194 protein-coding genes, 8 tRNA genes and 3 pseudogenes (1 of these 205 cut by a window edge) are annotated in these 230686 nt (G+C 35.5%); 120 read left to right on the top strand and 85 right to left on the bottom strand.

The genetic code is table 11. The features are described 5' to 3' along the window. Positions 1-110: the 5' portion of an O-methyltransferase gene (locus GN105_RS02310; protein ID WP_155283832.1), read on the bottom strand. 532 nt of this gene lie to the left of the window's left edge; the window shows 110 of its 642 coding nt (coding positions 1-110); the start codon lies at positions 108-110; its stop codon lies off the left edge, out of view. 146 nt (positions 111-256) lie between these two features. Here GN105_RS02310 and GN105_RS02305 point away from each other — a divergent pair, with 146 nt between their 5' ends. Then, complete coding sequence (locus GN105_RS02305) at positions 257-1192, top strand: peptidylprolyl isomerase (RefSeq protein WP_155283831.1); 936 nt, start codon at positions 257-259, stop codon at positions 1190-1192. A 78-nt stretch (positions 1193-1270) separates the two neighbouring features. On the opposite strand, the gene GN105_RS02300 is transcribed toward GN105_RS02305, so the two are convergent. The 3 genes from GN105_RS02300 to GN105_RS02290 form a co-directional block, all read right to left on the bottom strand. After that, positions 1271-2338, bottom strand: a complete 1068-nt coding sequence (locus tag GN105_RS02300) for a hypothetical protein (RefSeq protein WP_155283830.1) — start codon at positions 2336-2338, stop codon at positions 1271-1273. Positions 2339-2506: 168 nt separating this feature from the next. Beyond that, entirely contained in the window at positions 2507-3439 is a 933-nt protein-coding gene (gene rsgA, locus GN105_RS02295; RefSeq protein ID WP_155283829.1) for a ribosome small subunit-dependent GTPase A, read from the bottom strand. Positions 3440-3448: 9 nt separating this feature from the next. Then, positions 3449-4969, bottom strand: a complete 1521-nt coding sequence (locus GN105_RS02290) for a GH3 auxin-responsive promoter family protein (RefSeq protein ID WP_155283828.1) — start codon at positions 4967-4969, stop codon at positions 3449-3451. 90 nt (positions 4970-5059) lie between these two features. Between GN105_RS02290 and GN105_RS02285 the strand changes: the two genes are divergently transcribed. The 14 genes from GN105_RS02285 (at position 5060) to GN105_RS02220 (ending at position 19159) form a co-directional block, all read left to right on the top strand. After that, complete coding sequence (locus GN105_RS02285; RefSeq protein WP_155283827.1) at positions 5060-5854, top strand: DUF2797 domain-containing protein; 795 nt, start codon at positions 5060-5062, stop codon at positions 5852-5854. Between the two features lie 16 nt (positions 5855-5870). Beyond that, positions 5871-6905, top strand: a complete 1035-nt coding sequence (locus tag GN105_RS02280) for a Gfo/Idh/MocA family oxidoreductase (protein ID WP_155283826.1) — start codon at positions 5871-5873, stop codon at positions 6903-6905. 123 nt (positions 6906-7028) lie between these two features. Beyond that, positions 7029-8312 (top strand): citrate synthase, encoded by a 1284-nt coding sequence (locus GN105_RS02275; protein ID WP_155283825.1) that lies wholly within the window; start codon positions 7029-7031, stop codon positions 8310-8312. A gap of 452 nt (positions 8313-8764) precedes the next feature. Next, entirely contained in the window at positions 8765-9679 is a 915-nt protein-coding gene (locus GN105_RS02270) for a dimethylarginine dimethylaminohydrolase family protein (protein ID WP_155283824.1), read from the top strand. Between the two features lie 681 nt (positions 9680-10360). After that, complete coding sequence (gene ctlX / locus GN105_RS02265; RefSeq protein WP_155283823.1) at positions 10361-11296, top strand: citrulline utilization hydrolase CtlX; 936 nt, start codon at positions 10361-10363, stop codon at positions 11294-11296. Between the two features lie 64 nt (positions 11297-11360). Continuing rightward, a complete protein-coding gene (locus GN105_RS02260; RefSeq protein WP_155283822.1) occupies positions 11361-13967 on the top strand; it encodes an O-antigen ligase family protein in 2607 nt (868 codons plus the stop codon). 57 nt (positions 13968-14024) lie between these two features. Next, on the top strand, positions 14025-14585 hold the full coding sequence (pyrR, locus tag GN105_RS02255) for a bifunctional pyr operon transcriptional regulator/uracil phosphoribosyltransferase PyrR (RefSeq protein WP_155283821.1): 561 nt from the start codon (positions 14025-14027) through the stop codon (positions 14583-14585). 26 nt (positions 14586-14611) lie between these two features. Continuing rightward, positions 14612-15541 carry an aspartate carbamoyltransferase catalytic subunit gene (locus tag GN105_RS02250; protein WP_155283820.1) on the top strand — a complete coding sequence of 310 codons (930 nt, stop codon included), beginning with the start codon at positions 14612-14614 and terminating at the stop codon, positions 15539-15541. A gap of 15 nt (positions 15542-15556) precedes the next feature. Beyond that, on the top strand, positions 15557-15877 hold the full coding sequence (locus tag GN105_RS02245; protein WP_155283819.1) for a ribonuclease Z: 321 nt from the start codon (positions 15557-15559) through the stop codon (positions 15875-15877). Continuing rightward, positions 15877-16788 carry a ribonuclease Z gene (locus GN105_RS02240; RefSeq protein WP_155283818.1) on the top strand — a complete coding sequence of 304 codons (912 nt, stop codon included), beginning with the start codon at positions 15877-15879 and terminating at the stop codon, positions 16786-16788. The genes GN105_RS02245 and GN105_RS02240 overlap by 1 nt, the downstream gene beginning before the upstream one ends. Positions 16789-16800: 12 nt before the next feature. Continuing rightward, positions 16801-17445, top strand: a complete 645-nt coding sequence (pdxH, locus tag GN105_RS02235; protein WP_155283817.1) for a pyridoxamine 5'-phosphate oxidase — start codon at positions 16801-16803, stop codon at positions 17443-17445. Between the two features lie 113 nt (positions 17446-17558). Continuing rightward, a tRNA-Met gene (locus tag GN105_RS02230) sits at positions 17559-17632 on the top strand. Positions 17633-17742: 110 nt separating this feature from the next. Beyond that, complete coding sequence (locus GN105_RS02225; protein ID WP_155283816.1) at positions 17743-18588, top strand: GH25 family lysozyme; 846 nt, start codon at positions 17743-17745, stop codon at positions 18586-18588. 7 nt (positions 18589-18595) lie between these two features. After that, on the top strand, positions 18596-19159 hold the full coding sequence (locus GN105_RS02220; RefSeq protein ID WP_155283815.1) for a 5-formyltetrahydrofolate cyclo-ligase: 564 nt from the start codon (positions 18596-18598) through the stop codon (positions 19157-19159). Between the two features lie 21 nt (positions 19160-19180). Here GN105_RS02220 and GN105_RS02215 read toward each other — a convergent pair whose 3' ends face one another. Together GN105_RS02215 and GN105_RS02210 are read right to left on the bottom strand one after the other, a co-directional pair. After that, positions 19181-19777, bottom strand: coding sequence for a lipoprotein signal peptidase (locus GN105_RS02215; protein WP_155283814.1), 597 nt, complete (start codon positions 19775-19777; stop codon positions 19181-19183). Between the two features lie 142 nt (positions 19778-19919). After that, positions 19920-19999, bottom strand: a tRNA-Leu gene (locus tag GN105_RS02210). Between the two features lie 145 nt (positions 20000-20144). On the opposite strand from GN105_RS02210, the gene GN105_RS02205 reads away from it, so the two are divergent. The 13 genes from GN105_RS02205 to GN105_RS02150 all read left to right on the top strand — a co-directional run bounded on the left by GN105_RS02205 (position 20145) and on the right by GN105_RS02150 (position 30748). Then, complete coding sequence (locus GN105_RS02205) at positions 20145-21086, top strand: ribose-phosphate pyrophosphokinase (protein ID WP_155283813.1); 942 nt, start codon at positions 20145-20147, stop codon at positions 21084-21086. Positions 21087-21172: 86 nt separating this feature from the next. Further along, positions 21173-21775 (top strand): 50S ribosomal protein L25/general stress protein Ctc, encoded by a 603-nt coding sequence (locus GN105_RS02200; protein WP_155283812.1) that lies wholly within the window; start codon positions 21173-21175, stop codon positions 21773-21775. Between the two features lie 123 nt (positions 21776-21898). Further along, the gene (locus tag GN105_RS02195) at positions 21899-22414 is read left to right on the top strand and encodes a DUF6452 family protein (RefSeq protein ID WP_155283811.1); all 516 of its coding nucleotides are present in this window, start codon (positions 21899-21901) and stop codon (positions 22412-22414) included. Beyond that, the gene (locus GN105_RS02190) at positions 22380-23123 is read left to right on the top strand and encodes a DUF6048 family protein (protein ID WP_155283810.1); all 744 of its coding nucleotides are present in this window, start codon (positions 22380-22382) and stop codon (positions 23121-23123) included. Before GN105_RS02195 ends, GN105_RS02190 begins: the two co-directional genes overlap by 35 nt. A 104-nt stretch (positions 23124-23227) precedes the next feature. Further along, positions 23228-25171 carry a threonine--tRNA ligase gene (gene thrS / locus GN105_RS02185; RefSeq protein ID WP_155283809.1) on the top strand — a complete coding sequence of 648 codons (1944 nt, stop codon included), beginning with the start codon at positions 23228-23230 and terminating at the stop codon, positions 25169-25171. A 25-nt stretch (positions 25172-25196) separates the two neighbouring features. Continuing rightward, complete coding sequence (locus GN105_RS13060; RefSeq protein ID WP_262884841.1) at positions 25197-25322, top strand: hypothetical protein; 126 nt, start codon at positions 25197-25199, stop codon at positions 25320-25322. 181 nt (positions 25323-25503) lie between these two features. Beyond that, entirely contained in the window at positions 25504-26001 is a 498-nt protein-coding gene (gene infC, locus GN105_RS02180) for a translation initiation factor IF-3 (protein WP_155283808.1), read from the top strand. Between the two features lie 76 nt (positions 26002-26077). Further along, positions 26078-26275 carry a 50S ribosomal protein L35 gene (gene rpmI, locus GN105_RS02175; RefSeq protein ID WP_018279187.1) on the top strand — a complete coding sequence of 66 codons (198 nt, stop codon included), beginning with the start codon at positions 26078-26080 and terminating at the stop codon, positions 26273-26275. Positions 26276-26412: 137 nt separating this feature from the next. Continuing rightward, positions 26413-26757: a 50S ribosomal protein L20 gene (gene rplT / locus GN105_RS02170; RefSeq protein WP_155283807.1), complete on the top strand. Its 345-nt coding sequence runs from the start codon at positions 26413-26415 to the stop codon at positions 26755-26757. A gap of 131 nt (positions 26758-26888) precedes the next feature. Continuing rightward, entirely contained in the window at positions 26889-27677 is a 789-nt protein-coding gene (locus tag GN105_RS02165; protein WP_155283806.1) for a tetratricopeptide repeat protein, read from the top strand. A gap of 59 nt (positions 27678-27736) precedes the next feature. Then, positions 27737-28063 carry a hypothetical protein gene (locus GN105_RS02160; RefSeq protein WP_155283805.1) on the top strand — a complete coding sequence of 109 codons (327 nt, stop codon included), beginning with the start codon at positions 27737-27739 and terminating at the stop codon, positions 28061-28063. Between the two features lie 127 nt (positions 28064-28190). Beyond that, positions 28191-28409, top strand: coding sequence for a hypothetical protein (locus GN105_RS02155; protein ID WP_155283804.1), 219 nt, complete (start codon positions 28191-28193; stop codon positions 28407-28409). A 56-nt stretch (positions 28410-28465) separates the two neighbouring features. Then, positions 28466-30748, top strand: coding sequence for a TonB-dependent receptor (locus GN105_RS02150; protein ID WP_155283803.1), 2283 nt, complete (start codon positions 28466-28468; stop codon positions 30746-30748). On the opposite strand, the gene GN105_RS02145 is transcribed toward GN105_RS02150, so the two are convergent. Next, entirely contained in the window at positions 30707-30982 is a 276-nt protein-coding gene (locus GN105_RS02145; protein WP_155283802.1) for a hypothetical protein, read from the bottom strand. The two genes, GN105_RS02150 and GN105_RS02145, sit on opposite strands and share 42 nt — an antisense overlap. A 16-nt stretch (positions 30983-30998) precedes the next feature. Continuing rightward, entirely contained in the window at positions 30999-31190 is a 192-nt protein-coding gene (locus tag GN105_RS02140; RefSeq protein WP_155283801.1) for a hypothetical protein, read from the bottom strand. 133 nt (positions 31191-31323) lie between these two features. Here GN105_RS02140 and GN105_RS02135 point away from each other — a divergent pair, with 133 nt between their 5' ends. The 6 genes from GN105_RS02135 to GN105_RS02110 all read left to right on the top strand — a co-directional run bounded on the left by GN105_RS02135 (position 31324) and on the right by GN105_RS02110 (position 36807). Beyond that, positions 31324-32028 (top strand): hypothetical protein, encoded by a 705-nt coding sequence (locus tag GN105_RS02135; protein WP_155283800.1) that lies wholly within the window; start codon positions 31324-31326, stop codon positions 32026-32028. A gap of 33 nt (positions 32029-32061) precedes the next feature. Continuing rightward, positions 32062-33288, top strand: coding sequence for a DUF4625 domain-containing protein (locus tag GN105_RS02130; protein ID WP_155283799.1), 1227 nt, complete (start codon positions 32062-32064; stop codon positions 33286-33288). 306 nt (positions 33289-33594) lie between these two features. Next, a complete protein-coding gene (locus GN105_RS02125; RefSeq protein WP_155283798.1) occupies positions 33595-34278 on the top strand; it encodes a hypothetical protein in 684 nt (227 codons plus the stop codon). Positions 34279-34302: 24 nt separating this feature from the next. Continuing rightward, positions 34303-35031 carry a DUF4625 domain-containing protein gene (locus GN105_RS02120; RefSeq protein ID WP_155283797.1) on the top strand — a complete coding sequence of 243 codons (729 nt, stop codon included), beginning with the start codon at positions 34303-34305 and terminating at the stop codon, positions 35029-35031. Positions 35032-35064: 33 nt separating this feature from the next. Beyond that, positions 35065-35862, top strand: coding sequence for a hypothetical protein (locus GN105_RS02115; RefSeq protein ID WP_155283796.1), 798 nt, complete (start codon positions 35065-35067; stop codon positions 35860-35862). 21 nt (positions 35863-35883) lie between these two features. Beyond that, entirely contained in the window at positions 35884-36807 is a 924-nt protein-coding gene (locus GN105_RS02110; RefSeq protein WP_155283795.1) for a hypothetical protein, read from the top strand. Between the two features lie 54 nt (positions 36808-36861). Here the strand turns inward: GN105_RS02110 and GN105_RS02105 are convergent, their stop codons facing one another. From GN105_RS02105 to GN105_RS02070, 8 genes are all read right to left on the bottom strand, one after another. After that, the gene (locus GN105_RS02105) at positions 36862-39723 is read right to left on the bottom strand and encodes a M16 family metallopeptidase (protein ID WP_155283794.1); all 2862 of its coding nucleotides are present in this window, start codon (positions 39721-39723) and stop codon (positions 36862-36864) included. Between the two features lie 356 nt (positions 39724-40079). Beyond that, a complete protein-coding gene (locus GN105_RS02100) occupies positions 40080-41426 on the bottom strand; it encodes a TlpA family protein disulfide reductase (protein ID WP_155283793.1) in 1347 nt (448 codons plus the stop codon). A 39-nt stretch (positions 41427-41465) separates the two neighbouring features. Continuing rightward, on the bottom strand, positions 41466-42902 hold the full coding sequence (locus GN105_RS02095; protein ID WP_155283792.1) for a RagB/SusD family nutrient uptake outer membrane protein: 1437 nt from the start codon (positions 42900-42902) through the stop codon (positions 41466-41468). Positions 42903-42923: 21 nt separating this feature from the next. Beyond that, entirely contained in the window at positions 42924-46262 is a 3339-nt protein-coding gene (locus tag GN105_RS02090) for a SusC/RagA family TonB-linked outer membrane protein (RefSeq protein ID WP_173014952.1), read from the bottom strand. Between the two features lie 323 nt (positions 46263-46585). Continuing rightward, positions 46586-48712, bottom strand: a complete 2127-nt coding sequence (locus GN105_RS02085; RefSeq protein WP_155283791.1) for a TonB-dependent receptor — start codon at positions 48710-48712, stop codon at positions 46586-46588. 241 nt (positions 48713-48953) lie between these two features. Further along, the gene (locus GN105_RS02080) at positions 48954-49673 is read right to left on the bottom strand and encodes a ZIP family metal transporter (protein ID WP_155283790.1); all 720 of its coding nucleotides are present in this window, start codon (positions 49671-49673) and stop codon (positions 48954-48956) included. A 35-nt stretch (positions 49674-49708) separates the two neighbouring features. Continuing rightward, positions 49709-50833, bottom strand: a complete 1125-nt coding sequence (locus GN105_RS02075; protein ID WP_155283789.1) for a GTP cyclohydrolase — start codon at positions 50831-50833, stop codon at positions 49709-49711. Then, the gene (locus GN105_RS02070) at positions 50818-51765 is read right to left on the bottom strand and encodes a transporter (protein ID WP_155283788.1); all 948 of its coding nucleotides are present in this window, start codon (positions 51763-51765) and stop codon (positions 50818-50820) included. The genes GN105_RS02075 and GN105_RS02070 overlap by 16 nt, the downstream gene beginning before the upstream one ends. Before the next feature lie 268 nt (positions 51766-52033). Between GN105_RS02070 and GN105_RS02065 the strand changes: the two genes are divergently transcribed. Further along, a complete protein-coding gene (locus GN105_RS02065) occupies positions 52034-52318 on the top strand; it encodes a DUF4834 family protein (protein WP_155283787.1) in 285 nt (94 codons plus the stop codon). Here the strand turns inward: GN105_RS02065 and lipB are convergent. From lipB to ruvB, 3 genes are read right to left on the bottom strand one after another with little or no spacing between them, the layout of a single operon-like run. Continuing rightward, positions 52315-53025, bottom strand: a complete 711-nt coding sequence (gene lipB / locus GN105_RS02060) for a lipoyl(octanoyl) transferase LipB (protein WP_155283786.1) — start codon at positions 53023-53025, stop codon at positions 52315-52317. The genes GN105_RS02065 and lipB overlap by 4 nt on opposite strands. An 11-nt stretch (positions 53026-53036) precedes the next feature. Further along, positions 53037-55016, bottom strand: a complete 1980-nt coding sequence (locus GN105_RS02055) for a putative porin (protein ID WP_155283785.1) — start codon at positions 55014-55016, stop codon at positions 53037-53039. A gap of 50 nt (positions 55017-55066) precedes the next feature. Continuing rightward, positions 55067-56089: a Holliday junction branch migration DNA helicase RuvB gene (gene ruvB / locus GN105_RS02050; protein ID WP_155283784.1), complete on the bottom strand. Its 1023-nt coding sequence runs from the start codon at positions 56087-56089 to the stop codon at positions 55067-55069. Between the two features lie 132 nt (positions 56090-56221). Between ruvB and GN105_RS02045 the strand changes: the two genes are divergently transcribed. Further along, positions 56222-56683 (top strand): XrtF-associated fRMsr-like GAF protein, encoded by a 462-nt coding sequence (locus GN105_RS02045; protein WP_155283783.1) that lies wholly within the window; start codon positions 56222-56224, stop codon positions 56681-56683. Between the two features lie 59 nt (positions 56684-56742). Here GN105_RS02045 and GN105_RS02040 read toward each other — a convergent pair whose 3' ends face one another. From GN105_RS02040 to GN105_RS02030, 3 genes are all read right to left on the bottom strand, one after another. Continuing rightward, the gene (locus GN105_RS02040) at positions 56743-57108 is read right to left on the bottom strand and encodes a CCC motif membrane protein (protein ID WP_155283782.1); all 366 of its coding nucleotides are present in this window, start codon (positions 57106-57108) and stop codon (positions 56743-56745) included. Between the two features lie 141 nt (positions 57109-57249). Next, positions 57250-57810: an anthranilate synthase component II gene (locus GN105_RS02035; protein WP_155283781.1), complete on the bottom strand. Its 561-nt coding sequence runs from the start codon at positions 57808-57810 to the stop codon at positions 57250-57252. Positions 57811-57916: 106 nt separating this feature from the next. Next, positions 57917-59401 (bottom strand): cellulose synthase family protein, encoded by a 1485-nt coding sequence (locus tag GN105_RS02030; protein ID WP_155284306.1) that lies wholly within the window; start codon positions 59399-59401, stop codon positions 57917-57919. A 308-nt stretch (positions 59402-59709) separates the two neighbouring features. On the opposite strand from GN105_RS02030, the gene GN105_RS02025 reads away from it, so the two are divergent. The 11 genes and pseudogenes from GN105_RS02025 to GN105_RS01975 all read left to right on the top strand — a co-directional run bounded on the left by GN105_RS02025 (position 59710) and on the right by GN105_RS01975 (position 71723). After that, positions 59710-61176 (top strand): SGNH/GDSL hydrolase family protein, encoded by a 1467-nt coding sequence (locus tag GN105_RS02025; protein WP_373279387.1) that lies wholly within the window; start codon positions 59710-59712, stop codon positions 61174-61176. Between the two features lie 59 nt (positions 61177-61235). Further along, positions 61236-62762, top strand: a complete 1527-nt coding sequence (locus GN105_RS02020; RefSeq protein ID WP_155283779.1) for a LysM peptidoglycan-binding domain-containing protein — start codon at positions 61236-61238, stop codon at positions 62760-62762. 42 nt (positions 62763-62804) lie between these two features. Continuing rightward, a complete protein-coding gene (locus GN105_RS02015; RefSeq protein WP_155283778.1) occupies positions 62805-64490 on the top strand; it encodes an MBOAT family O-acyltransferase in 1686 nt (561 codons plus the stop codon). Between the two features lie 94 nt (positions 64491-64584). Beyond that, positions 64585-65076, top strand: coding sequence for a lipocalin family protein (locus GN105_RS02010; protein WP_155283777.1), 492 nt, complete (start codon positions 64585-64587; stop codon positions 65074-65076). Positions 65077-65199: 123 nt separating this feature from the next. After that, positions 65200-65406, top strand: coding sequence for a Sec-independent protein translocase subunit TatA/TatB (locus GN105_RS02005; protein ID WP_155283776.1), 207 nt, complete (start codon positions 65200-65202; stop codon positions 65404-65406). Positions 65407-65497: 91 nt separating this feature from the next. Beyond that, positions 65498-66538, top strand: a complete 1041-nt coding sequence (gene mutY / locus GN105_RS02000; RefSeq protein ID WP_155283775.1) for an A/G-specific adenine glycosylase — start codon at positions 65498-65500, stop codon at positions 66536-66538. A gap of 44 nt (positions 66539-66582) precedes the next feature. Next, complete coding sequence (locus GN105_RS01995) at positions 66583-66984, top strand: single-stranded DNA-binding protein (RefSeq protein WP_155283774.1); 402 nt, start codon at positions 66583-66585, stop codon at positions 66982-66984. Between the two features lie 112 nt (positions 66985-67096). Then, positions 67097-68407 carry a gliding motility-associated protein GldE gene (locus tag GN105_RS01990; protein WP_373279386.1) on the top strand — a complete coding sequence of 437 codons (1311 nt, stop codon included), beginning with the start codon at positions 67097-67099 and terminating at the stop codon, positions 68405-68407. A 20-nt stretch (positions 68408-68427) separates the two neighbouring features. Then, a complete protein-coding gene (gene gldD / locus GN105_RS01985; protein ID WP_155283773.1) occupies positions 68428-68994 on the top strand; it encodes a gliding motility lipoprotein GldD in 567 nt (188 codons plus the stop codon). 83 nt (positions 68995-69077) lie between these two features. Then, positions 69078-71267 carry a glycoside hydrolase family 97 protein gene (locus GN105_RS01980; protein WP_155283772.1) on the top strand — a complete coding sequence of 730 codons (2190 nt, stop codon included), beginning with the start codon at positions 69078-69080 and terminating at the stop codon, positions 71265-71267. Positions 71268-71467: 200 nt separating this feature from the next. Then, positions 71468-71723: pseudogene (locus GN105_RS01975) on the top strand (GlsB/YeaQ/YmgE family stress response membrane protein). Between the two features lie 56 nt (positions 71724-71779). On the opposite strand, the gene GN105_RS01970 reads toward GN105_RS01975, so the two are convergent. The 3 genes from GN105_RS01970 to GN105_RS01960 all read right to left on the bottom strand — a co-directional run bounded on the left by GN105_RS01970 (position 71780) and on the right by GN105_RS01960 (position 76454). Beyond that, positions 71780-72769 (bottom strand): acyltransferase family protein, encoded by a 990-nt coding sequence (locus GN105_RS01970; RefSeq protein WP_155283771.1) that lies wholly within the window; start codon positions 72767-72769, stop codon positions 71780-71782. Between the two features lie 19 nt (positions 72770-72788). Then, a complete protein-coding gene (locus GN105_RS01965) occupies positions 72789-75209 on the bottom strand; it encodes a YfhO family protein (RefSeq protein ID WP_155283770.1) in 2421 nt (806 codons plus the stop codon). An 84-nt stretch (positions 75210-75293) separates the two neighbouring features. Next, positions 75294-76454, bottom strand: coding sequence for a THUMP domain-containing class I SAM-dependent RNA methyltransferase (locus tag GN105_RS01960; RefSeq protein ID WP_155283769.1), 1161 nt, complete (start codon positions 76452-76454; stop codon positions 75294-75296). Positions 76455-76787: 333 nt separating this feature from the next. Between GN105_RS01960 and GN105_RS01955 the strand changes: the two genes are divergently transcribed. The 3 genes from GN105_RS01955 to thrA all read left to right on the top strand — a co-directional run bounded on the left by GN105_RS01955 (position 76788) and on the right by thrA (position 81513). Beyond that, positions 76788-78059: an O-acetylhomoserine aminocarboxypropyltransferase/cysteine synthase family protein gene (locus GN105_RS01955; protein ID WP_155283768.1), complete on the top strand. Its 1272-nt coding sequence runs from the start codon at positions 76788-76790 to the stop codon at positions 78057-78059. Positions 78060-78120: 61 nt separating this feature from the next. Then, positions 78121-79086 (top strand): alpha/beta fold hydrolase, encoded by a 966-nt coding sequence (locus GN105_RS01950; protein WP_155283767.1) that lies wholly within the window; start codon positions 78121-78123, stop codon positions 79084-79086. 12 nt (positions 79087-79098) lie between these two features. Continuing rightward, entirely contained in the window at positions 79099-81513 is a 2415-nt protein-coding gene (thrA, locus tag GN105_RS01945) for a bifunctional aspartate kinase/homoserine dehydrogenase I (RefSeq protein WP_155283766.1), read from the top strand. A 119-nt stretch (positions 81514-81632) separates the two neighbouring features. On the opposite strand, the gene GN105_RS01940 is transcribed toward thrA, so the two are convergent. The 6 genes from GN105_RS01940 to GN105_RS01915 form a co-directional block, all read right to left on the bottom strand. After that, positions 81633-82727 (bottom strand): bifunctional 3-deoxy-7-phosphoheptulonate synthase/chorismate mutase type II, encoded by a 1095-nt coding sequence (locus GN105_RS01940; RefSeq protein ID WP_155283765.1) that lies wholly within the window; start codon positions 82725-82727, stop codon positions 81633-81635. A gap of 99 nt (positions 82728-82826) precedes the next feature. Then, positions 82827-83603 (bottom strand): DUF6261 family protein, encoded by a 777-nt coding sequence (locus GN105_RS01935; protein WP_155283764.1) that lies wholly within the window; start codon positions 83601-83603, stop codon positions 82827-82829. A gap of 495 nt (positions 83604-84098) precedes the next feature. Further along, entirely contained in the window at positions 84099-84941 is an 843-nt protein-coding gene (locus GN105_RS01930; protein ID WP_155283763.1) for a prephenate dehydrogenase, read from the bottom strand. A 30-nt stretch (positions 84942-84971) separates the two neighbouring features. Further along, positions 84972-85799 (bottom strand): prephenate dehydratase, encoded by an 828-nt coding sequence (locus tag GN105_RS01925; RefSeq protein ID WP_155283762.1) that lies wholly within the window; start codon positions 85797-85799, stop codon positions 84972-84974. Between the two features lie 337 nt (positions 85800-86136). Further along, a complete protein-coding gene (locus GN105_RS01920; protein WP_155283761.1) occupies positions 86137-86382 on the bottom strand; it encodes a hypothetical protein in 246 nt (81 codons plus the stop codon). A 70-nt stretch (positions 86383-86452) separates the two neighbouring features. After that, on the bottom strand, positions 86453-87145 hold the full coding sequence (locus tag GN105_RS01915) for a ComF family protein (protein WP_155283760.1): 693 nt from the start codon (positions 87143-87145) through the stop codon (positions 86453-86455). A 207-nt stretch (positions 87146-87352) separates the two neighbouring features. Between GN105_RS01915 and GN105_RS01910 the strand changes: the two genes are divergently transcribed. Next, complete coding sequence (locus tag GN105_RS01910; RefSeq protein ID WP_155283759.1) at positions 87353-88897, top strand: glycine--tRNA ligase; 1545 nt, start codon at positions 87353-87355, stop codon at positions 88895-88897. 88 nt (positions 88898-88985) lie between these two features. Here GN105_RS01910 and GN105_RS01905 read toward each other — a convergent pair whose 3' ends face one another. From GN105_RS01905 to GN105_RS01890, 4 genes are all read right to left on the bottom strand, one after another. After that, positions 88986-89411: a DUF2141 domain-containing protein gene (locus tag GN105_RS01905; RefSeq protein ID WP_155283758.1), complete on the bottom strand. Its 426-nt coding sequence runs from the start codon at positions 89409-89411 to the stop codon at positions 88986-88988. Between the two features lie 13 nt (positions 89412-89424). Beyond that, positions 89425-90438 (bottom strand): NAD-dependent epimerase/dehydratase family protein, encoded by a 1014-nt coding sequence (locus GN105_RS01900; protein WP_155283757.1) that lies wholly within the window; start codon positions 90436-90438, stop codon positions 89425-89427. 239 nt (positions 90439-90677) lie between these two features. Further along, on the bottom strand, positions 90678-91826 hold the full coding sequence (locus GN105_RS01895) for a serine hydrolase domain-containing protein (RefSeq protein WP_155283756.1): 1149 nt from the start codon (positions 91824-91826) through the stop codon (positions 90678-90680). Positions 91827-91874: 48 nt separating this feature from the next. Then, positions 91875-94334, bottom strand: a complete 2460-nt coding sequence (locus GN105_RS01890; protein ID WP_155283755.1) for a DUF5686 and carboxypeptidase regulatory-like domain-containing protein — start codon at positions 94332-94334, stop codon at positions 91875-91877. A gap of 176 nt (positions 94335-94510) precedes the next feature. On the opposite strand from GN105_RS01890, the gene GN105_RS01885 reads away from it, so the two are divergent. From GN105_RS01885 to GN105_RS01850, 8 genes are all read left to right on the top strand, one after another. Next, on the top strand, positions 94511-95815 hold the full coding sequence (locus tag GN105_RS01885) for an anthranilate synthase component I family protein (protein ID WP_155283754.1): 1305 nt from the start codon (positions 94511-94513) through the stop codon (positions 95813-95815). A 113-nt stretch (positions 95816-95928) separates the two neighbouring features. Beyond that, the gene (mdh, locus tag GN105_RS01880) at positions 95929-96861 is read left to right on the top strand and encodes a malate dehydrogenase (protein ID WP_155283753.1); all 933 of its coding nucleotides are present in this window, start codon (positions 95929-95931) and stop codon (positions 96859-96861) included. Positions 96862-97043: 182 nt separating this feature from the next. After that, entirely contained in the window at positions 97044-98810 is a 1767-nt protein-coding gene (gene sppA / locus GN105_RS01875) for a signal peptide peptidase SppA (protein ID WP_155283752.1), read from the top strand. Between the two features lie 94 nt (positions 98811-98904). Beyond that, a complete protein-coding gene (locus GN105_RS01870) occupies positions 98905-99105 on the top strand; it encodes a hypothetical protein (RefSeq protein WP_155283751.1) in 201 nt (66 codons plus the stop codon). A gap of 125 nt (positions 99106-99230) precedes the next feature. Continuing rightward, positions 99231-100031: a TrmH family RNA methyltransferase gene (locus GN105_RS01865; protein WP_155283750.1), complete on the top strand. Its 801-nt coding sequence runs from the start codon at positions 99231-99233 to the stop codon at positions 100029-100031. A 232-nt stretch (positions 100032-100263) separates the two neighbouring features. Beyond that, entirely contained in the window at positions 100264-101010 is a 747-nt protein-coding gene (locus GN105_RS01860) for a hypothetical protein (RefSeq protein WP_155283749.1), read from the top strand. A gap of 3 nt (positions 101011-101013) precedes the next feature. After that, positions 101014-101571 (top strand): hypothetical protein, encoded by a 558-nt coding sequence (locus GN105_RS01855; RefSeq protein WP_155283748.1) that lies wholly within the window; start codon positions 101014-101016, stop codon positions 101569-101571. Between the two features lie 56 nt (positions 101572-101627). Continuing rightward, on the top strand, positions 101628-102770 hold the full coding sequence (locus tag GN105_RS01850) for a clostripain-related cysteine peptidase (protein WP_155283747.1): 1143 nt from the start codon (positions 101628-101630) through the stop codon (positions 102768-102770). A 30-nt stretch (positions 102771-102800) separates the two neighbouring features. Here the strand turns inward: GN105_RS01850 and GN105_RS01845 are convergent, their stop codons facing one another. Further along, positions 102801-103865: a pseudouridine synthase gene (locus GN105_RS01845; protein WP_155283746.1), complete on the bottom strand. Its 1065-nt coding sequence runs from the start codon at positions 103863-103865 to the stop codon at positions 102801-102803. 184 nt (positions 103866-104049) lie between these two features. Then, on the bottom strand, positions 104050-106539 hold the full coding sequence (locus tag GN105_RS01840; RefSeq protein WP_155283745.1) for a zinc-dependent metalloprotease: 2490 nt from the start codon (positions 106537-106539) through the stop codon (positions 104050-104052). A 130-nt stretch (positions 106540-106669) separates the two neighbouring features. Between GN105_RS01840 and hisS the strand changes: the two genes are divergently transcribed. Next, entirely contained in the window at positions 106670-108046 is a 1377-nt protein-coding gene (gene hisS / locus GN105_RS01835) for a histidine--tRNA ligase (RefSeq protein ID WP_155283744.1), read from the top strand. A gap of 44 nt (positions 108047-108090) precedes the next feature. On the opposite strand, the gene GN105_RS01830 is transcribed toward hisS, so the two are convergent. Then, positions 108091-110820, bottom strand: coding sequence for a beta propeller repeat protein (locus GN105_RS01830; protein WP_155283743.1), 2730 nt, complete (start codon positions 110818-110820; stop codon positions 108091-108093). A 159-nt stretch (positions 110821-110979) separates the two neighbouring features. Here GN105_RS01830 and GN105_RS01825 point away from each other — a divergent pair. The 7 genes from GN105_RS01825 (at position 110980) to GN105_RS01795 (ending at position 116355) form a co-directional block, all read left to right on the top strand. Further along, a tRNA-Arg gene (locus GN105_RS01825) sits at positions 110980-111051 on the top strand. Between the two features lie 164 nt (positions 111052-111215). After that, on the top strand, positions 111216-112427 hold the full coding sequence (locus tag GN105_RS01820; protein ID WP_155283742.1) for an HU domain-containing protein: 1212 nt from the start codon (positions 111216-111218) through the stop codon (positions 112425-112427). A 10-nt stretch (positions 112428-112437) separates the two neighbouring features. Beyond that, positions 112438-112962, top strand: coding sequence for an acyl-CoA thioesterase (locus GN105_RS01815; RefSeq protein ID WP_155283741.1), 525 nt, complete (start codon positions 112438-112440; stop codon positions 112960-112962). Between the two features lie 93 nt (positions 112963-113055). Then, positions 113056-113715, top strand: a complete 660-nt coding sequence (locus GN105_RS01810) for a metal-dependent transcriptional regulator (RefSeq protein ID WP_155283740.1) — start codon at positions 113056-113058, stop codon at positions 113713-113715. A gap of 25 nt (positions 113716-113740) precedes the next feature. Beyond that, positions 113741-114478, top strand: coding sequence for a DUF3298 and DUF4163 domain-containing protein (locus tag GN105_RS01805; RefSeq protein ID WP_155283739.1), 738 nt, complete (start codon positions 113741-113743; stop codon positions 114476-114478). Positions 114479-114589: 111 nt separating this feature from the next. After that, positions 114590-115294 carry a phosphoadenylyl-sulfate reductase gene (locus GN105_RS01800; RefSeq protein WP_155283738.1) on the top strand — a complete coding sequence of 235 codons (705 nt, stop codon included), beginning with the start codon at positions 114590-114592 and terminating at the stop codon, positions 115292-115294. Positions 115295-115320: 26 nt separating this feature from the next. Beyond that, entirely contained in the window at positions 115321-116355 is a 1035-nt protein-coding gene (locus GN105_RS01795) for a hypothetical protein (protein WP_155283737.1), read from the top strand. 175 nt (positions 116356-116530) lie between these two features. On the opposite strand, the gene GN105_RS01790 is transcribed toward GN105_RS01795, so the two are convergent. Beyond that, on the bottom strand, positions 116531-117220 hold the full coding sequence (locus GN105_RS01790) for an O-methyltransferase (RefSeq protein WP_155283736.1): 690 nt from the start codon (positions 117218-117220) through the stop codon (positions 116531-116533). A 254-nt stretch (positions 117221-117474) separates the two neighbouring features. Here GN105_RS01790 and cysD point away from each other — a divergent pair, with 254 nt between their 5' ends. Further along, a complete protein-coding gene (cysD, locus tag GN105_RS01785) occupies positions 117475-118368 on the top strand; it encodes a sulfate adenylyltransferase subunit CysD (protein WP_155283735.1) in 894 nt (297 codons plus the stop codon). Between the two features lie 81 nt (positions 118369-118449). After that, complete coding sequence (locus GN105_RS01780) at positions 118450-119691, top strand: sulfate adenylyltransferase subunit 1 (RefSeq protein ID WP_155283734.1); 1242 nt, start codon at positions 118450-118452, stop codon at positions 119689-119691. Positions 119692-119754: 63 nt separating this feature from the next. Here GN105_RS01780 and GN105_RS01775 read toward each other — a convergent pair whose 3' ends face one another. Both GN105_RS01775 and folK read right to left on the bottom strand, forming a co-directional pair. Continuing rightward, entirely contained in the window at positions 119755-120423 is a 669-nt protein-coding gene (locus GN105_RS01775; protein ID WP_155283733.1) for a uroporphyrinogen-III synthase, read from the bottom strand. Next, on the bottom strand, positions 120420-121568 hold the full coding sequence (gene folK / locus GN105_RS01770; protein WP_155283732.1) for a 2-amino-4-hydroxy-6-hydroxymethyldihydropteridine diphosphokinase: 1149 nt from the start codon (positions 121566-121568) through the stop codon (positions 120420-120422). The genes GN105_RS01775 and folK overlap by 4 nt, the downstream gene beginning before the upstream one ends. 89 nt (positions 121569-121657) lie before the next feature. Here folK and upp point away from each other — a divergent pair, with 89 nt between their 5' ends. After that, positions 121658-122314, top strand: coding sequence for a uracil phosphoribosyltransferase (gene upp / locus GN105_RS01765; RefSeq protein ID WP_155283731.1), 657 nt, complete (start codon positions 121658-121660; stop codon positions 122312-122314). Here the strand turns inward: upp and GN105_RS01760 are convergent. The 7 genes from GN105_RS01760 to GN105_RS01730 form a co-directional block, all read right to left on the bottom strand. Beyond that, positions 122237-123196 carry a DUF6427 family protein gene (locus tag GN105_RS01760; RefSeq protein ID WP_155283730.1) on the bottom strand — a complete coding sequence of 320 codons (960 nt, stop codon included), beginning with the start codon at positions 123194-123196 and terminating at the stop codon, positions 122237-122239. The two genes, upp and GN105_RS01760, sit on opposite strands and share 78 nt — an antisense overlap. A 23-nt stretch (positions 123197-123219) precedes the next feature. Continuing rightward, a complete protein-coding gene (locus GN105_RS01755) occupies positions 123220-123744 on the bottom strand; it encodes a hypothetical protein (RefSeq protein WP_155283729.1) in 525 nt (174 codons plus the stop codon). A 14-nt stretch (positions 123745-123758) separates the two neighbouring features. Beyond that, positions 123759-124373, bottom strand: a complete 615-nt coding sequence (locus GN105_RS01750; protein WP_155283728.1) for a porin family protein — start codon at positions 124371-124373, stop codon at positions 123759-123761. 37 nt (positions 124374-124410) lie between these two features. After that, on the bottom strand, positions 124411-124641 hold the full coding sequence (locus GN105_RS01745; RefSeq protein ID WP_155283727.1) for a ferredoxin: 231 nt from the start codon (positions 124639-124641) through the stop codon (positions 124411-124413). 378 nt (positions 124642-125019) lie between these two features. Then, entirely contained in the window at positions 125020-127029 is a 2010-nt protein-coding gene (locus GN105_RS01740; RefSeq protein ID WP_155283726.1) for a hypothetical protein, read from the bottom strand. Between the two features lie 53 nt (positions 127030-127082). Beyond that, a complete protein-coding gene (locus GN105_RS01735) occupies positions 127083-128336 on the bottom strand; it encodes a peptidase U32 family protein (RefSeq protein WP_155283725.1) in 1254 nt (417 codons plus the stop codon). A 99-nt stretch (positions 128337-128435) separates the two neighbouring features. Then, positions 128436-128900, bottom strand: a complete 465-nt coding sequence (locus GN105_RS01730; protein WP_155283724.1) for a DUF6132 family protein — start codon at positions 128898-128900, stop codon at positions 128436-128438. 97 nt (positions 128901-128997) lie between these two features. Here GN105_RS01730 and GN105_RS01725 point away from each other — a divergent pair, with 97 nt between their 5' ends. Then, the gene (locus GN105_RS01725; protein WP_155283723.1) at positions 128998-130242 is read left to right on the top strand and encodes a type IX secretion system plug protein; all 1245 of its coding nucleotides are present in this window, start codon (positions 128998-129000) and stop codon (positions 130240-130242) included. 195 nt (positions 130243-130437) lie between these two features. On the opposite strand, the gene GN105_RS01720 is transcribed toward GN105_RS01725, so the two are convergent. Continuing rightward, a complete protein-coding gene (locus GN105_RS01720) occupies positions 130438-131049 on the bottom strand; it encodes a DUF417 family protein (RefSeq protein WP_155283722.1) in 612 nt (203 codons plus the stop codon). Between the two features lie 113 nt (positions 131050-131162). Then, complete coding sequence (locus GN105_RS01715) at positions 131163-131978, bottom strand: helix-turn-helix domain-containing protein (RefSeq protein ID WP_155283721.1); 816 nt, start codon at positions 131976-131978, stop codon at positions 131163-131165. 141 nt (positions 131979-132119) lie between these two features. Here GN105_RS01715 and GN105_RS01710 point away from each other — a divergent pair, with 141 nt between their 5' ends. From GN105_RS01710 to GN105_RS01695, 4 genes are all read left to right on the top strand, one after another. Then, positions 132120-134162, top strand: a complete 2043-nt coding sequence (locus tag GN105_RS01710) for an HD family phosphohydrolase (RefSeq protein ID WP_155283720.1) — start codon at positions 132120-132122, stop codon at positions 134160-134162. A 21-nt stretch (positions 134163-134183) separates the two neighbouring features. Further along, positions 134184-134756: a Maf-like protein gene (locus tag GN105_RS01705; RefSeq protein WP_155283719.1), complete on the top strand. Its 573-nt coding sequence runs from the start codon at positions 134184-134186 to the stop codon at positions 134754-134756. A gap of 61 nt (positions 134757-134817) precedes the next feature. Further along, positions 134818-135249, top strand: a complete 432-nt coding sequence (locus tag GN105_RS01700) for a 2TM domain-containing protein (protein ID WP_155283718.1) — start codon at positions 134818-134820, stop codon at positions 135247-135249. Then, the gene (locus GN105_RS01695) at positions 135246-135737 is read left to right on the top strand and encodes a dihydrofolate reductase (protein WP_155283717.1); all 492 of its coding nucleotides are present in this window, start codon (positions 135246-135248) and stop codon (positions 135735-135737) included. The genes GN105_RS01700 and GN105_RS01695 overlap by 4 nt, the downstream gene beginning before the upstream one ends. A 25-nt stretch (positions 135738-135762) precedes the next feature. Here the strand turns inward: GN105_RS01695 and GN105_RS01690 are convergent, their stop codons facing one another. The 5 genes from GN105_RS01690 to GN105_RS01670 all read right to left on the bottom strand — a co-directional run bounded on the left by GN105_RS01690 (position 135763) and on the right by GN105_RS01670 (position 141251). Further along, positions 135763-136359: a DUF2911 domain-containing protein gene (locus tag GN105_RS01690; RefSeq protein ID WP_173014951.1), complete on the bottom strand. Its 597-nt coding sequence runs from the start codon at positions 136357-136359 to the stop codon at positions 135763-135765. A gap of 31 nt (positions 136360-136390) precedes the next feature. After that, positions 136391-137107, bottom strand: coding sequence for a type IX secretion/gliding motility protein PorT/SprT (gene porT / locus GN105_RS01685; protein ID WP_155283716.1), 717 nt, complete (start codon positions 137105-137107; stop codon positions 136391-136393). Between the two features lies 1 nt (position 137108). Further along, a complete protein-coding gene (ubiE, locus tag GN105_RS01680) occupies positions 137109-137855 on the bottom strand; it encodes a bifunctional demethylmenaquinone methyltransferase/2-methoxy-6-polyprenyl-1,4-benzoquinol methylase UbiE (protein ID WP_155283715.1) in 747 nt (248 codons plus the stop codon). Between the two features lie 219 nt (positions 137856-138074). After that, entirely contained in the window at positions 138075-138962 is an 888-nt protein-coding gene (locus GN105_RS01675) for a M23 family metallopeptidase (RefSeq protein ID WP_155283714.1), read from the bottom strand. Between the two features lie 27 nt (positions 138963-138989). Further along, positions 138990-141251, bottom strand: a complete 2262-nt coding sequence (locus tag GN105_RS01670) for a GH92 family glycosyl hydrolase (RefSeq protein ID WP_155283713.1) — start codon at positions 141249-141251, stop codon at positions 138990-138992. A 252-nt stretch (positions 141252-141503) separates the two neighbouring features. On the opposite strand from GN105_RS01670, the gene GN105_RS01665 reads away from it, so the two are divergent. Beyond that, positions 141504-141761, top strand: a complete 258-nt coding sequence (locus GN105_RS01665) for a hypothetical protein (protein ID WP_155283712.1) — start codon at positions 141504-141506, stop codon at positions 141759-141761. Between the two features lie 21 nt (positions 141762-141782). Here GN105_RS01665 and GN105_RS01660 read toward each other — a convergent pair whose 3' ends face one another. From GN105_RS01660 to GN105_RS01625, 8 genes are all read right to left on the bottom strand, one after another. Continuing rightward, complete coding sequence (locus GN105_RS01660) at positions 141783-142274, bottom strand: hypothetical protein (protein WP_155283711.1); 492 nt, start codon at positions 142272-142274, stop codon at positions 141783-141785. A gap of 345 nt (positions 142275-142619) precedes the next feature. Continuing rightward, on the bottom strand, positions 142620-143006 hold the full coding sequence (locus GN105_RS01655) for a helix-turn-helix domain-containing protein (RefSeq protein WP_155283710.1): 387 nt from the start codon (positions 143004-143006) through the stop codon (positions 142620-142622). A 168-nt stretch (positions 143007-143174) separates the two neighbouring features. Further along, positions 143175-144236, bottom strand: a complete 1062-nt coding sequence (gene serC, locus GN105_RS01650) for a 3-phosphoserine/phosphohydroxythreonine transaminase (RefSeq protein ID WP_155283709.1) — start codon at positions 144234-144236, stop codon at positions 143175-143177. Between the two features lie 114 nt (positions 144237-144350). After that, the gene (locus GN105_RS01645; RefSeq protein ID WP_155283708.1) at positions 144351-145409 is read right to left on the bottom strand and encodes an acyl-CoA reductase; all 1059 of its coding nucleotides are present in this window, start codon (positions 145407-145409) and stop codon (positions 144351-144353) included. Positions 145410-145487: 78 nt separating this feature from the next. Next, a complete protein-coding gene (locus GN105_RS01640; protein WP_155283707.1) occupies positions 145488-146396 on the bottom strand; it encodes a hypothetical protein in 909 nt (302 codons plus the stop codon). 205 nt (positions 146397-146601) lie between these two features. Next, positions 146602-148944, bottom strand: a complete 2343-nt coding sequence (locus GN105_RS01635; RefSeq protein ID WP_155283706.1) for an oligopeptide:H+ symporter — start codon at positions 148942-148944, stop codon at positions 146602-146604. A 172-nt stretch (positions 148945-149116) separates the two neighbouring features. Next, positions 149117-149776, bottom strand: a complete 660-nt coding sequence (locus GN105_RS01630; protein WP_155283705.1) for a PQLLE family protein — start codon at positions 149774-149776, stop codon at positions 149117-149119. A 536-nt stretch (positions 149777-150312) separates the two neighbouring features. Then, positions 150313-152166: a glycoside hydrolase family 13 protein gene (locus GN105_RS01625; RefSeq protein WP_227977335.1), complete on the bottom strand. Its 1854-nt coding sequence runs from the start codon at positions 152164-152166 to the stop codon at positions 150313-150315. Positions 152167-152498: 332 nt separating this feature from the next. Between GN105_RS01625 and GN105_RS01620 the strand changes: the two genes are divergently transcribed. The 18 genes from GN105_RS01620 (at position 152499) to GN105_RS01535 (ending at position 168685) form a co-directional block, all read left to right on the top strand. Continuing rightward, positions 152499-152572, top strand: a tRNA-Thr gene (locus GN105_RS01620). 35 nt (positions 152573-152607) lie between these two features. Beyond that, positions 152608-152689 (top strand) — tRNA-Tyr (locus tag GN105_RS01615). A 12-nt stretch (positions 152690-152701) separates the two neighbouring features. After that, a tRNA-Gly gene (locus GN105_RS01610) sits at positions 152702-152774 on the top strand. A gap of 24 nt (positions 152775-152798) precedes the next feature. Beyond that, positions 152799-152870, top strand: a tRNA-Thr gene (locus tag GN105_RS01605). A 60-nt stretch (positions 152871-152930) separates the two neighbouring features. Further along, the gene (gene tuf / locus GN105_RS01600; protein ID WP_155283704.1) at positions 152931-154118 is read left to right on the top strand and encodes an elongation factor Tu; all 1188 of its coding nucleotides are present in this window, start codon (positions 152931-152933) and stop codon (positions 154116-154118) included. A gap of 74 nt (positions 154119-154192) precedes the next feature. Continuing rightward, positions 154193-154263: transfer RNA gene (locus GN105_RS01595), tRNA-Trp, on the top strand. A 16-nt stretch (positions 154264-154279) separates the two neighbouring features. Further along, entirely contained in the window at positions 154280-154465 is a 186-nt protein-coding gene (gene secE, locus GN105_RS01590) for a preprotein translocase subunit SecE (RefSeq protein ID WP_155283703.1), read from the top strand. Positions 154466-154486: 21 nt separating this feature from the next. Next, positions 154487-155038, top strand: coding sequence for a transcription termination/antitermination protein NusG (nusG, locus tag GN105_RS01585; protein WP_155283702.1), 552 nt, complete (start codon positions 154487-154489; stop codon positions 155036-155038). 101 nt (positions 155039-155139) lie between these two features. Further along, on the top strand, positions 155140-155577 hold the full coding sequence (gene rplK / locus GN105_RS01580) for a 50S ribosomal protein L11 (protein WP_155283701.1): 438 nt from the start codon (positions 155140-155142) through the stop codon (positions 155575-155577). An 11-nt stretch (positions 155578-155588) separates the two neighbouring features. After that, positions 155589-156278, top strand: coding sequence for a 50S ribosomal protein L1 (gene rplA, locus GN105_RS01575; RefSeq protein WP_155283700.1), 690 nt, complete (start codon positions 155589-155591; stop codon positions 156276-156278). A gap of 22 nt (positions 156279-156300) precedes the next feature. Beyond that, positions 156301-156816, top strand: a complete 516-nt coding sequence (rplJ, locus tag GN105_RS01570; RefSeq protein ID WP_095895088.1) for a 50S ribosomal protein L10 — start codon at positions 156301-156303, stop codon at positions 156814-156816. 54 nt (positions 156817-156870) lie between these two features. Continuing rightward, positions 156871-157245: a 50S ribosomal protein L7/L12 gene (gene rplL, locus GN105_RS01565; RefSeq protein ID WP_018280437.1), complete on the top strand. Its 375-nt coding sequence runs from the start codon at positions 156871-156873 to the stop codon at positions 157243-157245. A gap of 460 nt (positions 157246-157705) precedes the next feature. After that, positions 157706-161515 (top strand): DNA-directed RNA polymerase subunit beta, encoded by a 3810-nt coding sequence (gene rpoB / locus GN105_RS01560; RefSeq protein ID WP_155283699.1) that lies wholly within the window; start codon positions 157706-157708, stop codon positions 161513-161515. Positions 161516-161604: 89 nt separating this feature from the next. Further along, positions 161605-161955 carry an MmcQ/YjbR family DNA-binding protein gene (locus GN105_RS01555; protein ID WP_155283698.1) on the top strand — a complete coding sequence of 117 codons (351 nt, stop codon included), beginning with the start codon at positions 161605-161607 and terminating at the stop codon, positions 161953-161955. Positions 161956-162013: 58 nt separating this feature from the next. Further along, positions 162014-162343, top strand: a complete 330-nt coding sequence (locus GN105_RS01550; protein WP_155283697.1) for a hypothetical protein — start codon at positions 162014-162016, stop codon at positions 162341-162343. A 54-nt stretch (positions 162344-162397) separates the two neighbouring features. Then, entirely contained in the window at positions 162398-166681 is a 4284-nt protein-coding gene (gene rpoC, locus GN105_RS01545; protein WP_155283696.1) for a DNA-directed RNA polymerase subunit beta', read from the top strand. Positions 166682-166684: 3 nt separating this feature from the next. Continuing rightward, positions 166685-166993 carry a DUF3467 domain-containing protein gene (locus GN105_RS01540; protein WP_155283695.1) on the top strand — a complete coding sequence of 103 codons (309 nt, stop codon included), beginning with the start codon at positions 166685-166687 and terminating at the stop codon, positions 166991-166993. Positions 166994-167512: 519 nt separating this feature from the next. Further along, positions 167513-168685 (top strand): porin, encoded by a 1173-nt coding sequence (locus tag GN105_RS01535; protein ID WP_155283694.1) that lies wholly within the window; start codon positions 167513-167515, stop codon positions 168683-168685. A gap of 56 nt (positions 168686-168741) precedes the next feature. Here GN105_RS01535 and GN105_RS01530 read toward each other — a convergent pair whose 3' ends face one another. The 9 genes from GN105_RS01530 to GN105_RS01490 form a co-directional block, all read right to left on the bottom strand. Further along, positions 168742-169896 (bottom strand): VWA domain-containing protein, encoded by a 1155-nt coding sequence (locus GN105_RS01530; protein ID WP_155283693.1) that lies wholly within the window; start codon positions 169894-169896, stop codon positions 168742-168744. Between the two features lie 18 nt (positions 169897-169914). Beyond that, positions 169915-170646 carry an outer membrane beta-barrel protein gene (locus GN105_RS01525; protein ID WP_155283692.1) on the bottom strand — a complete coding sequence of 244 codons (732 nt, stop codon included), beginning with the start codon at positions 170644-170646 and terminating at the stop codon, positions 169915-169917. Positions 170647-170798: 152 nt separating this feature from the next. Further along, entirely contained in the window at positions 170799-172157 is a 1359-nt protein-coding gene (locus tag GN105_RS01520; protein WP_155283691.1) for a DUF5723 family protein, read from the bottom strand. Positions 172158-172279: 122 nt separating this feature from the next. Beyond that, positions 172280-174271 carry an excinuclease ABC subunit UvrB gene (gene uvrB / locus GN105_RS01515; protein ID WP_155283690.1) on the bottom strand — a complete coding sequence of 664 codons (1992 nt, stop codon included), beginning with the start codon at positions 174269-174271 and terminating at the stop codon, positions 172280-172282. Between the two features lie 27 nt (positions 174272-174298). Next, positions 174299-175684, bottom strand: coding sequence for a 5-methylcytosine restriction system specificity protein McrC (locus GN105_RS01510; RefSeq protein WP_155283689.1), 1386 nt, complete (start codon positions 175682-175684; stop codon positions 174299-174301). Between the two features lie 9 nt (positions 175685-175693). After that, positions 175694-177298, bottom strand: coding sequence for an McrB family protein (locus tag GN105_RS01505; protein ID WP_155283688.1), 1605 nt, complete (start codon positions 177296-177298; stop codon positions 175694-175696). 169 nt (positions 177299-177467) lie between these two features. Continuing rightward, on the bottom strand, positions 177468-178019 hold the full coding sequence (locus tag GN105_RS01500; protein WP_155283687.1) for a GNAT family N-acetyltransferase: 552 nt from the start codon (positions 178017-178019) through the stop codon (positions 177468-177470). A gap of 20 nt (positions 178020-178039) precedes the next feature. Then, positions 178040-178330: a DciA family protein gene (locus GN105_RS01495; protein ID WP_155283686.1), complete on the bottom strand. Its 291-nt coding sequence runs from the start codon at positions 178328-178330 to the stop codon at positions 178040-178042. A gap of 32 nt (positions 178331-178362) precedes the next feature. Continuing rightward, the gene (locus GN105_RS01490; protein WP_155283685.1) at positions 178363-178767 is read right to left on the bottom strand and encodes a hypothetical protein; all 405 of its coding nucleotides are present in this window, start codon (positions 178765-178767) and stop codon (positions 178363-178365) included. Between the two features lie 106 nt (positions 178768-178873). Here GN105_RS01490 and GN105_RS01485 point away from each other — a divergent pair. From GN105_RS01485 to creD, 4 genes and pseudogenes are all read left to right on the top strand, one after another. Continuing rightward, positions 178874-179502: pseudogene (locus GN105_RS01485) on the top strand (hypothetical protein). Positions 179503-179515: 13 nt separating this feature from the next. Then, entirely contained in the window at positions 179516-179986 is a 471-nt protein-coding gene (locus tag GN105_RS01480) for a DUF4265 domain-containing protein (protein WP_155283684.1), read from the top strand. Positions 179987-180005: 19 nt separating this feature from the next. Further along, on the top strand, positions 180006-180314 hold the full coding sequence (locus GN105_RS01475; RefSeq protein WP_155283683.1) for a winged helix-turn-helix domain-containing protein: 309 nt from the start codon (positions 180006-180008) through the stop codon (positions 180312-180314). Positions 180315-180400: 86 nt separating this feature from the next. Next, positions 180401-181772, top strand: a pseudogene (gene creD, locus GN105_RS01470) (cell envelope integrity protein CreD). Positions 181773-181837: 65 nt separating this feature from the next. Here creD and ribH read toward each other — a convergent pair. Both ribH and GN105_RS01460 read right to left on the bottom strand, forming a co-directional pair. After that, positions 181838-182314: a 6,7-dimethyl-8-ribityllumazine synthase gene (ribH, locus tag GN105_RS01465; protein ID WP_155283682.1), complete on the bottom strand. Its 477-nt coding sequence runs from the start codon at positions 182312-182314 to the stop codon at positions 181838-181840. A 90-nt stretch (positions 182315-182404) separates the two neighbouring features. After that, positions 182405-183193, bottom strand: a complete 789-nt coding sequence (locus GN105_RS01460) for a tetratricopeptide repeat protein (protein ID WP_155283681.1) — start codon at positions 183191-183193, stop codon at positions 182405-182407. A gap of 275 nt (positions 183194-183468) precedes the next feature. Between GN105_RS01460 and GN105_RS01455 the strand changes: the two genes are divergently transcribed. From GN105_RS01455 to GN105_RS01410, 10 genes are all read left to right on the top strand, one after another. After that, entirely contained in the window at positions 183469-183987 is a 519-nt protein-coding gene (locus GN105_RS01455; protein WP_155283680.1) for an inorganic diphosphatase, read from the top strand. A gap of 327 nt (positions 183988-184314) precedes the next feature. Further along, a complete protein-coding gene (gcvT, locus tag GN105_RS01450; protein WP_155283679.1) occupies positions 184315-185397 on the top strand; it encodes a glycine cleavage system aminomethyltransferase GcvT in 1083 nt (360 codons plus the stop codon). A 544-nt stretch (positions 185398-185941) separates the two neighbouring features. After that, positions 185942-186133 carry a cbb3-type cytochrome oxidase assembly protein CcoS gene (gene ccoS / locus GN105_RS01445; RefSeq protein ID WP_155283678.1) on the top strand — a complete coding sequence of 64 codons (192 nt, stop codon included), beginning with the start codon at positions 185942-185944 and terminating at the stop codon, positions 186131-186133. Between the two features lie 15 nt (positions 186134-186148). Next, positions 186149-188335: a cytochrome-c oxidase, cbb3-type subunit I gene (ccoN, locus tag GN105_RS01440; protein WP_155283677.1), complete on the top strand. Its 2187-nt coding sequence runs from the start codon at positions 186149-186151 to the stop codon at positions 188333-188335. Positions 188336-188340: 5 nt separating this feature from the next. After that, on the top strand, positions 188341-188520 hold the full coding sequence (locus GN105_RS01435; protein ID WP_155283676.1) for a CcoQ/FixQ family Cbb3-type cytochrome c oxidase assembly chaperone: 180 nt from the start codon (positions 188341-188343) through the stop codon (positions 188518-188520). 9 nt (positions 188521-188529) lie between these two features. Next, on the top strand, positions 188530-189378 hold the full coding sequence (locus GN105_RS01430) for a cbb3-type cytochrome c oxidase N-terminal domain-containing protein (protein ID WP_155283675.1): 849 nt from the start codon (positions 188530-188532) through the stop codon (positions 189376-189378). Between the two features lie 114 nt (positions 189379-189492). Continuing rightward, a complete protein-coding gene (gene ccoG, locus GN105_RS01425) occupies positions 189493-190917 on the top strand; it encodes a cytochrome c oxidase accessory protein CcoG (RefSeq protein WP_155283674.1) in 1425 nt (474 codons plus the stop codon). A gap of 283 nt (positions 190918-191200) precedes the next feature. Next, on the top strand, positions 191201-198502 hold the full coding sequence (locus GN105_RS01420) for a T9SS type B sorting domain-containing protein (RefSeq protein ID WP_155283673.1): 7302 nt from the start codon (positions 191201-191203) through the stop codon (positions 198500-198502). 118 nt (positions 198503-198620) lie between these two features. Next, positions 198621-199544 carry a PorP/SprF family type IX secretion system membrane protein gene (locus GN105_RS01415; RefSeq protein ID WP_373279385.1) on the top strand — a complete coding sequence of 308 codons (924 nt, stop codon included), beginning with the start codon at positions 198621-198623 and terminating at the stop codon, positions 199542-199544. 41 nt (positions 199545-199585) lie between these two features. Further along, complete coding sequence (locus GN105_RS01410) at positions 199586-201544, top strand: OmpA family protein (protein WP_227977336.1); 1959 nt, start codon at positions 199586-199588, stop codon at positions 201542-201544. A 38-nt stretch (positions 201545-201582) separates the two neighbouring features. On the opposite strand, the gene GN105_RS01405 is transcribed toward GN105_RS01410, so the two are convergent. Further along, positions 201583-202401 (bottom strand): nicotinic acid mononucleotide adenyltransferase, encoded by an 819-nt coding sequence (locus tag GN105_RS01405; RefSeq protein WP_155283671.1) that lies wholly within the window; start codon positions 202399-202401, stop codon positions 201583-201585. Between the two features lie 170 nt (positions 202402-202571). Between GN105_RS01405 and GN105_RS01400 the strand changes: the two genes are divergently transcribed. Continuing rightward, positions 202572-204197, top strand: a complete 1626-nt coding sequence (locus GN105_RS01400) for a S8 family peptidase (RefSeq protein WP_173014949.1) — start codon at positions 202572-202574, stop codon at positions 204195-204197. Positions 204198-204275: 78 nt separating this feature from the next. Here GN105_RS01400 and purH read toward each other — a convergent pair whose 3' ends face one another. After that, on the bottom strand, positions 204276-205808 hold the full coding sequence (purH, locus tag GN105_RS01395) for a bifunctional phosphoribosylaminoimidazolecarboxamide formyltransferase/IMP cyclohydrolase (RefSeq protein WP_155283670.1): 1533 nt from the start codon (positions 205806-205808) through the stop codon (positions 204276-204278). Positions 205809-205882: 74 nt separating this feature from the next. On the opposite strand from purH, the gene GN105_RS01390 reads away from it, so the two are divergent. Beyond that, on the top strand, positions 205883-207127 hold the full coding sequence (locus GN105_RS01390) for an ABC transporter permease (protein WP_155283669.1): 1245 nt from the start codon (positions 205883-205885) through the stop codon (positions 207125-207127). A gap of 41 nt (positions 207128-207168) precedes the next feature. Here GN105_RS01390 and GN105_RS01385 read toward each other — a convergent pair whose 3' ends face one another. After that, positions 207169-207783 (bottom strand): LuxR C-terminal-related transcriptional regulator, encoded by a 615-nt coding sequence (locus GN105_RS01385; RefSeq protein ID WP_155283668.1) that lies wholly within the window; start codon positions 207781-207783, stop codon positions 207169-207171. Between the two features lie 6 nt (positions 207784-207789). Further along, the gene (locus GN105_RS01380; RefSeq protein WP_155283667.1) at positions 207790-209697 is read right to left on the bottom strand and encodes a tetratricopeptide repeat-containing sensor histidine kinase; all 1908 of its coding nucleotides are present in this window, start codon (positions 209695-209697) and stop codon (positions 207790-207792) included. Between the two features lie 263 nt (positions 209698-209960). Between GN105_RS01380 and GN105_RS01375 the strand changes: the two genes are divergently transcribed. From GN105_RS01375 to GN105_RS01330, 10 genes are all read left to right on the top strand, one after another. Further along, positions 209961-211031, top strand: a complete 1071-nt coding sequence (locus GN105_RS01375) for a hypothetical protein (RefSeq protein ID WP_155283666.1) — start codon at positions 209961-209963, stop codon at positions 211029-211031. A gap of 269 nt (positions 211032-211300) precedes the next feature. Further along, positions 211301-212329 carry a TolB family protein gene (locus GN105_RS01370; protein ID WP_155283665.1) on the top strand — a complete coding sequence of 343 codons (1029 nt, stop codon included), beginning with the start codon at positions 211301-211303 and terminating at the stop codon, positions 212327-212329. A gap of 1041 nt (positions 212330-213370) precedes the next feature. After that, positions 213371-214108 (top strand): DUF6261 family protein, encoded by a 738-nt coding sequence (locus GN105_RS01365; RefSeq protein WP_155283664.1) that lies wholly within the window; start codon positions 213371-213373, stop codon positions 214106-214108. A 258-nt stretch (positions 214109-214366) separates the two neighbouring features. After that, on the top strand, positions 214367-215488 hold the full coding sequence (locus GN105_RS01360) for a TolB family protein (RefSeq protein WP_155283663.1): 1122 nt from the start codon (positions 214367-214369) through the stop codon (positions 215486-215488). A gap of 471 nt (positions 215489-215959) precedes the next feature. Next, positions 215960-216109, top strand: coding sequence for a hypothetical protein (locus GN105_RS01355; RefSeq protein WP_155283662.1), 150 nt, complete (start codon positions 215960-215962; stop codon positions 216107-216109). Positions 216110-216499: 390 nt separating this feature from the next. Continuing rightward, positions 216500-217267 (top strand): lipocalin-like domain-containing protein, encoded by a 768-nt coding sequence (locus GN105_RS01350; protein WP_155283661.1) that lies wholly within the window; start codon positions 216500-216502, stop codon positions 217265-217267. 138 nt (positions 217268-217405) lie between these two features. Then, positions 217406-218446 (top strand): TolB family protein, encoded by a 1041-nt coding sequence (locus GN105_RS01345; protein WP_155283660.1) that lies wholly within the window; start codon positions 217406-217408, stop codon positions 218444-218446. 319 nt (positions 218447-218765) lie between these two features. Further along, the gene (locus GN105_RS01340; RefSeq protein WP_155283659.1) at positions 218766-219851 is read left to right on the top strand and encodes a hypothetical protein; all 1086 of its coding nucleotides are present in this window, start codon (positions 218766-218768) and stop codon (positions 219849-219851) included. Between the two features lie 108 nt (positions 219852-219959). Then, positions 219960-221285: a methylmalonyl-CoA mutase family protein gene (locus GN105_RS01335; RefSeq protein ID WP_155283658.1), complete on the top strand. Its 1326-nt coding sequence runs from the start codon at positions 219960-219962 to the stop codon at positions 221283-221285. Further along, complete coding sequence (locus GN105_RS01330) at positions 221249-221953, top strand: hypothetical protein (RefSeq protein ID WP_155283657.1); 705 nt, start codon at positions 221249-221251, stop codon at positions 221951-221953. Before GN105_RS01335 ends, GN105_RS01330 begins: the two co-directional genes overlap by 37 nt. A gap of 41 nt (positions 221954-221994) precedes the next feature. On the opposite strand, the gene yidC is transcribed toward GN105_RS01330, so the two are convergent. The 7 genes from yidC to GN105_RS01295 all read right to left on the bottom strand — a co-directional run bounded on the left by yidC (position 221995) and on the right by GN105_RS01295 (position 230429). Next, the gene (gene yidC / locus GN105_RS01325; protein ID WP_155283656.1) at positions 221995-223866 is read right to left on the bottom strand and encodes a membrane protein insertase YidC; all 1872 of its coding nucleotides are present in this window, start codon (positions 223864-223866) and stop codon (positions 221995-221997) included. Between the two features lie 159 nt (positions 223867-224025). Beyond that, entirely contained in the window at positions 224026-225645 is a 1620-nt protein-coding gene (pyrG, locus tag GN105_RS01320; protein ID WP_155283655.1) for a CTP synthase, read from the bottom strand. An 89-nt stretch (positions 225646-225734) separates the two neighbouring features. Then, complete coding sequence (locus GN105_RS01315; protein WP_155283654.1) at positions 225735-226337, bottom strand: CDP-alcohol phosphatidyltransferase family protein; 603 nt, start codon at positions 226335-226337, stop codon at positions 225735-225737. 4 nt (positions 226338-226341) lie between these two features. Beyond that, entirely contained in the window at positions 226342-227697 is a 1356-nt protein-coding gene (gene mgtE / locus GN105_RS01310) for a magnesium transporter (RefSeq protein WP_155283653.1), read from the bottom strand. A gap of 323 nt (positions 227698-228020) precedes the next feature. After that, complete coding sequence (locus GN105_RS01305) at positions 228021-228692, bottom strand: hypothetical protein (RefSeq protein WP_155283652.1); 672 nt, start codon at positions 228690-228692, stop codon at positions 228021-228023. 623 nt (positions 228693-229315) lie between these two features. Continuing rightward, positions 229316-230092 (bottom strand): 16S rRNA (adenine(1518)-N(6)/adenine(1519)-N(6))-dimethyltransferase RsmA, encoded by a 777-nt coding sequence (gene rsmA, locus GN105_RS01300; RefSeq protein ID WP_155283651.1) that lies wholly within the window; start codon positions 230090-230092, stop codon positions 229316-229318. Between the two features lie 34 nt (positions 230093-230126). Beyond that, complete coding sequence (locus GN105_RS01295; RefSeq protein WP_155283650.1) at positions 230127-230429, bottom strand: DUF4286 family protein; 303 nt, start codon at positions 230427-230429, stop codon at positions 230127-230129. Between the last annotated feature and the right edge of the window lie 257 nt (positions 230430-230686).

The raw sequence follows: 230686 nt of genomic DNA, 5'->3' as shown, positions 1-230686 counted from the left end.
GGTTGTAGCACGTTTAAATGTGTGCGACGAGATAATTCTTGCAGTAATTCGGGTTCGTTTTCAGAATGTTGTGTTGCGTAATTTTCTATTTTTTCAGGCAAAAAGTGCATTTTTTTGTGATTCTTTTTGAAATAAAGTTATTCTTTTGGCAAAGATATAAAACATTTTTCAGTCATTGATTCTCAAAGAAAATAATTTATTTGTTCTTTCTTTAAATCTTCGTTATTTTTGCAGAGATATTTTAAAAACAAAAGAAATGCAAAACGGAATTTATGCAAAATTTAAAACAACCAAAGGCGAAATTTTGGTTAGGCTAACGTATGATAAAACTCCCGGAACGGTAGGAAATTTTGTTGCATTAGCGGAAGGAAAACAAAAAAATAGTAGCAAGCCTCTTGGAGAGCCTTATTACAACGGATTAAAGTTTCATCGTATAATTTCTGATTTTATGATTCAGGGAGGTTGTCCGCTGGGTACAGGTACGGGAAATCCTGGTTATCAGTTTGATGATGAGTTTGTTTCGGATTTAAAACACAATAAACCAGGTGTTTTGTCTATGGCTAATGCTGGTCCTGGGACTAACGGAAGTCAATTCTTTATAACACACGTTCCAACGCCTTGGTTAGATGGGAAACATACAGTTTTTGGAGAAGTGATTGAAGGGCAAAATGTAGTAGATAGCATTGCTCAAGGAGATAAAATTGAGGAAGTTAATATAATTAGGGTAGGTGAGGAAGCTGAAAAATGGGATGCACTACAAGCTTTTCAAAATTTTAACGCTGAAAAAGAAAAACGTTTGGCTGAAGCTCGTAAAAAAGCAGAGCAAGCATTGGCTTCTGAAACTGAGGGGTTTGAGAAAACAGAAAGTGGATTGTTTTATAAGATAACCAGCAAAGGCAATGGAGTAAAAGCCGAAACAGGAAATGAGGTTGCAGTTCACTATACAGGAATGCTACTTGATAAAACAGTTTTTGATTCTTCTTACCGCCGAAACCAACCACTAAACTTTACCGTAGGTGTAGGGCAGGTGATTGAAGGTTGGGATGAAGGAATTTTATTGCTTTGTGAAGGAGATAAAGCTCGTTTTGTAATTCCATCCGATTTAGCTTACGGAAGCCGAGGTGCCGGAGGAATCATTCCGCCCAATGCTCCTCTTATTTTTGATGTTGAATTGGTTAAAGTTATTGATTAAACTTCTTTAAAAAATGGTTATAAAATAAAAAAGCTGACTTTCAAAAAAGTCAGCTTTTTTATTATCTGAGAAAATCTATTATTTTTCCAATCCGAAAACTACTCTGAAAACGTGTTTTACTTTTTTAGAGAAGTAAGAGAAATAAGATTCAGCTTTGTTTGTTGTTCCATCAAGGAAAACTACATCCGGATCGTATTTTCCGTTGCTATCTTCATTGTATTTCAAATCAGCAACTTTTTTTCCAGAGCTTATTACATCTACATTTACAAAATTGTTCATATCCTCAACAGAATAAACATCTTTGTTTAGAGCTTTAAGTCCAGCAATGTCAGCATTTACTTTAATCTCCAAATTTTCAAAATTTATTTTAAATTCCAAATCTTTGAAGTTGTCAAAAGCTACTGTTTTGAAATCTACATTGTCAGTAGAAATGTTAGAATTGTTGATTAAGTTTATAACTCCTTTTACAGTTGTTGTGCATCCATTAGGAGCTGTTGTGTTTGAAGTTAGGTTGTACACAAGACCTTTTTTCTCCAAATTGATAACTGTAGTGAAAGGATTGCCGTAAATTGCAATTTCAGCACTGTTTATAAGAGTAGGGATTAGCCCGTATTCAATTTTACGGATGTCAATCTCAATTATTTTCTTATTATCAACAGTTATTGTAGCTTTACCTTTTGTAGGTAAACTATTTTTTCCGATATTAATACTTGTGTAATCTTCAAGAACCAATGTAGCATTATTGGAAGCTGAGGTGTTGAATGCAGGAAAATTAAGAGTGACATTTCTGTTGTCAGTAACTCTATCCCACATTTTTGTGTTATTATTCCAATTGTAAGTTCCTAAAACAGCCTCATAACGGAAACTGCCAACTACGTATTGGCTTCTGAATTTGCTATCCAAAAATCCGTACCAAGTCTTGTCTTCTGTAGTTGCTGAAGTTAAAAAGAAATTGTCGTAGAAAAAATCAGAAAAACCGCTGTATTTCAGTTTTTTAAGACAATCGTAAAAATTCGCTATTGTAGTTTCAATAGATTGTTGTTCGGCACTGCGTGCAGTTATTTTTGAAGCATCTTGCTCTTGCACATTCTCGCTTTCGTTTTTTGAACAACCCACAAACAAGACTGCCCCTAATAAAGCAATCATCAGTTTTTTTGTTAAATTTTTCTGTTTCATTATAGTGCGTGTATGATAGTTATTGCGGGCAAATTTATTACTTTTTTTTGGTAATAAAAATATATTGCCTCTAAAAGATAAAATTTTAAGATTTTTAATTTATTAATTCGTTGTAAATCAGTTCTTTTGTGTTTTATTTTATTTTTCACCAATTCGGTAATTTTCGTCTTCTCCTTTTAATATTTGCAAATAACTTTTGTAACGTGACCACGCAATTTCATCTTTTTCTAAGGCTTCTTTTACGGCACAATCAGGTTCATCAATGTGTAGGCAATTATTAAATTTACATTCTGATTTTAAAGCGAAAAACTCCGGAAAAAAGTCTCCTAATTCTTCATTTTCGATTTCCACAATTCCAAAGCCTTTTATGCCGGGAGTGTCAATTATTCTTGCTCCGAAGTCAAGGTTAAACATTTCGGCAAAGGTTGTTGTGTGTTGTCCTTGTTGATGTTGTTCTGAAATTTCTTTGGTTTTTAGGTTTAAATTGGGTGCTATGGCGTTTATCAAAGTTGTTTTTCCAACACCGGAATGTCCGGATATGACACAAGTTTTATTTTTCATCAAATCAATTACTTTGTCAATATTTTTACCACTGATGGCTGAAATTCCTAAACATTCGTAACCGATTTTGCGATATATTGAAGCCAAATACTTTATTTCAATCAATTCTTCCTCGTTGTAGGAGTCAATTTTATTGAACAGAATAATCACCGGAATGTGATATGCTTCCGCAGTAACTAAAAAACGGTCAATAAAAGTGGTGAAAGTAGGTGGATTGTTAAGCGTAACGACCAAAAAAGCGACATCAACATTTGATGCTATAATATGTGTTTGTTTAGAAAGATTTACCGATTTGCGGATAATATAATTTTTTCGTTCGTGAATTTCTTGAATTACACCATTACCCGATTCTTCAAGTTCAAAACTTACAGAGTCACCAACAGCCACAGGATTCGTATTCTTGATTCCTTTGATGCGGAATTTCCCCTTTATGCGACATTGATAAAAAAGACCATCAGATGCCTTAACAATGTACCAACTTCCCGTAGATTTATAGACAACTCCGTTCATAATAACTCTTTAGTTTATTGATTGAAGAAGAAGTAATTCTTCAATGTACTGACGATTATTTGACAGCCTTGGTACCTTATTTTGTCCGCCAAGTTTGTCTTTGTTTTTCAGCCAATTATGAAATAAATTTTCGCGAGCGATATGCACCTTTGGTATGTTTAAAGTCATATTGTTGTAACGTTTTGCTTCATAATCGGAGTTTAGTTTTTTCAATTCTTCGTCCAAAATTTCGGTAAATTTTTCAATGTTGCTCGGTAACTTACTGAACTCAATAATCCATTCGTGTCCGCCTTTGAGTTTGTCCTGCATAAAAATAGGTGCTACCGTGTAGTCAATTATTTCACTTCCGGTTAATTTACAAGCTTTTTCCAGACCTTTTTCCGTATTTTCGATAATAAGTTCTTCCCCAAATACATTGATGAAATGTTTTGTTCGTCCTGTAATTTTAATACGATACGGAGAAACGGAAGTGAAGCGAACAGTATCACCAATCAAATAACGCCAAAGTCCTGCATTTGTGGTAATTACCATTGCATAGTTTTTATCGGGTTCAACTTCTGATAACGGAATGATTTTTTGCTGATTGGTTCCGAAAGTTTCCATCGGAATGAATTCATAGAAAATCCCGTAATCCAGCATCAAAAGCAACTCATCGGAATTATTTCTATCCTGAATACCAAAGAATCCCTCCGAAGCATTGTATATTTCGTAATATCTGAAACTATCCGAAGGAATGATTTTTCGATATTGCTCTTTGTACGGAACAAAACTAACTCCTCCGTGAAAATAAACCTCTAAATTTTTCCATATTTCCAGTAAATTTTCCTTTTTTGTTTCTTCCAAAATGCGATTTAGTAAAACCAGCATCCAGGAAGGAACTCCTGCCATACTCGTAACGTTTTCACTTCGGGCTTCCTTTACAATGGCTGCCAACTTGCTCTCCCATTCACTCATCAAAGAGACTTTATTGCTTGGAGTACAACTGAATTCTGCCCAGAAAGGTAAATTTTCTATCAAAATAGCTGATAAATCCCCGAAGAACGTTCCATTTTCTTCGTAAAGTTCTTTACTTCCTCCGAGTCTTAAGCTCTTTCCTTTGAATAAATTAGAGTTTTCGTTGTTATTCAAATACAAGCAAAGCATATCTTTTCCCGATTTATAATGACAATTCTGTAAAGCCTCATCACTAACGGGAATAAATTTACTTTTTGCGTTGGTGGTTCCACTACTTTTTGCAAACCATTTAATGGGAGTATTCCAAAAAATATTACGTTCTCCTTTTCTCGCCCTCTCAACAAACGGTTCAAATTCTTCATAGGTTGTCAAAGGAACATTTCTTGAAAATTGCTCGTAATTCTCAATCTCTGAAAAGCCGTATTTTTTTCCAATTTCAGTGTCTTTTGCAGAATTTAATAATTCCGATAAAACACGTTCCTGAGTTTGGTGCGGATTGTTTACAAATTGCTCAATTTGGTCGATACGCCTCTTTAAAAACCACGAAGTTATAGAATTAAATAGTGCTAATGGCATTTTTTTATTACTTTTGGAAAAAATTTATTGTCTGTAATTACAGATAACCACTTTTTATTAAAATCGGGTAAAGTTAAAAAAAAATTAAATATGTTTCAAGGCGTGTTACAAAAAATGCTCACAGAGATAGCTGAGCCTGTTCGTTACTATTTGCAGTTTCAGGACGATTTCTTGGTTGTTAATGAATTGATTAACAGAAAAATAAACTTATCGTTCTCTCATTTTCAATGTTTGAATTGTGGTAGCAATCAACCGATTTTCCGTCAAGGATTTTGTAAAAAATGTTTCTTTGAAATCCCCCAAACAGCCGATTGGATAATGCACCCAGAACTTAGCAAGGCACATTTAAACATTGAAGAACGCGATTTGAATTACGAAAAGCAAATGCAGTTGCAGCCTCATTACGTTTATTTGGCAAACTCAAGCAATGTAAAAGTAGGCGTAACCCGAAAATCACAAGTCCCCACACGATGGATAGATCAAGGGGCTCACGAAGCTCTGATTGTAGCCGAACTTCCCAATCGGTATTTGGCAGGAATCACGGAAGTAGCATTAAAACAGCATATTTCGGATAAAACCAATTGGCGAAAAATGCTTACTAATTCTGTAGAAGATGTTGATTTAAAGGAGATTAAAAAAGAATTGTCGCCTCTTATTCCGGAAGAAGCCAAACCCTACGTTTTAGAAAATACAGACGAAATTCAGATACATTTTCCTGTAAAAAAATATCCCACACAAGTAAAAACATTGAATCTGCTTAAAACTCCTACGTATGAAGGAATTTTGACGGGGATTAAAGGGCAATATCTTATTTTTGAGGACGATACAGTTTTTAACGTTCGCTCGAATGAAGGTTTGGCGGTACAATTAACCATTATCAATTAATTTTTTTCAAAGTTCAATGCAAAAAATAATCAATGTAGGATTAGCATCTTTCGGAATGAGCGGACAGCTGTTTCACGCTCCTTTCATTGCCAATAATCCCAATTTTAATTTGGCTGCTATTGTGGAACGTCATAAAAATGATTCTCGGGTAAAGTATCCTGAATCAAAACTATATCGTTCTTTTAGTGAACTACTTACTGATGATTCTATTGATTTAATCGTTGTAAATACGCCTGTACAAACTCATTTTGATTATACAAAAAAGTCATTAAATCTCGGTAAAAATGTTTTGGTGGAAAAACCATTCACAGTCAGTGCTTTGGAAGCCGAAGAACTTTATCAATTATCAAAGATAAATAATTGTTTTTTAAGTGTTTATCAGAACAGAAGATATGATGGAGATTTTCTGAAAGTAAAAGAAATTGTACAAAGTAACGTTTTAGGAAATTTAAAAGAAGTAGAAATTCGTTTTGACCGCTTTCGTACGGAAATTAGTGGGAAAGTCCACAAGGAAATGTCCGAAGGTTCAGGAGCTTTACACGATTTGGGAGCTCATTTGATTGACCAAGCACTGCAATTGTTCGGAATGCCAAAATCAATTTTTGCCGATTTGGGCTTTTTTCGGGAGAAAACACAAACCAACGATTATTTTGAGTTGATTTTGTTCTATGAAAATGAACTTCGGGTGCGGCTAAAATCTTCAACAATGGCAAAGGAAAAACAATGGGAATATATCTTGCACGGAGATAAAGGAAGTTTTTTGCAGCAGAGATTTGATGCTCAGGAAAATGAACTTTCAAAAGGAGTTGAACCGACAAAAGGGAAATGGCTTCCCGAAATAAATCTCCCTAACGGAATTTTACATACACTTGAGTTTCGAAAGGAGACAATAGCTCAAAACGGAAATTATATGAATTTTTATGACGATTTGTATGAATCAATTATCTACGGAAAGCCAAATCCTGTACCAATTGAACAAGTGATAGATCTGATGAGAATTATTGATAAATCTTTTGAAAGTTTTAAAATTGGAAACAAAGTTTGTTTTTGATTTTCAGTGAATTAATGTGATTTCGTTTTTCTATTTTGAAAAAACTTCATAAAAAGAATTGAATTTTGAAAAAAAAACTATATATTAGCAACGTTTAAAACATTTCTAATAAACTATAACACTATGTCGGAAACAGTAAAACTAACATTTGAAGGAAAAGAATATGAGTTCCCTATCGTTGTGGGAACTGAAAATGAAAAGGGGGTAGATATTGACAAACTTCGTGCTTTAACAGGCTTAATTACTTTAGATTCAGGTTATAAGAATACGGGGGCTTGTAAAAGTTCCATCACATTTTTAGACGGAGAAAAAGGGATTTTACGATACAGAGGTTACAACATTGAAGAATTAGCCGAAAAAGCCCATTTTTTAGAAGTAGCTTACTTGCTGGTTTTCGGTGAATTACCCACTAAAGCCGAATATGATAAATTCATCAAAACCATTCACAAATATACATTGGTTCACGAAGAAATGAAAAGTATTTTGGACGGATTTCCTAAAACGGCTCATCCTATGGGAATCTTGGCTTCGCTTACCAGTGCCCTTACTGCCTTCAATCCGAAATCGGTGGATGTTTCCTGTGAAAAAGATGTGTATGAATCTGTTTGTAAGGTAATTGCGAAAATTCCGGTGCTTTCCTCTTGGGTGTATCGTAAGCGTGAGGGGCTTCCGCTTAATTATTACAACAATGAATTGGGATACATTGAAAATATTTTGCAAATGACTTTCTCAATTCCTACCGAGAAATACAAAATGAATCCGAAAGTGGTGAGTGCACTTAACAAACTACTTATTTTACACGGCGACCACGAGCAAAACTGCTCTACATCAACGGTTCGTTTGGTGGGGTCATCGCACGCAGGTCTGTTTGCAACGATTTCTTCGGGGGTTTCGGCACTTTGGGGGCCGCTTCACGGTGGTGCAAATCAGGCAGTTGTAGAGATGTTAGAGGAAATCAAAGCCGACGGAGGCGATGTGGAAAAATACATCAACAAAGCAAAAGATAAAGACGATCCATTCCGGCTTATGGGCTTCGGGCATCGTGTGTACAAGAATTTTGACCCGCGTGCCAAAATTATCAAGCAAGCTGCCGACGAAGTTTTACATTCATTAGGCATTGACGACCCAATATTCGACATTGCTAAGCATTTAGAGAAGGTAGCTTTGGAAGATGAGTACTTTAAATCAAGAAATTTGTATCCGAATGTTGATTTTTATTCGGGAATTATCTATCGTGCGTTAGGAATGCACGTAGAAATGTTCACCGTTTTGTTTGCTATTGGGCGTTTACCGGGCTGGATTGCACAATGGAAAGAAATGCGTCAAGGGAATGAACCTATCGGAAGACCAAGACAGATTTATGTTGGGCAAACTGAACGAAAATTTGTCGATATTAACAAAAGATAGTTGCAATTTCTTCAATAAAAGCCTCGTTTTGTTCGGGGCTTTTTTCTTTTTAAATAAAAAAATAAAGCTATCGGAAAGAAAATAGAACTAATACGTCAAAAATAGGAGCTTACCTGATATAATAATCAAAGAATTTTAATAAAAAAGTATCGTAAAGCAAAAAATAAGATGCAAACTAAGTAAAATAAGAATCAAACTAAACAAAAAAATATATAAACTAAATAAAACAAGGTTTAAACTCAATAAAATAATATTATAAAATTAAAAAATAAGATATGTGCTACATAAAAAATGTAGTGAAAACTAAAAATAAATAAAGAATAATAAAAAACAACACACATAATCTAAAAAATATATTCCAAAGACGATAAAAATAAATCTGTTTGAGGTGAAATAATCAACAAACCAAGTAATATAAGATAAAAATCATCAAAAATAAAAACAAAAATACTATGTTAAGAGTACATATTACCAATGAAACAAACCGATTAAAGGCGGTTATACTCGGTACGGCTCAAAGTAATGGGCGTACCCCAACAATCGAAGAGGCGTATGACCCAAAATCGTTAGAGCATATCAAAGCAGGGACGTATCCTGTCGAAAAAGATATGGTTGCCGAAATGGAAGCCTTCAAAACTGTGCTGGAAAAGTACGGAGTTACGGTATATCGACCCGAAATTATCGAAAATTGTAACCAAATCTTTACACGTGATATTGGTTTTGTGATAGATGACATCTTCATTAAAGCAAATATATTACCGGATAGAGAAAATGAATATCAAGCTATCGAATATATTGTAAATAAAATCGAAAAATCGAAAGTAGTTATTCCTCCTGATGAGGTGCATATCGAAGGTGGGGACGTAATGCCTTGGAATGACCATATTTTCATCGGAACTTATAAAGGAAGTGATTATAAAAACTACATCACCGCCCGAACTAATATGCAAGGTGTACAATTTATCAAGGATTTATTCCCGAATAAAATCGTGAAAGAGTTTGATTTGGTGAAATCTAACTTGGAAGCGAGGGATAATGCCCTGCATTTGGACTGTTGTTTCCAACCTGTGGGTAAAAATAAAGGAATTATTTACAAAAGTGGCTTCCGTGAAGAGTCGGATTACGTATATTTGCTCGAACTTTTCGGAAAAGAGAATCTATTTCACATTACAAGAGACGAAATGTATCATATGTATAGCAATATTTTCTCAATTGCTCCCGATGTGGTAGTTTCCGAACGGAAATTTACACGTCTGAATAACTGGTTGCGAGATAATGGCTTCACAGTAGAAGAAATTCCCTATTATGAAATCTCAAAACAAGAGGGACTGCTCCGATGCTCTACCTTACCGCTTATTCGGGAGTAGAAAGCAAGCCATTTAAGCGAAGTAGGAGGAAAGAAAGAATAAAATTTTTCTGTCCAATTGAGCGAAGTGTTTGTCAAATTGAGTGGAGTACTTGTCAGATTGAACGAAGTGTTTGTCAGGCTGAGCGAAGTCGAAGCCTTAAATTCCTCTCTTTCAAAAAGGGGTAGGGGAATGTGGTTTTTGATATAACATCCTCCGTCCTTCGGACACCTCCTTCAAAGGAGGATTTTAGAACTCGACAATTTAATATAAGTTGTCTATATTCTATTAAGAGTAAAATATAAAAACAGAATAGGATTTCTTATTAAATTAAGCAAAGTACTTGTCAGGCTGAGCGAAGTCGAAGCCTTAATCTTCCTTTTGAAGAAAATAAAAATCATAGTAATAAAAAAATAAAAGAAATGACAAAAAACAATCAAAAACTATCCAATTTTTGGAAAGGAGTATATGCAGGGACAATCACAGGAGTCATAATAATGCTCATTTTCTTACTTAAATAATCAGAATTAGCTTTTAAGTTAAACTAAGTGTTTATCAAATATAGCAAAATGCTTGTCTAATTAAGAGAAGTGTTTGTCAGGCTGAGCGAAGTCGAAGCCCTAAATTCATCTTTAAAAATAATAAACTAATTACCATAAAGAAAAAATAAAAATCTATCATAAAAAATAAAAGAAATATCAAATGAAAAGACAGATAACTGATTCCATACTAATGATTCGTCCGGTTAGGTTTCGTATGAACGAAGAAACTGCTGTGAACAACTATTTTCAAGAGCAGTTGGACTTAAAAAATGAAGAAATCAATAAAAAAGCACAACAGGAGTTTGATGAATTTGCACAGAAGTTGAAAAACATAGGTGTGAATGTCATCATAATTGAGGATAAGTACGAACAAAATACACCCGACTCCGTATTTCCAAACAATTGGATTAGTTTCCATCAAACGGGGAACGTAGCCTTATATCCGATGTTCGCTGAAAATCGTAGGAGGGAACGTAGAGAAGACGTGTTGGACTTGCTCGAAGAGAAAGGGTACGTCATCGAAAATGTGTACGACTACACCGAAGCCGAGAATGACGATGTATTTTTAGAGGGAACAGGCTCAATGATTCTTGACCGCGTAAACCGAAAGGCATACTGTGCTTTATCGCCTCGTGCTGATGAAGAATTGTTTATCGAGTTTTGTGAAGATTTTGAGTACACGCCCGTAATTTTTAAAGCATATCAAAAAGTGGACGGCACTTCGAAACTCATTTACCATACCAACGTGATGATGTCGGTAGGTGAAACATTTGCCATCATTTGTTTAGATACTATTGAAGATAAAAAGGAACAAAAGAACGTAACCACGCATTTAAAGGAAGACGGTAAGGAAATTATTACTATTAGTGAAGCACAAATGCATCAGTTTGCAGGAAATATGTTACAAGTACAAGGCAAAGATGAAGCATATCTTGTGATGAGCGGTGCGGCGTATCGCAGTTTGACTTCGGAGCAAATCAAAAAAATAGAAAAGCATTGCAAAATATTACATTCGGATTTAGAAACTATCGAAACGTGCGGCGGAGGAAGTGCCCGCTGTATGATGGCAGAAGTGTTCTTGCCCAAAGAAGAATAAAACCACTAAAAACAAATAGCCAACTGCCAAAAACTGATTGCTGACAGTAAAAAAATTAATACGTATGAAGTCAAAAAATAAAAATAGTACAGCAAAAAAGAATCCAACTGTAACATCTGCAATGGCAACCACTAATGAAAATACAACGACTAACTTATTAGTGAACGTTTTACTCATTGCTTACGGATATATTACGGTACTTACGCCCAATTGGATGGCATTTGACTCGAATGCTCCGAAATTTTATATGTTTGCCATACTGAATTTGGTCGTAACCGGTTTATTATTCTTCGTAAAAGACTTTCGTAAGAAACAGAATGCTCTGTTTGGGTTCTTTACCAACAAAATCGGTATTGCATATAGCGTAATGCTTATCTGTGCTTTGCTTTCTTTTGTGAAAGTCATCAATGTAGAGGAAGGTATTCTGCATTTCTTTAAGGTGTTTACGGCATTTTCGGCTGCGTGGATGGTATCTGCTTTGGTGATTTACAATCCTAAGGCGGTAACTTCGCTTGCTGTGGCAATGACTTTGCTATTATTCTATGATGCTTTGAAAACTTTTGAAGGAATTGGAAAAATCATCAAAGGAATTGGAACAGATGGAGATATTAAATCGTCATATTCCAACAAAAACATTCTTTCATCGGCAATGTTTATTAAAATTCCGTTCGCTATCTGGCTATTTTATATCAGAAAAGGAGCGTTAAAGTACGTAGGTGCGGCGGGTATTTTGCTGGGTACGCTTTCTATCTTCTTTATGAGTACGCGTGCCTTCTATATTGCTACGTTTGTGATGCTTTTTGCATTGATTATCTACGGAATTGTGGATTATTTCTTCCTAAAAAGAAAAAAAGTATTACCAAATGTGGGATTACACGTGCTTTTTGTCGCAATTACTTTCGGTATTTTCTCATTTGTGCAAGGGAATATGTATCCTAAGCACCTGAGAGAAAGTACAAGTTTCACAGCTCGTCTCTCTACCATTGGTGATACGGAAAATATTAGCAATAACCTCCGAAAAACGGCTTGGACTACTACATTTTTTGAGATGATTCCTAATGACCCGCTATTAGGTGTGGGGATTGGCAACTGGAAAGTCCGATATTTGGAACACGAAAACTCATATAGCCCGCATTATATCTATATGTATAAAACACATAACGATTTCTTGGAGATAACTGCCGAAACGGGTATCATAGCCGGACTGGCTTTCATCAGTATCTTTCTGTTTATGGCATATTATTTCTGGAAATCGACCTATCGACGTAAAAATAAAGACGAAGAGGCTTGGTTATTATTGCCACTACTCGGTTTATTTGCCTATTCGTTCGATGCGTTTTTCAATTTTCCGCAAGACCGCCCCGAAATACAGTCTTTATTTGCGTTATTCGTCGGAATAGGAGTAGCATTGGCTGTTTTGTACTTCAAAGAAGAGAAAAAAATATCTGAACTACAAAAAATAAGTAGCGAAACAGATGAAAAAGTATCTGAAGTGCAAAAAATAAGTAGTAAAAAAGATAAAAAAATATCCGAAGTACGAAAAATAAATACCGAACTACATAAAAAAGGATTAGTAATATCCGGAATAGTAGGCATAATTGTTATTATAATATGCGGAATGAATGTTATAATACAGAAAATGTACTTTGAATCGTCAAAAATACAGCGTATGGTAAAGGAAGAACAGCAAAACATTCGCAAAACAAAATCTACATCAGCATTTTTAATTGAAAATTATCCCAAAGTTCCCAATTTAACAGCCGTAGCAGAGCCTGTAGATGTAGAAAAAGCCCGTTACTTAATCGATGAAAAGAAATTCAAAGAGGCACGAGCTATTTTGTCATCTATAACATACCATCCTTGGGACGGACGTCCTGAATATTTTATGGCAGTGTCCTATTTTATGGAAGAAAATAAAAATTATGATAGTATTTATAAGTATGCAAATAAGGCACGAGCAATTAAGCCTAACTTTTTCGGAAATATAAATCTGGAAACGTTTTCTCTAAATAATATGGGAAGAGAAAAAGAATCCATAGCACTTTGGAAAACTTTCTTAAACTTGAATAAAGATACTATCAACGAAGTACAACCTAAAAAGTGGAAACAAATTTTAAAGAACTCCTTCCACGTAGATGTGGACAGGGACGGAAAAAGAGCAAACCGCAATGAACCACAAGCGTGGAATGCTTTAGCGTATCTGCAGGAGAAAAACGGACTTATAAACGATGCTAAAATAACGCTGGACACCGCCTTTGTGTATCTGCCTAATGATAAAACCATTGCGGATAACAGAATGAAAATAACATCTCGCATCAATGTAGAGAAGTATGGCTCTGTATTTAATGAGGGAGCTCAATACTATCAACAGAAGAATTATAAAAAAGCAGCGGAGTATTTTACACAATTCCTGAACAATGTCCCTGCACATATCGAAGCTCTTCGTCTGAGAGGAATTTCGTACTATTACACGCAGGAACATCAAAAAGCTATTGCCGATTTTGCTCGTATGGAATCGTTAGGCTTCCAACCCGATGCAGTAATGCTCAATTTCAGAGCCTCGTGCCATTATATGTTGGGAGAGAAAGCTGTTGCAAAGCAGTACTTCGAGAAATCGGCTGGGCAGGGCAACGTCGATGCTCAGCGTAATTTACAAAATTTGACTTTCTGATGAAAAATCACCCGAAATAATTCATTATTTTTGCCTTTTCATTTATAACATAAAACGATGAATACAGAATTTATATATAAGAAGCAGCTACTTTCCGAGAAGGAGATGAACATTACTCTGAATCGTTTGGCTTGCCAACTGATTGAAAACCATAAAGATTTCACTGAAACGGTTATCATCGGTATTCAGCCTCGCGGAACGTTTTTAGCTCAGCGTTTGGTGGCTTTACTTCAAGATAAGTACCGTATTGCGAATATTTCGCTCGGATTGTTGGATATTACTTTCTTCCGTGATGATTTCCGAAGGGGAAGTAAACCGTTGGAAGCCAATACTACCAAAATTGATTTCATTGTTGAAAACAAACGGGTGGTTTTTATTGATGATGTGCTCCACACCGGAAGAAGTATTCGTGCGGCACTCACTGCAATACAGTCATTTGGGCGTCCTGCCGAGATAGAACTTCTGGTGCTTATCGATAGGCGTTTTAGCAGGCACTTACCCATTCAACCCGATTATAAAGGACAACAGGTAGATGCCTTTAATCAAGAAAAAGTAATCGTACATTGGAAAGAAAAGGACGGAGAAGACGCCGTATATATCCGAGAACATAAATTGTAAAATAACCGCATTAAAGCAATATAATAATGAGCGAACTTAGTGTAAACCACCTATTAGGAATTAAATACCTGACAGAAAAAGATATACAACTCATCTTTGAAACCGCCGACCACTTCAAAGAAGTCATCAACCGCCCGATAAAAAAAGTGCCTTCGTTGCGTGATATTACCATCGCCAATCTGTTCTTTGAGAACAGTACCCGAACCAAATTATCCTTTGAACTGGCTGAAAAACGGCTTTCTGCGGATATTATAAATTTTTCGGCATCGCAATCGTCTGTGGCTAAGGGCGAAACCCTTATCGATACGGTGAATAATATTTTGGCTATGAAAGTGGATATGGTGGTAATGCGGCACCCCAATCCGGGGGCAGGAGTGTTTTTGTCCAAACACGTAAAGGCTTCTATCATAAATGCGGGCGACGGAGCTCACGAGCATCCCACACAAGCCTTGTTGGATTCGTATTCCATTCGGGAAAAATTGGGCGATGTGGCAGGCAAAAAAGTGGTGATTGTGGGTGATATATTGCATTCGCGAGTGGCTTTATCCAATATTTTTGCTTTGCAATTGCAGGGTGCACAAGTAAAGGTTTGCGGGCCAAAAACTCTTATTCCCAAATACATACACGAATTAGGAGTTGGCGTAGAAACCGATTTGCGTAAAGCCTTGGAATGGTGTGATGTAGCCAATATGCTTCGGATACAAAACGAACGCTTGGATATCAGCTATTTCCCTTCCACACGTGAGTATGTTCAACAGTACGGGCTGACCAAAGAAATTCTAAACTCATTACCAAAAGAAATTGTTGTAATGCACCCCGGTCCCATAAATCGAGGTGTTGAAATTACCAGCGAAGTGGCTGATTGTGAGCAATCGGTAATTCTTCAACAGGTAGAAAATGGTGTAGCAATCCGAATGGCAGTAATTTATTTGCTCGCTTCAAAAATAAACCAGTAATAACGATATGTAATTATGAGTAAAGACATAAAAATTTTAAAAATATCAAAATCAGAAATTCTGGAATTTGTTGCCAATTTCAAAAACGATGAAAATTTAAAATCGTTTCATTTGATATTGGATTTATTATCGATTAAAGATTTGGAAAACAAAGATTTAAAACCTTTTGTTGAGATTTCAAAGTTTCATAATAAAACGAATAAAAAGTCGATTGTTATTGTAAATGATGAAATTACGTACGGAGATATTCCCAATGAAGTAAACGTAACCCCTACATTACAAGAAGCTTACGATATTATTGAAATGGAAGAAATTCAACGAGATTTGGGGGTGTGATGGAACTGACTATCTTAGGTTGTCATAGTGCCACGCCTCGGGCAAATGCTCGTCCGTCTTCGCAAGTTTTGGAAATGCGAGGGCATCTGTTTTTGATTGATTGTGGGGAAGGTTCACAGATGGCTTTGCGTAACGCCAACGTTAAATTTTCACGTATCAAACACATTTTTATATCACATCTGCACGGCGACCATTTTTTCGGTCTTCCGGGGCTGATTTCTACTTTTCAGCTTTTGGGCAGAGAAACCGATTTGCATATTTACGCACCCAAAGGAACCAAAGAAGCTATTTTGCTATTGCTGAAATTGGGCGGGGCGTGGTCGTCTTTTTACATACATTTTCACGAATTAGAGTCGGGTGTTTCGCAAATATTATTGGACGATGAAAAGGTGCAAGTACGAACCATTCCTTTGAAACATCGTGTTTACACGAACGGATTTTTATTTCAAGAAAAACAAATCGAACGCCGTTTGAATGTAGATGCTATTCAAAATTATGGAGTACAAATCTGTGATTATCAAAATATAAAAAACGGAAAAGATATTGAATTGGAAAATGGCGAAATTATCCCGAATGAAATTTTGAGTTTCGACCCGATTCGTCCGCAAAGTTATGCCTATTGCAGTGATACGCTGTATTTTGAGTCGCTTGCTAAGGAAATTCAAGGTACAAGAGTGGTTTATCACGAATCTACATTTTTAAAGCAACATAATGATTTGGCAGTCAAAACGATGCATTCTACAGCTTTTCAAGCGGGATTAACCGCCAAAAATGCCGATGCGGAAACGCTTATTTTGGGGCATTATTCGTCAAGATATTCCGATAAAAAATTATTTTTAAATGAAGCACAAGAAGTTTTCCCAAATACATTTTTGAGCGAAGACGGAAAGAAATTTGTTTTTCATAATTAATGAATACTAACAATGCAAGAAGATTTAAGCAAATACCGAAAAAGTTACGAGAAACAGGAATTATTGGAAGCAAACGTTCCTGATAATCCGATACAATTATTTCAGACTTGGTTTTATGAAGTGGAGGAAAACGGCGGAGTTGAGGAAACTAACGCAATGTCTGTTTCTACCATTGGGTTGGACGGCTTTCCAAAAACCAGAGTTGTTCTCTTAAAAAAATATACTTACGAAGGATTTATTTTCTATACAAATTATTTGAGTGAGAAAGGCAGAGCAATTGCTCAGAACCCGAATGTTTGTCTGTCATTTTTTTGGGCAAGTATGGAACGACAAGTGATTATCAAAGGAGTAGCAGAGAAATTGGCAGAAAATCTTTCGGACGGCTATTTTGAGTCTCGCCCGTTGGGAAGCAAGCTCGGGGCGTTGGTCTCTCCGCAAAGTGAGGTAATTGAGTCGAGGGAATTTTTAGAAAATGAATTACAAAAATTAGAGGGAATATACACAGATGAAGTGCCTCGACCGGAACACTGGGGCGGATTTTTGGTGTGCCCACAATCTATTGAATTTTGGCAAGGACGTCCTAATCGCCTACACGACCGACTTCGTTATACCCTCACAAAAGATTACGATTGGAAGTTAGAACGTTTGGCTCCTTAACATAATTCTTTCTGAATTTTTATGTGCAAGAAAACAATAAAAGTATCCTGAAAATTTGGTAGAACAAAAAAAAATATTACCTTTGCACCCGCAAACCTTTAAGGGTAAGTTATGGCGAGGTAGCTCAGGTGGTTAGAGCGTTGGATTCATAACCCAAAGGTCACGGGTTCAAATCCCGTCTTCGCTACGAAAAGTAAAATTGAAAGAAAAGAGGTTAAATAATTAACCTCTTTTCTTTTTTTTGTTTTTATTTATATATTTGCAAGGTTTACTTAATAAAATTTTAATATAAACTCAATGAAAAAGAGAAGAAAAATGTCTGCCCAACGGAAAAAGAAAAGTTCCTTGAGGAATGTTTTTCTACTGTTTTTTTTGTTATTACTTGGAGCATCGGTAGGAGGAGTTTTTTATGTTAGGCATCATTATCCTGCACATTATCAGAAAATTATAAATAAGATATCTTCAAAAAAGAAAAATACAATATACGAAAAGCAACGAATTGAACAAATAATAAATAGGCATAAGGATAAAATTTTTGGCATTGACTTGTCTCACTATCAGGAGAAAGAGGATATAGTTTGGGATAGTCTTCATTTGAATAAAGGAGCAATTCAGTTGGAGTTTGCGATATTTCGAGCCACAATGGGCAACAATACAGCTGATAAAAATTTTCCTTATTTTTGGAAAAAAGCAAAAAAGTACAAATTGATACGTGGTGCTTATCATTATTATCGTCCCGATGAAGACCCTATTCTGCAAGCAAATTCTTACATTAAGGTTGTAAATCTTGAAAAGGGGGATTTTCTTCCGATTTTGGATGTGGAAAAACTTCCAAAGCATAAAACAAAGCAGCAATATTTAGAGGATATTCAAATATGGTTGGATATTGTTGAAAAAAAATACGGAGTAAAACCAATTATATACACGTATATCAGCTTTTATGAGGATTATTTATACGGAAAATTTAAAAAATACCCTCTTTGGATAGCAAATTATAATAATGTTCCTGTTCCAACATCTCTTTATTCTTGGAAAATCTGGCAATTTACTGAGAATGGAATTACTCCAGGTTCGAAAGTAAAGATAGACTTAAATATATACAATGGAAATCGGGAAAAAATAAAAGAAATCCTAATCTTTTAATATCAAAATGAATAAAAAAGAACTTCGAAATCATTATATGCAATTGCGGACTGAAATCTCTCAAGAAGAACTTGATGAAAAAAGCCTGCAAATAGCTAATCAATTGCTTAAAATGCCCATTTGGGATTTCGGAACGTATCATATTTTTCTTCCAATACAGAAAATGCACGAGGTAAATACGGAATATATCTTGAATATTCTTTATGGAAAAGATAAAAATATCGTTTTGCCAAAAATGAATAAAGAAGAGAAATCATTAAATCATTTTTTACTGACAGAACAAACTATTTTGAAGAAAAATAGTTGGGGCATAGTGGAGCCACAAAACGGATTTAAGGTTTCTCCTTCCGAAATAGACGTGATTTTCATTCCTTTGCTTGCTTACGACAAAAAAGGCAACAGAATAGGGTATGGTGGAGGATATTATGACCGATTTCTTTGCGAGTGTCGTTCAAATTCTCTCAAGATAGGATTATCTTTTTTTTCTCCGGAAGAGAAAATTGAAGATGTGTTTGAATCCGATATTCCGTTGAACTATTGTGTTACTCCGCTTGAAATTTTTAAGTTTTGATTCAAGAAAAAGTAAATTAAATTATTTTTTAGGAAACGCTTTTTTGTGGAAGATAATCAGTAAGCCTACGGCAACTGATATAGCCGAGTCTGCCACATTGAAAACCGGTTCAAAAAATCGGAATCTTTCACCTCCCCAAAAAGGAAACCAATTAGGTAATTGAGTGTCTATCAATGGGAAATAAAACATATCAACAACCTTTCCGTGAAGTAATGTCCCGTAAGGATTGTCCGAAAAGAGAGTTGCTACATTTCCGTAACTATGGTCAAAAATAACTCCGTAGAAAACAGAGTCAATAATATTACCCAAAGCTCCGGCTAAGATTAAAGCGATTGAAGCAATTAAAATATTAGGTTGTTTCTTTTTAATTGAATCAAAAAGCCAATATCCAATCCCAAAAACAGCAACAATTCTGAAAAGTGTCAGAAAAAGTTTTCCGTACTGTCCGGGGATTTTTGTTCCCCACGCAGCTCCTTCATTTTCAATGAATAGTATCTGAAACCAACTGAAAACTTCTATCTTTTCATTTAATACGAAGTTCGTTTTGATATAGATTTTACTCCATTGGTCAATAATCAGAATTACTAAAATGATAAGGAATGCGTGTTTTAATTTCATAATGTTTTAAGCTTTTTGTGTGGGTTACAAAAATATGCCTTTTGTATGAAAACCCAAAATCTTTTGTGTAAAGGATTTATTCGGAAAGTTAATTTAAAATAAGAATCCCTTAATAATCATTGATTATCAAGGGATTTTGTTGTACCTGAGGAGGGAATCGAACCCTCACTCCGAAGAACACGAGTTTGAGTCGTGCGCGTCTACCAATTCCGCCACTCAGGCATCTCCTTCATTATTTCGGGTGCAAAGATACATAAGTTTTTTTTATATGCAAAAAAAAGTAGAGAAAAATACAAAAAATTATTTTTTAATTCATAAATTTGCACCCGCAAAGCGAAGATAAATCAATCATACACCTTAATATATTATGGCATATATAGTACCAGAATCAAAAATTTTTGCTTGTACACAAAGTGTTGAGTTGGCAAAGAAAATTGCGAAGAAGTACGGAACTCATTTGGGGGAGGTCAAAATTTCGCGTTTTAGTGATGGAGAGTTTCAGCCTTCTTTTGAGGAGTCTGTGCGTGGGGCAAGGGTTTTTATTATTGGTTCAACTAATCCTAGTTGTGAAAACTTAATGGAAATGTTGTTGATGTTGGATGCTGCTAAAAGAGCTTCAGCACGTCATATCACAGCAGTGATGCCTTATTTTGGTTGGGCTCGTCAGGACAGAAAAGACAAACCAAGAGTGCCGATTGCTGCAAAGTTAGTAGCAAATCTTTTGGAGTCGGCTGGAGCTACACGGATTATCACAATGGATTTGCACGCTGACCAAATTCAAGGTTTTTTTGAACGTCCGGTTGATCACTTGTATGCCTCAACCATTTTCTTGCCTTATCTTCAAAGTTTAGGTCTTGAGAAATTGTGTATGGCTTCGCCAGATATGGGAGGCTCAAAGAGGGCATACGCGTATTCTAAATATTTGAATAGTGAGGTTGTAGTTTGCTACAAGCAACGAAAACAGGCTAACGTGATTGAAACTATGGAGTTGATAGGCGAAGTGGAAGGCAGAAATGTAGTTTTGGTAGATGATATGGTGGATACAGCAGGTACTTTGGTAAAAGCTGCTGAGTTAATGAAAGAAAGAGGAGCATTGAGTGTCCGAGCGGTAACAACTCACGCAATCCTAAGTGGAGGTGCTTACGAACGTATCGAAAGTTCACATTTGGAAGAGCTTATCGTTACGGATTCTATCCCGTTGAAAAGAGAATCTGAAAAAATAAAAGTGCTTAGTTGTGCAGATTTGTTTGCGGAAGTGATGCACAGGGTACACGAAAATACATCAATAAGTTCAAAATTTATAATGTAAAAAATCTTTATAAAGGTTTTATGAATTTAGAATTTTGAAATTTTTATAATAGAATTTAGAAAAGTAAATAATTAAATAATTTTTATATGCAATCAATTACAATCAAAGGATCTCAAAGAGAAAGCGTGGGCAAAGCAGCAAGCAAAGCCTTACGTAATGCTGGACAGGTACCTTGCGTGTTATACGGAGGAGACAGTGTTCTGCATTTTTCAGCACCAGAAGCAGCTTTCAAAAGCATTGTTTACACTCCAAACGTGTACACTGCTGCGATTGAATTAGGAGGAAAGTCATATACAGCTATTTTGCAAGACATTCAGTTTGACCCAGTTTCTGACAAAATCATTCACGTTGATTTCTATCAATTGCACGATGATAAAGAAATCACAATTGAAGTGCCAATCAAAATCACTGGAACTTCTCCGGGAGTTATGGCTGGTGGAATCTTGCGTATTGTTAATCGCAAGCTGAAAGTAAAAGCTCTTCCTGCAAAATTACCTGATTTTGTTACAGTTGATATTTCAGGAATGGAAATGGGTAACAAATTATATGTTACAAAATTACCACAAGAAAATTATAAAATTATGCATCCGGACAACACCGTTGTTTGTCAAGTGAGAATCTCACGTGCTGCAATGAAAGCTGCACAAGAGGCTGCAAAAGCAGAAAAAGGAGCAAAAAAGAAAAAATAACATTTCTTCATTTTAATAATTTTAGCCGTTTCTTTTTAGGAAACGGCTTTTTTGTTTTATACGTAGATAAGTTTTTTCTTTTTGTTAATTAATTCTTACCTTTACCCCCTTAAAATAAGAAAAATGAGAATTTTTGAACGATTTATATTACCAATTATTGTGCTGGTATTAATGCTGATGATTTTTGGGGCTTGTGAATCAGATGATTTATGTGATCGTCCTGTAAATACACCACGTTTAGTTGTTCGTTTTCACGATGCTAATGATGTTTCAAGTGTAAAACCTGTAAATAATATGATTGTTTACGGAAAGGACAGTAATTTGATTTTAACAAATGCTACAACAGATTCTATCGTTCTACCTTTGAAAATAGAGGCCTTAAGTACAACTTTCGTTATGGTTAGCGATGCTGTTTACGATACGGCATCAAGTACCATTACTTCAGGAAATGTAGCAACGGTAACTTTTACTTATGGTATTGAAGAAGAATTTGTTAGCAAGGCTTGCGGGTTCAGAATAGTTTATAATACACTTAAAACTTCGGTGGAAAATTCAAATGACTCTTGGATAAAATCAGTTAATGTTAAAAATACAAACGTAAAAAATGAATCAAGTGCTCAAATACATCTTTATCATTAATTTGTTGTTTATTCAATCTGTTTTATCTCAGGAGGTTACAGAAGAAAATAAGATAGAAAAGCCTACTTACAAACAACGTTATGGATTGAGGGTGGGGATGGATATTAGTAAGCCCATTCGGTCTTTTCTTGATAAGGATTATTCTGGAATTGAATTTGTGGGAGATTATCGTATTAACTATAAATATTATATTGGGGCAGAGCTTGGAATGGAGCAAAAAAGCACCCAAGAAGATTATTTTTCATATAAAACAAAAGGTCAGTTTATTCGTTTTGGGGTGGATTATAATACTTATGGGAATTGGTACGGAATGGAGAATATGATTTACTTAGGAGGAAGATATGGTTTTTCACTTTTTTCTCAAGAGCTTAATTCTTACACAATTCATAAGGATAATCAATATTGGACAGAAAATGTTGTTGGAAAAAATCCTGACTGGCTTAGGGTTTACGATGGGCGAACTGCACATTGGTTAGAGCTTGTTTTAGGGATGAAGGTTGAGCTTTTGAAAAATTTCTTTGCAGGGGCGAGTGTTCGCTTAGGATTTTTGGTTGTGAATACACAAGGTGATTTTCCAAATTATTGGATTCCAGGATTTAATCGTGTTAGAGAAGGAAGCAGATTTGGGGCTACGTATAATTATAGTTTGTCCTATTTAATTCCTTTGTACAGAAAGGAAAAGAAAAAAGAAGAAGTTGAAGATAGGTAAAACTTATTCTTCAAGTTTTCAGAGAGGTATTCTAAATTTCTTTCCGAAAAACATCAAAAAATTGATTTAATTTTAATACATTTGCCGTTTCAAAAAACATATATATGATTAAGATTACACTACCAGACGGTTCAGTCAAAGAGTTTGCACAAGGAACAACACCTTATGAGGTTGCTTTGAGCATCAGTGAAGGGTTGGCAAGAAATGTATTATCAGCAAGTTACGATGGTAAAACGATTGAAACGACGACTCCTTTGACTACTGACGGAAGTTTAGTTTTATATACGTGGAATGATATTGAAGGGAAGAAAGTTTTTTGGCATTCGTCGGCTCATATTTTGGCTCAGGCTTTGGAGGAAACATATCCCGGTATTAAATTGACAATAGGTCCAGCCATTGATAACGGCTTCTATTATGATGTTGATTTTGGGAAGTATAGTTTTTCGGAAAAAGATATTCCGGAAATTGAGAAAAAAATGCTTGAAATCGCCAAAGGGAAGCATACTTTTTCAATGCGTTCCGTAAGCAAAAAAGACGCATTGGAACTTTATAAAGAAAATCCATATAAAACGGAATTGATTGAAAATCTGGAAGATGGTTCAATTACATTTTGTGATCATTCTACTTTTAGCGACCTTTGTCGCGGCGGACATATTCCTAATACAGGTTTTGTAAAAGCCGTGAAAATCCTCAGCATTGCAGGGGCGTATTGGCGAGGAGATGAAAAAAACAAACAGCTCACTCGCGTTTACGGAATTTCTTTTCCAAAACAGAAAGATTTGACCGAATATTTAGCACTTTTGGAGGAAGCTAAGAAGCGTGACCACAGAAAGTTAGGTAAAGAATTGGAGTTGTTCACTTTCTCAAATAAAGTAGGACAGGGCTTGCCACTTTGGCTACCGAAAGGAGCTGCACTTCGTGAGCGTTTGGAGCAATTCTTACGAAAAGCACAAAAACAAGCTGGTTATGAGCAAGTTGTGTCTCCACATATTGGGCATAAAGATTTGTACGTAACTTCAGGGCATTGGGAAAAGTACGGGAAAGATAGTTTTCAGCCTATTGCTACTCCTAATGAAGGTGAGGAGTATTTGTTGAAGCCGATGAACTGTCCTCATCACTGTGAAATTTATAATTCAAAACCTTGGAGTTATCGTGATTTGCCAAAACGTTTTGCTGAGTTTGGTACGGTGTATCGTTACGAGCAAAGTGGTGAGTTACACGGGCTTACGCGTGTTCGTTGCTTCACTCAGGACGATGCTCATATTTTCTGTACTCCTGAGCAATTGGATGAAGAATTTAAAAATGTAATTGATTTGGTACTTTATGTATTCGGATCACTTGGTTTTGAGAATTTTACAGCACAAGTTTCATTGCGAGACCCTGAAAATCCGACAAAATACATCGGTTCGGATGAAAATTGGCAAAAAGCCGAACAGGCAATTATCAACGCCGCCAAAGAAAAAGGCTTGAATTATGTGATAGAAACCGGAGAGGCAGCCTTTTACGGACCAAAATTGGACTTTATGGTAAAAGATGCCTTGGGCAGAAGTTGGCAACTTGGAACCATTCAGGTGGATTATAACTTGCCTGAACGCTTCGATTTGTGGTATAAAGGGTCTGATAATGAATTGCATAGGCCTGTGATGATTCATCGGGCTCCCTTCGGAAGTATGGAGCGTTTCGTAGCAATTTTGTTGGAACATACAGCTGGGAACTTCCCGCTTTGGTTAATGCCTGAACAAGCTATTATTTTGTCATTGAGCGAAAAGTATGAAAATTATGCTAAAAAAGTTTTGAATTTGCTAGAAAATTCCGACATTCGCACACTGATTGACAATCGTAACGAAACTATAGGTAAGAAAATTCGTGAGGCAGAAACGCAGAAAATTCCGTTTATGCTGATTGTCGGTGAAAACGAAGAAAAAGACGGAACGATTTCCGTTAGAAAACACGGAGGTGAAAGTTTAGGAACGCTTTCTGTGGAAGAGTTTGTAAAAATCGTTCAAAAAGAAATTGATAGCAGCGTAAAAAAGTTTAAAGGTCAATAAAATTTTAAGTCGTGTTGTAAAAAGTATGATGATAGTTTCGATTGTCAGGCTGAGCGAAGTCGAAGCCTCATTATTACAAGGCTTCGACTTCGCTCAGCCTGACAGAAATATCCTCTTTTTTAAGGCATCATACTTTTTACATCATCTTTAAATTTTAAGTTTTTGAGTTGAAGAAATTCAATGTTTTTTTGGTTCGAAAATTAGGTCAAAAAATATTGGTATTTGTTCTTTTTCAAAGATTTAAACTCCAAAAAAGTTAGTAATTAAAAATTAAAATAGTCATCAGCAAGAAAATTAACACTCCGGGCAGAGAAGACAAACAACCTCACCGAATCAATAGAGATATTCGTGTGCCAGAGGTGCGTTTGGTCGGGGATAACGTCGAGATGGGCGTGTATCCTACTCGTAAAGCATTAGAAATTGCAGAAGAATTAGAGTTGGATTTGGTAGAAATTTCGCCAAATGCGACCCCTCCTGTTTGTAAGGTAATTGATTACAAAAAATTCCTTTACGAACAAAAGAAACGTGAAAAGGAAATCAAGGCGAAGGCTACTAAGGTGGTTATCAAGGAGATTCGTTTCGGACCTCAAACCGACGAACACGATTATGAATTCAAGAAAAAACACGGAGAGAAATTCTTGAAGGAAGGTTCAAAATTGAAAGCCTATGTGTTTTTTAAGGGAAGGTCTATCATCTATAAAGATCAAGGAGAAATTTTGTTGTTACGTTTAGCGACTGATTTAGAGGAATTTGGTAAAGTAGAGCAAATGCCTAAGTTGGAAGGAAAAAGAATGACAATGTTTATAGCACCCTTGTCTAAAAAGAAATAATTCGTATATTTGCAGCCGTTTTTGCAGATAGTAACAAACGAAAAAGCGAAATAATATCTAAAAAATCAGAAGCAAAATGCCAAAAATTAAAACTAAGTCGGGAGCGAAAAAGCGTTTTCAGGTTACGGGCTCCGGTAAAATTAAAAGAAAACACGCTTACAAAAGTCATATTTTGACTAAAAAATCAACAAAACGTAAGCTAAAATTAACACACACTACATTGGTTCACGCCAATGATGAAGCAAGCATCAAAAGACAATTAGGGTTGAAATAATCCTGAGAAACGTGATGCAGGGGTATTTCAAAGTAGAGATATTTTTAGCCCCAAAGGGAATTTAATAACCGTGGAGTGGGTAAAGAAGTGTCAAAAAAATAATAACAAGACCACCTACTACAAAAATTTAAAAATTTATGCCAAGATCAGTAAACTCAGTAGCTCGCAGAGCTCGTAGAAAAAAAATAATGAAGCAAGCCAAAGGTTTCTTTGGTCGCAGAAAAAACGTTTGGACGGTAGCCAAGAATGCTGTTGAAAAAGCAATGCAGTATGCTTACAGAGACCGCCGTAACAAAAAGAGAACATTCCGTGCACTTTGGATTGTGCGTATCAACGCCGGAGCAAGACTTCACGGATTGTCTTACTCTCAGTTTATGGGCAAACTCAAAGCAAACAATATTGAACTCAACCGTAAAGTTTTGGCTGATTTAGCAATGAATCACCCAGAGGCTTTCAAAGCTATTGTTGAAAAAGTAAAATAAACGTTTAATTTAAGATATTATTTCGCTTGAGAAAAGTCTGACAAAATTTTGTCGGGCTTTTTTATTTTTGGAAGAATGAATATATTTCTATACCTTTGTCAATCCGATTTTCGTAAGAGAAACTCAATAAAGTGGTAAGAAAGAAAAAATATAAAGAGGAATGCAGTTCTTATATTGGTGATGAGGACGAAGTTATAGTGCCTTTCAGTGATGAGGTTATTGAAGTGGGTACCGAAGCACAACTGGTTGATTTATCCGATATTGAGGCGGTTAGATACGTACTTTCCCGATTGGAGAAGACAGAACCGCTCTTTTTTGATTTTACAAATTTTGGTGAAGGAGGCGTTTTTTACCAAAGTATCACGCTTGCTTATTATATTAAGGTGCTTACTGAAGTAGGGAACTTTGACAAAGCTTTTGCCTTAGCAGAAGTTATTCTTCAAAATTTGGATTCAACTCCTTGGAGTCCCATTCCGATGGCTCACAACCATATCGGAAATATTTTCTTTAAGAAAAAAGAATATGCCTCTGCCATCATGCATTATGATAATGGACTAAAACCTTTTTTGGAACAAAACTGGGAAGCCGATTCAGAAGCGATGAACTTGTATCTGTATAAGGCGTTGTCTTTAATATATTTAGGGAGAGAAAAGGAAGCTGTTGAACATTTTCAATCAGCTGAAAAATACGATACGTCTCATATCAATCCGATGGAGGATTTTTCCAACAGTCTTTGGATTTATTTCTTTCTGAAAAAATATCACGAGAACAAAAACGACAATGCAGCTACTAAAAAATATCAACAATTATTTGTTACAAAATTAAAAAGTAAGACTTTTGCACGTGTGAAGTGGGAGCTGACTCACTTTCAAATTCCTGAAAAATACATAGATGAAGTTTTAGACAATATAGAAAAATAAATTTTTTGAAATTCCGAAGGGCACATATACATTTTTTTGCTTTCTGCCTGCTTGTAAGTATGCTGAAAGTAGCTTTCCCGATTGGTGAGTTCTTTCACGAACATCATTATCATCATTCGGCGGAGGAAGAATGTACACACGCCACAGGAAAGCAATGTGAGCATAAAGCACATTTATCAGATACGCACGAGCATCCACACGATTGTATTTTCTTCCAACTTCACTCGTTTTTTACGCAACCTTACTTCGCTTATAAAATTTATGGAAGCGAAGCCAAGATAACATTCTTCAACGTATATCAACCTGTACATCGGGTTGAGATTTATACCCCTTCGCGTGCACCACCTGCGGAACACTTCACTACATTAGGCTTTGCGGCAATATAACCTTGCCAATGAAGCTAATAATACATTTTATGATTAAAAACACAATGAAATCGTAAAAAACAAGATGATTTCACCTTTGCTTAGGGTGGATTTTTAAAATTTCTGTCTCGGGAGAGGTGTGTCCAAGATGGATTTTTCAATTTCTGAGGTAGGAAATTGTATTCCGAAGCTCGGGCAACGAATGCCGGAGATAGGAAATTCGATTCCTTATGTAGAAAATTCAATTTCCGATATAGAAAATAATATTTCTAAGCTTGGGCAACGAATGCCGGAGATAAAAAATTCAATTTCTGAAATGAAAAATTTAATTTCGGATGTAGGAAATAGTATTTCTAAGTTCGGGTAAAGGATAATTCGTCTGTTTTTAAACGTTTCATTGCTAAAAACAATTCATTTCTTTCTATGAAAAACATTTTCTATCTGCTGATTTTCTGCGGAGCACTTTCCTATGGGCAAGAATCACTTCGGCTGAAAATTGAAGATGAAAGCAAACAACCGCTCGCAGGTGCCGTAATTCATTTCTTAGGTAAGCATTATATTTCGGATGTTCAGGGAAATGTTGCGATAGCTAACTTAAAATCCGGTACATATCCGTTAAAGGTTAGCTATTTGGGATTTCAGGATTTTCAATCACGAATCAAAGTTCCCGCAAGTGCGTTACCTTATGTGATAACTATGACCGAAAGTGTGAATGAACTCTCGGAAATTGTGGTAGCTTCCCGACAAGAAACTACACATCGGAATACGGTGATGCAAGTTGTAGATAAAGATGACTTACAACGAAAATCAGGAGAATCATTAGCCCAATTGCTGGCGACAGTTAGGGGAGTTTCGATGATACAAACCGGGGCTACTATCGCAAAACCGGTCATTCACGGGCTACATAGCAATCGCATTCTGATACTTAATAATGAAGTTCGGCAAGAAGGACAACAATGGGGAGCAGACCACGCACCTGAAATCGACCCTTCCGTAGCACATCGCATTGCTGTGGTGAAAGGTGCGGAAGCTGTCCGATATGGTTCCGATGCTCTCGGAGGCGTGGTGCTACTTTCTCCGGAGAAACTTCCGTATGGAGATGCTTTACACGGAGAAGTATCGCCTTCGTTTGCATCTAACGGACGAAAGATGACAACTTCCTTGAAGCTCGAAACAGCTGTGCCAAACCTTCCGCAATGGGCGTGGCGAGTGCAGGCAAGTGGGAAACGTTCCGGAGATGTACAGACTGCCGATTATCATTTGAATAATACCGCTCAGCAAGAACGGAACTTTTCTGTCGCAACCGGAGTGGAAAAAGAACGATGGGGCGTAGAGGCTTTTTATAGCAGATATTATAACGAAACAGGTATTTTTTACGGTTCGCATATCGGGAACTTGGACGATTTACTTGCCCGATTTGAAATCGGACGTCCGCTAACGATATATCCTTTTTCCTATCAGATTGAGGCACCTAAGCAAGAGGTTACGCATCATCTGTTAAAGGTTAAGGGATTTGCCCGATTTCCTTCCGCAGGTAAATTAACGGTTCAGTATGCTTATCAGGACGATATCCGTAAAGAATTTAACGTTCGCCGATTAGACCGAACTCGTATTCCGGCTTTGCATATGAATCTTTCAACACATTCATTAGATGTTTCTTGGGAGAATCATTACAGGCAATGGAAATCACAACTCGGGGCAAGTTCTTTACATCAGGTGAATTATAATACACCGGGTACGGGAGTTGTTCCGGTGATTCCGAATTTTGCTTCTTTCGGTTACGGAGCTTTCGCCATTCAGAAGTATGATGGCGGAGATTGGGAGGCAGAAGGCGGGATTCGGTATGATTATAAAACTCTCAATGCCGATGGTTACGATTCCTTTTCGCAACGTTACGGAGGCAATCATACGTTTCACAACCTCACGTATTCACTTGGCGGAAGTTATCGGATAAGTGAGAAATGGTCTGTTACATCTAACTTGGGAGTTGCGTGGCGTTCCCCACACGTGAGCGAACTTTACAGTAACGGGTTGCATCACGGAGCAGGGACGTATGATATTGGAGATAAGAATCTGCAATCTGAAACGGGGGTTAAGTGGATTAACTCGGTAAAGTATCAAGCTGAAAAATGGTCTTTTATGGCTGACTTTTTTGCTCAGCTAATTAAGAATTACATTTTTGATGCTCCTACGGGGGAAACGAAAACTCTTTTTTCAGGGGTGTATCCTATTTTTCGGTATGCCCAAGCTGATGCCTTTTTCAGGGGAGCTGATATGCAGTTAAGTTATGCTTTTTTGCCCAATTGGCGATATGGTTTGCAGGCTTCGGTAGTATATGCTAACGAGTTGAAAACGAGAAAATACTTTCCGTTTATTCCTTCGGAGCGTATTTCAAATGAAATTTCGTTTGAATTGCCTCAAATGGGAAGTTGGCGAGGTATTTATTTCTCGGCGAAACATCGTTTTGTGGCAAAGCAAACTCGTTTTAATCCTGAGCAAGAATTGGTAAATGATACGCCTGATGCCTATCACTTGTTTGATGTTAGTTTGGGAGGAAAATTACCTTTCGGGAAGCAGCAGATAGCAGTGCATATTTCGGCGGAAAATGTTTTTAATAAATTGTATAAAGAGTACACGAATCGTTTTCGTTACTATGCACACGATTTAGGTAGGAACATTCAGTTGCGAGTAGTATATTCTTTTTAGGAAGAAGGGATTTTTAATGAGCAATGAATAATTATCAATGAACAATGTGGAATGAATGATAAATAATGTGGAATGGAAACGCACAATGTAGGGGCGAATTGCATTCGCCCAAATCACATAATATTCAATGTGGAATAACCGTCGTGCAATGTAGGGGCGACTTGCATTCGCCCAAATCACAAAATATTCAATGTGGAATAAACGTCGTGCAATGTAGAGGTGAATTGCGTTCACCCAAACAAAAATCCGTTCAACATAAAAAATACATTTTTTTATCAGGGATAAACAATTTTCTATCAGGGATGAGTAGTTTCCCTTTAGGGATGAACGATTTTCCATTAGGGATGAGTGATTTCCCTTTAGGGATGAGTAGTTTCCCTTTAGGGATGAGCAATTTCCCGTCAGGGATGAGTAGTTTCCCTTTAGGGATGAACAATTTCACAGATAGATTTGATTGTTTACCACATAGAAAAAAGAGGTTTTTATATGGATAAGATGTTTTTCTGTCTGTAAAATAGTGTTTTTAAGCTGAAAAACAGTAAAAATGATTTAATAACAAAGAAAAATAATATTAAATGATAAATTTATTTTTTAGAAGTAGTTTTGTTTTACTATTCTTATTGGTTAGTTGTACAAAAGATGCTCCCGTTCCTACTAACGAGAAGTTGGATAAAGGTCACGAAGAGTGGAGTAGAGTTACATTAACTTTTACGGAATTAGAAACAGAACAAAAGCAAGTTCTTGACTTTGTAAGTGTAGAAGGGACGCCTACTCGGCAAAGTAACGAACCCGTTGCGTGGCAAGCAGGAAAGAATTATTTTTTAGAATTGGTGTATTATAATGTTAAAGGAGAGCGTATGAATTATGAATATGTTACTGCGGAAATGGCACCAATCCATCAGCATTTTTTCTTGTTAGGAAAGCAAGATGGCGGAAGATTTAAGAGATTAAAACCGGAAGAGATGGATAAAATCGTTACTTATAAATATCAAGATACAGACCCCGAAACAGGATACTTGAATGCCGGAGCACGTTTGCGACAACGTTCTTGGGATAAAACAAATCCGACGGCAGAAGACCCGGTAGGGCTGAAAGGTATTTTTAGCGTTGCGAAAGATGCTCCGACAAGTGCGTATGATATTCGCGTTACGTTGGCTCATTTCTTGTCGGCTAATAAACTTGAAAACGGAGAGGTGCGTAAATACAACGTGCTTCCTTATACTAACTTTTTTGCATCGGATATTAACTTGATTCTTCCGGTTCAAATAACAAATCAATAATTAGATAAATAATAACATAAAACAGATTAAAAGATGAATAATTTATATAAAATGGTAAAAGCTACACTTTTAGTAGCATTGTTTACCACTGTTTTTATCGCTTGTGATAAGGACGAAAAAGAGATATTACCTGAACCGAGCATTGAAGCGGTAGAGATAGGAGAGGGGAATTCAAAAGAAGTGTCTGCCGGACAAGATTTGCACATTGAGGCAAAAGTAAAGGCAGCAGTTGCTTTTAAAGAAGTAAAAGTAATGATTAAATCAGAAGAAGGGACATCTTCTTTTGAAGTAAATCAGGATTACCCGAATTTGGTAGGAAAAGCATCAGGAGATATTCATAGTCATTTTGATGTTCCGCAAACAGCCAAAATAGGAAAGTATGTTGTTTCAATCCAAGTAACGGATAATTTAGGCAGAACGAAAGAACATAAAGAATCACTTACAGTTGTAGCAGCCAAAGAAACACCTTCCGCCGTAAAGTGGCATAAAATGGAAATTGCTTTCATAGAAGGACATTCACACGGAAGAGTTACCGCAACAAGCGGATATTTTCACGGAAACCCCGAAATACCTGAAGTGAAGTATTTGAAACCCGTACAAAAGTTTGTCTTTGAAAACAAAGAAGGAAAAATAGTTGGTTCAGAAGAAAATAAACCTCTTCGTTGGCAGGCTCGTGTAAAAGGCAGCCAAGTAGGAACATCACTTTACGGAATCAAAATTGTATATTACGATGCTCAAGGTAATAGAATAAACGAGCAATTTGCTACGGGAAATCATCAACATTTCTTTTTGGTTGAGGAAATTACCAAAAATGTAAATGCACCTGCCGATAAGCAACTTCCGCAAGCGGATAAGGTATTGTCATTTGTATATCGTGATACGCAACCTGAATCGGAAGATTATAAACCAAAAAGCCCTAATTTGCGTGATGTACAAGACCCTGTGGGACTTAAAGGTGTTTTTGAACCGGAAGTATCGCACATTAATTTCAATTTGAGAATTGTTTTGGTACATTTCAACGATGCCAATCCAAAATTAGTAGGAGGAAAAACACGTGCCTTTAATGAATTGCCTGCTTCTGCACAAAAAGAGACAGATGTTATGGTTCCCGTTCATATTTACACGGAACGAGGAAGTAACGGATATATCGGAGAGGCAGCAAAAGAATTCGGAGTTACAGAAGATGATATCGAGGCTGATGAAGATATTATTTTGGAAGTTGATCCGCACGGACCGGGAGCAAGTCCTGTATATATGTAATAACGATGACATTAAAGATATTTAGGTTACAAACCAATTACTTCAAATTATCGTGATTTCAGAAGCATAAAAAATGCTATCTGAATTGAAGACCTCGTATGATTTCAAGAAAGATGTTGGCGTGTTATTGCTTGCTAACGGTGATTGCTTTCTTTTAGTTATGATAATAGACTAAAAAGAAGAGAAATTCCTATACGGGGGAAACGTCAATAAAGAAGATAATTACATAATCCATTATAATGGTTGGTTTGTGTTCAAAGGAATATGAACCAACCATTCAAATTCAAATTTTAAACTTACAAAACAATGAAAAATATATTTAGATTAGGATTTCTGACACTTGTATTAAGCATTATGGCAGCTTGTACAAAAGAAGAAACAAAAAAAGAAGAACTTCCGAAACCTGACTTGACAAAAGAGTTTGATATCACAGAATATTTTATAGCAGGTACGCTCGGTAGTAAAAATAAATCGGTGTATTTGATAAAATTCTTGGAGAAAGGGAAAGCCGTATTTTTAAATTCGTCACAGGAATTTATCGGTAATTATACTATGACGAAAGATACTCTTACTTTCGAGGTGAAAAATGAAGCTAACTATCGGATTGCGAAATTTGCTTTGAATGATAAGAAACAAGTAACTTCGGCTTATTATAGAGCTTTGAAAATGGAATATCCTGCTACGGCGAGTTTGCTATCTGTTCCGCAGGAAAATCAATTAGCCGGAAAGGTTTTCAAAGGTGAAGAATACAAATTCGGAGAACCATTCCGTCCTGTTTTTCATTACAAATTTGATGAGAAAGGTACGCATTATGGTTCGGGAGTAGATGCAAACGCTATCACACCTGATAGGAATATAGAGCTTATTAACAATTGTGCTTTTCGATTTAAAGATACAGGAATTTCAGAAATAGGATATCTTGCGGGAGATACTCTTACTGTTTTCAAAGTTCAAGGACTTTATTATTTTGGACAATATAAACAACAGTAATCATTTATTAAACAAAAAGAAAATATGAATATAAATAAAATAAAACACCTATTTGTTGTGCTTGCTGTGGTGCTTTTGCAGGCAGTAGTAACAAGCTGTAATAAAGATGATGATAACAAAATAGAAGAAATCATCATACGAAAACCAAAAGTGGAAGACCTTGAAATAGGTTACCAAAACAGTAAAAAAGCTCATCCGGAAAGTGATTTACATCTGGAAGCATATATTACAGCAGAGGAAACCATAAAAAGTGTTCGAGTGCAAATCACTCCGAAAGAATCGGGTATCTCTTGGTTTGTAGACATTACTTATACAAAAGGATTTGCAGGAAATAAAGAAGCGAATTTGCATCAACATTATGACATTCCTAAAAAGGCAAAAGAAGGAACGTATGATGTACTTATCATCGTAACCGATGCAAAAGGAAATAAAACCATTGTAGAAGATACTTTAACCATTGAACGCGACCCTTCCTTACCGATGGCTACCCAAAGAAGCAATTCATATGAAAATAATATGCTGAATGTAAAAGCAAAGGTTTCTGCACTTAACAAATTGGCAAGTATTCACGTAAAAGTGAAAAATATTGAACATACTTACACCGATGATGATTTAGTGGGGCAAACTTCTTATGACTTGGATAAAAATATTGATGTATCATCGCTTGCCAATGGTCATTATCACTTTTTTGTAACTATCACTGACCAAAAAGGAAAAAAATTCTCGTACGAGGGACATTTTGATAAGAAATAATTATATAACACATTAAAATAATTTTATAAACGAATGAAAAACACACTTAAATTAAGTTTTTTGGCAGTACTTTTTATTGCTTTTGTAGGTTGTACAAAGGATAATTCTGATGAAAACAAACCAAATCCTGAAGAAACAAAACCTCAAACAGAACCCGAATTCACTTTTGATTCTACGACACATCCGCTCAATGTATTACAATTGAATATTCTGAATGGTTTTATCGGAAAACCCAAAATGGAACTTATCAATCAATTAAAAACAGATAAGGTTTCTTTTGAGAAAAACGAAGATGAAACAGAAGACGATGATGAGGATATTACCGAATTGACTTTTATAGCAGAAGCAAAAGACGCTCCCTTTAAAAGATATAAGGTGAAAGCTAACTTTCAGAATGTTGCTGATTTGGATAAGCGTCCGTATGAATTGTACGATGGCGTTGCTTCTTTTGAAATAGTTCCGGTAGATGAGGCAGGCAACAAAGTAACAAGTACGGAATTCAAAAAAGTTTTTGATTATTTCCACGTACGTTTCAATGCTTTGCAGCCATCTAAAAAGGCGTATAAATATATTCGTAAAAGAAATGATTTACCTCCATATTTTGTTGAGCGAGATGACTATGCTGATTTTATACAATCAATGGATAATCCGAATATTGAAGCTGACGGACAGATAGAATGGACAAACAATCCTACTCCTTGGGCAGAAAATAGTTCAAAAGCTAAAAACACTCCAACAGTTGTAGTGAAATACGATTATGATGATAAAACGTATAATGTTGAAATAGCATTTAACTATCCAAATGATTTTTATAAAAATATAAAGAAATAATTAGTTCAAAAATTAAAACTTATGAATAACATATTTTTACACAAACTAAAAACGGCTGTATTGGCTGTAATGGGGCTTTTTATAATCAGTTGTACAAAAGATGCTCCAACTCCGTCAAACGAAAAAGAAGATAAAGGACACGATGACTGGAGCAAAGTAACTTTCACCATCCGCAGAGGGCATTTGCACGGTGATTCTTTTCACGCTAATCCTGAAAATTTGCTGTACCCAACGCAAGTTTTTACCTTTGAAACTGACGGAACCAACATCGTACGGAAAAACAAAGACGGGAAAGTTTTGGAAAAAGGTGAAGAGCCTATCTTGATGATTGCAGGAGGGCAGTACGCAATGGAAATTGTGTATTACAATGCTAAAGGAGAACGAATGAATCACGAGTTTACAACATCGGAGATGCTCCCGATTCATCAGCATTTTTTTACTGTTAAAGAATATTTGAACACTAAAACAAATCAAACTTCAACAGAAACTTCTGAATTATTGAGTTATGCGTATCGCGATACGAATCCTGAGAATGTTATGGTGGGGCAGTATATTGACAAAAGAAATAGTACTAAAAGGTCAGAACTAACTAATGATGCTTTGGGATTGAAAGGATATTTTACGCCCAATGTAGCTTATGCGAAGTTTGATATGCGAGTGCGTTTGCTTCACGTTCAGAGAGGTACGAAATACGTTGGCAACAACAAAAATAAAGGTACTTTTCCGTTCAACGCACCTTCTGATGACTTGTTAGTCAGAAGCGGAACTGATTTTGACCAATTACTTCCCGTACACGTTTTGACAGAACCTTCTTCTGGTAATGATGGTGATTATGAGCGTTTTGTGCAAGATTTAGCTGATTACTTCAAGAAATCAACTGATGAAATCAAACAAATTTTAAGAGAATCGGCTGAGCAACAAGAAAATTCCAACTATTGGATGTAATGTAAATAATAAAAAAAACTCCGTTTGAATGCAAACGGAGTTTTTTTATTTAGATTATTGTGCTTGGTCAGGAAGTAAAACAAACTCAAATAATTGAGAGTTTTTCAAGTATTTATTTGCTACTTTCTGAACTGATTTTGGCGTAACCTTATCCAAACTTTTCATTTTTTGTTCGGGTGTTACCAAAGGCTCTTTGTATTGATAACATCTTGCAATATAGCTACTCCAAAAAGAGTTGTCTTTTATAACGAACTCCAATTGACGTTTTTGCTCTATTTTGAATTTATCCACATCTCCTTGTGAAGGACCATTCTTTTTGATTTTTTCAATTTCCTCCAAAGTTGATTTAATCAAAGATTGATATTTTTCAGCACCCGTTCCGAAGTTCACTTGGAAACTGTATCTTGCTTTCGGATATTTTGAAAGTCCTGAGCTTGCTCTCACGCCATAAACTCCTCCTTCTTGTTCTCTTAATCGTTCCAAAAGTTTGATAGTCAATACGCTTTCCAACGCATTCATATTGATGTTTTCAACCTCGTTGTATTTGTAATCTCCTCGATAAGAAAGAGAAACAAATGCTTTTTGTTCTTTGCCTTTGTACGTGGTGTGTTTCAATCCTTTTTTAGGTCCGTAAAGCCCTAAATCTTTGGCTTTTTCTTTACGTTTTAGGCTTGGCAAGGCAGCTAAATATCCTTCTAAATAAGGTTTGATTTCTTCCTCAGTGAAAGAACCGGTAATCACGAAAGTAAAGTCAGAGGCATCGGCGAATCGGTCTTTGTAAATGCTCAAAGCTCGCTCTTTATTGATTTTTCTGATATTTGCTTCAGTGATAGGAGTTCTTCTTACATTTCCTTTGTACAAAAGTTTCAATATATCTCTTCGGAAAATGAAATTAGGGTCGTTTTCCTGATTGGCAAGTGAGGAAATACTTCGAGCGATAGTGCTTTGGAAAACATCATCATCAATGCGAGGTTCGGTGAAATATCCGTAGATTAACTCAAAAGCTGTTTTTAGCCCTTCTTTGTCAGAATATCCCGAAATTCCTTCGCTGTCTTCTCCCACCGATACGTTGATTGATACGTTTTTGCCCGTCATATATTTCCCTAATTCGATGGCATTGAGCTGACCTACTCCGCTGGCACTTACCAAAGAATTGGCGTACGATGCCGAAAAATAATCTTCATCGCTGTACAATGAAGTTCCTCCCGGACTAAATGAAGTAATTAGTATCTCGTCGTTTTTGAAAGTAGTAGGTTTTAAAACTACTTTTACTCCATTGCTTAGGGTCAATTCTTTAGCTCCAACCGCTATAAGGTCTTTACTTGAAACTATGCTTCCGCCTTTTTGAGGCTGTTTTGCAAGCAAAGGTAGCTCAGAAACTTTGTCCTCATAGGCAGCAATATTTTCTCCTTCTACTTGAGAAAACCAAGTATTTATTTGGTTTTCAGTAGGAAGAGAATTTTTTTCTTTCTCAGGAGCTGTTATCAGAATATCACGATTTATATCGACGTAATGCGTTTTGGTGATGGCTTCCACTTCTTCCAAAGTAAGTGTGGGAAGCAATTTTTTGGTAAGCTGATAACTGTCTTCGTCGCTCATAGCGGGCATTTCATCTAAAAAGTAGCTCAAATAACGCTCCACGTATTCATCTGATGCCGTTTTATTACGTTCAATATAAGCATTTTCGTTGGCTTTGTTAATTACGGTAATGATTCGGTCAAATTCCGTTTTTGTAAATCCGTGTTTTTGAACTCTTTCTAACTCACGTACCAAAGCCTTGAAGCCTCTTTCCAATTCACCCGGTTTGGCAGTAACAGATGCGGAGTAGGTGTCTAATCCTCCGATGAATTCACCGATACTTACATTTGCCGAAAGGAACGGTGTGTCAGCAGATTGGCGGAGTTCTCCCAAACGTCCATTTAACATTTGTCTGTACACCGATTTAAGCAGATATTCACGATAATCGCCTATAGTTTTTATTTTTTTTCCGGGAAGTTTTATGATTATCTGAACAGATGTTCCTGTTGTTTCAGGGTCAGTTACGGCTTTGAACTGATTTTTGTTTAACAAAGGAACGGTATATATCTGTCTTTTAGGCGGATTAGCAACTGTTCTCATATCAGAAAACAATCGTTTAACTTCCTTTTCTATGTATTCGGCATCAATGTCTCCTACTATGATAAGAGCCTGTAAATCGGGTCTGTACCAATCTTTGTGGAACTTACGGAGTTCTTCGTGTGGAAAGTTGGAAACAATCTCTTTCGTTCCGATAGGCAAACGCTTGGCATATAGCGAGTTGTTTAATAACATCGGGAAGTATTGGTCGCGCATACGTTGCTGGGCACCTCTTCCTCCTCGCATTTCTTCTAAGATAACGCCTCTTTCTTTGTCGATTTCTTCACTGGTAAGCGATGCGTCTTGAGCCCAATCACGCATTACTTGCAATCCGTTTTTGAGCAATTCGGGGTCGTCCGAAGCAATGGGAAGCTGATACACCGTTTGGTCAAATCCGGTATAGGCATTCAGGTCAGCTCCAAAACGTACACCAGCTTTTTGTAAGTAGTTAACTAATTCATTTTTAGGAAAATGCTTAGAGCCGTTAAAGTTCATATGTTCCATAAAGTGAGCCAATCCGTGCTGAGCGTCCGTTTCTAAAATAGACCCAACTTTTAACGCCAAATACATCGTAACGCGGTTTTTGGGTTCTACGTTTTTACGGATAAAATATCGGAATCCGTTGGGGAGTGTGCCTGTCTTCACTTCATCATCGAAAGGCAGAGGCTTATCCAATGACAATGAGTCTTTTACATAAAAAGCCTGTCTGCTTGTTTCGTTTAAAGCGAATGCCTGAACACTACCCTGAAAAAGCATTGTTCCTAAGAAAGCCAATGCAATAGGTTTCATAATTCTCTTCATATAGACTAAATTTAAAAAAGATATAATTAGGCAAAGGTAAGAATATAAAGTGAATAATGCTAATGTATCATAAACTAAATAGTTTAAGGACACGAAATTATTTTTTAGTATTTGATTTATGGAGAAATTTGGCTGTTAATCATCAACCTTCTGACAATGTTTTTCTTGAAAAAAAACAAAAATCAGACAAAAATAAAGTACAACTTTAAGTTTGTCTGATTTTTTACACAGCCTGATTGTTGATTTTTAATATCTGTTATATGAACAAATATTTTACGCACAACCTTTAGCTCTTTGTTCGTGTTCAAGTTTCCGAATTTATTTGAAGAAACCCAAACGAACTTTTCGTTTTATTTTTACAAATGTTTGTTTATCAATTCTTTGATAGATGAAGCGGAAGGACGTGGAGCATTAGCATCGATGATGTTTCCTTCTTTATCAATCAGAATAAAACGCGGAATTGACTGAATATCATACAGATTAGCGAAATTGTCCGTAACGCTCATATCTGAATGTAACTGAACTCCCGTGAGTTTATTGGCTGTTTGGTAATTAGTCCATTTTTGTTTGTCTTGGTCTATGGAAATGCTAACGAAAACGATGTCTTTTCCGTGATATTCATTTTCAAGTTCCTGCAATTTTGGAATTTCTTTCAAACAAGGAACGCACCAAGTTGCCCAAACATCAATATAAACAAGCTTTCCTTTGAAACTTTCAAGTGATGTTTTTCCTCCTGCAAAATTGTCAAGTTCAAAGGCAGGTGAAGGATTACCGGGTTTTAGTTTTTCAAAACTTTCATAACGCATTTGAGCCCGTTTGATAGCATTTTCGTCTTTAACAAATTCTTTTATCCAACTTAAAAGTTGCTCGTTGGTTTTGGAATCATTAGAAACAGATAATCCTTCGATAAAAGTGTGTGCCAAAAGTCCTTTGATGTTTTCAGATTTCAAGCCACGTATGTGATTGACAAGCATATCCCAATCCGGATTTTCCCGATTTATTTTGGAATAGAAATTTTCTGAAACAAGTTGTCGGTATTCCGGAAAAGACTCGAAATCAGTACTGTTGTCATAATCAAGAGCCGCCAATTCATCGGCAAATTCTTTTGGTAATTCGATTTGCGAATCGGAAAAACGTGAGTGAGCTTTTGGGTATATGGATTTCAACTGCAAATTAAGGTATTTGTTTGCTTTTTCCTCCAATGCAACGAAATCTTTGGGCAATCCTTTTGAGTTATTCAAAAACTCTTTATATCTTCTGTCGATTTCTTCAACATCTTTCTTGAAGTTTTCAGTGTCTTTTTGGAAAAGCTCCATAAATCCTTGTTGAAGTTCTCTGGTCAGAGCTGTCTTTCTTTGCAAGTAACCGGTGATAAGGGTGTCTTTTCCTTGAAATTCAACTGAAACGGGCTGTTTGCCAAGGTCGATATTAACAATCACGTGGTCTCCTTTTTGCAAATACAACGGAACGTAGAGTCCGGTAGTGTTAAAAAGTGTGTAATAATTAGGCTGAACGTTCAGGGTGTCAGAAAAACTTCCGTCTTGGTTTACTTTCAAACTTTGTTGTAGGTTTGTTCCTCCTGTGATTTGAATGGGCGAACCGTCGTAATTGGCTATTTTTCCTGATAGAATAATGTGCTCACTTTGTTTTTTACAAGCAACAAAACTCAACATTGCGAATGATAAAATGAATAATTTCTTCATAATGGTGTCAATTAATTTTTTATTGTTATGTATAAATCCTTATTCTGCCAATAAAGGATTTTCTTTTACGATGCTTTCAGGGAACGAAATAGTATAGCGTATGTCGTTCGTATTCAGGGTGTAAGTGCGATCTTTGTATTTATGAACGATTTGCTTTTGTTGATTTCTGCGAAGGTCAAACCACCGATTTCCTTCGGCGAAGAGTTCTATATTTCGGTCGTTTAAAATTCGTTGTAATAAGGCATCTCCTGCAAGAGCTCCAATTTCGGTTTCCAAAGTTGCTGTTGCTTTGTGTCGTTTTTTGAGTAGCATCAAAAAAGTAGCTTTTGCTTCATCTTCTCTTTTTAAACGTGTAAGTAGTTCAGCTTTTGTTAGATATAACTCTCCGGTTCGGAAAGAACATCTTGAAAGTCCTTGTTTTTTGATGCGATATTTGTAATGAGCCATCGGGCAGGTAAAATCCCTTGGGTCGGGACATTCTTTTGAATAATCAGCAGAATAATCCGGATCAACCGAAATGACCATTCTCAAATCGGTAATTTTTGAATCAGGAGATTGAAAATGAGTCGTTTTTCTGTCCTGTGTAGGGTCAAAATAATTCAAGAAATCATCAGTTATGTATGCGGTGTTTTCTTCTCCCATAGCGGGTCTGTCCAAAGCCATTATCATTTCTTCTGAATTTCTTTGATAATAGAAAACAGTCGTCGCATCATAAATATCGTATCCTAATGTTGACAAATCTTGAAGATTGGATTGCAACGCCAAAGCCTTATTGGTGTATTCCAATGACTTTTCCCATTCGCCCATATACAGATAAACGCGTGAGAAAAAGGCATATAAGGCTACTTTTGAAAAGGCGTAATTGCTGTTTGGTTTCTGTTTTTCAACCTTCATCATTGCTTCGGCTTGTGTCATATCCTTCAAAATCAAGTCATAAACTTGTTCTGTGGTTGCCCGAGGGAAAGGTTGCTCCAAATCTGTTTTCAAAACCAACGGAATAGCCTTATCGGTATTTGCGGTAGTCTTGTCATAGTGTTTGGCATACATATTTACCAATCCGAAGTAGGCATAAGCTCTCAGGGCGTGAGCCTCTGCCAAAATTTGGCTTTTCTCATCGGAAGCGGGCATTTTTTCGCCTCCTGTGTTAATCACTTCGTTGGTGTAAAAAATGGTTTGGTAAAACATCTGATAAGGCGGAGCGTAAGGCGAATTGTCAAAAGTAGTTGGCACTTCACCCCACGAATACATATTCAGAATTTGGTTGTCTTCCTTGTCCGATTCGTTGAGCGTTATGTTATCGGTACGCAAAAACAAGGTTGATTTGTAGTTTGGAAATTCGTGATATCCTCGGTTGAGAAGATATCTGAAATCTTCAGTAGTTTGGGGTATGACACGCCCTTTGGGAGTAACGTCCAGAAATTTGTCGCAACTTGCAAAAATTGTGGTTACAGCCAGTAAGATATATATTTTTTTCATTTCAATCAAAATTTAATCATATTAAAAAGTAACATTCACCCCAAACGCAACAGAAGTGGGTATGGGTTGTACATAGATGTTTCCGTAGGTTTCAGGATTGAAGAAGCCTGTGTAATCATTGCTGATAACGAATAAATTACGTCCTTCCAAACTGAAACGCATTGATGATAACCCAATTTTTTTGGTTACCTCGCTATCCAAAGAATATCCTAAACGAACGCTTGATACTCTGAAGTAAGTCATTTCCTTTGCCCAAATATCCAAACTTTGATAAACGTATGGAAATTCCTGAATTCCTTTGAAAGCCTCATAATCCAATTCATTTACGGTAGTTGGTCCGATAATACGCGGTAGCAAAGTGTTGGTGTTTTCTGGTGTCCAAGCATTTAGCACATCTCTTGACATATTAGGACCTCGTTGTAAATTAACAATCTCATAAGAAGGGGTTCTTCGCATCATTTGTTTGAAAACGAGATGCCCGTTGATAGTCAGGTCAATATTTTTGTATTTGAAAACGTTGGTAAATCCGCCTGTAAATTCAGGGTCTTTGTTTCCTGCGTATTGCAATAAATCCAAAAGTTCTTTTTTGTTGTAAGATGTTGAAACAAAACCATTTGCTGGATTTTTAACCATTTTGAAGAAATCCTTTGCCGAGTGGCTGTTTCCTTGCTTGTCTACAAACAAAGGTAATCCGTTGTTGTCCAATCCGTTGGTTTTGAAAACAAACATTGCATTGACCGGATAACCTTGCAATGAAGGCGAAAAAGTATTAACATCTACATCTACTTTATCTACGTTATTCGTATTTTTAGAGAAAACGAAGCTGGTAGTCCAATTAAAATCTTTTGTTTTTATGTTCTGTGTGGTGAGCGTTATTCCAAATCCTTTGTTGGTGATTTGAGCCCAATTTACTATGGAGCTGGAAAAACCTGTTTCGTATGGTAGAGTTCGTTTGCCAAGCAAATCTTTACTGATTCGCTTATAAAACTCCCCACTGAAACGAACTCGGTTATTAAATAAGGACAAATCAACTCCAAAATCATAGTTATGAGTGGTTTCCCAACGCAACTTGTCATTAGGAGGTAAGGCAACTTTTATTGAGGTTACGTTGTTTGCCGACAGATTGGTCGTTCGGTAATCTCCCAAAATGAAAGGCGATGTTGAACGGTCGATATTTCCTTGCAATCCGTATGAGGCACGCAATTTCAGATATGAAATATATTTGTTGTTTCTTAAAAAATCTTCTTCCGAAACTGTCCAAGCTCCTGATATTGCCCATAGAGGCAAGTACTTATATTTAGGGTCTACTCCGAAAAGGTTCGAGCCGTCATAACGAATACTTCCGAAGAACGTATAACGATTGTTATAGGTATAAGAAGCCGTTCCGAAGAAAGAAGCGTACGCATTTTCCTTATCAACTCGTGGCGGTATTTTAAACTCGTCGTACAACTCGGGGGCTCCTTCCTTGTCTATGGTTTGATGCGTTAAGGTTTGAGGATTGTACCCGAATATTTTCTCGTAAGTGGTTTCCCCGAGATTTCTGCGAAGCTCGGAACCTACGAGCAAATCAAACTCATTTCGCTCATTGATTTTGAAGTTGTATTGAAGGGTATTTTTCCAATTGTATTGGAAGAACTGACTGTTGTCTCTGTAAATGATGTCGCCTTCCTGCAAATAATAACTCGGATCTGTGGGCGAACCGTAACGTGACATACGCTTTCTGTTACGGGCAAAGTAACTTTCCCATTTGGCGTACTTTTCCGCAATATCCCTATCTACCTGCAACCCAATTTGAGAGAGGAAAGTCAGGTTTTTCACCAGTTTGTATTCCAAATCGAACACGGCTTTTAACGACAGATTTTTCAATTTGTTCGAGGTATTTTGTCTTTCCTCCAAGAAGTTAAACAAAATATTCTCAGTTCGTGAGTCAATACCAACTTCTCTGTCGTAATTAAAACTTCCGTCCTGATTGTACGGAGTTAAGTACGGATTTACTCGTCTTGAATAGTATAGCGGATTGGTAAAATATCCTGAATCAGAAACATACGAATCGCGTTGTGATTGCGAACCTAAAATAGAAGTGTTTATTTTAAGTTTATCAGAAATCTTAAACGAGTTGTTCGTTGTGATGGTAAACCGATTAAATCCGGTGCCTGTGGTTGTTCCCTTTTCATCGAAGTAACCCAATGAAAAATAATAGTTTATATCGTCGCTTCCTCCGGAAATACTTGCCGTATATTGCGAGTTAAACGAATCGCTGAACAATATTTTATCCCATTGCGTGTGATTGTTTCTCAAGGCGTCGATTTTGGACTGAGTTTCTGCGGAAATAATTCCCGTGTTTTGATAATTTGAGTATTCTCCAGCTTGATTTAGAATGCGATACACCTCTCCCGATTCGGGGTGATAAGTTAAATCGGCACGCCGAGCCATTGCCAGCTCAAAATCTACTTTCTCAGAAGAATTCATCAGATTAAGTCTTTTAAAATCAGGACGAAATCCTATAAAAGTATTTGCCGAAACATTTACGTTCATTTCGCCTTTCTTACCTTTTTTGGTGGTAACTACAATCACTCCGTTTGCTGCTCTTGCTCCGTAAATTGCTGTGGCGGCGGCATCTTTAAGAATGGTTACATTTTCGATGTCTTCGGGATTGATTCCGGCTATGGAATACGAACGCAAAGCATCAATGGCGTCATCAACCTGACCGATACCTGAACTTAAATCAGGGGCGATGTTGTCATCTAACGGAAGCCCGTCAATAACCCAAAGCGGGTCTTGCGTCCCCTGCAAAGAAGCCGTTCCTCGAATACGAATTTTTGAAATTTCACCGGGCGACCCCGAAGCGATGTTTGTCTGCATACCGGCAACCTGTCCGCTTAAAAGCTGGTCAATACTTGAAACTCCGGCTTGTATGATGTCTTTGGTTTCCAGTTTGGTAACCGAAGCCGTAAGCCTGCGAGCCTCAATTTTTTGGTATCCCGTTACGATAACTCCCTCCAACTCATTGTACTCTTCCGTTAGTGCAATTTCATAATAATCTTTTTTAGGGAGAATATTAACAACCTTTGTTTTGTAACCTAAAAAGCTGACAGAGAATTGCGTAACATCATCAGGTATTTTTAATGAAAAATGCCCATCAAAATCGGTAACCGTTCCCAAACTGAGACTTACAATTACGTCTTTCTCTTTGGTTTGTTGAGCTTGGCTTTTTGAAGGAACCGATACAGCTGCTCCAGGCAAGGGTTGTTTGTCCTCGTCGGAGATAACCTTCCCGGAAATTACCCGATTTGTTTGCGAATAAATTCCGTTTGAGAGCATAGCCACTCCCAGAAATGCGAAAATGAAAAAATACCTCATAATTACAATAAAATCAAATGAAAGGAGCAAAATTACCAAAATAACTTGAATAAACAAATTTTAAATGGCTAAGTGTGGTTTTTTATTCTATAAAATTATGAAATAACTTTCAAACTTTGAAAAAAAAGAATGTAAACTATGTTCTTTTTAAAATTTTTTCAATGAAGTTTGCTGTCTGATGCTTTTTTGTTTTTTTGAAATGATTTTTAAAACGCAACTGATTTTTCTTTATTTTTTGTACTTTGAGTTTGTTTTCAAAATGAACAAAATAAAAAACATCTTCTTAAATGAAGATGTTTTTTATCTGAAAATTTATATAATCTTTAGAATGAAAAAGTTATTCCTGCTAAAAAGTTTGCTTCTGCTTGTGGAAAGTATGCCGCTTTCCCTTTTTCAAAAGTTCCGTAAGCAACGTATTTATTGTTCAAAATATTATTTGCCATTACCGAAAAAACAACAGATTTACATACTTTCTTAGGTTGAATTTCATACGATAAACTTAAATTATTTACAAAATACGACTTCAGTTTGGAAGCCTCTTCGTCCGTGTTGCTCATATATTGTTCGCTAACGAATTTAGAAATTAACGAGACTTGAAAATTTTTAATAGGAATAAAAGTAACCACATTTCCTGCTACCCATTCTGGTGAAAATGAAATGTTTGTGTTTCCTAAATTGACCAATTCACTTCCTTTTTGAAGATGAAAATTCACATTTTTATTTTTGCTGAATGCTACATTAGGTCGCCAAATCCACTTGTCGGAAAGTAACACAACCGCATCTACTTCAATCCCTGCTCGATAACTATCGCCACTATTATCACGAATTGGATAACCTTTATCGTTCAAACGCCCAGTGAGTACCAATTGGTCTTTGTAGAGCATATAATACAAGTTTGTGTTGATTTTCACTTTGGAAGTGTTGAATCGCCAACCCAACTCAAAATCGTTTAACTTTTCGGCTTTTGGCTTTTTCAAAGTCGCTGTTTTGTCGGTTTTCAAAGCCTTTTTGTAATCTTTATGATTAGCTTTGTAATCGGCACGATTGGGTTCGCGAGTTGCTTTGGCATACGAAAAATAAAGCTGATTATTTTCATCAAGCGAAAAACTAATTCCTACTTTCGGATTGAAAAAGTTAAAAGTATCATCGGCTTTGTATTTTTCAGCGTCATAAGCTACATATCGGTACTGAACATCACCGAACAAACTCCATTTCGGGGCAAGTTGCCAAGTTGCTTTTGCAAAAAACGCTCCGTCTTTTTTATAGCCCCAATCTTTGTCGATGATTTCCTGATAAGGTTTTGCGGCTTCTTCCGACCACGCTCTTTCGTCGTAATGCAACCCGTCATATTTATTGAACGAACCTCCGAAAATTACATCAATATTTTCTTTTTTGTAAGAAGAAGAAAGTGTAGCTCCGTAGAAATCATTATCCAACGCATAACGTGTGATTTGATGTTTGTCAAAACTTTCTCCGCCCCAAGTTTCGTACATTTCCCAATAGCCCTCGCCTTTGGTGTAATGGAGTGCCAGATTGGTTGTCCAATTCGTATTCCATTTTTCCACCCAATGCAATTGAGCGTGATTTTGCTGATAATTATCGGTTTCATTATCGTAAAAATGCTGATTTTTATCGGCATCTTTATACGCTCCTGCGGGGTTGAATTTTCGGTTTGTTTTAAGGGTTTGCTCATCAATCCCAATCCAAGTGAGTTGTGTTTTTTCTTTTCCGCCGAAGAGCAACGCTTTTATTAAAGTGTTTTTATGAGCATAAGCCCCTTGCAAAAAATACGATTGCAAACCAGAGGAAGCTCTGTCGCGATAGCCGTCCGAATTTACTTTTGAAAACCTTGCGGCGAGTTCAAATCGGTCGTTTAGTTTTCCTGTGGAAGCCTTTACCATATGTTTGTGCGTGTTGTAACTTCCGTAGAAATTGGAAATTTCAGCATACGGATTTTCAGAAACGGCATCGGTTAAAATATTCAAACTTGCCCCAAAAGCTCCTGCTCCGTTGGTGGAAGTTCCGACACCTCGCTGAATTTGAATACTCTCTGCCGATGAAGCAAAATCGGACAAGTTGTACCAGAAACTTCCGTGCGATTCAGAGTCGTTGTACGCAATTCCGTTAATGGTTACATTGGTGCGTTCCGAATCACTTCCTCTAACAAAAAGCCGCGTAGCCCCGAAACCTGTTCCGTCTTCCGAGACCGAAACCACATTAGGGAGCATTTCCACCAATAACGGAATTTGTTGCCCTGCGTTTCTTTTTTTGATGTCTGTTTTTGAAAGATTTGAAAATGTTACGGGTAAATCTTTTTTCGCCCGAACTGCCGAAACCAATACTTCTTCCAGCTGAATTGGTTTTTCAATAGAATCTTTTGCTGATTCGATGTTTTGAGCATAAGCCGAACTCACAAGGCTCATCGCTCCCATAAAAAATAATTTTTTCATCAGTAAAATGAATTTTTTACAAAATAAAAGAGGTAATTATTTATGGAATTAATAAAAAAGCCTGTTTTTGCTACCCAAAAAGCAAAAACAAGCCAACTATTATTCTGACTTTGTTTCCTTTGACTGCATTACCAGCCCAAGTTCAATGGGTATAATCTCAGCCACAAGCGTAGCACCCCTTTGAGATGGTTGCAAAATTAAGAAAAAAAGTTAAGATACAAAATAGATTTTCTACAATCAATTACGTAAAGTAGGCAGCCACGAAACCTAAAATAATTGTTGCAAGTTTAATGTGGTTAAATTTGTGATTTTCAGATGTTTCAAATAAAATAACTGATGAAATGTGTAGGAAAATTCCGATTACGATAGCTGATATTTGAATGTGATAATTTCCTAATTGAGGAATGAATTCTGCTAATAATGTTCCAAAAGGAGTCATTAAAGCGAACAGTATCAAGAAAATAAAAGTTTTTTTGAATCCAATTCCCGAATCCAAAAAGAAAATAGTGAGTACCATTGCGATAGGTAAGTGATGTATGAAAATTCCATAAACCATATTGTGATGATGGTGTAGTGGAAAACCTTCCAAGATGGAGTGAATGCTCAAACTGATAAACAATGACCAGGGAAATGTGTTTTTAAGCTCAGAATGTGGATGATGCATATGTCCGTGTTCTGCTCCACGCGAGAAAAATTCCAATACTATTTGGAGTAAAATCCCAACAACAATCCATACGCCAATTTCTTTGCTTGAGCCACCATCGTGACTACAATGTTCGTGGTCGTGAGCGTGTTCCAATGAGTGAAAAACTTCGGGAATAAGCGTAAAAACAGTCATTGCAAGTAAAAAAGCCCCACTGAAAGCCAGCAACAATTTTATATTTCTTTGATTTTTCGGTTTGAAAATAAGCACAGTAGCAAATCCGAAAACGATTGACAGAAAGGGTAAAATATAATTCATTGTTTTAAGTAAAATATTGTGTAATAGGTTGATTATTAAATGTCTTTTTTATAAGTGGCACGTTTTGCGTAAATCACAGGATTGAAACTTTTCCAAAGTTGTTGAATAGCCAAATTATCTTCCAATTCAGGAGTTATTATACATTTGCTAATGCCCTTTTTCTTGAAAACAGGATGATAATAATCAAAAAGCAGTGCGGGAATTCCTTTGCTTTGATATTCCGGAGCTACCCCAATTAGCAGAAATTCTACCATATCGTGTTTTTGTTTGGCTTTTAACAAATGCCAAAATCCTAAAGGAAATAAACTGCCTTTGGCTTTTTGTAGAGCTTTTGCGAAAGAGGGGAGAACAACAGCAAAACAGATTAGCTTTCCATCTTTATTCTCAACAAAACGAATGTATTCAGGATTTATAAGTGGAATAAATTTCTTTTTAAAATAATCTTTTTGTCGTTCGCTAACAGGTACATACGATGATAGTTTGGAGTAACTTTCGTTGTACAAATCAAACATTGCATCTACGTGTTTTAAAACTTCTTCTTTTGTGTTTGCAGGCACGAGGCGTACTTGATAGCGTTTTCGGATTGCTTCAGCAGTTTTTCGGAACAATTCGGCATTCACACTACTTAAGAGAAAATATGTTTCGATGTAGCCCTTTTCTTTAACCAATCCTAATTGTTCCAAATGCTCTTTGTAATACGGAAGGTTGTACCAAGTTACTGTGCTGGCTATATGGTCGTAACCCTCTGTCATAACGCCTACCTTATCCATATTTGAAAAGCCCATAGGTCCTTCCATATACTTTAGTTGGTGTTCTCTGCCTTTTTCTGAAACTTTATCTAGTAAGGCTTTTGTAACATTTACATCATCAATCATATCCAGCCATCCAAAGCGTATTTTAAAAACATTTTGGCGAATATCGTATTGGTTTATGATGGCAGCAACACGACCAACAATTTCATTTTTTTTGTTGTAAGCCAGATAAAAAAAAGCCTCTGCGTTTTCAAAAGCAGGATTTTTTGTTTTATCGAAAGAAACCAATTCCTCATTGATAAGTGGCGGAACCCAATACGGATGATTTTTGTATAGAGAGAAAGGGAATTTTACGAATTGTTTTAAATCTTCCTTTGAGAATACTTCTTTTACTAAAATATCAGCCATTTTTTTCTGTCTTTTTTCGGTTTCTTTTGTCTTTTTATTTTGGTGGGTTTTAATTTTTCTTCTTGTTGTGATTTGACAAATTTTTTGTGATTATCAATGCGATACGAAAAACCAAGCAAAGCAGAATATCGAGAAGGAGTATTTTTCCAGCTTGCTCCCAAATCCACATTTACTTGAATATCTTTTGTGAATAAGTAAGCTCCTCCTAACCGAGTGATTTGATCACTGTAATAGCCACTTTGAATGCCTTCTGACTCCACAAAAATGCTGAATCTGCCATTATCCAAATTATGTGTCAGTGTTAAAATGTAGCCCAGTTCGGGATATTTACTCAAAAAACGGTTTGCAATTAAGTTTCCTACCAAAACTACCCGCGATGAAGGCTGACTTTGAAGTGAAACAACCACTTTGGGCGAAAGTTTATCAACTTCTTCATAAAAATAACGTTTGTTTGGCAAAAAATTCATACCGGCGTAAATTCCCACAGCAGGAATTAATTTTCTCCAATGGAAAGAATTATTTGCTTTCCAGCTGTAAATATTAGGTTTATCATCTGTATTAGGTGTGTAAATCAGATATTTAGCTCCTATGGTGTTATTCACAAATCCAAAATTATTGGTTCGTTCATCAATGAATCGGTAGTAATGTACGTTGTCATAAGCGGCTGTACCATTGAGCATTACTTCTAATCTTTCGGATAACAAGCCATACCTTACGGAGTAATTCACCCCCAAAATGGTTCTGTCGGTAAATATTTTTTTATGATTGCGTTGTTCAAACCATAATCCTCCTTCAAACTGCAAAACACGTCCGCCTACTGAATAGGCACTTTGCGAATTTCCGGGCAAGTTTGAATTGATAATATCAGTATATTGTCCTCGTACTGAAAGAGGTAATATAATGATTAACAATGTGATAAAAAGGCGATTCATATTAAAAGAAATTTGAGTGAGAAAGAGATATAACAATTAATTAAAAGATACAATGTTTTTCAAATTATTTCTCTTCTTCCAAACTGCAAATATACTCTTATCTGTTTAAAAAACAATACTTTTTACTGCAAAAAGAAGAAGTGAAAGTATATAAAATATTAATTTTCAATTGAAAAATGGTTTTTTTAGATGTTTGTGTTTAGGAGAATAATTTTATAAATTGCCCATTATTGATTATTTTTATATTTTTGCCCGAAACTTACAAAAAATGATTACAGAAGCTTCTCTTTCAGGATTTATAAAAACTTTATTTGTTATTCTTTTGGTTATCATAGGATTGCGTGTGTTTATGCGAATTCTTATTCCGTATTTAATGCGATATTTTTTAAAGAAAGTAGAGCAAAAATTCGGACAACAATTTCAGCAAGCTCAAAATCAGTATCAACAAAGGACTAAGGAAAGTCAGACAATAAATGATAACAATGCTCAATCAAAGAACCCACAATCAAAAAAGAAAGTGGGGGATTATATTGATTATGAGGAGGTTGATTAATCTTGTAGATTGACAAATTCAGCTTCAAATAGTTTTTGAAAATGTTTGATGATTTTTTCTTTCACTTCGTCAACTGGAATTTTTCTCTTTCCGAGCTCTACATTGAGTGAAGTTACGGCTTTACCACGAATTCCACACGGAATAATATTGTCAAAATAACCTAAATCGGCATTGATATTGAAAGCAAATCCGTGCATTGTAACCCAGCGTGAACTTCGTACTCCCATCGCACAAATTTTTCTTGCGAAAGGTGTGCCTACATCAATCCAAACACCTGTTTCTCCTTGACTACGAGTGGCTTCTATGCCATAATCTTTTAGCGTTAAGATGATAGTTTCTTCTAAAAAACGAAGATATTTGTGAATATCGGTGAAGAAATTATCCAAATCCAGAATCGGGTAACCAACAATTTGTCCCGGACCGTGGTACGTAATATCGCCTCCTCTGTTGATTTTATAAAACTTCGCACCTTTTTTTTCAAGTGTTTTTTCGTCAATTAACAGATTGGAAATATCGCCACTTTTTCCCAAAGTGTACACGTGTGGATGTTCTACAAAAAGAAAATAATTAGATGTTGGTAATTGTGCGTTTTCAGCTCTGTTTTTTTGTTTTGTTTCTATAATTGATTGAAAAAGAGATTCTTGATAATCCCAAGTTTCTTTATAATCTTTATTGCCTAAATCTTTAAAAAGAATTTTTTTGTTCATTTTTTTAATTTTTAAGAGAATAAATTCCAAGAAATGCCTAATCGTAAAATTAAATCACGATAAGGTTGCTGAGGTGCAGAATAATAATTGTAATATTGTTTACCAAATATTGTATCCATTATAAACGGATTAAAATGTTCTATTGAGAAAAATATCCGCATAGTTCGCACTTTTGCATTTAAGAAGAAGTCAAACATAGGAAATCCTCCCGTTTTTTGTGTGTTTTGTACTTCAAATTCAGCTAATAACGGATTGTATCGGTTCGAATAATATTTTGTGAAATAATTGAAACCAATGCCCGTTTGCAAATACATCGCTTTGTTGAACAAATCCGATGCGAAATAAAATGTATTTCGTGTAACAACGGTAGGAACATTTAATATTTGCTGATTATCTTGTGCCACACGCTGGAAAAGTAAAGTATTATCCAATCGGAATTTCCCTAAAGCAAATTCTTTTTGCAGCTTGAGCTTCAAATACTGAATATTTCCTGAATATTGTGAAGGAAGCGATTGTGCTCTTTTGTCCTCAGCAACAGGATTTTGAACCTGAAAAAATGTGTAATTTTTTATATTTGAAATACTTGCTGTTGCGTTTCCCCATTGCGTTTTCAACTCCCCGAAAATCGTCTGAACTTGCTCTTTGTCAAAGCTGTTGTAATTGTTCCAGTTGTAATTTTTGTAGTCACTTTGGTAAAGCAAAAAATTGAAATTTGGTAAGGAAGAATGCAAGCTAACCCCAGCCAAGATGCCGTTTTTTTCGTTAAAGTTGTAGGATAGTTTTCCGTTTAATTTTGTTCCGGTTATTTTTCCGATAAAAGTTTGTTCTCCTTCCGCATCAATTGAAAAATCGCCTACTTTTTTATTCCATTGGAGAGCTAAACTCAGGTCTGTGCCTTTGATTTGGTGTCGTTGTAATTCACCCGAAACATAAAAAGCATTTCGGAAAAAATAATTGTAGAAATAAGCATTTCCGTATACAAAAGTTCTTCCCAAGTAGGGCAGTTCAAGTTCGGCTCCTACCGTGTTAATCATTTTTTGAAGTTGCATTCGGTCACTGATTTCTTTTGTAACGAAGGCTTCTCCAAAGTGTTGATTTACATTATTTTGATTGAATTTATAATATTCCGTTTCATATAAAAATCTATGACGAAAGCGAATTTGTTTGTATGAAGCCAGTGAATCCTTGTTTGGCAAAAAAGCGTAATCGTGTTGAAAGAAATAACGTTTACTTTCACGTAAATTTTCAGCATCAGGAAGGAAAACGTCTATTACGGCTCTGTTTTTGAATTGCTTGTCTCCTGATTCAAATTGCTCTACGGAAGTAATTCCTCCGTTTTCTTGACTTTCGATGTCGTGACCTGCGTAATGAGCAAAAAGAGTGTATTTTTTATTTGGAGAAACATAGGAAAGCCCTAATCTCAGATTTCCGTTACTTGCCAAAATTCGTTGGTATTTTCCTAATGAACGAAGCCCTTTATATCCTACAAAAATATTTAGAGTTGGCTTTAAATTTACTGAAAATAAAACGTTTACCATTTGTCCTTGCTCCATTCCTGTTTTGTAAGTAATGTCAGTTAAGGGCGTGGGTAATAGGTAATATTTAACCTCTTCAGGAGTCAGATAAAGTTGTTTTTTAGCTTCTGCTCCCATTGAAGAAAGATAATCCAAATTTTGGAAATCATATTCCATAACATTGTAAGGTTGCCCCATATTTGAAAAAGGCATTTTTCCAAACATATCTTTTTCCCAAGCATTACTTTTGTAGAATTTCTGGATAGTAAGCGAGGTGTCAATGGCTGTTGTATCACGTAGATAAGATATTGTCTTATAATTATTTGCCGTAAAAGTAATGCTGTCTTTTTTCTTTTTGGGACGCATTGATTTAAAAGTGATTCCCCCTTTTTTGGGGTTATCATTATGTTCTTGTCCTATCATCAATGCAGGGAGCAACAAGAATAATAAGAGGAAATATTTTATGTGTATTTTCATACAGGTTTGCTATTCGTTTGATTTAAAATAGTTTTTAATTTATTGTCAAATTAAAACAGTGTCCCTTGTGTGTTTGGATTTATTTTTCCTAAATGTTTGTAAGCTAATTCAGTAACCTCTCTTCCGCGTGGTGTTCTTACGATGAATCCTTCTTGAATTAGGAAAGGTTCATAAACTTCTTCGATGGTTTCGGCACTTTCGGAAACAGCCGTGGCGAGAGTGGTAATCCCCACAGGCCCACCTTTGAATTTGTCAATGAGCGTTGCCAGAATTTTATTATCCATTTCGTCCAATCCGTGTGCGTCCACATTGAGGGCTTTTAATCCAAATTGTGTGATTTTTATGTCAATTTTTCCATCTCCTTTGATTTGTGCAAAATCCCGGATTCGTCGTAACAGAGCGTTGGCAATACGAGGAGTTCCTCGGCTGCGACTGGCAAGTTCTATGGCGGCTTCCATTGAAATAGGAACTTTTAAAATAGAAGCACTTCTCTGCACAATATCGGCAAGTAATTCTGTTGAATAATATTGCAGACGACTTTGAATGCCAAATCTCGCTCGCATTGGTGCAGTTAGCAGTCCTGAACGAGTTGTGGCACCAATTAATGTAAACGGATTTAGATTGATTTGAACCGTTCTTGCATTAGGTCCTGATTCAATCATTATATCTATTTTATAATCCTCCATTGCCGAATATAGATATTCCTCAACCACAGGGCTTAACCGATGAATTTCATCAATAAACAGTACATCGCGTTCTTGTAAATTAGTAAGTAAACCAGCTAAATCACCGGGTTTGTCAAGTACAGGGCCGGAGGTTATTTTGATACCAACTCCTAATTCGTTTGCTAAAATATGGGCAAGCGTCGTTTTTCCTAATCCGGGAGGTCCGTGAAAAAGCGTGTGGTCAAGGGCTTCGCCACGCATATTTGCAGCTTTTACAAATATTTTCAGATTTTCCAAAACAGCTTCCTGTCCGGCAAAGTCATCAAATGACAGCGGACGCAAAGCTCTTTCTATATCAAGCTCTTGAGCAGAATAATTCTCTTTATTTGGGTTTAAATTTTTATTCACTTTTTGTTCAGTAATTCGAAAAATTGAATGCCATCCATTCAAAGCTACAAAGATATTATATATTATGGGATATACAAAATATCAATTATTATTATCTTTTTTATTATTTTTGCGGATAATTTTACAGAAAAGATGAGTATATTTAAAGATTTAGAACCAAAAATTGTTTCTATTTGCAATAATAAAGCAGATTCAAGAGATACAAAAATGCAAAAAATTTGTGATTTGCTTCAATCAGAAGTTTCTCACTACAATTGGGTTGGGTTTTATTTTGCCAATCACGAAAACAAAACCTTGCACTTAGGGGCTTTTGCAGGTGAACCGACTGACCATACAGTAATTCCTTTTGGCAAAGGCATTTGCGGACAAGTAGCCGTTTCAAATCAAAATTTTGTAGTTCCTGATGTGAAAGCTCAAGATAATTACATTGCGTGCAGTATTACTGTAAAGTCCGAGATTGTTGTACCTCTGTTTGTTAATGGAATAAATATCGGACAAATTGATATTGATTCACATACATTAAATCCTTTCACTAAAGAAGATGAACTTTTCTTGGAGTTTGTAAATCAGGAAGTTTCTAAATTGTTTAGCTAAAAAATAAAGCCTTGAAAATTAATTTTCAAGGCTTCTTTTTTAAATATAAACCGAATTTTTTATTGATTTTGAGCATTTCGTAAAATCTCTTCGTATTCTAACATAATTTCACTCCAATCTGTTGTGAAAAGGCTGTAAAGTATCCACACAAACATCAAAAGATTAATACCCAATGCAATAAAAGCTATTATTCTGGCTGTTTTAAGGTCGTCATATCCTATATAGGCAGAAGGATTTTGTTGATACTGACTTACTTTGTTTGATGCAATTACAACAGCTATGATGGAAGGAATAGTCCCTACACAGCAACAAAGAGAAAAAACAGCTCCTAAAACTGCTAAAACATAAATTAAGGTTGTTCCTATAGGCTTTTTAAAATCAGAAGGTTGCCCAAAGTTTAAATTGAATGTGTCATTTGTTTCCATAAATTGGTATTGAATGTGTTAATTATTTTACAATATTACCTTATTTCTTTTTAATTTCCAATGTCCAGAAAGTAATTTCTTTGAAACGTAAGGATTTTTATCAAAATGACAATAATTATTTGTCAGAATAAGTATTGTCAATCAAATATTTATCCAATTTTTTAATATTGTTTTTCCAAGAGGAGTTAAAACTGATTCAGGATGGTATTGTACACCTCGCACATCGTATTTTCTATGGCGGAGAGACATAATTTCTCCGTTTTCATCTACGGAAGTGATTATCAAATCTTCAGGCAGCGGATTTTGTACCACCCACGAATGGTAACGACCCACTTCAAATTTCTTTGGCATATTTTTAAAAAGAATATCGTCTTCAACAATCGTAATGGGGGTTGATACACCGTGGTGAACTTTTTCAAGATTAGTGAGTTTACCTCCAAAAACTTCGCCAATGGCTTGCTGTCCTAAACACACGCCCAGAACACTCTTTGTAGGAGCAAATTTTTTAATAATTTGTTTCATTAATCCTGCTTCATCTGGAACGCCGGGTCCCGGAGAAAGCAATATTTTGTGAAAATTATCAACCTCATCTAATGTAACTTGGTCATTGCGTTTTACAATTACTCTGCAATCCAATTCTTCTAAATAATGAACCAAATTGAAAACAAAACTGTCGTAATTGTCGATTACCAATACTTCCATTTAGTTTTTTACGAATTAAATAACACAAAAAAATGTTTCGTGAAGTGAAACATTTTCTGCCAAAAAACATCTTTTTTGAAAAATATGAAAGAAAATTTTTATAAACTTACGCTTTTGAGGTTAATGATTTAAAGAATACAAAACCAAATCCTAAAGTTAGCATACAATGAAAAGGAAACATCCCGAAATCATTCAGCCGAACGGCACTATAAAGCCCAAAAATGAAATAAACCATCAGCATAAACTCAAAAATCATATTTGGGGAAAGTTTCGTGTTGATGTATTTATTGTTTTTCCAACTATCAGACAAGGCACTGATATTGAATTTCGGGGTACGTACAAATTCACTTTTTTTACCTGTATGACCTTCCAAAACGGCAATCGTATTATGAAAAGAAAATCCCAAAGCCACTGAAAAGAATGTGAAAAATAATTTTACATAATCAAGAAAATCATCGAAGGTTTTGCCTTGTAAGTTCTTGTAAGTTACCCAATAACAGATAAATAAAATAACTGTACTTATGATAAAGAAGCTCGTAACCTCGAAAACCCAGCCGATATGCCCATAAGTGTTTTTGATGTAAAGCATTGGTACGCTTAATACTGAAACAATAAAAACCCATAAAAACATTGAACTATTTAGAAGGTGCATCACTCCGTGGAATTTTGTTTTCCAGCTGATATTCTTTGCAGAAAGCACTCTTGATACTGATTTTCTAAAATTTTCGGCTCCACCTTTATTCCAACGGAATTGCTGTGAGCGTGCTGCCGAAATTACCACGGGTAATTCCGCAGGAGTTTCAACGTCTTCTAAGTATTTGAATTTCCAGTTTTTAAGTTGAGCTCGGTAACTCAAGTCCAAATCTTCGGTTAAAGTATCACCTTCCCAATTCCCTGCGTCATAAATACATTCTTTACGCCAAATGCCCGCAGTTCCGTTGAAGTTGATGAAATGCCCTTTTGAACTACGTCCAACTTGTTCCAAAGTAAAGTGAACATCTAAAGCAAGTGCCTGTATTTTTGTCAGAATGGAATAATCTCGATTCAAATGCCCCCAGCGGGTCTGAACTACACCGATTTCAGGGTCTTTGAAATAAATCACTGTTTTTTTGAGCCAATCAGGCTGAGGCATAAAATCTGCATCAAAAATAGCAATAAAATCACCTTTTGCAATGGCAGTACCTTCTTTTAAAGCTCCTGCTTTGAATCCTTTACGGTCTTCTCTGCGAATATGTTGGATATCCAAACCTGTTTTTTGCAAATTCTGGATGATTTTGGCTGTTTCAACAACGGATTCATCTGTGGAATCGTCCAAAACCTGAATTTCTAATTTGTTTTTCGGATATTCCAACTTTGCAATGTTTTCCAACAAACGCTTTACCACGTACTTTTCGTTGTAAAGAGGTAATTGAATAGTAACATAAGGAATTTCTCTGGGGTCGAGCAAATTAAACTTAGGAGCTTCGTTATTTTGCCTTCTGTGTTTTAGGTAGTTGTAAAGCAAATTCAACATTGAAAGGCTGTACAAAAAAATAAGAAGCAATGCCAAACAATAAATTGTGATAATAATGTAGTTGATTATCATTCCCATATTAGATTTATCTGAAAGAATATTCGGCAAAGATATGGTATTTTTCTTACCTCAGAATAAATTAGTGTTTATTTTTTTTGAATTAAAAATATTTTAAACTTAATGTTTTTATTTTCAGGTTTTTAAAAATAATGGTTTTTGAATTTTATTTTTGTAAAATCTCGAAATTAACGATATTTCAGACAGATAAGCAGCTTAAAAGTATATAACGAATTTTATTGCACAATTCGCAGAAATGATTACTTTTGCACCCCAAAAAATAATCTTAATATATTTAGGTGAACAAATCCTATTTTATACAAGCTTTTTTGATAATTTTATTTGCAGCACTATTCTTCATAGGGTTCAAAGATGTATTACCCAAACGGATTTTTCCTGAAACCTCAAACCTTACAGAAAATGTAATTGTTGATAGCTTAATGCTTGAAGCAATATCTGACTCTGAGAAAGTTGAAGAGATTGAGGAGCAAATTCCAGATACTCTGACTTTTGCTGAAAATGGAGATTATCTCGGTACATTCTTCAAAAAACTTCAAGAGCTTGAGGAGTCAGGTAAAGGAAGCGTCCGCATTGGTTATTTTGGAGATTCTATGACAGATGGAGACCTTATTGTACAAGATTTACGACAACTTTTTCAAGATATTTATGGAGGGTTAGGTGTTGGCTTTGTGTCGATTACGTCCGAATCGGCGGCTACAAGAGGCAGCGTTAGGCATTCTTACTCTAACAATTGGAGAACGCAATCTTTTGTAAATGTGAAAAATCCTAAGCGTCCTTTTGGAGTAAGCGGAAGGGTCTCATTTGTAAAAGACTCAATTGGAGTGGCTTGGCTTGAGTATAAAGCTTCGTTGCAAAAACATATTACCGAAATTTATTCGCCCGTGTTATTTTATGGGAATTCGGAAAATAAGAACGCTTCTGTTGAAATTTCGTATAGTGGAGATACAACCAAAGTAGTAAAACCTCTTATTACAGGTAAGAAACTTAATGCACTAAAGCTTTCTGATAATAACGTTAAAGGATTAAAAATTAGGTTTATAGGAGCAGATTCTATTCCTTTTTATGGAATTAATTCAAGCAATGGGAAAGGGGTGCATATTGATAATTTTTCGAGTAGAGGAAATTCAGGATTGCCTTTATCGCTCTTAAACGCTTCTTTAATGCAAGAATTTGAGAAACATTTGGGGAACTATGATTTGATAGTGCTTCATTTTGGGGCTAATGTGTTGAATTACGGAAAATTAGATTATTCTTGGTATGCAAAAGGAATGAGCAAGGTAGTGAATCAAATTAAGGCTTGCTTCCCAAAAGCTTCCGTGTTGATTATCTCTTCTGCCGATAAATCAACCAAATATGAAACGGAAATGAAAACCGATTTGGCTGTTGTTCCGTTAGTTGAAGCACAACAAAAATATGCTGAAGAAACTCAATCAGGGTTTATCAATTTGTATGAACTTATGGGCGGAAAGGGTTCAATGGTGAAATGGGTTGGAGCAGAACCTTCATTGGCAACCAAAGATTACACGCATTTCAATGCACGAGGTTCCAAAAAAGTAGCTCAACTGATTTACAACGAATTAATGGAGAAATATCAGCACTTTAAAGAAATTAAACAATCGAAAAATATTAAAAATGAATTAGTTATAGAAGAATTTGAAGAAAAAATCGATACTATAAAAATTAGGAAAGATTCAATTATGTTAAAGGACACAATTGAGATAAAGGCGGATAGTATTTTAGTTCCGGAAGAAAAAGAAATTGAAATAGTGGAATAAAAATTGCTATGAAACAATTCTTGAATTAAAGGAGTTGTTTTTCAATTAAAAACACAAAGATGAATATAGGTATAAAAAGTATAAAAATAATTAGCTCAATAGCTTTACTAATTGTAACTATATCTCTGTATTTCAGAGTTTTTTGTAAAGTTTTTTACACGGAGGCAGATACGTTTACACAGGTTGATTCTGTTGAATCTAATACAATTCAAACGGATATGTCCTATCATCAGTTAGCGTTACTTGATGAGGATTTTATGGAGAAAGATACGCTTCGTTCTCCTTTGGAAAATCGAAATTTCTATAATTTTGAAACGTTAAAACCTTTTTTTGAAAAACTTGCAGCTTTAGAGGCATTTAATGACCGTAAATTAAATATTGTACACATCGGAGATTCTCATATTCAAGCAGATGCGATGACAAATCTGATACGGCAAAGATTTCAGCAACAGTTTGGGAATGCAGGATTGGGCTTTGTTTTTCCTTATTCGTTGATGCGTACTAATGGCGGTCGTAACGTTCGTTTTTCGTCAAATGTGCCTTGGGAGAATAAAAAAATAACTGAAATTAGAAAATTTGGTGATGTGGGGCTTTCAGGATATTCTTTCACAACGCAAAAAAGTAATTTTTTAATTGAATTGGAGCTAAAAAATAAGGATTATAGTTTCAATAGACTGAAAATCATTACTCCAGCCAATCAAAGAATGTTTGAATTGGCAACCAATAAAGGAGCAATATGCCTTAAGCCTACTCAACCTAAATCAATTTCTCACAAGGTTAAAAAAGGCGAAACCCTTTATGCTATATCCAGAAAATACAAAACAACAGTATCAAAAATTCAGTCCAATAATAAGTTGAAAAACAATACGATAAGAGTTGGTCAAACTTTGAAAATTCCTACTTCTCAAATGGAATCTAAGCCTGTGGATTTTTCAAATTTTAATATTTTGAATAATACTACTCCGTCGTTGTTTAGCTATTATATGTATGAAAATTTGGATATTTCAGATAAGATTTATTTGACTCCCAATCCTAAAAGTAACAATTTTGTGCTAAATGGTATTGTTTTGGAAAATGACCAATGCGGAGTAATTTATCACAATATTGGTGTAAACGGAGCTCACATTTCAGATTATAATAAATCCCAATTGTTTTTTGAACAGTTAAAGGCTTTAGAACCAGACTTAATCATTATTTCTTTAGGAACGAATGAAAGTTTTGGGAAGTTATCTGCTTCGGAGTTTTATACTCAAACAGAGCGTTTTATAGATTTGATTCGAGCTAATTATGGGCAATCTCCAATGATTTTAACATCGCCTCCGCCATCACTTCTGAAAAAACAAAATCCGAATCCATTGCTTAAGGAATATGCAAGTGTTTTGATAAATAATTCTGTGTCAAAGAATTATGCTGTTTTTGATTTGTATCAGGCTGTTGGGGGGGAAGATTCAATGGAACGATTGATAAATCTTAACCTAATAGCCAAAGACAGAATTCATTACACCAGAAATGGTTATGAAGAGCAGGGAACGCTTTTTTTTGAGTCCTTAATGAATAATTATGAAAATTCAAAAATAGCAAACTAACTGATTATTAGTGTAAATAATAGATAAAACGAACTAAAAACATTGAATATAACAAATCTACAAAATTGGTTTTTTGAACATTTGAATTTTACTTCTGAGCAAGTAAAAAGTTGGTTTATTTATGACTCAAATAATCCATTACTTTTTAATAGTGGTTTGTTTCTGGGAATGTTTTTGGTTTTCTATTTGGTGTATATCATAACGAAAAAACATTCGCATTTCCGTACGGTTTATGTTATTTTATTTTCGTTATTTTTCTACTATAAAGCAGGTGGAAATTATTTCGTTTTATTAGTAATATCATCTATATTAGATTACTTTTTTGCAGGACAAATTCATAAAAGCGATGATACGAGGAAGCGTAAAACCTTTCTGGTACTTAGTATGTTGGCTAACCTTGGATTGTTAGGATACTTTAAATATACAAATTTCCTGATAGATAGTTTTAACAACTTATTTGAAGGAAGTTTGGCTTTTCAGGATATTATTCTTCCGATAGGAATTTCGTTTTATACTTTCCAAACGATGAGTTACACGATTGATGTCTATCGTCGGGAAATTGAACCGGCAAAATCGTTTTTGGATTTCACATTCTTTGTGTGTTTTTTTCCTCAACTTGTTGCGGGACCAATTGTACGGGCAAAAGAATTTATTCCTCAGATTTACAAAAAGATAGAACTTACAAGGCAAGAAACCTCTTTGGCTTTATTTCTCATCATCGGAGGTTTACTCAAAAAGGCAGTAATTTCAGATTATATTTCGTTAAACTTTGTTGATAGGGTTTTTGAGTCTCCCAATAGCTATACTTCATTTGAAAATTTAATGGCTGTTTATGGTTATTCGTTGCAGATTTATTGTGATTTTTCAGGATATTCCGATATGGCAATAGGTTTGGCTTTGCTGATGGGGTTCACGTTACCGACCAACTTCCGAACGCCGTATCAATCGCAAAACATCACAGAATTTTGGCGTAGGTGGCATATTTCACTTTCTGCTTGGCTGAAAGATTATTTGTACATTTCGGTAGGAGGAAACAGAAAAGGCACCTTTTGGGGATATTTTTTCCCGGTTTTGTTTTTCGGTTCTACCTTGATATGGGGATTTTCACAACTTAAACATAGTAAAATTCCGCTGATTATTGCAGGAGCGAGTGTTTTTGTTTTTATCCTTACTTTGCTGATTTCCAGAAACAAGAAAAAAACGGTGTATTCTAATTTTAATCAGATGACTACAATGTTGCTTGGAGGTTTGTGGCACGGAGCGAGCTTGCGTTTTATTGTTTGGGGAGCTTTACACGGATTGGCACTGGCTACTCACAAAACATTTGTTGAATTTTTCCCGAATAAAAACTCAATCGGTAAAAAGAAAACTAATTGGTTTTCAAGAATATTTTTCACTTTTGTAACATTTCATTTCGTGGCTTTTTGTTGGATATTTTTCCGTTCAAAGGATTTTGGAGTTGCGATGGATGTGATTAATAACATAGGAAATCTTACTTTTGATTGGCACCAATGGTTGGTAATCGCAGAAGGTTACAGAAATGTATTTTTACTTTTGTTTATAGGCTTCGTATGGCACTTCTTCCCGCAAAGTTTGAACGAAAAGTTAAAAGTTTTCTTTGGAAAAATGCCTCTTTTGGTAAAGGCTTTAATTGTGGCGTTTGTCTTTTGGATTGTTTATGCAACGGCTTCCAGTGGAGCACAACCTTTTATATATTTCCAGTTTTAGGAAGAATTAGTTCTGTTAATATTTAGTTAATTAGAAGCTTTTCTTGAAACTATATTGTAGCTTTGCAATTGACATATTTTTTGTAGAATTTAAGATGAAAAGATTTATATTTTTACTATTTGCTTCAGTATTAGCGTCTTGTGCAGGTTTTTCTGTTGTTTCAAATCCGAAACCGAGTAAGTCCAGTGTATCAAACAAAATTATTGACGGGAAGTGGATGCTGGAGTCAATTACTCATAATCAGAGAGGTAAGTTCGAAATTACTTTGCTAAACGACACTTCTAAGGAATGTTTTGAAGGAAGCACTTGGGAATTTACTCCGAACAACAATCGCGGAACATACAATATAACCAAAGAAGATTGCTCAACTGGGGAACGAAATTTTGTTTTTGTCATTCAACGAAAAATAGGAACTTCCGGATATTATGAATTTATGCTTAAACCTACGAATGAAGAATACCAATCCGAAACAAATAAAGGTGTTACGTTACAGTTAACTCATCTTTCCGAAAGAACAATGATTTGGGAACAAACGGTAAGTATTGAAGGTAAACCATTTGTAATATCAATGAATTTTGTTAAGTAGTTTATTTGTATGTTTCTTGAAGTCAGTTATTTGTGTTTTAAGATGTAATTAAAAATATTAATTTTCATTTTTTCAGAAATAAAATTTATATATTTGCCTTTCAAAAGATAAAAACTGAATATTATGGCTTTGACAAATATACCCTTGTTTATTGGTAAATTAGGAGCTCCTGAAATTATCTTGATTATTGTTGCCCTTTTAATTCTTTTTGGAGGGAAAAAGATTCCTGAGCTTATGAAAGGATTGGGTAGTGGTATCAAGGAGTTTAAAAATGCTTCGAAAGAGGAAACTAAAAATGATTCTACTGCGATAGAAAAGAAAGAAGAATAGCAATTAATTAAAATCGAAAAAAAATCAAAAAGCCGAAGTTTTTAATTTTGGCTTTTATTTTTGTTTTTCAGTATCTTATATTTAGATTATTTTGGACAACCAATTTTTTAAAAATCAGCTTATTGAGTGGTATCAAAGCCAACGAAGAGATTTACCTTGGCGTAAAACGAAAGAACCTTACAAAATTTGGTTATCTGAAATTATTTTGCAGCAAACTCGTGTAATTCAAGGACTTCCGTATTATGAACGATTTGTTGAAAATTTCCCTTCTGTTTTTGAATTGGCAAATGCTGAGCAAGAGCAGGTTATGAAATTGTGGCAAGGATTGGGATATTATTCCCGAGCTAAAAACCTACATCACACAGCCAAAAAAATTGCATTTGAATTTGATGGAGTTTTTCCAAAATCGTACAAGGAACTGATTAAATTAAAAGGCATTGGGGATTACACAGCAAGTGCGATTGCTTCTATCTGTTATTCAGAACCTTGTGCGGTTGTAGATGGAAATGTGTATCGTGTTTTGGCTCGTGTATTTAATATTGAAATTCCTATTAATACTTCTGAAGGAATTTCTTATTTTAAAGAATTGGCAAACAGTTTGTTATACGAAAAAGATGCAGGAACTTACAATCAGGCATTAATGGATTTTGGAGCAACTCAATGTAAGCCTCAATCTCCTGATTGTCAATCTTGTATGTTTTCCGATAAATGTTTGGCAAAATCTCTGCAAAAAGTAAATGAATTACCAAGAAAAAATGGAAAAATAAAAATCAAAAAAAGATTTTTTAACTATTTGGTTTTTATTGATAACAAAGGGTTTACCTCATTGAATAAAAGGTTTCAGAAAGATATTTGGCAAGGACTTTACGAATTTCCTCTTCTTGAATCGGAAAATGAGCTTTCACAAACAGAAATAACCGATAGAGTGAAAAAGGAATTTGACTTATTTTCAGATATTTATCTGTTTAATGAAAAATCTATTGTGCATAAATTATCGCATCAACATATATACACGCGATTTTGGATAGTTGAAATTGAGGATATTTTGAGTAATCCTGTTGATATTAAGGAGGTTACCTCTTATCCTGTTTCCGTATTGACAGCAAATTTCATTAAAGAATTTTGGTTTTAGAAAAATAAATTCTATTTTTGGAGAAAATTAAAACCTTGTTTATTATGAATGGAACGTTAAATAAAGTAATGCTTATCGGTCGTTTGGGAGACAATATCAAATTGACGTATTTTGAAGGCGGGAACTGCATTGGGCGTTTCCCTCTGGCTACCAACGAGGAATATGTGAATAAGGCTACCAATGAAAAGGTTGTTGAAACGGATTGGCATACAATTGTTGTGCGAAATAAATTGGCTGAAGTTATCGAAAAATATACAACTAAAGGTGATTTGATTTATGTTGAGGGCAGATTAAAAACTCGCCAATGGCAAGCAGAAGATGGTTCAATGCGTTATGCAACAGAAGTTTATGTTACTGATATGAATCTATTGCCAAATAAAAGAGAAGGACAAAATCCTCCTGCTGAAGGCAATTTAAACAAAGAGGATAACGGTATGCCTTTTTAAATCACATTTTTGATTTTTGCTTGAAAAATGATGAATCAAGCTCAATATTGTTTAACTAATTTATACGAATTTGGACTTAGAGCCTCCCCTTAATTTATTTTCGACTTTTTTGATGAACTTTAATCGGATTGTTTTGCTATTTGATATGCCAAATGTTTCGATTATTTTGCAATTTGCTGTCTTTCTGGTTCTTCTGTATTGTTCTGCCTTGATTTCAGGTTCAGAAGTAGCACTTTTTTCACTTTCTCCAACGGAAGTAAATACAGCCAAAGAAGGAAACTCTCCTTCAGGAAAAATCATTGTAAAACTACTTTCCAATCCTAAAAAACTGTTAGCTACTATATTGATAGCCAATAATTTGGTTAATATTTCAATTGTGCTTCTTTTCGTAGATTTAGGGGATTTTATTTTTGGAAAGATTGAAAGTGAGTTGATTAGAGCTATTCTGGATGTGGGGCTTGTTACGTTTATGATTTTGCTTTGCGGAGAAATTTTACCTAAAATATATGCTAACCGCAATAATATTTCGTTTGCAAACAAGGTGGCTTATCCTCTTTACGTGTTGGACGTGATTTTGACTCCATTGAGCATCCCGATGAAGAATTTTACAAACTGGATTCAAAAGCGATTTGGCAAGAAAACAACAAATTTTTCTGTAGGTCAATTATCTCAAGCTCTGGAGCTTACATCTTCAGAAGATACAACACACGAAGAGAAAAAGATATTGGAAAGCATCGTTTCGTTCGGAAATACGGAAACTCGGGAAGTTATGGTGCCTCGCATAGATATTTTCGCCTTGAATGAAGAACTTTCTTATCAAGAAGTGCTTGCAGAAATTGTGAAAATTGGCTATTCTCGTATTCCTGTGTACAGAGAAAGTTTGGATAATATCACCGGAATTATTTACATTAAAGATTTGCTTCCTCATTTGGAAAAAGCTGATTTTGATTGGAATAGTGTAAAAAGAAAAGCATTTTTCGTTCCGGAAAATAAAAAATTGGACGATTTGCTAAGCGAATTTCAAGAGAAGAAAATACACTTGGCTGTAGTTGTTGACGAGTATGGCGGAACTTGCGGTATTATAACTTTGGAGGACATCATTGAAGAAATCGTAGGAAATATTAACGATGAGTTTGATGATGAGGATGTTACATATTCAAAAATAGATAATAATACTTTCGTTTTTGAAGGAAAAACCACCTTGAAGGATTTTTACAGAATTCTTCAATTAACCGATGAAGATGAAGCTATTTTTGAAGAAAAGCGTGGAGAGGCAGAAACTTTGGCAGGATTTTTACTGGAAGTTTCAGGGAATTTTCCGCAGAAAAACGTCCCGATTTACTTTGTCAACTACATTTTCACGGTGGAAGCTTTTGATAAAAAACGAATTAAACAAATTCGGGTTCGTAGAACGGATAAATAATTTTTGTCTCTTTCTGAAAAATGAAGAATACTGTATTTATATTATTGATATTTAGTGTTTTATTTTTTACTTCTTGCGGAGGAGAAACTTTTCCAAAACCGAAGGCAGCTCTTCGTTTGGAATATCCACAAGCTCAGTACAAGAAGTATTCCAGTAATTCTGATTGTTCGTTTACATTTGATGTAAATTCGCTTTCGGATATAAAACAAAAAGGAAAGTCTTGTGATTTAGATATTGAATATCCTAAAATGAAAGCTACTATTTATCTGTCTTACAAGAAAGTAGATAACAATATTCGCAATTTGTTGCGTGATGCACAAAAATTTACGTATGACCACACCATTAAGGCGGACAATATTGCCTCAACCGTTTTTGTGAACGACACTACTCGAGTTTATGGAATGTTCTATCAGGTTTACGGAAACGCAGCCTCTCAAGCTCAGTTTTATGCAACGGATAGCATTTCAAATTTCATTTCGGGTTCGGTTTATTTTAAAGTGACGCCAAATTACGATTCCATTCAGCCAGCTAGCAATTATTTGGAGAAAGATGTTCGTCGAATTATGGAAAGTTTGAAATGGAATTAGTTTTATTTTCTTCTTTCTGAAAAAAGAAATTTTCTCATATTTTTGAGAATTGTAAGAGAAATATATCAAAAAAAATAATATTTATGAAAAAATTATCCATTATTTTGGCATTAATTGCAAGTATGTCAATTAATGCACAACAATCTTTGAAATCTCCTGATGGGAATTTAGCTTTGAATTTTTCTGTTCAGGGAGGAAAACCACAGTATTCACTCAATTACAAAGGAAAGCAAGTTATCAAGCCAAGTTTTTTGGGATTGGAACTGAAGGGCGAAAATAAAATGGAATTTGGTACAGAGATTCACAGAAATAATAAAAATGCCGAAAATTCTTTGTACGATAATTTCAAATTGGTTTCAAGTAATACTTCCACTTTTGATGAAACTTGGGAACCTATTTGGGGTGAGGAAAAACAAATTCGCAACCATTACAACGAGTTAGAAGTTTCTTTATTACAGGAGATTACGGATAGAAAGTTAGTTGTTCGTTTCCGTTTGTTTAATGATGGATTAGGTTTCCGTTATGAGTTTCCCGAACAAAAAAATCTGATTTATTTTGTTATTAAAGAAGAAAAAACGCAGTTTGCGATGGCGGAAGATTTAACAGCTTTTTGGTTGGCTGGTGATTACGATACACAGGAATATGACTACACTACTTCTAAATTATCGGAAATCAGAGAATTACATAAAACTGCGGTAACTTCAAACGCTTCACAAAAGGTATTTTCTGAAACAGGTGTGCAAACTCCATTGATGCTAAAATCAAATAAAGAGAAATTGTACATCAATATTCACGAAGCTGCGTTGATTGATTATTCGGCGATGAATTTAGATTTAGATGATTCTAATTTTGTGTTCCAAACTTGGCTTACGCCTGATGCTCAAGGAAATAAAGGATATATTCAAGCTCCTTCCAAATCGCCTTGGAGAACGGTTGTGGTAAGCGACGATGCTCGTAAAATATTGGCTTCTAAGCTTATTTTGAATTTGAATGACCCTTGTGCCATTGAAGATACATCGTGGATAAAGCCTGTTAAATATATGGGAGTTTGGTGGGAAATGATTACCGGAAAAAGTTCTTGGGCGTATGCAGATGTGCCAAGCGTTCAACTTGGAGTTACTGATTTTTCAAAATTAACACCCAATGGGAAGCACGCAGCGAATAACGAAAACGTAAAACGATACATTGATTTTGCTTCAAAACACGGATTTGACCAATTACTTGTAGAAGGCTGGAATGTTGGTTGGGAAGATTGGTTCGGAAAATCAAAGGATTATGTGTTTGATTTTGTAACTCCTTATCCTGATTTTGATGTGAAAATGTTAAACGAATATGCTCGTAGTAAAAATATGAGATTGCAAATGCATCACGAAACTTCAAGTTCTATCCGAAATTATGAGCGTCATCTGGATAAAGCGTATCAATTTATGGTGGATAACGGTTATAACGCGGTAAAGAGCGGTTATGTGGGTGATATTATTCCGCGTGGGGAGCATCATTATGGGCAGTGGATGGTAAACCATTATTTATATGCTATCAAAAAAGCTGCAGAATATAAAATTATGGTTAATGCTCACGAATCGGTTCATATGACGGGTTTGCATAGAACATATCCTAATTTGTTGGCACAAGAATCAGCTCGTGGAACAGAATTTCAGGCTTTTGGAGGAAGCAAACCCAATCACACTATTATTTTGCCGTTTACCCGCCTGATGGGAGGACCTATGGACTACACTCCCGGAATTTTTGAAATGCAAATCAGTAAGTTAAATCCTGAAAATCATTCACACGTAAATGCTACTTTGTGTAATCAGTTGGCTCTATATCTTACAATGTACAGCCCTTTGCAAATGGCAGCCGATTTGCCAGAAAATTACGAACGCTTTTTGGATGCTTTCCAATTCATCAAAGATGTTGCGGTAGATTGGGATAAAAGTATTTATTTGGAGGCTGAACCGGGGCAATACATAACTGTTGCTCGAAAAGCAAAAGGTACTAATAATTGGTTTGTCGGGAATGTGGCTGGTTATGAGCGTTTTAATTCAAAAATCAAATTAGATTTCTTAGATGCAAAAAAACAGTATATTGCAACCATTTATAGCGATGCTCACGATGCTGATTATAAAACGAATCCGCAGGCGTACACTATCAGAAAAGGAATTGTTACATCAAAAACGAAATTAAATCTGACTTCTGTTCCTGCCGGTGGATATGCAATTAGCATCATTGAAGTGACTGATAAAAATGAACTAAAAGGATTGAAAAAAATGTAATTCCTTTTGTAACTGTAAATTATAAAATTTAAAAGGATTTTAGGTTTTAAAACAATGTGATTATTAGTGTTTTAATTCCTTAAATCCTTTTTGTTTATGAGTTGATGAGTTTCTTTTAAAATGATTTTTTTGCAATAAAATTTGCTTATTTGAAATATTTTTTCTATTTTTGTAGAAGTTAATTAAAAAAATAAAAATTTATGGATATTATTGCAACACTTATTATTGGAGCCATCGCAGGATGGTTGGGAGGAACTATCTATAAAGGTAGTGGATTAGGACTTATCGGGAATATCATCGTTGGTATTTTGGGTAGTTGGAGTAGGTTCTTGGCTTTTAGGAAGTGTGTTCAATATCTCACTTGGAGAAGGTTGGGTTGGTTCTATCTTGACAGGAGCCATCGGAGCTATTGTTATCTTATTTTTGATAAATTTGATATTTAAAAAGAAGAAATAATAAACTTTAACTAATGTAGGAAGAGCAGATGTTTTTAATGTCTGCTCTTTTATTTTTTAAAATTTTCCGTATAAAACTCTTGCAAGTAGAGGACTTTTTTTCAAAAAATACTGAACTAAAATACTTCCGCAGATAGCTAATGTCGTAAACAGAAGTACATTTAAGTATAAATATTGTGATGATTCAAAATACTTTATTAAAAAGTAAAAATAATAATGAGTTACATAAATTTCCAGAGATAGTTTTCCCAAATAGATGAAATAATTTTTGATTTTAAAACTGAATCTATTCAATTTGTCAAAAATGAAATAAAAAGTAAAAATCCCTATAATGGCAACAGCGTATGTATGAAGTGCGTATAGTATATTTTTTGTGGTTTCAGTAAACGAAGTTTCTTCCAGAAAAGTATTTTTTCCTGATGTTTTTATTAGTGAAACAAGCAAAGGAAAAGCAAAAACACTAACCAATCCTGCAATGTTTATATATTTTGACAAAATTTGTTGATGTTTATTTATCAAATATCCTAAGGTAAAAAACAGCAAGTACCAAGTCAGTTCGGGCAGACCATAAAAAGGTTTTGAAGTAAAGAAAATTCCCGTAATAAGGGCTAATGACAAAATCATTCCAATTAAAATCAATTCTTCGTTATTTCTACTTATTTTCAGTGCTATAAATAATAAGAGACAAAGAAAAAATAATATCCACAGAAACCATCTTCCAGTTGAGGGGTCGAACAAAAGTAGTTGAAAATCATCAATAAATGTAGATAAGTGATACGGATATTTGTAAATCAATTCACGAACCAAAAAACACGCAAAAAACGGAATAACAAGTACTTGAAATCGCTTGCCGAGTTTTACTTTTCTTTCTGAATTGAAAGAAACAAATCCTGACAAAAACATAAACAATGGCATATGAAACGAGTAGATGGCTATGAATAATCGGTTTGAGGTATCGTAGCCGGAAAGCCATTGTACTGCGTGTCCCATAACTACCAAAAAAATAGCCACCCCTTTGAGTAGGTCAATAAGCCCATTACGTTTCATTTAACTTATTGATTGTTGTTTATTTTTGCAATTTTTTTCTGTCTTTAATTTCCCAAAAAATGCCTCCTAAAAGTAATAAAACAAGAAGGATATTTCCTGCCAAAGCAATTTTACTTCCCGTTGTAACCACCTCAGGTTCAAATTCAAAAACAATTGTGTGTTTTCCTGCTGGAATGGTCATTCCTCGCAACAGATAATTCACGCGGTAGTGTTCTTTTTCTTCGCCGTCAATGGTTGTTTTCCAGCCGTGAGGATAGTGCATTTCTGAGAAAACGGCAAATCCTGCCTGTTGGTTATTGCTTTCATAAACTAATCTGTTTGGTTGGTAGCTTTTTAACGTAATGGTTGCAGTGCTATCCGTTATGAATTCATTTTTTGCTGAAAATCCGCTTTTTAAGATGTCATCACTCAGAAGAACTGCCTCCTTTTTAGGATTGAATTTGGTAAGGTTTGCCATTACTTCATCATTGGTTTTTACAGTTTTTATTTGATTTACAAACCAAGCATTTCCTAAAGCATCTTCATTTTGCATCGGACGCAATTGCCCTTTTTCGTCTCTGAGTAATACGTATTTGACATTGAGCATATTAAGAATTTCCATATTTCCTTTGGAAATTTGGTATTCGAAAAGTTCTTGTAGTCTTTTGGGTTTTGCGGCGTGATATCCTCCGATAGAATGATGGAAATAAGACGTTCTTGCTCCGTTAATTCCTACTTCGGGTTCATATACACGGAAATAGGATTCATCTTCAAGTATTTGGCTGTCTGCTTGTGTAACTTGAAAAGGTTGAAGCATTTGGCGAGCTTGAACGAAATCGGAACTATTTACGTATCGGTTTGCAACTCCTCCCAAATCCAGAATGATAAGCAATAACAACGCAAGCTGCATTCCCCATTTTGGAATTTTGGAATTTTGGAATAAAAATAACGCCAAAGTAGTCAATAATACAAAGAAAATTGTCCTGAGGAGGTCTGATGTATAAATAGATTTGCGGTCTTCCATAATCATTGCCACAACTTCCTTGCCATAGTATTTTTCGTAGAGTGAATCCGTTGCAGCCGTAAAGTCAAAAAATCCTTTTATTAGGAATAGAAACAATAAGATTCCCAAAGAGATACATAACGAATAGAATAGAGGTTTTTTGTTTTCTTCCGGACTATTTTTCGTAAATTGGTACAAACCTAACATTGCCAAAATCGGGACGCATAGTTCCAAAATAACCTGAATGGAGGAGACAGCACGGAATTTATCATACAGAGGGAAATAATCTATCATAAAATCGGTTAAGAAATTAAGATTTTTTCCCCACGATAATAGCAAAGCCATAATGCTTCCAATTAACAACCAATGCTTTATATGTCCCTTAACTAAAAATAAAGATAAAACAAATAAGAAAAAAATCACAGCCCCAATGTAAGCAGGAGCTGCAACTATGGGCTGGTTACCCCAATAAGTAGGCAAGGCGTTGGCAAAATCAAGGGCTTGTGAAGGCTGAGCCCCTTGTTTTATCAAAAATTGATATGTATTTGAGCTTTCTCCCAGAGTTTCACTATTGGAGCCACCAAATAACCTTGGGACAATTAAGTTCAGTGATTCCGCGATTCCGTAGCTGTATTCTGTAATGTATTCTTTTGATAATCCGTTGTTTGTTTTTGGAGTTCCTTCTGGGGTTATTGTCAGTTCAGATTTTCCTCGTGTACTCCATTTGGTGTATTCCTGTGTAGCCAACAGAGAAGTAGCGTTGGAAAGCAAGCCTAAAACTACCGCTCCCAAAAGTACAGCTTTTGCTTTTAGAAAGTGAGGTATGGTTTTGTTTTTTAGGGATTTATATAACATAAATCCGCCTAAAATAAAAACCAAAAGCATCAGATAGTACGTCATTTGGAAGTGGTTGGCATTGATTTCCAAAGCCAAGGCAAGGGCAGTAAGTAATCCTCCCCAGAAATATTTTTTGTTGAAAACCAATAGAATGCCGGCTAAAATTGGGGCAAAGTAACCTATTGCGTGTGCTTTAGCATTATGTCCCACTCCCAGAATGATAATCAAGTAGGTAGAAAAGCCAAACGCCACAGCTCCTAAAAACGCAGTTCTGGTATCAATTTTTAATGTCAATAATAAGATGTAAAAACCTATAAAATAAAGAAATAGATAATCAGCAGGACGAGGCAAAAAACGAATAGCTTTATCTACTTTTTTTATGAAGTCGTACGGATAATTGGCTCCAAGCTGATATGTGGGCATACCGCCAAAGGCACTATTCGTCCAATATGATTCTTTTTTTTCGGATGCTCGAAAATCATTGCGTTCCTTTGCCATTCCCGTGTATTGTACAATGTCGCTCTGAAAAATGGCTTTTCCTTGTAAAACAGGATAAAAGAAGGCTAATGAAATGACAATAAATAGCCCGATAGCTACGAAATGAGGTATTAATTTCTTCATTTTTAAAAACTTTACCCTGCGAAAGTAATTAAAAAAAAGGAATCCTGAAAATTATTTTTCAGGATTCCGAAAGTTCTTTTTCTTTTATTCGTTGTATTTTCCTTTTTTGCTTCCTTCGTACATTTTATAGTTGAGCAATCGGCTTTCTAATTTCCCGTTGAATAATTTGATTTTTCGTGACGGACGCAAACCCACATATTTCAATGCTTCCAAATTGGAGGTGATAAACCAAGCGTCAGTATTCGGATAATTGTTTTTCAATGTGTTACCGATAGATTCATAGAATTTTGGAATATCAATCTGTAAACGTTCGTTATATGGCGGATTGAAAACGATATGCAAAGGAGCGTTTTTGTTTTCTTTCTCGCTTTCGAAGAAATTTTTCTGCTGTATTTCAATATATTCCGAAAGATTTGCGTTCTTCAAATTCTCTTTAGCCTTAGCAACTGCCGACGGAGCTTTGTCATATCCTATAATGGAGTGGTGAAATTCACGAGTTTTTTTCAAACAGCTATCAAAAATGAGTTCAAATAAATCTGCGTCATAATCATTCCATTTTTCAAAAGCAAATTCTCTTCGGTGGATATTTGCAGGAATGTTGCACGCAATCATCGCAGCTTCAATGAGAAACGTTCCACTTCCGCACATTGGGTCAAGAAAGTCAGACTGACCGTTCCAACCACTAAGCAGCAAAATGCCAGCCGCAAGTACCTCATTAATAGGAGCAATATTAGTAACTGAACGATATCCTCTGTGGTGCAATGACGCTCCTGAGCTATCTAAAGAAACGATGACTTCATTTTTTTGTATATGGATATGTAATTGTAAATCAGGATGTAATGTGTCTACATTAGGGCGTTTTCCTATTTTATTTCTGAATCTGTCCACGATGGCATCTTTGGCACGCAAAGCTACATATTGTGAATGGTTGAATAGTTCTGTTTGCAAGGTAACAGAAATGGCAAAAGTTTGTTTTACATCAAAATATTTTTCCCAATGGAAATCATATAGTTTTTGATAATAATCCTTCTCGTTGCGAATAGTGAATTTATGAATCGGTTTGAGGATTTTTAATGCAGTTCGTAGGCAGAGGTTGGCTTTGTACATAAACCCTTTATCTCCTTCAAATGATACACTTCGTACGCCTTTTTGCACATTTGCAGCTCCTAATTTCTGTAATTCAGTGGCTAAGATATCTTCAAAACCAAAGAAAGTTTTAGCCAACATCGGATAATTCTTTTCCATAAAAAAATAAATATGAATGCAAAGATACGCTAAAAAATTAATTGAAATGAGTGATAGGATTGTTTTGTGGATATTGTGTTTTGGGTGGAAAAGTTTTTTTGTTTATTTTGTTTTGATGGAAATAAATATTTTATGGTTAAAAAATAATAGAAAAATTTGTTTTTAATAAAAATATTTCTACCTTTGCTCTGTATTTGTAATAAAAATAAATTTGTTTTGAATATAAATAAAGAAAATAATTTTATTTATATATTTAAGTGTAGAAAACTTTTCTTTTTTATATAAAGAATAATCAATGTAACAGAAAATAATTTTAAAATCGCATTAAGTATTATGAGTAAATTTAAACCAGCCACACAAGCATTACACGCGGGATACGACGCTAAACAACACGGCGGAAACAGAGCTATCCCGATTTATCAAACTGTTTCGTATGTTTTTGAGGATAGCAATCAGGCGGCTGCCCGCTTCAATCTTTCGGAGAGTGGATACATTTACACCCGATTGAACAACCCTACTAATGATGTTTTAGAACAGCGTTTGGCGGCTTTGGAAGGAGGTGTTGGGGCGGTAGTTGCAGCCTCCGGAACGGCAGCACTTTCCACTACATTCCTAACTTTGTTGCGTACTGGCGACCATATCGTTTCGTCCAACAGTTTGTACGGAGGAACTTATAATCTGTTAAACGTTACGCTACCTCGATTGGGCATTACCACCACTTTTGTTGAGCCGACAGACGCTAATAACTTCGATAAAGCAATTCAGGAGAATACAAAATGTATCTTTATAGAAACATTGGGTAACCCGAAATTGGACGTCCTTGACATTGAAGCAATTGCTGAGGTAGCTAAAAAGCACAATATCCCTCTTATTGCTGATAATACGGTAGCATCTCCGGCTTTGCTTAACCCGATTAAACACGGAGCCAACATCGTAATTCATTCTTTAACGAAATACATTGGAGGCAACGGAACCTCTTTGGGCGGGGCTATTATTGACGGAGGAAATTTCGATTGGAGTAGCGGAAAGTTCCCCGAATTTACAGAGCCTTCTGTAGGATACCACGGATTGGTACTGCACGAGGCATTGGGTAACTTGGCGTTCATTGCCAAAGTCCGCATAGAAGGGCTTCGTGATTTGGGAGCGGCACTCAGTCCGTTTAATGCTTTTCAAATACTTCAAAGCTTAGAAACACTTGAAATCAGGGTGAAAAAACACAGTGAGAACGCACTGGCTCTGGCAGAATGGCTTTCTGAACAACCCGAAGTGGCTTGGGTAAATTATCCTGCACTGAATAAGACAAATAAAAAGCTCGTAGAAAAATATCTTCCTAAAGGACAAAGCGGATTACTTACCTTCGGGCTGAAATCGGGGTATGAAGGTGCTAAAAAAGTAGTGGACAGCGTTAAAATCATCTCACTTTTGGCAAATTTAGGGGATACCAAATCGCTTATAATTCACCCTGCAAGTACCACACATCAGCAACTTAGCGAGGAATCACAGAGATTGACGGGCGTAACTCCTGATTTAATCCGTTTGTCGGTTGGCTTGGAAGACATCGAGGATTTGAAAGCTGATTTAAAAGCTGCTTTTCAAAGTAATTAGTTATTAGCAATTGATTTTAAGCATCGACTTTTACAATTTTAATCTATCAATTTTTCCAATCGTGAACCTTAAACCTTACATAGAAATACTAAATTTTGAAACATTTTCGGGAAGAAAATATCCAAAGTTGCCCCTGCAATATCAAGTTTTTGGACCTGAGTTGGGTACGGTACCCTTAGTGGTGATTAATCACGCACTTACGGGAAATTCGCAGGTAACGGGTGAAAATGGTTGGTGGAATGAGGCTGTCGGAGTAGGAAAACCTATTGATACGGAACGATATACTGTATTAACTTTTGACATTCCGGGCAATGGGTATCAGAACACGTTTCGTATCGAAAACCCTAAGGAATGGGTAGCTCGTGATGTAGCTCGGCTTTTTTTGATGGGATTGAGCTATTTGGGAGTAGAAAAAGGCTTTGCACTTGTCGGTAATTCGGTAGGAGGGGGGATTGCTTGGGAGATGGTGGCTCTCGCACCTGATTTGTTCCAACATTTCATAGCTGTAGCTACCGATTGGAAGTCATCGGATTGGATTATAGCAAACAGTCTTATTCAGGAACAAATTCTGGAGAACTCTTCTAATCCGTTGCACGATGCCCGTATGCACGCGATGCTGTGTTATCGTTCTCCCAAGTCGTTTAAAATAAAGTTTGAGCGTAGTATAAATACAGATAAAGCTCCGCTTCATAATGTAGAGACGTGGCTTTTTCATCACGGTGATAAGCTGGAAAAACGATTTTCATTAACAGCATACCGATTGATGAACCAGCTGGTAAAATCGATTGATGTTTCACAAGGAAGAACTTCCTTTGAAAGTGCAATGAGTGAGGTTAAAACACAAATTCACATCATCGGAACAAATTCCGACTTGTACTTCGTGCCTGAGGAGAATCGGGAAACATACCACATTTTGCAACAAATGGGAAAGAAAGTTACCTATCACGAAATAGATTCCGTACACGGACACGATGCTTTCCTGATAGAATATCAACAGTTAGACAGTATTTTGAGAGAAATAATTTAGCAATCAAAACAAATGAAAATATTAAAATTCGGAGGTAGGTCATTAGCCAATGGTAAAGGGCTTGACACAGTACTGAACATCGTAGAGCAAAAAATTAGTCAGGGAGAAGACATTACATTGGTGGTGTCGGCAAGAGGGAACACTACCGATGACCTGCTTGAGATATTGGAAAAAGCCGCTTTGGGAGAATCTTATATTCCCTTTCTTGAGAACTTTAAAGAATATCAACGGGCATATTCATTGGATTTTCCTCAGGAGTTTGCACTGCTTGAAAAGCTCTTTGAAGGCGTGTCCTTGCTGGGAGATTACAGCAATAAGATAAAAGATCAAATTTTGGCACAAGGAGAAATCATTTCGGCAAAATTGATAACACATTTGCTGGAAAACAGAAAAATCCGCTCGGTTTTTGTGGATAGCAGGGAACTCCTTATAAGTGATGACCATTTCGGAAATGCACAAGTTAAGGAAAACATATCCGAGCAAAGGACTCAAAACTTTTTTAGTCGGTTGCCAAAAGGAACGGTAGCGGTTATTACGGGTTTTATTGCCTCGACAGAGAAAGGGGAAACCACTACATTGGGTCGTAATGGGAGCAATTACTCTGCGGCATTGTTTGCCAACTTTTTAAATGCTGAAGAATTGCAAAATTTCACCCACGTGAACGGAATTTATACCGCCAATCCGGATTGGGTGGCAGAGGCTGAGATTATCAGACACTTATCCTATCAGGAAGCGAACGAACTTGCAAATTTCGGAGCTACCATATTGCACGCTAAGACTATCATTCCGCTTATAGCTAAAAACATACCCTTACGTATTCTCAATACATTCAATGCCAATGATGCAGGTACACTAATTCATTCGCAAGTAAGTGAAGAAGGTATTCGTTCCCTGTCGGTTCTGGAGGGAAATGCTTTGATAATCCTTGAAGGCAGGGGACTACTTGGTAAGGTAGGAGTTGATGCCCGTATTTTCAAGGCTTTGGCACATCGGAACATCAGTGTGAGTATCATTTCTCAAGGGTCATCTGAAAGAGGGATAGGTTTTTTGGTATCAAATCAGGACGCAGAATTGGCGAAAACAGCTTTGGAAGAAGAATTTGAGTCCGATTTCTATACGAAAGACGTTAGTGAAGTATCTATTGTGAAGAATGTAGGTGTGATTTCCATCGTAGGGCAAGATATGGCTACGTTCCATAAGCCGTATAATGCACTAATTCGCAATCAAGTGATTCCTCTTTTAATTAATAATGCAGTTACGGGCAATAATGTGAGCGTCGTTGTGCATAATCACCAACTTCAAAAAGCTTTAAATGTCATTCACGGGGAAATATTCTCAATTTCAAAACGAGTGAATCTGGTCATTTTCGGAAGGGGAACGGTAGGAGGTACACTTATAAAGCAACTGTTTGAAGCTAAAGATGACATTTTAACCCGAAAGAACATAAGCCTTAGAATTGTTGCTGTAGCCAATTCCAATAAAGTCCTGCTCAATCCGAAAGGGGTTACCGAAAATGAATATGAAAGTTTTGAAAAATTAAGCACGCCTTACACTTTGGAAGATTTGATTACGTTCACTAAAAAACATCATCTTGAAAATTTAATCGCAGTAGATGCAACGGCAAGCAAAACTTTTATCGAAAATTATATTCAGTTGATAGAAAATGGTTTTGATTTGGTATCTGCTAACAAAATAGCCAATACAGTTTCATACGGCTTCTATAAAAAACTTCGGAAAGTACTCAAAAATAATCAAAAACAGTATCTTTATGAAACGAATGTAGGTGCAGGGCTTCCGCTGATTGATACTATCAAGTTATTGCATCTTTCGGGAGAAAACATTACACGCATTAAAGGAATTTTTTCCGGTACACTGAGCTATTTGTTTAATAACTTTTCGGATAGTGATGTTCCTTTCAGTGAGGTATTGCGTACGGCTATCGATAACGGATATACGGAGCCTGACCCTCGTGAAGACCTTTGCGGAAATGACGTAGGCAGAAAATTGCTAATCCTTGCCCGTGAATTGGATTTGGAGAATGAGTTCGAGCAAATATCCGTACAGAATTTGATTCCGAAACACCTGCAGGAAGGAACCGTTGAGGACTTTTTGGCAAGATTGAATGAATTTGATGATGAATACCGAAAGATTAAGGAACAACAAGCCCCCAATCACGTACTTAGATACATAGGCGACCTTCACGGAGACTTGAAAAGTACTGAAACTTCAAAACTTGATGTGAAATTAGTTTCCGTCCCTAAGGATAGTGCGTTAGGTCAGGTCAAGGGAGCTGATTCCATTTTTGAAATCTATACGGAATCTTACGGAAATAACCCCATCGTTATTCAAGGGGCGGGAGCCGGAGCTGCCGTTACGGCACGCGGTATCTTTGGGGATATACTTCGGCTTATTGAAAGAGGAAGCTGATTTGTTATTTTATATATCATATTTATATTAAATTGCCTATGATTGGGAAAATCATAGGCAATTTCTTTATAAACGATATGGCTTGGTATTTTGTTTGTAATTAAAATAGGTTTTAGTTATTAACCATTGAGGATTTTTTCCTGTCGGTTGATAGATTCCTGATGGATAGCCTTAAAGATGTGCGTTATGAATTCTTCACTTAGTCCGCGTTGCTGACCTTCAAGAATCATTTTTCCCAAAATTGCGTGCCAACGTGAGTTTTGAAGCACTGCCACATTCTTTTCTCTCTTCAACTCTCCGATGTTGTCAGACAAACTCATTCGTTTTTTCAGCATATTAAGCAGTTGCTCATCAATAATATCAATTTTAGAACGTAGCTCTCCCAATCTGCTTTGATAATCTTCTTCGGAGGTGGTCTGCTTTCTTACCCGCAAGTGTTTCATTATCTGTATGAGGGATTCAGGGGTAACTTGTTGAGCAGCATCACTCCACGCTTGTTCCGGAGTTATATGTGTTTCTATCATCAGTCCGTCAAAGTTTAGGTCAAGAGCAGTTTGCGATACGTCAAAAATCATATCCCGTTTGCCTGTTATGTGCGAAGGGTCGCAGATAAGAACCAGCTCAGGAAACTTATTTTGCAGTTCGATGACAATTTGCCACTCAGGAAGATTGCGGTATTTCGTTTTTTCATAGGATGAAAAACCTCTGTGAATCACGCCGATATTCTTAACTCCTGCCATTAATAGGCGTTCGATGGCTCCTATCCAGAGTGGCAGGTCAGGATTTACCGGATTTTTTATAAGCACAATCTTTTCCGTGTTTCTAAGTTCATCGGCAATATCCTGAATGATAAACGGGCTGACGGTAGAACGTGCACCAATCCATAACATATCAATATCGTGTTCCAATGCCAGCCTTACGTGGTCTTTGTTGGCAACTTCGGTGGCAAGCTTCATACCTGTTTCCTCCTTAACACGTTGTAACCATTTCAAACCCAATGCCCCTACACCTTCAAACATACCGGGACGGGTGCGAGGTTTCCAGATGCCTGCCCGGAAGTAACTAACTTCGGTTTCCTTTAACTGATGTGCAATTTTCAGAACTTGTTCTTCTGTTTCGGCACTACACGGTCCTGCAATCACTAAAGGATGTGAAAGCTGCAAATCGTGTAACCATTTTTTATTCTCCGTTGTTATTTGTAGGTTGTTCGACATATGTTTTTTCTGTTACTTATGTTATTTGTGATGATTTTATTCGGTAAAAATTACCAACAGATGTAATATGATGCTTATTTTTCTTAAAATGTTTGTTGTTTAACGAATGTCGGATATGTTTTTGTCTTCTTTCGGTAGCATATTGTTTTTATTTGCGGAAGATGACGACAAACGTTTTTTATTGGCATTCATAGTATCTGTTATCAATTTATTCATTAAGTTCATAAAATTTAAACTTTCTGGGCTTTCGTGCAATAAATTTCCTGCAAAGGCATATTTTGTCAGGTCTCTATATATGGCATTTGTTTCTTTTTTAATCTGTTTGAAACTAACAAATGTGTTGGCAAGTTGGCTTTCTGACCTTCCTTCCGATAACTTTTGATATTCTTGGTTTTTAGCCTCTAAAGCAGTTACTGTTTTTGAGAGTCCCAATACATCAATATGTGTGTTGTTTTCACGTTTCATTAGGTCGTTAAGCATTGCACTGATGAACTGTGTCTTTTGCCGTACGGGAAGATATTGCAAGCCTTTGTAGTTTTTACTAACATCGTAAAGGATTGTAGCGGATTCTTTTCGGTTTTCTTCAATATTATTTTTTTCCAATCGGAAAGAAGATAGTAAGAACACGGCTAATTTGTTACGTTCCTTGTCGATGTCGGCAAGTTTCTTTGTCTCCTGACTTGCATAAGTCTGCCCGATGATTTCCGTTAGGATTTCCAACTTTTTTTGTAAGTCAGAAAAAAGAGTTTTTTCAATAAATAATTTCTCCGGAGTTGCTTTTGTAACAAGATTGATAACCCTTTCAATAAATTGAGCATACTCTGCAACGTTCAACTTCTCTAAGTTGATGGCTTTGATTTCGATGATTTTTTTCATTTTTGCTGACTTTTATATTAAAAAATTATTATACGAAGCAAATGTAATAATAATTATTGTAATGTAAGTGCTAAGTTTTTGTTAATTTTTTTATAATTTTGATTTTATATTCAATGAGCGTTATTTTTTATTGATTTGTTTTATTTTTAAAATCTGTTAGTAAATGTAATTTTTATAAAGTTTTTTATTTATAACTTACAAACCTATATATTTGTTTCAGTACTTTTTATGTGTATAGTTACAAGTGTATTATTTATGTTTGTATTTCGATGTTTGTAAAATTATAAACCTATTCTGTTAGCTATACAATTTTTATTTGTTGTGTTATAAACCTTATCAATATGTTTAATATATTTTAATTATGATGTTATGAAGCTATACGATAAGTTTGGTATTGTATATCTATAAAGTCATAAAACTATTTGTTGTGTTGTCTGCTTTGTGTAAATGATATGTTGTCAAATTTTTTTCTGCAGAAAGTTTATAAGCGTTTTATCAGCTGCGTAAAACTTTTCTGATGTGATTGATTTCTTTGATAGTGGTTCGTATTTCTTTTTCCTCGTGATTTTGTATCATAATTCTGAATTCGTTTAAGTTTTTTATGTACTCATCGAGTGATTTTAACACGTTTTCTTTGTTTTCCAAGAATATGGGACACCACATATCGGCATCACTTTTGGCAAGCCTTACAGTAGAGGCAAATCCTGTGCTTGCCAAATCAAATATGTTTTGCTCATCTTTTTCGATTTCTAATACGGTTTTCCCGAGCATAAAGGAGCTTACGTGTGATAAGTGGGAAACATAAGCTACGTGTCGGTCGTGGTCTTTTGGCGACATTGTTTTCAATCGCATACGCAATGCTTTTACTATGTCGGAAGCTATCTCCAATAGCTTGTTGTTGCTCTTTTCCGTTTCACAAAATACCATCACTTTATTGTCGAACAGGTTGTAAATGGCTGCTTCAGGACCTGAAAACTCGGTTCCTGCCATAGGATGTGATGCTATGAAATTCCCTCGATTGGGATGGTCAGATACACTTTGGCAAATATGTTCCTTGACAGAACCCATATCCATAACTACGGTTTGTTTGCCTGCGTGGTCAAGCGTTTTTTTTAGCACTTTCGGTATGATGTTTACGGGAACGGCTATGATGGCTACGTCTGCTTTGGCAATGTGGTTATAGTCGGTTTCTTTGTTGATGATACCTAATTCCAATGCTTTTTGTACATTGTTGGGATTGGTGTCTATTCCCCATATTTCGTATCCGCATCGTTTTCGTAATTCCAGAGCCATAGAGCCTCCTATGAGTCCTAATCCTATGATGACAGCTGTTTTCATATATAAAAAGTTATTAAAATAAGTGAACGTTTATGATAATTTATTTTTGTAAATGCCTAATACTTTAAAATCTTCCGCCATAATGGACAATAATTTGTGAGCTTTTTCAAAATCCTCGTACTTCTCAAAGATAATGTCCACGAAAAAAGCATATTTCCAAGGAGTTTCAATTATGGGAAGTGATTGTATTTTAGTCATATTTATCTTACAATCACTGATGACATTCAGCACAGTGGCGAGGCTTCCCCTTTTATGATGTACTTGAAATTTAATGGAGGCTTTGTTTGCCTGTTTGTCGATGATTGTGTTTTCAGCTTTTTGCAACACTACGAATCGGGTAGCGTTTACCTTCATTGTTTGTATGCTGTGTGCCAGTATTTGCAGTTGATAAGTTTCTGCCGCTGCTTTTGAGGCGATAGCTCCAATTCCTTGAAGTTGGTTGTCGTAAATGCGTTTTGCCGATGATGCAGTGTCAGAGTCTTCTACCAATTTTATATGGGGATAACTTTGAAAGAACTGTTTGCATTGCAATAACGCCATAGGGTGGGAATGGACTTCTTTAATTTCCTCGATTTTCTGATGAGGTAGAGCCATTAGGTTTTGTTGTATGTCAATATAATGTTCTCCAATGATAAACAGACCTAATTGGTCGATAAGAGCATAATTCGGTAAGATAGAACCTGCAATGCTATTTTCTAAAGCCATAACTCCCCATTGGGATTTTTCTTGTACGATTGACTGAGCCACTTTGTCAAATGAGGAACATTCTAATACGTTAGTTGCCTGCCCGAAGTATTCCTTTGCAGCTTGATAGTGAAATGACCCCTGAATTCCTTGAATTGCTATTGTTTGCGTCATACGAAGTGGTTATTAAAAAGAAAAAGCCTCGTATTACCGAGACTTTTTCCATTGTTTAATACTAAATTTATTTACTATGCTATTTTTATGTACACAAAGTCTCCGCTTTTATTTTATGAATAAAAGTAAAAATAATAAAAGCGGAAATATGTGTTATTGCTTGTCATTAATTTGTTAATTTCTCGCAAAGGTAAGAATTAAAATTCAATCGCAAAACTTTTTAGCAAAATTATGTTGGTTATGGCTGCGAAAATTGAAAGTGGGTGATATTTGGACAATAAAAAAATCTCAGCTATTTTATGCCGAGATTTTTATGAATCTGAATCAAACAAAAGAATTATTTCTTTTGTTCTTTGTTCTTCTTGCAGCAAGATTTTTTTTCTTTTCCTTCTTTTGAGCAAGATTTCTCGCTTTTGTCGCATTTTTTCTTGCCGTCTTTTTTGCAACAAGATTTCTTTTCTTGTTTTACTCCGTCTTTTTCTTGTACGATTTGTACTTCTTGGTCGAAGCTTGCAGCCTGAACATTTGCACTAAACGCAAACATTGAAAATGCAACTGCCATTAATTTTAAAGTGTTCTTCATTTTTTAAAAATTAAAGTTAATATTAAATTTACTAATCATCTCCTATTGGACTTTGTTTTTCCCAAAAGGTTTAATTATGTAATAAAGAATAAGCCATAGTCGCTAAACCTACCCTTACATTTTCTATTTTAATTAATTGATTATAACAACTTTCGATAGTTGCTCCGGTAGTAATCAAATCATCAACAAGCAGAACATTTTTTCCTTTTATTTTATCTCCATTTTGGATTGAAAAAATATCTTTACTATCAGCAAAACGTGACCATAAATCCTTTTGGGTTTGTGTGGTATTCGTTTTTACTTTTATCAGTACGTCATCAATGTATTCCGCTTGCAAAATTCGAGCCAAACATTTTCCAAAAAGAGCAACTTGGTTATATCCCCGTTTTTTTAACTTATTTTTATGTAAAGGAACGGGAATTACAATGTCTGTTTTTTGGAAATCTTGCACTGTTTTTATTTTTTCGCCCAACCAATTTCCCAACCAATTTCCGATTTCCTCCTTGCCTTTGTATTTCAATTGATGGATTAAATGTTGTACTACGCTATCTTTATGAAAATAAAAAAGTGAAGTGGCACAGAATAAATCGCATTGTCCGTAAAGCCGTTTTGTTATTCGATTTTCTTTTTGTAAATGCATCTGTGTTTCAGGAAGTTTTCCTCTGCAAGAGATACACAGAAAAGATTCCTTATCATTCAAGATACAACCACACCCCATACAGTAGTCAGGTAATATCACGGAAAGTAAATCCCTAAAAATCATAAAATCAGATTTATTTTCAGGGCAAAAATATGTTTTTTTGAAATTATTTACTATGTTTGTGCGTTAAATTTTTGGTAAAAGTATTGATAGGTATACTTTCACAAGGTAAATTGATATTTTTAATTATTAAAATAAGCTAAATAAGTGAATAAAAAGAATTTATATTAAAGATTTTTTGTGTTCATTTGTGATTTCAACTAAAAAACTATGGTAAATCAAGAAGATTTTTTCAAGAAAGTAATTTCTCACGCTAAGGAGTACGGTTATATTTTCCAGTCGAGCGAAATTTATGACGGGCTTAGTGCCGTTTACGATTACGGACAAAACGGAGTGGAACTCAAAAAAAACATTCGCGAATATTGGTGGAAAGCAATGGTTCAGATGAATGAAAACATTGTTGGGATTGATGCGGCTATTTTTATGCATCCCACTACGTGGAAGGCTTCGGGGCACGTTGATGCTTTTAACGACCCGCTTATTGATAACAAAGATTCTAAAAAACGTTATCGTGCCGATGTGTTGGTGGAGGATTATGTAGCCAAAATTGAAGCAAAAATTGAGAAAGAAATTGCAAAGGCAGAAAAACGCTTCGGGGAAGCCTTTGATAAAGAGCAATTTGTAAGCACGAATGCACGTGTGCTTGAATATAAAAACCAAGCAGAAACCATCTTGAAACGTTTGGCAAAATCACTTGAAAATGAAGATTTAGCAGACGTTAAAGCTTTGATTGAAGAGTTGGAAATTGCCTGCCCTGAATCGGGTTCAAAAAACTGGACAGATGTGAAGCAATTCAACCTGATGTTCGGAACAAAACTCGGAGCAACTGCCGATACAGCAATGGATTTGTACCTTCGCCCCGAAACGGCACAGGGGATTTTTGTAAACTTCTCAAACGTGCAAAAAACAGGACGAATGAAAATCCCGTTCGGAATTGCTCAAACCGGAAAAGCATTTCGTAATGAGATAGTTGCACGTCAGTTTATTTTCCGTATGCGAGAATTTGAGCAGATGGAAATGCAATTTTTTATCAAGCCCGGAACTCAAAAAGAATGGTACGAATACTGGAAAGAAAACCGTTTAAAATGGCATTTGTCATTAGGAATGGGCGATAACAATTATCGTTTCCACGACCACGAAAAATTGGCTCATTATGCCGATGCCGCTTGCGATATCGAATTCAAATTTCCATTTGGTTTCAAAGAATTGGAAGGAATTCACTCACGCACGGATTTCGACTTGGGTAATCACGAAAAATATTCTGGAAAGAAATTGCAATATTTTGACCCTGAGGAAAATAAAAGCTACGTTCCGTATGTATTGGAAACTTCCATCGGGTTAGACCGTATGTTTTTGGCAGTGTTTTCAAATGCTTTGCAGGAAGAGACTTTGGAGGGAGGCGACACACGTACGGTACTTCGTTTGCCTTTTGTGTTAGCACCGACAAAAGTGGCTGTGCTTCCACTACTTAAAAAAGACGGACTTCCTGAAATTGCTCGTGAGATTATAGAGGAATTGAAGTTTGATTTCAATGTGGCTTATGACGAAAAAGATGCTGTTGGGCGTCGCTATCGCCGTCAAGATGCAGCCGGAACGCCTTTCTGTGTAACCGTTGACCATCAAACCAAAGAAGACCAAACTGTTACCTTGCGTCATCGCGACACGATGGAGCAAATCCGTATTCCAATTTCACAACTGCGAGTTGCCATTGCCAAAGAAGTAGATATGCGAAATTGGTTAAAAAAGATAAAATAGAAAGTCATAAAATAATTAAAACGCTCAAAAAATAATTTTTTGAGCGTTTTTTATGAAAGATAAACTCGTGTAATATTAAAAACATTTTCTAAATCAGAGATATATCAATGTTTTCGTTTCCGTTTACAGAAAATTTTACTTGTTCAAATGTTGGAGCAGAAATTTTCGGACGAAAATTATTGGAAAATCCGTAACGTTCTTGAGGAATACCCCAAAAGTTTTTATCGGTTATTCCATTAGCATTTTCATCGTGATATACAGCAATGGCATAATCTCCATCAGGAATATCTGTAAAAGTATAGGATATTTGTTTTTTTGTTACTTTCACTCGTTTTTTTCTAAAATGTTGATTTTCTTTCAGAAATCCTTTTTCTTTGTTAAATAATCCGATTTCCACAAAGCCAGTATTCGTTTTTAAATTGTCCAAATTTACTGTAAGATTGCTTTGAGCTGATAATTCACAGTAAAAGAAAAGTAAAGGAGTAACAAATAAATAAGTAAGTGTTTTCTTCATAATTCAATTGTTTTTAAGAGTTAAAAAATCGTTTTATAAGTTTTTGGTTTGCTTCTTTGAAAGCTTCGTAAGGTTCTGATTTTCTCAGAAGTTGTTTTTTTATAATTGATTTAAAGACTTTTGTAAGGAATTTAATAAAAGGATTTACTTTGTTGGCAACCATTTTAAAATAATCATCTAAATCATCTCTTCTGAATTTTACGATATTTTCCAAGTCATCGCCATCGACATAGTAACCACAGTGAAAATTCTTTTCGGCAAAGGCTTTATCCGGAAAATTTAAGTTTCCAAGTCCGAAAATATTAAAAGATTTTTGCAGAAAATCTTCATAAGTTGTCCGGCATTGCGAACCTCCTCCCAGATTGAAAATCTTTGTGTTAAGTTCAGCTTGATGTTCCAAACCATTTACAAATGCTCGTGCAGTATCACTGGGTGTAGCGATTTCCATAGCTGTGTTCAAAGGCATATGGAACATTAGTTTTGATATTTTATGATTTCCCATAATTGCTGCTAATCGGAAGATTGTCCAAGATAATTTGGAGTTTTGAACTATTTTCTCGGATTGAATTTTTGTGATGGCATACTCATCACCTTCGCTTGGCGTCAAGGGGTCATTTACGGTGATATAAGGAGTTTTAACTCGGTCACCGTAAACCGAAATAGAGGAACTATACATAAAAAATGCTTGTGGAGAATTTTGTTCCAAAGCTTTAATAAGATTTTCGGTTCCTTTAACATTCACGCGTTCAGCGAGTTTCGGATTATCGTCAGCGAGCGGAGGGATAATAGCTGCCAAGTGAATTACGGCATCAACATTTTGTGTGGCTTTTACAACATCTTGAGTATTAGAAATATCTCCGTATATGATTTCAAAATTCTGTGGTAAACGGGCAAATTTCTTTTCTGTTTGTGGTGTTTTAATATCAAAAACCTTTACTTTGTAATACTTTTTTTCAATAAGTTGCTTTAAAACTTCGTAACCTACGGTTCCGGAAGCTCCCGTTAATAATATATTTTTAATTTGCATAATTTAAATTTTAGTAAAGAATACGCAATAACTGTGCTAAAATTATAAATTATACATATATTTAACATATTTTACTTATGTTTTATGATAAAAAAAGTATTTTTACTTTTAGTGGTGAACTTGTATCTAATCTTATTTTTCAAAAATTTCTAATTTGGAATTACTTTTTAGTTAATTTATTTGGATCAAGAAATTTTTTCAATTTATTTATTCTTAAATTAAAATGAATAATTTTGAATTTAATATCCAAAATCCAGATATTCGGCTCCTTCCAAAATAAAATCGGTTATGCGTTGTAAATAGATGTCAATCTGAGGATTAGAAGTGTTGAAAAGCATAGAAATTACTACCTGCTCTTGCGGATAAACATAAAACCAAGCATATCCACCTACACCATTACCGATATGTCCGTAATAAGGGCGACCGTTCCAATCCTTACTGGATTGCCAACCAATACTATATCCTGTTTCTCTGTCATCATCGGTACATAATGTCGTTAACATTTCATTTTCAATCTCCTGAGAAAGAAAATCGTGACAGATAGCAACATTTCCCAATTTGGCAACATCATTTGAGGTAGAAAGAAACCCTCCGCCTGCAAGTTTGTAGTAATTATGTACTTTGGTTGCTGGCTGAAAACCTTTCTTCGTTCGAGAATAAGGAATAGCTTGATTTTGAATTATTTTTCCTTTGTCAGCAAAAGTATTTTGCATTTGTAGAGGAAGTAAAACTTCATCCGAAACAATATCTTCGAATTTTTTGTTTAGGCAACGTTCCATAGCCAAAGAAACCAAATTCCAGTTGAAGCTACTATATAAATATTTCGTTCCGGGAGCAAATTCCAAGATGTCATTTTTGAACATACCAATCCCTTCTTCAATAGACATTGGTTTATTGCTGAAAATTTCATTTCCTTTATAACTTCGAATGCCTACCAAATGTCCTGCTAATTGTTTGATGGTGAAATCAAAAGGTTTTTTAGGAAAGTCGGGAACATATTCATAAAGTGATGTATTCCAATCAAATTCCTTTTTTTCTTGCAGGCGAGCCAGAGCCACAGCGGAAAGCGGTTTGGAAACACTTGCTATTCGGAAGAGAGTGTTTTGCGGGTCAATAGTTTTTTTCTTTTCAATGTCTGCATATCCGTATCCTTTTTGCCAAATTACGTGATTTTGTTTAGTAATAGTAACGGACGCTCCTGGAATTCGTTTTTCTTGCAAGAGAAAATGTATGATTTTTTCAGCTGACTTTTGAGCATCGTCAAATGAAATCACTTCGGAAGGATTCTTTCTGAAAACTTCAACATCCGTAAGAGGTTTATTTTGTCCGAAAAGTGATTGAAAAAATGAAAAAATAGTTGAAAACAATAGAATATATTTTAAGTTCATTGATGAAATTATGAAAAACGAGGCAAAAGTAATAAAATTAATTTCAATTTAAAACCTCAGTCCAAACATTACCCCATCACGTTTGAATCCGCCTTGATAAGCTCGGACGTATTCCACCCGAAGAAAACGTACCATTCCCCAACCGATATTTTCCAAACCGAAGGTAAACTCTTGGTAAGGTTTTGAATTTTGCCGATTGATTTGATGAAATCCGGTGGTAAAATGCCATTGTAATTTGTTAAAAAGTGGAATTTTATTTGAAATGTAACCATTAAAACGATGCCGGATATGCGTTTCCAAATAATTTTTGTTTGTAGAATGCGAATAATAAGGCAATAAGTAAAACGAATTATTCGGATTTTCTTCCAACTGCACGTGTGTTTGATTTCCGTTAAAATGTTTATAATCAATAAAGCTGATGCCTTTAGCATTAAAAAACGCACCACCTCGCATATTGATGTGAAGATTTCCTTTATTATCAAAAGAGGGCGTATATTTTATTCGCCCTTCCAGATGCTGATATTGCAAGGCTTTCTGACTGGCACTAAATGCATTAGTGAAGTTCAAATGAAACGACGGATACGGGTTGTCGTAATCATAAATACGTCGTTTGGGTAAAGAAGTATAAGTACGGTTGATGTAAAAATCAGCATTTACGGAAAATTTTGCAACATAATGTTTTTCAAAACTTTGCTCATAATCATACGGCAATAACGGATTGTTGGAAGTGTAAGGTTTGTCTTTTTTCGACCAAGTATAATCCGTATTGTTAAACAAAGGTTTACGCTGGCTGAAGGAGAAAATTCCCGAAAGATTGATATTGTTTGAAATGTCCTGTCCGTACGAAATGTTTAGGAATTCATTATTGTATAATTTCATATAATTATCCTTGAAATACAAGGAGGCAGAAGCATCTACCGCTCCTGAAATCGGATTTTCTTTATTGAATTGCTGAGCTTGTACACCTCCCGAAATCCGAAGTTTTGCATTGTTGATTCGGTTGAACTGTCGGGTAATTCCGCCTGTGATACGCAGGCGATTTTCGGCAAAACCGTACTGCAAATCTGTGTAAATATTGGTTGAAGCGAAGGTTTCTTTATTGGATTTGTAAAAAGAAAAACCACTACCGATAAACCAACCTTGTACGGTGTTAAAGCCGACACTCATCGGGTCAGCCAATCCGTTGTAAGAGAAATAAATACCTTTGGATTTTTTTCTGTAATTATATCCTGTAAAGATGTCCCAAACGCTGAATTTATTGCGTTTAGTTTCTACGGAATCAATGTATTTGTCCGACGAACGCACCAACTCAATACTGTCTTTTTTGATGTAATTTTTTGTTTCTTCCTCGGTAAGCGGAATTTGGCGGAATTTTTCCCAAAATAGGCTGTCTTTTTTATTGGCATTGTCCGAAAAACTTCGAATTTCTCCTCTAAATTCTTTTTTATCAAAAGCGTCTTTAAAAAGATAATTACTATAAACGTACGAGAAAATTCCTTCTAATTCAATCATAAATACTTTCGCTTTCAAATCAATGGTTTGCAGGTTTTTATGCCAGATTTTTTCTTTTTCATTGTACCTGAAATTCTGCACCAAATGAAGTTCCTTAATTGCAGGATTTTGAATACGATAGCCTTTGATAATGACGTCCACGCCGTAAATCGCCCAAGAATCTTCCACAATGTAGATGTAACCTTCAAAAACAGGTTCTTTGTCTCGCTTTGGAAATAATTTTATCTTGTTGATTAAACGCCCTTTATCGTCATAAAATGTGCTTTCCAGTTCGTATCTGTAATAAGTAAAAGCTGCATTCGCAATGGGGGAGATCGTTTGGGTTTCAAAATTCAGATATTCGTCATAGAAATCAAAATTAGCTTCGGCTGCGGTGTTGAAACTGAATCCGTTACTGTTACCTGCCACTTTTGAAGCGATGATGTGTTCCTTTACTTTGTTGGGTTTCTGAAACTTAACTTTTGAAATGGTTTCCGACTGATACACAATTCCCGAGCGGGTAGAATCCAAACTTCCGCCCAAATCGCCCACCTCTTGCCCTAAAATCTTTTTAGGAACGTTTTTCATTCGCAGGAAACCTTTGGAATAAAAGTCGGCTTCGAATTGGTCGGTTTTTTCGCTATTTTTGGTTCGATTTTTTATCGCATTGCGGATGATAGCATTTGCAGGATTGTCTTTATTGCTGACAATCACTTCACTAAGTTGGAAACTTTCTTCGGTAAGAATTATGTTTAATTCGTGAGGAAAGTTTTCAATATCAAGCTGTTTCTTTTCTGTTTTGTATCCTAAGGACTGAAAAACGAGTGTTAATTTTTTGTTTTGCGTACTTAAAAGGTAGTCGCCTTTTTCGTTGGTTGTCGTTCCGATGGTTCCATTTTCCTGATAGATGTTCACAAACGGAATAGGCTGGTTATTTTTATCGGTAACTTTGCCTTTTATTTGAGAAAAAGATGTAAAGGTTGCGAAAAATAGAACAAAAAAGGTTAATTTCTTCATATTATCAATAAGTTTGGCTTGAAAACTTCGCAAATATAGAAATAAATGTAAAGAATCAAAAAAATATGTATTTTTGCGTAGTGATTTTAAGAATCTCATTGTCAATATGTAATTTCAAACAGATATACGGTGAGAAATATTAAAGTTCGGCAAGAAAAGCAAAATCTTAAAAAAAAATGCGTATCGAAAAGAAGTTTAAGATAGAGTCTCTGAAAAATATAAAAAAGAAAGCCTTATTTTGGGCAAATTCCTTACAAACCGAGATGATTTGGCTGGATTCGAACCAATATCCGGACAAATATCGCCGATTTGAAGCCGTTTTGGCGTTTTATCCGCATAAAATATTAAAAAAATATGAATCAAAAGGTGCTTTTGATGCGTTGAAATCGTTTGTTGATGTTACAAATGACTATATTTTTGGTTATTTGTCGTATGATTTAAAGAATGATGTTGAAGATTTGCAATCAAGTAATTATGACGGATTACAATTTCCTGAACTTTATTTTTTTCAACCCGAAAAAATAATTTTTTTTCGAGAAGATTCGCTTATTTTCAGCTATTTGGAAAACGTTTCTCAAGAAATTGATGATGATTTTCAGCAAGTTTGTAACTTTTTAGCAATATCAACTTCAAAAAAGGTAGCGTTTTCGCAAAAAAATCCGGTGTCTGCACGAATTTCAAAAGAGAATTACGTGAAACAGGTCGGAAAAATGCAAAAACACATTGCCCGAGGCGACATTTATGAAGCTAATTTCTGTCAGGAATTTTATATTGAAAATATTGAAATTGAGCCTCTTGCAGTTTATGAAAATTTGAATGATATTTCAGCACCTCCCTTTGCCGTTTTTTTGAAGTTTGACGAGAAATATGTTTTGTCCGCATCTCCGGAGCGTTATTTACGAAGAAAAGAGAATGTGGTTGTCTCTCAGCCAATTAAAGGAACGGCAAGGCGTTCTGATAATCAGGAAGAAGACAAAAAACTCTGTTTGGAATTGGAGCAAAATCCGAAGGAACGTTCTGAAAATGTGATGATTGTGGATTTGGTTCGCAATGATTTATCACTTTATGCCGAAAAGGGAAGCGTAAAAGTTACGGAATTATGTAAACCCTACACTTTCAAGCAAGTACATCAGTTAATTTCAACTATTGAAGTAAAATTGAAAGAAGGAACGCATTCTGTTGATGTGATTCGTTCCACCTTCCCGATGGGAAGTATGACGGGGGCTCCGAAAATTTCGGCAATGCAAATAATTGAAAATCTGGAAGCTACTAAGCGTGGCGTGTACAGTGGGGCAGTGGGTTATTTCACGCCGAATGCGGATTTTGATTTTAATGTGGTTATTCGTAGTATTTTGTATAATTCTGAAAATGAGTACCTTTCTTTTTCGGTAGGAAGTGCCATCACCGCCGAAGCCATTGCCGAAAAAGAATACGAAGAATGCCTCGTAAAAGCCAATGCAATGCGTAAGGTGTTGGAATAGGGAAAATTTCCGTACACAGACAAAAAAATAATGGTTATTCGTTGCTTTATTTGTCAAAAAATCGTACCTTTGATGCTCGGAAAAAGGATATAACATAATAAAATATATAAAATATGAAAGTAACAGTGGTAGGTGCAGGAGCCGTAGGTGCAAGTTGTGCCGAGTACATTGCAATTAAGAATTTTGCATCAGAAGTAGTTTTAGTGGACATCAAAGAAGGTTTTGCTGAGGGTAAAGCAATGGATTTGATGCAAACAGCTCCACTTAACGGATTTGACACACGAATTGTAGGGGTAACAAACGATTATTCAAAAACAGCAGGAAGTGATGTGGCAGTTATCACTTCAGGTATTCCACGTAAACCCGGAATGACTCGTGAGGAACTTATCGGAACTAATGCCAATATTGTAAAATCAGTTGTGGAACAATTGGTGAAGTATTCGCCTAACGTGATTGTGATTGTGGTGAGTAATCCGATGGACACAATGACATATTTGGTTAGAAAAGCTACAAACCTACCTAAAAATCGTATTATTGGAATGGGAGGAGCTTTGGATAGTGCCCGATTTAAATATCGTTTGGCTGAAGCGTTGGAATGCCCACTTTCAGATGTTGATGGTATGGTAATTGCCGCTCATAGCGATACAGGAATGCTTCCTTTAACTCGTTTGGCTACACGAAACGGAGTGCCTGTTTCAGAATTTTTATGTGAAGATAAATTGGCAAATGTAACTCAAGAAACCAAAGTAGGCGGAGCTACTTTAACAAAATTATTGGGAACTTCGGCTTGGTATGCTCCGGGGGCAGCAGTTTCTGCTTTGGTTCAGGCAATTGCGTGTGACCAGAAAAAAATGTTCCCTTGTTCGGTAGTTCTTGAGGGCGAGTATGGGCAAAGCGACATTTGTTTGGGAGTTCCTGTAATTGTTGGTAGAAATGGAGTTGAAAAAATCGTTGAAATTAAATTAAACGATGCTGAAAAAGCTAAATTCCAAGAAAGTGCAGCAGCAGTAAGGGAAGTAAACAAAGATTTGAACAGTGTTTTGTAAAAGAATCATTTACAAATAAATTTAACTGAGGGCTGCCTTTGGGTAGCCTTCTTTTTTGGAAAGAAAGGTAATTTTACTTGTAAATTTCAAAAAAATACAAAAAGCTGATAAAAAATATTATATTTGCGAGCTATCAATTTTCAACTGATGGTATTGATATAAAATTTAATTTATTTGAAGTTATGAATTTTCTGAAAAATGTATTGGCTGCCGTTTTGGGCTTTTTTATATCCATTGGGATATTTTTTGTATTGTTTCTGATTTTTATTTCAATGATGGTTTCTTCTTTAGGAGCAAATGATACGAATGTCGTTGTGAAAAAAAATTCTGTTTTGGAATTAGATTTTAAAACACCTTTGAAAGATTATGCCGAACGTGTTCATATTGAGGATTTTGATTATACGATAGAAGAATTCAACGGAATGAATTTCATTTTACAAGCCATTGAAAATGCCAAAACCGATGACCGAATAGAGGGAATTTCCATTAAAAGTCCCGGAAATATAGGCGGACTTGTATTCGTACAGGAATTGCGTGCGGCTTTGCAAGATTTTAAAACTTCAGGAAAGTTCGTTTTGGCGTATAATGATATAATTCCTCAAAAGGATTATTATCTTCAAACTGTAGCAGATGGTATTTTTTTAAATCCGCTTGGATATTTGAATTTCAGAGGGTTATCTTCAGAAGTACTATTCTTTAAAGATATTCAGGAAAAAACAGGCGTAACGATGGAAGTCATTCGTCACGGAAAATACAAAAGTGCAGTAGAACCGTTTCTTGATAATAAAATGAGTGAAGAAAATCGCCTGCAAATCACAACATTACTGAATTCGATGTGGAGTGTCATCGTGGAAGATATTTCAAAAGATAGAAATATTCCAATTGAAAAATTAAATCAAATAGCTAATAATTTAGATGCAAGAACTCCTCAGTTAGCAATGGAAAATAATTTGATTGATGGGGTGATTTTTAAAGATGAATTTGAACAAATTTTATGTGACAAAACGCAGTCTTCAGAAATTAATGATGTGAATTTTATTAATATTGAAGAATATGCTGAAAGTGTGGCAAATAAAGTTAGTTTAAAGAAGATAAAAGACAAAATTGCTGTGATTTATGCCGAAGGAAATATTATATATGGAACGGGAAAACCAGGCGTCATAGGAGATGAAACCATTATAAAATCTTTAAGAAAAGCCACTGAGGATAAAAACGTTAAAGCTATCGTGTTGCGGGTAAATTCTCCCGGAGGCAGTGCGTTGGCTTCAGAGTTGATTCACAGGGAGATAGAAATTGCTAAAAAACATAAAAAAGTATATGTTTCAATGGCTAATTACGCTGCTTCGGGCGGATATTACATTGCTTGTAACGCTGATAGAATTTTTGCCGAAGAAGGTACCATCACAGGTTCTATCGGAATTTTCGGAGCGTATCCTAATGTAAACAAATTGTCAGAAAAGTTGGGGGTTAATGCAGAACAAGTTACAACGCATTCTAATTCAATGGAATATAGTTTGTTCGAAAAGCCAACTGAAAGTTTTATTAAAGAAGCCAGAGAGTCGGTAGAGAATATTTATGACGTATTTCTCAATAGAGTTGCAAAAGGTCGTAATATGTCTGTAGAACAGGTAAATGAAATTGCTCAAGGACGTGTGTGGAGCGGGAGAGAAGCTTTACAAATTGGTTTGGTGGACGAAATAGGAACGCTAAATGATGTTTTGTCTTTCGTAGCAAAAGAAAATGCTTTAGAATCTTATAAAATAGAATCATATCCAATTTTTAAAACGAGCCTAAAAGAGATGTTTCAGGAATATCCGACTTCTATAAAGGTAAATACATTGCAAAAAGAAATGGGTAAAGAGGCTTATGAAATGTACCAAAAGATTCAAAATCTTTCTCAACAAGAAGGAATTCAGGCTCGTATGTTATTTGATGTTAATTTAGATTAATTCTATTGATTAACTAAAAATTAACGAATCTTTATCATATTCTTTCGCTTTTATTTCTTATCTTTGCTATAGAGAAACAAAAAGAAAAATTATTATGAAAAGACCTATGATTGAGTACACTAAAATGATTTTATCAAAGGTAAGTTTTGACCCAGGATTATTTCGTAAGGAACTTACAAAAGCAACAGATAGGTTGCTGCCTTATGAGGTAGAGGAGTTGAAAGTTTGGTTAGATGCCTATACCAAAAATAAGCCAGAATTGATGGAATGTGTGGCTTACATAGAAAGTAGATAGTATTGATTTTATTCATAACTTGAGGAGAACGGTAGCGTTGAGGCTGCCGTTTTTTTGTTTTCGTACTGAAAATAAATTTACTGACAAGATATTTTATAAATTTGCAATTCGAATTTTAACAGAAGATGAAAGAAATTACAAGTGTTCAGAATCCGTTTATTAAACGATTGATTTTGCTTAGGGAAAAATCCCGAAACAGAAAAAAAGAAGGTGTCTTTGTCATTGAAGGGGAACGTGAAATACGGTTGGCAATTCAAGGAAATTATATTTTGGAAACTGTATTGTTTCAAAAAGAAATTTTCTCGGAAGAGAAGGTAAAACGCTTATTGCCAACAGGAAATAAAGAAATCCAAACTATCTGTATCTCAAAAGACGTGTATGAAAAATTGACCTATCGTTCATCAACGGAAGGGATTATTGCTGTTGCAGAAACGAAATCCCATTTATTGAAAGATGTTGATTTTAAGGGTAATAATCCTCTTGTTTTGGTGGCGGAGGCTCCTGAAAAGCCCGGAAACATAGGAGCTTTGTTGCGTACTGCCGATGCAGCTGGTATTGATGCTGTTTTGATAGCCAATCCTAAAACAGATTTATACAATCCCAACATAATTCGCTCAAGTGTTGGATGTCTTTTCACAACTTCGGTGGCAATGGGAACAACCTCTGAAATCATTTCTTTTTTGAAAGAGAAAAATATAAAGATATTTTGTGCAGCTCTTTCAGCTTCAAAGCCTTACACGGAAGTATCATTTAAAGAGGCTTCGGCGATTGTTGTTGGGACAGAAGATGAGGGACTTACAGATGAATGGCTGCAAAATTCTCACCAGAATATCATTATTCCGATGGAAGGTGTTATTGATTCAATGAATGTATCTGTGGCTGCTGCGGTTTTAATTTTTGAAGCGAAAAGACAAAGGGAGGTATAATGTGTTTTCTATTTTGAGTGAAAATTATTATTTTTTATAGATAGTGTTATGGGGATAATCTTTTTGTTATTTATAAGTTGTGTGTTTTTATTTAGTTGATGATGTGCTTTTTATATTTTTATTTAGATTGTTTGTAAATATAAAAAACTTTTGTATGTTTGTGCTTTAAATATTTGAATAAAAAATAAGTTAATTTTTAAAAATAACTAAAAATGAGAAAAAAATTAAGGGATTGACATTATTCACAATAAGTATCGTTGTATTGGCTTGTAGTAAAACAGAAGAACAGAATGTTCAAAACGAAGTAAATACCATTGAGAATTTATTAAGTAGTGATTTACTCAAACAAATTGAAGTTTCAAACAAAGCACAACATCAGTTGATGTTACAAAGTGTTGAGGAGTTAAAGGAAGAGGGTGATGTTGTAACAATTGATCAAATTAATGATAGAATTAAAGAGAATGGAGTGGCTTTCAAGTCAAGTGGTATCTATCAAGAGTTTGAAAATACCACCTCAGTAGAGACACTTCAAAAATACATAAAACTCTTTTCAGAAAGATTAATAAGATTAGGAGATACAATTTCCGATGATGCCCTGCCAGAGCAGGTTTTATCTCTTTATGATAAAGAAAAAGATTTGTTTATTGAAGAAATTTTGACAAATCAGACACTTTTAAAAGATGAAAAAAGAGATATAATCGTTTACTTATCAATATCTAATGCTCGGTTAATTACGCAGCTTTCAGTATATGAAGATGTTCAAACACTTTTAACAGGACAAGTCGAAACCAAATTTTTTGGAAGAGCTTGGCGATGGATAAAAAAGCAATGGAACAGCATTGTTAACACTTGTGCATTTGGAATCGTTGGGACCGTTGTTGGTGGGGTGTCTTATTATACAGGGGTTGGAGCGGTTGTAGGTACCGGACTTTTGAAGGCAGGATTACCTCGTTTGGGATATTGTTTTAATAGAAGATAGTTTATGAAAAAAATATGCTTTTTTTTACTTACCTTTCTGTCATTGGAAGTAATCGCACAAAAAGGGTTCTATGAAAGTATAGAAATCAGTTTTGGCTCTAATTTCAGTAAAGACAAGAGTGCGATGACGGCTATGGATGCAGATTTTATTGGAGGATATGAATTTTCTGAAAAATTTAGGATAGGAGTAGTGTTTCCGGTTTCGTATATGGTTTTCAGAGATGAACTCAAAGCAAAACATAAAGGGATTTCTGTTGGCTTAGGCATCAATACCAATACTCTCTTGTGCACAAATGATGTTATTTCGCTTAGGGCAGATGTAACTCTTGGTATTTGCGATTTAAATCCTTCTACAAAATCCAATCCCGACTGGATTTTTTTCAGAGGAAAAGCAGGACTTCAATGTTATATCAATACCTTGTCAACCAACAAAATTAAGCCTTTTGTGAGTTTAGGAGTGAGTTATTATTTTGATTCTCACGAATTACCTGATGGTAAAATTAAGGATTATCAATATGTAGTCCCTTTGATTGGGATTGGTTTTAAATCAAAATTTTTCTAAGTTCAAAAAATCCCTCAAAAAAATAACTATTTTGAGGGATTATATTTTTTAAGAATATGTCATATCCAAAGTTTTTGTCTCTGTTTTTTATTTTGCTATTGGTTGCTTGTTCTGAGGATGAATTGGATATAGAAAAGCCCGAAACTATTTTTCCGTATAAAAAACATACGGTTATTTTGTATGCAATGGCAGATAATGATTTATATCTGTACGCTGAAAAAAATATTCAGGATATTGAAAATCAATGGAAAGATTCATTTGACGGAAATTTTGTAGTAGTGCTTGATACTCCTGATTACATTCGTGATAAACGCCCTTCTGTTTTCAAAATCGAAGCAACTGAAAATATTAAAATTTTGCCTCATTTAACTGATTTTCAGTCTTCCGACAAGGAGGTGATGAAGAAAATACTTACCGATATAAAATTGCAATTTCCTTCAGATAAATACACGCTTATTTTATGGTCACACGGAACGGGTTGGCTTCCGCAAAAGTTTGATTTAGAACAGGATTTTAGTGTTCCTTCAAAATCATTTGGGAAAGATAAAGGACACGAAATGAGTATTTTTGATCTTTCTGAAGTGCTTCCTGATAATGGTTTTGACACCATTATTTTTGATGCTTGTTTTATGGCTTCTGTTGAGGTTTTGTATGAGTTACGTAAAAAGTCAAAATATTTCATTGCTTCATCAGCAGAAATTTTGCAAACGGGATTTCCGTATCAATCACTTACATCTATGTTCTTTGATGACAGCAAAACACCAATACATTGGGCAACATATTTTTATGATTTCTACAATAATAAAAAAGGAATGTATCGTTCGGCAACGATTAGCGTTACTGAAAATTGTTTTTTTGATGAGTTAGCACAAGCGGTTAAAAATTTTCAGATTTTTGAAAAACAATCTGTTGATTTTATTAAGGAACAAAAAATTCAACGATTTGATCGCTCCAAAAATCCCATTTTTTACGATTTTTATGATTACTTAGAAAAACTTGATGAAAGAAACACAATCCAGCTTCAAAATATCAGAAAAATTTTAGAAAAATTGATTCTTTACAAAGCACATACTCCCAAGTTTGCCAAACAGTTAGAGATTAATGCCCATTCAGGATTAACAACTTATGTTTTTTTGAAAGAACCGAGTTTAGTATTATCTTCTTATTACAAGAAATATGCTTGGTATATGAATTTATAAACAACGAACTGCCATTCAGGCAGTTCGTTGTTATTTTATGTTTTTCAAATTTATGATTTCTTGTTGAGTTAGTCTTCTCCAATGTCCTCGAGGAAGGTCTTTTTTTGTTAATCCTGCAAAAACAACACGGTCTAATTTTTCAACATTGTAACCCAAATGCTCAAAAATACGGCGTACGATGCGGTTTCTTCCACTGTGAATTTTTACCCCGATTTCATTTTTAGGTTTGTCGTTCACATAGCTAATTTCATCAACTTGGATAAATCCGTCTTCAAGCTCAATTCCTTCTTCGATTTTTATAAAATCCTTATAATCCAGCTTTCTGTCAAGTACAACGTGATATATTTTTCGTACTCCGTGAGTTGGATGTGTTAATTTTTTGGTTAATTCACCATCATTTGTAAGTAGCAGAAGTCCGGTTGTTGGTCTGTCCAAACGCCCAACAGGCAAGATACGAGCCGTTGTAGCATTTGCTACCAAATCCATAACTGTTTTTCGTCCTTTTTCATCGTTTGTGGTGGTGATGAAACCTTTGGGTTTGTTTAGCAAGATGTACTCTTTTTTCTCGGAAGTAATTACTTTTCCGTCAAATTTTACAATATCCGTAGGTTTTACACGATATCCCAACGTTGTCATTACCTCTCCGTTTACTTCAACATTTCCTGATGAGATATAAATATCGGCATTTCTTCGAGAACAAATTCCAGCATCTGCGATGAATTTATTCAATCGAATTTCTGCATTTACAGGCGTTGGAGCTTCACTTTCGTAATTGTTGTTGTAATTTTTCTTAACAAAAGGTTTTTTATAATCATTATTCTTTTTGAAATTAGGATTATAAGTCTTTTTTCGTCCTGAATCTTCTTTAAAATTAGGATTATATGTTTTTTTGTAAGAATTTGTTTCTGTTTTTTCAGAAGAAAATCGATTGTTATTGTTTTTTCTGAAGTTGTTTGATTTTGGTTTGTAGTCAGAATTCTCAGAGGAATTATTATTGTATTCCTTTTTGAAGTTGCTTGAATAAGTTTTTTTCTTGTAGTTATTGGTGCGTTGTGAATTTGAATTTTCTCTGCTGGAATACTTTTTATTTTCCATAAGTTTCTCTATTTATTATGATTATTTTGGAGATTGATATTTTAAATTAAATGCTTCTAAAGGATGCAAATATACCATTTTGAAATGAGAAAAAATTATTTTTTGTCAGAAAAAAATAAAAAAAGGAATTATTAATCTGAATTAATACAAATTAATAATTCCTTTTTAGAAAAATTACGTGCTGTTATTTCGTTTCGAACAACTTATCGATACGGGCAACGATGTCTTTCAGATGATTTTTGGTCATAACATCTGCCGAAGATGCCGAGCGAGCCATTGTGCGGATTTGTGAAAGTTCGGCACGAACGGCAGCCTTAATGTCAGAGGTATGCGGATTGGCATTGGTTCCTTTGAAATAAGGGCTCGGAGGAACAGGAGCTAATGGTTTGGTTTCCAGTAATATTTTTCCTAAAATTTCCACGTGCGAACGTTGCAAGTTTCTGCGATAGGCATCTATTTTTGCTCCGGTTGTAAGTTCTGTCCACACACCTTTACGAATATCGCCCATCAGCTCGGTAACTTTATAGGCTTTTTCTCCGTTAATGGCTTCATTCTCAATTACTCGATGTAGTCGGGCAATGTCGAGTAAATGTGATAAACCAACGGCTTGTATGTTTTTGATACGCTCCAAAGTCCCCGCATATTCAATGCGTTTGACAATGGAAGCATCAATAAGCCAAGAAGGAGTTTTAAATACTTCTTTATTAAGGAATTGAACCGCTCTTTTTTGGATGTCTTTCGGAACGTAAACGTACACTTCTCCGGGTTGGTCAGTGGTTTTGTAATACTCATAAACACCTCCTACATTGGCGGCAACGTGTCCGATGTACAAGCGATATTGCCCCAAAACTTGTCCGTAAAGGTCTTTTAAGTCTTCGTAAGTTTCACCTTCTTTGGTTGTCCATTTTATCAAATTCGGAACGATGCGTTTTAGGTTGGCAATTCCGTATGTACTTGCTTTCATAGTGTCATCTCCCAAATCTTCCGACTGTGAACTTGGGTCAACAATATGTCCCATTTGTTGATGTCCGAAGCGATAAAGCGGGTCGCCAGCGTGTTTTAAAATCCACTGACTGAGTATTTCTTTTTCCTCTTCGGCAGATTTGTCCAAAATAGGGCGATATCCCCAAGCGATGGCATATTTGTCATAAATCCCGATTTCAGGCATCAGAGCTACGCCTTTGTCTTCAGGTTGAGCGATATAGTTGAATCGGGCGTAATCCATAATGGAAGGAGCCGTTCCGTGTTTTTTGGTGAACGAAGCCGAACGCAAGGAATCCACAGGATAGGCGTGGCTACTTCCCATATTGTGAGGCAATCCGAGGGTATGACCAACTTCGTGTGAAGACACAAACCGAATCAAACGTCCCATAATTTCAGTTTTGAATGCAGCTTTTTGAGCTTCGGGGTTGATGGCTGCCGTTTGAACAAAAAACCAATTGCGAAGCAAGGTCATTACATTGTGATACCAATTGATGTTGGCATTTAGGATTTCTCCTGTGCGTGGGTCGCTGATGTGCGGACCGTTAGCGTTAGGAATGGGCGAAGCCAAGTAACGCACCACTGAATATCGCATATCGTCTGGGTCCCAATCGGGGTCTTCTTCTTTTGTAGGCGGGTCTTTGGCGATGATGGCATTTTTGAATCCCGCAGCTTCAAAGGCTTTTTGCCAGTCTTCGATACCTTGTTTTATGTATGGAGCCCATTCTTTTGGGGTAGCTCGGTCAATATAATAAACGATAGGTTTTTTGGGTTCAACCAATTCGCCACGTTTGAATTTTTCGATGTCTTCGTCTTTTACTTCCAATCGCCAACGGTCGAGGTATGAGACAGATTTTGTTTTTTGAACGGGAAGCCCATAATCCGTTTGGCGAGTGGTAAACCAGCCTACACGCTCATCGAAATATCGGCGTTTCATCGGTTTTTCAGGAAGCAAAATCATTGAATTATTGATTTCCACCGTGATAATTCCCGCAATACGACTGGTATGAGCAGGTGGTTCAGCGGCATTGTAGGTTTTGATGCTACGCACTTCAATGTTTTTAGGAAAAGTTTTAATACGGTCGATAAAACTTCGTTTTGGGTCTATACCTCCGACTTTATATTGTTTTCGGTAACGTTCTGAAAGTCCGAAAGGTTTGGTGTCTTTATCGAAAAGTTCATTGACTTCAATAACCGATGAAATGCTGTCTTTCCCTCGTGTTTTAATATCGAAACTTGCCAAAATAGGCTCTACATTCGAGTTGATAACCGCCTCATAAATCGGCAGACTGTCGCTGGCAATGATGCTGTGCGACACCATTCTTACCAATATTTTTTTATCTTTCTTTTCCCATCGAATTACCTGATTGTTAGCCTCTTCCCCTCCAAATCCGATGCCTGTTGCCGTTTTGGAAATACGGGTAACCATCAGCATTTCTTTACCCAATAAAGAATCAGGAATTTGGTAGAAATACTTGTCGTTTACTTTGTGGACGGTGAATAGTCCTTGTGTGGTTTTTGCCGTTTTTGGGATTACGGCATCAAATCCTTTGGGTTTAGCCGCTTCGGCTTTTTTCTTGGCTTCAGCCTCGGCTTGGGCTTTTTTCTTGGATTTTCCAAAAAGCTGTGCATTTACTTCATTTACAGAGAATAACATAAGCAATGCTGAGAAGCATAATGTCAATTTACGCATAAATAATATGTGTTTGGTTGTATAAAATGAATTTGTTAAATCTCGGCAAAGGTAATGAAAAATTAACCAATTCGGAGCTTTTCAAATTAAATTCTTACCTTTGCCGCCTGTTTGTTAAGATAAGGAATTTATGGCAATACAAAAACCCAGCCTATCCAAAGGAACGCGGGATTTTTCCCCTACGGAATTGGCAAAACGCAATTACATCATAGATAAAATACGAACCGAATTTGTGAAATTTGGCTTCCAACCCATTGAAACTCCGAGTTTTGAAAATTACGAAACGCTAATGGGAAAATATGGAGAGGAAGGTGATCGTCTGATTTTCAAAATTTTAAATTCTGGGAATTTTGCTGAAAAAGTGAATTCAACCGATTGGGAAACCAAAAACGTGGGTAAGCTCACTCCGCAGATTTGTGAAAAGGCATTGCGATATGACCTTACGGTACCTTTCGCTCGGTATGTGGTTCAGCATCAGAATGATATTACGTTTCCGTTTAAGCGGTTTCAAATTCAACCTGTTTGGCGTGCTGACCGTCCGCAAAAGGGGCGTTTCCGTGAGTTTTACCAATGTGATGCCGATGTGGTGGGCAGCAACAGTCTGTGGCAGGAAGTAGAGTTTGTACAGTTATATGATTCTGTTTTTACTTCGCTGAATTTGATAGGAGTAACCATAAAAATCAATAATCGAAAAATATTAAGTGGTTTTGCTGAGGTCATCGGCGAAAGCGAAAAATTGATTGATTTTACGGTAGCTTTGGATAAATTGGATAAAATCGGGAAGGAAGGTGTTGTGAAAGAAATGCTTTCCAAAGGAATTTCTAATCAGGCGATTGAAAAAATAAATCCGATTTTTAGTCTCGGTGGTAGTTTTTCTGAGAAAATACATCTTCTGAAAGAGATTCTAAAAGACTCTGAAACAGGCAGAAAAGGCATCGAAGAATTGGAGTTTATTGAAAAAGCCATTACACAATTATCGTTACAAACTGCTATTCTGGATTTGGACGTAACGCTTGCCCGTGGATTAAATTACTACACAGGAGCTATTTTTGAAGTGGCTGCTCCTGAGGGAATTGCGATGGGTTCTATTGGTGGAGGCGGTCGATACGATGACCTTACCAGTATTTTTGGGCTTAAAGGCATTAGCGGTGTGGGAATTTCTTTCGGGTTAGACCGTATTTGCCTCGTGATGGAGGAATTAAATCTGTTTCCGCAAGAAATTGGAGATACTTTGGATGTACTTTGTATCAATTTTGGAGAAAAAGAAGCCTTGCAAAGCTTAAAACTCATTCAAAAACTACGTTCTTTAGGAAAAAAAACGGAATTATATCCTGAATCGGCAAAAATGAAGAAACAAATGGCGTATGCCGATAAGCGAAACATTCCTTTTGTGGTTTTAATTGGCGAATCGGAATGTGAAAAGGAAAGTTTTGTCCTGAAAAATATGCAAACCGGAGAGCAAAAAGAATATTTGATTAACGAAGTAGCAAACGAAATATTCAAATAAAAATAAAAAGGCAAGATTAATTTGATTAATCCTGCCTTTTTTAATTAGTAAATTTCAAGCTCCCTTTCTTCCTCAAAGCCATCTCCAATATTGAAAACCACTTTGTATTTTCCTTTCGGGAGATAATATTTTTTATCAACAGAAGCAGTCAGAATCAGTCTTTGTAAACTTTTCTCATACATTAATTTTCCTACATCTGAGATAGTTAAGTCATAAGGAATATAGTTGAATCCTTTGTTGGTTTTGTACGTGAAAGATTGTAACGTTGCTTTTCCTTTCATTATTTTTACACTTACAGATAAGCCTTCTTTAGCTGCAAATCCGTAAAAAAGAATTTCCGGAGTGTTTGGTTTTTCCCATTCATTCCACGTGTTTCCCCAAAGTGGTGAATGCGGAACACGAACTTTCTCCTGCAACGGATAAAAATCTTGTGCTATGATTGCGGCACGAAGGTCTTGCAGAATGTCAACAGAGGTTTTGTAAACACCACTTCCTTCAGTGGAAACAAGCATTTCGCCATTATTTTCATCTACGAAAATATCTAAAATTCCTGTTTCTGGCAAATTTTTAGCAAAAGGATGCCAGCTTTCTCCCAAATTGAAAGAAACATAAAGTCCATTGTTAGTTCCTACGTATAAAATCTGTTCATTTTTAGGGTCTTCCTTAATAACATTGATGCTACTTTCAGGTAAATCGGAACGAATTTCAGTCCAAGTTTTACCCAAATCATTGCTTAAAAATATGAAAGGCTCACGGTTATTTTCATCGGTGCTTTTAAGGGTGGCAATAACTCGATTTCGATTGTGCCTTGAAGCGACTAAATTATTTACATTTAATGGTTTAGGGAATGCATTGTAAATCATTTGCCAAGAAACGCCCCCATTGTTTGAAACCTGAATCATTCCATCATCGCTTCCTGTGTAAATCAATCCAAAAAGGAAAGGAGATTCAGCGATGGAAGAGATAGTTCCATAAGGTTTGTTTCCTTTTTTATCGCCATTAGTCAAATCTTCAGAAATGGTACGCCAATTTTTCCCTTTGTCCATTGAAATGTGTAATTTATTGCTTCCTGCATATAAAATATCACTGTTTTGAGGCGAAATTAGCAAGGGAGTTAGCTTTCCAAATCGTAAAGGAGCTTTATTTTCTGAAAAATACATTGAACCCAGTGGAGTTAGTACGTTTTTATTGTTGTCAAAGTCATAAAAACTGCCATTTTCTGCTCCAACATATAATTTATTCCCTGAAATAATCTGTGATTGAGACAGAATTTTATTCCATTGTGAGTTATTTTTCATCAAAATACCTTGTTCCCCTGCCAAATAAAAGGTGTTTTTGTTTTTATCGTACACAATCTTGTCAAAAGACATTGATTGGGGAGCATTTTTTAAAGACCAATTTTTACCATTATCGTATGAAATTGAGAAACCATTTTTGGTCGTAGCAAAAAGAGTATTCGATTGATAATGAATTTTATAAAATCCGTTTTGAAGAGAAATAGAATGTTTGTTTCTCCAAGATTTTCCCCCATCAACTGATTCTAAAAGAGGAAAACCACCAATAAATATATGATTTTTATTTGTTGGATTCACCGTAATGCTCGCAAAATCGTCTCCATTTTGATAAAAAGTGTCGTTTAGTGGAGCTGAATGTGTTTTCTTCCAAGAAGTTCCGCCATCATTACTAAAATAAATTTCTGCTCCCACAACTTCTTGATGTTTAACTCCTAAGAAAGAAAAAAGTCTTGAAGGAGAGGTAATTTCTGCGGAAATCATATTTTTTAGATTTACAGCCGTATATTTTTCGTTCAAACCTATGTTGTGCAGGAAAGCATCGAGTTGGTTGTTATCTAAATTCAAAAAATCGGACTTGCTCATAGTTTCAAAATCGCGGTCAGAAAGGTGAATTTTGGTCGTTTTATCCACACTTTTTGATGCAGAATTTCTTGTTTTTGCAGAGCGATTATCCACAACGGCATAAATATTGTTTTGGTCGTAAACAGCCAAACCTATTTTTCCAACGAAATTTCCATTTAAAAAGCCATTGGATTGTGTGATTTTACTCCAACTCTCGCCTCCATTATTACTTTTGTATATGCAACTCAAATCACCATAAGGTTTTGATTCCCAGTATGAATTTTCAGAGTGCCAAACAGAAGCAAAAAGAGTATTACTGTTATTAGTTGCTACAATCTGTCGGACGCCGGCACGTGTTCCGATGAAGAGTTTGTGTTGCCAAGTTTTCCCTCCGTCATTGGTTTTGAAAATTCCTCTTTTTTCATCTGCATTGTACTGATTTCCAAGTACTCCCACTACAACTTCCTCTGTGTTTTTAGGATTAATTGTGATGGAACTTATATTTTGTGAAGAAGCTAACCCTTTGAATTCCCACGTTTTACCTTTGTCAAGAGAGGCAAATAATCCGTAAGGTGTTCCTACCCAAATTACTCCCGTTTTCCAATCTATGGCTAAGGCATTGATTTGTTGCGTAGGTTGGTTTTCAAAAATAAACTCGAAAGTTTCTCCACCATTTTGGCTGTGCCAAAGTCCACCTGAATTTGGAGCGATAACAACTTCATTGGCATTATAAATATTCACACTAAAAGTGTTGATTTTGTTGCCAATATCAGCGGTGTGAATTTTTTCAAAAGGAGTTTCTTTTACCCACGATTTCTCCTTCAATTCTGCTTTTTGGCGAATTGAAAGCGGAAGTGTTTCTTGTGCAGAAAGAGTAAGAGAAAATACTGTGAAAAAAACTGAAAAAAGGTGTTTCATAGTATTGAAAATAAATTTATAAAGGTTTAAAAAGATTGAAATATAATATGTTTCGTGCCGACTTGCAAAATTAAGGAAAATATATTTACGGAAAAGTTCAAGAAATCTTAAAACTTTCAAAAAAAAAGATTATTTTTGTCGTTCGAATTTAAGGTAAAAGGCCTCGTAGTTCAACGGATAGAATAGAAGTTTCCTAAACTTTTGATCCAAGTTCGATTCTTGGCGAGGTCACTGTAATGGATAAATCTAAGTTAAATTAGTTTTTTAACTTATTGATATTTAGTGTTTTATATTTTTATTTTAAAAATAAATTTGTTGGAGATAAAAAAAATATATACCTTTGACTTTCCATTGGTTATGGACTTAATTTATAGTAACTTAAAATTTATGTAGTTATGAAAGATCTTAATGAATATATTGAAGAGCTACTTTATAAGCATCAATGTGTGATAATTCCGAAGTTTGGAGCATTTATTTCCAACAGAAAATCGGCAAGATTATTTGAGGATAAAACTTTTGTTCCGCCGAAACGTGAGCTAACTTTCAATGCGAGTTTGCACTCAAATGACGGATTATTGATTAAATATATTTCTGAAACTTCAGGGGTTGATTATAATCTGGTTGAAGATTATGTTAATCTGACTGTTGAAGGTTGGAAGAAGATTTTACAACAAGGTGAAAATCTTACACTTAATAATATTGGTGTTTTGAGGCAAACGCCAGAAGGAAGACTTGCTTTTGAGGTGTTTGAAGATGTTAATTATCTTACAGATTCATTCGGGATGTCGGCTTTTGTTCCTCACGAAATTGCTGAGGTAGAGGAAGTTATTAAACCTGTTGAAAAACAGATTACCCCAACTTTGGATTTGCCCGTTGAAAAAGAAGCAAAAACAGAAAATACTTTTGTAAATCGCCAGCGAAAAGAAGAACCGAAAAGAGCTAAAAAGCGTCCGTTTTTGGCATATACCGCAATTGCAATTGTTGGATTGGGGCTACTTGCTTTTGGTGCGTTTAAACTTTTTGGGGAGGATATAATTACAGACGAGCCTCAAAATGAAATAACTATTACCGAAAGCCAAATTGAGGAACAAGTGCAACAAAAATTGAGTGAAGCCACTTTTACAATTCCTTTGACATTGCCTACAATTTCACTAAATGCAGTAAAGGTAAAAGAACTTTCAAAATCAAAAGCTGAAGCAAGTCAGGAAACGATGTCTCCTCAAACAACAGAAGTTGTTAAATCTGAAGTTAAAGAGGTTAAAAAAGAGGTTGTTACACCCAAAGAGGTTGTGAAAGAAGTTAAAAAAGAGATTAAGAAGGAAGTAGCTCCGGCAACTGTAAAAGAGACTTCTTCTACTAAGAATAAAAAATTCCAAGTTATTGCAGGGGCTTTCAAAGAAGAGAAAAATGCACGTACAAGAGTGGAACAACTCAGAAAATTGGGATACAAGAATGCTTCTGTAATAGGGAAAAATGCAAAAGGACTTTACCAAGTAAGTTATGCCGGATTTGATAATATGGCAGAAGCGGAGGCTTTGAAAAAAGAAGTAAAAGAAGCGAAAGAACAGAAAAAATTAGATGGTGGCTGGATTTTAGTTAATCCGTAATTGATACTATATGCAGAAAAAAACACCATCTGATTCACGCACTATTTTAACTGATTTGGTGCTAACAGGAGAAACGAATCACCTGCACCATATGTTTGGTGGCGAGCTTTTGGCGCGTATGGATAGAGCGGCAAGTATTGCAGCTCAAAGGCATTCTCATCATTTGGCAGTAACAGCTTCGGTAAATCATGTTGCTTTCAATCACAGTATTCAATTAGGAAGCATTGTAACTGTAGAGGCTTCAATTTCAAGGGCTTTTTCCACTTCGATGGAAGTGTATTTAGATGTTTGGGTTGAAGACCACGTCACGGGGGAAAGAGTTAAAGCAAATGAAGCAATTTATACTTTTGTTGCGGTTGATGAAAATGGTCGTCCTGTGAAAATTCCTGAAATTCAGCCGGAAACTGAACTTGAAAAAGTACGTTACGAGGGAGCATTACGCCGAAGACAACTTAGTTTGGTGCTCGCCGGAAAAATGAAGCCGCACGATGCTACTGAGTTAAAAGCTTTGTTTACAGAACTGGAAAACGAATAGATTAGGTTAATAAGGAGGGAAACCGTCCGTGTGGTTTTATCTGATTAGAGCAAACCTATGGACGGATTCTTTGTTTATACAAACAAATTATAAATGACTTTATCTGAAGAAAATTACCTGAAAACAATTTTTCATCTTTTTAATGAAGCAGAAGAGGAGGTAAACACTAACGCCATTGCAGAGGTGATGAACACGAAGGCTTCCTCTGTAACAGATATGCTTAAAAAACTTTCTGATAAAAAACTTATTAATTATGTTAGATATCAGGGAGTTACATTAACTTCTTTAGGGAGAAAAAAAGCGATTTCAATTGTGCGAAAACATCGTTTGTGGGAAGTGTTTTTGGTAGAAAAATTGAATTTCTCGTGGGATGAAGTACACGAAATTGCTGAGGAATTGGAGCATATCGAGTCCGAAAAATTGATTGAGCGTTTGGATGCCTTTTTAGGATTTCCTGAAACCGATCCGCACGGAGACCCAATCCCAAATAAAGAAGGTATCTTTGAAAAAACAATTAAAATATTGCTCAGCGAATTTGAGGAAAATGAAACAGGGATTTGTGTTGCGGTAAAAAATACTTCAAAAGAGTTTTTACTTTATTTGAACAAAGTTTCAATTGCTTTGGGAGATGAGATAACAGTTCTTAGCAAGGAGAAATTTGATAATTCAATGGTTGTTTTGGTTAATAATAAGGAAGTTACACTTTCATCGATGGTTTGCAGAAATATTTATGCTCAAAAAGTAACTTCTTGAAAATCTACGTTAAAATAACAATACTATGAGAAAACTTTTACTTGTTTTTCTTTTAATTTTCACTGTGGCTTGTTCCGACAAACCTAAATTTACTGAAAAAATAATCGAAAAAAGTCCGGAAAACTGTGAAGAAGACTGTCCTTCAATAAACTTGAATTATTTAATTTGCAAAAGACCCAACAAGTTTGCAGAAAACTTTAATAGGGAAATTGAATCGCAGGTGGTTAACTTTTTACTGAGCAACCAAATTGATTCCTTGAAAAATACAGATATGACCATTGAGGAAAGTTTGGAATCTTTTATGAAGGATTATAATAATTTGCATCAGCATTTCCCGAATATTTCCGCTTATGAGTTGATTTTAAGTGATAGCATTTCTTTTCAAAATGAGAAAATGCTTTCGGTGGTTTCAAATCGGTATTCATATGTAGGTGGTGCTCAAGGGATTGAGTCAAAAGTGTTTTTGAATTTCGATATTTCCAATGGGGAGATAATAGAAAGAGAGGATTTGTTTACAGATTTTTCGGAAGTGCTTAAAATTGCTGAAAATCACTTCAAGGAGGAACAAAATATCTCGGTAGATAGCCTGAATGAAAAAGGATTTTGGTTTGAAGATGATAAGTTTCACTTTCCTGAAAGTGTGGGAATTGTGGGTGGATATTTAGTGTTGTATTACAATCCTTATGAGGTTGCACCTTATGCTGAAGGAATTTTTGAGTTGAAAATTCCTCTTGAGAAAATTAAAAAATATTTGAAATATTAAATAGGTTATTTGGAATGAAAATAATTGTTTGGAACTTTGAAGATTCGTAGGTTTCAAACAATTTTTTATTTGAAAAATAATCAATATTTTTGCTCTCTAAAAAAATTTAAAATGAGCGGACAAGCAGAACTACTTCAACAGCAACTTTTTGGGAAAGATGAAATAGAATCGTTACGGTTTTTGGCTTCTTTTTTTCCTGATAAGGTTGTTTTTTCTACCAGCTTTGGTATGGAAGATCAGGTAATTACGCATTTTATACGAGCTAACAATATTCCGATAAAAATTTTTACTCTTGATACGGGACGAATGTTTCCCGAAACGTATTCCACGTGGGACAAAACCGATATGAGCTATCAAGCCATCACAATTCCGTATTATCCTGAGTCAGAATCAATTGAAAACTATGTGAAAACCAACGGGATAAATGCCTTTTATAATTCTGCTGAACTTCGTAAAGAATGCTGTTACATTCGGAAGGTTGAACCCTTGAAAAGAGCTTTGTCAGGAAATAAAGTATGGATTACGGGGCTTCGGGCAGAACAATCCCCAAATCGGGAGCAAATGCCACAAGTGGAGTGGGACGAAGTGAACCAAATTATCAAGTTCCACCCGATTTTACATTGGAAAACCACCGAAGTTTTGGACTTTTTGCGTGCCAAAGGTGTTCCTTACAATCCGCTGCACGATAAAGGTTTTATTAGCATTGGTTGCCAGCCTTGTACGCGTGCCATTAAAGAAGGTGAAGATTTTCGTGCCGGTCGTTGGTGGTGGGAAGATAAAAGCAAAAAAGAATGCGGATTGCATTCCACAAAATAAATTTTCAGCCTTCAACAGAGAAAAATATGAGAAGAATTATTGTACCATTGATATTGTTTCTTTTAGTTGGTTGTCAGTATTTTGAAAATAAAAATGCTCCTTCTGAAAGTGAAACCTCCAAAAAATCCACAGATACAATTCCCGAATATGAAAAGAACAATGTTTCAAAAATAAAAAAATATGTTATTGACCGACAAGGAGCTCATTTTAAGGAAAATCCGAGTGAAAATGCCAAAGACCAAGAATATTTGGAATATGGTTATTTGTTGGAAATTGAGGGCGAAGAGGGCGATTTTTATAAAGTAATAAATTCTGATACAGGGAGTTATGCTTATGTGCTAAAGGAGAAAGTAGGTGGTTTGAGTCAAATTTCGCTTATTGATTCCGATTTGAGTATGCTTCAATATCTCGGGAAGAATGAAGAAGATGGGGTAGAATTTTTTGAGACTTCCGTTGCATTGGATACGCTTGTCAGCTTTGAATTTGTTGATAAATCTTCATATGAAAAAGCGAAGACATCGGCTGTTGATTTTCTTTTACGTGATACGTTGACGATTGTCAAAAAAAATAATACAATTGCTTTGCCGTGCTTGGATTCTGTTGTTGTTTTCAAGGATGTAAATCCCAATACGGATATGGATAATCAGCAGATATTCAAGTATGAAGGACAGATTGAATTTATGAATCAGTTTGTGATTTCGGGCAGTTATTGGGAAGCCTATGATTATAGATTTGTTGATAAAAAAACAGGAAAGGAAATTTCATTTGCAGATTTTCCGTATATTTCCCCTGATAAAAGGCATATAATTTGTATATTTACAAGTCCTTATGATTTGAATAGCGATTTGTGTCTGTACGTTATTGATAATCATTTACAAATCAAACAGATTCTTCTGGCAGGTTTTAAAAATTGGATGGCTTACAATTGGAATGCTGATAATGCCTTTTGGGGTAGTGATAATTGTTTTTATATTCCGGTGAACCATCGGGTAAAGTTTTGGGACGAAGAAGGGAATTACAACGAGGAACGTCAGTATATGAGAATTAGAATTAAGAAGTGATTTTTTTCAATTAAGTGAATTGATAAAATTTTGTTGGAAAATGTTTTTCTAATTTGGTCGTGTTATAAAAAGTATGATGGTGGTTCTGATTGTCAGGCTGAGCGTAGTCGAAGCCTTATAATGATAAGGCTTCGACTACGCTCAGCCTGACAGAAATATCCTCTTTTTTGTTGATTTATAATACAATAGAAAATTCCATTGCTTTTTTAGGATAAACAGTTGTTGAAAGAAAACCGTTTGACGGATTACGTACAAAGTCCAAATAATCTTGCATAGAAGGGGCAAATCCTTGTACGTCATCTACCGCAATTACCGCCCCTTTTTTCAGTTGATTTTGTATCAGTTTAAATATAGGAAATACCAAGTTAGGCCAGCCGTCAAGCAGCACAAAATCGTAGGTGGTATTTACTTGTTTGAGCGTTTCTCTGGCATCTCCTTCAAGGATTTCTACATAAGGGGAAAGCCCTGCTTGGGCGATATTTTCTTTGGCTTTTTTTACTTTTTCAGGAAGATATTCGGTAGTGATTACCTTACCGCCGTTTTCTTTGGCTGCCTTTGCCAAGTAAATGGTGGAAATTCCGTACGAAGTGCCAAATTCCAAAATACTTTTAGCGTTTAAGGCACGAGCCTGCATATACAAAAATGTACCTTGGTGCGGGTGTATCGGAATGTATTTGCCGTCGTAAAAAGATTCGTTTTCGGTTTTCCAATCAATCCCTTTGCCTAAAAGTTGAAATATTTTGGGTAAAAAGTGCCAAAGAATTTTTCCGTTTTGTGCTAAGGTTTCTTTATATAAGCGTGTAAGAACTTCTTCTACTTGTTTGTCGTTGAGTATTTTAAAAAGTTTAGGAGTTACTTTTGGCATAGTTTTATTTTTGATAAAATTATTTAGATTTGTTATAAATAAAAGATTGTTGCAAATGAAAAAAATATAATTGAGTTAAAATGTTAGCAAAATCATAAAATTTTAATTTGTTTTATCTTCGTCTGAAAACTTTATTTTGCCGTAAACGATTAAAATCTCGCTTTTTAGTAGTATCTTTGCCAAAGTTTTCTGACGCAAAAAAAATTTGAAAGAAGAAAATTGATTTGTGAATTTTAACATTGAACATTCTGATTATGGATTATTTAGAGCAATTAGAGGCGGAAGCCATACATATATTTCGCGAAGTAGGCGGTCAGTTTGAAAAACCTGCATTACTTTTCAGTGGCGGAAAGGATTCTATCGTGTTGGTACATTTGGCGTTGAAGGCGTTTCGTCCGTGTAAGTTTCCGTTTCCGTTGGTGCATATTGATACGGGGCATAATTTCCAAGAAGCGTTGGATTTCCGTGATAATTTGGTAAAAAAACTCGGCGAACGACTCATTGTCTGCAAGGTGGAAGATACCATCAAAGCCAAAGGACTTACCGAACCCAAAGGCAAATTCGCCAGCCGAAATGCGTTGCAATCCTATACGCTTTTGGACACGATTGAAGAATTTGAGTTTGACGCTTGTATCGGAGGAGCAAGACGCGATGAAGAAAAAGCCCGTGCCAAAGAACGAATTTTTTCCGTTCGTGATGACTTCGGAGGTTGGGACCCCAAACTGCAACGCCCCGAATTGTGGCACACTTACAACGGGAAAATCCACAAAGGCGAAAATGTTCGTGTGTTCCCAATAAGCAACTGGACGGAGCTTGATGTGTGGAATTATATCCGCCGTGAAAAGATTGAATTGCCGAGCGTTTATTTCTCGCACGAACGCGAAGTGATTGACCACAACGGACAGCTCATAGCGGTATCGCCACATATTCAAATTGATGAAAATGATGTGATTATGACCAAAAAAGTCCGTTATCGCACCGTTGGGGATATGACTTGCACCGCAGCGGTGGAATCGGAAGCCTATCATATTGATGATATTATCAACGAAATTACCGCCACCCGAACCAGCGAGCGCGGCGAAACCCGTATTGACGACCGCATTTCCGAAGCCGCAATGGAAGACAGAAAAAAGAACGGGTATTTTTAATTAGAAAATAAATTTTTTTCTTCTGACAGAATAAAAACAGAAGGAAGATAAAACATAAAACAATTAAATCGTTAAAAATAAATGGACATATTACGATTTTTAACCGCAGGAAGTGTAGATGATGGGAAAAGTACACTCATCGGGCGACTTCTGTATGACAGTAAAAATATTTTAATCGACCAAATGGAGGCATTGGAACGCAGCTCCAAAAATCGTGAAGACGGAAGCGTAGATTTAGCATTGCTTACCGACGGACTTCGGGCTGAACGAGAGCAAGGTATTACCATTGATGTCGCTTATAAATATTTCTCAACACCAAAACGAAAATTTATCATCGCCGATGCTCCGGGACACATTCAGTACACCCGAAATATGGTTACGGGAGCTTCAAATGCAGATTTGATAATCATTTTAATTGATGCCAGAAACGGGGTGATTGAGCAAACCAAACGTCACTCCATCATTGCATCGCTTTTGAATATTCCGCACGTATTGGTAGCGATTAACAAAATGGATTTGGTTGATTTTTCTCGTGAAAGATTTGAGGAAATTAAAACCGAATATCAGAAAGTTGCAAACGCTCTCGAACTTAAAAATGTTGAATTTATCCCAATTAGTGCTTTGAAAGGCGATAATATTGTGGAGAAATCAACCCAAATGAATTGGTACGATGGAGATTCGTTGTTAGAAAGGCTGGAAACCGTTGAATTACAATCGTCTGTGAATTTGACCAATGCTCGTTTTCCTGTGCAGTTGGTGCTTCGTCCGCAAACGGAAGAATATCACGATTACAGAGGCTATGCCGGAAAAGTAGAGAGCGGTGTTTTTCGTAAAGGCGACAAAGTGAAAATATATCCTTCTGAAATTGAGGCTACTGTTTCCGCAGTTGAAGTAGCAAACAAAGAAGTAGAAGAAATTTATGCTCCTCAAAGTGCTGTAATTCACTTAGAAGAAGACGTGGATATCAGCCGAGGGTCGTTAATTGCCAAAGAGGATAATCTGATAAAAGTTTCTAACGAAATGGAAGCTACGATTTGCTGGATGGATGAACGTCCGATGAATGTTGGCGGACGCTATCTGTTGCAACATAATACGCGTGTGGTAAACGCAATTGTAAAAGAAGTTAAAGAGCGAATCGATGTAAATACACTTGAAAAGTTTAGTGACGTAACGTCAGTTTCATTAAACGAGGTAGTTACCGTGAAACTAAAAACGTCGGCTCCGTTGGCGTACGATAGTTATAAAGAGCTTCGTGAAACCGGAAGTGCTATTTTAATTGACCAGACGAGTTTAGTAACGGTCGCAGCTGTACTTTTTAAATAAAAATGGATTTGATATGAGAAAAAGCTGTCTTTTTAGGCAGCTTTTTTTATTTTTGTTGAAAAATCAGTGAGTTTTTTCAAGAAAATAGGCGATTACGCATTCTATAAGGCTTTCAATAGTGGTGTTTTCTGAAACGATGTAATTTTTTGTGTGTTTTAAGGCTTCATTTGCTGTTGTTTTGCCTATACAGAAAATAATTTCATCAGAAAAATAGTTTTTTTGCAAAAAACTTTGAATTCCCGACGGACTGAAAAACAAAATCGCTTTTTGCGGAAAATCTATTCTTTCCGAATGTAAAACGGTTTTGTAAACTTGTATTTCGCTATGTTCTATTTTGTTTTTTTTCAATATATTGGGAAGAACATCACGACGTAAATTCCCCGAGAAGAAAGTAATTCTGTTTTTCAAGCAATTTTGATTTATATAATCGCCCAAATTACTTGCATATGCTTCATAATGAATTATTTTCCAGTTGTTTTCTGATAGAAGCTTAGCAGTTTTTTCTCCTACGCAAATGCAAGGAATTGATTTTAAAACATTTGCTTTTGGGTGTTTTAAAACACTTTTTACGGCATTTTGGCTGGTGAAAAGTAGCAAATCTCCTAAATTATCCAGCTTAAAATCAACAAAATGTATTTGAATAAAATCAAATTCCGTAAGAGAAAAGCCATTCTCAAATAGTTTGCTTTTCTGTTGTGTTGTTAATGTTTTGGTAGATAGTATAGGTATCATTTTTGAGGCGTTTCGCTGGAAAAATTACTTATTTTTTCGATGATAAACTCATAATCAGATTGATTTTTTACAAAATCCAACTCGGTAACATCAATAATTAAGGAACGAATATCATTATTTTTCTGGATAAAATCCAAATATCCGTGATGAATCTGATTTAAATATTCTTTTGAGATATTTTTTTCGTATTCCCTTCCTCTTTTTTTGATGTTTTCAATCAATCTGTCGGTGTTTTGGTACAGAAAAATGTACAAATCGGGTTTTATGATTTGATTGTACAAGATATAAAACAGCTTGCGATACAAAGCGAACTCATCCTCAGTTAGAGTTACCTGTGAGAATATCAGAGATTTAAAAATATCATAATCTGAAACGATAAATGGTTGAAAAAGATTGGTTTGAGTTAATTGTTCGGACATTTGTTGATAACGCTCGGTTAGGAATGACATTTCAAGCGTGAAGCCGTATTGTTTGGGATTTTCGTAAAATTTTGGCAAAAACGGATTGTCGGAAAAGCGTTCCAATATAAGTCTTGCATCGAAATCCTCCGCTATTTTGGTAGATAGTGTAGTTTTTCCCGAACCGATATTTCCCTCGATGGCGATGTAATTATATCGTCTGAAAGGTGAATTTTTTGGTTTCAGGTCAATTTTCTCATCAATTTTGGTGATTTCAGAGACATCAGGGCTGTTTTTAAGCAATTCCTGAATGTTTTTTTTTAGTATCGGATGTTTTTTTTCAGGAGCAATATCTGCCAGAGGAAACAAAACAAACTTTCGGTTTTCAATCTGAGGATGTGGAATTTGTAAATTTTCTGTTTTTATAATTTTATCATCAAAAAAGAGAATATCCAAATCAATGCAGCGTGGTTGATAGCCTTTTGCGTTTGTATTTCTGATTCTCCCTAATTCTTTTTCGATAACTAAGAGTTTTTGAAGCGTTTCTTCGGGAGAAAGAGAGGTTTCAGCAACTAAACAAGCATTGTAAAAATTACTACTTGTGAAACCCCAAGCCGGTGTTTCGTAAATTGGAGAAATTTTAATAACTTTTCCAATGCGTTGATTTATAGTATTTACAGCAGATTGTAAATAAGATTTTCTCTCCCCAATGTTACTTCCTAATGATATATAGACTTTGTGTTTCATAATCTCTGCAAAAATAACCATTAAAGTGAAAATTGGAAAATGAAAAATGAAAAGTTTTTTGTAGTTTTGCAAATACAAAAATCAAAAATATGATTGTGCATCACTTAGGGGAAACCCCTTCCATATTAAATCGTTTTGTAGCAGAATTGCGAGATGTAAATATTCAAACCGACCGTATGCGTTTTCGCAGAAATTTGGAACGTATTGGTGAAATTTTGTGTTACGAAATGAGTAAAACACTTCATTTTGAAAAACGAACCGTTACCACTCCATTAGGTGAAAAACAGATGCAACTTCCGGAAGATAAAGTGGTTATTTGTTCCATATTAAGAGCGGGGTTGGCTTTGCATCAAGGTTTGATGAATTTTTTCGATGGGGCGGACAATGCGTTTATTTCGGCGTATCGTAAGCACACTTCTGAAACGGAATTTGATATTTTAGTGGAATATCTGGCTTCTCCCTCCTTAAAGGATAAGATTTTGTTTTTAGCTGACCCGATGTTGGCAACGGGGCGTTCCTTCGTTAATGTATATGAGGCTCTTGAACCGCTGGGCAAGCCCAAGGAGATTCATTTGTTTGCAGTAATTGGTGCGGAGGAAGGTGTTGATTATCTGAAAGATAAATTTCCTGTAGATACACATTTATGGATAGCAACCATTGACCCTAAATTAAATGAGAAAGGATATATTATTCCAGGTTTGGGAGATGCCGGCGATTTGGCTTTTGGAGACAAAATGCAGCAATAAAATAACCAACGGAATGATTAAAAATAGCCATAGAATGCTTTCCTTTATCCAAGTTCGTCCTATATTTTCGATATAAAGAGCAAATAAAACGGAGAGAGGTGCAAAAATGAAAATAATTTCTTTTGAGAGAAAAACGACCGCTAATCCAACAAGGAGAAATTGTATGATTACTTGACTACTTCCTCTGTGGTAGTAACTTTTGAAGAAGTAAACAATAATTGAAACAAAAAGCATAATTGATGTAATTACCAATGCAATAAGAGTTGGTAAGTGCATCATTTTTTTATAATCGGGCGACCATAGTTTATTGATTTCCGGTAAGTTAAACGGAGTGTTTAACAACAACAGTCCGGTAGAAAGTAAAATTCCTATGCAAAAAATTGCTGAAAATGGGATTAACCAGTACTTTCTCTTTTTTGAACCGTAAAAAAGTAGTGATATCCAGATATTTAATAAGAAAATAAATGCCCAAATATGAAGTAATCCCGCACAAACAATCAAAAAAGAAGCATCAAAAATCTTTTGAGGGATATTTTCCTCTGTTTTTAAGGTCATAATCCTCCAAATAGCCATTGTAACGAGTAAATTGGAAAGACAAAGAGAAAAATGATTGTAAACATCAGGGAAAATGGTTGTAAAAAAACTGAAAAAGAAAATTGAATATGCGTTATTTTCTGTTAGTTCGTTCCATTGACCAATTACATTCAGGAAAAATATTGACACAAACAAAACTAAGAAAGAACCCGTTCTCATTAGCAAATTACTCGGATTCCATACATCTTCAAAAATAAAAAAATCATACAAACAAAATCCGGCAAATAATGCAAAGAAGATTATGAGCAGATTTACGGATTTTTTATCTTCAAACCGATTTGAAATCATACGTTATGTTGGATAATAAGTGTTTAATTACTAACGATTAAGGTATTTCCCGCTATTGAAATATTGTAGTTCAACAGTGGATATTGTTGCTTGGAATTGTTCGTTTTTATAATACTGCCGTTCACCAAATTGTAAACAGTTTTGTCACAGGGGCAAACTACAAAAATATAGGATTTGGTATCGGTTTCACACGCAATAAAATCATTACCACTTTTGGAGGCACATTTTAGTCTTTCACATTGCAACGGATTTCTGTTAGGGCAGGCGGCTTCCCAAGCTACAAACCTGTTGTTCCCCTGATTGGTTACAAAAACACCTTTAATCCCGATATTCGGAATGTAAATTGTATTTTGCGGATACTTCAAAGCATTGTAAGCCGGCAAATCAATGTTTATTGTATAAGAAAAACGAACTTCGCCCAAATACGGATTTCTTTCAATTTTTGATTTTGAGCAAGATGCTAACATAACGAAAAGAAAACCGAAGACAAAATGTATCGAGTTGATTTTTAGTGTTTTGTGAAGCGTATCGAAATTCTTATCAATCATCTTAAATTACATTATTAAAAAACGTAGCCCACTCCAATGGAAAGAACCGTATTTTTGAAATTATAATTAGGACTAAATCCAGTATCTGTTAGTGAACTTTCCTCTGATTCAAGAATGTTTGTCAAACCTTGGTTAAACCGTGCTTCGAAACACCATCCGAAACTCGTTCTGTAATTAACTCCAACCACTAACGACATATCAAAAGAATCCACAGCTTTATGGCTAACGGCGGTGAAAACTTCGTCCTTCTCGAAGGAAAAATCATTATTATTGATTAGAAAATTAAACTGAGGTCCTGTGTGAAGGCTCAGTCCTTCGTATATGTTAATTTTAGCCAAAGCAGGAGCACACAAATAATCCAAAGTCAAATGTGCACTTCCCAAACTTTCCGAACTGAGTTTTGCTCCTACCCGAGAATATGTAGCTTCGGTTTGGAAAGAAAAAAATCTTGAAAGCGGGAATTCCAACGTTACTCCGGCATAAATTCCGTGATTGTTACGAACAGAAGAGCCTGCAGTAGTTTCTCCACTCAAAGTAGCATAATTGTATCCGGCTCTAACTCCGATGTATTGAGCCTGCATCTGTGAAAATGATGCAATTGCGAAAATTAAAAACAAAAACTTTTTCATTGTTAGTATTTTTTATAAAGTTTTAAAATGCATTATATTATATTTCCTTAGTAGAAATAATTTTAACGGGACACGCTTTTTGTGCGGCTTGGCAGGGCTCTAAAATGCTATCGTCGTGTGATTTGAGCGTAAAAAAGCCTTTCTTTTCGGTGGAGCGAAGCAAAACACTTTTTCCGTCTTTTTTGGACATTTGGAACTGCTCGGGAGCCATCTCCACGCAATAATTACACCCTATGCACTTGTCGCGTTGTAAGGTTACTATTACCATTGTTTATTTATCTTTAAATCGTGTTATAAAAGTATGATGATGTTTTTTTGTGTCAAGTTTTCTTTGTCAAGTTGAGCGAAGTCGAAGCTCTATAATTACGAGGCTTCGATTTCGCTCAGCCTGACAGAGTTGTTTATTTTTTTTCTATATTATACTTTTCTGGTGATTATTTTCCTATTCTTTGAATTCTTTTTATGTTTTAGTGTCTCCCGTTGTTATTTTAATAATTCGGAAGGCTTTTTAGTGATGCTTTTACTTGTTTTAGTGTTACATTAACTTATTTTACTGCTTCGGACTATATTTTAGTGTTACATTGGGTTATTTGAACGCTCCGAAGGGTTTAGTATCTTTTTTACGACGATAAAGATATAGATTTATCTAAATATTCAAATCTTTAGATAATTTGATATTTCTTTTATATGCTTCTATTTGAGTAGGAGTACAAGTTTGATTCCATCTGTATCCAAAATATAAATTGATAAAAACTAAAATACCAGTACATATCCAAGCTAAAAACTCATTCTCTTTCCAAGTTTTTGAAATTTCTTTTAAATCCCATTCACTACAATACAGTAGAATTATAAAATATATGATAATCGATATTATAAGAGCTATCAAAAAAACATTTTGAGATTTTTTCTGCCATTTTTTTACTTCATAATCTTTCAAATCTTCTTCTATTTGTTCTTTTAATCTTTTAATCTTTGTATCTTTTTTATCTAATTCTTGTTGTAAATCATCACTTTTAGACTCATATCCTTTTCTAACTTCAATAGCTTTTTTAGTTTCCTCAATAAATCTTGTTGCTACTCTACTAAATGTATCTTTTAATTTTTTATCCTCTTCTTTTTGCTTATCAGAAATTGCATTCAATCTATTGAAGTAGGCTGATTTATCCTCTTGCTGAGCTAAATTATTTATATCTTCTATTTCAGAATTTGAAAGTCTTTTACTTGTTATCCTTTTGGCAATATTACTTACATCTTCATCAGAAATATTATCTTGTGCATATTTACAAAGATTATCATCAAATTCTTTTAGTACTCGTGTTCTTGGCAGATTTCTACCCAAAGTTAGAGAAATGGAAGATGACAATCCTATATTTCCTAAATCATTTGAAGAAAAATCTTTTGTCATAGAAGGATTACTTAGCCAAAGAATATTCAATAAATCATCTGCTTTTATCATCTCAGGTTGAATACCCTTATTAGAATTGAAAGAATAAGTCGAATTGGAGAAAGCATTATTAACAAACCAACAATTTACTTCTTCAAACTTTGTTATATTCCTCCCTCTTTTTTTCTTAACATACAGAATGGCTTCTGCATCGTGAAGAGCACTAATTTCTACATCCCACCTAATCTTTTTAAATTTTTTAAACTCTTCTGTATTCCTGATAACAACTTCCGCAAAAGATGTTTTTATAAGGTTAATACCATAAAAACTTAACTCTTTTTCAATATTATCTATTATTTTTTCTAAATCAGTTTTAGTTAGATTGCGTCTTTCACAAGCATTAAAAACATCTTCTGGATTTACTTTCTTTCGAAGATATGAAGTGTTGAAGTCATCTGCTTTATTTTTTAATAAATTTTTTGTCTCTTGAATAGTTCTTGGTAATATAGAAACCACATATTTATTCTTATTAGCAATATTTAAAAGCGTTCTACAAGTATGAGTAGACTCTTCTGTGTTTAAATCTAACAAACCTACTATAAAATTAGTATCTAATAATAGCTCAACTTGTTTGTTATTAGCTATTATCTCTGGTTTATATTCTATATAACAAGATAATATAGAACCTAAATAGATATCTTTTATAGTCTCATATATTTCTTTTGACTCTTTAAAAAACAATATAAATTGAGCTTCTAAAGTAAAATCTTTTTGATTGGGATTAGTTTTGTCAGACAGATATTTTGAAAGGTTATATTTATTTTTTTCAATAAATTCAAAAATTGTATCTGTATCAAAATCCTCTATTGTTTGATTTTGCTTAAATTCCTTAAACAAAGTTTCAACATCATCTATTCTTCTTTTTTGCTCAGAAATAATATCTTCATATTCATTAAAAGTATATTTTCTAATATCAAAACTTCCATCATTATGAATGATTATTTTTTCTTCCTCCTCTGTATTGATTTCTTTTTTAATTGTATTTAAAATTCTTGTCAATACAGATACAGGAAAATCTAAGCCATATTCCTTGTCTGCAATTTCTTTTATTTCTGTAATATTCCCGCCTCTACTAATACCTTCTATCTTCAATTGAGAAAGAACTCTTTTTATTAGAGGTACAAAAATATCTAACGAACTTTTAATATCACTACTATTATTATTGATATAGGCTAAAAGGCTGTATGTTATTATCCTATTGTTATTTTTCATATTACGACGAAATCCATTTTACACTTTTTTTCGTTTCTGATGTGATAATGTTCCTACTTCGCAAACTCCGTAGCTACAATCTTATATAATTTATCCGACAGACGAATTCTGAAATCGGTTTTGATGGTGCAAGAATCGCCTTTGGTAGCTTTTTGGGCAGGTACGTCATTGACCATCATATTTTCCAAAACGAACTCCTGCACGCCCGTGGTAGGACCTGTAATGAGCAGTTTATCACCTACTTTGATGTCAAAGGCTTCGATGAGAAATTCCGCAATCCCCGATTTTGGAAAATAGTGCTTTCCTTGCCCTACATACACCTTTTTCTGTGTAGCGTTTGACCCCGGATTCTCGCTCCATTCACCTAATTTTTGCCCGAGATAATATCCGCTCCAAAAGCCTCTGTTGTAAACGGTTGAAAGGGCTTCCATCCATTTTCCGACCTTTTCTTTTGAATATGTCTCCTCGTAATACGCATCGATGGCTTCACGATAGGTTTTTATGACGGTCGCCACGTATTCGGGGGCTCTTCCGCGTCCTTCAATTTTGAGTACTTTGGCTCCTGCGTCAATCACTTGGTCGAGAAAGTCAATGGTACATAAATCTTTGGGCGACATCATATATTCGTTATCAATTTCGATTTCAAAACCGCTTTCTTGATCGATAACGGTGTATTTTTTTCGGCAATTTTGTTTGCACGCCCCCCGATTTGCCGATGAATTGTGCGAATGCAAACTCAAATAACACTTTCCGGAAACTGCCATACACAACGCTCCGTGACCGAAAATTTCTATTTCTACCAAATTCCCTGAAGGACCTTTTATTTGCTCACGCTGAATCTGTTCGGCGATTTTCTTTACCTGACGTAAGCTCAGCTCGCGACTCATTACCATTGTATCGGCAAACATTGCATAAAAACGCACCGTTTCAATATTTGTGATATTGATTTGGGTGGAAATATGTACTTCCATTCCGATTTGACGGGCGTATGCAATTACTGCTTGGTCCATAGCGATGACTGCAGTCAGATTTGCTTTTTTGGCAGCATCGAGCAAGGTTTTTATGATGGAAAGGTCGTGGTCGTATATGATTGTGTTTAAAGTAAGATAGGTACGGATACCTTTTGGGTGGCAACGGCGTGCGATTTCGTCCAAATCGTCAATCGTAAAGTTGATACTGGCTCTGGCACGCATATTGAGTTGGTCAACGCCAAAATACACCGAATCGGCACCGTTATCAATAGCTGCTTGCAACGATTCAAAGTTTCCGGCAGGAGCCATCAATTCTATTTTCCCTGAATTTGTCATAAATGTGATTGAAAGTTAGCGGTGCAAAGATATAAATTTTTACTATATGTAGTGAGAACTAAATTTACATTTGCTAACTGACAATAATTATAAAAACACTTAATACAAATCCTTTACCTCTTGCCACGAACCTCCGTTGTAACATTCAAAGCCTTGATTTTGTAGAAGTTTTGTCGCTTTTTGGCTTCTGATTCCTGAACGGCAACAACAAATAACAGGCTTGTTAAATGCCTTGATTTCAGCTATTCTGTTTGGAATTTCGTCTAAGGGAATATTTACAGAATTTTCAAAATGCCCCGATTGAAATTCAGACGGAGTTCTAACATCAATAATCACGGCTTTTGGAGCGATTTCTTTCAGAATTTTTGTGTTTTTCTTCGTTGGAAAAAGAATGCTCAGTAGTAATCCGCCCATAACAGCTCCGTAAAGCGTACTATTCAACGGATTGGAAGTAATAGCACAAGTTCCTGATACACAACCAACGTAATAATAGTACATATATCCGGCAATAGCTCCCAAGAAAACACCTATTATTATCAATTTGTTTTTAATAAGATACTTCATTTCTTTAAATTAAAATATAAAATTAAGAGAACACAAAGATAAAAATTTTTGTTTACATCATTTTTTTACTACATTTGATTTTTTAAAAACCGATTTTATGAAACAATTACTGTATTTCATATTTGTATTTCTTTCTATAAATTTGAATTCTCAAGTTTTGACAGAGAAAAATCCGCCTGAATATATCAAAACAATTATTTTCAAAACATCAGAAAACGAAAGGGGGCAGTTTCCGTTGGTGCGTATCAATGAGTCGTTTACCTTACAATTTGATGATTTGCGAGGTACGGAAGAAGTTTATTATTATAAAATTACGCATTGCAACGCCGATTGGTCGCCTTCTACATTGCTTAAAAGTGAGTATATCAAAGGATTAGATGAACAATCTTTCCAGTCGGAGAGCAGTTCTTATGCCACATTACAAATATATTCGCATTATCGTTTAACTTTCCCGAATGAGTTGACTAAAATAACACTAACAGGAAATTATTTGCTTTCAATAACAGATAGTTATGGAGAGGAAATCTTTTCTCGCAGATTTGTAGTTTACAATCCGTTAGTAGGTGTTTTGGCTGAAGTGAAGCGTTCCCGTGATTTGCAATTTTTTGACACCAAACAAGTAGTTCAATTTTCTGTGAAAGAGAAAGATATCCGTTTGCAAGACCCGAAATCTACGGTACAGGTTGCTATTTTACAGAACTATCGATGGGACAACGCAATAACCAAATTGAAGCCTCAGTACGTGATGGGAAATGAATTGATTTACAGATATGATTCGGAAAGTGCTTTCTGGGGAGGAAATGAGTTTTTGAATTTTGACAGTAAGGATTTACGAGTTGCCTCTGCCGGAATTTTTCGGATAGAACAAAATGAGTTGTTTGAGCATTATCTGTTTGGAAATGAAAGCCGTGCGAATCGAGTTTATACCTATTATCCTGATATTAACGGTGATTTTTTGGTAAATACGATTAATGGGGCAAATCCTGATAATGAGTCGGATTATGTTTGGGTTCATTTCGCTTTGGAAGGAAAACCAAATTATAATTCAAAGGAAGTTTATGTTTACGGAAAATTCTCAAATTATGAGATTTCAGATACTTACAAACTGACGTATAATGAGAAAAACGGAATTTTTCAAGGGAAAGTACTTTTAAAACAAGGATTTTATAACTATAAATTTGCTACAAAAGATAAAAATGAAGTGAATTTTAACGAAGTAAGCGGAAATTTTCAGCAAACGGAAAATAACTATTTGATTCTGATATATTATCGTGCCCCCGGATCTTTGTATGATTCTGTCGTTGGAATTGGTTCAGCAAGTGGAGCAAATATTTCGAGATAATTTTTATATATTACTTACTGATTAATAGTTATTTACAAGAAAGAAGCAAAAAAAATATTTTAAAGCTTGTAACATTTTATGGTTTTAATCGTCTTACTGATAAAAACATTTCATTTTTATCTTTTTTAATTGGTACAAAACAAATAAGCCGTTTCAAACTGAAACGGCTTATTTATTATATTTGTTAGAGTAGTATTAATTATTTCTTCTTTTAAGTAAACGTTGTGCCGCTTCAGAAGCTGCAATCAAACCTCCGGCAGACATAATGATATCCTTCAATACCAAACGTCCTGCTCCCGAAAGGTACGGAAATCCGAAATTAGGTGTAGGCATATCTCCTCCTAAGTTAGGAACATAAACCTCTGGTGTTGTAATTAAAAATGAAAGAGTTACTATTGACATACCAAAGGTAAGAAGCCCTCCGATAACACCAATTTTTGGCGACCAAATTCCTAATAAAACGAGTAATCCGATGAGGCAAATAACTGTTCCCAATCCGTATGAAAACCAGTAAGTTCCATTTTGTTTGTGCCATTCAATGTTCTTTGCAACCATTTTGCCTTCTGGGTTTTTGTGTAGTGTATATTCGGCAACGGTATCTCCTTTGTCATTTATGGCTGTTTTTCCTGTATTATTGTAGAAAAAACTCATAAAAGGGCTGTTAATTACGAAAGGAACAATCCCGTCAGCTTCATATTGAAAAGCTTTTAAACCACCAATCCAAGCCATTACGATGAAAATCGCTACTCGGATGAAATTTACAAATGTACGCTGGCTATCCGCTAAAAATGTAAGTAATTTTTCCATTGTTTCTGATTTTTAGAATGTTATAATATGATGTGCTATTTTGTATTTTTCGGTTGCAAAGGTAATAATTATTTGATTGATAATTAAATGGACAAAAAAGGATATAACATAGATTATTTTGCAACGATTGAAATCCCTACACTTTCTCTGAAAAATTTTGGAGATTTTCCCACAGCTTTTTTGAAAAATCGGCTAAAATAGAATTCATCTTTGAAGTTCATATCAAAGGCAATTTCTTTGATGGTTTTGTATGTCAAATGTAGCTGTTTTTTAGCTTCTAAAATTACCCTTTCCTGAATTAATTTCGTTGGAGATTTTCCTAATAATTGTTTGATTTTCTTGCTGAAAGCATCAGGAGATAAACGTGCTTGGTCTGCATAGAATTGTATGCTGCGTTCGGTTAAAAAATGCTTTTCTAATGATTTTTGGAAATTCAGAGCCAAGTTATGTGCAATGTTTTGTTCTGTTTTTTCTAAAATATTACTTTTTTCTTTGCTTGAAAGAGCCAAAATAAGTTGCAAATACGACTTAAGAATGGCCTGAGAATAAACGGATTCAGACAGTAATTCGTTTTCAATACGAGAGAAAATATGCAAAATTTCTTCAAAGCATTTTTCAGAAACTTCAATATGAGGAATTAAAAATATGTTGTTGAATAACAATCCATTACAGGCTACTTCTTTTTTATGGTATTCAATGCAATAGAAATCGCCGTGAAATTGAAGCAGACTTATTTTTTCCATTTTTCCTTCGCTTTTCTGAAAATTTTGGAAAGGGGAAAGAAATAATAACGTATTGCCAGAATATTTATATTCCACAAAATCAACCAGAAAACTCCCATTTCCGCGAAAAGCAAAAATGCAATAGTTTTCTACACTAAAATTTTTAGTGAGCTTCAATTCGGAAATGTTTTGTATTGAAATAGACATTCTTAGCAAAAAATCTTTTCAGTATTGAAAGGTTTGAAGCAAAAATAATTATTTTTTCGGCTTTTTACAAACGATTGAGGTTTAAATATTTTCCGTACATTTGTAAATTAAAGTATTGTGCTTCATAAACTGATTTTGATAATGAAAAAATTTCGGTATTCTTTATATTTGAGAGAATCTTTGGTTTTCAAGTTGATAGCTTTTTTGGTGGCTTTAATTCTTATAGTTCAAGTATTTCCTAAAAAGGCAAAATTTAAGTATGAATTCCAAAAGGGGAAATTGTGGCAACACGAAACGCTTTACGCTCCGTTTGATTTTTCTTTGAAAAAAACTGCAGAACAAATTGAGGCAGAAAAAGAAGAGATAAAGAAAAATTCAATCGTTTATTATGTGAAAGATACGTCTGTTTATCAGTTTGTTACGTCTAATTTCAATAATAAAAAAGAAACTTACTTTAACGATGTTCCCGAGCAGAAAAAACAAGAACTACTTGCAAAAGCAGAGGAATTTTTGAAAAAGATTTATCAAGATGGAGTAATACTTTCAATGGAAAACATTGGCAAAGGGGAAATAAATCTTATTCGGCACAGTAATGAATTTTGTGAAGTTTCGGTAAGTAAAATACTGAAATTAAATGAATTAAATTCAGAAATCACAAAATATTTTGCCGAATATCCTTACAATAAATATAGGAAGAAATATTATGATTTGTTTTTTGAAATTTTGCAACCGGACATATCAATAGAGCAAAATTTTACTAAAAAAACACTTGAAGAAAATCTGAAAGAAATTGTTTATACGCGAGGCTGGGTGAAAAAAGGACAACTCATTATTGCCAGAGGAGAAATGGTTGAAGGTGAGCGTTTTAATACATTGTCGTCCTTACAGTCTGAATATGAGGAGGAAACGTGGAATCATAAAAATTACGTGTGGTCATTAACAGGATATTACGTTTTGGTAAGCATAGTTCTTTTGGTTATAGGATTGTATTTGAAAATTTACGAAAAAAGCATCTATAAAAGCAATGTAAAAATAACTGTTATTCTGCTTAATATGCTCACAATAATTGCATTTGTAGGAATTATCACAAGGACTTTTCCTCAGTATATTTACATCGTTCCTGTTGGTATGATGGCTTTAATTCTCAAATCTTTTTTTGATTTAAGGACGGTTATTTTCGTTTTTATAGCTACGATTTTGATAATAGGATTTATTGTTCCGAATAGCTTTCAATTTGTTTTTATTCAGGTAGTTGCGGTTTTGGCTATCATCATTGCTCCGAGAGATTTACATTATCGATTGAATAGTTTTGTGTCAGCGGCTTTGATTACAGGAGCTTATTTTATCATTTATATTGCATTTCACGCAATTACGGAAGGAACAATTTCCGGATTAAATATTTCATTGTTCACACTTTTTTTCCTGAATGGGGTGGGAATGCTTTTCTCTCAACCATTTACATATATTTACGAGAAAAGTTTCGGATTGGTTTCTGACGTTTCACTTTTGGAATTGAGCGATACCAATTCTAAATTACTTCGAGAACTTTCGGAAAAAGCTCCCGGAACGTTTCAACATTCAATGCAGGTGGCTAATTTGGCAGAGGCGGCTGCTTCCGAAATCGGTGCGAATGCCTTATTGGTAAGAGTGGGAGCCTTGTATCACGATATAGGGAAAATGTTGAATCCGGTTTATTTTATTGAAAATCAGAAAACAAGTGCTAATCCTCACGATTCGCTAACTCCTTTGCAAAGTGCAAAAATCATAATAAAACACGTTACTGACGGCATTGAGCTTGCACGTAAAAATAAGTTGCCTCAACGAATTATTGATTTCATTCGCACACATCACGGAACGAGTTTGACATATTATTTCTATCGAAAAGAATTGGAGGTAAATCCGAATTGTAAGGAAGAAGATTTTCGTTATCCGGGTCCTCTGCCTTTTTCGAAAGAAACTGCAATTTTAATGATGGCAGATTCAGTAGAAGCTGCTACCAAGAGCCTGAAAAATCCAACCTATGAAATGCTTGATGAATTTGTGGAAAAAATCATTAAAAAACAATTGGATGACAATCAGTTTATGGATGCGGATATAACACTCAAACAAATTGAAACCATAAAAAAGGTTTTGAAAAATAAACTAACCAATATTTATCACATTCGGATAGCATATCCGGAGTAACAGATTGTAAATAAATAATGTATGAAGAAAATAATTTTGGCATCAGCATCACCTCGAAGGCAACAGTTTTTCAAGGAATTACATTTTGATTATGAAGTAATTCTCAAACCCATTGACGAAACCTATCCTAATAGTTTACAGAGAGAACAAATTACGGATTATCTGTCCAAGAAAAAAGCCGAGCCGTTTTATGGTACATTGAAGGAAAATGACGTTTTGATTACTTCGGATACTATTGTTTGGCACGAGGGCAAAGCTCTTGGGAAGCCCAAAGATTATGACGATGGATTTGAAATGCTCAAATCGCTATCGGGTAAGCAGCACGAGGTGATTACGTCAGTTTGTTTCACTACATCGAAAGAGCAGAAGTTAGTCAATTGTGTTACAAAAGTAACTTTTAAAACGTTTACAGACAGAGAAATAGATTTTTATTTGAAAGAATACAAACCTTATGACAAGGCTGGAGCCTATGGTATTCAGGAATGGATTGGTTATGTGGGAGTTACAGCTATTGAAGGTTCTTATAATAATGTTATTGGTCTTCCTACACATTTGGTTTACAGTGTTTTGGAAGAATTTGAAAATGCAGGTTAAAATATTTTGGGAGTAACGATAAAAATCGTACTTTTGGCACTATAAACTAAACTGAGATATAATGCAAGAAAATAAAAAAACAATGGAACCGGCTCAATATGAGTTATTTGAGAATGCTCAGAGAAGAATAAAACAAAAAAAACTTTTGTTTTTGCATCTGTGGGTATTCGTTTTGGGATGTATTTTTATGGTGGTAATCAATAAGTTACTCTATTCTGATACAACATATAACTGGTACATTTGGGGAATTCTTGTCTGGACATTTCTTTTCCTATTGCACGTCATAAATGTATTTGTGATAGAGCGTTTTATGGGGAAAGAATGGGAAAGAAAAGAACGTCAGCGTTTGGTGGATTTGCAGCAGAAGAAAATTCTGAAAATGGAAGCCAGCGTTGAGAAAGAACTTCAAAAGGAAAGAGAAAAAGCACAGCAAGAATTGCTGAAAGAGCAAACGAATGTAGTTATTAAACCGCAAGATATTCAAAATCAATGATAACACTGATTGCTGCAGCTTCTGAGAATAATGCTTTAGGAAAAAATGGAGAATTACTATGGCATCTTCCTGAGGATTTTAAACGCTTTAAAGCTTTAACCACAGGGCATTGCATCATAATGGGAAGAAAAACATTTGAAACTTTTCCTAAATTATTGCCTGACAGAACGCACATTATAATTACACGACAAACAGATTATGCCGCAGAAGGTTGCATCGTGGTGTCTTCTCTTGCTGAAGCAATAAAGAAAGCAATGGAAACAGATGAGAGTCCGTACATAATAGGAGGCGGGGAAATTTATCATTTGGCATTAGATATTGCCGATAAAATTGAATTGACACGTGTACACGCTACGTTTGATGATGCTGATGCCTTTTTTCCGCTAATTCCCGAAAATAATTGGAGATTGGTATCTTCACAAAATGTATCCAAAAACGAAAAACACTTATACGACTTTACATTTGAAACGTATGTAAAAAAGGATTGAATTTTTAAGTTCAATCCTTTTTTGCTTATACTCCCATATCACGCTCTACTTGCTTGATTTCTTTTAGGTGTTCAATAATCTTATTAATATTTTCTACATTATCAACTTCAATGGGGATTTCGGCTTTTAAATATTCCCATCGAATGACTAAATTAATCTTTGTTTCACTAATGCTTTCAAAGGAAATTTCCAATGATTCTTGCAATTCTTTTTGAATTTGAACAGGAACTTTAATTTCGATAGCATTTTCATTCGGGTCATAACTGTAAGCCCCCCAGGCATCTGCATCATAGTTCAAAACTACAGTCCATTCGTGTTCTTCCGGAGTAATGAAGATAGCGTATCTACCTAATTTTGTGGGTTTACCACCAAACAAAACACTTTGCTCAAAGGTAATATTCGTAGCCTCATTGGCTCCCACCCGCCAAATTTTTCCGTAAGGTACTAATTCGCCAAAAATTTTCCGTCCGCGAACGCTTGGTCGCCCATAGTCAACAGATATTTTCGTTACGGAAAACTGTTGAGAAATTACTTGCCTTGGGCTTGCCATCGGGTATCTGTAATTCTGTGAGAAACCAACATAAGCACTCAACAACAATGCAAAAGTTATGATTTTTTTCATAATTATTACTCTTTTTATTATTCTGTAAGGATTATTCAAAAGTGAGATTAATCAAAAAACCTCGTGATTTTATTTTGCTTAAATTTCCTGTCCAAGGGCTTGAAGCATTATCATCAGGAATAAGTTCGTTATTTATTGAAAATAAGCCTCTTATTGAAGGAGAAAGACGGAAAAAAGGCGTGTAAATATCCAATCCTATTCCCATTTCATAGAAGAAAACGCTTCTTTGTGTGCGGAAAATACGCTCGTAATTATCGATATTCAGGTTGTAATTACTACTTAAATTGATAGCCATTGAAGCTCCTGCAGTAAGATAAGGCTTAACATTATGCCAACGCTCCGAACTAAATTTTACCAGCAAAGGGATATAAATATAAGTAGATCTTACATTACGCAGATAATCTCTCTTTTCATTCATACCGGGAAAATAGAGGTCACGTTTGTTATAAACCAAACCGGGTTCAAGCCGAAGGTCAAGATATTTCATAAGTCGCATTGAGCCTGATAACCCTACATTAAAACCCCAGTTTTTAACGGTTCTGACTTCACGTATTGTGGGAGTTCCATAGTCTAAATCATTGTAATCGAATTTGAAATCAAACATATTTCCGCCGAAATAGTAACCCCATTGTAACGGTTTCTCGTCGAAATGTTCCAAATTCATAAGCGGACCTCTTCGCTGTCCCCAAACAGAAAAACTCCCGATAAAGGAGACGATAAAAAAGGAAAAAATACAAATTTTTTTCATCTTAAATTGTGTTAGGTTTGTTTGCCACATAAATGGTAGCCACTCCGCCCAAAGTTTTTGGGTAATATTTGGTTTGAGCATATCCGATTTTATCCAAAATAGCTTTGAATTTTTTTCCGTAAGGAAAAGCCGAAGCCGATTTAGATAGATAAGTATATGCCGAACGGTCTTTCGAGAAAACTTTACCAATTAAAGGCATAATAAATTTGGTGTAAGCAAAATATCCTTGACGGAAAGGAAACTTTTCAGGCACGGAAGTCTCCAAAACAACCAGTCTGCCACCGGGGCGAATAACTCGATAAATCTCCGAAAGCCCTTTTTCCAAGTTTTCAAAGTTTCGCACACCAAAAGCTACGGTTACAGCATCAAAATAATTATCGGCAAAAGGCAAATTTTCACTATCGCCCGAAACCAATTCAATACGGTCAGAAAGATTTTTCTTCTGAATTTTCTCTCGTCCTACCGATAGCATTCCTTCGGAAATGTCAAGCCCAACAATGTTCAGTCCGTTAATTTCACTCAGAGCAATTGCCAAATCGCCCGTGCCTGTAGCCACATCAAGAACTCTTTTAGGAGCAATTTCAGCCACTTTTTCAACAACGAATTTTCGCCATTTGATGTCCGAACCCAATGAAATTACTCGGTTAAGCCCGTCGTAAGTGCCTGATATGGAGTCAAACATTTGTGCTACCTGTTGTTTCTTTCCCTTGGAGGAGTTTTTGTACGGAGTGATGGTGTTTTCTGACATTTACCTTATTACAGTTTTTTTGCAAAGATAGAGAAAAAGTTGAAAGTTAAAACCCGAAAGCTAAAAAATAGATATAAGGATGTAACAAAACATCAAAAACTGCCAAAATAACGTAATGGAGATGATTTTGATAGTTTTTTATAAAATCTTTATGGTTTGAGTTTCTAAAACAAGTTTCCGAAAGATATGCCCAAGTCTTCTCGATTTTATGAAAAGCTATTATTTGTATTTTTTCTTTTCTTTTCTGGTCATTTCTCTGGTCAAAACTTCAGTGTTGATAACTGTTTTGTAGGTTTTTCCGCTTATTAAAGGAACTATTCCGTCTTCGGTAAGGAAATTAGGCGTAATATAACTGTATTCTGTGGTTTTTTCACCCTCTGAAAGTGCCGAAAGATAGTAAATTACCAAACTAAGATGCTTTTCAGGAGCTTCTACTTGTATTAAACCACCTAAATAATCATTCGGAAGAACAGTGGTACCTACTTTTACATTAATTCCATTCTTTCTAAAGCCTTTGTATTCAGCAAAAGAACCATCTTGATGCTCTACAACTATCATATTTTTCTCGGAAGTATAAGAAGCATTGTGATTGATGTCTTTATCTTGTTCAACAAAGATTACAACTCCTTTACGAATGGCAAAAACACTATCCAAAGCTTGTCCGTCAAAGGCATAGGCTTTCCAGTCTTTTGGAGCAGGGCGATTCATATATCTTTCAAGCACATATGTTGATTCGCTCACATAAACTTCTTTTCCTTTAGCAAAAGGCAATAAATACGGAAAAGATTTATCAATCTTTTGAGGCTGAAAAGCACCTTGTGTGTATCTGTAAGAATATGAAAAACTGATGCCTTGCTCTTTATTAGTAGGTCTCATTGTGAATAACTTACCTGAATTGTTTTTTAATACGTAATGAGAAGCCGGGGTATCGTACGAGTTACCCACATTTGAGAATTTCAAAATTAAGGTGTAAGAGGTAGCATTTCTTTTGGTATATAAAAAATCTACGGAATTATCCTGATTACTTTTGGCTTCAATAGTTATTTCCTGTTGAGCAGCAAGCTGAAAACCTGAAAGAAGCAAACAAATAAAAATTATTATTCTCATAAATTCATTTTTTATCGCATTATATTTTTAATCAAACTCTAAAGTTCCGTTATCCCTGAAAGCATCAAACGGAAGATTAAAACCATCTATTCTTTTTCCGTTAAGATATACCGAACTACCTTTTTCACTCTCCGAAGCATTCTCCGAATCATTTTTATTATCTTCGAGATGATTTCTACCTTTGGTGATAACAAACTTTTTATCGGCTGGGAGTTGCATCGTTACTTTATCAAAAAGCGGATAACCCAAAACATAATTATCCGTAACAGGAGTTACCGGATAAAAGCCCAAAGCACTAAACACATACCAAGCCGAAGTCTGTCCGTTGTCTTCATCACCACAATAACCATCAGGGGTAGGGGCGTAGAGCTTACTCATAACCTGATGTAATCGTTCACGTACTTTTTCAGGTTTATTTACATAATTATATAGATATATTAAATGCTGAATAGGCTGATTTCCGTGTGCGTAATTACCCATATTCATAATTTGCATTTCGCGGATTTCGTGTATTGTAAATCCGTAATACGAATCATCAAACAAAGGAGGCATTTGAAAGACTTCATCAAGCTTTTGTTCAAATTTTTCCTTCCCGCCCATAAGTTCGATAAGCCCTTCAACATCGTGGAAAACCGACCAAGTGTAATGCAAACTATTTCCTTCCGTAAAGGCATCACCCCATTTCAGCGGATTGAAAGGCGATTGAAACGTGCCATCTTCATTACGTCCACGCATCCAGCCCGTTTCCTTATCGAAAACATTGCGGTAGTTTTGGGCTTTCTTTTTATAAAGCTCTACAATATATTTTCGGTTCATCTTTTCAGCCATTTTATAAATCGCAAAATCGGCATAGGCATATTCAAGCGTGCGAGCCACGTTTTCATTAATTCCTACGTTGTAAGGTACATACCCCAGTTTGTTGTAATAATCCACTCCCTCTCTTCCTACGGATTTTACAGGTCTGCCTGCATTCTGAGTAGCATTTTTAAGCATTGCTTCAAGTAAAATTTCAGCGTCTTTGTCATCGATATTTCCTTTCAGATACGCATCAGCAATAATAGGAGCTGAATTAGAGCCAATCATACAATCACGATGTCCCGGACTTGCCCACTCGGGTAACCAACCCGATTCTTGATACGTATTAACAAGTCCTTTCATAAACTGTTTATTCATTTCAGGATACATCAAATTAAAGAAAGGAAACACGGCACGGAACGTATCCCAAAAACCATTATCGGTAAACATATAACCTTTCTCTACCTTTCCGTTATAAGGACTATAATGCACGATTTCTCCCTGAGAGTCAATTTCATAAAACGTACGAGGGAACAAAAGTACGCGATACAAACAAGAATAAAACGTACGGATATTATCAATATTGCTATCTTCTACCGAAATTTTAGAAAGTTCTTTTTCCCAAATGTTGAAGGCTTTTTCTTTGGTTTGCTCAAAATTATCCGAGCCGATTTCATTTTTCAAATTCAGCTGGGCTTGCTCTGGACTGATAAAAGAAGAAGCCACTTTTACGTTTACTTGTTCGCCTCGTTTGGTAGCAAAACCAATCACAGCCCCCACGTGTTCGCCTTGATTCTCTGCGTTATCCGATAGCTTCCAGCCATCACCCCACGTATTATAAAGTTCAAAATCTTTATCGAATTCAAGTACAAAATAGTTATGGAAATTCTCTGGAACACCTCCGTTATGGTTTCGGGCATATCCGACAATCTTCCGTTGGTCGGGTAAAATCTTCACCATTGAGCCCTTGAAGTACGCATCAAGCAAAACGTATGATTTTTCGGCTTTCGGAAAGGTAAAACGGAATTGGGCAGCTCTGTTTGTCGGTGTAATTTCCACCGTAGTGTCATAATCAGCCAGATACACCTTATAATAATGTGGTTTTACCTCTTCTGCCTTGTGCGAAAACCACGAAGCACGCTGGTTTTCTTCAATTTTAAGCTCGCCTGTAACGGGCATTAAGGCAAAAGCTCCGTAGTCATTAATCCACGGGCTGGGCTGATGTGTTTGTTTAAATCCTCTGATTTTATTTGCCTGATATTGATACGCCCAACCATCACCCATTTTGTTGGTCTGCGGTGTCCAGAAATTCATTCCCCACGGCACGGCAATGGCAGGGTAGGTATTTCCGTTGGAAAGCTCAAATTTAGAATCCGTCCCCATTAGCGGATTTACAAAATCAGTATAAACAATCTGTTGTGTTTGCATTTCTTCCTGCTTTGATGAGCAAGAAAAAACAAAAATCAGTGCGGTAAAAAACGAAATATATTTCATAGCACGCTGTTTTAGTGTTTAACTTTTTATTATCGTATTGAGTTTGAAAAAAAGATGCTTTAAATGAAAATTTCTATTGAAGTTACAAATGTATGATATTTATTTATTATTTGGGATATTATAGCTGATTTTAGCAGTTATGTAAATATTTTCAGAGTAATTTTTTTGATGTTTGAATATAGTAGGGGCGAATTACTATTCGCCTTTACATAGTTATGAAATATTATTTTAATATTTCAGATAACCTTTTTAATGCTAATTATGACCTTTTTGATGCTTCGGATGACCTTTTTGATGCTCTGGATGACCTCTGAGGTTATAATTATGACCTTTTTAATGCTTCGGATGACCTCTGAGGTCATAATTATGACCTTTTTGATGCTCCGAAGGGTCTTTGAGGAGGTTCAGATGACCTCGAAGGTGTTCCAGATGACCTCCAAGATATTCTGGTATATCTTCCAAAAAAAACCTTTGCCAGAATACAAGATTATGACAAAGGCTTCAAAATGAAAAACTAAATTTTAAAAGACTTCAAGTTGTTTTTGGTTCTTCCGGTTTGATTGCGTTACGCTTTGTTTTGGCAAAAAATTGCTTTTGCTCACGGTGTTTTTCCTCATAACCTACTTTTTTTGATTTCACACGATAGGAAGTATAGGCGTAATCTTCCAATACATCTTGATAATTATCGTAATCGTGATAGGTTTTGGAATTTATGGCACGCGTGCTAAGGCTGTTGAGTTTTGAAATGATGCCTTCCAAGAAATTTCTGCTTTTGTAATCACGGAAAAACTCGTCCCAATCCACGTCTGGCGACCGAAGTTCAGGTCGGTTTACGGCGTAGTCATACGTTTTGTTGATGAGTAGTTTGTTCTGCTCATTAACGCGTCCGTATTTGTTGCGGTCTTCAGGCGTAAGGTTCACATTAAGTGGCTCCATTGCCTTTTCAAGAGCTGTAAGTGCATCGTTAATTGCAGTCATCTGCTCTTCTGATAGGTGAAAATTGTTTAAGTTGTGTATGCTCATAATCATACATATTTAAGGATTTATAAAATTATATTTACGATAAAAATTACCTTCCGAAGCATCTTCCTGATGATAAAAAGGATTATTATCGTTGTTCTTTGCAAAGGAACAAAATTTTTTTAAATAATTGAAATATAACGGGTAAAATTTTAAAAGAAGTGATGCGATTTTTTGATGCTTTATATGAGGCGTACGATGTTTATGAAGATTCATTATGAGCTGAAAAACGTGTTGCAGACAATAAAAACAGGCTTCCCGACATCGGAAAGCCCGTTTGTAATATTGTGTATGATGCAGGAGCATAAAGGTATTTCACCCCGAATGCTTAAAACTCGTAATGTATTGTTAATGATGTTTTTTGAACTGCTGCAAAAGGGATTTGAGAAAATCGATTTGCTTGTCTTTCTCTTTGATTCGCTCCTGATAAGATTCTACCAACTTGTTTAAAGTGTCCTTATTCTCAATTACCAAGTTTTGTACGTATCCGTTACCGTATGCCTCGGCATTGTAGGTCTGTGATTGAATGTTGAGTTTGTCTTTGTTAAAGAAATCGGTAATTTCAGTATCTAAAATTTTAGCAATTTGTGATAGTCGCTCCACCGTTATTTTGGTTTCTTCGTTTTCCAGCCGTGCGTATGAAGCCTGACTAATATTAAGTTCATTGGCTACATATTCTTGCGAAAATCCTTTCTGTTCTCGTATCTTGCGTATATTCAATCCAATGTTATTCATATTTCGAATGTTTTTATACGTATTAAGTATGCAAATATACGAGTATTGTTTATATTTTCGTGAGTAATGCGTATATATTTGCACCCGATTTTACAAAGCCATAATAATTCAAAGCTGAGAAAGTAGGGTAGAGGACTAAATGAGAGCGAGAATGAAACCCTATCACTATCAGCTGTTTTTCTCGAATTCTTGCAGAACATCAACCAATACTTGCACGCTTTCGATGGGCATAGCATTGTAGATGGATGCTCGGTATCCGCCAAGGTTTCGATGTCCTTTAAGTCCGCTAATATTGGCATTTTTCCAAAGGGTATCAAATTTTTCCTGCATTGAAGGGTCTTTCAAAAAGAAGGAAACGTTCATTAGTGAGCGATCCTGCTTTGCGGCATATCCTTCCACAAGCGGGTTGCGGTCGATTTCATTGTAAAGAAGCTCGGCTTTGGCTTTGTTGCGTTTTTCAATATTTTTTATGCCTCCCTGCTCCTGAATCCATTGCAAAACCAACAAGTTTACATAAACGGAAAAGGTAGTGGGGGTATTGAACATACTTTCGCTTTGTATCTGATTCTGATAATCTAAAATCGAAGGGATTTTCCGAGAAACTTTTCCCAAAATATCCTTTTTCACAAGTACCATTGTACTGCCCGAAGCACCTAAATTCTTCTGTGAACCAGCATAAATGAGGCTGAATTTGGAATAATCAATGTCTCTTGAAAAAATATCGGAACTCATATCGGCAACCAGCGGAATGTTAGTATTCGGAATATCGTGAAATTGAGTTCCGTAAATGGTGTTATTGGTTGTGATATGCAAATAATCCGCATCGGGAGGAATATTAAAGTCTTTAGGAATGTATTTATATCCGTCTGCTTTTGAGGAAGCTATGATTGCTACATTGCCAAAGAGTTGGGCTTCGTTCAGAGCCTTGCTCGACCACGTTCCCGTATCGATGTAAGCTGCTTTTTTCTTCAGTAAATTATACGGAACCGATAAAAATTGCGTGCTTGCTCCTCCGTGAAGAAACAAAGCCTCGTAAGAATCATCCAAACCTGCCGTTTGCAATGCCAAAGTACGTGCCTTTTCAATTACATTGAGAAATTCTTTACTTCTGTGTGAAATTTCGAGGATAGATAAGCCTGAATCTTCAAAATTAAGAACTGCCTTTGAAGCCTTTTCAAAAACAGATTGTGGCAGAATAGAAGGTCCTGCACTAAAATTGTGTTTTTTCATTATATTAGGTAAAAAACAAACAGATAGCTGGTTGAGGGCTTCTGTTTGTGTGTGAATTCTTTGCAAAAGTCTTAAATTATTTCCTGACGTAGTGCAAAATGTATGTTTTTTTTGTTACAAATTTGTTAGGAATGTAACAGTGTCTATTCCGTCAGCATAATCCCAAAGCTGTGGAGCTTGTGTTTGACCAAAGGGAATCTCGTTTTCTATAAAGTCCTTTGCCACAACACACTGTATTTTATCCCGGTCAGCTTGAAGTTTCTCTTTCAAACCTTCCGAACTGTCATAGTATTCATAGAAAAGAGTTGCAATAGGTGAGGCATAGCTTGCGTCTTCTTTCAGAACCAAAAAACCATTCTCTCGAAGTTTAAACAAACTCATCAGATAAACTGCCTTATTGTAATCATAGTTATTGGCATACTTCTGACCATTAATAATATCCTTGAAAGGGTAAATCGATTTGAAAAAACGGTCAAAATCATAGTTCTGAGGTACAAAAAGTTTTGAAACACTTCGGCAACCCAGCCCAAAATAAGTAAAAATATCCTTTCCGAGTTCAAAAAGTTCTTTTTCAGTTTCCTTTCCTGTGAGTACTGCTACGGAATTTCGGTTTCTACGAATGATATGAGGCTTTTTTCCGAAATAATATTCAAAATAACGTGCCGTATTGTTACTTCCTGTGGCAATGACTGCATCGAAATCTGTTATTCGTTCGTCAGTAAAGATGAATTGCTCTTGCCAAGCAGGCTCAATATGTTGCAAATAATCAGCGATGAAAGGCAATAATATTTTGTCTTCTGACGATAGCTTTACGATAGCTTTATGTCCTGAAACCAGCACCGATAAAAAGTCGTGAAAACCCACCAACGGAATGTTACCAGCCATAATAATAGCGACCTTTTTTGGTGAAACGTTCTCCAAATCATATTTTTCAAGCCACTTACGGATGTTTTCTTCTCTCAGAGCCTTCGCCCACGACTTACAAGCAAATTGCAGGTTTTCAGGTGTAAACCAACCGTTTTGCTGTTCTGCCAAAACCAAAATTTCTTCAAATTTTTTAAAGTAAATATCATTGTTTGGTGCTAAATTTTCATCTTTTACATACGGAAAAGAAGCAAATTGTGATAAAAACTTGCCTAAAACTACCAAACTATTATATTTTTGGTTATTCATATGCTTTTATGCTGCTGATTATAGTGCAAAAGTAAGTATTATTTCTCAAAAATGAAATACATCTGAATTGCTACAATGTTAAAATCGGATTCTGTATTCCAAATTAGCTACAAAATGCCTTGTTAGTCCGTCGGGACGTGCTTTTCGTGTTATAAAAGGCATTCCTGCATTAAGTTGAAGACTATTTTTTGCATTAATTTGATAATCCAAATAAATATTTCCGTTTAAGGTTAATCCTTTTGAACCTTCAATGCTTTGTTTGATACCTGAAATATCCGTAAAACGGTCATTTGTTAAATGATAAATAGGCAAAATGCTTGGCGTTAGCTTGAATTTGTCTGTTATTGCAATCGGATAGGAAGCCCGTAAAAGAATATCGCCTGCCCGCTCATAATTTCGAGTAGATTGAAACTTCTTTAAAAGGTTATTTGTTTGTATTTCAGCCAAAAATTCATTCTTGTTTTGTAAAATAGGCTGTTGCCAAGCAAAAACAAGATGCAATTTGTTAATTTGATAGCTCAAAGCCATAATAGCATCAAGTGTTCCTAAACTGGGTTGATAATCCATAGGTAATGACAGTCCTTCTTGCTTTTTATTGCCATCGGAAAGAGGAATTTTTGTCCCTAATGTAAAGCCCAATCTTTCATTAATTTGATAATTACCTGAAATTAATATATCTGAAAGCCCGAAAGAACGAATTCCGTTCCCGTTTTGAGCAATAGATGTTACTTTGGCATCAAAACTAAATACATCCGAAACTTGCCGATTGTATTCCAAATAATTTCCCCAAACATTTACGGAATTATCTCCCTTTCCAAAGAAAAATCCTGCCTTAATTTGATTTTTAACAGGCTCAACTCGTTCCCAGAAGTTTACGGGTTTTACATTATTAATTGTACAAAAACCTGCATCGCTGCATCCTTGACCAAAACTTGTTTCGCAAACCATTATTGTGGTTGCAAGAGTAGAAAAAATAATTTTACGCATAAATTTAATAATATTTGTATATGTACTTAGTCGTGTTTTCTTATATTTCCTGACAGTTTATAAATAAAAATTTTCAGCTTTAAGAATTATTTAATCGATATAAAAGAGTTTTAGATACAATCTTCAGATAAAATAAAGCGAAATAACTTGTTCTGTATGAGTTTCTTTCCGTTTGGGTAAATAAATACGTTCGCTTCGGTTTACTTTATTTCACTCCATGCATTAATTTCTTAACTAACGGACTGATGAAGATAATAAGCAACCCTGCAATGATAGGCACGATGGTGAATATCAGGAAAAATGTGGATAAATTGTATTTTTCGGTAATGTTTTCAATCTGCCCGCCCAATATGGCTGCTAATTTGTTCCCGATGGCAATTGCTAAGTACCACATTCCGAACATAAAGGCTATCATTCGGGCAGGAACGAGCTTCGATACGTAAGATAAGCCCACCGGTGCCATACAAAGCTCTCCCATTGTATGAAAAAGATACGCAACGACCAGCCAAAGCATACTTACCTTCACTCCGGAGCCTACCCCGTGTGCCCCAAAGGCGAGCAAACCAAAACCAACGGCCATTATGATAAGCCCCAGTCCGTATTTCACTGCCGCAGGAGGGTTGTAACGACTATCCCAGAAGCGGGAGAAAACATTTGCCAATGCGATGATAAAAAATGAGTTGAGAATGGAAAACCAAGAGGTGGTAATCTCTACCCAATTGGCTCTTTCTTCTTTCACGACGGCTCTTATGAGTCCATTACTGGCGTTTAGTTCTTCCGCACGCTGTTTTGCCCACGCCGCTTTCTTCATATCGGCATACCCGAAGGAGGAGAACTTATTATCTTTGGTTAAAATAAGAATTTCTTCTCCTTTGCTGAAATGATAATCCCCTTCGCCAATAATTGTTTCTTTACTTACAACAGAAAGACCATTGTTTTTGCCCGGCACATAGAAGTCGAAAAGTTTATTTCCCTTTTTGTCGGTTGCTTGCTTTCCTGTTTTGTTGTCCATACGGGGTAAAGCAATAGTTTGAATGGTATTTTCGACAATTTCAAAACTTTCTTTTGGCGTTTTGCTCTCGCTGTAAGGAAGATATTTTACGATGGTTTTTCCCTCAGCATTGGTTTCTGTTATTTTGAATAATTTTTCTGTTTTTTCGATGCGGTTTTCTTCTGTAAAAGTAATGTTGTTATCAATATTGAGGGGGATATGCTTTACCGCATAGTTTCCGTCTTCTTTTATTTTGATGTTTTTGCCATCACTTTCATATACTTCAAATGCTTCATAGCTTACATTGTACGCTACCGTTTTGAAATCGCGTTGCAACATCCAACCTACAATTACCCATACAAGCCCGAAGCAAATAAGCAGGACGATGTTTGATGCTAATATCTTGGAGAAAGTCTTTTTGGCTAAGATAATCAATACATAACTGATTAAAGCCAATGGAATAACCGTGAGTAATGCATTTACAATGTTGAAAATGATTGCTTGATTATCTAAAAGCTCTCTTTGGACGTTGTCTCTTGCAAAAAGAATCAAGGAAGAAGCTCCTTGCTCGAAGGAAAGCCAGAAAAATACGGTGAAGAAAGCAAAAATGATGACGGTTATCATACGCTCACGCACGATTTTTGTATATCGGGCAAGCCTTGAGATAATAACAAAGAAGAAAACAATTAATCCGAAGATAACGGCGATATATTGTCCTTTGATGTTGCTTGTTTCTAAAAAGGAAAACAAATCAATTCCCCCGATGCGTGATAATGGGTCGTTGATGGCGTACCCTAAACCGATGATGACTGCCACTCCAATCAATATTTTATCCAATAATGTAAAGGGATTGGGTTTATCTTCATCGGAGATAGATTTATTTTGAGTTACTTTGTTAGTTTCTTGCTTGTTTTTTGACGGAACATCACCGATTGTGCCAAAAAGCGGACGTGCCAACCAAAATTGAAGCGTACCGATGAGCATAAATACTCCCGCTAAACCAAATCCCCAGCTCCATCCTACTTTTTCTGCCATATATCCGCAAAGCATCATTCCGAAGAAAGCCCCCGCGTTTACTCCCATATAAAAGATGGTGTATGCTCCGTCTTTCTTTTCCGGAAGGTCTTTATACATATGTGAAATGATGGAAGTCATATTTGGTTTGAAAAAGCCCGTCCCGATTACTAACAATCCCAGCCCTACGTAAAGCCAAAACTCGGTTTCGAGAGCCATTGCAGCGTGTCCCAGTGTCATAATGATAGCTCCGATAACTATTGCCCATCGGTAGCCTATGAATTTATCGGCTATGGTGCCTCCCACAATGGGTGTGAGATACAAAAGCATTACGTACGTTCCGAATAATGCTCCTGCATTCTCTGTTGTCCACTCCCAACCGGGGTTATAGCCAATGAGAGCCATTGTTAGGAAGTTTACCAAAAGTACCCGCATCCCGTAAAAGGAAAAACGTTCCCACATTTCGGTAAAAAATAATACGAACAATCCTGCTGGATGCCCGAGTACCTGTGTATCAAAAAAGTTGGTTTTCTGTTGCGACATATTTTTTGTTATTTTCTCTCTTTTATTTAATCTTTTGTTGATGTAATTTAATAAATTTAAAACAAACTTTATCAAACTTCAAAGGGAAATAAAACTTTTATAGGTTTTATTGTTATATCTTTGAAGTCTGATAAAGTATTATAAGTTTCAGATAGTTAAAAAACGATTGTTATTATTGACTTCGCATTTGTAATCCGATGCCTTCAAGTAGTTGTGGTTTGTCTTCTAAGGCAATTTTAGCAACTGCATAAAACTCTCGTATCCATTTATCTATCTCGGCAAAAGCTTTGTTCTTATCTTGTGTAGCCTGCTGGCTTTCTCCGGATAATTTCTCATACTTGGCTCTTAAAGAAACCACATTTTCAATGGCTGACAGCTGCTGTTGTGCAATGGCTTCCGTGATTTTGAATCTTTCAAGTAGCGGACGTGCTTCCTGATGCGTGATAGCTTGATTGTAGAATATCTTCGCTCCTTTTATAAACGGAAGATACGCTCTTGGTGTTTCTCCTTTGATAGAAAATGTTTCCCATACTTCAGATTTGTGCATCAAGGCTACTTTTGATGCTTTCCTGTGTTTTCCATATGCTTTCACAAGCTGTTCAAAGGCTTGTTCAAAAATAGCATAGGCTTCCTTTGCCTCTGATGTTTCTTGTGTGTTTTTATCATAGAGATTTTGAGCTTTTACATAAAGCTGTTTTCCTTCATTCATACGGTCAGAATCATAGCCGTATTCTTCCAATTCAGATTTTAATTCTGACATTTCCTCGTAATTTGCGAATACTAATCTGTATTTCTCAAGATATAGTAATTCTGAAATTCGTCTTCCCTTCATATTCTGTTGATTTTATATTATTACTATTTGATTTTTGAATTATTGTTGTTGTTTTTGTGTAATTACTGCTTTCTCTTCTAAATATCTTGCTTGATTTTTGATTATTTTTTAATTATTTGTGTTGCTCTTAATTGTTTTTGTATTTTATAGTGTTGTATTTTGATTATTTCTAATTGTTTTTCTATTTCTTGTAATTGAAAAATTATTTTTAATGGTTGTTTTTGTGTTTTTATGCAATGTTTTTATGTTTTTTTCTTTTGTATTTCTTTTATTTTCTGTTTCAATTGTATTTTTATGTAATTATTTTGTTAATAATATAAATACTTTTCTTTTAAATTGAAGTGTATCTGTTTAAAAATCTTTTTGTTATGTTTTAATAAGGGCAAATATAAAAATTATTTTTAAATATCAAAGTGATATTGTATAAATATTTCATATAAAAGGAATTGTTTTTGGTTGAAAATAAAATAAGACAATATAAAATCAGGTTGAAGATTGTTATATTGTCTTATTTTTTGAATGTTATAGATACGATTCTATTTTAATTCAATCACCATTGAAGTTTTTCCTGCAATTTGTAATGATTTTTGAAGTTGAAATTCTTTTCCGGAGATGATATCTTTTCCTTTTGTGAATCCTTTTAGGCTTTCTGCAAAGCGATTAAGGTCAATATTTTGTTGTTCTTCGTTTTTATTGATTATCACCATAACAGATTCGGATTGATTATATCTGAAATATACATATACTTCATTATTGGGAAGATACTGTTTTGTTTTTCCGTAATGTATTACAGGTTTTTCTTTTCTCCAATTGAATAATTTTGCGGTAAAGTCAAAATATTCCTTTTGTTGTTGGGTTCTTTCTGCCGGATTGAAAGCATTTTGCTTGTCCTCATTCCAGCCTCCCGGGAAATCTTGTCTGATGTAGGCATCACCTTTGCTTTTATCGCCTCGCATTCCTATTTCGCTTCCGTAATATAACTGCGGAATGCCCCGTGCGGTAGCTAAAAGAGTCATTATTAGCTTATAATCTTCTACCTTTTGATAGATTTCGTTTATTCGGGAAGTGTCGTGGTTTTCCGCAAAGATTAAAACGTTATTGATGTCTTTGTAAAGGAAGTCATTTACGAAATTATCATACACCTGAATCATTCCTTTATCCCACGAAGGAGCTGCTTTGAAAGCCTCTCCGATGGCATCGTGTAGTGTGAAGTCCATAACAGACGGTAAGTGTGTATTATAGCTTTGAATTGCACTGATTGGGCTGTCCTTTTGCCAATATGATATTTGTGCTTGGTCGTGTAGCCACACCTCTCCAACAATATTGAAGTTAGGATACTCGTCCATAATCGCTTTTGTCCATTTTGCGATGCCCTCTTTGTCATTGTATGAATACGTATCGACTCTAAGTCCGTCCAAGTCGGCATATTCTATCCACCAAATGGCATTTTGTGTCAGGTATTTCAAAACTAACGGATTGTTTTGGTTTAAATCAGGCATAGATTGTACAAACCAGCCGTCCACACAGTACTTTTTATCTATCTCGGAAGTGTTTTTATCCATCTGTGTACTCATTCGGTAGTTACTTTGGGCATATCCCGGAAACTGATGAATCCAATCGTATGTGGGTAGGTCGTTTATCATCCAATGTTTCCAACCCCAGTGGTTCGTAACATAATCTTTGATGAGTTTCATTCCTCTTTTGTGCATTTCTTGGGCAAGTTGTTTATACTCTTGGTTGTTTCCGTATCGTGCATCAATGTTATATACGTCACTTTGTCCGTAAGTATGGTAGGAATAAGTTTCATCGTTGTCTTCGCACATTGGCGTACTCCAAATGGCGGTAGCCCCTAAGGATTTTATGTAATCTAACTGCTTGATGATGCCTTGAATGTCGCCTCCGTGCCTTCCTCCGGGCAAGTTTCTGTTTGCTTTCTCATTGAGATTCTTATGCGAATCGTTGTTTGTGTTCCCATTGGCAAATCTGTCGGGCATTAACAGGTATATCACATCTGAACTGTCAAATCCCTTACGAAGAGCAGAGCCTTCACGTCGTTTTTTTAGTTCATAATTGATTGTTTTTGCCTTCCTTTTCTGTTGCACTAAACTGATTTTGTATGTTCCTTCGTTTTTATTCTTTGTGTCAACAGTAAGGAAAATGTAATTTGGATTTTCAGTTTTAATTACATTTACAATGGGAAGTTCGCTTTCTACCGAATAGTGGGCTATGTCTTTTCCGTAAAGCATAATTTGCAATTCAGGATTTTTCATATCTGCCCACCAAAAAGGAGGCTCTGTTTTCTGGATTTGTGCGTTTATGTTTGTAATGAAAGACAAACAAAACACAAAAAATACAAGTTTAAAATTGAAAAAGTCTTTAATGTTTAGCATAATATAAAAAATTATAGAAAAATTGAGGGCTAAATTACGAAAAAAGTTTAGAATCTAAAAATTGAGTGATTTTTGCATTTGAGTTTTGTAGTTTGTTTTTAAGTTAGAAAAAAATGTCATCTGAAATGATTTAGATATAATAATGTTGAGTTTTGTAAGTCTATAAATGAGAAGTTGTTGTTTTTTTAATTTGTTGAAAAACAGATTTTTATTTTTAGTTGTAGTAAAAATATTTAAAAAAAGTGTTGATTTTTTTTGCTATGTAAAAATATATCTATACATTTGCACTCCGTTACAAATAAGGTTGTTGTTAATCTTGATTTTAATGTTTTGCCGATATAGCTCAGTTGGCCAGAGCACGTGATTTGTAATCTCGGGGTCGTGGGTTCGAATCCCTCTATCGGCTCAAAAGTTCATAATATATATTGTTTTTAAGTTATTGGGAAGATACTCAAGCGGCCAACGAGGGCAGACTGTAAATCTGCTGACTATGTCTTCGCAGGTTCGAATCCTGCTCTTCCCACACTAAATTAATGCGGGAGTAGCTCAGTTGGTAGAGCGTCAGCCTTCCAAGCTGAATGTCGCGAGTTCGAACCTCGTCTCCCGCTCAATGAAGGCTTTGTGAAATAAAAGCCGGTGTAGCTCAGGGGTAGAGCGCTTCCTTGGTAAGGAAGAGGTCACGAGTTCAAATCTCGTCATTGGCTCTTGGTTTGCACACATTAAACACTATATTTATATAACTAAGATTTAAAAATTTATTTAAAATGGCAAAAGAAACATTTGATCGTTCCAAACCCCACTTGAATATTGGTACTATTGGACACGTGGATCACGGTAAAACAACTTTGACTGCTGCTATTACTAAAGTATTGGCTGATGCTGGTCTTTCAGAGCAAAGAAGTTTTGATTCAATTGATAATGCTCCTGAGGAGAAAGAAAGAGGTATTACAATTAATACATCTCACGTAGAATACCAAACAGCAACTCGTCACTATGCACACGTTGACTGTCCTGGTCACGCGGATTACGTTAAAAATATGATTACTGGTGCTGCTCAGATGGATGGTGCGATTCTTGTAGTTGCTGCTACAGATGGTCCGATGCCACAAACTCGTGAGCATATCCTTTTGGGTCGTCAAGTAGGTATTCCACGTATTGTTGTGTTTATGAATAAAGTGGATATGGTTGATGATCCAGAGTTGTTGGAGCTTGTTGAGCTTGAGATGAGAGAGCTTTTGAGTTCTTATGATTATGACGGTGATAATGGTCCTATTGTTCAAGGATCTGCTTTAGGTGCATTGAACGGAGAGCCTAAATGGGTTGAAACTGTAATGAAGTTGATGGATGCTGTTGATAATTGGATTGAGTTGCCAACACGTGATATTGACAAGCCATTCTTGATGCCAATCGAAGATGTGTTTACTATTACAGGTCGTGGAACTGTTGCTACAGGGCGTATCGAAACTGGTGTTGCTAAAACAGGTGAGCCTGTTGAAATCATCGGTATGGGAGCTGAGAAATTGACTTCTACTATCACTGGGGTTGAAATGTTCCGTAAAATTCTAGATCGCGGAGAGGCTGGAGATAACGTAGGTTTGTTGCTTCGTGGTATTGATAAAAAAGATATCAAACGTGGTATGGTTATTTGTAAACCAGGTTCTGTTAAACCGCATGCTAAATTTAAAGCTGAGGTGTATATCTTGAGTAAAGAAGAAGGTGGACGTCACACTCCATTTAAAGATAAATATCGTCCTCAATTCTATGTTCGTACAACTGACGTAACGGGAACAATTTCTTTACCAGAAGGAGTTGAGATGGTTATGCCTGGTGATAACTTGACTATTACAGTTGAGTTGTTGCAACCAATTGCACTTAGTGTAGGTCTTCGTTTCGCTATCCGTGAAGGAGGTAGAACAGTGGGTGCTGGTCAGGTAACTGAAATTCTTGACTAATCAATAATAAGAAAATTGATATAAATGAAAAATAGAGAAGTTTTGAGATATTTCTCAAAACTTCTTTGTGAAAAACGGGTGTAGTTCAAGGGTAGAATAGCGGTCTCCAAAACCGTTGATGGGGGTTCGAATCCCTCCACCCGTGCAAAAATGATAAGGTGATGATTAACTATATTAAGGAATCTTACGAAGAATTGAAAAACCACGTTACTTGGCCAGCATTGGCTGATGCTCAGCGTGAAATGGTTATCGTTGTTGTGTTTTCAATTTTATTCTCGCTTCTCATATGGGGTATGGATTCTTTTTTTGAGTGGGTAATGGCTCTGTATTTTAACTTTATGAAGTAAAAAAAGTAACAGTGTAGTAAAATGTCAGTAGTATTAGAAAAGAAATGGTATGTCGTTAAGGCTGTTACAGGACAAGAAAATAAAGTAAAGAACTACATAGAAAGTGAAACATCTCGTTTGGGTTATGCTGACTATGTAGAGGAGGTTTTGGTGCCTACAGAGAAAATTGTTCAAATTCGCAATGGAAAGAAAATAAACAAGGAAAGAGTACATATGCCTGGATATGTAATGGTAAAGGCAAATCTGGTAGGAGAGGTTATACACATTGTCAAATCAATACCTGGAGTTGTTGGATTTTTAAGTGAAACAAAGGGAGGAGATCCTCTTCCGTTACGTAAATCAGACGTAAATCGGATGTTAGGACAGGTCGATGAGCTTTCTGAAAATGTAGAGGTAATGGCTATTCCTTTTGTAGTTGGGGAAACTGTGAGAGTTGTCGATGGACCTTTTAATGGATTCAATGGTTCTGTAGAAAAAGTTAATGAAGAGAAACGTAAGCTAGAAGTAATGGTTAAGATTTTTGGAAGAAAAACACCATTAGAGTTGAGCTATATGCAGGTTGAAAAAGTATAAAATATTAAAGGTACTGAAAGTCGGAAGTCCTTAGAAATGTAGAAATTAGGATTTTTGACTTTCCTTTTTTAGTAAATAAAATTAATTATTAATAACAAACAATGGCAAAAGAAATTAGTAAAGTAGTTAAGCTACAAGCTCGGGGAGGTCAAGCGAATCCATCGCCACCAATTGGACCCGCTTTAGGTGCTGCCGGTGTTAACATTATGGAGTTCTGTAAACAGTTTAATGCTCGTACACAGGACAAACAAGGGAAAGTTGTTCCTGTTGTTATCACAGTTTATAAAGACAAATCATTTGATTTTGTAGTTAAAACCGCACCTACTGCAGTTCAGCTATTGGAAGCCGCTAAGGCTAAAGGTGGATCTGGTCAGCCTAACCGTAAAAAGGTAGCAAGTATCACTTGGGACCAAGTGAAAGCGATTGCAGAAGATAAAATGCCTGATTTGAATGCATTTACAATTGAATCTGCAATGAGTATGGTTGCTGGTACAGCACGCTCAATGGGAATAACAATAACTGGAGATAAACCTTTTTAATCTGAGAAATTATGGCAAAATTGACAAAGAAACACAAAGAGGCTTTATCTAAGGTTGACTACAATAAATTGTACTCATTGACTGAGGCTTCTGCATTATTGAAAGAAATCACTTATACAAAGTTTGATGCCTCTGTGGATATCGCGGTGCGTTTAGGAGTTGATCCTCGTAAAGCCAATCAAATGGTAAGAGGGGTTGTGACACTTCCTCACGGGACAGGAAAAGATGTGAAAGTTCTTGCGTTGGTTACTCCTGATAAAGAGGCTGAAGCAAAAGCTGCAGGTGCAGACTACGTAGGGCTAGATGAATATCTACAAAAAATTAAAGATGGTTGGACAGATGTAGACGTTATCGTTACAATGCCAAGTGTTATGGGGAAATTAGGACCGTTAGGACGTGTTTTAGGTCCGCGTGGATTAATGCCTAACCCTAAAACAGGTACTGTAACGATGGAAATAGGTAAAGCTGTTCAAGAGGTAAAATCAGGTAAAATTGATTTTCGTGTTGATAAAACAGGGATTGTTCACGCTGCAATAGGAAAAATTTCATTTACAGCAGATAAAATTGTTGAGAATGCAAGTGAATTAATTCAAACGTTAATAAAATTGAAACCTACAGCTGCTAAAGGAACTTATGTGAAATCTATCTATATTTCAACAACAATGAGTCCTAGTGTACCTGTTGATACTAAGTCAGTTTAATTTGTAGTTAAAAAAAGAAATTATGACAAGAGAAGAAAAATCATTAGTAATAGAAAATTTGACTGCACAGTTAACTGAAAATAATATTATTTATGTAACTGACCTAACAGGGTTAAATGCAGAAGAAACAACAAACTTGCGTAGAGCTTGTTTTAAGGCTAATATCAAATTAGCAGTTGTAAAAAATTCATTGTTGGCTAAAGCAATGGAGGCTTCTGATAAAGAGTTTGGTGAATTACCATCAGTTCTTAAAGGCAATAGCACTTTGATGTTTTCAGAGGTAGGAAATGCTCCTGCAAAATTGATTAAAGAGTTCAGAAAAAAATCAGATAAGTTGGTTTTAAAAGGAGCTTTTATTGAAGAAGCTATTTTTATTGGAGCAAATCAATTGGAGGCATTATCTTCTATAAAATCAAAAGAAGAAGTTATTGGAGATATCATCGGATTGTTGCAATCGCCTGCTAAAAACGTTATTTCTGCTCTTAAATCAGGAGGAGGAAAATTGGCAGGAATCATCAAAACCTTATCAGAAAAATAGTATAAAGAAACGCACAAATTATAATTATAACAAATTTAAAAAAACGATAGAAAAATGGCAGATTTAAAAAATTTCGCAGAACAATTAGTAAACTTAACAGTTAAAGAAGTAAATGAGCTTGCTCAAATTTTGAAAGATGAGTACGGAATTGAGCCAGCTGCTGCAGCAGTAGCAGTAGCAGCAGGACCTGCAGCAGGTGGAGAGGCAGCAGCTGAGAAAACAGAATTTGACGTATTCTTGAAATCAGCAGGAGCTAACAAATTAGCTGTAGTTAAATTGGTAAAAGAGTTAACTGGTCTTGGACTTAAAGAAGCAAAAGAAGTAGTTGACGGTGCTCCTTCAAAAATTAAAGAAGCAGTATCTAAAGATGAGGCTGAAGGTCTTAAAAAATCTTTAGAAGAAGCTGGAGCTGAAGTAGAATTGAAATAATTTTACATTGCTTAACATATAAGGTTTAGGTCTTTTCTTGTGTAGGAATAGGCCTAAACCATTTTGCATATTATATCTAAAAGCTTATTGTTCAGATGATTATTAAGTATTGGGTTATTTTTATCTTTTTGATTTTTAGGGATTTATATCTTTAATGTAAGATAATTTATAAATTTAGTACTTTTGAACGTTGAGAAGATTGAGAAAATTTACGATAAACTAACCTATCGTTTTAGATAAATAGAATATCATTTGTTGTTCGCTTACAATATAGGTTATAAGTTTTTTATAAAAACTTCAAGATATTCGGTAACATTTTTAGAAAAATCTACATTAATTTTCTAAAATGTACATTGTTAGATAAAAACGTAACACATTTTGCAAGTGCTTTGCGTTTTAAAAGAATAAAGCATAAAATACATTCTTTAGGGAATGATTTAAAATTTAAAAACAGAAGTAAATGTCAACAAATCAAACTGCAAGAATCAATTTTGCTTCGGTAAAACACACGCCAGATTATCCTGATTTTTTGGATATTCAGATTAAATCGTTTCAAGATTTTTTCCAGTTGGAAACGAAATCAGAAGAAAGAGGCAATGAAGGCTTATACAATACATTCAAGGAAAACTTTCCTATAACGGATACACGTAATCAGTTCGTACTTGAATTTTTAGACTATTTCATTGATCCGCCACGTTACACAATTCAAGAATGTATTGAAAGAGGGCTTACCTACAGCGTTCCCTTGAAAGCAAGATTGAAATTATACTGCACTGACCCTGAACACGAAGATTTTGAAACTATTGTACAAGATGTATACTTAGGGACAATGCCTTATATGACAGCTAGTGGTACTTTTGTTATCAATGGTGCTGAGCGTGTAATAGTGTCACAATTACACCGTTCCCCAGGAGTATTCTTCGGGCAATCGTTTCACGCAAATGGGACAAAATTATATTCCGCAAGAATTATTCCTTTCAAAGGGTCGTGGATTGAGTTCGCTACAGACATCAATAATGTGATGTATGCCTACATTGACAGAAAGAAAAAATTACCTGTAACTACACTTTTCCGTGCAATTGGTTTTGAGCGTGATAAGGATATTTTGGAAATATTTGATTTGGCAGAAGAAATCAAAGTTTCTAAAACAGGTTTGAAAAAATATATTGGTCGCCGTTTAGCTGCTCGTGTGTTGAACACTTGGCACGAGGACTTCGTTGATGAAGATACAGGAGAAGTGGTGTCTATTGAGCGTAATGAGATTATTCTTGATAGGGACACAGTTCTTGATAAAGACAATATTGAAGAAATTTTAGAAGCCGATGTGAAAACTATTCTTTTGCATAAAGAGGATAGCCAAGCAACGGATTATACAATTATTCATAACACCCTACAAAAAGACCCTACAAACTCTGAAAAAGAAGCAGTAGAACACATTTATCGTCAGTTGCGTAATGCTGAACCACCCGATGAGGAAACAGCTCGTGGTATTATTGATAAATTATTCTTCTCTGACCAACGTTACAATTTAGGAGATGTAGGGCGTTATAGAATCAATAAAAAATTAGGAATTGACATTCCGGAAGATAAACAAGTTTTAACAAAAGAAGATATCATTACAATTGTTAAATACTTGATTGAACTTATCAATTCAAAAGCAGAAGTTGATGATATTGACCACTTGTCAAACAGACGTGTGCGTACGGTAGGGGAGCAACTTTCTGCACAATTTGGAGTGGGACTTTCTCGTATGGCACGTACTATTCGTGAGCGTATGAATGTGCGTGATAATGAGGTGTTTACCCCAATTGACTTGATTAATGCAAAAACGCTTTCATCTGTAATTAATTCATTCTTCGGAACAAATCAGCTTTCTCAGTTTATGGATCAAACCAATCCGCTTGCTGAGATTACCCACAAACGAAGATTATCAGCTTTAGGACCAGGAGGTCTTTCGCGTGAGCGTGCAGGCTTTGAGGTGCGAGACGTTCACTATACACATTATGGTCGTTTATGTCCGATTGAAACTCCGGAGGGTCCGAATATCGGTTTGATTTCATCTTTGGCAGTATTCTCGAAGGTAAACGGAATGGGATTCATTGAAACGCCTTATCATAAAGTAACTAATGGTAAGGTAGATTTGAAAGATATGACCTATTTGAGTGCTGAAGAAGAAGAAGGTTTGAAAATTGGTATGGCAAATATCAGTTTAGATACAGAAGGAAACATAACAGAAGAGAGAGTAGTTGTTAAAGAAGATGGAGATTTTCCTGTAATTGAGCCAAATCAGGTTGAATTTATCGACGTAGCTCCAAACCAAATTGCTTCAATTTCAGCATCATTAATTCCTTTCTTGGAGCACGATGACGCTAACCGTGCTTTGATGGGCTCAAATATGATGCGTCAGGCGGTACCTTTGTTAAAGCCTGAATCACCAATTGTAGGAACTGGGCTTGAACGCAGAGTTGCTTCTGATTCACGTGTTTTGATGAATGCGGAAGGAGACGGAACAGTAGAATATGTTGATGCAGAGAAAATTGTAATTACATACGACCGTACTGAAAATCAGAAATTAGTGAGCTTTGACGAAGACGAAACCGTTTACAATCTGATTAAATTCCAAAAAACGAATCAAGGAACTTGTATCAACTTGAAGCCAATTGTACGCAAAGGCGACCGAGTTATTAAAGGACAGGTTCTTTGTGAAGGGTATGCCACTGAGCAAGGCGAATTGGCTTTAGGTCGTAATATGAAGGTAGCATTTATGCCTTGGAAAGGGTATAACTTTGAGGATGCTATTGTGATTTCAGAACGTGTAGTTCGTGAGGACATCTTTACATCTATCCATATTGATGAGTACTCTTTGGAGGTTCGTGATACCAAGTTAGGAGCTGAGGAGCTTACCAATGATATTCCGAACGTTTCTGAGGAAGCTACTAAAGATTTGGACGAAAATGGTATGATTCGTATCGGAGCCGAGATTCGCCCTGGGGATATTCTAATAGGTAAAATTACACCAAAAGGAGAGTCTGACCCAACGCCAGAAGAGAAATTACTTCGTGCGATATTCGGAGATAAAGCCGGAGATGTGAAAGATGCTTCTCTGAAAGCTTCTCCTTCACTTTACGGGGTGGTTATTGATAAAAAACTATTCTCAAGAGTAGTTAAAGATAAGAGAAAAAGAGGTAAGGATAAAGAAGATATAGCAGTTGTTGAAGCTAATTTTAATTCTAACTTCCAGTCTCTTAAGGATAAATTAGTGAAAAAGTTATTCACCTTGGTTGACGGAAAAACTTCACAAGGAGTTTTGAATGACTTGGGTGAAGAAATCATCGCAAAAGGAAGAAAGTTCACTGTTAAAATGCTTGATTCAATTGAGGATTACGCTCATTTGGTGTCAGGTGGTTGGACAGACGAAAAGGAAACTAACGCTTTGATTGATGATTTATTACACAATTATAAAATCAAGTTGAATGACTTGCAAGGAGCGTTACGTCGTGAGAAATTTACAATCTCAGTAGGTGATGAGCTACCTGCAGGAATTTTGAAACTTGCAAAAGTGTATATTGCCAAAAAACGTAAACTGAAAGTAGGTGATAAGATGGCAGGTCGTCACGGAAATAAAGGTATCGTTGCCCGAATTGTTCGTGATGAGGATATGCCTTTCTTGGAAGATGGAACACCTGTGGATATTGTACTTAATCCGCTTGGGGTACCTTCGCGTATGAACATCGGTCAGATTTACGAAACTGTATTGGGTTGGGCAGGTCAGAAATTAGGACAAAAATATGCTACTCCAATCTTTGATGGAGCGTCATTGGAACAAATCAATGAGCTTACGGACAAGGCAGGAATTCCGCGATTCGGTCATACGTATTTGTACGATGGAGGAACCGGTGAGCGTTTCGACCAACCAGCGACTGTCGGAGTTATTTATATGATTAAACTTGGGCATATGATTGACGACAAAATGCACGCACGTTCTATCGGACCTTACTCACTTATTACGCAACAACCACTCGGAGGTAAGGCTCAGTTTGGAGGTCAGCGTTTCGGAGAGATGGAGGTTTGGGCTTTGGAGGCTTACGGGGCTTCAAGTACGCTTCGTGAAATCTTGACCGTTAAGTCAGACGACGTTATCGGAAGAGCAAAAACTTACGAAGCTATCGTGAAAGGTGAGGCGATGCCTGAACCGGGATTGCCGGAATCATTCAACGTATTGATGCACGAGCTTAAAGGTCTCGGATTGGATATTCGTTTGGAGGAATAAGGAATTTAAATTAGAAACTTTGCCAGAGTTTTTGGCTTTGGCAAAGTTGAATTTATTGTGAAATTTCCATAAAATAATCTCGATTTGTGATGAATATCGAAGAATTACGTGAATTTTGTCTGTCGTTTAAAGCTTCAGAAGAAGGTTTTCCTTTTGACGATGAAGTTTTAGTGTTTTCAGTCAAGGGAAAAATGTTTTGCTTGGTAAACATCACAAAATATGAGTTTATAAATCTCAAGTGTGACCCTGAAGAAGCTGTTGAGCTTCGTGAACAATATGCAGAAGTTACAGCAGGTTGGCATATGAATAAAAAACATTGGAATAGTGTTCAAATTAACGGGAAAATTTCTGATAATTTGCTTAAAAAGTGGATTTTGAATTCGTATGATTTGGTCGTGAAAGGGCTTCCGAAAAAGGTTCGAGATGAGTTATTAACTTGATTTCTTATGTAATTTGGTTGAAAATGCAATAGTTATTTTCTATTTGTATGAAAATTAAATGATGAAACGAATTAATACACAGTATCGTAGCAGTGAAGAGATTTCATTAGAGGCATTGCAAGAATTTTTGCAGGAAGGGATTTACGAAGAAGATTTCGTAGTACTTTATGACGATGAATCTTCAGAAGATTATATCCAAATGGCAGAAATGGGAGGAAAATTTGTATTGGAAGTACGCTTACATACAGAAAAAGATTTTCAACATTTCCGAAGTTATTGGGATACAGCTGAAGAGACAACGCCTATTTTCGTCGCTTTTTACAACAACCAACCCATTGATTTTGAATATTGGGAAGAGGTAACACAAGAATTTAAAGAAGAAAATTAGAAAATAAATTTTCGGTCTAAGAAATAAAAATAAAAATTTTTACAACCATATAGTATGGCAAGAGATAAAAATACAACTGTTTCAAAATTCGATAAAATTTCTATCGGATTGGCTTCGCCAGAGTCAATTTTAGCGGCTTCTCGTGGGGAGGTTATCAAACCCGAGACCATCAATTATCGTACTCACAAACCCGAGCGAGATGGTTTGTTTTGTGAGCGTATTTTTGGTCCTGTGAAGGATTACGAGTGTGCTTGCGGAAAATACAAACGTATTCGTTACAAGGGGATTGTTTGTGATAGATGTGGTGTTGAAGTAACAGAGAAAAAAGTACGTCGTGATAGGGTAGGACATATCAATTTAGTAGTGCCAATTGCTCATATTTGGTATTTCCGCTCGTTGCCTAATAAAATTGGATATTTGTTGGGCTTGCCATCTAAAAAGTTGGATATGATTATTTACTACGAGCGTTATGTAGTTATCCAACCGGGTATAGCAAAAGGACCTGATGGAGAAGATATCCAACCATTAGATTTTCTTACAGAAGAAGAGTATCTTAACATAATGGAGTCGCTTCCTGTTGAGAATCAGTATTTAGAAGATACTGACCCCAACAAGTTTGTGGCAAAAATGGGAGCAGAATGTTTGTTAGATTTGCTCCAACGATTGGATTTGGATGAACTTTCTTATGATTTGCGTCATAAGGCGAATAACGAAAGTTCTAAGCAACGTAAAACAGAAGCTTTGAAACGCTTACAAGTGGTTGAAGCTTTCCGTGAGGCGAAAAACAATCGTGAAAACAAACCGGAATGGATGATAATGAAAGTGATTCCTGTGATTCCGCCTGAATTACGTCCGTTAGTGCCGTTAGATGGTGGGCGTTTCGCAACTTCTGATTTGAATGATTTGTATCGCCGGGTAATTATCCGTAACAATCGTTTGAAACGTTTGATGGAAATCAAAGCACCAGAGGTGATTTTGCGTAACGAAAAACGTATGTTACAAGAATCAGTAGATTCATTGTTTGACAATACACGTAAGTCATCGGCAGTTAAAACAGAATCAAATCGTCCGCTTAAATCGCTTTCCGATTCATTAAAAGGAAAACAAGGGCGTTTCCGTCAGAACTTGCTCGGAAAACGTGTGGACTACTCGGCTCGTTCGGTAATCGTTGTAGGTCCTGAACTCAAATTGTACGAGTGTGGTCTTCCTAAAAATATGGCTGCGGAGCTTTATAAACCTTTCGTTATCCGTAAGTTAATTGAAAGAGGAATCGTAAAAACGGTTAAATCCGCTAAGAAGATTATTGACAAAAAAGAACCTGTGGTTTGGGATATCTTGGAGAATGTAATTAAAGGACATCCAGTGCTTCTGAACCGTGCCCCCACATTGCACCGTTTGGGTATTCAAGCCTTTCAACCTAAACTAATTGAGGGTAAAGCAATTCAGTTGCACCCGTTGGTATGTACGGCGTTTAATGCGGACTTTGACGGTGACCAAATGGCGGTACACTTGCCATTAGGTCCGGAAGCTATTTTGGAAGCTCAACTTTTGATGTTGGCATCGCATAATATCCTGAATCCTGCCAATGGTTCGCCAATTACCGTACCTTCACAAGATATGGTTTTGGGGCTTTATTATATGACAAAAGGAAGACGTTCTACACCTGAATATCCAATTAAAGGGGAAGGAATGACTTTCTATTCAGCAGAAGAGGTAAATATCGCCTACAACGAGAAAAAACTTAGCTTGAATGCCTTTATTAAAGTCCGAGTAAGAGATTTGGACGAGGAAGGAAATAAAGTTTATAAAGTATTGGAAACCACTACGGGTAGAGTGCTTTTCAACGAAGTGGTTCCCGCAGAAGCCGGTTATATCAACGAGGTATTAACTAAAAAATCATTGCGTGATATTATTGGTCATATTTTGAAATCTACAAGTATTCCTGTTACGGCAGATTTCTTGGATAAGATTAAAAATATGGGATACAAATTCGCTTTCCAAGGAGGATTGTCATTCAGTTTAGGTGATATCATCATTCCGCAAGAAAAAGCCGATATGATTGCTGAGGCAAACGGTTTGGTTGACGGAATTATGATGAACTATAATATGGGGCTTATTACCAATAACGAGCGTTATAATCAGGTAATTGATGTTTGGACATCAACCAATGCTCAACTTACTGAGTTGGCAATGAAGCGAATCAGTAACGACCAACAAGGATTCAACTCTGTGTATATGATGTTGGATTCCGGAGCGAGGGGTTCAAAAGAGCAGATTCGCCAGCTTACAGGTATGCGTGGTTTGATGGCAAAGCCGAAAAAATCGACAGTAGGAGGGGGGGAAATTATCGAAAACCCAATCTTGTCGAACTTTAAAGAAGGTTTGTCAATCTTGGAGTACTTCATTTCAACGCACGGTGCTCGTAAAGGTCTTGCCGATACCGCTTTGAAAACTGCCGATGCCGGATACTTAACGCGTCGTTTGGTAGATGTTTCACAAGACGTTATTATTAATACAGAGGATTGTGGAACGCTACGCGGTGTGGAAGTTCGTGCATTGAAGAAAAACGAGGAAGTAGTTGAAACTCTTGGAGAGCGTATCTTAGGACGTGTTTCACTTCACGATGTTTATAATCCTCTTACGGAAGAATTACTTGTTAAGTCAGGGGAGGAAATCACTGAAAAAATAGTTGCTAAAATCAACGAAGCTCCTATTGAAATGGTGGAAGTACGTTCTGCTCTTACTTGTGAGGCTAAACACGGAATTTGTGCGAAATGTTATGGAAGAAATCTTTCTACTGGAAGAATGGTACAAACAGGTGAAGCAGTGGGTGTTGTGGCAGCACAATCTATCGGTGAGCCAGGTACACAGCTTACACTTCGTACGTTCCACGCCGGAGGGGTTGCGGGTAACGTTTCTGAGGAGAATAAAGCAGAAGCTCGCTTTAACGGTATTCTTGAAATTGAAGATTTACGTGCAGTAAAAGGTAAAGATAACGAAGGAAATCCGATTAGTGTAGTGGTTCGTTCTTCTGAATTGAAAGTAGTTGACCCAACTACGGGTATGGTGTTACAAACACACGATATTCCGTATGGTGCGAGTATCTTTGTAAAAGATAAACAAGAAGTTACCAAAGGAACTTTGCTTTTCCAATGGGATCCGTATAATGCAGTTATTATTTCTGAGTTTTCAGGAAAAATCGCTTACGAAGGCATTGAACAAGGGGTAACTTATCAAATTGAAATTGACGAACAAACAGGCTTCCAAGAGAAGGTAATTGTGGAATCGCGTAATAAAAAATTGGTTCCAACATTATTGATTTTGGATAAAAATGACGAGGTGTTACGTTCGTACACTTTACCGGTTGGTGCCCATATTATGGTGGAGAACGGAAGCAAAATTGAGGAAGGAAAAGTATTGGTGAAAATTCCGCGTAATTCCGCAAAATCAGGGGATATTACAGGAGGTTTACCTCGAGTTACAGAACTTTTCGAAGCTCGTAATCCTTCAAATCCTGCAATCGTTTCTGAAATTGATGGGGTAGTTTCTTTCGGAAAAATCAAACGTGGAAATAAAGAGGTTATCGTTACATCTCGTTTGGGTGAAGAGCGTAAATATTTAGTGAAGTTATCAAGCCAAATTTTGGTTCAAGAAAACGACTATGTGCGTGCCGGAAAACCACTTTCAGACGGTTCTGTAACTCCTGACGATATTTTGAAAATTAAAGGACCTTCGGCTGTTCAACAGTATTTGGTGAATGAGGTACAAGAAGTATATCGTTTGCAAGGGGTGAAAATTAACGACAAACATTTTGAGGTAATCGTTCGTCAAATGATGCGTAAAGTTGAAATCCAAGATCCAGGAGATACGTTATTCCTTGAAGGTCAGCTTGTTCATAAAGATGATTTTATCGAAGAGAACGATAAATTATTCGGCAAAAAGATAGTGGAAGATGAAGGTGATTCGGAGAATTTAAAAGCAGGACAAATTGTTTCTCTCCGTCAGTTGCGTGATGAAAACTCACTACTTAAACGTGCTGATAAGAATTTGGTAGTTGCTCGTGATATTATTCCTGCGACAGCTACGCCTGTATTACAAGGTATTACAAGAGCATCGTTACAAACTAAATCGTTCATTTCAGCCGCATCTTTCCAAGAAACTACAAAAGTATTGAACGAAGCAGCCGTAAGCGGAAAAGTAGATACACTTGACGGATTGAAAGAAAATGTGATTGTAGGACATAGAATTCCTGCAGGAACAGGTTTGAAACGTTATGAAAAAATTCTTGTAGGTTCAAAAGCAGAAATGGAAGCTGCCGAAAAGAAAAAATCAAAATAGATTATGAGTGATTTGAAAGAAAATGAAGGACAGTTGAGTATTGAACTTGATGAAAAAGTTGCTGACGGGATATACTCAAATTTGGCAATTATCAATCATTCAATGAGTGAATTTGTTATTGATTTTGTGAGTGTTATGCCTGGAATTCCGAAAGCGAAAGTACGTAGTCGGGTTATTTTAACACCACAACACGCAAAACGCTTATTAAATGCGTTGTCCGAAAACATACAGCGATTTGAAAAAGCTAACGGGATAATTGATGAGAATCCACATCACTCAATTCCTCTATTTGGATTAAAAGGAGAAGCCTAACAGTTAAAATAGAAGAAAAAAATAAGGTTCGAAATATGTTTTTTCGAACCTTGTTTTTTTATATCGTTTTTGTTTTATGAAATGGAATTGATGTTTAATTCAAGAAGAATCAAAAAAAGAGACCGCTGAAAAATCAGTCAGTCTCAAAATCAACAAAAATATAATCATCTCTCTTATGCAGTTATAAAAATTCTTTTCTAAAAGATTTTTTGTTATAATCAAATTATTTGTTAAATAAATGATTTTATATTTTTCTTTTAAGAAGAAGAATAATTATAATGCAAATGTATATAAAAAATGATTACAAAACAATTTTTTGTGGTTACTTTTTTATTGAAAAATGTATTTTAACGTTTTATGTTATTGTTTTTTGATTTTTTTATAAATGTTATACAAATGATTTTCTTGATTTAGAAATTATGCTTATAAAAAATAAACTTTTGTTTTCTAATAACATAAACTTAGTTGATTAATAAGATTTATTTTTGTTATCTTCGCAAAATTAAAAAATGTAATGAGATGAAGAGATTATTTTTTTGTTTATTGATGGTAAGTTCCCCAATTTTGTTTGCACAGAAAGCAGTAAACGAAGATAAAGAGCAGCTGACACCTTACTATGATTTTAAAAAAGGAGTAGGGATAACGGCTCCTGATAGTTTATTTCAGATGAATATTCGTTTTAGGATGCAGAATCGTTTCAGTGTGGTTACAGACAAAAATGATGAAGTAGGCTATGAGGCTTATATTCGGAGATTACGATTACGATTTGAAGGTTTTGTTGCAGATCCAAAGTTTGGTTATACGATACAGCTCTCTTTTGCTCCCCGTGATGTAAACGGAAATCATATCATTCGTGATGCGATTGTTTTTTATAAACCTAACAAAAACTGGTTGTTGAGTTTTGGACAAACAAAATTGCCAGGGAATCGTCAGCGAATCAATTCATCTGGGGCGTTGCAACTTACAGACCGTTCTATCAACAACGCAACCTTTAACATAGATAGAGATTTTGGTTTTCAGGTTCATTATTTAAAACAATATAACGATAAATTTTCTTATAATTTCAAAACTGCCGTGACCACGGGAGAAGGAAGGGATTTTGTAGGAAAGAGTACAGGACTTGCCTATACAGCTCGTTTTGAGGTGCTTTCTTTGGGGAAATTTAAAAAAGGAGGAGAGTATTTTGAAGGAGATATTTTAAGAGAGGAAACGCCAAAACTTTATTTTGGTGCAACATATCATTATAACCACAATGCTACAAAAACTCAGGGGCAAAACGGAAATACATTAGTGAATGACCAAACCAGAAATTTACAATCAGTGTTAGTTGACGGGTTGATGAAGTACAACGGCTGGGCTGCTATGGCATCATATATGCAACGTACAGCAAATAATCCTTTAGTTGATTTGAGTGCAAAGTCATTTGTGGAAGTCGGGCGTGGATTTGATGCTCAGTTAAGTTATGCTTTTCCAAGTAATTGGGAAATTGCTTCTCGATATTCATATCTTACTCCAATTAACGATTTGAAACACATAATGCCTAAACAAAATCAAGTTTCATTAGGAATTACTAAATACATTTGGGAACACGCATTTAAAGCTCAAATGGAAATTACCAGAACCAATAAAACTCTGTTTGATAATTCTAAAAAGGAGTGGTATTTACGATTCCAAGTGGAGATAGGAATTTAAGAAAAATCTTTGTAAAAAATTTAAAAAGACTTCTGAAACTCAGAAGTCTTTTTTGATTATATTTGTTGTTTTGAGGACGTTTCAAATTTTTTCAAGTCGTGACCTTTCAAGGAGGCTTCAACCAGTTCGGGTAATTTATCAGGAGTGCAAGCGAAACAAGCAATTCCTAATTTACTAATTTCTTTTCCTAATTTCTCATCATAATCGGGTTTCCCACTATCGGAAAGGGCAAGTAAAACAATCACTTTTACTCCATCTTCGTGCATTTGTGAAAGCCGTCGGAGCAATCCTGCTCTTACGCCACCTTCGTATAAATCCGAAATTAGGATAAACATTGTTTTTCTCGGATTTTCAATCAGCGATTGGCAATATGCAACGGATTTGTTGATATCCGTTCCTCCCCCGAGTTGCACTCCAAAAAGCATATCCACAGGGTCTTGTTTGCAAAGTTCGGTAAGGTCTGTAACTTGCGTATCAAAAGCGACTACGTGTGTGTCCAATGCGGGCATACTTGCAAAGATAGACCCCATTACTGATGAGTAAATAATTGAATCACACATCGAACCGCTTTGATCAATATCTAAAATAACAGTCCAATTTTTTTGCTTTTGGCTACGTTCAAAAAAGTAAAATTTTTCAGGAATTAGCCGTTTGGTTTTTGTGTCGTAATTTTTCAGATTTCGGTTAATGGTTCTTTTCCAATCAGTAGAGGCGAAGTTAGCAATGGGAGAATGAGCCTTCTTGTTTAAAGCTCCTGTCACGGCACGACGCAAATCCTGCTCCATTCGTTTCATAATTTCATCGACTACTTCTTTAACCAATTGACGTGCAGCTTCTTTTGATTTTTCAGGAATTTGACCTTTCAAAGCCATTAAAGTCCCTACCATTGAGATGTCAGGTTTTATACTTTTAAGAGTTTCAGGTTCAAATAAAAGTTTTGTAAGCCCTTTACGCTCAATGGCATCGGATTGAATTATACTAACTACATCTTGTGGAAAGAAAGTGCGTACGTCGGTAAGCCATTTGGCTAAATTTGGAGCAGAAGAACCTAAACCCGCTTTTCTACTTCCGTTATTTTTTGTTGTATCTCCGTCATAAATAGCAGATAAGGCAGAATCCATTATGGATTGTTGCTCACTTAAAGAGACATTTTCTAAAGTTCTTGCATCTTGCCCAAGAATTAATCGCCAACGTGTAATATTTTCTGCCATAGCTAAACTCTCAAGAAATTATAAAATATAGAAAATCAGTCCCATTTGTAAGAGAGAAGACCTTAGAGAAGCATTGTTCTCCAACTTAGCATTTTTGAGAATGGAAGACAGATTATACTGTATGAAAAAATTCCAAGTGTTGTATCCGAAAGCTGAATAAACCTTAAAATGCCAATCTTTATTGAGGTCTGAGTTATTGAAGTAAATGGTAATATCGTCTCGCTTGTAAAGGCTTCTCGCACCAAAAACATATCCCAGCCTCATTCCCGTGTAAATTCGCCAAAATTTGTGATTTTCAGCAGTTGATGTCCGCCAACGGAATTCAATTGGGAATTCAAGCGTGTGTGTTTCAAAATAATTTTTGTTGATATTCAAATCATTTAAACTACTTACGATGTGATATAAATCAGAAGTATTTTCGCGAAAAATGTTGCTGTAAACCAAATCGTAAGAATATCCCACGCCTAAAGCAATACCTATGTTCCGACGTTGATTCATTGGTAAATCTTTCTGAAAACCAGCGTGTATTCCTCTGGAAAGACTATGCTGGACAACTTTGCTCGCATCAGAAATCAAATAATCATACGTTAGCCCAACGTAAAATTGGTCTTCTAAATATTTCTGTCCTCGTCCTTTTTTTTCCTTTTTCTCAGTTTTCGTTTGAATCATTCCGTCATCAGAATCATCTTGTGAAAAAACCGATGCCGGAAAGCCAATAAAGATTAATAATAAGTATATTAAGTGTTTCATTTTTCAAAAAAAATAAATATTTACAAAGGTAATTTTTTTATTCAAATAATCAAGATTTTGATTAGCAGAAATTATGAAAGAAGATTATTAATAAAAAAACAATGTACTATTTCAGTACATTGTTTTTCAAAAAAAATATGATTTTCTAAATATTAAATTTCAAATTGAAGTCCGCCAAAAAAGTTCAATTCTTTTGCGTTTTTAGAAATTAAATTACTAACAATACTTCTTGAACCAACAAAAAGAGGACCTAAACGAACGGCTGTTCCCACATTCGTTCCCATTCCGATAGCACTTGACATAGGAAGATAAAATCCAACGTATTTCCATTCCACTCGTGGAGTTATTACAAACCCGCTTGCATATGAAGTGTTGTAAACTTTGCTGGTATTGGTAATGTTGAAATTTGCAGATACATCTACAAAAATAGGTCCTGTGATGCGTACATCAGCATTTAATCTGAGTGATGTTGGTAATGAAGAGGTAATTGAAGTGCCTTTTAAAGATGTTTTTGAAACAAAAAGGCTTTCATCCATACTTTTTTGAATATCAGATAAATTAATGTTATGACTTCCTACATTCAAAGAATATTTTTGAGAATCATCAGTAGCGGAATATTTCAAACGACCGATATCAGTAAAAGAGAATCCAAGTTTTAAATCATAAGGAGTTGTAGTGCAACTTGGGCAACCTTCTTTGCGATATTCATAAACGAAGCCAAAGTCAAATCCTAAAGCAGAAGTTTGAGATTTTAAAATGTCATTGAATTTAGGTTCTTTGGTTATATTGATGCCTCCGTTTGAAAGTAAAAACTCAGCATTTTGATTCCCTTGAACGTTTATATTTACAATAGCATCATTGTTGTTTTCAATCAAATTTGCCTTAATATTTCCGCTTACTTCCGAAAAACCGGCATACGTGCTGATTGCCCCTCTGACAAATTTTGCAGTAATACCCGCTTTTAAGGAATGATTGCTCGTTTTGGCTAATAATCTTGCCCAAGAAAAAGCAAATTCAGAGAAAGCATTGGCAGAAATACTTTGCTTGTCAAGATTGAAAGAATATCCTGCAGGAGAAAGGTTTAAGTCGTTTGAATTCAAAAAGAAAGACTCAAGTACTTTAGCGTCAATGCCTCGTGCATCCATAAAAACACGTGCTCTTGAGGTAAAGGCAAAAGCATTTTTTCGTCCTACGTGGAAATAAAAAGAAGGTCCCAACACGTCCAAGTTTACATCAGCGTTGATATCATTGTGTGAAGAGGCTTGCGATGTGAAATCATTAAAACTTTTCTTTAAATCAAGATTCAATCCCATTTTGTTGTTTCCAAAAGAGGCGTCAATTGAAACAACATTGATTGCAAACCTGTTCATTCCGTCAACAAAATTCGCGGGATTGGTTGTTCCTTTGTACATAGCACCATATTGGCTTGTATTTATCCCAGAAAAGGATTGTTGAGCACTGATTGCAAAAGTAGAAAAAATCGCAACCGAAAATAAAAATTTCTTTATCATTACAAATAAATTGAAAAATTAACGGGGCAAAGATATAAAAAAGTTGAAAAGTCAATTACTAAGCATAAAAAATTAACATTCTCATTATAAAAATACACGGAAGTATTGTTGATAACAAGAAATTATTTTTTCATTTCCTCCAATTGCTTTATTTCGTCTCGATATTGGGCTGCTTTGACAAAATCGAGTTCTTTGGCGGCAGTTTCCATAAGTTTGCGGGTTTCTCGGATTTTTTTCTCAATTTCCTTTTGCGAAAGAAGCTCCGTTTGTGTTTCTTTTTCTTTTTTAAACGATGGATCGTAATGAAACTCGGTAATTGGGCTTTTACTGAGTGTATTCTCTATTTTTTTATTCAACGGCTTGGGTGTGATTCCATTACGTAGGTTGTAATTCATTTGTTTTTCACGTCGATAATTCGTGTCATCAATGGTAGCCTGCATACTTTGCGTGATTTTATCGGCATACATAATGGCTTTTCCGTTTACGTTTCGGGCAGCTCGCCCCACCGTTTGAGTTAGCGACCTTGTAGAACGCAAAAAGCCCTCTTTATCAGCATCTAAAATGGCAACGAGCGAAACTTCGGGTAAATCCAAGCCTTCACGAAGCAAATTTACCCCGACCAAAACGTCAAACAATCCACGACGCAAATCTTGCATAATTTCCACACGTTCAAGGGTATCCACATCGCTGTGAATGTATCGGCAACGCACCCCGATTTTGGTGAGATATTTGGTGAGCTCTTCCGCCATTCGTTTGGTGAGAGTCGTTACCAAAATACGTTCGTCTTTTTCTACCCGAAGTTGAATTTCTTCTGCCAAATCGTCAATTTGATTTTCGCTCGGGCGTATTTCTATTTCAGGGTCAAGCAATCCTGTTGGGCGAATAATCTGCTCAACATAAACCCCTTGTGTTTTTTGAAGCTCATAATCGGCGGGCGTGGCACTTACGTAAATCACTTGATTTTGAAGGGCTTCAAATTCTTCAAATTTCAGCGGACGGTTATCCAAAGCAGCAGGCAAACGAAAACCGTATTCTACCAAATTTTCTTTCCGACTGCGGTCGCCCCCGTACATTGCGTGCACCTGCGGAACAGTTACGTGGCTTTCGTCGATAACCATCAGAAAATCATCAGGAAAATAATCCAATAGGCAAAACGGACGTGAACCGGGTTCTCTTCCATCCAAATAACGGGAATAATTCTCAATGCCTGAGCAATATCCCAACTCGCGAATCATCTCCAAATCGAAGTTGGTGCGTTCTTCCAATCGTTTAGCTTCCAGATGTTTACCGATTTCTTTAAAATATTCCACCTGTTTGGTTAAATCTTGCTGAATGTTCCAAATGGCTTTTTGTAACACATCGGGCGAGGTTACGAACATATTGGCAGGATAGATATTCAAACTATCGTAACGTTCTAATACTTTGTTAGTTTGCGGGTCGAAAACTTCAATTTCTTCGATTTCATCTCCAAAGAAATGAATGCGGAAAGGCGTATCGGAATAGCCGGGGTAAACGTCCACCACATCGCCTTTCACTCGGAAATTCCCGTGAATGAAATCGGCGGTGGTTCGGGCGTACAAACTTTGCACCAACCGATGCATAAATTTAGTTCGTGGAAGTACCTCGCCTCGCTTTATGGTAATTACATTCTTCTGAAATTCAACGGGATTCCCGATACCATACAAACACGAAACGGAAGCTACGACCAACACATCGCGTCGCCCCGAAAGCAAGGAAGAAGTGGCACTAAGCCGTAATTTTTCGATTTCTTCATTGATGGAAAGGTCTTTTTCGATGTACGTTCCTGTGGTGGGAATGTAGGCTTCGGGTTGGTAATAATCGTAATACGACACGAAATATTCTACTGCATTGTTCGGGAAAAACGCTTTAAACTCGCTATATAACTGAGCAGCAAGGGTTTTGTTGTGAGCCAACACCAAGGTAGGACGTTGCACATTTTGCACCACATTAGCCACGGTAAAAGTCTTTCCCGACCCCGTAACACCGAGCAAAACTTGATATTTTTCCCCTTTTTCGATACTTTGGGTAAGTTGCTTGATGGCTTGAGGTTGGTCGCCAGTAGGCTGAAAGTCAGATTGTATGGAGAATTGCATTCTTTTTATTTAGTTTATATTTTCGAATTAAAATATTTTGTTTTCATTCGTAGGTAATTTTATACCCAATTTAAAAATTTTGTAATAGGATTTTATCTCATTCTCTTCTTTTAAAAATTCCTCCCAACATAAGTTCTTGTTAGCCTCTACTATTTTGGGGTAAATAATCAGACAGTTGATATTTTTGTCATCTTGTTCTGAGAGTCCTATTTTTTCGCGTACTTTTTTCAAACGAGCATAACCCGAAACCTGACGAATATCTTCGTGAATATGTCCGTAATCATATTTTAGTTTGTATTTGGTATCAATAATTAAGGATTTTTCGCCATTGCAAATCAGAAAATCTAATTGATTTCCATAAGTAGCAAATTGATAATGAATTTCGGAATATAAATCTCTATTTTCCAACAACTTTTTATACACATACAACTCAAAAAGTTTAGGCATATCTATCCAAAATGGCGGGATTTCTATCTGCTCCTGTTGTGTTGCCTTTGAGATGTTATAAGAAAATCGTTTTAAGATTAATTTTCCTATTTGTATGGCTTCTTTATATTCCTTAAAAAAAGGATTATGTTTAATGTTTTTTAATTCACTTTGCTCAATATCTGTAGAAATCAATTCAAAAGCAGGATGACAATAACCAATGATTTGATTGACCTCTGTTTTATTGGGAAAGTCTTTGAAATTCTCTATATAATAAATACAAAACTGAAAAACTTTTTTCAAAAATTGATTTTCAAAATTATCTTCGCCAAAAACTTGGTACTCGCAAAAAGTTTTAGTGAATCGGTTTTTCAATACATTTTGTTTGATGTGCGTACCGACTAAAATTTTACCTTTTACACGATTATTCAGATTTTCTCTGACCTTGTAATACGATTTTTTCAAGCCTTTTCTTACAATATTTTTCAGAATCCCCAAAAATTGAACCACCAAAAAAGGCGTTAAAGTATCCTGCTTCTGCTTGATAGGTATCAGTTTTTCATTCCAAAAAATATTGACTAAATCAGTGGTGTGGTGTGTGGGTATAGAAGAAGCATAGACATCAAGCAACATTTTTACAAAGTTAATTTCCTTTACTTCATCATCCTCATTTATAGATACTTTTTCTTCTGAATCTACATTTTTTTCAAAATTTTCAATATGTTTTTGATTAATTTTCGGCTCAACTTGTATAAATTTCTCTCCCTCTATCAACCAATCTGCCCCGATGTAATAATTAGCTTGTAAGTGATAGCAATTCTCTTTTTTATGAAATAAAAAGGGTGAAATTCCTTTAAAAATTTTTCTTGGTTGGTGTTTTTCCAAAAGAGCAAAAGAATCCAGAGACAAAGAATATTCATCTTTATCTAAACCTTGTTTTTCCTTATAAATTTTAACCGAATAATGTTCTTTTAAAAGGATTTTCATTATTATACATTAAAGTTTTTCTATCTCATCACTAGCCGATTCCTTTAAAACACCATCTTTTACATATTCACGCAAAATAGGTTTGATTTCGTATTCCAAACGGGTCTGTATATCAATATTTTCCGTAATGAAATACGAGTGTCCTAATTGAACTTCCTCTTTTTTGAATTCTTGTGATAAATGATTATCAAACAAACTGGCAACTTTGTAGAACAAATCGCTGTTAAAACTTTCCACTTCCTCTGACAAATCTTTCGGTAAAATATCTACAAAAGCAAAACGCCTTCTAATAGCATAATCAATATGCCCCACACTGCGGTCAGCGGTGTTCATTGTCCCAATAATGTAGAGATTCGGCGGAAGTATGATTTTATTACTTCCATCAACTGCGTACATCGAATCCACTGCCTCGCCACGATATTCCAAAGCGTAAATCAGCTCTCCCAAAACCGAGGAAAGATTGGCACGGTTGATTTCATCGATGATAAGGACGAATGGTATTTGCTCCATCGCATATTGCTTTAGATAACATATCCAATCATTCCAATATCCTTCATCTCCAAAATATTTTCCTTCAAAGTTATTTTGTATAATCTCTAAAACAACTTTCTTGAAATCTAATATTTGTTTCAAATTATCCTTGCCATTCTTATGATAATTGTACGATACCGTTATTTTTTCGTGATTTTCTTCCAACTTTGTGAAAGTAAAATTTTTACTTATCGGAACTTTGCTCTTATTATTGAAACTATCCTTTAAATAAATAATAAACTTATCTGCTAAATCATTTCTTTTTGATTCTTCTTGATAATAACTTAAACAATCCAACGCTTTTTTGGCAAACTTAGCCAAAATTTTATTCTCCGCTTCATAGGTTATTCCATCTCCATTTGAGTTAGGTTTCGCAATAATCCCACGCACAAAATCCTCATATGAATAACTTGGGTGAAATTGTATGATTTGGAACTGGTCATTGTTTTTGAAATCTTCCTCTTTCTTTAGTTTTAGTAATTCTTTTGCTATTTGTTTGGCTTCTCTTGTTTTTCCCGTTCCCGGAGGACCTTGCAGAATGATTTGTTTTTTATATTTGAGGAGGTTGAGAGTTTTCTGGATATTGTTCATTTGTTTAAATTGTATAAAATAATTTTTGTATTTATCAAAAAAAGTTTCAAGTTGAGAGGTGATGCCTTCTTCAAATAGTTTCAATTCCGAAAGAGAATATTCAACTCCTAGATTTGTTCTTTGTTTACTACCTTTCAAATCACGGTATTCAGTCAGGTAAAGCGATTTTATTTTTGAATCTTCCCATCTTGCACAAATATTTATGCCTGTTCCTAACCAATTCAAATAACAAAATTCTGAAATGTACTTATTTCTTGTATATGCTGATATATTAATACATATTTTGCCAATTGAATAGTTTTCCCATTCTTCTATCTGTAACTGTATTTTATCGCCATCGTATCCCTGCCCAGCTTTCCGAAATTCATTTTTTTCGAAAAGATTTTTGATATATTTCTCATAACCTATAAAATTAACATCTTCATTTTGACACCATTCTAAATGGGAAACAAAATATTCAAGTAGTTTTTTAAACTTATCTATTTCTTCCATTATCAAACAATAATTAATTACACTCTTAAATCATATAGTTTTCCACAAATCATTATCCTAATTAGGGGTTAGTTGTAGTCTATTCTATAAAAACGAGGTACAAATTTTTTATAATTTTCTTTCCAATCTTTCCAAATTTCTAACCCTTTTACTATTTTCTCCAACTTTTTCACAGTACATCAAAAACCAAATGCTTATAGTTTCCTCCTGCAAGAGGCTGATTATTAACATAAACAAATCCTAAGCGGGTGTATAGTCTTTCGGCTTTCGGGTTGTTTTCATCAACAAGTAACCCTATTTTTCCAAGTTTGTTTTTAGAAACATACTCTTGCAGAAAAGTAATTAATTGTGAACCAATGCCTTTTCCTTGAGGGCTTACGCTTACCGTGTCAATATAAATTTCTCCTTCCGAGGTTTCGTCTTCCACAAAGATTTTTCTTCCGGAAATTTGCTCAGATAATGTCAGAACAGGTTCTCTAAGTTCGTGTAAATTGGCACCATCATAAAAAACTAAAGAGCCAATAACTTGGTTATTTTCTTCAAAAACAATTGTATTTTTATGAGAATATTGATTTCTTTCTTCCAAAAAAAGCGTTTTTAAGAAAGAAATTGCTTCAATTTTATCTTCTTTCCCAATAAGCTTGAAAACAATTTCCTCCATTGCTTGAAACATCAGAGGAGCTACAAAATCAGCATCATTTTTTATTGCAAATCGAATCATTTTTTGTTTTTTTAGAAAATTTAGCTTGTAAGATGTAATTTTTTTACGATTTCTTCTCCTAATTCCTCATTGATGAGAGCTACGATTTTTTCTTTTCCGTATCCCAACTCTTGGCAAAGGGCAGGAGAGGACAATTGCACATAAAGTACATCTCCTTTGAGTTCAACTGATGTGGTGTATTTAATGATGGCACTGCCCATTAATCGGCTCCAAATTTCTTGTACTTCTACTTTATGAAGCCCGTATTCCAAACGATTTTGCTTGATTAATTGTTTTATAACGGAAGATAATAATTGAGTGTTTCCTTCCATAAGTTTCGTATAATGAATTTTTGTTTTAAAGTCTAATTCTTTACTTTTTTATAATGATAGATGATGTTAGCTTCATTTTTTACAACAAAGGAAGTTTCATTTACGGATTCCAAAATTTCTGTCCAATGATTTTCTCCATTTTCATAATTCATTTTGAAAATTCCGTTTTCTTTAATAATTTTAAACATTTCGCTATCATCGTTGGTTTGAAAATTTCCCATTAACTGCGGATACACTTTCTTTCGGAAACCTTCAAAATCTTTAATTTCGATATAATCATACGTGGTATTTACCTTATATTCTTTTACGTTTTTGTCTGCCGTGACCACTTTTTCGATTTCCCAATATCCATTCAGGTATTGTAAATCAGATTCTTTAATTTGCTGGTTACAAGATGTTAAAACAATGAAAATCAGTAAGAAGAGTAACTTTTTCATATCAAAAATGATTTAAAAAATAGTTTTCAAAGATACGAAAAAATGTCGGAAAATTTGGCAATATCAAAAATATTCATTTGCTTTGCATTTCAAAGTGCTTTTAAAAATGGAAAACAGAAATTATCTTCAAGATTTACAAGATATTAGGCAAATAATGCAGAAATCTACTCAATTTCTGTCACTTAGTGGGCTTTCTGGAGTTTTAGCTGGGGTGTATGCTTTGGTTGGAGCTTATTTCGTGCATTTACTTTTAGAAAATCATTATACTTATAATCAATATGTTATATTGGAAAGTCGTACTTTTAAGGTTATTTTGGGAATAGCCTTTGCGGTTTTGTTACTATCTGTTGTAACAGCTTATATTTTGTCACACAGAAAAGCAAAACAAAAAGGAGAAACGCTCATTAACGCTACTTCAAAGCGTGCTTTTTTGAATTTTGCCATTCCGATGGTTACCGGAGGCGTGTTGATTTTGTTGCTTTTAAGAAATCAATACTACGGATTATTAGCCCCTATGACGCTCATTTTCTATGGTTTAGCTTGTGTGAATGTAAGTAAATATACATTTCGTGATGTGCGTTATTTAGGAATTACCGAAATTATTTTGGGGCTTTTGTCAGTTGAATTTTCGGGTTACGGTTTGGAATTTTGGACAATAGGTTTTGGAGTATGTCACATTCTTATGGTTCTGTAATGTACTTTAAGTACGAATCAGGAATTTCAAAAGAATATTGAATAACAGATATTTATGGAAAAGAAATTAGAAAAAATCTTGGTTCGTTATTATAGCAACTTACTCGAAAAGGTGGTTGTGGAAACTCTTTGGGCAGAAGCTGTGAATGAGCAACAAAGATGGTATAAAATAGATAACATTCCTTTTTATGGAGCTGATTTTTCTTTGGGAGATATTGTTTTAGCTGAATATGATGAAAATGAGGAATTTATTACATATCGAAAAGTAATAAATCGTTCGGGAAATTCAACAATTCAGGTGGTTTTAATTGACGAGAAAGCAAATAAGGAAACCATAAGAGGTGAGTTTTCAAAACTTGGTGCTGAAAGTGAGGGCGTTAATCAAATTTATTTTGTGATGAACATTCCTTCAGAAGCCTCCTATCAACCAATTTTAAAGAAATTAAATCAGTTAGAGAAAGAGGGAATTATTGAGTTTGCAGAAGCATATTTATCTGATAAACATATAGATAATATTAAAGACTAAATTTTTAATAACCAGAATAGTGAAAAATATTCTTCAAAATATAAACAAGGCTTTTGATAATCGGGTAAGGTTGGGGATAATGTCCGTATTGATGGTCAATGAAAGTGCTGATTTTAATACACTTAAGGAATTACTCAATATTACCGACGGAAATCTTGCAAGCCATACAAAAGCTCTTGAAAGCGAGGAATATATAATAGTTGAGAAAAAGTTTATCGGGCGTAAGACCAACACAAGTTACAAAGTTACCGAAAAGGGTAGAAAGGCTTTCAAAGAACATTTAGATGCTTTGGAAAAAATTATAAATCAGGAAAATACAAAGTTTTGATTTCTTTTTGAAATATTTTTTTATAATAAAACTTTGAAATACAAAGTACTTTTTAGTGAATAAAAACAATTAATTAAATCATTTTTATGGAGACAAATCAAAAATCATTTTTAGCTAATTTATTGAATTCAAACACGACGCGTTTGATAATGATTGGAGCATTAACACTATTTTTGCTTATTCCTTTATTTTTGGTAAAGGGATTAATCAATGAAAGAGCTGTTCGGCAATCAGAGGTAATTCGGGAAATCAATTCAAAATGGGGAAATGAGGTGTTTTTCTATGGTCCTATTTTGAAAATCCCGTACGTAACATACGTACAAAGTGAGGTTTATGACAAAAAAACGGGTAAATCGGTTATTGAAAGAATTCCGGAGCAACATTATGCTTTTTTCTTTCCGGAGGAACTCAAAAACACGTCGAAAGTACAAACCGAAATCAAGAAGCGAAACAATTACGAATCGGTGGTGTTTACCTCTCAGATGGATTTTTCAGGAAGGTACATTCAGCCCGATTTTTCTTCAAAATATGTCTCCGATGCGGACATTAAGTGGGAAAAAGCCACGATTCTTATCCGAACAACCAATCTTTCAAGTATTAAAAACAGTGTTAAAATGCTTTTTTCTGGTAAAGAATACGTTTTCGAACCAATTTATGAGGCTCAGGCTAATGAAGATTACAGTTATTATAGTGAAAATAACGGTTACAGAGCAGTTTCGTCACTTGAAACGCCGTTTTTCAATGCAAAAGACCATTTCGAAAACGGAAATTTTAGTTTTTCAATAACGTATGACGGAAGTTCCAAAATTGGGATTGTTCCTATCGGAAAAGTTACAGAAAGCACAATAAAATCTGATTGGAAAGATCCGAGTTTTAGTGGAAATTTTCTTCCGTTTAAGAAAGATATTAAAAATGACGGATTTTCAGCTGATTGGAAGATTTTGCATATCAACCGACCCTTTTCACAACAAACTTTTGGTTCTTTGCCCGATATTGGAAAGTATGCTTTTGAAGTAGATTTCGTGATTCCTGTTGATGAATATCAGCAGAATGAAAGAGCCGCCAAATACAGATTTTTAGTTATAGGACTTACGTTTTTGATTTTCTTTTTGATACAGACAATCAGTAAGATAAAAATTCATATTTTTCAATATACGATGATAGGCTTAGCATTAACGATGTTCTACACATTACTGATTTCTATTACTGAACATAGCAGTTTTTCAAAGGCTTATTTAATGGCTTCGGTAATGGTAGTTTTGCTTATAGGGTTGTATTCAATTTCAATTTTGAAAAACAGAAAATTTCCGATGTTTATAGTAGTTTCTTTGTCAGCTCTTTATGGATTTATTTATGTTATTATTCAGTTGGAAAGTTTACGCTTTATTGGTAGGAAGTGTTGGTTTGTTTTTGATTTTGGCTTTGGTGATGTATGTTTCAAGGAAGATTGAATGGTAGTTACATATTTTATTCAGTTGAAGAGCATTTAACAAATGCTCTTCAACTTTTTATAAGTCAATGAATTAAAGAGTAACCATTTTAATGGCAGCGATAGCAGCTTCAACTCCTTTATTTCCGTGTTTTCCTCCGCTTCTGTCCAAAGATTGTTGTAAGTTATTGTCTGTCAGAATACAAAAAATAACAGGGACATCTTTCGTTGCGTTCAATTGGGCGATTCCTTGTGTAACTCCTTGACACACAAAATCAAAATGACGCGTTTCACCCTGAATCACACAACCAATGGCAATTACTGCATCAACATTTTGTGTGTCAATCATTTTTTTGCTTCCGTGGATAAGTTCAAAACTTCCGGGAACTTCCCAGCAGATTATATTCTTATCTTCTGCTCCACAGTCTTTTAAAGTTTCGATAGCTCCTTTTTTTAATCCAAAAGTAACTTGCTCATTCCACTCAGAGGTTACAATTCCAAAACGAAATGATTTTACATTAGGAATTGTACTTTTGTCGTATTGTGATAAATTTTTGTTTTCTGTAGCCATATTTGATTATGTTTTAAATATTTACACCTGCTGCCTTAGAATAAATCCCAAAGACAGCAGGTGCTTTTTGCGTATTATGAAAAATGTATTTTAGTTGTTTATCTTCCCAATGAGAATATCAACAGTTCTTGCCTCTTCTGAGGTTGGATATTCATCTTTGATGCGTTCAAAGTATTTGTTAGCTTCCTGATTGTTGTTTTGCAACATAGCAGTAATTCCCGCTTTTTTCAAATAAATAGGTGTTGTAAATTCATTTTTGCTATGTTCGAAAGCCTTTTTGTAATAATTCAGAGCTTCGGCATTGTTTTTTTGTTGTGAGTATGCATCACCAATGTTCCCCAAAGCTAAAGCTCCTAAAATTTCATCAGGAGAATTGAACTTTTTCAAGTGTTCAATGGCTTTTTCGTAGTTTCCTTGGTTCATATAAGCCATTCCAGCTGAATAATTCGCTAAATTTGCAGCTTTTGTTCCGCTGTAATTTTCAATGATTTCCAAGAATCCGTACTTTCCGTTTCCTCCTTTTAATGAAACAGTGAATAGAGAATCTTTAACTTTATCATCAGTAGCATTTAAAGCTTGGTCAAAAAATTCTTGTGCAAAAAATAATTCGTTGGCACCTTCTTTTTCTTTTGGGATTGACACAAACTGCTGATAGAGCAAATAGCCCAAACCAACCACGGCTACTGCAATCAATGTTCCGATGATGGTTTTTTGATTTTTCTGAACCCAAGCCTCTGTTTTTGAAGCTCCTTCGTCAAGTGTATCAAACACTTCCGCAGTAGTGATTTCTTGATGAAGCAACTCTTCTTGGGACTCTTCCAACTCCTCTGTTTTCTTTTTTCTATTAGGTCTGTCGTTTCTCTTTCTGTAAACTGCCATATCTTTTTCTTTAAAAGTTCGGCAAAAATAAAACTTTTATTTTTATTTGAAAGAGGTTTTTCAAAAAAATTTAGTTTAAAGCAAGAAGTTTTTCGTTTTGAAATATATGTTGTTTCGTTTTAGATACTGGGCTAATGACCACAAACGAGAGCTTTAGGTTGATAATCCGCCGAAAATTACATTTTTTCTAAAGAAAGTTTGAATTTTAGAAGGTTTCTTATTTAACTTTCCAAATTATTTATTTATTTTTGCGACTGTTAAAAATATTAAATAATATGTCTAAAAAAGAACAATTATCTTTCGATGTGTTAATCGAAATTCCAAAAGGAAGCCGAAATAAGTACGAATATGATTTTGATTTAAAAAAAATCAGATATGACCGAATGATTTTCTCTTCAATGATGTATCCTGCCGATTATGGTTTTGTACCTGAAACCTTAGCGTTGGACTCTGACCCGTTAGACGTATTGGTATTAGTTTCCGAGCCAACTTTTCCCGGTTGTGTGATGGAGGTAAAGCCACTTGGGGTTTTCCATATGGCAGATGAGAAAGGACCTGATGAGAAGATGATTTGCGTGCCAGTTTCTGATCCTGTTTGGAGCAAACTCAATACGTTAGACGATGTGAATCCGCACTTGATTATGGAAATTGAACATTTTTTTCAAGTATATAAAGATTTGGAAAAGAAAAAAGTAGCTGTAAATGGTTGGGGAAATTTGGAAGAAGCCGTGCAGATTTATTACGAGTGTAAGAAGCGATATGACGAAAGTGAAAAGAAATTTTCAATTCGATAATAACAATATTCACAAAACATTTCTGTAAGTGTTCTAATAAAGCCTATGTTTGATTATTAGCAACTTAAATGTGTTTGTTCATTGCCTATTGGTGATGATTTATCGCCTGCCTATGGTTGCATAAGTATTGATAAGTGTTAATTGAGAACTTATAGGTTGATGGTTTTACTGCCTGTTGGCGATGTTTAAGCATCTGTAAGCCGTTATATGAGGAAGGTAGGGCTTGTAGATAAGCCATTGTGTCTCCGTCATACGGCTTATTGGGGGTTAAGAAACAGCCTTAATGTATCAAGAAAGTAAGTATAACAAAATTTTAAATATAAATATATGAAAAACACAGCTTTAACCGATGTTCATATTGCATTGGGAGCAAAAATGGTTCCTTTTGCGGGTTATAATATGCCTGTTCAGTATGAGGGGGTTAACGTAGAGCACGAAACCGTACGCAATGGTGTAGGAGTTTTTGACGTAAGCCATATGGGAGAGTTTATTCTCAAAGGCAAACACGCTTTGGATTTGATTCAGAAAGTAAGTTCAAATGATGCAACGGCATTGTACGATGGAAGAGCACAGTACAGTTATTTGCCAAATGATAAAGGAGGAATTGTTGACGACCTTATCGTATATAAAATTGCAGATGAACATTACTTGTTGGTTGTCAATGCTTCCAATATTGAAAAAGATTGGGATTGGATTAGCAAACACAATACTTGGGGAGTGGAAATGGAAAATGTTTCCGACCAGTATTCGTTGTTGGCAATTCAGGGACCTAAATCCTTGGAAGCCATTCAGTCGCTTACGCCTGTGAATTTGTCTGAAATAAAAAATTATCATTTTGTAATTGGTGATTTCGCCGGAGTGAAAGATGTAATTATCTCTGCAACAGGATATACAGGTAGTGGAGGAGTTGAAATTTATGTTAAAAACGAACATATAAAACACGTTTGGGATGAAGTTTTCAGAGTGGGAGAGCCTTTCGGGATAAAACCTATCGGGTTGGCAGCTCGCGATACGCTTCGTTTGGAAATGGGCTTCTGCTTGTATGGAAATGATATTGATGATACAACTTCTCCGATTTCTGCAGGATTGGGCTGGATAACCAAATTCACAAAAGATTTTGTAAGTTGTGATGTAATCAAATCTGACAAGGAAAACGGTGTTAGCAAAAAGTTGGTTGGTTTTGAGATGCAGGAAAAAGCTATTCCGCGCCACGGATATGAAATCGTTGATGCTGAAGGAAATGTAATTGGAAATGTTACAAGCGGAACGATGGCTCCTTCACTTGGAAAAGGAATTGGTTTGGGATATGTTCCTACCGAGCTTTCTAAACCGGGAAGTGAAATTTTTATCCAAATTCGTAAAAATAGAGTTCCTGCAACGGTGGTGAAACTGCCTTTTTATAAAGGATAAATTTGTATATGATTGAAGATTAGAAAATAATTTTTAAGATTAAGCTCAAAAATCTGAATTTTATATTTAGTTTTTGGGCTTTTTTGTTTTCGTATTGAAACAGAAAATTTTAGTAGCTTGCTTCTATAGCTAATATAAAATAATTTCTCGTTACAATTTCTCCTTAATAAAAGGGAAGAGTAGGGATATGAACTCTTAATAAACATTCTCCATCCCTCGGATATCTTCTTCAAAGAAAGATTTTAAGACTTGAAAATTTAAAGTGAATTAACTACAAACCTCGTATTTATTGAGGTTATTTTTGCTTGTAAATTCTATTTATTTGTAAGAGAAATTATGATGATTATTAAAAGTTATCCTAAAAAATGAAGAATTTTTTTACTTTTTTTAACGATATAACTATTTGTTTCTTAGTTTATTGATTTTTTTCTGTTTGTTTGGAAAACTTTAGATTCATTCAAAATAGGGAAAAATGATAAATGTCATTTTTTTAACTGATTAAGATTGTGTACTTTTGCCACATTCATACATAAACCATTCTGAGATGAGCGTGATATATATGTTGATTAGTATAAGTATTGTAGTGGCTTTGTTGTTTTTTTTCTTGTTCATAATGGCAGTGAGAAAGGGGCAATACGATGATAGTCATACACCTGCAATACGAATGCTTTTTGAAGATGAGCTTGTTGATGAAAAAACAGAGAATACAATTAAGGAAGAAAAACTAACTGAATAATTAATTTAATAAATAATGGAGAAGCAACAATTTTACTATGACAACAAAATTGTACGGAAATTCCTCTTTGCAACCCTTTTTTGGGGAGTTATAGGGATGGTAGTAGGGCTATGGTTAGCCTATTTATTCTTGTTTCCGACAATGTCTAACGAAATTCCTTGGTTGAGTTTCGGACGCCTTCGCCCATTGCATACAAATGCTGTAATTTTTGCTTTTGTGGGGAATGCTATTTTTGCGGGGGTTTACTATTCACTACAGCGACTTTTGAAAGCTCGTATGTTTAGTGATTTTTTGAGTAATTTTAACTTCTGGGGTTGGCAACTTATTATCCTTGCCGCAGCCATAACACTTCCGTTGGGTTACACTACTTCCAAAGAGTATGCCGAACTGGAATGGCCAATTGACATAATGATTGCTTTGGTGTGGGTTGCTTTTGGGGTGAATATGATAGGAACACTTCTCAGAAGAAGACAGCGTCATATTTACGTGGCTATTTGGTTCTATTTAGCTACCTTTGTTACGGTTGCAGTGCTTCACATTTTCAATAACTTAGAGCTTCCTGTTACGATGTTCAAATCGTATTCTGTTTATGCAGGAGTTCAAGATGCTTTGGTGCAATGGTGGTACGGACACAATGCGGTTGCTTTCTTCTTAACGACACCGTTTTTGGGATTGATGTATTATTTTGTTCCGAAGGCGGCAAACCGTCCGGTATATTCTTACCGATTGTCAATCATCCACTTTTGGAGTTTGATTTTTATCTATATTTGGGCAGGTCCACACCACTTATTATATACGGCTTTACCTGAATGGGCTCAAAACTTAGGTGTGGTTTTCTCTGTGATGTTGGTAGCTCCTTCTTGGGGAGGTATGATTAACGGATTGTTAACTCTTCGCGGAGCTTGGGATACGGTTCGTGAAAGTCCTACATTGAAGTTTATGGTTGTAGCCATTACAGGATATGGTATGGCAACTTTTGAAGGACCGATGCTTTCACTTAAAAACGTAAATGCAATTGCCCACTTCACCGATTGGATTATTGCTCACGTACACGTTGGTGCATTGGCTTGGAACGGATTCCTTGCTTTTGGTATGATTTACTATATCGTGCCTAAAATGTGGAAGACAAACCTTTACTCGATGAGATTAGCGAACTTCCATTTCTGGATAGGTACATTAGGGATTGTGTTCTACGCCTTACCACTTTATGTGGCAGGATTTACGCAAGCTTCATTGTGGAAACAATTTAATCCGGATGGAACTTTAACATACGGAAACTTCTTGGAAACGGTAACGCAAATTATGCCAATGTATGCCTTGCGTGCTGTTGGAGGAACGCTTTATTTAATTGGGGTTCTTGCAGGGGTTTATAACGTTATAAAAACATTGCAAACAGCTCCTAAGTTGGAAGATGAATTGGCTCAGGCTCCTGCTTTGTCAACAATCAGCAGTGGAAGATTACAAGGAGAAACGTTACACACTTGGTTGGAAAGAAAGCCTGTTCAAATGACAATTTGGGCTACAGTAGCTATTTTGATTGGAGGTATTGTTCAAATTGTACCGACTATTTTCGTAAAATCAAACATTCCTACAATTTCAAGTGTGAAGCCTTATACACCGCTTGAATTAGAAGGACGTGATTTATACATTCGTGAAGGTTGTGTGTCTTGTCATAGTCAAATGATACGTCCATTCCGAAGCGAGGTGGAACGTTACGGAGAGTTTGCAAAGGCAGGTGAGTTTGTATATGACCGTCCGTTCTTATGGGGAAGTAAACGTACTGGTCCTGATTTGCTTCGCTTGGGAGGAAAATATTCTGACAACTGGCATTTCAACCATATGTATGACCCAACAAGTACTTCACCCGGAAGTATAATGCCTGCATATCCTTGGCTTACAAGAGATAAACACGATAGAAGCAACATTGAAGCTAAAATGCGTGGATTGGCTAAATTGGGGGTTCCTTACACAGAGGAAGATATAGTTAATGCTCACAAATCAATGGAAGAACAGGCTCAGAAAATCGAGAAAAATCTGTATAACGACCCTGATTTTGTGAAACAGTACGAGGCTTCCAAATCAAGAGCAGAGAAAGAAGGTAAGGAGTTTGTCCCAATGAAAGATCGTGAAATTGTGGCACTTATTGCTTATTTGCAACGATTGGGTACGGATATTAAAATTAAAACTGCAAACGCTGAATAACAACAATGATTAAGTCTATTAAGGAAATAATGGCATCATCAGAAGGGTATGAGATATTTCCCATTGTGTCCCTTTTGATATTCTTTGTCTTTTTCGTGGCTCTCTTTTGGTGGGTTTTTGGATACAAAAAGGAGTCTATTGATAAGATGAACAATATTCCTTTTGATGACGATGACGAAAAATAATACCTTATTATGAAAAGAAATTTAATACCATTTTTACGAGTAATAACCATTGTTGGTGTTGTGGCTCTTGTATTGGAACTTCTGTATGGAGGTAAGGGGGAATGTGCTATCGCCAAATATTCTCAAATACAAATGCTTTTAGTTTTTCTGCTTTTTGTCTTGATTTTTACGGAAGTAGTTTTGAGAGGAGTAGAAAATCTAACTTACGGAATCAAACCTAAGCCAGGGCTTGCAGAGGAAGGCTCGCTTTGGAAACGCTTCTACGCAAGTATGGTAAATCAAGTTCCGATTGAACGTGAGAGTGAAATCATATTGGAACACGAACACGATGGTATCAAGGAGCTTGACAATACCTTGCCTACTTGGTGGGTGTATCTGTTCTATGCTACGATAGTTTTTATGATTGTGTATCTTGTTCGATTTGAAGTGATTAAGGATTATAATCAGGTTGAAGAATATGATAGAGATGTAGCACAAGCGAAAATAGAAATTGCTGAATACAGAAAAAATAATCCGAGTTTGCTAAATGCAGATAACGTGAAATTGCTCACAGACGCTTCAGATATTGAAGCCGGCAAAAAAATCTTCCAAACAAATTGTGTGGCTTGTCACGCTATGGACGGAGGAGGAGGTATTGGTCCTAACTTAACCGATGATTATTGGATTTTGGGAGGAAGTATCAACAAGATTTTTAATACTATTTCCGAAGGTGGTAGAGACGGGAAAGGAATGGTAGCTTGGAAAACTTCACTAAAACCAGAACAAATTGCTCAAGTGGCAAGTTATATCAAAACCTTAAAAGGAACAACTCCTGCCAATCCGAAAGCGGCTGAGGGAGATTTATACACAGAAGAATAAAAGGTCATATCTTAAATGTTAGTGGTAGAGGTTAGAGAAATTGGCATTGGGTAGCTTTGCTGCTATGCTTTCACGTTTCCCTAACCTCTTTTATTTTTCAAAATCAAAGTTATTATGGCACAGCAAGGTAAAGACGTATTTCGTGATTCAATAGGAACCATTGATGAAGAAGGGAAAAGAGCTTGGGTGTATCCCAAAAAGCCTTCGGGCAGGTATTATCGTTATAGAAAATATGTGAGTTATCTCCTTTTGCTTATTCTTTTTGCGAGTCCTTTTATAAAAATTAACGGAAATCAGTTTCTACTTTTTAATGTACTCGACCGTAAGTTTAATATTTTTGGTTTGCCTTTTTGGCCACAGGATTTCTATTTGTTTGTGGTTTCTATGATTATAGGAATTGTTTTTCTTTCCTTGTTTACTGTTGTTTTTGGGCGTATTTTTTGTGGTTGGATTTGTCCGCAAACCATATTTATGGAAATGGTTTTCCGCAGAATTGAGTATTGGATTGATGGCGACAGAGGAGCACAAATGCGATTAAACAAGCAGCCTTGGAATGCAGAAAAAATTCGCAAACGTCTGTTGAAATGGGCAATTTTCTTTTTTATTTCTTTCTTGGTGGCAAACATATTTTTGGCTTATTTGATAGGTTCTGATATTCTTCTTACTTACATTATTGAAGGACCTCTAAATCATTTAAGTACGTTTGTAGCATTGTTCATTTTTACCTGTGTTTTCTATTTTATATTTGCTTGGTTCAGAGAGCAAGTGTGTATCATTGCTTGTCCGTATGGGCGTTTGCAAGGGGTACTTTTGGACAATCGTTCCGTAATTGTTGCTTATGACTATGTGCGTGGTGAAGGTGAGAAGGGGCGTAAAAAGTTTCGTAAAAATGAGAATCGGGAAGAGCTTGGTCACGGAGATTGTATAGACTGTTCGCAATGTGTACACGTTTGTCCCACAGGGATTGATATTCGAAATGGGACACAGTTGGAATGTGTGAATTGCACAGCTTGTATTGATGCTTGCGATGAAATAATGGATAAAACAGGTTTCAAACGAGGATTGATACGATTCGCAAGTGAGGAAAATATCGCCAAGAAAGCTCCTTTCAAGTTTGATTTAAGGATGAAAGGATACACCGCTGTACTTACAATTCTTGTAGGGATATTAATAGGAATGTTGTTCTTACGAACTGATGTTCAGGCAAATGTGTTGCGTGTTCCTGGGCAATTGTACAGTCACGAAGAAGGCGGAATTATTAGTAATATATACACATATAAGATAATTAACAAAACCACGCGAGATTTTGATAATGTTACCATAAAAGTGGCTGACTCACTGAATGCTGAAGTAATTTTGGTAGGAAAAACATCTATTTTTGTTCCAAAACAAGGAATGGCAGAAGGAACTTTGTTTATTAAGATACAAGAGTCTTCTCTGGAAGAAGAAAAAACAAAACTCATATTAGATGTTTACAGTAATGGAAACAAAATAGAATCTGAAAAAACAATATTCTTAGGTCCGAGAGTTTTTAAATAAATTGTGTATTTCTTTGGTAGCTAATTTATTATATTAAAATGTTTCAGGAGCTTGAACGATTAAGCGGAGTTAAAACTCAATAATATGAAGTTTTAACTCCGCTTTATAAAAGCTATTATTTAGATTTATTATATCATCGAAAGTTGCTAATAAAACATTTACTACGTGTAGAATAAATTTAATAAACACTGTTAATTTAATCATAAAATATTGTGTTGCAGTTTGTTTTGTTTGATTAATTGATATATTTGCCCTTCAATGCACTTATATTAAAAAGCTCATTATGAAAAAAGTATTTAATTATATGAATATGAAAATAATGCAATTTGTGATTTTGATTGCTTTTTGCTTAGGAATGGGGACTATTTATGCTCAGAATCCTCAAAATCCTCAGCTATTATCAGCAATAGATAATATGCCAGCTCCTTCTGCTTGTGGGGAGGCATCAACTTATACAGTTACTGTTCGTACAGGAACATCAGCACATCAGAATATTAATTTGGAAGTAACGCTTCCTGTTGATTTTGAATACGAAAGTGGCTCGGCAATTACTACTAATAATATAGGAACAGCTAGCTTTGTTTCATATGATTCGTCTACACGAAAGTTAGTTATTAAGTTGGATATACCTGCTACAACTACCGCCTCTGATATGAAAATTTCATTTAAGGCTAGAGTAAATTGTGGAGCAATAGCAACGGCAAGTCTTTCAGCAGATAAGAAGCCTAAAATAGGTTATCTTTTAAATGGAGGAATTTTTGGAGCAGGAGAAGGACAAGGGATTAATGTGAAGTACGCTGCTTTAGTGACAACTGTTACTCCTCAGTCTTCTAATGTTGCTGCTGGTGATGTTATTGAGAGAACCATTAGAGTAAATAACAATGGATACGGAACTATTCAAAGTTTTACGGTAAGCACTACTATAGGAACAGGATTAGAGATTGTATCTTCTGATCTTACAGGTAATACGGGATGGAAAGTAGAAGAAACAGAAAAAGGAGTATACCAATTTTCTGATGGGACGCTTTTGTCTGGAGCTAGTGTTTCTATTAAACAGACCGTAAAAGTAAATGCCTGTTCAGAACTCACTAGTTCATATAAGGCTTCCTATGGCTGTACTCCAAAAGAGTGTACCTACCCAGAGTTGAGCAATGCAACAGCAAACCCAACTGTAACTATAGACAGAACTAAGGTGCCGAATGTTGTAATAACTGTTGTTAAGTCTGACGGAACTGAATTAACAACAACTGAGACTAATGTAGGAGCCTATTGTTTTGATAGTGATATTACACATTACTTAAAAATAGAAAATAAAGGTACAGCAGGGGCTAAGGATCTAGTACTTGAGCTTTTGACCTCAATAGATGGAAAACTTACAGGTTCGACCTACTTTGTGGATAATAGTTATGAAATTTCTGATAATATTGGTTTTACAGGAGCGTTGACATCAATAACTCCTTCAAATAATTCTACTGTTTGGGATTCTAACTTAGGAGATGTTTTTGGAACAACGGGTAAAAAAAATAGAGTGTATCTTCCAATAAGTTCTATTGCACAAGGGCAAACTCTTTATTTACGATTTAAAACTCGAAATAATTCATATGTAACAGGAACTAATTGTGGGGATAAAAGGTCGGGCTTTTTATATGGTGGTATAAATAGATTATACACCTATAGCAATGCTAATGTTTGTTCAGGGACAAAGAATTTTACTGTTCCTAACGGAACTTTAATTGGTGCACAAGGTCTTCGCCTAGAAGGAGGTAATATTGGGGCGAGTATGATTAGTTCAGACCCCAAAGATATATATAAGGGAAGGTTTCGTTTTTCACAGTTAAGTCATAGTAATACTTCTGTAGCTAACGGAGACTACTTTGAAATTGTGTTTCGATTTGCTCCATCGATGACAATCAGAAAAGAAACCATCAAATTAATGCAGGTAGATGGAACATTTTTTCTACCTGAAATAATATCGGATGTAGCTAATGAATATCGTTTGCGTTTTACTTACGGGCCAAAAGATAAAGGAGGTAACTTTTCTGGTAACTTTTCCGCAAATGGTTCAGTACTAACTTTTGATGCTACTTATACTTGCTCCGATCCCGCTTGGTATGAATTATATATGCAGACGAACAGAGTAAATAGTTGTAATTCTGGAATTAAAGGTATAGATACTCAGTGTATTCGTACTAATTTATCACCTGTTGGCTGTGCTGAAGGTTGTGATCAGGGCTTAATGAGAGGGTTGGCTAAAGTACAACGCCACCCTGATAGTTTTGGATATGTAGCCAATACAAAGCTTCACGATCGTGATAATAAAGGATTACCTGCTTACCCACTAACTAAAATTACTGAAGACACAGAAGGTACTAATTTATCGGCTTTTCATACGAATGATAAAGTTATCATATCACAAAAAGGGACAGTAAAATCAGGAACTATCACAAACTGGACAGAGGGACGTTTTGAAGTGACTGTTCCCAATGGAATGTATAATACTATTCCAGGAAGTTTATCTTCACTAAATGCAATTGTAACTCCTAATAGTGGTCAGTTAATTATTGATACAGAGATACAAACTTATACAATTACAAATTTACCTTTAAAAGTTTCAGGAACACAGACTGTAACTTTAGATTTTACAATGGAAACCCTTCACGCTAATGGTTTACCTGCGACAATAACTCATTTGGCAGATGGATATAAATTACAAGTTTCCTTTCAAATTATTCCAAATAATTTTAACCATTCAGGAGATAATATAGGAACAAAGCAGTTTATTACAGATTTTCATTTACGTCATAATAATTTGCCTTATTCTTGTGGGCCGCTGGGGTTGGCTAATGGACTTTTTGCAGTATCTCGTTTTTCTTTTTATGAAAATAATAGTAAATCACCTAATACACGCCTTACAGCTTGTGATAAAATCCCTGATGGCTCCAACAATTCTATCATAAGTTCGGCACCTTTTTACAGACTTAATATTTCGATAAATGAAGCCACTACAAGTAATCAGGTTTTTCCTCGTGAAAATAGACAGTTTATTAAGCCAAAGCAACTAGTATCGATTGTACCTGAAGGTCTAGATTTAAAAGGCTTCTATATTCTGTTGTCTGGGCAATTGCGTTCGGACTATGGCTATTATAAGGTAACTTTAGATACTCCGGTAAGTGGAATGATGCATACACTTAACCTCGAAGAAGTCTTGATGAAACTTCTTATAGCAAGCCACGCAAGAGGAAATGGATATGATCCATCTGATTATAATGCAGCTATGACAACTTTAAATTTAGATGAAGGTTTTTGGTTGCGTATAACACCGATTGTTTCCAAAAATTGTAATTCTGGAGCTACTGAAACTTATGAGGCGTATGCGGTTTTAGAAGGAACTGGTAGAGATGCGTATCCTCCTAACAATACCTATACCAATGAAGTGAATATCAAAACAAGTGTAAAGGCGATAACTTATGACATTGATAATGATAAGTTGAATACTACTATAGCTACACCCGTATCAACTTCTGATACAAATGTGGTACGTTGGGTAATCAAAACTGAAAATTCATCAATATTTCATACTTTTCCTAACGTGTGGTTTGGCTCTACAGATATGAATATAACGTCTGTTCAGCAAGCAAGTGATGCTACAGGTAACAGTTTGGTTGGTAATCCATTAAATCAGGTGAATGGCATATTCCAATTAGGGGATATAAATCCACTTACTACCAAGTTTTATGTGGTAACGGCAGATATTCCGGATTGTGGTACAGGAGAGAAAAATATATTACTTGGACATTCTTGTAAGGGGTATCCTAGCTCACTTTCCACTCCACATTGCCCAGCACAAACTTATACGGTAACATTTTCTAAATTAGAAGGAGACTTGCAGTCTAGGCTTATCTCACAACCACCAGCAGATTATCGTCCAAGTTTGTGTGAGGTGTTAGATTACGACATTGAAATAAACAACTCAGGTAAAGGAATAGTTAAAGATATACAAATTACAATTCCTTTAGGAGAAACTTCAGGACTTACTTTTGTTCCAGGAAGTGCAATGTATTCTAATGAGTATAAAACAGGAACTGTGTCAACAACAATTCCTCTTGATGATAGTTACGTTACAGTTGGTACTACAAGTATAATAATTAATTTGCCAAATACTAATCTTGCTACAGGTGAGAAAATTCGTTTTAGATTAAAATTAAGAACCACAGATGATTGTTCCTTTAGTTCTAATCAACACATTAGCTTCATATCCAGAGGGAAAAATTATTGTGGAGAAGATATTCATGAACCATCAACCCTTACTAGTTATCGTTTGATAATAGCAGGGGATACAACTAATTTGCCAATAGTAACTATAGATAAAGCAGAAGCATTGATTGCCTTTTCAGATTCTAATGTTACAGGTAATGCTAAAGGAACATATACCTTGAAAATTACAAATAAAGGAAATCTTCCTTTTAATCAGGATATTATTAATGCAGGTGGAGATACTAAATTGTCAATTAACTTACCTATAGGTTGGGAAATATTGAATACGAAGGACATCGAAGTAGCTTCAAATAATAGTTTAGTTTATTATAGTACAGATGTGCTAACTAATACATATATATTTACACTTGTAGATGCAATACCAATAAATGGAGTATTGGAGATTAACGCATTACCAATAGTTGCTACTAAGATACATAATTGTCCTATAACCGATGAGATAAAAGCACAATTATATTACATTGTTCATAACCCAACATCTGTATGTTCTGGAACAACTCCAACTCCTGCCAATTGTGATATGAAAAAGATCATTACAGAAGCAATAGTGCCGTTGAAACTTGTTGTTCCTAAGGCAACAATAAAAACTTCAGTAAATACAGTATTTTGCAGTAATCATACTATCGCAGATTTGAATATTTTGATAAACGAAAATGCACCACTAGCTTGGTATGATAACCCAACAGGAGGTACTCAATTGGCTCAAAATACACCTTTGTCCGCAAGGACTTATTATGTGGCCCTTCGCGATAATTTAGTATCAGGCTGTGAGAGTATAGAAAGAACTCCTGTAGAAATTACTACTGAGGTTTGTATCCCTATTGTAGCTAATGACGACGTGTTCCCAACGGTAAATGGAAATGTACAAAGTACAGCAGGAAATGTTTTAGACAATAGCGGTAATGGTCAAGATACTTTGAATGGTACTCCGGTAACTACTACCAATGTTAGTATTTCAGAAGTGACACCAGCAACATCAATTAACGGAAACGCAAATGTACCAAAGATAGATGTAACAACAGGAAATGTAAATGTCCCAGCTGGTACACCTGCAGGCACTTATACAATAGTGTATAGAATTTGTGAATCAGGAAATCCTGCGAATAATTGCGATACTGCTACTGTTACAGTTGTTGTTAGCACAATTGAGGCAAACGATGATGATATGAGTGGCTCTCCGGTAGATGGAGTAACGGGAAATCCAAGTGTTGTAAATGTATTGACTAATGACATTCTTAATGGTGTGCCAAATATTCCAATTTCAGAGGTCACTATCACTGTAACTACTCAAGCAACACCAATAGGAGGAAGTGCGAACGTTCCAATACTTGAACCAATAACAGGTAATGTGAGTGTTCCGGCAGGTACTCCGGCAGGAATTTACACGATTACTTATCAGGTTTGTACAAAATCTAATATTTGTGATACAGCGAATGTGGTAATTGCGGTAGCATCTCAACCTATAGACGCTAAAGACGATAACTTCCCTGCTGTATCTGGCAACACGGGCGGAAAAGCGGGTAATGTTCTCTCAAATAATGGCAATGGAACGGATATGTTAGGGGCAAACCCTGCAACTGTTACAAATGTTAATATTGCTGAAGTTACACCCGCATCACCGATTAACGGGAATCCGAATGTTCCGAAGTTGGATGCGACTGGCGAGGTTGATGTTCCGGCGGGTACTCCGGCAGGTACTTATACCATCGTATATACTATCTGTGAGAAATTGAATCCGACTAACTGTGATACTGCTACAGCAACTGTCGTGGTAACTTCAGAAACTTTGGTAGCAAATCCTGATGATTTCAGCGGAACACCAATCAATGGACTTAACGGCGGGAATACATCAAGTGTTTTGACAAATGATACACTTAACGGAAATCCATTGAATCCAACACAAGTAAATTTGACGTGGGGAACTACCATTCCGACAGGTTTAACACCAAACGCAGACGGAACTATTACCATCGCACCAAATACGCCGGCAGGTACATATACCATAACTTATACTATCTGTGAGAAATTGAATCCGACAAATTGTGAAAGTGCTGAGGTTACCATAGTTGTGACTGAAGAGCCGATAGACGCTAAGGATGATAACTTCCCTGCCGTATCTGGTAACACGGGCGGAAAAGCAGGTAATGTTCTTTCGGATAATGGTAATGGTTTAGATGTGTTAGGAACAAATCCTGCAACGATTGCAAATGTTAATATTACACAGGTTACGCCTGCATCGCCAATCAATGGTAGTGCAAATATTCCAACATTGGATGTAACTACCGGAGATATTAATGTTCCGACAGATACACCAGCGGGTACTTATACTATTGTATATCGTATTTGTGAGAAACTGAATCCAACAAATTGTGATACAGCCACAGCTACGGTAGAGGTAGCAGCCTTACCAATTGTAGCAAACGATGATGATTATACATCATTCCCGATATACACAGCTGTAGGAGGAACTGTAACTACTTCTGTATTAGTGAATGACACGATTGGAGGAGCTCCGGCTACTTTAGGAACTGTTACTATTTCAAATCCTACTACACCGAATACAAACATCTATATTGATGTTTCTAACGGAACGGTTGTGGTATTGCCAAATACGCCAGCGGGAACCTATACACTTACTTACACAATCTGTGAAAATGCTAATGCGACAAATTGTAGTAATGAGGCAAACGTGACGGTAGTTGTTTTGGATGTTCCGAAAGCGAATGATGATTCTGCAACCACTGAAATAAATACTCCTGTAACAGTGAATATTTTGGATAACGATGAAAATATCCCAACAACAGGAAGAGTTGCCGTTGTGACTGATCCGTCAAGAGGTACTGTACAAGTAAATGATGGCGGAACACCAGATGACCCATCTGACGACACTATTACGTACACTCCAAATCCAGGTTTTGTTGGCACAGATATGTTTGTATATGAGCTTTGTGATGCGGCAGGTAATTGTTCAAATGCAACAGTAACAATAGAAGTTGTAGCTGGAGGAGATATAGTTCCTTACAATGCTATTTCAATCAATGATGATGGTTCAAATGATATATTCTACATCAAGGGAATTGAGGCATATCCAAACAATACGGTAAGAATTTACAACCGTTGGGGAGTGAAAGTTTTTGAAGCTCACGGGTATAATAATACAACGAAAGTCTTCAGAGGATTATCGAACGGAAGGGTTACCATAGAAGCTCCGGAGAAATTGCCACAAGGAACGTACTATTACATAATAGAGTATGTAGATAAAAACAATCAAACCAAGAAAAAAGGAAGTTGGTTATATATCAAAAAATAAATCAAAATATTGAAAACTCGAGTGTTAATATAAAAAATCGCTCGGGTTTTCAAGAAGTTATAGAAATAGATAGGAAAATTATAAAAATAGGACAATAAACATATAAATATATTATATAATGAGAAAAAGTAGTGTTTTTTTAATGTTGATGTTAATGCTATGTACAGGGGTTTTTGCTCAACAAGAATCGCAATATACACAGTATATGTATAACACAATGATGTTTAACCCAGGGTATGCAGGCTCAAGAGATGTAGGGAGTTTCTTTGGATTGTTCAGAACACAATGGGTAGGTTTGGAAGGTGCCCCGAAAACAGCAACATTGAGTTACCACACGCCTATAAGAGATAAAAATGTGGGATTGGGAGTTTCGTTGTTTCACGAATCAATTGGTCCTCAGCAAGATAATACTATTTTGGTAGATTTTTCATACACATTGAATTTTGAAAATTCAAAATTGGCTTTTGGTCTGAAAGGCTCAGCAGGATTTTATCAACTGGATGTCAATAAATTACATTTGTATGATGGTTTAGACTATAGTTTCACCGGAGATAACACAATTTTCAGACCTAATATAGGGGCAGGGCTTTTTTGGTATTCTGACAAACATTATTTAGGTTTTTCTGTACCAAATCTTTTAGAAACAGAAGTTTACAGAAGAAATGAGAGAAACAAAGAGGTTTCTGTTCTGAAAAACACTCAACATTATTACTTGATAGGAGGATATGTATTTGATTTAACAAGAAATACAAAATTTAAACCTGCAGTACTTAGTAAGGTGTCTTACGGAGCTCCATTCCAACTGGATGTTTCGGCAAATTTTATGTTCAACGAAAAGTTTGTTTTAGGTGCTGCTTGGAGATGGTCGGCTGCAGTAAGTGCTATGGCTGGTTTCCAAATAAATGACCGATGGTTTATCGGTTATGGATATGATTTCGAAACCACAGAATTGTCAAGATATAATTCTGGTTCACACGAAATATTCTTGCGTTACGAACTGGTGAAAGCATACAGAAAAGTGATTTCTCCAAGGTTCTTCTAAGGAAATTTTCATCAATCTAATTTATTTTAAAAACCATAAAAATGAAGAATCACAAAATATACATACTTGCAATGGCGTTGTTTAGCAATGTCTTGTTGGTTTTTTCACAAGAAAAGCAAATGCAAAAAGCCAATGAGATGTATAAAAATTACGCCTACATAGATGCTATTAAGGTCTATGAAAATATTGCAAAAAAAGGATTTGTAAATCAGGAGTTACTCGAAAGGCTCGGAGATTCATATTACTTCAATGCTGAGTATGATAAAGCTTCTACTTGGTATGAGAAACTTTTTGAAAATAAGGAGTACAAAGTGCAACCTGAATACTATTACAGATACGCATTGTCCTTAAAATCATTGGGTAAATATACCGAGTCAGACCAAATGATGAACAAGTTTGTGGAAATTACTGGAGCGAATGACACTCGTGCTGTATTGTTTGAAGAGCATAAAGATTATAGAGAGGAAATAAAGGAGAACTCCAATCGTTTTGAGTTACTTCAAACGGGCATAAATACAGAGCATTCCGAGTACGGAACGGCTTTTTATGGAGATAAAGTAATTTTTGCAGGAAGTAACACAAGCCTGATTAAGCCTGTTTCAAAATGGACAGGTGATAGTTTCTATGACTTGTACGAGGCAAATCGTGATAGCATTAGGTTATCGAAAAAGACACTGTTTTCGTCAAAAGTTAATACAAAATTCAACGAATCAACAGCTGTATTTACAAAAGATGGCAATACGGTATATTTCACTCGAAACAATTATGTAGACAAAAAGGTAAGAATGGATTCAGAAAATACCATCTTACTGAAAATATTACGAGCAACCAAAGACAGTAACGGAAATTGGGGCAATGTTGTTGAAATGCCATTCAATAGCAATACGTACAGCGTAGCTCACCCTGCATTAAGCCCAGATGAAAAATATTTGTACTTTGCGTCTAATATGCCGGGAACATTAGGAAGTTCTGACATATTTCGTGTAGAAATATTGAAAAACGGTTATGGAAAGCCTGAGAATTTAGGAAGCGTCATAAACACAAACGGAAGAGAATCTTTCCCTTTTATTTCAAAAGATAATGTATTGTATTATTCTTCAGATGGTTATCCAGGATTGGGAGGATTGGACATTTTTGCTGTAAAATTGTACGATAACGGAACTACTTCAAAAGTTATAAATATTGGAGAGCCGGGAAATAGCGTAGATGATGATTTTTGTTTCGTGATAGACAAAGAATCAAAGATAGGTTTCTTAACTTCGAATCGTGCCGGAGGAAAAGGAAAAGACGATATTTACGGATTTTACGAACGTATTCCTTTGAATTTCACGTGTAACAAAATTTTGAAAGGAGTGGTTAAGAATTCAGAAACGATGGAAATTATCTCTGGAGCAATGGTTTCATTGTCAGGCAAAAAGATGGATTTGCTAAAAACAGAATCGAGTGACCTAGAAGGAGGATTTGCCTTTGGAGAAGAATTTATAAATTGCCAAGATTCACATTTCTATTTGAAAGGAGAAAAAGAAGGTTATGAAACGGCTGAGGTAAAAGTAGAAATGAAAGGCAAAGGAAAAGAAATCCACTACGAAATCTTATTGAAACCAAGAGTTATAAAAGTAACTGAAGGAGATGATTTGGCGAAAGTATTCAAGATAGAAAATATTTACTTTGATTTTGATAAATCGAATATTCGTTATGATGCTTCGGTACAGTTAGCCAAAATCTTGGAAGTTATGAAAGAATATCCGAATATGAAGATAAATGTTCGTTCGCATACAGATAGTAGAGGTTCAGATAGTTATAACTTAGCTTTGTCTGACAGAAGAGCAAAATCGACTGTAAAATGGATTATTGATAACGGCATCGATGCAAGCAGAATCACAGGAAAAGGTTACGGAGAAACACAATTAACGAACCACTGTTCTAACGGAGTACAATGTACGCCAGAAGAACACCAAGCCAACAGGAGAAGTGAGTTTATAATTATAAGTTTAGAGTAATAAAAAGGGGATAGCTAAAAAACTATCCCCTTTTTTATTTATCCTTGTAACTTTTTGTAAATGATATTTTGTACTCCTCTGAAGCGATATGTTGTTCGTGAATTGAGGTGATAAAGCTCTATTTCACGGTCGTTTAAAATACGAACTTCAAAGCTTTCGGTTTCATCTCTGTAATTCAGATTCAATATTTTCACATCATTAGCATTTCGTACATTTTCAATAGAGTATAGCCCTCGAAAAAGTGGCGTTGTATGATTTGGATGCTCTCTTGTTTCAAAAAAATAATCTCCGTTGAGGCTATAGAATCTGATAAAATTTTCATTGTCAAACGGATTTGCTGCACCTTCTCTGCTAGTGTATGTTTTTTCCCAAAAATTGTATTCTTGCAGAAAATAGCGCATATTTTCAAAGAATAATCTGTCGTAGTTGAAGTTGCGTTTGTAATGTCCTTCCAATCTATAAACCGAATTGGAATCTATATCATACAAATCTATTTGATTTTGAGAAACTTGTACAACTTTAAAACGGTAAGAGCCATCTCTGTCGTGGTGAAACGTTAGGTGCGTATTAGAAGTGAAAAAATTTCCTATAACTCGTCCGTAACCTCTTCCAACAGAGCCGATTCCTACTAAGTTGTTGTTTGCCAGTAGTGTATTTCCGTCAAAAGTTATGGTAAAGGCTTTCTGCAAAAACGGAATTCGGTCGTTTCCGCGTGTAGCATCAACATTTACATACCACAGGTCGTAGGAATGCAAAAATTCGTGTAATGTGAGCTGGTCATCATCATATTCATTACGAACGGAACAACTGCTTAAAAATAGAATAATAGCAGAACTAAAAAATAATAATCGTTTCATAATCAGTTAATTTTAATAATTATGGTACTTTACAATATTGTTACAATCAATAGTTGTGCCATTTTTGCAAAAGAGAGGAATAAAAATGTGTTCTTCTTTTGTGCTTTATTTAAAATTATTTACCTTTGCACCAGTTGTTTTTTAGGTTAAATCGTATAAATATATTACAAATGAATATTAGAAAACCATTTTTATTAGCAATTTCAGGAGCTGTATTGGTAGGTTGTGCCAGTCCGTTGTCAAAAATTGCATCGGCAAGCCCAGATGTTTTGCCAGATATGTTGCCAAAGCAAGCAGAAAAAATTTCTGACGAGCAATTGAAAGTTTGGCCTCATCAAGACCTTACTTCTTTTCCGGGAATCGGTCTGCAAGGAGCGTATGACTTATTGAAAGGTGTAAAAACAAGCAATAAAGTTATCGTGGGAGTTATTGATTCGGGAATTGATATCAATCACGAGGATTTGAAGAATGTTATTTGGGTAAATCCTAATGAAATTCCTAACAATAACATTGATGATGATAAGAATGGGTATGTAGATGATATTCACGGTTGGAATTTCTTAGGAGATATCAATCACGAAAATATGGAACTTACGCGTATTTACAAGTCTGGAGATAAGAGCAATCCTGATTATCAAAGAGCTAAGACTGAATACGAAAAACAATACGAAGAAGCTTTTGCTGAAAAAGAATACTTCGAACAGCTTAATCAAATGGCGTTATCTGCAGATGATGCTTTGAAAAAAGAGCTCAAAAAAGATAAATATACATCAGATGATGTGTCAAAAATCCAAACCACGGATAATATGATGGCTCAGTATGTTGAATTTATGCAGCAATTGCTTAGCCGCGTGGAAGATTCAGAAGCTCTTAAAGAAGAATTAAAAGGAGTTCTTGAGCATTACACTTCAAAATTGAATAATTATTTGAATTTGGAATTTAATCCTCGTAGAGACATCTTAAAAGATGATGAGAATGATTTCAGCAAGATAGGATACGGAAATAATAATGTAATTGGTCCTGATTTGGATGGTTCATTGCACGGAACTCACGTAGCGGGTATCATTGGGGCTCAACGCGGAAATAATGTAGGAATGGACGGAGTTGCTGATAATATTGCTATTATGGCAGTAAGAGCTGTTCCTGATGGAGATGAATACGATAAGGATATTGCTTTAGCGATTCGTTATGCGGCAGATAATGGAGCAAAAGTGATTAATACAAGTTTCGGAAAAGGATTTTCTCCTCACAAAGATAAAGTTTATGAAGCGATTAAATATGCAGCTTCAAAAGATGTGTTAATTGTAAATGCAGCAGGAAATGATAGTAAAAATATTGATGTAGAGGAAACATATCCAAATGATGAGGTAGAAGGAAAAGAAATCTCAGATAACTTCCTGACAGTAGGAGCTTTAAATTATCAATTTAATGACAAACTAATTGCTTCATTTTCAAATTATGGAAAAAGAAATGTAGATGTGTTTGCTCCCGGAGTAAAAATATGGGCTACTGCACCGGGAAATAGTTATAAATTTTTACAAGGAACATCAATGGCTTCTCCTGAAGTGGCAGGTTTGGCAGCTTTGATTCGTTCTTACTTCCCAAATTTAACAGCTTCACAAGTTAAGAAAGTGATTATGCAGTCAGGAGTTAGCCCTAAACTTCAAGTATATGTAGGAGAAGCTGATAATAAGAAAAAAGTAGATTTCTCTGAATTATCTTCAGCGGGGACTATGGTAAATGCACGAAATGCAGTTATTTTAGCCGCTAAAATGAGTCAAGCAAAGAAAAAGTAAAATTTTTTAAAGAGATTGATAGAATTAAAAAAGCCCGATGTAAAAAACATCGGGCTTTTTTTTATATTTCTCAAAAAATTAATGTTTGAAATGTCTTGTTCCTGTAATCACCATAGCCATTTTATGTTCATTACAGTAATCGATGGTTAATTGGTCTTTAATAGAACCTCCCGGCTGAATAACCGATGTAATTCCTGCTTTGTCAGCTATTTCCACACAATCAGGGAATGGGAAGAAAGCATCGCTTGCCATAACAGCATCGTTTAAGTCAAATTTGAAAGATTGAGCTTTTTCAATAGCTTGTCGTAAAGCATCAACACGACTTGTTTGCCCGGTTCCACTTGCTAAAAGCTGTTTGTTTTTAGCTAAAACAATGGTGTTTGATTTGGTATGCTTGCAAATTTTTGAAGCGAAAAACAAATCTTCAAGAGCTTCTTCACTTGGTCTTTCGGTAGTAGCATACGCAATATCTTCTATTGTATCCGTTTTTAGGTCTTTATCTTGAACCAAATATCCATTCAAACAACTTCTGATAGAAGTTTCAGGCAAATTGATGTTTTTTTGCACTAAAATAATACGATTTTTCTTTTCTTTTAGTATTTCTAAAGCTTCATCACTATATGTTGGAGCAATAATTACTTCAAAAAATAAAGAATTGATATCATTTGCTGTCGCTGAATCAATTTTTGTATTTGAAATTAAGATGCCACCGAAAGCAGAAACGGGGTCACCTGCCAAAGCTGCTGCATAAGCCTCCTGAATGTTTTTTCGAGTGGCAACTCCGCAGGCATTATTGTGTTTTAGGATGGCAAATGTAGGGTCATCGTGTTTGAATTCTGAAATGAGACTTACAGCGGCATCAACGTCTAATAAATTATTGTACGAAAGTTCTTTTCCGTGTAATTTTTCAAATAAATCATCAAAATTTCCGTAGAAATATCCTTTTTGGTGAGGGTTCTCTCCGTATCTTAGTATTTGACCTTTATTTTCACTGATTTTCAATGTGGTTATTTCTTCTGTTTGGTTGAAATAGTTGAAAATAGCCGTATCATAGTGTGAAGAAATTTGGAATGCTTTAGCAGCAAAGTTTTTGCGTTGTTCCAAAGTAGTTTTACCTTGTGAGTTTACCAAAATGTCCAGTAAATCAGGATATTGCTCTACAGAAGAAACACATAAAACATCTTTAAAGTTTTTTGCCGCGGCACGTATTAATGATATTCCTCCAATGTCGATTTTTTCAATAATATCGCTTTCTACTGCACCACTTGCAACAGTTTTTTCAAAAGGATATAAATCAACGATGATGATATCTAACTGAGGAATAGCATATTGAATCATTTCAGCAACATCACTGTCGTTGTCCTGTCTGTTCAAAATTCCTCCAAAAATCTTGGGATGTAAGGTTTTTACTCGTCCACCAAAAATAGAAGGGTATTCGGTGACGGTTTCCACCGGGATAACGTCAATTCCCAAACTTTTGATGAAAGATTCAGTTCCTCCCGTGGAGTAAATAGTGATTCCTAAACTATTCATTTTGTGAATAATAGGTTCCAATCCTGTTTTGTCGAAAACAGAAATTAAAGCGGATTTGGCTTGTTTTGTGAGTTTCATTAAAAAAAGTCTTATATTTGAAGCTACAAAAGTAACGTTTTTCCTACGGATAATAAAGTCTATTTCTGAAAATTATGTTTATATATCTGCAATTGCTAAAAGAAAGTTTCAATTTTGCCATAAAGTCATTATGGGATAATAAACTTCGTACATTTTTGTCGTTGTTGGGCGTTACGGTGGGAATTTTTTCCATTATTTCGGTATTGTCGGCAGTTGATTCACTAAATAGAAGTATACAAGAAAATTTGTCGGGATTAGATAAAAACTCTATGTACATATCGAAGTTTTCATTTGGACCTACAGATGTTCCTCGTTGGCAACGGCTTAATTTTCCACAGGTTACATATCAGGAGTATGAATATTTGAAAAAAGAAATTCCCAATCTGGAAGCTATATCTTATGTGATTTTTGGAGTAACTTCTTCCATAAAATATGAAGGAAAAACCATTGAAAATGTTCCTGCAAGTGCTGCTACTTCAGAAATATCAGAAATTGAGGATATTAAAGTTGAATACGGACGCTTGATGAGTGAATCTGAATCAAATGTGGGAGCTCCAGTCATTGTTTTAGGGCATCAGATTGCTAAGCAACTTTTTGAAGATGAAGATCCTATCGGAAAGCACGTGCGTTATTTTGGAAAGAAAATGATGGTAATTGGCGTTCTTAAAAAATATGGACCAATGTCAGAAAGTGATGATAAGCTTTTTATATTATCAACATTTGTACGAAGCTTTATGAATACAGGAACACAAGGAGTTCCCAGCGGAATTGCCATAAAACCTAAAAAAGGAGTTAATATGCAAGAGTTTGAAGATATTCTTGTACAGCGTTTTAGAAGATACAGAGGCTTGAAACCCGAAGAAATTAATAATTTTTTCATCAACAAGATGTCCACTTTTACTGATATGATTGACGAAACTATCGGTATGATGAATTTGGTAGGGTGGATTATTGGTGGATTTTCCATTTTGGTGGGCGGTTTCGGGATTGCTAATATAATGTTTGTCAGCGTTCGGGAAAGAACAAGTCTTATTGGGATACAAAAATCATTGGGAGCAAAAAAGCAATTCATACTATTTCAGTTTTTATTTGAAGCCGTATTGTTGGCACTCATTGGGGGCTTTTTCGGACTGCTTTTTGTATGGATTGGAACTTCCGTGGCATCAAGCGTAGTAGATGAATTTACGTTTGTACTTTCGGCAGGAAATATTATCATTGGGTTGGGCGTTTCGTTTGCAGTGGGTTTAATATCAGGTATTATTCCGGCACTGAGTGCTTCAAGGTTAGACCCTGTGGAGGCAATACGCACAGGGCAATAACCATTGTTGGAAAGGTTGTTTGTTTCTTGAAGTATTTCAAATTAAATAAGTCCTTTGGCTTTTTGCAATAAATTTACGGTTTTGTTTACATTGAATTTTTGCATTAGGTTTTTACGATGCGAATCAACTGTTAATGGGCTGATATTCATTTTGTCAGCTATTTGTGCAGATGAAAGCCCTTCGGAAAGATATTTTAGAACCTCTCGTTCGCGTCGGGTAATAATGGGAATTTCTTCCGAATTACTTTCAGAAGGCATCAAAAGATTGATGATTTGTTCGCTTAAGTAAGTGTTTCCGTTATAGATATGAAGAATAGCTTCCTCAATTTCAGCCATTGGGCTACTTTTTAGCAAATAACCTGAGGCACCGTCATTTATCATTTGTTGAATAATGAAAGGGTCATCAACATTGCTAAGTCCTAATATTTTTATATTGGGATAATTTTGCTTGATATTCAAACACATTTCAGAGGCTTTTCCGTCAGGAAGATGGATGTCAAGTAGCAGAATATCAGCAATAACATTTTTTAAGACCTCATCAAGTTGTTTGATGTTTGAAGCAGTGGCAACCACTTCCATTTGCGGATGTGAAGCAATGAAGCTTTGTAGCCCTTCATTGATTATGGGATGGTCATCACAAATAATAATTTTTATCATAAGTTTTTATATTTTACATTCGATATTGATGGTTGTTCCGGCTCCTTCTTCGGAGTATATTTCCATTTTTCCTCCCAGATAGCTTACGCGGGTTTCGATATTGTTTAGTCCCATATTTCTTGAAACACTTTTTGGGTCGAAGCCTTTTCCATTGTCTTCCACTTCAATCAACAGAAGTCTGTCCTTAAAGGTAACTTGTAGTTGTATTTCAGAGGCTTGGGCGTGTTTTACGGCATTTGTCAATAGTTCCTGCACAATTCGGTAAACGGATAATTGCCATTTTTTGTTGTGGAGGTCAGATAATCCGTTTGTATAGAGTTTGATATGATGTTTTTCGCATTGTAAGTACTGGCAGAAGTCGGTAATGGCGGTTTGTAATCCGTACTTTTGCAAGGAGGAAGGGTCTAAGTTATGAGCTGTATTTCGTAATTCAACAATTGCAATATCCAATTGCTTGACAATTTTTTGTAATTTTTCTTTCTGCTCACTATTTTGTGATAGAGTTTCCACGTTCATTTTAATTCCTGTGATGCGTCCTCCCAATCCATCGTGTAATTCGCGGGCTAATCGGTTACGTTCTTGTTGTTCGCCCTCCATAAGAGCGTGTGTGATTTCAATTTCTTGCTGTTGTTTACGAAGCATAAAATCTTTTTTTCTGCGTCTTTGACGAACATTCCGAGCGTACACTGTCCAAGCTACCACGATTCCTAAGATAGAAATTCCAAAGAAAAGCAATATTTGATTGAGTTTGTTTTTATTTTCGAGCTGCAAGATGGCTTTTTCTTTTTCGGCAGTACGATATTGTAATTCCATATCGGCAAACATTCTCTTGTTCTTTTCTTCAACAATACTGTCTTTGAGGGAACTGTGTTTTACCATTAAGTCATACGCACTTTGGTAGTTGTCAAGATTTGCTTCCAAGTGAGCAAGGTAGTAGATTAAATTTAATTGATTGTTTTTGATTCTTTTGTTAATAGAAGTTTTAAGAAGTTTCTGTATGTTTTGCTTTGCCTCAGTAAAGCGGTTTAATGCTCTAAGAATGCGAACTTTTTCGTATTCCAAAGAATTCTGATCCCACGGAACATTATTTTTTGATGCGAACTCAAGTCCTTTATTTATGCTTTCCAAAGCTTCTTCTGTTTTACCGATAGCGGCAAAATAACGTGCTTCATTGAGGTAAACAAAGCCTGTGAGTTTACTTTTCGGATATTGTTTCCAAAGTGATACGGTTTTGTTGTACAAGTTGGAAATATCAGTTTCATCTTTCTTTTTCAGATAGACATCAAACATATTCAAGTAAGTCCAAAGAAGAGCCTCATTTTCCTTATTTTCTTTTTGAGCCTGTGCAAGAGATTTTTGGTAGTATTCCAAAGCTCTGTCGTATTCCTTATTGTTACTTAAAAGCATACCAATATCTGTAAAATATTCCATCAGAAGGTCGGAATCACCAGATTTTTCTGCATATGGGATACAATATTTTAGCGTGATATCCAACAGATTATGTTCTCTGCCGTTGTATTGTTCCAAAACTCCGTAATTATGCCATAACCTCGCACGGTATCGGTAAGCTTCCGAAGTGTTGTACCATTTGAGATAATCGTTGGCTTTTTGATAAAATTTTTGGCTTTTTTGGTGATTATGGTCAAAATAAACCCCCGCTTTGTTAAAGTAATAAATTCCTTCCAAATAGGGTTCACCTTTGGTTAAGGGGAAAGCTTCCTCACGAAGTACTTTTAGTGCTTGGGTGGTATCGGTTTCCGACAAAAGATTTACAAGCTCCATTAACACGTAAAATTTTTCCCTACCAGAAGAAGCATCATTTGCAGTCTGACGTAACTTGGCAGTATCTTGTGCATATATTTTTGAAAATCCAATTAATATGCTTAAAATCAGTATTTTGATGTGTTTTAGCAAAGTGATTGTTTTTTTGTTTTACGGCATAAATGTAGAGAATTAAAAGCAAAAATAAAAAAATAATGCGAAAAATCCCTAAAAAAGGGGATTGACACGTAAGTTAGCAAACACTAATTTTGTCCTGTTGATAAAAAATAATAACAAGGCTGATTGTTAAGCTGTGTAAAATCACATTGAGAACGCTTGTTTTTCAAGAAAATTTTCTGAAAAAACACATCGTTTTTTAAAATTGTAAAAAGAGAAACTTAAAAAACTTAGGAAAAATGAAAAAACTCAATCACAAAATTAGACTGCTTTTAGCAGTAATTTGCTTTATTTCTTGCGGAAAAGACAGCGAAGCAAACGAACCTTTCCAAGGAGTTTGGAATCTCAAAGCCATTGTTAAAACAGGGCAGGTTATTGATGTTACAAAACCTGATTTTCCTTGTTTTAAGAATACGAAACTCACCGTTGGTGAAACAAATTTTGATTTGTTTTTATCTGCTCCGAATTCGCCAACTTCCTCTGATTGTAAAGAAGTTACCGAATCGGGGAGTTGGACAAAACGAAACGGAAAATATTACATCACTCAAAAAGGGCAAGAAATAGAGTTCCCGATGCAATTTACTGACAATAACACTACGTTGCAATTTACCTACGGAGTTGGTGCTGATGCCTTCGATATGGTTTTCAAAAAAGAAAAAAAATCTTCAACGAATAATACAGGAGGTACTAACGCTACCAAACCCGGAACAGGCGTGTATGCAGGTATTTGGTTTCTTGGAGCAAACAGATATGACCTCGCCATCTATCTGCGAGATGACGGAACATATACTGAAGGACTTCGCAAGAGGGATTGGAAAACACGAGTAGACGGTAATTACACCATTCAAGGTAATAAACTTACCACTACACATAAATCCGGCAGCAAATCGTACTATACATATATGGATAATTACAGTACTATGTTAGCCGATGGCACTTACTTTATGTTCAAAGTAGAATTTGTGAACCAGATTCCACCCAGCGGATATAAGTTCCAAAACATTGCCGTACTTGATGCTGCGGGTAATTTTTCGGCATCGGGAGTGAGTGGCTACCTGTATTTTGATGGTAAAGGCAATTTCTCGAATGATAAAACTGCTTTCACCCAAACATCGGGAAGTGGAATAGGAAGCGGAGGCTATTCCGGACAGAAGTATGTAGGTACTTATACCATTTCCGACGGTACTTTAACCCTTCGTTATAGCGACGGCTCAACAACTACTCATAGTTTCTTCTATGGGAGACCTTCCAAAAAAGGTGATGATGCTACCATCGTGGTAGATGGATACACCTATTTCCAAAAGGAATAAAGAAACTTCATCTTAAAGAACAAATCAAAAAGATTTCAATACTCAAACAATCAATGAGTAGAAAAAAGAAATAAATTTTTGGAGAATCAAGAAACAATAGGTTGAAGTAGTAAAAAAATATTTTTATAGACTTCTACATATGGTTGATATATGTAAAAATATTTTTTTCTAAATAGCAACTATAAGTAGAAAAGTATAAAAATTATTTTTTATGATTTCTAACGAATGTATGTTATCTGAAAAAAAATAAATTTAAAATAAAATATAGTATGAAAAATAGAGCTATGATAGTATTGTATATATTCAGTCTGTTGATGCTATCGTGTACTAAAGATAACGGAGAGGGAGGAAATCCTTCAGGAAGTCATATTTCAGGAACGATACATTGGCAATTTGCAGGTAAAGTAGGGAAATATACACCTTCTACGGGGAGTTATGATAGGTCGGTATTTCTGATAGGGTCAAGTTCTACTAAGAAAGGATTTGATGTTTCGTGGGACGGAAAAAAATATATGATAGCGTCGGAAACTTGGGACTCTGATGTGCAACGTTTTGTACTTCGTGATGGAGGAGAGGATATGGCAAAAATTGATGATGATAAGAATCTGTTTAATGTAACTATCGAGTGGGATAAAATTGGTGATACGCAACCTGTAATAGCTCCCAATGAAAAATATTTTGCACTCGAGCCGCAACGTTGGGCAAAGATGCCGATTGTTATCGTAAATGATAAAGGAAGTATAATACGTGAGTGGACAAATCCGAAAGAATCCTTGGACTATCACGAGAAACCCGTATGGGATGCTCAGAATGTATTGTATTTCCGTATTGGGAATAGTGTTTGGAAATGTGCACCCGATGGAGAATATGCTGAGGCACAGCAAATAATTTCTAATCTTAATGGTGGCAATTATTTGACAGTAAGTCCTGATGGTTCGAAGTTTGTTTTCCGTAAGGATTATTTCTTATGGATGTGCAATTCAGATGGAAGTGATATGCGACAAATTACCACCTATGATATTTCCAGAAGAACGAACTATAAGGGAGATGCTCGTCCGGCATTTTCGCCCGATGGAAAACATATCGTTTTTACCACAACAGGAACTACGGGAGCAGGTTGGACAGATGCCGACCTTGATGTAAATGTAACCGGAAGTCGATTCGGCTATCTGTGTATCATTCCCGCAGACGGAAAATTACGCAATCTTGATGATAAGAACAGTGGAGCTATCTATTTGAAGAATCCTGAAGGTGCTGCCGGTATCCCCTGCGATGGTCATTTAGTATGGCGACCTTAAAGAGAAAGGAAGAAATAAGTTTTCAAGAATCAAGTAACAAGTCATTTTTAGTAGAATGAGAACATCCCCCTAACCCCCTTCAAAGGGGGAATGGGTGTAGAAAAATTTTGAAGAACCAAGAATCAAGTATTTTAAGGAATAAAAAATTATTTTTTCTGGGTTTATTCACTACACCAACTCCCTCTTTGAAGGGGGCAAGGGGATGTAAATAACCGTTGGAGTAAGTAAGCAAGTTTTCAAAAACTAAGTAACAAGTCGTTTTTAGTAGAATGAGAACATTCCCCTAACCCCCTTGAAAGGGGGAATGGGTGTAGAAAAATTTTGAAGAACCAAGAATCAAGTATTTTAAGGAATAAAAAATCATTTTTTATGGGTTTATTCGTTATACCAACTCCCCCTTTGAAGGGGGCAGGGGGGATGTAAATAATCGAAGGAGTAAGTAAGCAAGTTTTCAAGAATTAAGTAACAAGTCGTTTTTAGTAGAATGAGAACATCCCCCTAACTCCCTTGAAAAGTGAAATGTGGATAGAAAATTTTTCAAGAACTAAGTAACAAGTATTTTAAGTAATAAAAAATCATTTTTTATGGGTTTATTCGTTACACCAACTCCCCCTTTGAAGGGGGCAGGGGGGATGTCAAATAGTTGAAAGATGAATCAAAAAGGCTTCGACTTCGCTCAGCCTGACAGAGAGAGTGAAAAACTTTTATTTTGTCACCCTGAGCGTAGTCGAAGGGTCTATACAAGTTTTTAAAAACCAAGTAATAAGTATTTTTGATTAGGATAAAAACATCTCTCGTCTCTCTTTAAGAGTGAGCATCAATATAAAAAAGTTTTTAAAAGATTATTCATTACACCGGTTTTTCCTTTGAAAGGGAGACAGAGAGATGTAAATATCCGTTAGAGGAAACAAAAAATAATTTAATATATATTTATGTTTTAAAAAAGATGTTTGGCATTATTTATGTGGCGATTTTAGTGTAGTTTAACTTATTTTTACTACAAAAAATAGTTTTAGTAATAACCAAATAAAATTTTTTAAGATGAACAACAAAGTAAAGGGGCTAAAAATACAAGCCTTGCAAAATCACGAACATTTCGGATTTATATCTGAATTAAAATTAGTATTGGAACAAGCTAATATTGATGAATTAGCAAAATTATTGGAGCAATTTTCTCTTTTGGTAGAAGAAGAAAATAGGGCTTTTGAACGTACGGCAAAAAGTAGCCATACTAAAACACTTTCTATGTTAGACAAGGAAAGTGGTAATTACTATCGCGGGCTGTTGGCTTGTGTGAATTCCGCCAAGTATAGTCCTGTGAAAGAAGAAAAAGAAGCAGCCGATTTGCTACTGATATTGATTAAATCATATGGTTATTTCATATCGGAAAGCTATGAAAGTCAGCACAGCAAAACGGTAAACTTCATTCAGGATATGCGAAGCGAAAAGTACAAAAAGGCTTCTGAGCTTGTCGGTACAGTGCGGTGGGTCGATTGGTTTGAAAAAGCAAATCAGAACTTTATGGAAGTGTACCGAACACGTCGTGATGAGAAGGCTTCATCAAAGGCAGGTACACGTCCGTTGAAGTCAGTACGCAAAGAAATCGATGAAGTATATCGTAACATTGTAAACCATCTGAACGCATTGAATGTGTTGAAACCTTCAAATGAAATTATTCAACTTACTTCACGCATCAATGTTCTGATTGACAGACTTTCTGCAACTATGGCAAGCCGTAGTACAAGAGCTAAAAAGAAAGATGACGATACTAAAAAATAGAGAAGTTATCAGTAAAAAAGTTTTCAAGAATCAAGTAACAAGTATTTTAAGTAAGAAAAAAAGTTCAGTTTGTCACCCTGAGCGTAGTCGAAGGGTTTATACAATTTTCCAAAAACCAAGTAACAAGTATTTTAAGGAGGAAAAAAATAATTTTTTATGGATTTATTCACTACACCAACTCCCCCTTTGAAGGGGGCAGGGGGATGTAAATAATGGTTTAAGTAAGTAAAAAAGTTTAATAACAAAACAAAAATAGATATGAAAAGAAGATTTATCACACAATTTTTGACCCTTTCAATAGTATGGGGTGCGTTTTCATCTTGCTCTAAAGAGGGCGACGGTGGAGGAGCAGGAGCAACAGGAAAATTTCCGGGTACATTATATATTGATTTTGCTACTGACGGCATTCGTTCATACGATTTTAAAACAGGAAAACTCGTTAAAGTAACCAACACAGACAGAGGACCAGGGGTTACGGGCTATGATTTTTCGTATGGAAGTAAGGAAATTGCATTGTCGATAGGTACAAGCCGTACTTTTGACACCTATCAAGATAAGCAAACTTTCATTATGCGACCTTTTGAAGGGAAATATACGTGGTACAGCACCATTTCCGACCCCAATGGAATACCTTCCGAGGGGAATATATTTGGTTTCAAATATCAATATAACGGACAAAGTTCTGAGGGACAATTCTACCATGAAGCTGCGATACGGGTTTCTCCTAATAAAAGATATATCGCCGTAGATGGTAATTATTGGGAAGACAGAGGGGTGCTCCTGTTTGATACGCAAACGGGGAAACTTCTGGCTGAGTTTTACACCACCAAAGAAGATTTAGACTATCAATCTACACCCGTTTGGACACATAACAATGAATTATTTTTTGCCATCAGAGGGATGTTGTACCGTTGGAAAGAAGGTTATGGAAAGAAAGTAGAACAGGTTTTGAATATCAATGATGGTAATGGGGCGGGTTATGTAGCTGTAAACCCACAGGGAACACGAGTTGCTTTCCGTTACAAAAAGCATTTATGGATACAAAATCTTGATGGAAGCGGGTTGCAACAGATAACGACCAGTCCACCCTCAGGACTTTCTAAGGTGGACGGAGAGTATCAACCTGTATTTTCTCCCGATGGGCGGTATATTGCCTTTGTGGGTTCGCCTACAATAGGTCGTATGTGGACAGATTACGACCCTTTACAACCGCGTTTGCCTCACGTTACTGTAGTTGGTGGGGCGTACGGATATGTATTTATCATTCCTGACAATAACAAACTCTATGATTTGAAAGACCCCACCAGCGGAGCCGTAATGATTAAAGATAGTAGCGGATTCTACGTAGCGGGTTATTTTAGTAATATGATTTGGAGGTAGCGGTAAAAAAGTTTTCAAGGTACAAGTAACAAGTATTTTAAGCAAGAAAAAATCCTTTTTTATTGGTTTATTCGCTACATTAACTCCCCCTTTGAAGGGGGCTGGGGGGATGTAAATAATCGCTCGAGTAAGTAAACAAGTTTTCAAGAATCAAGTAACAAATATTTCAAGTTACAAAAAATTTCGGTTTGTCACCCTGAGCGTAGTTGAACGGTTTTAAAAAAGTTTTTCAAGAACCAAATAACAAGGTATTTAAGTCAAGAAAAATCACTTTTATTGGTTTATTCACTACACAAACTCCCCCTTTGAAGGGGGCTGGGGGGATGTAAATAATCGCTCGAGTAAGTAAACAAGTTTTTAAGAACCAAGTAGCAAGTATTTTCAAGTTACAAAAAAGTTTTGTTTGTCACCCTGAGCGTAGTCGAAGGGTTTGTTTTGAAAGAAGCAGGGGAGATGTCAAATAGTTGAAAAATGAAACAAAAAGGCTTCGACTTCGCTCAGCCTGACAGAGAGAGTGAAAAACTTCTATTTTGTCACCCTGAGCGTAGTCGAAGGGTCTATGTAAGTTTTAAAGAACTAAGTAACAAAGGTATTTTTAATAGAATGAAAATATCTCCTTAACTTTCTTCAAAGGGGGAAGAGTGTAGAAAATTTTTTGAAGAATCAAGTACTAAGTGTTTCGATATAATAAAATTATTTTTTATTGGTTTATTCACTACACAAATTCCCCCTTTGAAGGGGGCGGGGGGATGTAAATAATCGTAAGAATAAGCAAACAAGCTTTCAAGAACCAAGTAACAAGTATTTTAAGGAGGGAAAAAACATTTTTTATTGGTTTATTTGCTACATCAACTCCCCCTTTGAAGGGGCGGGGGGATGTAAACAATCGCAGGAGTAAGCAAATAAGTTTCCAATAACCAAGAACCAAGTATTTTAAGTAATAAAAATCCATTTGGAAGTATTAGAAACTAACGTTTGGATAAAGTATTAACTATTAAAAACACAATCAAAATGAGAAGAATTTTATTTTTTATGGGAGCGGTATTATTGTTTACTGCTTGTGGCAAAGACGACGGAAAAACAAGTACGGATATTTCCGAACTATTGGGAATGTGGCAATTGGAATCGCTCGTGAGGGACGGACAGGCGAATGTACCAAATAATTGTGAACGCCAATGGAAACAGGATTTTCGTGAGAATAACGAACTGATTTTTCATCATTCTGACTTGCAAGCCGACGGAAGTTGTAAGTCGGAGATAGTAAAATATACCTATCAAGTGTCAGGAAATCAAATTATATTTAGCAATGAACAAGGGAAAATCGTTAATACTTTTTCTGTTAAAGAGGGCAAACTAAGCATTGTTACTCCCGCAAACCAAAGCAGAACCGGAAAAGAGGAAATCGCCATCTACACAAAAGTTACGGCAGATAGTGGCAATACATCAACTGACCCACTTATAGGCAATTGGAGAGTTCGTGTTATTCAAGATGCTTCGGCAACGGTTGAAGTAACTGACAAACCTTGTGTTAAGGATACGAATCTGAAAGTTGATGCTACCACCGTACTATTTACGTTGTATCTTCCTAATCCGAAAACCAATGAATGCAAGTCAGCACAAGAGCAATATAAATGGTCTAAACAGGGCGATACTTATTATTATGAAGCAAACGGTCAAAAATATAAACTTCCTATAGAGTTAAGAGACAATAATCAATCTTTAATGCTGGACTATCCTGCCCAATCGGGGAATATTAAATTTTATTTCACACGAAATTAAAAGGGAGAATCATAGAAACGAATATGGGTTGTAATCGCTTCTGTTTAAGAAAGAAGGAAAAAAGATATTTTCTTTAAATCAACAAAGGGAAGAAGTAAGTAAATAAGAATAATTCATAATAACTTAAAGTTAAGTAGAATGAAAAAAATAGTTTTATCACTTAGTATGGTAGTGTTTGCTTTTCTGTCATCTTGCGGAAAGGAAAGCGAACATAGTGCAGAAGTACAAAATCTGAAAGGAAATCTATTCATACAATTTACAGACGGTGTATCTGTATATAATTTAACGGATAACAAATATACGGAGGATGTAGCAAAAGTAAGTTTGACACAAGTTTTACAAACGTATGACGTGTCGTGGGATACTTCAAAGGTGTTGTTTACCCTTGATGTAAAGGGTTTTAATCACAAACGCATTGTGTATAGGGATATTAAAGACCCAGTAACACAACAAGAAGTACGAACCGACGGTAAGAATATCCACGATTTTGAGTACGAATGGGGTGATGTACGTCCCCTCAAAGCCTTTATTTCTCCCAATGAGAAGTACATTGCATTAGAAGGACAAGGATATTCGGATATGCCTACGATTATCATCGAAGCGGATAAGGATAAAGAAGTAGGTCGTTGCGATCCTCCCGCAGGGTATAACGATTGGGGAAAACCCGTTTGGACGTTGGATAATATATTATATGTACAGGTAGGCAATTCGGTTTACAAGATGAGCCCTGCTGATGGATATAAAACGTATCAAAAGGTATGTTCTGCCGATGGTGGAGGCTCTTACAGAGTAAATCCGCAAGGAACGAAGTTTGTATATTATAAGGACAAACATTTGTGGCTGTGCGACATCGATGGGAGCAACCGCAAACAAATTACCAATAGTACCACCTACGATTGGGCGAGTTGGGACGGCGAAGGTTTTCCGACGTTCTCTCCTGATGGGAACTACATTGCGTTTACTTCGCGGGGTTCTCGCGGTATGGCGTGGAGCGACCACGATTATCCTGACGGCTCTTGGGTAGGTGCTGTGGGAGGTAAATACGGTTATATTTCAATAATTCCCGCCGACGGAAAGCTCTACAATCTTGATGATAAAAACAGCGGAGCCATTTCCCTTACCAGAAACGGAAGTTCACGAGGAATTCCCTGTGATGGGCATTTGGTTTGGAGAAGATAAAGTTTTGTTAAAACAATAAGAAAAATTAATAATTATTAACATTCAATATCCCTAAAAAAGGGGATTGATTGTTGAGAGAATTAAACATACATTTGTACTGTAAAAATAACTTACAGAAATGAAATTGGTAGCAAGTCACTGAAACCCGAATTGTGTTTGTTCATTATAAACAATAAACTTAGTTTGTAGATTTCTGTTAAAATAAATCTTGATTCTGGTTTCAATGAATGGGGTTTTAATGAATATTGTTTGTGTATTTGTTTGGGCAATATTCATTATAAAGAAAACATAAAATTGAATCGGAAAAAAAACAGAATTTATGAAAAAAGCTATTTTACTTTTGTTGGGAATAGTGCTGATGGGGTGTTCAAGTGAAAACAAGGATGAAGGCTCTTCGGTTAAAGGGAGTTTTGATGTGCGGTTTCAGTCAGATTTAAAAAACACCATTTATATTTCAGCTATTTTCGGACTAGCTGAGGTGGAGAGGCAAACAAATCAGGCTATTGATTTTTTCTATATTGATTTTGAGGCAGAAGAGGAGGGAGTTATTGAGGTTACCATTGAAGAAACAGTTCTGAATTATAAAACGGAAGTAACACAAAAAGTATCTCAGGGGATTAACAGTTTTTCGCCCAAAATCAAATGGAAATATGAGGCTTTGAAGCAAATGAAACAACCGGGATATGCCGATGTTACTTTCCTTTGCAGAAACACGGCAGGCGACAAATTGGGAAGCAAGGATGTAAAGGTTCGTTATACTTCCATCAATGAATGTGTGTTGGTCGCAAAGTTAGACGGAAAAGTTTATCCTTTGTTCCACTTTATGGGGGCATATGTGAACGAGGATAGCCCAATAGTGGATGTTTTTCTAAAAGATGTTCTAAATACAACTGATTTGAAGGCTTTTACGGGTTATCAAGGAGGAAATTCGAATGAAATTGCTATAAATGTCATAAATCAAGTACGAGCAATGTTTCTTACTTTACGGGCTAAGGGAGTCAAGTACAGCAGCATAACTGATACAAGTAATAACTCCTCCAACCCAAATGTTGCAAGCCAGTACATTCGTTTTGCTGACGAGGTAATGAACAATATGCAAGCTAATTGTGCCGACGGAACGGTTTTTCTTTGTAGTGCTTTGAGAAAGATTGGAGTAGAGGCTTTTATGGTTTTTCAGCCTGGACACGTTTATTTGGGGTATTACGCCAATTCAGGTAAAAAGAGACCTTTTCTTTTAGAAACTACAATGGTAGGAGGCGATTTTTCATTTATGCAAGCAACTGATATTAATGTTAATATGTTCAACAGTAATATTGACAAATATAATAACAACGACTATATGGATATGTATTTTATTATAAATATAAATGATATACGTCCGTTAATTAAACCTATCGGGAGATAGGACATTATTTTTTCTCAAAACTCAAATTTTGTAATTTGAGTGCTAATCATCTCTGTTTAAGATTCCAAAAATGAAATAATTTTCATAACTTTGGAATCTTATTTTTTTATGTCAGAAATGTATTTTAAACAATCTCCAAAAACAACGGTTAAACAGTGGAAGCAGCGAGTACAATTTGAGTTGCAAGGAGCTGATTATAACGATTTATTGGTTTATAAGTCAAACGAAGGAATTTCCTTACTTCCTTTTTATGCTTCTGAAAATAAACAATTTACCTATGAAGTAAGTGCAGAATCACAAGCGATGATTTCTTTATATTGTTCGAATGTGGAACAAACACTTAAGCGAATTAATTTCTGGCTTTCCAAAAAAGTTAATTATTTTTTTATAACATTACATTTTGAAAAAAACAACTGGATTGAATTCTTCACCAAATTGCCTGAAAACGGAATTTATTTTATTGATATTCAGTTGTTAGAACTGCCATTTCTTCAAAAGGTAAATGAATTAATAAAAAATTGTAATCGGAAAATTTTCCTTTGCAATGATTCTATTTATAATTTTTTGAAAAACGGAAGATGGTTTCAAAATCAATATGCTGATTTTGAAAATTTTATATGCGGAATTTCCAATAAAAATCCGATGATCTTTGCAGATACAACATTGTATCAGAATGCAGGAGCAAGTATGATTCAACAGATTGCTTATGGAATTTCTCAGGCGATGGAATATTTTAAATGTATACATAATGATTTTATTATCAATGAATTAAATATATGCTTTAAAGTTGCGGTAGGAGATGGTTTTATGTTTGAAACTTCAAAAATGAGAGCATTCAGGCAGGTTGCAGAAAGTGTTTTTGGTGCGTTTAACAGCAAAATAAAAATTTTCTTTATTGCAGAACCCTCCAATAGAGGATTATCCATTTTAAAATCAAAATACAATGAAAATTACATTGCTTTGGCTTATGAGAGTGCTATTTTGGGAGGGGCAGATTTTATACTTCCTAAAAATCCTCTAATTTATAAGAAATACACACTTGAAAATGAGTTAAATAGTATAGAGGAAATACAAAAATTGATTGAAAATCGAAAGGCTTCTTTTTTGAATGGAATGTGTAGTTTTGAAGCTATTTCTTATGAAATTGCTAAAAAATCACTTTCCTTGTTCCAAAATATTGAAAAAAATGGAGGGTTGTTACAGCAAATTAAAAATCACACCTTACAGAAGAAGATAAAGAAACAGGCTGAAGAAGAGCAAATATTTTTTGAAAAACAGATTGAGAGTTTTAATGTTGATTTTCAGGAATTTGCAAAAAAAAATGAATGGGAATTGTATCCTTTCATAAAACAAAAACAACAAAAAACATTGGTAGAACCTCTGATAGCTAAGCGATTATGGGAGAATATAGAGAAAAGGCAACTGAAAAAATAATTTCAACAATTCAAAATGTTAGTTTAATAGGACTAAAATCAGAAACATTACAGACAGAGTACATTGCGGGATTTCCTCCTTATCTGAGAGGTTATCACGCGATGGGAAATTTATTGCAATTGCCTGAATATAAGTCAGTATGTATATGGAATAAAGATTTAATTTTTTGTAAAGAAAAATATTCGGAAATATTATTTCACGATGTAGAAAACTTGTTGAATGCTGAAAATATTGCAAAAAGGTCGATTATTATCACGGAAAATTCTAATTTGAATCAAATAATTGATAATATCAATCAAATAAATTACATTTATTTATTGTGTAATTCAGAATATTTGTTTTTACAAAGTTTTTTTCAGCAAATTTCTAAGGAAATTCTTCCGAAAATCAGATTTGTTTCATTTTTTGATGAGAAAGTGTTTGAAAGAATGAATGAAATAAGAAAAATGCGTTCCTTTTGGTCAGAAATTATGGAAAAAATGAAGTATTCTTATAAAATTCCGATTGCATCTTATGTACATACAGTAACAGAACAATTATATGCCTTAGCTGTTCAATCAGATGTATTGTTATATGATGTTGATAATTTATGTTTGAATGACGAATTAAATGGTTTTCTGATAGAAAATTCATTGGTTTCAAAAACAATTGACCCTTTCTGGAAATAAAAAAGGTAATTCATATTGAATTACCTTTTTTATTTTTATTATTATTTCTTTTGTTGTGCTTTACGCTGAGCTTCAGCTTGTTCCATCATTTCACGCATCTTTTGTTGGAACTTACTTTCTTTCTTCGGTTTCTTTTTATTTTCCTCAATTTGGGCGTGGATTTTCTTCTCGTCAAGAATCCAATATTTGATAGCCAACATTATGAAAATAGTAAGTAAATTCGATATGAAATAATATAAACTCAATCCGCTGGCATAGTTATTAAAGAAAAATAACATCATAATAGGAGAGAGGTAAATTAAGAATTTCATATTTGGCATTCCAGGTTGTTGCTGTTGCATACTTTGTGACATTGTCATTAGAGAGTAAATCAAAATGGCAACCGAAGCCAAGAAAGGAAACAAACTGAAATGGCTTCCGTAGAACGGAATTGAAAAAGGAAGTTCAAAAACCGCATCGTACGATGAAAGGTCATCAGCCCAAAGAAATGCTTTTTGTCGCAAACCGAATTCTGTTGGGAAAAAGTTGAAAAGTGCCAAGAAAACAGGCAATTGTAATAGTGCAGGAATACAACCACTTAGCGGATTCACACCAGCTTTTCTGTACAAGTCCATTGTTTCTTGCTGACGTTTCATCGGTTCTTTGTATTTTTCGTTAATCTCGTTGATTTCAGGACGTAAAATTTTCATTTTCGCCTGTGAAATGTACGATTTATAAACCATCGGTGATAGTAGCAACCGCACGATGATTGTCATCAGAATAATACATAAACCTATTGAAAAATAATCAGATAGGAAATTAAACAAAGGAATAAACAGCCATTTGTTAAGCCAACCGAATATACCCCAACCCAGTGGAATTAAATCCGTTAAGTTGTATTGTTCGTATTTTTTTAGTATGTTGTAATCACTTGGACCAAAGTAAAAGTGCAATGATTCGTTGAGTTCGCCTCCTTTTGCTGTAATTGGAATCTGAGCCAGATATTCTTTAGTGAATTTTACGTCTTTTCCTTCGTCTTTTACCAAATTTTTGGAAGTGAATTTTCCACTTTCAAGAGCGTTATCTGAAATAAGAATGGAAGAAAATAAATGCTGCTTGAAAGCCACCCAGCTAACGTTTTGATTTTCTTCACTATCATCACTTCCTTCACTCATTCTGCTTATCTTATCTCCCTCATACATAGACGTTATTTGTGCATAACGATTTTCATAAGTAACGCTTTTTTCCATTCTTCGGGCTTTCAATCCCCAATCTAATGTAATTGATTTTGAGGTGTTAAGCACATTTGAAAAGCCTTGAGAACGTACTAAAAAGTCAAGCATATAACCTTCTTTAGGGAGGGTATAGATGTACTCCAAATACTGATTTTCAGAAGTTTTTAATTTCATCGAAACCATTTTCGTCCCATCTTTTTCAGAAATTGATGGCTCAAAATAGAGGTCTTTCGTATTGAGATTTAGGTTTTGCGAAGTGGTAAAATTCAGCGAGAAGGAAGCATTTTGGTCTTGAATCAAAAACAAAGGCTTTTTGTCATAGGTTTTAAATTCTTTTAGGAAAACTTCTTGGATTTGTCCGCCTTTATTGCTGATAGTCAGTTTAATATCTTTATTTTCTAAAACAGTTACTTCATCTTTTGCAGAAGGTAGGCTTGCAGAATAAGCAAATGCACCTAATGAAGATTTGTAGTTAGCTAAAGCAACTGAATCAGTAGGGATTGAAGTATAAGTAGTTGTATTTTGAGCCTGTGTATCGTTATTTTGTTTTGTTTTTTCTGACTCTATACGCTCTCTCTCAGCTTTTTGTTTTGCTAATTCTTCGGGAGTTGGCTGGTTGTTGTACATCATCCACATCAGTAACCCGAAAATAAGTACAAACCCGATGATGGTTTTAAAGTCTATTTTTTTTTCTTCCATTTATTTTAAATTTATTTTTGTATTCGTCAATTAGTATTCGTAGGTTAAGTAGTGGCTATCAATCCAAAATAATCACAAACTCTCTATAATGGGGTGTTCAAACTTGATTTTTAACATATTTACTCGCAATTTCCCCTTCGAAATTTTTATAAAATAGTATTATTTCTTGTTGATTTTGTGTTTTAAAGCCGCCTTTACGAATGCTACAAACAACGGATGTGGATTGGCAACCGTACTTTTGTATTCAGGGTGGTATTGCACACCTACAAACCAAGGATGATCTTGAATTTCAATGACTTCCACTAAACCTGTTTCAGGATTAATTCCCGTACATCGCAAACCTGTTTTCTCCAAAACGTCTTTAAATTCATTGTTAAATTCATACCTATGACGATGACGTTCTGAAATGTTTTCTTTTCCGTATGCTTCGTATATGTGGCTGTTTTTTAGTAATTTGCAATCCCAAGCTCCCAAACGCATTGTGCCTCCTTTGTGAGTAACCTCTTTCTGGTTTTCCATCAAGCTGATAACCGGATATTCTGTATCAGGATTCATTTCTGTAGAATTGGCATTCAATAAATTAGCTTTGTTTCGAGCAAATTCAATGACTGCCATTTGCATTCCTAAGCAAATTCCTAAAAACGGAATTTTGTTTTCACGCACAAATCGTATGGCTTCAATTTTGCCTTCAATGCCCCGATTTCCGAAGCCTGGAGCCACCAAAACACCGTCTAAATGCCCTAATTTATCTTGTATATTTTCCTTGTCAAGATGTTCAGAATGAATGCTTTCAACCTCTACTTTTACTTCATTTTCTGCTCCCGCGTGGATGAATGCCTCCAAAATGGATTTGTAGGAATCTTGCAATTCCACGTATTTCCCGACAAGTCCGATTTTAATTCGATTCTTAGGATTTTTATGCCGTTGCAGAAAAGCGTTCCATTGTGTCAAATCAGGTTCTTTTTTATCAGGCAGAGCCAATTTTTTCAAAGCGACTTTATCCAAACCTTCCAAAAGCATCATATTTGGAACATCATAAATTGTTGATGCGTCAATAGATTGGATTACTGCCTCACGTTTTACGTTACAGAACAGAGCTAATTTATAACGTAATTCATCTGAAAGTTCGTGTTCGGTACGGCATACCAAAATATCTGCTTTTATACCACTTTCCATCAGAGTTTTAACGCTGTGTTGGGTCGGTTTGGTTTTGAGTTCACCTGCGGCTGCTAAAAACGGAACCAAGGTCAGATGTATTACAATTCCGTTGTTTTCTCCCAAATCCCAAAGTAGTTGTCTTACCGACTCAATATACGGTAACGATTCTATATCACCAACTGTTCCGCCAATTTCTGTTATAACGATGTCATAATCACCGGTTTGTCCTAAAATCTGCATACGTTGCTTGATTTCATTGGTAATATGTGGCACCACTTGCACGGTTTTGCCTAAGAACTCGCCTCTGCGTTCCTTTTCAATAACACTTTGATAGATGCGTCCTGTGGTTACATTATTAGCCTGTGAGGTATGTACGTTCAAAAAGCGTTCGTAATGCCCTAAATCAAGGTCAGTCTCGGCACCGTCTTCTGTTACGAAACATTCGCCGTGTTCATACGGATTGAGCGTTCCGGGATCGACATTAATATACGGGTCAAACTTCTGAATCGTAACGCGATAGCCCCTTGCTTGTAACAACTTGGCAAGCGATGCCGCAATGATTCCTTTTCCAAGTGAAGATGAAACGCCTCCTGTTACGAAAATATATTTGGTCTTAGCCATTTTATTATGTAGTTGTTTTGATTTTCAAACGGCAAAAGTAGGAATTTTAACTGAAAGCACAAAGGAAAAGAAATAAAGAAAAAAGAATGCTAATTATCGTTCAGCCATTTACTTTTTTTGAAAGCTATTCCCTTGCGAATCAGATAAGCGTGGTAGGCACTGGGTACATCGTTTTGCCATTTGGGAAGTAACAACATAATTAGGATTACATCAAGTTGTGAAAAAAGCCCCCAATAGATAGCTAATTGTAAAGGAAAACCTCCGTGCGAGAATCCGATTAAGGAAACAAATGCTACTAACAAGCAAATGCCCCAAACCTTTGATAGAAAAGCGTGTGTGCAAGTTTCTTTCTTAAATCGGAAAAAACTTATGGCATAACACAACCCTTCTGTTATAAAGAGGATAATAATTTCAATGGTATATTGCTTAATCAGCTTACTCTCGAGCCAATACGCAGCAATACCTGCCGAAATCCAGAAAATCAGGTCGGTTTGACTGTCAAAACGCCTCAATTTTACAGAAGAAATATTCATTTTTCGGGCAATGATGCCATCAAAAATGTCTGATAAGATTCCTAAAAATAGCAATATTACAATGATACTCCGTGCTTCGTCTTTTAAAAAGTTTACTAACAATAAAATAGTTGGCGCTAAAAGCAATCGGAATAATATCAACCACTTTGGAAAGTTCATTTCTTTAAAAACCTAAAACAATCTTCGCGATGGAAAAGTAAATCAGGATACCAAGTACGTCATTACTTGTAGTGATAAACGGACCTGTGGCAACCGCAGGGTCAATCCCCCGTTTATGTAGGAAGATAGGAATAAAAGTTCCGATAACTGCCGCATTGATTATCACGGTTACTAACGCAACTGCTACGGTCAGGCTGATGTTATACGTGGTATGGAAGGCAAAATGGCTGACCAGTATCACAACTCCCGCAATGGCTAATCCGTTTATCAAACCTAAAAGAAATTCTTTTAACAATCTGCCCCATATTTCGCCATCAATGGAATCATTTGCCAATCCTTGTACCACAATGGCCGATGACTGTACACCAACGTTTCCTGCCGTTGCCTGAATCAGCGGTATGAAGATTAAAAGTACCGGAAAGCGTTCCATAGCTCCTTGAAAGCCATTGATAATGCTTGCTGCACCTAATCCGCCGAACATTCCGATAAGTAACCAAGGTAGTCGTGCCTTTGTAAGTTTCCAGATGCTATCGTCAGCCTCTACATCGTGGGTGATACCGGCTGCTAACTGATAATCTTTTTCTGCTTCTTCTTTGATAACGTCCACTACGTCGTCGATAGTGATTCGTCCGACCAATCTTTTCATTTCATCGACTACCGGAATGGCTTCCAAGTCGTATTTTGCCATTATTCGGGCTACATCTTCCGCTGTATCGGTAACATAAACGTAATCTACCTTAGGGATATACACATCTTTTATATTGGAACGCGTTGATGTGGTTAATAAATCCTTTAATGAGAGCCTTCCTTTGAGAACATCGTTATCATCAACGACATAAATGGAATGTACACGCTTTACAAACTCGGCTTGTTCACGCATTTCTTTTACGCATTTGAGTACATTCCAGTTTTCATTGACTTTTACTAACTCTTTAGCCATCAATCCCCCTGCGGTATCGTCATCATAGCGAAGTAAATCGACAATATCGCGTGCGTGTTCAACGTCTTCGATATAGGAAATGACTTCTGTTTTTCTGTTTTCAGGCAGTTCGGAAATGATATCTACCGCATCGTCCGTATCAAGCTCAATTAACTCATCCGCAATTTCTTTTGCGGACATATTTTCGAGGATTTTATCTCTGAAATCTTCATCTAACTCTGTGATAACGTCCGATGTCTTTTCCGTATCGAGCAGTCGTATGATATAAATTGCGTCTTTGATATTCAATTCGTGAATAATCTCGGCAATATCAGCGTAGTGCATATCATTGAGTAGCGACTCCAATTCTTTGTTACGCTTCTCGGCAACAAGTAATTCGATTTGCTCAATAAGTTCGTCCGTGAGTTTAAATGTTGACATAGAGTGCTTTTATTAGAATGAACGGTTTTTATATTTTATTGGGCTTCGACTTTGCTCAGCCTGACAGAATGGGTATTTTTTTGTTTTAATTCTTTTTTTTACATCCCCCTAACCCCCTTAAAAGGGGGAATTGGTGAACTTGAAACTTGATTTTTGTTACTTGTATCTTGTATTTTTTTACTTTTTTCTTAAAATATTTTTCTTACATACCCCTTTATCACTTCCTCGCTTTCGCTCACACCTTAAAAGGGGGAATTGGTGAACTTGAAACTTGATTTTTGTTACTTGTACCTTGTTTTTTGTCCCTTTTTTCCTTAAAAACTTTATTCTTTTTCTTTTAAATCTTTGACTTTACTTTGAACGCGTGCCAAAATTTTGGAAATGGTATATTCGCTTTTTTTATAACTGTCTTTATAGATGATTTTACCGGCGTCGGCAATTTCACTAATGTATTTATAAAGGTTTTTGTAGATAGGTTTTCTTTCGTTACTTATCTTTTTTCCTTCATTCATTAGTCTGTTTTGTTCCGTGTTTAGATTTTCTAAGGAAGTTATCAGTGGAAGAATTTTATCCAGAAAATTATCCGGCATATCTTCCATTTTATTTGCTGCACTTGTTAGGTAAGGAAGAGCATCGCGTAATGTTTTTATGGGCGTTTCTACGTTTTTTGCCCTTAGTTGGTTTGCTGTTTCCTGAAGCATCGATACATCAACGTTTGCTCTTTTAGCATATTTCTTTAGTAATAAAACAATATTGCTAAGTTCTTTTGCTTTTTCATACAGATTTTTTGTAGTTTCTTTCTGTTGCATTCTGAGTTCAGTTGCTGAAACCGAATTTTTAGCTGTTTCGATAGCCTGTTTGAATTTTTCCAAATAAGAATCATTCATTGTTTTGAATGTTTGAGAGAAATCGGATAAATCTCTTTCAAAACTTACTGCAATAAAGTCTGCTACAGCAGTGTAATGTTCCTGTTTAAAAGTCATTTGTTTTGCCATATCTTTTATATTTTAGGTTTATAATTTTTTTCAGAAGTAAATGTATAATTTATACGGTGTAAATGTATTTATTTCAAATGAAAAAAACAAATTTTTAAATAGAAAAATATTTTGATTGTTATCTGATGAGTTGTTATGTTATATTCGGAGCTTTATTTTTAAGTTTTTTGGACTTGTTTTTTATAGTTTTTTATCCTTTTTATTTAGTTTGTATGTTGTTTTGTGTAGTTTTTTATCCTTTTTTCTTTATCCTTTATCCTTTTTATTTAGTTTGTATATTGTTTTATGTAGTTCTTTATCCTTTTTTATTTATCCTTTGTCCTTTTTATTTAGTTTGTATGTTGTTTTGTGTGGTTCGGATAATTTTTTATATAGTTTGTATATTATTTTTTATAGTTTTTATTCTTTATCATTTAAACTTTATCTTTTTTTGTTTAGTTTGTATGTTGTTTTATGTATTTTTTTATCATTTTTCCTTTATACTTTATCCTTTTCCCTTGTTTCTTGTAACTTTCCCCTTGGTACTTTATGCTTTTTTCTTTACACTTTATCCTTTTCTCTTGTTTCTTGTAACTTTCTCCTTGGTACTTTATACTTTTCCATTGGTACTTTATCCTTTATACTTACTTCCCTTCTTCTATCAAATTGGTAATATATAAAAACTCCTGCCAGAATAGTTGTTCGGGACGTTTGTCGAAGATTTTATTTTGCTTTATTGCTTCGTCAGAGAGGAATTGTTTTAAGCTGTTTCGAAGCGTTTTTCTTCTTTGATTGAATGCTGTTTTTACGATGGTAAAGAATTTTTTTTCGTCGCAGTCCAGATGATAATTTGCTTTCCTTTGTAGTCGAAGTACGCCACTTTTTACCTTAGGTGGCGGGTTGAATACATTTTCTGATACGGTGAATAGGTATTCTGCTTCGTAGAAGGCTTGAGTTAGTACAGATAGTATGCCATAAGTTTTACTTCCGGGTTTTTCGCAGATACGTTCTGCCACTTCTTTTTGAAACATTCCGCTGAATTCGGGAATATAGTCGCGTAATTCGAGTGTTCGGAATATAATTTGCGAAGAAATGTTATAAGGAAAGTTACCAATGACAGCAAAAGGTTCACTTCGGAAGTAAGAAAGGATATCGAACTTCAAAAAGTCGCCACTGATGATATTTTTTTGTAAGGTTGGGAAGTTTTTTTCGAGGTAACTCACTGATTCTTTGTCGATTTCGATAACGTGTACTTCGGTGTCTTTCTTTAAAAGGAACTGTGTAAGCACGCCCATTCCCGGACCTATTTCCAATACCTTGGTATAGCCTTTAAGAGATAAAGTGTCGGCAATTTTTTCAGCGATATTGAGGTCTTTTAAGAAGTGTTGCCCTAAATGTTTTTTGGCTTTTACGATTTCCATAGTGGTTTGTTGTTTTTTTGAAGTGATTTGTTATTTATAAGGAAATTTCTTTAAGCTCCGTACCGAACATCAGTACTTTATCGCCGAAGTTCTCTGTGCTTAATTGCATAAGTGAAGGAATTTCTTTCTTGATGAAGTCAAGTAAATCTTGAGGAGATTCTGTTTCGTGATGGATAGCGTATGTTATGTCGTTTTCCATATTCATAATTTTAAAAATCCTCACTGATTTAATTTTGTTTGTTTCATAAACCTTACGGATATATATTTGTTTAACCCAGTCCATCCATTGATTATGGGTGTTTCTTTCTGCAACAGCAGTCAAATTATAGATATACATAAAATTGAATTTTTGCAAAGGTATAAAAAGTTAATTAGTCAGCAAGATTTGATATTATATATTATGATGTAAGAAAATAATTGTTTCCAAGTTTTTTCTTTTTCAGGATTTATCCACCTCAGTTTTTAGAAAAAAAACTTGTTATTTAATAATTTGATTTTCAATGTATATATTTATTTGATTAAATAAATTTTCAAAAAACCTTTGAAAATTTTTGGAGTTTACGAAAAAAGTACTACTTTTGCACCCGCTTTCGG

The organism is Capnocytophaga felis (assembly GCF_009684755.1).
Lineage (GTDB): Bacteria > Bacteroidota > Bacteroidia > Flavobacteriales > Flavobacteriaceae > Capnocytophaga > Capnocytophaga felis.
This window is presented reverse-complemented; position numbering and strand designations above follow the sequence as displayed.

Bases quoted from the DNA above. Each gene is read 5' to 3' on its own strand.
- GN105_RS01480 (WP_155283684.1), top strand. From the start codon at position 179,516: ATGGAAAAGAAATTAGAAAAAATCTTGGTTCGTTATTATAGCAACTTA.
- GN105_RS02005 (WP_155283776.1), top strand. From the start codon at position 65,200: ATGGCTTTGACAAATATACCCTTGTTTATTGGTAAATTAGGAGCTCCT.
- pyrG (WP_155283655.1), bottom strand. From the start codon at position 225,645: ATGGCTAAGACCAAATATATTTTCGTAACAGGAGGCGTTTCATCTTCA.
- GN105_RS01670 (WP_155283713.1), bottom strand. From the start codon at position 141,251: ATGAAATATATTTCGTTTTTTACCGCACTGATTTTTGTTTTTTCTTGC.
- GN105_RS01810 (WP_155283740.1), top strand. From the start codon at position 113,056: ATGACTTTATCTGAAGAAAATTACCTGAAAACAATTTTTCATCTTTTT.
- rpoB (WP_155283699.1), top strand. From the start codon at position 157,706: ATGTCAACAAATCAAACTGCAAGAATCAATTTTGCTTCGGTAAAACAC.
- GN105_RS01965 (WP_155283770.1), bottom strand. From the start codon at position 75,209: ATGAAGAAATTAATACCTCATTTCGTAGCTATCGGGCTATTTATTGTC.
- GN105_RS02065 (WP_155283787.1), top strand. From the start codon at position 52,034: ATGATTACAGAAGCTTCTCTTTCAGGATTTATAAAAACTTTATTTGTT.
- GN105_RS01710 (WP_155283720.1), top strand. From the start codon at position 132,120: ATGAAAAAATTTCGGTATTCTTTATATTTGAGAGAATCTTTGGTTTTC.
- secE (WP_155283703.1), top strand. From the start codon at position 154,280: ATGATTAACTATATTAAGGAATCTTACGAAGAATTGAAAAACCACGTT.
- GN105_RS02305 (WP_155283831.1), top strand. From the start codon at position 257: ATGCAAAACGGAATTTATGCAAAATTTAAAACAACCAAAGGCGAAATT.
- GN105_RS01500 (WP_155283687.1), bottom strand. From the start codon at position 178,019: ATGATTCGATTTGCAATAAAAAATGATGCTGATTTTGTAGCTCCTCTG.
- GN105_RS01410 (WP_227977336.1), top strand. From the start codon at position 199,586: ATGAAGAATCACAAAATATACATACTTGCAATGGCGTTGTTTAGCAAT.
- sppA (WP_155283752.1), top strand. From the start codon at position 97,044: ATGAATTTTCTGAAAAATGTATTGGCTGCCGTTTTGGGCTTTTTTATA.
- GN105_RS02300 (WP_155283830.1), bottom strand. From the start codon at position 2,338: ATGATTGCTTTATTAGGGGCAGTCTTGTTTGTGGGTTGTTCAAAAAAC.
- rplA (WP_155283700.1), top strand. From the start codon at position 155,589: ATGGCAAAATTGACAAAGAAACACAAAGAGGCTTTATCTAAGGTTGAC.
- GN105_RS02225 (WP_155283816.1), top strand. From the start codon at position 17,743: ATGAAAAAGAGAAGAAAAATGTCTGCCCAACGGAAAAAGAAAAGTTCC.
- GN105_RS02285 (WP_155283827.1), top strand. From the start codon at position 5,060: ATGTTTCAAGGCGTGTTACAAAAAATGCTCACAGAGATAGCTGAGCCT.
- GN105_RS01375 (WP_155283666.1), top strand. From the start codon at position 209,961: ATGAAAAAACTCAATCACAAAATTAGACTGCTTTTAGCAGTAATTTGC.
- GN105_RS01385 (WP_155283668.1), bottom strand. From the start codon at position 207,783: ATGATAAAAATTATTATTTGTGATGACCATCCCATAATCAATGAAGGG.
- GN105_RS01730 (WP_155283724.1), bottom strand. From the start codon at position 128,900: ATGAAGTATCTTATTAAAAACAAATTGATAATAATAGGTGTTTTCTTG.
- GN105_RS01335 (WP_155283658.1), top strand. From the start codon at position 219,960: ATGTCAGAAATGTATTTTAAACAATCTCCAAAAACAACGGTTAAACAG.
- GN105_RS01820 (WP_155283742.1), top strand. From the start codon at position 111,216: ATGAAAGATCTTAATGAATATATTGAAGAGCTACTTTATAAGCATCAA.
- GN105_RS01690 (WP_173014951.1), bottom strand. From the start codon at position 136,359: ATGAAAAAAATCATAACTTTTGCATTGTTGTTGAGTGCTTATGTTGGT.
- tuf (WP_155283704.1), top strand. From the start codon at position 152,931: ATGGCAAAAGAAACATTTGATCGTTCCAAACCCCACTTGAATATTGGT.
- GN105_RS01830 (WP_155283743.1), bottom strand. From the start codon at position 110,820: ATGAAACACCTTTTTTCAGTTTTTTTCACAGTATTTTCTCTTACTCTT.
- GN105_RS01855 (WP_155283748.1), top strand. From the start codon at position 101,014: ATGAAAAAAATATGCTTTTTTTTACTTACCTTTCTGTCATTGGAAGTA.
- GN105_RS01525 (WP_155283692.1), bottom strand. From the start codon at position 170,646: ATGAAACACTTAATATACTTATTATTAATCTTTATTGGCTTTCCGGCA.
- GN105_RS01305 (WP_155283652.1), bottom strand. From the start codon at position 228,692: ATGGCAAAACAAATGACTTTTAAACAGGAACATTACACTGCTGTAGCA.
- GN105_RS02035 (WP_155283781.1), bottom strand. From the start codon at position 57,810: ATGGAAGTATTGGTAATCGACAATTACGACAGTTTTGTTTTCAATTTG.
- GN105_RS01625 (WP_227977335.1), bottom strand. From the start codon at position 152,166: ATGCTAAACATTAAAGACTTTTTCAATTTTAAACTTGTATTTTTTGTG.
- GN105_RS01295 (WP_155283650.1), bottom strand. From the start codon at position 230,429: ATGTATATCTATAATTTGACTGCTGTTGCAGAAAGAAACACCCATAAT.
- GN105_RS01345 (WP_155283660.1), top strand. From the start codon at position 217,406: ATGAAAAAAATAGTTTTATCACTTAGTATGGTAGTGTTTGCTTTTCTG.
- GN105_RS01435 (WP_155283676.1), top strand. From the start codon at position 188,341: ATGATTAAGTCTATTAAGGAAATAATGGCATCATCAGAAGGGTATGAG.
- GN105_RS01370 (WP_155283665.1), top strand. From the start codon at position 211,301: ATGAAAAATAGAGCTATGATAGTATTGTATATATTCAGTCTGTTGATG.
- GN105_RS01530 (WP_155283693.1), bottom strand. From the start codon at position 169,896: ATGGCAGAAAATATTACACGTTGGCGATTAATTCTTGGGCAAGATGCA.
- GN105_RS01885 (WP_155283754.1), top strand. From the start codon at position 94,511: ATGCGTATCGAAAAGAAGTTTAAGATAGAGTCTCTGAAAAATATAAAA.
- GN105_RS02040 (WP_155283782.1), bottom strand. From the start codon at position 57,108: ATGGAAACAAATGACACATTCAATTTAAACTTTGGGCAACCTTCTGAT.
- GN105_RS01390 (WP_155283669.1), top strand. From the start codon at position 205,883: ATGTTTATATATCTGCAATTGCTAAAAGAAAGTTTCAATTTTGCCATA.
- GN105_RS01905 (WP_155283758.1), bottom strand. From the start codon at position 89,411: ATGAAGAAAACACTTACTTATTTATTTGTTACTCCTTTACTTTTCTTT.
- rsmA (WP_155283651.1), bottom strand. From the start codon at position 230,092: ATGGAAATCGTAAAAGCCAAAAAACATTTAGGGCAACACTTCTTAAAA.
- GN105_RS01890 (WP_155283755.1), bottom strand. From the start codon at position 94,334: ATGAAGAAATTAACCTTTTTTGTTCTATTTTTCGCAACCTTTACATCT.
- GN105_RS02045 (WP_155283783.1), top strand. From the start codon at position 56,222: ATGAGTATATTTAAAGATTTAGAACCAAAAATTGTTTCTATTTGCAAT.
- GN105_RS02100 (WP_155283793.1), bottom strand. From the start codon at position 41,426: ATGAAGAAATTATTCATTTTATCATTCGCAATGTTGAGTTTTGTTGCT.
- gcvT (WP_155283679.1), top strand. From the start codon at position 184,315: ATGAAAAACACAGCTTTAACCGATGTTCATATTGCATTGGGAGCAAAA.
- GN105_RS01790 (WP_155283736.1), bottom strand. From the start codon at position 117,220: ATGCCAAAAGTAACTCCTAAACTTTTTAAAATACTCAACGACAAACAA.
- GN105_RS01405 (WP_155283671.1), bottom strand. From the start codon at position 202,401: ATGAAACGATTATTATTTTTTAGTTCTGCTATTATTCTATTTTTAAGC.
- rplT (WP_155283807.1), top strand. From the start codon at position 26,413: ATGCCAAGATCAGTAAACTCAGTAGCTCGCAGAGCTCGTAGAAAAAAA.
- GN105_RS01555 (WP_155283698.1), top strand. From the start codon at position 161,605: ATGAATATCGAAGAATTACGTGAATTTTGTCTGTCGTTTAAAGCTTCA.
- GN105_RS01910 (WP_155283759.1), top strand. From the start codon at position 87,353: ATGGTAAATCAAGAAGATTTTTTCAAGAAAGTAATTTCTCACGCTAAG.
- GN105_RS01990 (WP_373279386.1), top strand. From the start codon at position 67,097: ATGAACTTTAATCGGATTGTTTTGCTATTTGATATGCCAAATGTTTCG.
- GN105_RS02250 (WP_155283820.1), top strand. From the start codon at position 14,612: ATGAGCGAACTTAGTGTAAACCACCTATTAGGAATTAAATACCTGACA.
- GN105_RS01455 (WP_155283680.1), top strand. From the start codon at position 183,469: ATGTCTAAAAAAGAACAATTATCTTTCGATGTGTTAATCGAAATTCCA.
- GN105_RS01795 (WP_155283737.1), top strand. From the start codon at position 115,321: ATGAGAAGAATTATTGTACCATTGATATTGTTTCTTTTAGTTGGTTGT.
- GN105_RS02075 (WP_155283789.1), bottom strand. From the start codon at position 50,833: ATGGCTGATATTTTAGTAAAAGAAGTATTCTCAAAGGAAGATTTAAAA.
- GN105_RS02085 (WP_155283791.1), bottom strand. From the start codon at position 48,712: ATGAAAAAATTATTTTTTATGGGAGCGATGAGCCTTGTGAGTTCGGCT.
- GN105_RS02160 (WP_155283805.1), top strand. From the start codon at position 27,737: ATGCTGAAAGTAGCTTTCCCGATTGGTGAGTTCTTTCACGAACATCAT.
- thrA (WP_155283766.1), top strand. From the start codon at position 79,099: ATGAAAATATTAAAATTCGGAGGTAGGTCATTAGCCAATGGTAAAGGG.
- GN105_RS01630 (WP_155283705.1), bottom strand. From the start codon at position 149,776: ATGAAGGGAAGACGAATTTCAGAATTACTATATCTTGAGAAATACAGA.
- GN105_RS02245 (WP_155283819.1), top strand. From the start codon at position 15,557: ATGAGTAAAGACATAAAAATTTTAAAAATATCAAAATCAGAAATTCTG.
- GN105_RS01645 (WP_155283708.1), bottom strand. From the start codon at position 145,409: ATGAATAACCAAAAATATAATAGTTTGGTAGTTTTAGGCAAGTTTTTA.
- GN105_RS01330 (WP_155283657.1), top strand. From the start codon at position 221,249: ATGGGAGAATATAGAGAAAAGGCAACTGAAAAAATAATTTCAACAATT.
- rplK (WP_155283701.1), top strand. From the start codon at position 155,140: ATGGCAAAAGAAATTAGTAAAGTAGTTAAGCTACAAGCTCGGGGAGGT.
- GN105_RS01355 (WP_155283662.1), top strand. From the start codon at position 215,960: ATGAAACAAAAAGGCTTCGACTTCGCTCAGCCTGACAGAGAGAGTGAA.
- GN105_RS01800 (WP_155283738.1), top strand. From the start codon at position 114,590: ATGAGCGGACAAGCAGAACTACTTCAACAGCAACTTTTTGGGAAAGAT.
- GN105_RS02020 (WP_155283779.1), top strand. From the start codon at position 61,236: ATGAATATAGGTATAAAAAGTATAAAAATAATTAGCTCAATAGCTTTA.
- GN105_RS02280 (WP_155283826.1), top strand. From the start codon at position 5,871: ATGCAAAAAATAATCAATGTAGGATTAGCATCTTTCGGAATGAGCGGA.
- ribH (WP_155283682.1), bottom strand. From the start codon at position 182,314: ATGGCTACAGAAAACAAAAATTTATCACAATACGACAAAAGTACAATT.
- ctlX (WP_155283823.1), top strand. From the start codon at position 10,361: ATGAAAAGACAGATAACTGATTCCATACTAATGATTCGTCCGGTTAGG.
- GN105_RS01815 (WP_155283741.1), top strand. From the start codon at position 112,438: ATGCAGAAAAAAACACCATCTGATTCACGCACTATTTTAACTGATTTG.
- GN105_RS01655 (WP_155283710.1), bottom strand. From the start codon at position 143,006: ATGAATAACATTGGATTGAATATACGCAAGATACGAGAACAGAAAGGA.
- GN105_RS01840 (WP_155283745.1), bottom strand. From the start codon at position 106,539: ATGCGTAAATTGACATTATGCTTCTCAGCATTGCTTATGTTATTCTCT.
- GN105_RS02270 (WP_155283824.1), top strand. From the start codon at position 8,765: ATGTTAAGAGTACATATTACCAATGAAACAAACCGATTAAAGGCGGTT.
- GN105_RS01505 (WP_155283688.1), bottom strand. From the start codon at position 177,298: ATGGAAGAAATAGATAAGTTTAAAAAACTACTTGAATATTTTGTTTCC.
- GN105_RS01925 (WP_155283762.1), bottom strand. From the start codon at position 85,799: ATGACGCAAACAATAGCAATTCAAGGAATTCAGGGGTCATTTCACTAT.
- GN105_RS01660 (WP_155283711.1), bottom strand. From the start codon at position 142,274: ATGAGCATACACAACTTAAACAATTTTCACCTATCAGAAGAGCAGATG.
- GN105_RS01365 (WP_155283664.1), top strand. From the start codon at position 213,371: ATGAACAACAAAGTAAAGGGGCTAAAAATACAAGCCTTGCAAAATCAC.
- yidC (WP_155283656.1), bottom strand. From the start codon at position 223,866: ATGGAAGAAAAAAAAATAGACTTTAAAACCATCATCGGGTTTGTACTT.
- gldD (WP_155283773.1), top strand. From the start codon at position 68,428: ATGAAGAATACTGTATTTATATTATTGATATTTAGTGTTTTATTTTTT.
- mdh (WP_155283753.1), top strand. From the start codon at position 95,929: ATGAAAGTAACAGTGGTAGGTGCAGGAGCCGTAGGTGCAAGTTGTGCC.
- GN105_RS02150 (WP_155283803.1), top strand. From the start codon at position 28,466: ATGAAAAACATTTTCTATCTGCTGATTTTCTGCGGAGCACTTTCCTAT.
- GN105_RS01535 (WP_155283694.1), top strand. From the start codon at position 167,513: ATGAAGAGATTATTTTTTTGTTTATTGATGGTAAGTTCCCCAATTTTG.
- GN105_RS01635 (WP_155283706.1), bottom strand. From the start codon at position 148,944: ATGTCGCAACAGAAAACCAACTTTTTTGATACACAGGTACTCGGGCAT.
- GN105_RS01695 (WP_155283717.1), top strand. From the start codon at position 135,246: ATGATAACACTGATTGCTGCAGCTTCTGAGAATAATGCTTTAGGAAAA.
- GN105_RS01760 (WP_155283730.1), bottom strand. From the start codon at position 123,196: ATGATTTCAAATCGGTTTGAAGATAAAAAATCCGTAAATCTGCTCATA.
- GN105_RS01970 (WP_155283771.1), bottom strand. From the start codon at position 72,769: ATGAAACGTAATGGGCTTATTGACCTACTCAAAGGGGTGGCTATTTTT.
- GN105_RS01640 (WP_155283707.1), bottom strand. From the start codon at position 146,396: ATGCGTAAAATTATTTTTTCTACTCTTGCAACCACAATAATGGTTTGC.
- upp (WP_155283731.1), top strand. From the start codon at position 121,658: ATGATTGTGCATCACTTAGGGGAAACCCCTTCCATATTAAATCGTTTT.
- GN105_RS01400 (WP_173014949.1), top strand. From the start codon at position 202,572: ATGAATATTAGAAAACCATTTTTATTAGCAATTTCAGGAGCTGTATTG.
- GN105_RS01960 (WP_155283769.1), bottom strand. From the start codon at position 76,454: ATGGAAAAGAATTATCCGATGTTGGCTAAAACTTTCTTTGGTTTTGAA.
- GN105_RS02205 (WP_155283813.1), top strand. From the start codon at position 20,145: ATGGCATATATAGTACCAGAATCAAAAATTTTTGCTTGTACACAAAGT.
- rpoC (WP_155283696.1), top strand. From the start codon at position 162,398: ATGGCAAGAGATAAAAATACAACTGTTTCAAAATTCGATAAAATTTCT.
- GN105_RS01915 (WP_155283760.1), bottom strand. From the start codon at position 87,145: ATGATTTTTAGGGATTTACTTTCCGTGATATTACCTGACTACTGTATG.
- GN105_RS01510 (WP_155283689.1), bottom strand. From the start codon at position 175,684: ATGAAAATCCTTTTAAAAGAACATTATTCGGTTAAAATTTATAAGGAA.
- GN105_RS02070 (WP_155283788.1), bottom strand. From the start codon at position 51,765: ATGAATCGCCTTTTTATCACATTGTTAATCATTATATTACCTCTTTCA.
- GN105_RS01805 (WP_155283739.1), top strand. From the start codon at position 113,741: ATGAGAAAACTTTTACTTGTTTTTCTTTTAATTTTCACTGTGGCTTGT.
- GN105_RS01780 (WP_155283734.1), top strand. From the start codon at position 118,450: ATGGACATATTACGATTTTTAACCGCAGGAAGTGTAGATGATGGGAAA.
- GN105_RS02010 (WP_155283777.1), top strand. From the start codon at position 64,585: ATGAAAAGATTTATATTTTTACTATTTGCTTCAGTATTAGCGTCTTGT.
- GN105_RS01720 (WP_155283722.1), bottom strand. From the start codon at position 131,049: ATGGAAAAATTACTTACATTTTTAGCGGATAGCCAGCGTACATTTGTA.
- GN105_RS01540 (WP_155283695.1), top strand. From the start codon at position 166,685: ATGAGTGATTTGAAAGAAAATGAAGGACAGTTGAGTATTGAACTTGAT.
- uvrB (WP_155283690.1), bottom strand. From the start codon at position 174,271: ATGCAATTCTCCATACAATCTGACTTTCAGCCTACTGGCGACCAACCT.
- GN105_RS01725 (WP_155283723.1), top strand. From the start codon at position 128,998: ATGAAACAATTACTGTATTTCATATTTGTATTTCTTTCTATAAATTTG.
- GN105_RS02240 (WP_155283818.1), top strand. From the start codon at position 15,877: ATGGAACTGACTATCTTAGGTTGTCATAGTGCCACGCCTCGGGCAAAT.
- pdxH (WP_155283817.1), top strand. From the start codon at position 16,801: ATGCAAGAAGATTTAAGCAAATACCGAAAAAGTTACGAGAAACAGGAA.
- GN105_RS02195 (WP_155283811.1), top strand. From the start codon at position 21,899: ATGAGAATTTTTGAACGATTTATATTACCAATTATTGTGCTGGTATTA.
- serC (WP_155283709.1), bottom strand. From the start codon at position 144,236: ATGAAAAAACACAATTTTAGTGCAGGACCTTCTATTCTGCCACAATCT.
- GN105_RS01550 (WP_155283697.1), top strand. From the start codon at position 162,014: ATGATGAAACGAATTAATACACAGTATCGTAGCAGTGAAGAGATTTCA.
- rplJ (WP_095895088.1), top strand. From the start codon at position 156,301: ATGACAAGAGAAGAAAAATCATTAGTAATAGAAAATTTGACTGCACAG.
- GN105_RS01935 (WP_155283764.1), bottom strand. From the start codon at position 83,603: ATGAAAAAAATCATCGAAATCAAAGCCATCAACTTAGAGAAGTTGAAC.
- GN105_RS01980 (WP_155283772.1), top strand. From the start codon at position 69,078: ATGAAAAAATTATCCATTATTTTGGCATTAATTGCAAGTATGTCAATT.
- thrS (WP_155283809.1), top strand. From the start codon at position 23,228: ATGATTAAGATTACACTACCAGACGGTTCAGTCAAAGAGTTTGCACAA.
- ccoN (WP_155283677.1), top strand. From the start codon at position 186,149: ATGGAGAAGCAACAATTTTACTATGACAACAAAATTGTACGGAAATTC.
- GN105_RS01495 (WP_155283686.1), bottom strand. From the start codon at position 178,330: ATGGAAGGAAACACTCAATTATTATCTTCCGTTATAAAACAATTAATC.
- GN105_RS02290 (WP_155283828.1), bottom strand. From the start codon at position 4,969: ATGCCATTAGCACTATTTAATTCTATAACTTCGTGGTTTTTAAAGAGG.
- GN105_RS02125 (WP_155283798.1), top strand. From the start codon at position 33,595: ATGAAAAATATATTTAGATTAGGATTTCTGACACTTGTATTAAGCATT.
- GN105_RS01490 (WP_155283685.1), bottom strand. From the start codon at position 178,767: ATGAAAAAGTTACTCTTCTTACTGATTTTCATTGTTTTAACATCTTGT.
- GN105_RS02110 (WP_155283795.1), top strand. From the start codon at position 35,884: ATGAATAACATATTTTTACACAAACTAAAAACGGCTGTATTGGCTGTA.
- nusG (WP_155283702.1), top strand. From the start codon at position 154,487: ATGTCAGTAGTATTAGAAAAGAAATGGTATGTCGTTAAGGCTGTTACA.
- GN105_RS02215 (WP_155283814.1), bottom strand. From the start codon at position 19,777: ATGAAATTAAAACACGCATTCCTTATCATTTTAGTAATTCTGATTATT.
- GN105_RS02260 (WP_155283822.1), top strand. From the start codon at position 11,361: ATGAAGTCAAAAAATAAAAATAGTACAGCAAAAAAGAATCCAACTGTA.
- GN105_RS01870 (WP_155283751.1), top strand. From the start codon at position 98,905: ATGAAAAGACCTATGATTGAGTACACTAAAATGATTTTATCAAAGGTA.
- GN105_RS02120 (WP_155283797.1), top strand. From the start codon at position 34,303: ATGAATATAAATAAAATAAAACACCTATTTGTTGTGCTTGCTGTGGTG.
- purH (WP_155283670.1), bottom strand. From the start codon at position 205,808: ATGAAACTCACAAAACAAGCCAAATCCGCTTTAATTTCTGTTTTCGAC.
- lipB (WP_155283786.1), bottom strand. From the start codon at position 53,025: ATGAACAAAAAAATTCTTTTTAAAGATTTAGGCAATAAAGATTATAAA.
- GN105_RS01350 (WP_155283661.1), top strand. From the start codon at position 216,500: ATGAGAAGAATTTTATTTTTTATGGGAGCGGTATTATTGTTTACTGCT.
- GN105_RS01700 (WP_155283718.1), top strand. From the start codon at position 134,818: ATGCAAGAAAATAAAAAAACAATGGAACCGGCTCAATATGAGTTATTT.
- GN105_RS01920 (WP_155283761.1), bottom strand. From the start codon at position 86,382: ATGAAGAACACTTTAAAATTAATGGCAGTTGCATTTTCAATGTTTGCG.
- folK (WP_155283732.1), bottom strand. From the start codon at position 121,568: ATGAAACACAAAGTCTATATATCATTAGGAAGTAACATTGGGGAGAGA.
- GN105_RS01360 (WP_155283663.1), top strand. From the start codon at position 214,367: ATGAAAAGAAGATTTATCACACAATTTTTGACCCTTTCAATAGTATGG.
- GN105_RS02095 (WP_155283792.1), bottom strand. From the start codon at position 42,902: ATGAAAAAAATATATATCTTACTGGCTGTAACCACAATTTTTGCAAGT.
- GN105_RS01930 (WP_155283763.1), bottom strand. From the start codon at position 84,941: ATGAAAACAGCTGTCATCATAGGATTAGGACTCATAGGAGGCTCTATG.
- cysD (WP_155283735.1), top strand. From the start codon at position 117,475: ATGGATTATTTAGAGCAATTAGAGGCGGAAGCCATACATATATTTCGC.
- GN105_RS01420 (WP_155283673.1), top strand. From the start codon at position 191,201: ATGAAAAAAGTATTTAATTATATGAATATGAAAATAATGCAATTTGTG.
- GN105_RS01735 (WP_155283725.1), bottom strand. From the start codon at position 128,336: ATGACAAATTCAGGGAAAATAGAATTGATGGCTCCTGCCGGAAACTTT.
- GN105_RS13060 (WP_262884841.1), top strand. From the start codon at position 25,197: ATGATGATAGTTTCGATTGTCAGGCTGAGCGAAGTCGAAGCCTCATTA.
- GN105_RS02080 (WP_155283790.1), bottom strand. From the start codon at position 49,673: ATGAATTATATTTTACCCTTTCTGTCAATCGTTTTCGGATTTGCTACT.
- GN105_RS01895 (WP_155283756.1), bottom strand. From the start codon at position 91,826: ATGAACTTAAAATATATTCTATTGTTTTCAACTATTTTTTCATTTTTT.
- GN105_RS02055 (WP_155283785.1), bottom strand. From the start codon at position 55,016: ATGAAAATACACATAAAATATTTCCTCTTATTATTCTTGTTGCTCCCT.
- GN105_RS02105 (WP_155283794.1), bottom strand. From the start codon at position 39,723: ATGAAGAGAATTATGAAACCTATTGCATTGGCTTTCTTAGGAACAATG.
- GN105_RS02200 (WP_155283812.1), top strand. From the start codon at position 21,173: ATGCAATCAATTACAATCAAAGGATCTCAAAGAGAAAGCGTGGGCAAA.
- rsgA (WP_155283829.1), bottom strand. From the start codon at position 3,439: ATGAACGGAGTTGTCTATAAATCTACGGGAAGTTGGTACATTGTTAAG.
- GN105_RS02030 (WP_155284306.1), bottom strand. From the start codon at position 59,401: ATGGGAATGATAATCAACTACATTATTATCACAATTTATTGTTTGGCA.
- GN105_RS01665 (WP_155283712.1), top strand. From the start codon at position 141,504: ATGCTAATTATGACCTTTTTGATGCTTCGGATGACCTTTTTGATGCTC.
- GN105_RS02155 (WP_155283804.1), top strand. From the start codon at position 28,191: ATGGATTTTTCAATTTCTGAGGTAGGAAATTGTATTCCGAAGCTCGGG.
- ccoG (WP_155283674.1), top strand. From the start codon at position 189,493: ATGGCACAGCAAGGTAAAGACGTATTTCGTGATTCAATAGGAACCATT.
- GN105_RS01955 (WP_155283768.1), top strand. From the start codon at position 76,788: ATGAGTAAATTTAAACCAGCCACACAAGCATTACACGCGGGATACGAC.
- GN105_RS01430 (WP_155283675.1), top strand. From the start codon at position 188,530: ATGAAAAGAAATTTAATACCATTTTTACGAGTAATAACCATTGTTGGT.
- porT (WP_155283716.1), bottom strand. From the start codon at position 137,107: ATGAAAAAAATTTGTATTTTTTCCTTTTTTATCGTCTCCTTTATCGGG.
- GN105_RS01940 (WP_155283765.1), bottom strand. From the start codon at position 82,727: ATGTCGAACAACCTACAAATAACAACGGAGAATAAAAAATGGTTACAC.
- GN105_RS01675 (WP_155283714.1), bottom strand. From the start codon at position 138,962: ATGAGAATAATAATTTTTATTTGTTTGCTTCTTTCAGGTTTTCAGCTT.
- GN105_RS02130 (WP_155283799.1), top strand. From the start codon at position 32,062: ATGAATAATTTATATAAAATGGTAAAAGCTACACTTTTAGTAGCATTG.
- GN105_RS01415 (WP_373279385.1), top strand. From the start codon at position 198,621: ATGAGAAAAAGTAGTGTTTTTTTAATGTTGATGTTAATGCTATGTACA.
- GN105_RS01705 (WP_155283719.1), top strand. From the start codon at position 134,184: ATGAAGAAAATAATTTTGGCATCAGCATCACCTCGAAGGCAACAGTTT.
- GN105_RS01520 (WP_155283691.1), bottom strand. From the start codon at position 172,157: ATGATAAAGAAATTTTTATTTTCGGTTGCGATTTTTTCTACTTTTGCA.
- GN105_RS02135 (WP_155283800.1), top strand. From the start codon at position 31,324: ATGATAAATTTATTTTTTAGAAGTAGTTTTGTTTTACTATTCTTATTG.
- GN105_RS02190 (WP_155283810.1), top strand. From the start codon at position 22,380: ATGAATCAAGTGCTCAAATACATCTTTATCATTAATTTGTTGTTTATT.
- mgtE (WP_155283653.1), bottom strand. From the start codon at position 227,697: ATGTCAACATTTAAACTCACGGACGAACTTATTGAGCAAATCGAATTA.
- GN105_RS01900 (WP_155283757.1), bottom strand. From the start codon at position 90,438: ATGCAAATTAAAAATATATTATTAACGGGAGCTTCCGGAACCGTAGGT.
- GN105_RS01315 (WP_155283654.1), bottom strand. From the start codon at position 226,337: ATGAACTTTCCAAAGTGGTTGATATTATTCCGATTGCTTTTAGCGCCA.
- GN105_RS01850 (WP_155283747.1), top strand. From the start codon at position 101,628: ATGTCATATCCAAAGTTTTTGTCTCTGTTTTTTATTTTGCTATTGGTT.
- ubiE (WP_155283715.1), bottom strand. From the start codon at position 137,855: ATGTCAGAAAACACCATCACTCCGTACAAAAACTCCTCCAAGGGAAAG.
- hisS (WP_155283744.1), top strand. From the start codon at position 106,670: ATGGCAATACAAAAACCCAGCCTATCCAAAGGAACGCGGGATTTTTCC.
- GN105_RS02090 (WP_173014952.1), bottom strand. From the start codon at position 46,262: ATGAGGTATTTTTTCATTTTCGCATTTCTGGGAGTGGCTATGCTCTCA.
- GN105_RS01750 (WP_155283728.1), bottom strand. From the start codon at position 124,373: ATGAAAAAGTTTTTGTTTTTAATTTTCGCAATTGCATCATTTTCACAG.
- GN105_RS01775 (WP_155283733.1), bottom strand. From the start codon at position 120,423: ATGATACCTATACTATCTACCAAAACATTAACAACACAACAGAAAAGC.
- ccoS (WP_155283678.1), top strand. From the start codon at position 185,942: ATGAGCGTGATATATATGTTGATTAGTATAAGTATTGTAGTGGCTTTG.
- GN105_RS01740 (WP_155283726.1), bottom strand. From the start codon at position 127,029: ATGAAAAATAACAATAGGATAATAACATACAGCCTTTTAGCCTATATC.
- GN105_RS01755 (WP_155283729.1), bottom strand. From the start codon at position 123,744: ATGATTGATAAGAATTTCGATACGCTTCACAAAACACTAAAAATCAAC.
- GN105_RS02115 (WP_155283796.1), top strand. From the start codon at position 35,065: ATGAAAAACACACTTAAATTAAGTTTTTTGGCAGTACTTTTTATTGCT.
- pyrR (WP_155283821.1), top strand. From the start codon at position 14,025: ATGAATACAGAATTTATATATAAGAAGCAGCTACTTTCCGAGAAGGAG.
- GN105_RS01340 (WP_155283659.1), top strand. From the start codon at position 218,766: ATGAAAAAAGCTATTTTACTTTTGTTGGGAATAGTGCTGATGGGGTGT.
- GN105_RS01715 (WP_155283721.1), bottom strand. From the start codon at position 131,978: ATGTCTATTTCAATACAAAACATTTCCGAATTGAAGCTCACTAAAAAT.
- rplL (WP_018280437.1), top strand. From the start codon at position 156,871: ATGGCAGATTTAAAAAATTTCGCAGAACAATTAGTAAACTTAACAGTT.
- rpmI (WP_018279187.1), top strand. From the start codon at position 26,078: ATGCCAAAAATTAAAACTAAGTCGGGAGCGAAAAAGCGTTTTCAGGTT.
- GN105_RS01745 (WP_155283727.1), bottom strand. From the start codon at position 124,641: ATGGTAATAGTAACCTTACAACGCGACAAGTGCATAGGGTGTAATTAT.
- GN105_RS01845 (WP_155283746.1), bottom strand. From the start codon at position 103,865: ATGGAAAATAAAAAGTATTCCAGCAGAGAAAATTCAAATTCACAACGC.
- GN105_RS01995 (WP_155283774.1), top strand. From the start codon at position 66,583: ATGAATGGAACGTTAAATAAAGTAATGCTTATCGGTCGTTTGGGAGAC.
- GN105_RS01460 (WP_155283681.1), bottom strand. From the start codon at position 183,193: ATGGCAGTTTACAGAAAGAGAAACGACAGACCTAATAGAAAAAAGAAA.
- GN105_RS01865 (WP_155283750.1), top strand. From the start codon at position 99,231: ATGAAAGAAATTACAAGTGTTCAGAATCCGTTTATTAAACGATTGATT.
- GN105_RS02220 (WP_155283815.1), top strand. From the start codon at position 18,596: ATGAATAAAAAAGAACTTCGAAATCATTATATGCAATTGCGGACTGAA.
- GN105_RS02275 (WP_155283825.1), top strand. From the start codon at position 7,029: ATGTCGGAAACAGTAAAACTAACATTTGAAGGAAAAGAATATGAGTTC.